151 protein-coding genes, 1 tRNA gene, 1 pseudogene and 1 riboswitch are annotated in these 169115 nt (G+C 66.8%); of the genes and pseudogenes, 98 read left to right on the top strand and 55 right to left on the bottom strand.

Annotated elements, in window-relative coordinates; genetic code table 11:
• Positions 1-438: 438 nt before the first annotated feature.
• The 12 genes from ACO2Q5_RS14645 to gltX form a co-directional block, all read right to left on the bottom strand.
• The gene (locus tag ACO2Q5_RS14645; RefSeq protein ID WP_423292310.1) at positions 439-687 is read right to left on the bottom strand and encodes a hypothetical protein; all 249 of its coding nucleotides are present in this window, start codon (positions 685-687) and stop codon (positions 439-441) included.
• Between the two features lie 146 nt (positions 688-833).
• Positions 834-909: transfer RNA gene (locus ACO2Q5_RS14640), tRNA-Ala, on the bottom strand.
• Between the two features lie 78 nt (positions 910-987).
• On the bottom strand, positions 988-1440 hold the full coding sequence (trxC, locus tag ACO2Q5_RS14635; RefSeq protein ID WP_423292308.1) for a thioredoxin TrxC: 453 nt from the start codon (positions 1438-1440) through the stop codon (positions 988-990).
• Positions 1441-1501: 61 nt separating this feature from the next.
• Entirely contained in the window at positions 1502-1819 is a 318-nt protein-coding gene (locus ACO2Q5_RS14630; RefSeq protein WP_423292306.1) for a DUF3775 domain-containing protein, read from the bottom strand.
• A gap of 53 nt (positions 1820-1872) precedes the next feature.
• Positions 1873-2196 carry an AzlD domain-containing protein gene (locus ACO2Q5_RS14625; RefSeq protein WP_423292304.1) on the bottom strand — a complete coding sequence of 108 codons (324 nt, stop codon included), beginning with the start codon at positions 2194-2196 and terminating at the stop codon, positions 1873-1875.
• Positions 2193-2888 (bottom strand): AzlC family ABC transporter permease, encoded by a 696-nt coding sequence (locus tag ACO2Q5_RS14620; RefSeq protein WP_423292302.1) that lies wholly within the window; start codon positions 2886-2888, stop codon positions 2193-2195. The genes ACO2Q5_RS14625 and ACO2Q5_RS14620 overlap by 4 nt, the downstream gene beginning before the upstream one ends.
• Positions 2889-2962: 74 nt before the next feature.
• A complete protein-coding gene (gcvP, locus tag ACO2Q5_RS14615; protein WP_423292300.1) occupies positions 2963-5800 on the bottom strand; it encodes an aminomethyl-transferring glycine dehydrogenase in 2838 nt (945 codons plus the stop codon).
• A gap of 15 nt (positions 5801-5815) precedes the next feature.
• Positions 5816-6277 (bottom strand): SRPBCC domain-containing protein, encoded by a 462-nt coding sequence (locus tag ACO2Q5_RS14610; protein WP_423292298.1) that lies wholly within the window; start codon positions 6275-6277, stop codon positions 5816-5818.
• A gap of 25 nt (positions 6278-6302) precedes the next feature.
• The gene (gene gcvH, locus ACO2Q5_RS14605) at positions 6303-6662 is read right to left on the bottom strand and encodes a glycine cleavage system protein GcvH (protein ID WP_423292296.1); all 360 of its coding nucleotides are present in this window, start codon (positions 6660-6662) and stop codon (positions 6303-6305) included.
• Between the two features lie 17 nt (positions 6663-6679).
• The gene (gene gcvT, locus ACO2Q5_RS14600) at positions 6680-7819 is read right to left on the bottom strand and encodes a glycine cleavage system aminomethyltransferase GcvT (RefSeq protein ID WP_423292294.1); all 1140 of its coding nucleotides are present in this window, start codon (positions 7817-7819) and stop codon (positions 6680-6682) included.
• Positions 7820-7955: 136 nt separating this feature from the next.
• Positions 7956-8054, bottom strand: a riboswitch (glycine riboswitch).
• 74 nt (positions 8055-8128) lie between these two features.
• Positions 8129-9460, bottom strand: a complete 1332-nt coding sequence (locus ACO2Q5_RS14595; RefSeq protein WP_423292292.1) for an MATE family efflux transporter — start codon at positions 9458-9460, stop codon at positions 8129-8131.
• A gap of 106 nt (positions 9461-9566) precedes the next feature.
• A complete protein-coding gene (gene gltX, locus ACO2Q5_RS14590) occupies positions 9567-10898 on the bottom strand; it encodes a glutamate--tRNA ligase (protein ID WP_423292290.1) in 1332 nt (443 codons plus the stop codon).
• A 296-nt stretch (positions 10899-11194) separates the two neighbouring features.
• Between gltX and ACO2Q5_RS14585 the strand changes: the two genes are divergently transcribed.
• From ACO2Q5_RS14585 to ACO2Q5_RS14575, 3 genes are all read left to right on the top strand, one after another.
• Positions 11195-11605 (top strand): metallopeptidase family protein, encoded by a 411-nt coding sequence (locus ACO2Q5_RS14585; RefSeq protein ID WP_423292288.1) that lies wholly within the window; start codon positions 11195-11197, stop codon positions 11603-11605.
• Between the two features lie 86 nt (positions 11606-11691).
• Positions 11692-12678 (top strand): MBL fold metallo-hydrolase, encoded by a 987-nt coding sequence (locus ACO2Q5_RS14580; RefSeq protein ID WP_423292286.1) that lies wholly within the window; start codon positions 11692-11694, stop codon positions 12676-12678.
• Between the two features lie 80 nt (positions 12679-12758).
• Entirely contained in the window at positions 12759-13709 is a 951-nt protein-coding gene (locus tag ACO2Q5_RS14575) for a 1-phosphofructokinase family hexose kinase (RefSeq protein WP_423292284.1), read from the top strand.
• Here ACO2Q5_RS14575 and ACO2Q5_RS14570 read toward each other — a convergent pair whose 3' ends face one another.
• The 9 genes from ACO2Q5_RS14570 to ACO2Q5_RS14530 all read right to left on the bottom strand — a co-directional run bounded on the left by ACO2Q5_RS14570 (position 13710) and on the right by ACO2Q5_RS14530 (position 24197).
• Complete coding sequence (locus ACO2Q5_RS14570) at positions 13710-14639, bottom strand: 2-hydroxyacid dehydrogenase (protein ID WP_423292282.1); 930 nt, start codon at positions 14637-14639, stop codon at positions 13710-13712.
• A 295-nt stretch (positions 14640-14934) separates the two neighbouring features.
• Positions 14935-16074: a rod shape-determining protein RodA gene (gene rodA, locus ACO2Q5_RS14565; protein WP_423292280.1), complete on the bottom strand. Its 1140-nt coding sequence runs from the start codon at positions 16072-16074 to the stop codon at positions 14935-14937.
• Between the two features lie 10 nt (positions 16075-16084).
• Positions 16085-17992 carry a penicillin-binding protein 2 gene (mrdA, locus tag ACO2Q5_RS14560; RefSeq protein ID WP_423292314.1) on the bottom strand — a complete coding sequence of 636 codons (1908 nt, stop codon included), beginning with the start codon at positions 17990-17992 and terminating at the stop codon, positions 16085-16087.
• Positions 17993-18027: 35 nt separating this feature from the next.
• Entirely contained in the window at positions 18028-18567 is a 540-nt protein-coding gene (locus ACO2Q5_RS14555; protein WP_423292278.1) for a rod shape-determining protein MreD, read from the bottom strand.
• On the bottom strand, positions 18560-19564 hold the full coding sequence (mreC, locus tag ACO2Q5_RS14550) for a rod shape-determining protein MreC (protein WP_423292276.1): 1005 nt from the start codon (positions 19562-19564) through the stop codon (positions 18560-18562). The genes ACO2Q5_RS14555 and mreC overlap by 8 nt, the downstream gene beginning before the upstream one ends.
• 47 nt (positions 19565-19611) lie before the next feature.
• Entirely contained in the window at positions 19612-20649 is a 1038-nt protein-coding gene (locus tag ACO2Q5_RS14545) for a rod shape-determining protein (protein WP_423292274.1), read from the bottom strand.
• A 250-nt stretch (positions 20650-20899) separates the two neighbouring features.
• Positions 20900-22093, bottom strand: a complete 1194-nt coding sequence (locus ACO2Q5_RS14540) for an MFS transporter (protein WP_423292272.1) — start codon at positions 22091-22093, stop codon at positions 20900-20902.
• 119 nt (positions 22094-22212) lie between these two features.
• Positions 22213-22536, bottom strand: a complete 324-nt coding sequence (locus ACO2Q5_RS14535; RefSeq protein WP_423292270.1) for a YnfA family protein — start codon at positions 22534-22536, stop codon at positions 22213-22215.
• A complete protein-coding gene (locus ACO2Q5_RS14530; protein WP_423292268.1) occupies positions 22533-24197 on the bottom strand; it encodes an NAD+ synthase in 1665 nt (554 codons plus the stop codon). Before ACO2Q5_RS14530 ends, ACO2Q5_RS14535 begins: the two co-directional genes overlap by 4 nt.
• Positions 24198-24342: 145 nt before the next feature.
• On the opposite strand from ACO2Q5_RS14530, the gene ACO2Q5_RS14525 reads away from it, so the two are divergent.
• The 3 genes from ACO2Q5_RS14525 (at position 24343) to ACO2Q5_RS14515 (ending at position 29475) form a co-directional block, all read left to right on the top strand.
• Positions 24343-25797 carry a 2-isopropylmalate synthase gene (locus tag ACO2Q5_RS14525; RefSeq protein WP_423292266.1) on the top strand — a complete coding sequence of 485 codons (1455 nt, stop codon included), beginning with the start codon at positions 24343-24345 and terminating at the stop codon, positions 25795-25797.
• A gap of 297 nt (positions 25798-26094) precedes the next feature.
• A complete protein-coding gene (gene prpE / locus ACO2Q5_RS14520; RefSeq protein ID WP_423292264.1) occupies positions 26095-27987 on the top strand; it encodes a propionate-CoA ligase PrpE in 1893 nt (630 codons plus the stop codon).
• 60 nt (positions 27988-28047) lie between these two features.
• The gene (locus ACO2Q5_RS14515; RefSeq protein ID WP_423292262.1) at positions 28048-29475 is read left to right on the top strand and encodes a sigma-54-dependent transcriptional regulator; all 1428 of its coding nucleotides are present in this window, start codon (positions 28048-28050) and stop codon (positions 29473-29475) included.
• A gap of 60 nt (positions 29476-29535) precedes the next feature.
• Here the strand turns inward: ACO2Q5_RS14515 and ACO2Q5_RS14510 are convergent, their stop codons facing one another.
• Positions 29536-30306, bottom strand: a complete 771-nt coding sequence (locus ACO2Q5_RS14510; protein WP_423292260.1) for an NAD kinase — start codon at positions 30304-30306, stop codon at positions 29536-29538.
• 191 nt (positions 30307-30497) lie between these two features.
• Between ACO2Q5_RS14510 and glyA the strand changes: the two genes are divergently transcribed.
• From glyA to ACO2Q5_RS14490, 4 genes are all read left to right on the top strand, one after another.
• The gene (gene glyA / locus ACO2Q5_RS14505) at positions 30498-31781 is read left to right on the top strand and encodes a serine hydroxymethyltransferase (RefSeq protein WP_423292258.1); all 1284 of its coding nucleotides are present in this window, start codon (positions 30498-30500) and stop codon (positions 31779-31781) included.
• A gap of 75 nt (positions 31782-31856) precedes the next feature.
• A complete protein-coding gene (locus ACO2Q5_RS14500; RefSeq protein WP_423292256.1) occupies positions 31857-32390 on the top strand; it encodes an RNA 2'-phosphotransferase in 534 nt (177 codons plus the stop codon).
• Between the two features lie 26 nt (positions 32391-32416).
• Complete coding sequence (locus ACO2Q5_RS14495) at positions 32417-33697, top strand: MFS transporter (protein ID WP_423292254.1); 1281 nt, start codon at positions 32417-32419, stop codon at positions 33695-33697.
• Positions 33698-33707: 10 nt separating this feature from the next.
• Complete coding sequence (locus tag ACO2Q5_RS14490; protein WP_423292252.1) at positions 33708-34568, top strand: DUF817 domain-containing protein; 861 nt, start codon at positions 33708-33710, stop codon at positions 34566-34568.
• On the opposite strand, the gene ACO2Q5_RS14485 is transcribed toward ACO2Q5_RS14490, so the two are convergent.
• Positions 34559-34930, bottom strand: a complete 372-nt coding sequence (locus ACO2Q5_RS14485) for a hypothetical protein (protein WP_423292250.1) — start codon at positions 34928-34930, stop codon at positions 34559-34561. The two genes, ACO2Q5_RS14490 and ACO2Q5_RS14485, sit on opposite strands and share 10 nt — an antisense overlap.
• Positions 34931-35026: 96 nt before the next feature.
• Here ACO2Q5_RS14485 and ACO2Q5_RS14480 point away from each other — a divergent pair, with 96 nt between their 5' ends.
• Positions 35027-35800 carry an alpha/beta fold hydrolase gene (locus tag ACO2Q5_RS14480; RefSeq protein ID WP_423292248.1) on the top strand — a complete coding sequence of 258 codons (774 nt, stop codon included), beginning with the start codon at positions 35027-35029 and terminating at the stop codon, positions 35798-35800.
• 22 nt (positions 35801-35822) lie between these two features.
• Here the strand turns inward: ACO2Q5_RS14480 and ACO2Q5_RS14475 are convergent, their stop codons facing one another.
• Together ACO2Q5_RS14475 and ACO2Q5_RS14470 are read right to left on the bottom strand one after the other, a co-directional pair.
• Positions 35823-36002 (bottom strand): CTP synthetase, encoded by a 180-nt coding sequence (locus ACO2Q5_RS14475; RefSeq protein WP_423292246.1) that lies wholly within the window; start codon positions 36000-36002, stop codon positions 35823-35825.
• A gap of 86 nt (positions 36003-36088) precedes the next feature.
• A complete protein-coding gene (locus tag ACO2Q5_RS14470; protein WP_423292244.1) occupies positions 36089-36919 on the bottom strand; it encodes a CHAD domain-containing protein in 831 nt (276 codons plus the stop codon).
• Between the two features lie 193 nt (positions 36920-37112).
• Between ACO2Q5_RS14470 and ACO2Q5_RS14465 the strand changes: the two genes are divergently transcribed.
• Genes ACO2Q5_RS14465 through ACO2Q5_RS14450 form a run of 4 tightly spaced genes read left to right on the top strand, consistent with a single transcriptional unit; the run spans position 37113 to position 41969 of the window.
• Positions 37113-38114: a Gfo/Idh/MocA family protein gene (locus tag ACO2Q5_RS14465; protein ID WP_423292242.1), complete on the top strand. Its 1002-nt coding sequence runs from the start codon at positions 37113-37115 to the stop codon at positions 38112-38114.
• 3 nt (positions 38115-38117) lie between these two features.
• Positions 38118-39689 (top strand): acyl CoA:acetate/3-ketoacid CoA transferase, encoded by a 1572-nt coding sequence (locus tag ACO2Q5_RS14460; RefSeq protein ID WP_423292240.1) that lies wholly within the window; start codon positions 38118-38120, stop codon positions 39687-39689.
• Positions 39686-40450: an enoyl-CoA hydratase/isomerase family protein gene (locus ACO2Q5_RS14455; RefSeq protein WP_423292238.1), complete on the top strand. Its 765-nt coding sequence runs from the start codon at positions 39686-39688 to the stop codon at positions 40448-40450. Before ACO2Q5_RS14460 ends, ACO2Q5_RS14455 begins: the two co-directional genes overlap by 4 nt.
• Before the next feature lies 1 nt (position 40451).
• Positions 40452-41969, top strand: coding sequence for an aldehyde dehydrogenase family protein (locus ACO2Q5_RS14450; RefSeq protein ID WP_423292236.1), 1518 nt, complete (start codon positions 40452-40454; stop codon positions 41967-41969).
• Positions 41970-42106: 137 nt separating this feature from the next.
• Here ACO2Q5_RS14450 and ACO2Q5_RS14445 read toward each other — a convergent pair whose 3' ends face one another.
• The gene (locus tag ACO2Q5_RS14445) at positions 42107-43072 is read right to left on the bottom strand and encodes a LacI family DNA-binding transcriptional regulator (RefSeq protein WP_423292312.1); all 966 of its coding nucleotides are present in this window, start codon (positions 43070-43072) and stop codon (positions 42107-42109) included.
• Between the two features lie 300 nt (positions 43073-43372).
• Here ACO2Q5_RS14445 and ACO2Q5_RS14440 point away from each other — a divergent pair, with 300 nt between their 5' ends.
• The 11 genes from ACO2Q5_RS14440 (at position 43373) to ACO2Q5_RS14390 (ending at position 55474) form a co-directional block, all read left to right on the top strand.
• The gene (locus tag ACO2Q5_RS14440) at positions 43373-44626 is read left to right on the top strand and encodes an ABC transporter substrate-binding protein (protein WP_423292234.1); all 1254 of its coding nucleotides are present in this window, start codon (positions 43373-43375) and stop codon (positions 44624-44626) included.
• 114 nt (positions 44627-44740) lie between these two features.
• Positions 44741-45634, top strand: a complete 894-nt coding sequence (locus ACO2Q5_RS14435; RefSeq protein WP_423292232.1) for a carbohydrate ABC transporter permease — start codon at positions 44741-44743, stop codon at positions 45632-45634.
• Positions 45634-46512, top strand: coding sequence for a carbohydrate ABC transporter permease (locus tag ACO2Q5_RS14430; protein WP_423292230.1), 879 nt, complete (start codon positions 45634-45636; stop codon positions 46510-46512). The genes ACO2Q5_RS14435 and ACO2Q5_RS14430 overlap by 1 nt, the downstream gene beginning before the upstream one ends.
• Positions 46513-46516: 4 nt before the next feature.
• Positions 46517-47629, top strand: coding sequence for an ABC transporter ATP-binding protein (locus tag ACO2Q5_RS14425; protein WP_423292228.1), 1113 nt, complete (start codon positions 46517-46519; stop codon positions 47627-47629).
• Complete coding sequence (locus ACO2Q5_RS14420) at positions 47626-49119, top strand: FAD-dependent oxidoreductase (RefSeq protein ID WP_423292226.1); 1494 nt, start codon at positions 47626-47628, stop codon at positions 49117-49119. Before ACO2Q5_RS14425 ends, ACO2Q5_RS14420 begins: the two co-directional genes overlap by 4 nt.
• Entirely contained in the window at positions 49116-49862 is a 747-nt protein-coding gene (locus ACO2Q5_RS14415; protein WP_423292224.1) for a 3-ketoacyl-ACP reductase, read from the top strand. Before ACO2Q5_RS14420 ends, ACO2Q5_RS14415 begins: the two co-directional genes overlap by 4 nt.
• Before the next feature lie 107 nt (positions 49863-49969).
• Positions 49970-51565, top strand: coding sequence for a GMC family oxidoreductase (locus ACO2Q5_RS14410; RefSeq protein ID WP_423292222.1), 1596 nt, complete (start codon positions 49970-49972; stop codon positions 51563-51565).
• Positions 51562-51882 (top strand): Dabb family protein, encoded by a 321-nt coding sequence (locus ACO2Q5_RS14405; RefSeq protein WP_423292220.1) that lies wholly within the window; start codon positions 51562-51564, stop codon positions 51880-51882. Before ACO2Q5_RS14410 ends, ACO2Q5_RS14405 begins: the two co-directional genes overlap by 4 nt.
• Positions 51883-52032: 150 nt before the next feature.
• Positions 52033-53202, top strand: coding sequence for a dihydrodipicolinate synthase family protein (locus tag ACO2Q5_RS14400; protein WP_423292218.1), 1170 nt, complete (start codon positions 52033-52035; stop codon positions 53200-53202).
• A gap of 3 nt (positions 53203-53205) precedes the next feature.
• Positions 53206-54204, top strand: a complete 999-nt coding sequence (locus ACO2Q5_RS14395; RefSeq protein WP_423292216.1) for a LacI family DNA-binding transcriptional regulator — start codon at positions 53206-53208, stop codon at positions 54202-54204.
• Between the two features lie 16 nt (positions 54205-54220).
• Positions 54221-55474 carry a glycerate kinase type-2 family protein gene (locus ACO2Q5_RS14390; protein WP_423292214.1) on the top strand — a complete coding sequence of 418 codons (1254 nt, stop codon included), beginning with the start codon at positions 54221-54223 and terminating at the stop codon, positions 55472-55474.
• A 20-nt stretch (positions 55475-55494) separates the two neighbouring features.
• Here the strand turns inward: ACO2Q5_RS14390 and rpiA are convergent, their stop codons facing one another.
• The gene (gene rpiA / locus ACO2Q5_RS14385; RefSeq protein ID WP_423292212.1) at positions 55495-56280 is read right to left on the bottom strand and encodes a ribose-5-phosphate isomerase RpiA; all 786 of its coding nucleotides are present in this window, start codon (positions 56278-56280) and stop codon (positions 55495-55497) included.
• Positions 56281-56461: 181 nt separating this feature from the next.
• Here rpiA and ACO2Q5_RS14380 point away from each other — a divergent pair, with 181 nt between their 5' ends.
• The 4 genes from ACO2Q5_RS14380 to ACO2Q5_RS14365 all read left to right on the top strand — a co-directional run bounded on the left by ACO2Q5_RS14380 (position 56462) and on the right by ACO2Q5_RS14365 (position 61494).
• Positions 56462-57115 carry a glutathione S-transferase family protein gene (locus ACO2Q5_RS14380; protein ID WP_423292210.1) on the top strand — a complete coding sequence of 218 codons (654 nt, stop codon included), beginning with the start codon at positions 56462-56464 and terminating at the stop codon, positions 57113-57115.
• A 114-nt stretch (positions 57116-57229) separates the two neighbouring features.
• Complete coding sequence (locus tag ACO2Q5_RS14375; protein WP_423292208.1) at positions 57230-58609, top strand: L-serine ammonia-lyase; 1380 nt, start codon at positions 57230-57232, stop codon at positions 58607-58609.
• Positions 58610-58957: 348 nt separating this feature from the next.
• Entirely contained in the window at positions 58958-60532 is a 1575-nt protein-coding gene (locus ACO2Q5_RS14370; RefSeq protein ID WP_423292206.1) for a 2-isopropylmalate synthase, read from the top strand.
• A gap of 83 nt (positions 60533-60615) precedes the next feature.
• Entirely contained in the window at positions 60616-61494 is an 879-nt protein-coding gene (locus ACO2Q5_RS14365; protein WP_423292204.1) for a DMT family transporter, read from the top strand.
• 9 nt (positions 61495-61503) lie between these two features.
• Here the strand turns inward: ACO2Q5_RS14365 and ACO2Q5_RS14360 are convergent, their stop codons facing one another.
• A complete protein-coding gene (locus ACO2Q5_RS14360; RefSeq protein WP_423292202.1) occupies positions 61504-62382 on the bottom strand; it encodes a MurR/RpiR family transcriptional regulator in 879 nt (292 codons plus the stop codon).
• Between the two features lie 193 nt (positions 62383-62575).
• Here ACO2Q5_RS14360 and ACO2Q5_RS14355 point away from each other — a divergent pair, with 193 nt between their 5' ends.
• The 7 genes from ACO2Q5_RS14355 to ACO2Q5_RS14325 all read left to right on the top strand — a co-directional run bounded on the left by ACO2Q5_RS14355 (position 62576) and on the right by ACO2Q5_RS14325 (position 71066).
• On the top strand, positions 62576-63082 hold the full coding sequence (locus ACO2Q5_RS14355) for a TRAP transporter small permease subunit (RefSeq protein ID WP_423292200.1): 507 nt from the start codon (positions 62576-62578) through the stop codon (positions 63080-63082).
• Positions 63082-64422 (top strand): TRAP transporter large permease, encoded by a 1341-nt coding sequence (locus ACO2Q5_RS14350; RefSeq protein WP_423292198.1) that lies wholly within the window; start codon positions 63082-63084, stop codon positions 64420-64422. Before ACO2Q5_RS14355 ends, ACO2Q5_RS14350 begins: the two co-directional genes overlap by 1 nt.
• A 62-nt stretch (positions 64423-64484) precedes the next feature.
• Positions 64485-65525, top strand: a complete 1041-nt coding sequence (locus ACO2Q5_RS14345) for a TRAP transporter substrate-binding protein (RefSeq protein WP_423292196.1) — start codon at positions 64485-64487, stop codon at positions 65523-65525.
• 197 nt (positions 65526-65722) lie between these two features.
• Positions 65723-67090: a glutamine synthetase family protein gene (locus ACO2Q5_RS14340; RefSeq protein ID WP_423292194.1), complete on the top strand. Its 1368-nt coding sequence runs from the start codon at positions 65723-65725 to the stop codon at positions 67088-67090.
• 80 nt (positions 67091-67170) lie between these two features.
• Positions 67171-68550, top strand: coding sequence for an aldehyde dehydrogenase family protein (locus tag ACO2Q5_RS14335; RefSeq protein WP_423292192.1), 1380 nt, complete (start codon positions 67171-67173; stop codon positions 68548-68550).
• A gap of 1 nt (position 68551) precedes the next feature.
• Positions 68552-69712, top strand: a complete 1161-nt coding sequence (locus ACO2Q5_RS14330) for an iron-containing alcohol dehydrogenase (RefSeq protein WP_423292190.1) — start codon at positions 68552-68554, stop codon at positions 69710-69712.
• 124 nt (positions 69713-69836) lie between these two features.
• Positions 69837-71066 carry an NAD(P)/FAD-dependent oxidoreductase gene (locus ACO2Q5_RS14325; protein WP_423292188.1) on the top strand — a complete coding sequence of 410 codons (1230 nt, stop codon included), beginning with the start codon at positions 69837-69839 and terminating at the stop codon, positions 71064-71066.
• Between the two features lie 188 nt (positions 71067-71254).
• Here the strand turns inward: ACO2Q5_RS14325 and ACO2Q5_RS14320 are convergent, their stop codons facing one another.
• Complete coding sequence (locus ACO2Q5_RS14320; RefSeq protein WP_423292186.1) at positions 71255-72013, bottom strand: TerC family protein; 759 nt, start codon at positions 72011-72013, stop codon at positions 71255-71257.
• Positions 72014-72159: 146 nt separating this feature from the next.
• On the opposite strand from ACO2Q5_RS14320, the gene ACO2Q5_RS14315 reads away from it, so the two are divergent.
• The 3 genes from ACO2Q5_RS14315 to ACO2Q5_RS14305 are packed head-to-tail and all read left to right on the top strand — an operon-like array spanning position 72160 to position 74907.
• Entirely contained in the window at positions 72160-73500 is a 1341-nt protein-coding gene (locus ACO2Q5_RS14315; RefSeq protein ID WP_423292184.1) for a phospholipase D-like domain-containing protein, read from the top strand.
• The gene (locus tag ACO2Q5_RS14310; protein WP_423292182.1) at positions 73497-74219 is read left to right on the top strand and encodes an endonuclease/exonuclease/phosphatase family protein; all 723 of its coding nucleotides are present in this window, start codon (positions 73497-73499) and stop codon (positions 74217-74219) included. Before ACO2Q5_RS14315 ends, ACO2Q5_RS14310 begins: the two co-directional genes overlap by 4 nt.
• 52 nt (positions 74220-74271) lie before the next feature.
• Complete coding sequence (locus ACO2Q5_RS14305) at positions 74272-74907, top strand: DUF2971 domain-containing protein (RefSeq protein WP_423292180.1); 636 nt, start codon at positions 74272-74274, stop codon at positions 74905-74907.
• A 16-nt stretch (positions 74908-74923) separates the two neighbouring features.
• Here the strand turns inward: ACO2Q5_RS14305 and ACO2Q5_RS14300 are convergent, their stop codons facing one another.
• Positions 74924-75910, bottom strand: a complete 987-nt coding sequence (locus ACO2Q5_RS14300; RefSeq protein ID WP_423292178.1) for a 2-hydroxyacid dehydrogenase — start codon at positions 75908-75910, stop codon at positions 74924-74926.
• A gap of 143 nt (positions 75911-76053) precedes the next feature.
• Between ACO2Q5_RS14300 and ACO2Q5_RS14295 the strand changes: the two genes are divergently transcribed.
• The 5 genes from ACO2Q5_RS14295 (at position 76054) to ACO2Q5_RS14275 (ending at position 81265) form a co-directional block, all read left to right on the top strand.
• Positions 76054-76734: an SH3 domain-containing protein gene (locus ACO2Q5_RS14295; protein WP_423292176.1), complete on the top strand. Its 681-nt coding sequence runs from the start codon at positions 76054-76056 to the stop codon at positions 76732-76734.
• Between the two features lie 134 nt (positions 76735-76868).
• A complete protein-coding gene (locus ACO2Q5_RS14290) occupies positions 76869-77774 on the top strand; it encodes a cation diffusion facilitator family transporter (RefSeq protein ID WP_423292174.1) in 906 nt (301 codons plus the stop codon).
• Positions 77775-77838: 64 nt separating this feature from the next.
• On the top strand, positions 77839-78510 hold the full coding sequence (locus ACO2Q5_RS14285) for a TetR/AcrR family transcriptional regulator (RefSeq protein ID WP_423292172.1): 672 nt from the start codon (positions 77839-77841) through the stop codon (positions 78508-78510).
• Positions 78507-79694: a pyridoxal phosphate-dependent aminotransferase gene (locus tag ACO2Q5_RS14280; protein WP_423292170.1), complete on the top strand. Its 1188-nt coding sequence runs from the start codon at positions 78507-78509 to the stop codon at positions 79692-79694. The genes ACO2Q5_RS14285 and ACO2Q5_RS14280 overlap by 4 nt, the downstream gene beginning before the upstream one ends.
• Positions 79691-81265, top strand: coding sequence for a 5-guanidino-2-oxopentanoate decarboxylase (locus tag ACO2Q5_RS14275; RefSeq protein WP_423292168.1), 1575 nt, complete (start codon positions 79691-79693; stop codon positions 81263-81265). The genes ACO2Q5_RS14280 and ACO2Q5_RS14275 overlap by 4 nt, the downstream gene beginning before the upstream one ends.
• 62 nt (positions 81266-81327) lie before the next feature.
• Here ACO2Q5_RS14275 and ACO2Q5_RS14270 read toward each other — a convergent pair whose 3' ends face one another.
• The 4 genes from ACO2Q5_RS14270 to miaB all read right to left on the bottom strand — a co-directional run bounded on the left by ACO2Q5_RS14270 (position 81328) and on the right by miaB (position 85051).
• Positions 81328-82335 carry a PhoH family protein gene (locus tag ACO2Q5_RS14270; protein ID WP_423292166.1) on the bottom strand — a complete coding sequence of 336 codons (1008 nt, stop codon included), beginning with the start codon at positions 82333-82335 and terminating at the stop codon, positions 81328-81330.
• Between the two features lie 251 nt (positions 82336-82586).
• Positions 82587-82979, bottom strand: a complete 393-nt coding sequence (locus tag ACO2Q5_RS14265) for a hypothetical protein (RefSeq protein ID WP_423292164.1) — start codon at positions 82977-82979, stop codon at positions 82587-82589.
• An 11-nt stretch (positions 82980-82990) separates the two neighbouring features.
• On the bottom strand, positions 82991-83551 hold the full coding sequence (locus ACO2Q5_RS14260) for an OmpA family protein (protein WP_423292162.1): 561 nt from the start codon (positions 83549-83551) through the stop codon (positions 82991-82993).
• A gap of 183 nt (positions 83552-83734) precedes the next feature.
• Positions 83735-85051 (bottom strand): tRNA (N6-isopentenyl adenosine(37)-C2)-methylthiotransferase MiaB, encoded by a 1317-nt coding sequence (gene miaB, locus ACO2Q5_RS14255; RefSeq protein WP_423292160.1) that lies wholly within the window; start codon positions 85049-85051, stop codon positions 83735-83737.
• Between the two features lie 109 nt (positions 85052-85160).
• On the opposite strand from miaB, the gene ACO2Q5_RS14250 reads away from it, so the two are divergent.
• Complete coding sequence (locus ACO2Q5_RS14250; protein WP_423292158.1) at positions 85161-86030, top strand: glycosyltransferase family 2 protein; 870 nt, start codon at positions 85161-85163, stop codon at positions 86028-86030.
• Between the two features lie 34 nt (positions 86031-86064).
• Here the strand turns inward: ACO2Q5_RS14250 and ACO2Q5_RS14245 are convergent, their stop codons facing one another.
• The 8 genes from ACO2Q5_RS14245 to ACO2Q5_RS14210 all read right to left on the bottom strand — a co-directional run bounded on the left by ACO2Q5_RS14245 (position 86065) and on the right by ACO2Q5_RS14210 (position 93768).
• Positions 86065-87378, bottom strand: coding sequence for a TRAP transporter large permease (locus tag ACO2Q5_RS14245; RefSeq protein ID WP_423292156.1), 1314 nt, complete (start codon positions 87376-87378; stop codon positions 86065-86067).
• Positions 87375-87878, bottom strand: coding sequence for a TRAP transporter small permease (locus ACO2Q5_RS14240; protein WP_423292154.1), 504 nt, complete (start codon positions 87876-87878; stop codon positions 87375-87377). Before ACO2Q5_RS14240 ends, ACO2Q5_RS14245 begins: the two co-directional genes overlap by 4 nt.
• A 59-nt stretch (positions 87879-87937) precedes the next feature.
• Entirely contained in the window at positions 87938-88915 is a 978-nt protein-coding gene (locus tag ACO2Q5_RS14235; RefSeq protein ID WP_423292152.1) for a C4-dicarboxylate TRAP transporter substrate-binding protein, read from the bottom strand.
• Positions 88916-89177: 262 nt separating this feature from the next.
• A complete protein-coding gene (locus tag ACO2Q5_RS14230; protein ID WP_423292150.1) occupies positions 89178-90134 on the bottom strand; it encodes an ABC transporter permease in 957 nt (318 codons plus the stop codon).
• Positions 90131-91063, bottom strand: a complete 933-nt coding sequence (locus ACO2Q5_RS14225) for an ABC transporter permease (RefSeq protein WP_423292148.1) — start codon at positions 91061-91063, stop codon at positions 90131-90133. Before ACO2Q5_RS14225 ends, ACO2Q5_RS14230 begins: the two co-directional genes overlap by 4 nt.
• Entirely contained in the window at positions 91063-91782 is a 720-nt protein-coding gene (locus tag ACO2Q5_RS14220) for an ATP-binding cassette domain-containing protein (RefSeq protein WP_423292146.1), read from the bottom strand. Before ACO2Q5_RS14220 ends, ACO2Q5_RS14225 begins: the two co-directional genes overlap by 1 nt.
• Positions 91775-92518: an ATP-binding cassette domain-containing protein gene (locus tag ACO2Q5_RS14215; RefSeq protein ID WP_423292144.1), complete on the bottom strand. Its 744-nt coding sequence runs from the start codon at positions 92516-92518 to the stop codon at positions 91775-91777. Before ACO2Q5_RS14215 ends, ACO2Q5_RS14220 begins: the two co-directional genes overlap by 8 nt.
• 65 nt (positions 92519-92583) lie before the next feature.
• Complete coding sequence (locus ACO2Q5_RS14210; protein ID WP_423292142.1) at positions 92584-93768, bottom strand: substrate-binding domain-containing protein; 1185 nt, start codon at positions 93766-93768, stop codon at positions 92584-92586.
• A 168-nt stretch (positions 93769-93936) separates the two neighbouring features.
• Here ACO2Q5_RS14210 and ACO2Q5_RS14205 point away from each other — a divergent pair, with 168 nt between their 5' ends.
• Complete coding sequence (locus ACO2Q5_RS14205; RefSeq protein WP_423292140.1) at positions 93937-95028, top strand: lactonase family protein; 1092 nt, start codon at positions 93937-93939, stop codon at positions 95026-95028.
• Between the two features lie 8 nt (positions 95029-95036).
• Here the strand turns inward: ACO2Q5_RS14205 and ACO2Q5_RS14200 are convergent, their stop codons facing one another.
• Positions 95037-95822, bottom strand: coding sequence for an IclR family transcriptional regulator (locus ACO2Q5_RS14200; protein ID WP_423292138.1), 786 nt, complete (start codon positions 95820-95822; stop codon positions 95037-95039).
• 130 nt (positions 95823-95952) lie between these two features.
• On the opposite strand from ACO2Q5_RS14200, the gene map reads away from it, so the two are divergent.
• Positions 95953-96702 carry a type I methionyl aminopeptidase gene (gene map / locus ACO2Q5_RS14195; protein WP_423292136.1) on the top strand — a complete coding sequence of 250 codons (750 nt, stop codon included), beginning with the start codon at positions 95953-95955 and terminating at the stop codon, positions 96700-96702.
• Positions 96703-96708: 6 nt separating this feature from the next.
• Here map and chrA read toward each other — a convergent pair whose 3' ends face one another.
• Entirely contained in the window at positions 96709-98076 is a 1368-nt protein-coding gene (gene chrA / locus ACO2Q5_RS14190) for a chromate efflux transporter (protein ID WP_423292134.1), read from the bottom strand.
• 299 nt (positions 98077-98375) lie between these two features.
• Between chrA and ACO2Q5_RS14185 the strand changes: the two genes are divergently transcribed.
• The 3 genes from ACO2Q5_RS14185 (at position 98376) to ACO2Q5_RS14175 (ending at position 107219) form a co-directional block, all read left to right on the top strand.
• Entirely contained in the window at positions 98376-98807 is a 432-nt protein-coding gene (locus ACO2Q5_RS14185) for a MerR family transcriptional regulator (RefSeq protein ID WP_423292132.1), read from the top strand.
• A 238-nt stretch (positions 98808-99045) separates the two neighbouring features.
• Complete coding sequence (locus ACO2Q5_RS14180; protein ID WP_423292130.1) at positions 99046-103905, top strand: VWA domain-containing protein; 4860 nt, start codon at positions 99046-99048, stop codon at positions 103903-103905.
• A 17-nt stretch (positions 103906-103922) separates the two neighbouring features.
• Positions 103923-107219, top strand: a complete 3297-nt coding sequence (locus tag ACO2Q5_RS14175; protein ID WP_423292128.1) for a hypothetical protein — start codon at positions 103923-103925, stop codon at positions 107217-107219.
• A 166-nt stretch (positions 107220-107385) separates the two neighbouring features.
• On the opposite strand, the gene ACO2Q5_RS14170 is transcribed toward ACO2Q5_RS14175, so the two are convergent.
• The gene (locus tag ACO2Q5_RS14170; protein ID WP_423292126.1) at positions 107386-108345 is read right to left on the bottom strand and encodes a LysR family transcriptional regulator; all 960 of its coding nucleotides are present in this window, start codon (positions 108343-108345) and stop codon (positions 107386-107388) included.
• A gap of 194 nt (positions 108346-108539) precedes the next feature.
• On the opposite strand from ACO2Q5_RS14170, the gene ACO2Q5_RS14165 reads away from it, so the two are divergent.
• The 11 genes from ACO2Q5_RS14165 to ACO2Q5_RS14115 all read left to right on the top strand — a co-directional run bounded on the left by ACO2Q5_RS14165 (position 108540) and on the right by ACO2Q5_RS14115 (position 119168).
• Positions 108540-108872, top strand: a complete 333-nt coding sequence (locus ACO2Q5_RS14165; RefSeq protein ID WP_423292124.1) for a Dabb family protein — start codon at positions 108540-108542, stop codon at positions 108870-108872.
• Entirely contained in the window at positions 108865-109179 is a 315-nt protein-coding gene (locus ACO2Q5_RS14160; protein WP_423292122.1) for a hypothetical protein, read from the top strand. Before ACO2Q5_RS14165 ends, ACO2Q5_RS14160 begins: the two co-directional genes overlap by 8 nt.
• Before the next feature lie 10 nt (positions 109180-109189).
• Positions 109190-110038, top strand: a complete 849-nt coding sequence (locus tag ACO2Q5_RS14155; RefSeq protein ID WP_423292120.1) for an intradiol ring-cleavage dioxygenase — start codon at positions 109190-109192, stop codon at positions 110036-110038.
• Between the two features lie 115 nt (positions 110039-110153).
• Positions 110154-111662, top strand: coding sequence for an aldehyde dehydrogenase family protein (locus ACO2Q5_RS14150; RefSeq protein WP_423292118.1), 1509 nt, complete (start codon positions 110154-110156; stop codon positions 111660-111662).
• Positions 111663-111863: 201 nt separating this feature from the next.
• Positions 111864-113429, top strand: coding sequence for a GMC family oxidoreductase (locus ACO2Q5_RS14145; RefSeq protein ID WP_423292116.1), 1566 nt, complete (start codon positions 111864-111866; stop codon positions 113427-113429).
• Between the two features lie 43 nt (positions 113430-113472).
• A complete protein-coding gene (locus ACO2Q5_RS14140; RefSeq protein WP_423292114.1) occupies positions 113473-114756 on the top strand; it encodes an ABC transporter substrate-binding protein in 1284 nt (427 codons plus the stop codon).
• 2 nt (positions 114757-114758) lie between these two features.
• On the top strand, positions 114759-115514 hold the full coding sequence (locus ACO2Q5_RS14135) for an ABC transporter ATP-binding protein (protein ID WP_423292112.1): 756 nt from the start codon (positions 114759-114761) through the stop codon (positions 115512-115514).
• Positions 115514-116215: an ABC transporter ATP-binding protein gene (locus ACO2Q5_RS14130; RefSeq protein WP_423292110.1), complete on the top strand. Its 702-nt coding sequence runs from the start codon at positions 115514-115516 to the stop codon at positions 116213-116215. Before ACO2Q5_RS14135 ends, ACO2Q5_RS14130 begins: the two co-directional genes overlap by 1 nt.
• On the top strand, positions 116212-117084 hold the full coding sequence (locus tag ACO2Q5_RS14125) for a branched-chain amino acid ABC transporter permease (protein WP_423292108.1): 873 nt from the start codon (positions 116212-116214) through the stop codon (positions 117082-117084). Before ACO2Q5_RS14130 ends, ACO2Q5_RS14125 begins: the two co-directional genes overlap by 4 nt.
• A 3-nt stretch (positions 117085-117087) precedes the next feature.
• The gene (locus tag ACO2Q5_RS14120) at positions 117088-118062 is read left to right on the top strand and encodes a branched-chain amino acid ABC transporter permease (RefSeq protein WP_423292106.1); all 975 of its coding nucleotides are present in this window, start codon (positions 117088-117090) and stop codon (positions 118060-118062) included.
• Positions 118059-119168, top strand: coding sequence for a class II histone deacetylase (locus ACO2Q5_RS14115; RefSeq protein WP_423292104.1), 1110 nt, complete (start codon positions 118059-118061; stop codon positions 119166-119168). Before ACO2Q5_RS14120 ends, ACO2Q5_RS14115 begins: the two co-directional genes overlap by 4 nt.
• 39 nt (positions 119169-119207) lie before the next feature.
• Here the strand turns inward: ACO2Q5_RS14115 and ACO2Q5_RS14110 are convergent, their stop codons facing one another.
• Positions 119208-119774, bottom strand: coding sequence for a nuclear transport factor 2 family protein (locus ACO2Q5_RS14110; protein ID WP_423292102.1), 567 nt, complete (start codon positions 119772-119774; stop codon positions 119208-119210).
• A gap of 485 nt (positions 119775-120259) precedes the next feature.
• Here ACO2Q5_RS14110 and ACO2Q5_RS14105 point away from each other — a divergent pair, with 485 nt between their 5' ends.
• The 8 genes from ACO2Q5_RS14105 to ACO2Q5_RS14070 are packed head-to-tail and all read left to right on the top strand — an operon-like array spanning position 120260 to position 126992.
• A complete protein-coding gene (locus ACO2Q5_RS14105; RefSeq protein WP_423292100.1) occupies positions 120260-121429 on the top strand; it encodes an amidase in 1170 nt (389 codons plus the stop codon).
• Position 121430: 1 nt separating this feature from the next.
• Positions 121431-122570, top strand: coding sequence for an acyl-CoA dehydrogenase family protein (locus tag ACO2Q5_RS14100; protein WP_423292098.1), 1140 nt, complete (start codon positions 121431-121433; stop codon positions 122568-122570).
• Positions 122571-122590: 20 nt separating this feature from the next.
• Positions 122591-122953, top strand: coding sequence for a hypothetical protein (locus tag ACO2Q5_RS14095; protein ID WP_423292096.1), 363 nt, complete (start codon positions 122591-122593; stop codon positions 122951-122953).
• An 11-nt stretch (positions 122954-122964) separates the two neighbouring features.
• The gene (locus tag ACO2Q5_RS14090; protein ID WP_423292094.1) at positions 122965-124239 is read left to right on the top strand and encodes an aromatic ring-hydroxylating oxygenase subunit alpha; all 1275 of its coding nucleotides are present in this window, start codon (positions 122965-122967) and stop codon (positions 124237-124239) included.
• A complete protein-coding gene (locus tag ACO2Q5_RS14085; RefSeq protein ID WP_423292092.1) occupies positions 124236-124730 on the top strand; it encodes an aromatic-ring-hydroxylating dioxygenase subunit beta in 495 nt (164 codons plus the stop codon). Before ACO2Q5_RS14090 ends, ACO2Q5_RS14085 begins: the two co-directional genes overlap by 4 nt.
• Positions 124730-125491 (top strand): SDR family NAD(P)-dependent oxidoreductase, encoded by a 762-nt coding sequence (locus ACO2Q5_RS14080; RefSeq protein ID WP_423292090.1) that lies wholly within the window; start codon positions 124730-124732, stop codon positions 125489-125491. The genes ACO2Q5_RS14085 and ACO2Q5_RS14080 overlap by 1 nt, the downstream gene beginning before the upstream one ends.
• A complete protein-coding gene (locus tag ACO2Q5_RS14075; RefSeq protein WP_423292088.1) occupies positions 125488-126453 on the top strand; it encodes a PDR/VanB family oxidoreductase in 966 nt (321 codons plus the stop codon). Before ACO2Q5_RS14080 ends, ACO2Q5_RS14075 begins: the two co-directional genes overlap by 4 nt.
• A gap of 26 nt (positions 126454-126479) precedes the next feature.
• Entirely contained in the window at positions 126480-126992 is a 513-nt protein-coding gene (locus ACO2Q5_RS14070) for a flavin reductase (protein ID WP_423292086.1), read from the top strand.
• A 127-nt stretch (positions 126993-127119) separates the two neighbouring features.
• Here the strand turns inward: ACO2Q5_RS14070 and ACO2Q5_RS14065 are convergent, their stop codons facing one another.
• Entirely contained in the window at positions 127120-128568 is a 1449-nt protein-coding gene (locus tag ACO2Q5_RS14065; RefSeq protein WP_423292084.1) for an APC family permease, read from the bottom strand.
• A 121-nt stretch (positions 128569-128689) separates the two neighbouring features.
• Between ACO2Q5_RS14065 and ACO2Q5_RS14060 the strand changes: the two genes are divergently transcribed.
• From ACO2Q5_RS14060 to ACO2Q5_RS14040, 5 genes are all read left to right on the top strand, one after another.
• On the top strand, positions 128690-129718 hold the full coding sequence (locus ACO2Q5_RS14060) for an AraC family transcriptional regulator (protein WP_423292082.1): 1029 nt from the start codon (positions 128690-128692) through the stop codon (positions 129716-129718).
• Positions 129719-129970: 252 nt separating this feature from the next.
• Positions 129971-131110 (top strand): tyramine oxidase subunit B, encoded by a 1140-nt coding sequence (locus ACO2Q5_RS14055; protein WP_423292080.1) that lies wholly within the window; start codon positions 129971-129973, stop codon positions 131108-131110.
• A 23-nt stretch (positions 131111-131133) separates the two neighbouring features.
• Positions 131134-131550, top strand: coding sequence for a Rid family hydrolase (locus tag ACO2Q5_RS14050; protein WP_423292079.1), 417 nt, complete (start codon positions 131134-131136; stop codon positions 131548-131550).
• A 15-nt stretch (positions 131551-131565) separates the two neighbouring features.
• Entirely contained in the window at positions 131566-132864 is a 1299-nt protein-coding gene (locus ACO2Q5_RS14045; protein WP_423292078.1) for an NAD(P)/FAD-dependent oxidoreductase, read from the top strand.
• A gap of 119 nt (positions 132865-132983) precedes the next feature.
• On the top strand, positions 132984-133430 hold the full coding sequence (locus tag ACO2Q5_RS14040) for a MarR family winged helix-turn-helix transcriptional regulator (protein ID WP_423292076.1): 447 nt from the start codon (positions 132984-132986) through the stop codon (positions 133428-133430).
• 421 nt (positions 133431-133851) lie between these two features.
• Here ACO2Q5_RS14040 and ACO2Q5_RS14035 read toward each other — a convergent pair whose 3' ends face one another.
• From ACO2Q5_RS14035 to ACO2Q5_RS14025, 3 genes are read right to left on the bottom strand one after another with little or no spacing between them, the layout of a single operon-like run.
• Positions 133852-135366 carry a malonate--CoA ligase gene (locus ACO2Q5_RS14035; RefSeq protein ID WP_423292074.1) on the bottom strand — a complete coding sequence of 505 codons (1515 nt, stop codon included), beginning with the start codon at positions 135364-135366 and terminating at the stop codon, positions 133852-133854.
• 24 nt (positions 135367-135390) lie between these two features.
• Positions 135391-136761, bottom strand: coding sequence for a malonyl-CoA decarboxylase (locus tag ACO2Q5_RS14030; RefSeq protein ID WP_423292072.1), 1371 nt, complete (start codon positions 136759-136761; stop codon positions 135391-135393).
• Positions 136762-136795: 34 nt separating this feature from the next.
• The gene (locus ACO2Q5_RS14025) at positions 136796-138178 is read right to left on the bottom strand and encodes an SLC13 family permease (protein ID WP_423292070.1); all 1383 of its coding nucleotides are present in this window, start codon (positions 138176-138178) and stop codon (positions 136796-136798) included.
• Positions 138179-138369: 191 nt separating this feature from the next.
• Between ACO2Q5_RS14025 and ACO2Q5_RS14020 the strand changes: the two genes are divergently transcribed.
• Complete coding sequence (locus ACO2Q5_RS14020) at positions 138370-139041, top strand: GntR family transcriptional regulator (protein ID WP_423292068.1); 672 nt, start codon at positions 138370-138372, stop codon at positions 139039-139041.
• 408 nt (positions 139042-139449) lie between these two features.
• Here ACO2Q5_RS14020 and ACO2Q5_RS14015 read toward each other — a convergent pair whose 3' ends face one another.
• On the bottom strand, positions 139450-140364 hold the full coding sequence (locus ACO2Q5_RS14015) for a LysR family transcriptional regulator (RefSeq protein WP_423292066.1): 915 nt from the start codon (positions 140362-140364) through the stop codon (positions 139450-139452).
• 118 nt (positions 140365-140482) lie between these two features.
• Here ACO2Q5_RS14015 and ACO2Q5_RS14010 point away from each other — a divergent pair, with 118 nt between their 5' ends.
• From ACO2Q5_RS14010 to ACO2Q5_RS13980, 7 genes are all read left to right on the top strand, one after another.
• Positions 140483-141556 carry a 4-oxalomesaconate tautomerase gene (locus ACO2Q5_RS14010; protein WP_423292064.1) on the top strand — a complete coding sequence of 358 codons (1074 nt, stop codon included), beginning with the start codon at positions 140483-140485 and terminating at the stop codon, positions 141554-141556.
• A 68-nt stretch (positions 141557-141624) separates the two neighbouring features.
• Positions 141625-142596 carry a Bug family tripartite tricarboxylate transporter substrate binding protein gene (locus ACO2Q5_RS14005; protein WP_423292062.1) on the top strand — a complete coding sequence of 324 codons (972 nt, stop codon included), beginning with the start codon at positions 141625-141627 and terminating at the stop codon, positions 142594-142596.
• Positions 142597-142601: 5 nt separating this feature from the next.
• Positions 142602-143117, top strand: a complete 516-nt coding sequence (locus ACO2Q5_RS14000) for a tripartite tricarboxylate transporter TctB family protein (protein ID WP_423292060.1) — start codon at positions 142602-142604, stop codon at positions 143115-143117.
• Position 143118: 1 nt separating this feature from the next.
• Positions 143119-144624 carry a tripartite tricarboxylate transporter permease gene (locus tag ACO2Q5_RS13995; RefSeq protein ID WP_423292058.1) on the top strand — a complete coding sequence of 502 codons (1506 nt, stop codon included), beginning with the start codon at positions 143119-143121 and terminating at the stop codon, positions 144622-144624.
• 938 nt (positions 144625-145562) lie between these two features.
• Positions 145563-146414 carry an enolase C-terminal domain-like protein gene (locus ACO2Q5_RS13990; RefSeq protein ID WP_423292056.1) on the top strand — a complete coding sequence of 284 codons (852 nt, stop codon included), beginning with the start codon at positions 145563-145565 and terminating at the stop codon, positions 146412-146414.
• A gap of 9 nt (positions 146415-146423) precedes the next feature.
• Entirely contained in the window at positions 146424-147944 is a 1521-nt protein-coding gene (locus tag ACO2Q5_RS13985) for a carboxylesterase/lipase family protein (RefSeq protein WP_423292054.1), read from the top strand.
• Positions 147945-148100: 156 nt separating this feature from the next.
• Positions 148101-149066: a LysR substrate-binding domain-containing protein gene (locus ACO2Q5_RS13980; protein ID WP_423292052.1), complete on the top strand. Its 966-nt coding sequence runs from the start codon at positions 148101-148103 to the stop codon at positions 149064-149066.
• Between the two features lie 17 nt (positions 149067-149083).
• Here the strand turns inward: ACO2Q5_RS13980 and ACO2Q5_RS13975 are convergent, their stop codons facing one another.
• Positions 149084-150232 carry an aminotransferase class V-fold PLP-dependent enzyme gene (locus ACO2Q5_RS13975; RefSeq protein WP_423292050.1) on the bottom strand — a complete coding sequence of 383 codons (1149 nt, stop codon included), beginning with the start codon at positions 150230-150232 and terminating at the stop codon, positions 149084-149086.
• Positions 150229-151242, bottom strand: coding sequence for an ornithine cyclodeaminase family protein (locus ACO2Q5_RS13970; RefSeq protein ID WP_423292048.1), 1014 nt, complete (start codon positions 151240-151242; stop codon positions 150229-150231). The genes ACO2Q5_RS13975 and ACO2Q5_RS13970 overlap by 4 nt, the downstream gene beginning before the upstream one ends.
• Positions 151243-151553: 311 nt before the next feature.
• Between ACO2Q5_RS13970 and ACO2Q5_RS13965 the strand changes: the two genes are divergently transcribed.
• Genes ACO2Q5_RS13965 through ACO2Q5_RS13925 form a run of 9 tightly spaced genes read left to right on the top strand, consistent with a single transcriptional unit; the run spans position 151554 to position 159667 of the window.
• Positions 151554-152690 carry an NAD(P)/FAD-dependent oxidoreductase gene (locus ACO2Q5_RS13965; RefSeq protein ID WP_423292046.1) on the top strand — a complete coding sequence of 379 codons (1137 nt, stop codon included), beginning with the start codon at positions 151554-151556 and terminating at the stop codon, positions 152688-152690.
• A gap of 33 nt (positions 152691-152723) precedes the next feature.
• Positions 152724-153074: a RidA family protein gene (locus ACO2Q5_RS13960; protein ID WP_423292044.1), complete on the top strand. Its 351-nt coding sequence runs from the start codon at positions 152724-152726 to the stop codon at positions 153072-153074.
• A gap of 9 nt (positions 153075-153083) precedes the next feature.
• Positions 153084-153401, top strand: coding sequence for a (2Fe-2S)-binding protein (locus ACO2Q5_RS13955; RefSeq protein ID WP_423292042.1), 318 nt, complete (start codon positions 153084-153086; stop codon positions 153399-153401).
• Positions 153398-154813 carry an NAD(P)/FAD-dependent oxidoreductase gene (locus ACO2Q5_RS13950; protein ID WP_423292040.1) on the top strand — a complete coding sequence of 472 codons (1416 nt, stop codon included), beginning with the start codon at positions 153398-153400 and terminating at the stop codon, positions 154811-154813. The genes ACO2Q5_RS13955 and ACO2Q5_RS13950 overlap by 4 nt, the downstream gene beginning before the upstream one ends.
• Positions 154797-155933 (top strand): NAD(P)/FAD-dependent oxidoreductase, encoded by a 1137-nt coding sequence (locus ACO2Q5_RS13945; protein ID WP_423292038.1) that lies wholly within the window; start codon positions 154797-154799, stop codon positions 155931-155933. The genes ACO2Q5_RS13950 and ACO2Q5_RS13945 overlap by 17 nt, the downstream gene beginning before the upstream one ends.
• Positions 155930-156910, top strand: coding sequence for an ABC transporter permease (locus tag ACO2Q5_RS13940; RefSeq protein ID WP_423292036.1), 981 nt, complete (start codon positions 155930-155932; stop codon positions 156908-156910). Before ACO2Q5_RS13945 ends, ACO2Q5_RS13940 begins: the two co-directional genes overlap by 4 nt.
• Positions 156907-157752 carry an ABC transporter permease gene (locus tag ACO2Q5_RS13935; protein ID WP_423292034.1) on the top strand — a complete coding sequence of 282 codons (846 nt, stop codon included), beginning with the start codon at positions 156907-156909 and terminating at the stop codon, positions 157750-157752. The genes ACO2Q5_RS13940 and ACO2Q5_RS13935 overlap by 4 nt, the downstream gene beginning before the upstream one ends.
• Complete coding sequence (locus ACO2Q5_RS13930; protein WP_423292032.1) at positions 157749-158717, top strand: ABC transporter ATP-binding protein; 969 nt, start codon at positions 157749-157751, stop codon at positions 158715-158717. Before ACO2Q5_RS13935 ends, ACO2Q5_RS13930 begins: the two co-directional genes overlap by 4 nt.
• Complete coding sequence (locus ACO2Q5_RS13925; protein ID WP_423292030.1) at positions 158714-159667, top strand: ABC transporter ATP-binding protein; 954 nt, start codon at positions 158714-158716, stop codon at positions 159665-159667. The genes ACO2Q5_RS13930 and ACO2Q5_RS13925 overlap by 4 nt, the downstream gene beginning before the upstream one ends.
• Before the next feature lie 3 nt (positions 159668-159670).
• On the opposite strand, the gene ACO2Q5_RS13920 is transcribed toward ACO2Q5_RS13925, so the two are convergent.
• Positions 159671-160978 (bottom strand): amidase, encoded by a 1308-nt coding sequence (locus tag ACO2Q5_RS13920; protein WP_423292028.1) that lies wholly within the window; start codon positions 160976-160978, stop codon positions 159671-159673.
• Positions 160979-161146: 168 nt separating this feature from the next.
• Between ACO2Q5_RS13920 and ACO2Q5_RS13915 the strand changes: the two genes are divergently transcribed.
• The 6 genes from ACO2Q5_RS13915 (at position 161147) to ACO2Q5_RS13890 (ending at position 168630) form a co-directional block, all read left to right on the top strand.
• On the top strand, positions 161147-162757 hold the full coding sequence (locus ACO2Q5_RS13915; protein ID WP_423292026.1) for an ABC transporter substrate-binding protein: 1611 nt from the start codon (positions 161147-161149) through the stop codon (positions 162755-162757).
• Positions 162758-163186: 429 nt separating this feature from the next.
• Positions 163187-164746, top strand: coding sequence for an ABC transporter substrate-binding protein (locus ACO2Q5_RS13910; protein WP_423292024.1), 1560 nt, complete (start codon positions 163187-163189; stop codon positions 164744-164746).
• A gap of 72 nt (positions 164747-164818) precedes the next feature.
• Entirely contained in the window at positions 164819-165757 is a 939-nt protein-coding gene (locus ACO2Q5_RS13905) for an ABC transporter permease (protein ID WP_423292022.1), read from the top strand.
• Position 165758: 1 nt separating this feature from the next.
• Positions 165759-166634 carry an ABC transporter permease gene (locus ACO2Q5_RS13900; protein WP_423292020.1) on the top strand — a complete coding sequence of 292 codons (876 nt, stop codon included), beginning with the start codon at positions 165759-165761 and terminating at the stop codon, positions 166632-166634.
• Entirely contained in the window at positions 166631-167638 is a 1008-nt protein-coding gene (locus tag ACO2Q5_RS13895; protein WP_423292018.1) for an ABC transporter ATP-binding protein, read from the top strand. The genes ACO2Q5_RS13900 and ACO2Q5_RS13895 overlap by 4 nt, the downstream gene beginning before the upstream one ends.
• An 8-nt stretch (positions 167639-167646) precedes the next feature.
• On the top strand, positions 167647-168630 hold the full coding sequence (locus tag ACO2Q5_RS13890; RefSeq protein WP_423292016.1) for an ABC transporter ATP-binding protein: 984 nt from the start codon (positions 167647-167649) through the stop codon (positions 168628-168630).
• A 168-nt stretch (positions 168631-168798) separates the two neighbouring features.
• Here the strand turns inward: ACO2Q5_RS13890 and ACO2Q5_RS13885 are convergent.
• Positions 168799-168971: pseudogene (locus ACO2Q5_RS13885) on the bottom strand (IS5/IS1182 family transposase); the annotation flags it as partial.
• Between the last annotated feature and the right edge of the window lie 144 nt (positions 168972-169115).

Genomic DNA, 169115 nt, shown 5'->3' with positions numbered 1-169115 from the left:
GAGCGCCTCGTTATAGGCGGGCCAGTTCCGGGTCTTGTAGGCAGGAGGCGTAGGTCTGCTCATGCCGCCCAGCTACCATGCTGGATTCTCAAGATGAATCCCTCAGGCGATTTGTGCAACAGAGCCGACTCCGCCCCCCGGATCAGATACTCACCCTAATAAACATGATAGAACCACTAGAAGAAGCAGGATCACATTCGGCGGCGAAACCGCCGGGGAGATTCTCGCCAGAAGAAAACTGGTTCAGCTATCCTGCTGCAAGGCGCGAAGCGCACTGGCCTGCCAGCGGCGCAGCCGCCCTGCCGGGGCGCAGCCCTTCCTGCCCGGCGCGGGCGCGATAGGAGGCCCGCCAGAGGGCCACAAGGCCCTTCGCCGCTACCCATGCCTAGGCCCGCGCCGGGAAGGCCCTTCTAGGGGCCTCTATGGCGCGGCAGGGCGCTACAGCCCGAGTTCACCCCGCTTCGCGAGGAGCGCATCCTTGGCGGCAATTGGCGCGTTGCTCGCCAAGAACTCCTCAACCGTGAGTTCCTTGGTGCCTTCAGAAGTCACCTTGCCTTTGTAAGGGTCCATGTGGCTCCATTCGTGACGGACGTGCATGTCGCCGGTGGCATCATCCACCACGAGGTGCCATTCGTCATCATTCTCCGACAAGGCACCAGACATGCGACTATACAGCTTGTATTCCATGCTTCCCCCCGGATGGTGTCCGAATCTGTCGCTTCCCGTCATTCCCTGTCGTTCAAAAAACAGTCCGAACGATGGGAAGAAATGATGGGAAGGTTTTCGCCATCTTCGTGTAAGTTATTGATTTTTATAGTAAATTTCACGGTCAATGGTGGAGCAGAGGGGGATCGAACCCCTGACCTCGTCATTGCGAACGACGCGCTCTCCCAACTGAGCTACTGCCCCAACGACCGTGGGCGTTATCTCACCCAAGGTCGTGGCGATGTCAAGGGTGCGGCGGCGGGAATCATGGGGGCGGAACGCTCAGCCGCGCAGGGTCTGGGTCACGAAATCCACGATGCCCTGCGCGGGGCGGGCCCCGGCCGCACGGGCCAGTTCGCGCCCGTTGCGATAGAGGATCAGCGCCGGAATGCCCCGGATACCGGCCCGCTGCGAGAGGGCCGGGTGATCCTCGGTGTTCAGCTTCATCAGCCGCACCTGCGGAGCCAGCACCTTGGCCGCCTTGGCGAATTCCGGTGCCATCATCCGGCAGGGGCCGCACCACGGCGCCCAGTAATCCACCAGAAGCGGCAGGCCGTCGGCGCGGATCGCCTTGTCATGGCTGGCGGCATCCAGCTCGGCCACGCGGCCATCGGCCAGGGGCTCGCCGCAACTGCCGCAACGCGGCCCGGCAGACAGCCGGTCCAGCGGGATGCGGTTCATCTGGCCGCAGGTCGCGCAGAGCAGCTTGACGGCATCGGGGGCGGCGGTGGCCATGGGCGGACTCCATATTCATCTTGCGGAATATATCGGGGTGCAAACCCCGCCGCGCAAGGGATCAGAGCAGATCCTCTTCCTCGCCCGCGACGTCAATGCCCAAGGCCTCCAGCCCGGATTCCAGATTTTCGGGCAGATGCGGCATGCCGGACAGGTAACTGGCCGTCGGCGTGGTCGCCTCGGCAAAGGCCGTTGCCACCGCCTCGGCATAATCCTCCGGCTCGAACGCGCCACGGCCGACCCAGGCAATGGCGGTCAGATGCGCCTTTTCATCGTCATTCAGCGCGTCGATGAAAGCATGCAGTTCGGCCGCGCCGACCGGCCCCTCCCGCGAGAGGAAGATTACCTGAACCACCTTGCTGGGGCTGATCTCGATCATGGGCGCCACCTCCGGAACCCATGGTCGCCCGGCAGGCGCGCGGGCGCAAGGGGCTATGCGCTCAGGGCGTAGGCAAGGCCATAGGCCGCCGATCCGGCAAGCGTGGCCAGCACGACCGACCGCCGCGGCAGAAAGGCCGCCACGGTCGCCGCAACGCCCGCGGCCAGCGGCAGGCCGTCGCGCGGCACCGGATAAAGCTGCGGCAGGACAGAGGCCACGCAAAGGGTGGCAATGGCCGCCGGTCCGGTCGAGGCCAGAAAGCGCGACAGAAGCCCGCCGGGCTGCGGATCGCGGCGCAGAAGAACGGTCGGCAACACCCGGAACATCCAGTTTGCCGCCCCCGCCAGAACAGCCATTGCCAGCAGCGCCAGGCTCATTTCCGCACCACCCCGGCCAGCGCACCGCAGATCATCCCGGCCAGAATACCCGCCGTCCCGGACCAGACCAGCGTGCCCGCGACGGTGGCCGCGGCAGCAATGACGATGGCCGACACCGCACGGCGCGACAGGATCGACAGGAGCAGCGCCAGAAACAGCGCCGTCAGCATGAAGCCCAGCCCCGCGTTCAGGGCAGGCCAGCTTTCCAGCGCCCCCGCCCCGGCCATGGCCCCCACCGCGGTGCCCAGCACCCATGCCGCATAGGCCGCCAGCCCCAGCCCGAACATATAGGCCTCGGAAAAACGCTGTCCGCGTGCCAAGGCGCCAAGCGCCTGACCGAAAACCTCATCCGTCAGCCCCCATGCCCAGACCCAGGCATGGCGTCGGCTGGCGCCTGCACCCGCCGCCTTCATCAGCGCCGGACCATAAAGCACATGGCGCAGGTTCATGGCGATCAGGGTGAAGGCCGCGACCAGCACCGGCGCCCCGCCGGTGAACAGCGCAATCGCCAGAAACTGCGAGGCCCCGGCATAGACCACCAGCGACAGCATCACCGCCTCGGCCCCGGTCAGCCCGGCCCGGGTGGCCGCAACGCCGAAGGAAAAGGCGATCGGCACATAGCCCGCCACGATGGGCAGGGCCGCCAAAAGGCCGGTTCGAAAGGTCGGGCGGGCTTCGGTCATGACGGGCATGGCTGGCCTGCCGCTGGAAAACTGTCAAGAGGCGGGCCCTCTGGACGAGGCCCCGCCGATGGCCCGAGACGGGCCTATTCCGCTGCCGTCAGATAGTCCGAGACCGGCGGACAGGTGCAGACCAGATTGCGGTCGCCATAGACATTGTCCACCCGGCCCACCGGCGGCCAGTATTTGTCCACCCGGAACGAGGCAGGCGGGAAGCACCCCTGTTCGCGACTGTATTTGCGGGTCCAGTCCGCCACAAGATCGGCCACGGTATGCGGGGCAAACCGCAGCGGGCTGTCTTCGGCCGCGATCTCTCCGGCCTCCACGGAGCGGATTTCGTCGCGGATGGCCAGAAGCGCGGTGATGAACCGGTCGATCTCGGCCTTGGTCTCGCTCTCGGTCGGTTCCACCATCAGGGTTCCGGCCACCGGCCAGCTCATCGTCGGCGCATGGAATCCGTTGTCGATCAGCCGCTTGGCGATGTCATCCACCGTCACGCCCACATCGGCAAAGGGGCGGGTGTCAAGGATGCATTCATGCGCGACCCGGCCCCGGTTGCCCATATACAGGACCTCATAGGCCCCCCGCAGGCGCGAGGCGATGTAGTTCGCGTTCAGGATCGCCACGCGCGTGGCCTGCGTCAGCCCCTCGCCCCCCATCATCAGGCAATAAGCCCAGGAGATCAGCAGGATCGAGGCCGAACCGTATTGCGCCGCCGAAACCGCGCCGTCGCCCCCCGTCTCGGGGTGGCCCGGCAGATGCGGCGCCAGATGCGCCTTGACCCCGATTGGCCCCATGCCCGGGCCGCCACCGCCATGCGGGATGGCAAAGGTCTTGTGCAGGTTCAGGTGGCTGACATCGCCGCCCACCTCACCCGGTTTCACCAGACCGACCATGGCATTCATATTGGCGCCGTCGATATAGACCTGCCCGCCATGCTCATGCGTAATGCGACAGACCTCGCGCACGGTTTCCTCGAACACGCCATGCGTGCTGGGATAGGTGATCATGCAGGCGGCCAGACGGTCGCCCGCCGCGGCGGCCTTTTCGCGGAAATCCTCGACATCCACGTCGCCATTGGCGCTGGATTTGACGACGACCACCTCCATCCCCGCCATCTGCGCGCTGGCCGGATTGGTGCCATGCGCCGAAATTGGGATCAGACAGATGCGGCGCTGATCGTCGCCTCGGGCCTTGTGATAGGCGAGGATCGTCATCAGCCCGGCATATTCCCCCTGCGCGCCGCTGTTGGGCTGCATGGAGAACGCGTCATAGCCGGTGATCGTGCAGAGCTTGGCGGTCAGATCGTCGATGGCCTCCTTGTAGCCAAGCGCCTGATCGGCCGGCACGAACGGGTGCAGGCTGCCGAATTCCGGCCAGGTGATCGGCATCATCTCGGCCGCGGCGTTCAGCTTCATCGTGCAGGAGCCGAGCGGGATCATCGCCCGGTCCAGCGCAAGGTCGCGGTCCGACAACCGGCGCATATAGCGCATCATTTCAGATTCGGCCCGGTTCATGTGGAACACCGGATGGGTCAGATAATCGCTGGTGCGCAACATCGCCTCGGGGAAGCCAAGGCCCGGGTCCAGCGGCGCGACATACAGGATGCCAAAGGCCTTCAGCACCCGCTCCAAGACGCCCTCGTCCGAGGTTTCGTCCAGCGTGATGCCGACGCGGTTCAGCCCGATCTTGCGGAAGTTCAGCCCCTCAGCCCGGGCGGCGGCGAGGATACCCGCCTGCCCCACGCCGACCTCGACCGTGATCGTGTCGAAATAGGCCTCAGGCGCGACCTTGGCCCCCGCGGCGATCAGCGCATGGGCCAGACGGCGGGTCAGGAAATGCACCCGCTCGGCAATGGCGCGCAGACCCTTAGGCCCGTGGAAGACGGCATACATGCTGGCCATCACCGCCAGAAGCGCCTGCGCGGTGCAGACGTTCGACGTGGCCTTTTCGCGGCGGATGTGCTGCTCGCGCGTTTGCAGCGACAGGCGATAGGCGGGGGTGCCATGGCTGTCGACCGAGACGCCGACGATCCGGCCCGGCATGTTGCGCTTGAACGCGTCGCGGCAGGCCATGAAGGCGGCATGCGGCCCGCCATAGCCCATGGGCACGCCAAAGCGCTGCGCCGAGCCCACGGCGATATCGGCACCCATGGCGCCCGGCTCTTTCAGCAGCGTCAGCGCCAGCAGGTCCGTCGCCACCACGGCAATCGCCTTGGCCGCATGCAAAGCCTCGATCTGGGCGGTGAAGTCACGGACATGGCCATAGCTGCCGGGATACTGGAAGATCGCGCCGAAGACCTTCTCCGGTTCCAGCTTGTCGACCATATCCTCGATGATCTCGATGCCGAGAGGTTCGGCCCTTGTGCGGATCACGGCGATGGTCTGCGGGTGGCAGAAGCGGTCGACGAAGAACGCCCGCGCCTTGGACTTGGCGCTGCGTTCGGCCATGGTCATCGCCTCGGCCGCCGCCGTCGCCTCGTCCAGCAGGCTGGCGTTGGCGATATCAAGGCCGGTCAGATCGCAGACCATGGTCTGATAGTTCAGCAGCGCCTCCAGCCGGCCCTGGGCGATTTCGGGCTGATAGGGGGTATAGGCGGTATACCACGCCGGATTTTCCAGAATGTTGCGCTGGATCGCGGGCGGCGTCACCGTGCCGTAATAGCCCTGCCCGATCAGGCTGGTCATCACGCGGTTCTTCTTGGCCACCGCCTCCATCCGGGCCAGCAGCTCATGCTCGGCCAAGGGCGCCCAGTCCAGCGGGGTGGTCTGGCGGATCGAGGCGGGCACCGTCTCGTCGATCAGGGCGTCAAGGCTGGGCACGCCCACCGATTTCAGCATCTCGGCCATCTCGGCCGGAGAGGGGCCGATGTGGCGGCGGTTGGCGAAATCATAGGGGTTGTAGTCGGTCGGGGTGAAGGTCATCTCATCCGTCCTTGGTCATTCCACAAGCGCCGCCAGCTGGGCCAGAGACGAGGCCAAGGCATCGGCGTGATCTTCGGCAGAAATGCCGGGGGGAACATGGGTTGCGGTGATGCGGACACGGGTGCCCGCAGCTTCGGGATCAAAGTGCCAGTCCATCCGCATGACGCCCTGCATCTGCGGATCGTCACTGTCGAAGCGGCTGACAAAGGCCAGATGGCGCGGCGGGTCCAGCGCGACGAACTCGGCCGCCACCACATCCTCGCCCCCGCCGGATTTCCCGGCAATCTCAGGGTCTTCGTAGCGAAGGACAAGGCGGAACGCACCGCCGGGACGCGGGTCGAAGTGATCGACCCGGCCCGACATGCCCCGCGGCGGCAGCCAATGGATCAGCAGGGCCGGATCGGTCCAGCAGGAAAACAGCCGTGCGGCCGGGGCGGCGATCAGCCGTTCGGCACGGTCGGTGCGTCCGGTTGCCATATCACACGTCCCGCCCCTGCCGGTGTCAGCCGATGAAGTCCTTGTATTCGTCCTCGTCCATGAAGCCATCCAGCACGGACAGATCATCGACCTTCATCTTGAAGAACCACGCGGCGCCCAGCGGATCTTCGTTCACCAGCGCCGGGCTGTCGGTCAGCTTGTCATTGACGGCCACGATCTCGCCATCGACCGGGGCCAGAATGTCGGACGCGGCCTTGACGCTTTCGATCACGCAGATCTCGTCCCCCGCAGCCACCTGGGTCTCCGGCTCGGGCAGTTCGACAAAGACCACATCGCCCAGAGCTTCGGCCGCATGTTCGGTGATACCGACCACGACCAGATCGCCGTCAACGCGCAGCCATTCATGTTCCTTGGTGAATTTCATCGCCTTGGGTTCCCTGTTCAGCGTTTGTAATTCGTGGGGTGGAACGGCATGGCCGCCACCGTCACGGGAAGTTTCTTGCCCCGCACCTCGCCCTCCAGCGCGGTACCGGGCATGGCAAAGGCCGCGGGCACATAGCCCATGGCTACCGGCGCCTCGACCGACGGGCCGAAGCCGCCCGAAGTGACGGCGCCCAAGGGCGTGCCATCCGGTGCGAACAGCGCCGTGCCCTCGCGCATCGGCGCCCGGCCCTCGGGGCGCAGACCGACGCGCAGCCGCTCCGGCCCTTCGGTCAGCTCTTTCAGGATGCGGCCCGCGCCGGGGAAGCCGCCTTCCCGCCCGCCGCCCGCGCGGCGGACCTTCTGGATCGCCCAGATCAGCCCCGCCTCGACCGGGCTGGTCGTCTCGTCGATGTCATGGCCGTAGAGGCACAGCCCCGCCTCCAGCCGCAGGCTGTCGCGCGCACCAAGGCCGATGGGCAGCACCTCGGGCATCTCCAGCAACGCGCGGGCCAAGGCCAGCGCCCCGCCCGGATGAACCGAGATTTCAAACCCGTCCTCGCCGGTATAGCCGGAGCGGGAGACCCAGATTTCCCCGAATTCGGTCAGGAAGATCGCGGAATCCATGAATTTCATATCCGCCACGCCCGGCTCCAGCCGGGCCAGCGCCGCCTCGGCCATGGGCCCCTGCAGCGCCAGAAGCGCGCGGTCACCCTGCACCTCGACCTTTGCGACATCAGAGAGATGCGCGGCCAGATGGGCAAAGTCATGTTCCTTGCGCGCGGCATTCACCACCACATAGAAATGGCTGCCGCGGTTGGCAAACATCAGATCGTCCAGAATGCCGCCGGTGTCATTGGTAAACAGGCCATAGCGCTGACGGCCCTTGGCCAGACCCAGCACATCGACAGGCATCAGCCCCTCCAGCGCCAGGGCCAGCGCCTCCATCCCTTGCGTGGGGCGCAGGATCACCTGCCCCATGTGGCTGACATCGAACAGCCCGGCGGCGGCGCGGGTGTGCAGATGTTCCTTCATCACCCCCGCCGGATATTGCACCGGCATGTCGTAGCCTGCGAAAGGCACCATCTTGCCGCCCAGCCCGACGTGAAGGTCGTGCAGCGGCAGGCGCAGAAGATCGGTCAACCCGCGTCTCCCCGTCATATGGCCGGACACAGCCCGGCACCGATCACGGCAGTTCCCCTGCCGCCCGGTGCCCCCTCTGTCCCTGCCGCAACCTGCGGCGCCTGAGATCGTTATCCCTTCGGCGGGCGCGGCTGCGCCACTCTCCAGAGTCTTCCTGCGTGGAACGGTCCCTTGCGCCTGAGAGTTTACCGGGGCGGTTGCTCCTTCGGCACCGAGGCGGTTTTCACCCCCCGGATTCTCCCGATCCACTCCCATCGGTTAGCCCGGCCCGGGGCCGGATGGCAAGCGCAAAAAGCAGAACCGACGGATCGGGCAGGGAAACCGACATCAGGCGGCAGCGGCTGCCCGTTTGCGGATCACCCGCCATGCCAGCCAGACCGCCAGAAGGCCAAAGACGATGCCGCCCACCGACTGGCCGATCAGCACCCCCTGTGCCCCCCACCATTGCGCGCCGACATAGGCAAAGGGCACGGTGCCGATGGTGTGCCGCGCCCAGTTCACCGCTGTGGACTGCATCGCCGCGCCAAGGTTGTTGCAGGCCGCGTTGGAGACGAAGATCAGCCCGTTAAAGAAGAAGAACAGGCTCAGCGGGCCGCAGAACAGATAAAGCAGGTCGCGCGTCAGCCCCTCGGCATGGAACAGATCGGCCAGAGGCGCGCGCAACAGGAACAGCACGGCAGAGACCGCCACGATCACCAGCCCGGTGAACAGAACCGCCTCACGGAAGGTGCGGGCAACCCGGTCCATCCGCCCTGCGCCAAGGTTCTGGCCGAAGATCGGCCCCACCGCCCCCGCCAGCGCGAAGAGCATGGCAAAGGCCACCGGCGTCAGCCGTCCGGCAATCGCCATCCCCGCCACCGCCGCCTCGCCATAGCCGGCGACCATCCGCGTGATCAGCGCCTGCCCCACCGGCGTCGCCATCTGGGTCAGGATCGCCGGGCCGGAGATGGTGAACAGCGGCCGCACCTCCGCCGTCAGTCCCGCCGCCGTGACCGGGGCAAAGCCGCCGATCCGCCGCCAGACCGGCACCAGCGCCACCGCCGTCATCACGATGCGCGACCCCATCCCCGCCAGCGCGGCGCCTTCCAGCCCCCAACCAGCCCAAAGGATCAGGATCGGGTCCAGAATGGCCAGCGCCACCGCCGCCCAGACCGTCACCATCATCGCCGACCGCGCCGCCCCGTAAGAGCGCAGGATCGCGGCCCCGCAGATCCCCGCCATCAGGAGCGGCTGGCTCAGCGTATAAAGCTGCAGGAACAGGATCGTTTCGTCCGCGGTCCGCCCCGTCGCGCCAAGCGCGGGCACGATCCACGGCAAGGCCGCGAAGACCAGCGCCGAAAATGCCGTGCCCAGCACCAGACCAAGGATCAGCCCCCGGGTCGCCCGCTCCCGCGCCAGCCCGGGGTCGCCCTCACCCACCGCGCGCGAGACCCGCGCCGAAATCCCGATCGACAGCCCGATGCCAAAGGCGGTGGTGAAGAACATCACCGCACCCGCATAGCCCACGGCGGCGGTCAGCACCGGATCCATCAGCCATGAGATATAGATCATGTTGATCAGATCGACGATGAAGATCGCCATCAGCCCGACCGAGCCGGTCAGCGACATCACCGCCACATGGCGGAACAGATTGCCCTCGACAAACCGCGCCTGCGCCATGGCGCCCTCCCGCTTCCCGCAACGGGGGCGCAGCCGCCCCTATTTTCTGTCTGAGAATATCCTCCGGGGGTCCGGGGGGCGAAGCGCCCCCGGGGCAGCGGCAGGATCAGACGCCCGCCACCTTGCGCAGATGCGGCATGAGTTCGGCCATATCCGGCCCATGCGCCTGCCCGGTCAGCGCCTTGCGCAGCGGCATGAAGAGATCGCGGCCCTTGCGCCCGGTCGCCGCCTTGACCGCGCCCGTCCACTCGCCCCAGGTCGCCGCAGTCCAGGGCTGCGGCGGCAAAAGCGCCATGGCCTGCGCCACGAAATCGCGGTCGGCCTCGTCCACCACCGGCTCGGCCCCCTCGCTGAAGAGCCGCCACCACCCCGCCAGATCGTCCAGCACCGTGATATTGGCCTTCGCCACCGCCCAGAAGCCCTCGGCCTCGTCCGCCGGCACGCCAAGCGCGGCGATCCGCTCGCGCACAGAAGCGAAGGGCAGGCCCTGTACATGGGCGCGCGTCAGCGGGAACAGGTTCTCCGCATCGAATTCGGTCGGCGCAGTGCCGAAGCTGCCGATGTCGAAGCCCTCGGCCAGTTCGTCCAGCGACCCGGCCAGTTCCACCGGCTTCGACGAGCCGAGCCGCGCCATCAGCGACAGAAGCGCCATCGGCTCCACACCCGCCGCGCGCAGATCGCGCAAGGACAGCGCGCCCAGCCGTTTCGACAGTTTCTCGCCCCCGGGGCCTGACAGCAGCGAATGATGCGCGAATTCGGGCGGGGTGCCGCCAAGCGCCTCCATGATCTGGATCTGCGTCGCGGTGTTCGTCACATGGTCGGCACCGCGGACGATATGGGTCACCCCCATCTCCACATCATCGACCGAGGAGGCGAAGGTGTACAGCACCTGGCCGTCGGCCCGGATCAGCACCGGGTCCGAGACCGAGGCCGCGTCGATGGAGATCGGGCCGATGATCCCGTCATTCCACTCGATCCGGGTCTGGTTCAGGAGGAACCGCCAGTAGCCCGGTTGCCCCGCCCCGCGCAAAGCCTCTTTCTGCTCCGCCGACAGCGCCAGCGCGGCGCGGTCGTAGACCGGCGGGCGGCCCATGCCGATCTGCTTCTTGCGCTTCAGGTCCAGCTCGGTCGGGGTCTCGAAACATTCGTAGAACCGCCCCTCGGCCCGCAGCCGGTCGGCCGCCTCGCGGTAGCGGTCATAGCGGTGCGACTGCCGCTCCACCCGGTCCCAGTGCAGGCCCAGCCACTCCAGATCCTGCATCAGCGCGTCGATATATTCCTGCTTCGACCGCTCCTGATCGGTGTCGTCCAGCCGCAGGATGAAGGTGCCGCCCGACTTGCGGGCGATCAGATAGTTCATCAGCGCGGTGCGCAGGTTGCCCACATGGATATAGCCGGTGGGCGAAGGGGCAAAACGGGTGACGACGGGTCGCGACATGACGGTCTCCTTGACCGGCTTCCCTTGGCACAGCCCCCCGCGATTGTCCAGTTTCCCCGCCCGCGCGCCCCGCACAGCCGTGTTGATCCAATGGCATGGCCGCGGGGCGCGGCCATAATCCTTTTGCCTCGCCTGCGGCGCTTGTGCGCCTTGGCTCAGGCAGGCGCTCCGCGCGGGGATATTTGGACAAAGTGGAAAGCCCATTCCAGTTTGCCCAAATATCCCGGGGGAGTCTCCGCAGGAGACGGGGGCAGCGCCCCCTTCCCCGGCCGCGGCGGGGCGCCTATGTTTGCCGCATGACACATCCCTTGCCCGAGACCATCGCCCCCTCCCTTGAGCTGATCGAACAGCTGGCTCATGACGCCGTGGCCAACCTGCCCGATCCCTGGCGCGAACCGGCCACCCATGTGGTTTTGCGGATCGAGGATTTCCCGCCCGAAGAGATGCTGGAGGCGATGGATCTGAACGACCCCTTCGAGCTGACCGGGCTTTACGAAGGCATCCCCCTGACCGAGAAATCCGTCCATGATCAGCCGATGCACCCGGATCTGATCTGGTTGTTCCGCCGCCCCATTCTGGATGAATGGGCCGAGCGCGGCGATGTCTCCATCGGCGAGCTGATCACCCATGTGGTGGTGCATGAGCTGGCCCATCATTTCGGCTGGAGTGATGAGGACATCGCCCGGATCGACCGCTGGTGGGAGTGATCCGGTCACGTCCCTGTGAGGGGAAGTGAACCGTTCCCGTCCCTGAACCGTCTTATCCTTCAGTGACCAGATCTCAGGAGGATGCCATGACGACTTTCAAGCCGCCGCATTTCCCGGTGGGGGGCCTCTCGCGCCGGCAGGCGCTGACCGCCGCCGCCCTGCTTCCCGCCGCTGCCACGATGGCCCCCATGCTCAGCCCGACCCGCGCCACCGCCCAGACCACCCCTGCCCAGGCCGCCCCTGCCGGCCCCGGCGTGCCGCCGTTTTACCGTGTCGCACTTGGCGGGTTCGAGGTCACCGCTTTGCTGGCCGGGTCACGCCTTCTGGAAAATCCGAAGGAGACCTTCGGCACCAATGCCAGCGACGAGGATTTCGCCGCCGCCGCGGCCGAGAATTTCCTGCCCGCGGACAAGAGCCGCAATTTCTTTACCCCGGTTCTGGTGAACACCGGCACGGATCTGGTGCTCTTCGATGCCGGCCTTGCTCCTGAGGGCATCGTCACCGCGCTGGCCGCCGCCGGGGTCTCGCCCGAACAGATCAGTGCCGTGGTGCTGACCCATATGCACGGTGACCATATCGGCGGGCTGGCCGCCGAAGACGGGACGCCCACCTTTGCCAATGCCCGCTATATCACCGGACGGGCGGAATATGATCATTGGGCCGGGCAGACGAACGAAGGTTTCGACGCCAAGGTCCGCCCGCTGGCCGAAAAGATGACTTTTCTGGAAGACGGCGGAGAGGCGATGACCGGCATCACCGCCCTGCTGGCCCCCGGCCATACGCCCGGTCACATGATCTATCATCTGGAAAGCGGTGGCCAGCGGCTGGCACTGACGGCGGATACGGCGAACCACTATGTCTTCTCGCTGCAATATCCCGACTGGGAGGTGCGCTTCGATGCCGACAAGGCGGGGGCGGCGGCCAGCCGGCGCAAGGTCTTTGGCATGATCGCCACCGACCGTATCCCCTTCATCGGCTATCACATGCCCTTCCCGGCCTTTGGCTATGCCGAGCCGAAGGGCGACGGCTTCCGCTTCGTGCCGCACAGCTATCAGCTGATGCTGCAGGGCTGAGACACCAACCCGGCCGCAAGGGCGTTTCCTGCGCGGCCGGGCCGGGCTATCCTGCGCCATCCCTTGCAGGAGACCGCCCGATGACCCCGCCCGCGCCGATCCTGACCCTGACGCTGAACCCTGCGCTGGACATGGCGACCGAGGTGGCCGAGATCATTCCCGGCCACAAGCTGCGTTGTGGCGAGCCCCTGCTGGACCCTGGTGGCGGCGGACTGAACGTCAGCCGGGCCATCCGCGCGCTTGGCGGCGAAAGCCTTGCCTTGGTGGCGCTTGGCGGGCTGTCGGGCGACCGGCTGGCCGGGCTCATCCGGCAGGCGGGCGTGACCTTCCTGTCGATACTTGGCCCGGGAGAGACGCGGACCTCGCTTTCGGTGCGGGAAACCGCGACCGGGCGGCAATACCGCTTCATGCTGCCCGGCCCGATCTGGGGCAAGGCCGAGCGGGAAAGGGTCTTCACCCTCCTGCGCGCCACAGCCCGGCCCGGCGGGTTTTCGGTGATCTCCGGCAGCCAGCCGCCGGGCATGCCGGTGGGCTTTGCCAGTGAACTGGCCGAGGCGATGCCGGACAGCCGCACTATCCTTGACACCTCGGGCAAGCCCTTGGTCGAGGCGGTGAAACGCCCGGTTCCGGGGCTGGAAATCCTGCGGATGGACGGCGAAGAGGCCGAAAGCCTGACCGGCGACCCACTGACCAGCCGCGAAGAGACGGCCGATTTCGCCCAGAGCCTTGTCCGGCAGGGCGTGGCGCGCAAGGTGGTGGTGGCGCGCGGCGCCGATGGCAATGTGCTGGCCACCGCGGACCGCCGCATCTTTGCCCGCGCGCCGCAGGTGGCGGTGAAATCCGCCGTCGGTGCGGGTGACAGCTTCGTCGCGGGGCTGGTCCTCGCCCTTGCCCGCGGCCAGTCCGATGACGAGGCACTGGCGCTGGCCGGGGCGGCCGCCGCAGCCGCCGTGATGACCGAGGCGACACAACTCTGCCGCCCCGAAGACGTGATGCGCCTTCTGCCACAATCGGTGGTCACCGCCGTCTGATCAATAGCCGCGGCTGCGGTCCACCAGATGCAGGAAGGGCATCCCCGCCTCGCCCCGGCGGATGTTCTCGGCAATCACCTGAACGGCCGATGAGGTCCGCGTCGCCGCCGCCACATGCGGGGTGACGGTCACCCGCGGATGCGCCCAGAACGGATGTCCGGCGGGCAAGGGCTCCACCCGGAACACATCCAGCGTGGCATGGGCCAGATCGCCGCGGTCCAGCGCGGCAAGAAGCGCGTCATCGTCGATCAACGCCCCCCGCCCGGGGTTCACGATCACCGCCCCCCGTGGCAGATGCGCCAGCGAGACGGCATTCAGGATGTTCTCCGTCTCTGGCGTCCGCGGCAGCAGCGTGACCACGATCTGGGCCGAGGACAACGCCTGCACCAGACCCTCCGGCCCATGGACGGTGGAAAGGCCCGGTATCTCCTTCGCGGTCCGGCTCCACCCCGTCACCGGAAAGTTCAGCGCCTGCAACGCGCGCGCGACCGCCAGCCCCAGCTCTCCGACCCCCAGAACGGTGACCGGCCGCGCCCGCGCCAAGGGCGGCCCGCCCGGCTGCCACAGATGGGCCGGGTTCTGGATATGGCGGTCCATCCCCAGATGGTGGCGCAGTACATGACCCGTCACCCATTCGACCATGCCCTCGGTCAGTCCGGGATCGACCATCCGGCACAGCGGCTGCGTCAGGCTCCGGTTGCCCACGATCCGCTCCACCCCCGCCCAAAGCGACAGGACCGCCTTCGTGCCGGAGTAGGGCGCGAAATCCTGCAAAGGAGCCGAGGGCGCGTAGACGATGTAATCGACCGCGGCAGGATCGGGGGCCTCGGTCACGATCTGCGCCTCCACCCCCGCCGCCGCCAGCGCCGGCGCGAGATGGGGTTCGTAATCGGGCCAAAGGTCGGGGGCGGCAAACAGGATCAGCGTCATGGCCGCAGACTGCGCCGCAGGCTGCGCCCTTGTCCAGCCATCAAACGGAGCGGCCGCAGGCGGCCGCAATCCTTGGTCCTCGCCTCTGGCGCGTTCCGCGCCAACCGGCTCAGACATGCGCTCCGCGCGGGGATATTTGAACAAAGTGGAAAACCCATTCCAGTTTGCCCAAATATCCCGGGGGAGTCGCGGCACGCGACGGGGGCAGCGCCCCCGCCCGAGGGCCCGCGTGGACCACGCGGGGCCGAGACAAAAGACCCGCGGCGCAGCCGCTCCGCAAGGTCAGCGGCAGGGGTCAGCGGGGACGGTGGACATGGGCGCTCTGGACCAGACCGAAACCCACGAGGATCACCAGCATGGCCGAACCACCATAGCTCAACAGCGGCAGCGGCACGCCCACCACAGGTGCCATCCCCATCACCATCGACAGGTTCACCGCGATGTAGAAGAAGAAGTTCGCCGCCACCCCGATGATGAGGAGCGACGAGAACCTGTCGCGGTTCTGCAGCGCGGCGACCATGCAGAAGCCGATGATCAGCGCATAAAGCGCCAGCAGTGAGAAAGCACCGATGAAGCCGAATTCCTCGGCCAGCGTGGTGAAGATGAAATCGGTGTGCTTTTCGGGCAGAAAGTTCAGCCGCGACTGGGTGCCCTGCATGAAGCCCTTGCCGCTCCACCCGCCGGAGCCGAGGGCGATCTTGGCCTGGATGATGTTGTAGCCCGCCCCCAAGGGATCGGCCGAGGGGTCAAGGAAGGTGTCGATCCGGCGATACTGGTAGTCGTGCAGGAACTGCCATGGGGTGCCCCGGGTCAGGAACACCCCCGCCACCGCCCCGACGGACAGGCTGATCACGCCTGCGAAATACCACAGGCTGACACCCGCGGCGAACATCACCGCCCCGCCCGCCAGAAGGAGCATCAGCGAGGTGCCGAGGTTCGGCTGCATCAGCACCAGCACCGTCGGCGCCACCGTCAGCAGGACCGGGATCAGCACCCAGAGCGGGCGCGAGACCTTGCGGATGTCCAGCCAGTCATAATAGGCGGCCAGCATCATCACGAGGCTGAACTTCATCATTTCCGACGGCTGCAGGCGCAGGGGGCCGATGTCGATCCAGCGCTGCGCGCCCATGCCCACCTGCCCCATGATCTCGACCAGGATCAGCAGGATGAAGGCCACGATATAGGCCGCGCCCGCCATGCTGCGCCAGACCCAGACCGGGACCATGGCCACAGTGAACATCAGGACCAGCCCCACGCCCAGAACCTGCGCCTGCCGCCGGGCCCAGATGTCGAAATCGCCCCCCGCGATGGAATAGAGCATCAGGATCCCGACCGAGGCCACGGCGATCACCAGCACCACAAGGGGCCAGTTGATATACAGCACCTTGCGGAAGCCGGTCGGCACCTGTTTCAGGCGGTTCTCGAAAAAGGCCATGGCGGGTCCCTCAGGCCTCTTCCGGCTTCGGCGCGGCCCCGGTCGCGGGATCGCGCAAGGGCAGCTCCTTCAGCATGGTCTCGATCCGGCCACGCTGCGCCTTGGGATAGGACTCGAGCGGCGGCACCCCGCCATGCAGCGCGGCAAGGATCACGTCGCGGGCAATCGGCGCGGCTGCGGTGGAGCCGCCGCTGCCATGTTCCACCACGACCGAAACCGCATAGCGCGGATTGTCATAGGGGGCATAGCCCACGAAGAGGGCATGGTCGCGCCGGTTCCACGGCAGCTGATCATTGGAGATCACGCCCCGCGCGCGTTCTGCCGCCGTGATGTTGCGCACCTGGCTGGTGCCGGTCTTGCCCGCGAAGACCATCGTCGGCTCGACGATCTTGCTGCTTTTGGCGGTGCCGCGTTCGGCGTTGATCACATCATGCATACCCTGCCGCATGGCGCGCAGATGGCTGTCCTTCAGGCCCAGTTCCGGCGCCTCGGCCACAGGCACCTCTTGCCCGTCGATCATCCGCACCAGCCGCGGCGCCACCGCGCGGCCGCTGGCGATCCGGGCGGACATCACGGCCAGCTGCAAGGGCGAGCTCAGCACATAGCCCTGCCCGATCGAGGCGTTGATCGTATCGCCGATCCGCCAGTCCTGCTTGTGGCGTTCCTGTTTCCAGGCCTTGGTCGGCATGTTGCCTTCGGTGATGGCCGACATCGGCAGATCGTGCCGGATGCCAAGACCCAGCTTGCGGCCCATTTCGGCGATCTTGTCGATGCCCACCTTCTGCGCCACGTCGTAATAGAAGACGTCGCAGCTCCATGTCAGGGAATTGGTCAGGCTGACCGTGCCGTGTCCGCCCCGGCTCCAGCAGTGGAAGCGGCGGCCGCCGAATTCCAAATAGCCCGGGCAACGCACCTTGTAGCCTTCGTCGATGACGCCGGCATCCAGTGCGGCCAGCGCGGTGACCATCTTGAAGGTGGATCCCGGCGGATAGGCGCCCGAGACCGTCTTGTTCGCCAGCGGCCGGTGGTCGTTCTCGGTCAGGGCGGCATAATCGGTGTGGCTGATCCCGCGCACGAACAGGTTTGGATCGAAGGACGGGGCCGAGGCGCAGCAGAGAATGTCGCCGTTCGTCACATCCATGACCACCACGGCGGCGCTTTCGCTGCCCAGCCGGGCCTGCGCGAAGTTCTGCAGATCGGCGTCGATGGTCAGGCGGATGTCCGATCCGGGATCGCCCTCGTTCCGCTCCAGCTCGCGCATCACGCGCCCGACCGAATTGACCTCGATCCGCTTGGTCCCGGCGTTGCCGCGCAGATCGGCTTCCATGAATTTTTCCACGCCGATCTTGCCGATCTGGAATTTCGGCAGCCGCAGCACCGGATCGGGGTTTTCCAGCCCCTCAAGGTCTTTCTCGGACACCGGGCCGACATAGCCCACCACGTGCGCGAAATCGGTGTCGCGCGGATAGATCCGCGACAGGCCCACCTCAGGCGTGACGCCGGGCAATGCGGGGGCGTTGATGGCAACCTTGGAGAAATCCTGCCACGCCAGCCGGTCCTTCACCACCACGGGGACAAAGGCCGAATTCTTGCGGATTTCGGCCAGCGTGCCTTCCATATCTTCGGCCGACATCGGGATCAGCCCGGCCAGACGGTGCATGACCATCTCGACATCGCCCGCATCCTCACGCGTGATGACGACGCGGTAATTCTGTTCGTTCCCGGCGATCAGCTTGCCATTGCGGTCCTGAATCTGGCCGCGCTCCGGCGGGATCAGCCGCACGTTGATGCGGTTTTCCTCGGCCAGCAGGCGGAATTCCTCGGCCTGGTCGATCTGGAGATAGCGCATGCGCACGCCAAGCGCCGCCACCATGGCCGCCATGCCGCCCGAGAGCAGGAGCCCGCGCCGCGTGATCATCCGGGCGCTGTCTTCGGTTTCCTTGGGTGTCCGTCTCACAGGCGCCTCCCGTAATCGTCCACTTCGCCGGTGGCCGGCTTGCGCAGGTCAAAGGCCAGCCGCGACAGGCCCACGATCACCGGATAGGCCAGGATAGACCAGATCACCTGCACCACCGCAAAGCCAAAGGGCGGCTGCGGCAACAGGGCCAGCATGAAGGCCAGCCGGTAGGCCAGCAGCATCGCCAGCATCAGGCCCGAGGCCAGAAGCCATTCCACCACGAAGTTCAGCTCCCGCGTCAGCGCCGTGCGCGAGCGCAGGAATTCCGTCGCCATCACCACAAGCGCGGTCCAAAGGCCGGGCGGCCGCATCAGGATCAGATCCTCGGTCAGGGTGACAGCCACGATCAGCCAGACCGGCAGGAAATCCGGCCGCCGCATCATCCAGGCCAGCATGAAGCACAAAAGGATATCCGGCCCGGGAAAGGCCCCGGCCGTATTGCCCAAGGGCAGAAGCTTCAGAAACAGCATCAGCACGGCCAGCCCCACAAAGGCCAGCCGGTAGCCCCAGGGGTCCGCGCGCCAGAATTCAGCCATCGGCCGCCGTCCCGGCGGTGGCCCCGTCGCCGCCCTCGGCCGCGCCGGACCCGCCATCCTCGACATTCCCGGCCCCCGGAACCGGCGGGGCGGCGGCTTCACTCTCGGGGTCCACTTCGGGAACCGGGACGGATGGCAGCGGCGCCGCGATCACGCCGCCCGCATCCATGATCGGCTCCAGCTCATGGCTGCGCAGCACGCGCAGGAATTCCAGCCGCTGGTAATCGGCGGCCAGCACGACCCGCAGCCGCCGGTCCGACCCCATGACCACCTGCCCCACCAGCAATCCTGCCGGGAACACGCCGCCATCGCCCGAAGTGACCACGCGGTCGCCCGGCCGCACCTCATCGGTGTTCTCAATGAACTCCAAAAGCGGCAGCGGAGAATTGTCGCCGGACAACAGCGCCTTCTGGCCCGAGGGCTGAATGGTGATCGGAATCCGGCTGGAGGTGTCGGTGACAAGGATCACCCGGCTGGTGCGTTCACCCACGCCCGAGATGCGGCCCACAAGGCCGATCCCGTCCATCGTGGCCCAGCCGTCGCGGATACCGTCGCGCGCGCCGACATTCAGCAGGACGGACTGGCGGAACGGGCTGCCGCTGTCGGCCATGACCACGCCGGTCACATGCGTCAGCTTCGGGTCCAGCCGCACCTGATTCAGGTCCAGCAGCCGGGCATTCTTCTGCTCCAGCTGCAAGGCCGCCTCTTTCCAGGCTTTCATGGTCTGAAGCTCGCGCTTCAACTCCTGATTTTGTTCATAAATCCGGGTGTAGGACTGGAAATCCTCGACCATGCCCATGATGCGGGTGACCGGGGCCAGCGCCCAGTCCATGTTCGGCACCACCGCATCGACCAGCGCCGCGCGGAAACGTTCCACCCGCGGACTGTCGATCCGCCACAGGATGAAAAGGCCCAGCAGAACCAGCACCAGAAGCCCGACCAGCAGGCGCCGGATCGGGGTGGCATAATCTTCGGGTCCGGTGCGGGTCTTGGCCACGGGATGCTCGGGTCAGGGTCGGGCCGGGGCCACGGGGGTCCCGGGGATCAGCTGTCGTAGTCGATGACGTGACGCAGTTGCTTCTCGTATTCCAGCGCCTTGCCGGTGCCGAGGGCAACACAATTCAGTGACTCGTTCGCGACCGAGATCGACAGGCCGGTCTGTTCGCGCAACGACAGGTCCAGATCGCCCAAGAGCGCCCCGCCCCCGGTCAGCATGACGCCCCGGTCCACGATATCGGCGGCAAGGTCGGGCGGCGTCGCCTCCAGCGCCTGCATCACCGCATCGCAGATCTGCTGCACGGGTTCGGCCAAGGCCTCGGCCACCTGCGCCTGATTGATCTCGGTCTCTTTCGGCACACCATTCAGCAGGTCGCGCCCGCGGATCTGCATCGACGAGCCGCGGCCGTCATCCGGCATCCGTGCCGTGCCGATGCTGGTCTTGATCCGCTCCGCGGTGGATTCCCCGATCAGCAGGTTCTGGTGGCGGCGCAGATAGGCGATGATCGCCTCATCCATGCGGTCGCCGCCCACGCGGACCGACCGCGCATAGACGATATCGCCCAAGGACAGCACCGCCACCTCGGTCGTGCCGCCGCCGATATCCACCACCATGCTGCCGGTGGGTTCGGTGATCGGCATGCCCGCCCCGATGGCCGCAGCGATGGGTTCGGCGATCAGCCCGGCCCGGCGGGCGCCCGCCTGCAGCACGGAGTTGCGGATCGCGCGCTTTTCCACCGGCGTCGCGCCATGCGGCACGCAGACGATGATCTTGGGCTTGGCAAAAGTGGTGCGCTTGTGAACTTTGCGGATGAAATGCTTGATCATTTCTTCCGCCGCCTCGAAATCGGCGATCACGCCGTCGCGCATCGGGCGGATCGCCTCGATCGAACCCGGCGTCCGGCCCAGCATCAGCTTGGCATCTTCGCCCACGGCCAGCACCTGCTTCTTGCCGTCCTTGTTGTGATAGGCCACCACGGACGGCTCGTTCAGGACGATCCCCTTGCCGCGGATATAGACCAGCGTGTTCGCCGTGCCGAGGTCGATGGCCATATCGGACGAAAAGAGGCCGGGGATAAGCGACATGCGGGCTCAGTCCTTCGTAGGGTTGCCGGAACCGGGCAAAACCCGGGTTCCCCGCGACTCAGAGGCGGCTCTGGCGGGGCGCCTCCATATAATTGGCTGTGCCGAAAACCGGAAGGGCAAGGCGCGGGGGGATGCGCAAATCCGCGTGTTCGGTAAAAATCCGGCACTCGGATGGGCAAAATCGCGGCAAAGGTCACATGCGTTTACCTTTTGCAACAATATCCCCGTTCCGGCCTGCCGGAATCGGTCCTTAGCCCGGCAGGCCGGGGCGAAGGCTGTGCCCGCTGCTGCGGTCATGCAGCGCCACAACGGCCAGCGCCAGCAGGCCAAGGACCGACAGGCCGATCCCCACAAGGCCCGGCGACTGCCAGCCCCAGCCCGCCGTCAGCGCCATGCCCGCGACCCAGGGGCCAAGCGCATTGGCCGCGTTGAAGGCCGCATGGTTCATCGCCGCGGCCATGCTTTGCGCCCGGCCCGCCACGTCCATCAGCCGGGTCTGCAGCGGGATGAAGACCGAAGGCAGGCCCAGAATGAACGAGGAGAGAACCATCAGCGGCCAGCTGCCCACCACCAGCGCGGCGAAGCCCTGTGCCACCATGGCCAGCAGGATCAGCGCCAGCGTGGCCCGCTTGGCCCCCAGCCGGATGGTCATGCGCGCAGCGGCGATGCTGCCCAAAGTGCTGCCGATGCCGAAGGCCGACAACATGGCCGGCACGGCCCAGCCCGGCGGCTGCGACGTGGCCAGCATCGCGGCGGACAGATAGGCATAGACCGCGAACATCCCGCCGGATCCGACGACGCCCACCATCAGCGTCAGCACCACCCGCGGATTGGCCAGCGCGGCCAGCTCCTGCATCGGGCGGGCATCGGCGGGCACACCCTGCCGCGGGGCAAAGCGCCAGATCAGGAAGCCCGCGATCAGCGCCAGCAGGCCCGGCAGCGCAAAGCCCGCCCGCCAGCCAAACGCCTGCCCAAGCGCGCTGGCCACCGGGACACCGACGATATTCGCCACGGTCAGCCCCAGCAGGACCTGCGTCACGCCCTTGGCCCGCATCTCGCGCGGCAGGGCATCGGCGGCCATCAGCATGGCCACGCCCAGATAGCCGCCATGCGGAAGACCGGCCAGAAACCGGGTGGCGACCAGCGTGCCAAAGCCGGGCAGCACGGCGGCCAGCAGATTCAGCAGGCCATAGGCCGCGATCAGCCCCGCCAGATAACGCCGCCGCGGCAGCCGCGCGCCGAGGATCGAGGTGATGGGCGCCCCTACCACCACGCCAAGCGCATAGGCGCTGATGACATGGCCCGCTTCCGGCTCGGTCACGCCCAGATCGGCGGCATACCACGGCAGCAGGCCCATGGCGGCAAATTCCGACGTGCCGATGGCAAAGGCGCCCAAGGCCAGCGAAAGGATGACGAGGGTCAGGTTCTTGGTCTCGGGGGACATACGGAAATCCGGCATCGGGGGTTCGCGTTAGCGATATCAGCATCGTGGTCGCCGCGCCATTGCTGCACTGCGGAAATCCGCCATGCGCGCCCGTCAACCCTGCCCTGCGGCGCAGAGGATCAGGCGGCCCGGGCGCCCCAGAGGATAACACCGGCCCCGGCCAGCGCCAGCGCAGCACCCGCCAGATCGGTCAGCCGCGGCGCCTGCCCCTCAGCCAGCCACAGCCACAGGAGCGAGGCCACGATATAGACGCCGCCATAGGCCGCATAGCTGCGCCCCGCCGCATCGGCGGGTGTCAACGCCAGCAACCAGCCGAAGGCGATCAATGAGACCGTGCCCGGCACCAGCCAGAGCGCGGATGCCCCCTGCTTCCACCAGGCCCAAAAGGCAAAACAGCCCGCAATCTCGGCCAGCGCGGCGGCGGCATAAAGCGCCGCCATCATGCGCCGGATCCGTCGCGCCAGCGCATAGCGATGGGATAGCGGCGGTCCAGCCAGAAGGCCTTTTGCGTCAGCCGTACACCCGGCGCGGACTGGAACCGCTTGTATTCGCTGATGTAGAGCAGATGCTCGATCTTCTTCACCGTCGCGCGGTCAAAGCCGCGGTCCACCAGATCGGCCACGGATTCGTCCCGCTCGACCAGTCCTTCAAGAATGGCGTCCAGCATCTCATAGGGCGGCAGGCTGTCCTCGTCCTTCTGGTCGGGGCGCAGTTCGGCGCTCGGCGGCTTGGTGATGATCCGTTCCGGGATGACCATCCCGGCCGGGCCTTTCATCCAGTCGCGGTGATGTTCGTTGCGCCAGCGGGCGGTCAGGAACACCCGGGTCTTGTACATATCCTTGATCGGATTGTAGCCGCCGTTCATGTCGCCGTAGATCGTGCAATAGCCCACGGCCACCTCGGACTTGTTGCCGGTGGTCAGGAGCATGGCGCCGAACTTGTTGGAAATCGCCATCAGCATCACGCCGCGCAGGCGGGACTGGATGTTCTCTTCGGTGATCCCCGGTTCGGTCCCGGCAAACAGCGGCGCCAGCGCCTCGCCCACGGCCGCCTGCGCGCCACCGATGGGCACCGTGTCCAGACGGCAACCCAGAAGCCGCGCCGCCTCACCCGCGTCTTCCAGCGAATGGTCGCTGGTGTAGGCCGAAGGCAGCATCACGCAATGCACATTCTCGGGGCCGATGGCATCCGCGGCAATCGCCGCCACGATTGCGCTGTCGATGCCGCCGGACAGGCCGAGGACAACCTTTTTGAACCCGGTCTTCGCCATGTAATCGGCCAGTCCAATGACACAGGCGCGATAATCCGCCTCTCCGATGGGGGGGATGTCGGCGATCGTGCCGGTATCCGCGCGCCAGCCGTCGTCGCCGCGGCGGAAGGTGACCATCTCCACCGCCTCGTCGAACTGCGGCATCTGCACCGCCAGCCGCCCGCCGGGGTTCAGCACCATGCTCGACCCGTCAAAGACCTGATCGTCCTGCCCGCCCACCATGTTCAGATAGCAGAGCGGCAGCCCCGTCTCGACCACGCGCGAGATCATGAGGTTCAGCCGCAGGTTCGGCTTGCCCCGGTGATAGGGGCTGCCGTTCGGGATCAGCAGGATTTCCGCCCCCGTCTCGGCCAGGGTCTCGGCCACATCGGGGTGCCAGGCATCCTCGCAGATCGGTGTGCCGATGCGGACCCCGTTCACCACATAAGGGCCGGTCACATCGGCCGAGGCGAACAGCCGCTTTTCATCGAAAACCGCATCATTCGGCAGATGATGCTTCAGCACGCGGGCATGGACGCGCCCGCCCTCTAGCACATACCATGCGTTATAAAGTTTGGTCCCGAACAAGGCCGGGCCGCCGATGCCAAGGGCCGGGCCATCGGCAATCTCGGCGGCCAGCGCCTCGACCGCGCGGATCGCATCCTGATGGAAGGCTGGCTTCAGGATCAGGTCCTGCGTCTGATAGCCGGTCACGAACATCTCGGTCAAAGCGACCATATCGGCGCAGGCATCGCGACCCTGCTGCCAGAAGGCGCGGGCCTTTGCGATATTCCCGGCGATGTCGCCGACCACGGGGTTGGCCTGCACCAGCATCAGCCGGAATACGTCGGTCATCGCGGGTCTCCTCTGCGCGTGGTCCCGGTTCTAACGGCATATGCCGCCGCGTGAAAGGGCGCCCGGCCGCTCCGGCTGGCGTGACTGGACGCAGACCGGCCCCGCCGCTAGGCTCAGCCGCGAATTCAACCCGGAGACAGACGCGATGCGCATTCTTTCGGCAACCCTTCTTGCTGCCACGCTTGCCGCCCCCGCCCTGCTGACCGGGCCCTTCACACGGCCTGCCCTCGCCCAGTCGGAAAGCGAGGTCATCACCAAGCAATATGACGACGGTTCGGTCTACGAAGGCACGTTCCGGAACGGACGTCAGCACGGCAAAGGCACTTACCGGCTTCCCAACGGCTATGAATACAGCGGCGACTGGGTGGACGGTGAGATCAAGGGCCAGGGCACGGCGCGCTATCCCAACGGTTCCGTCTATGAAGGCGCCTTCGACAAGGGTCAGCCTCAGGGCCGCGGCAAGATCACCTTCGCCGATGGCGGCACCTATGATGGTGACTGGACCGAAGGGAAGATGACGGGGACCGGCACCGCCACCTATCCCAACGGCGCCACCTATACCGGCAGTTTCGTCAACGGCCAGCGTCAGGGCAAGGGCACGCTCCAGAACCCCGGCGGCTATCGCTACGAAGGCGACTGGCTGGCTGGCGCCAAGGAAGGTCAGGGCAAGATGACCTATGCCGATGGCACCACCTATGACGGCGGCATGGCCCGGGATGAGCGCGAGGGTCAGGGCACGCTGATCATGCCGAATGGCCTGACCTATGCCGGCCAATGGTCCGCAGGCCAGATCAACGGCACGGGCAAGCTGACCCAGCCCAATGGCGATGTCTACGAAGGCGCCTTCGTCAATGGCCAGCGCGAGGGCAAGGGCAAGACCACCCATGCCTCGGGCGATGTCTATGACGGCGACTTCAAGGCGGACCGCCGCCATGGTCAGGGCACCTTCACCGCGAAGGACGGCTTCAAATACGAAGGGTCGTGGGTCGAAGGACGGATGGAGGGGACAGGATCGGTCACCTATCCCGACGGTTCGGTCTATGTCGGCGCGATGAAGGGCGACCAGCCCGAAGGCCAGGGCGCCATCACCTACCCCGACGGCAGCACCTATCAGGGCGCATGGGCGCGCGGGGTGATTCAGGGCAAAGGCCGCGCCACCTATGCCAGCGGGCAGGTCTATGAGGGCGATTTCGCCTCGGCCCAGCCCGAGGGCACCGGGCTGATGACCTACCCGGACGGCTACCGCTACGACGGCGACTGGAAGGCTGGCGTGCGCGAGGGTCAGGGCACCGCGACCTATCCGGACGGCACCGTCTACAAAGGTGGCTTCAAGGCGGGCAAGCGCGAGGGTCAGGGCGAGATGACCATGACCGACGGCTTCCGCTATGTCGGCGCATGGGCCGGGGGCGAAATCGACGGTCAGGGCATTGCCACCTACCCTTCGGGCGATGTCTATGAGGGCCTGTTCAAAGCTGGCAAGCGCGAGGGTCAGGGCAAGATGACCTATGCCAACGGACAGGTGGCCGAGGGGGTATGGAAGGATGGCATCCTGACCGCCCCGGCGCCGGCCGCCCCGGTGCCCGAAGCCGAGGCGCCCTGACCTCTCAACCAGAGGCGGGTTCGCGGCGCGCGGGCTGAAACGCCCACGCCACCTGCCCGCGCTTTGACCGTGACACGGAATCTGCGGCGGCAGAATCGGCTGATTCGGGCAAAGTTTGCAAACTGAGCCCGATTTCGCCGGACATTTTCCTGCCAGAACCGCTTTGCAAATATTTGCAGTTCAAAGCCGCGAACTTCTGCAAAATATTCCCGCATGGCTCCGGATGTTGCCGGTAACAAAGTTGCCGCCCTGCCCCCGGGTGACGTAACAAATGCCACGCTTTGGAGGAGGGCTGTGATGGGTTACGCCGAGGTCTATGGTCAATGGAAAGCCGACCCCGAGGGGTTCTGGATGCAGGCCGCCCAGGGGATCGACTGGGTCCGCCCGCCCTCTCGCGCGCTGGATGACAGCCGGGCGCCGCTTTACGAATGGTTCTCCGATGCGCAGGTGAACACCTGCTGGAACGCCGTCGACCGCCATGTCGAGGCCGGGCGCGGCAACAGCCTTGCCATCATCCATGACAGCCCGGTCACCCATCTGAAAAAAGGCATCACCTATGCCGAGCTTCAGAAACGGGTGGCCAGCCTTGCCGGTGCCCTGCGCGCCAAGGGCGTGGAAAAGGGCGACCGCGTCATCATCTACATGCCGATGATCCCCGAGGCGCTGGAGGCGATGCTGGCCTGTGCCCGTCTCGGTGCCATCCACTCGGTCGTCTTCGGCGGCTTTGCCGCGAACGAACTGGCGGTGCGGATCGACGACTGCACGCCCAAGGCGATCATCGCCGCCTCCTGCGGGATCGAGCCGAACCGGACCGTGCACTATAAACCGCTGCTGGACGCCGCCGTGGACATGGCGACCCACAAGCCCGATTTCTGCGTGATCTTCCAGCGCGAACAAGAGGTTGCCAAGCTGGTCGAGGGCCGCGACGTGGCGTGGCACACCTTCCAGTATGGCGTGGAACCGGCTGAATGCGTGCCGGTCGAGGGCAACCATCCGGCCTATATCCTGTACACCTCAGGCACGACAGGCGCACCCAAAGGCGTGGTCCGCCCGACCGCGGGCCATCTGGTGGCGCTGAACTGGACCATGAAGGCCATCTACGACATGAACCCGGGCGAGGTGTTCTGGGCCGCCAGTGACGTGGGCTGGGTCGTGGGGCACAGCTATATCTGCTATGCGCCGCTGATCGCGGGCTGCACCACCGTGGTCTTCGAGGGGAAACCCGTGGGCACCCCGGATGCGGGTACCTTCTGGCGGGTGATCAGCGAGAACAAGGTGAAGTCGTTCTTCACCGCCCCAACGGCCCTGCGCGCCATCAAGCGTGACGACCCCGAGGGGCTTTTGGTCAAAGACTACACGATGCGCACCCTGAAATGCCTTTATCTGGCAGGCGAACGGGCGGACCCCGATACCATCCTCTGGGCGCAGCGCCATCTGAACGTGCCGGTAATAGACCATTGGTGGCAGACCGAAACCGGCTGGGCCATCGCCGCCAACCCGATGGGGATCGAACCGCTCCCCGTGAAGATCGGCAGCCCCTCGGTGCCGATGCCGGGCTATGACGTGCAGGTTCTGGACGAAGGCGGCCATCCGGTGGCGCCCGGCACGCTTGGCGCCATTGCAGTGAAACTGCCGCTGCCGCCCGGCACCCTGCCCGGGCTGTGGAACGCCGAAGCCCGCTTCCGCAAATCCTATCTGGACCACTTCCCCGGCTATTATGAAACCGGCGATGCGGGCTATGTGGACGAAGACGGCTACCTCTACATCATGGCCCGCACCGATGACGTGATCAACGTCGCAGGCCACCGCCTGTCCACCGGCGCGATGGAAGAGGTTCTGGCCAGCCACCACGACGTGGCCGAATGCGCGGTGATCGGCGTGGCCGATGACCTGAAGGGTCAGTCGCCGCTGGGGTTCCTGTGCCTGAACAAGGGGTGCAACCGCGCGCATGCCGATGTGGTGAAGGAATGCGTGGCGCTGATACGCGAACAGATCGGCCCTGTGGCGGATTTCAAGCGCGCTGTCGTGGTGGACCGCCTGCCCAAGACCCGCTCCGGCAAGATCCTGCGCGGGACAATGGTCAAGATCGCGGACGGGCAGGACTGGAAGATGCCCGCGACGATCGACGATCCGGCCATTCTGGACGAGATCACCGCCGCCCTGCGCGGCCTTGGTCTGGCAAAGGGCTGATAGGCCCTGCCGCGGGCCGGGCTTGCCCCGGCCTGCCCGCCATGGCAGCCTGAGGGCAAGATGCCCGAACCCGCCGCCCCTCCGCCCCGCAAGGGAGCCCGCCCCCCCGCTCTTCGGCGCGGCGCTCCGGTGGTGCTGGTCGTTGACCCCGCCCCTTCCGAACGGACGCGGCATCTGGCGCTTCTGGCCTCGGCCGGGTTCGATCCGCGCCCGGCCGCCACCGCGGACGAGGCTTTGCGCCTGTTCCGCAGCGTTCGACCGCAGGCCGTGCTGATCGAACCAGCGCTGCCTGACCGGGACGGTCTGGCGCTGATCGCCGAATTCCGCAGCCTGCGCCCGGCCACGGGCGTGATCGTGCTTGCCGCCGCGATGGCCGCAGAGGGCGCCGTGGCCGCGCTGCGGGCCGGGGCCAGCGATGTCCTGCAAAAACCCGCGGACGAGGCGCGTCTGGTGGGCGCGCTGCGCGATGCGGCTGGCCAGCGGCCTGCGCCGGGTTCAGCCTCTGGCCGGACCACGGGCGCCGGGCTGGACCCCGCCACGTTCATCGGGTCGTCGCCGGCGATGGCGCGAGTGCATGCCACCATCGCCGCGGTGGCACGGTCGATGGCCACCGTCTTCATCACCGGGGAAAGCGGCACCGGCAAGGAACTGGCCGCGCTGGCCATCCATGCGCAATCCACCCGGCCCCAAGGCCCGTTCATCGCGCTGAATTGCGGCGCCATCCCGCCGGACCTGCTGGAATCCGAGGTCTTTGGCCATGTGAAGGGCAGTTTCACCGGCGCCATCACCGACAAGCCGGGCGCCGCGGTGGCCGCAGATGGCGGCACGCTGTTTCTGGACGAGATCTGCGAAATGGCGCCTGCCCTGCAGACCAAGCTGTTGCGGTTCCTCCAGACCTCGACCGTCACGCCGGTGGGCGCCACCCGGCCGCGGCAGGTGGATGTGCGCATCGTCTGCGCCACCAACCGCGACCCGATGGAGGCGGTCCGCCGCGGCCATTTCCGCGAGGATCTGTATTACCGCCTCTATGTCGTGCCGCTGCATATGCCGCCCCTGCGCGACAGGGGCAGCGATGTGGTGCAGATCGCCGCCGCCGCGCTGACCCGTTTTGCCGCTGAGGAGGGCAAGGTGTTCGACGGGCTGGCGCCCGAGACCGAGACCTTTCTTCTGGCGCAGGACTGGCCGGGCAATGTGCGGCAGCTTTTGAACGTCATCCGCAATGTGGCGGTGCTGCATCCGGGCGGGCTGGTGCGGCCCGAGATGCTGCCCCCCGGCTTTCCGCCGCAACCGCAGGCCGCCCCGCTGCCCGTCCCTGCGGGAGAAGACCCTTTCCGCGGCCTGACCCTGGCCGAGGTGGAGCGGCAGGCGGTGGCCGCCGCTTTGGCGCGCAATGCCGGTTCCGTGCCGCGCGCGGCACGCGATCTGGATGTGTCGCCCTCGACCCTTTACCGTAAGTTGCAGGCCTGGGGGCAGCGGACAGGCGAGTGACTCCGCCGCAAAGCCCCCACCCCGCCCCTCCCCACAAAGGGGGGGAGGGAGGCGCGGGTTTCAGACGAACTGCTCTCGGATAAGCCGTTCCTCCAGCCCGTGACCCGGGTCGAACAGCAGCCGGTGGCGCACATCTGGCTGGGACTGCACCACGACGGAGATCACATCGCGCACCGACGACCGGCTGTCGGCATCGGCCATCACCGGGCGCTTTTCCGGCTCCAGCACGTCGAACCGCACCTCGGCCGGCTTCGGCAGCAGCGCACCGCGCCAGCGCCGCGGCCGGAAGGCCGACATCGCCGTCAGCGCCAGCACATCCGCCCCGATGGGCAGGATCGGCCCATGCGCTGAATAGTTATAGGCGGTCGACCCCGCAGGCGTGGCCACCAACGCACCGTCGCAGACCAGTTCGGCCAGCCGCTCGCGCCCGTCCACGGTGATGCGCAGCTTGGCCGCCTGCGGCCCCTGCCGCAGAAGCGAAACCTCGTTCACCGCCAGCGCCTCGGTCACCTTTCCGCGCGCATTCTCGGCCCGCATCGAGAGGGGGTTCAGGATCGCCTCTTCCGCAGCAGACAGCCGCTCGGGCAGGGCTTCGGCGGAATAGCCGTTCATCAGAAAGCCGATGGTGCCGCAGTTCATCCCGTAGACCGGCAGATCGCGCGCGGCCTTTTCATTGGCATGCAGCGTTTCCAGCATGAAACCGTCGCCCCCAAGCGCCACGATGACCTCGGCCCGGCGGGCGTCGGTCTGTCCGTAACGCGCGGTCAGGCGGGCCAGCGCCTCCTGCGCCGCCGGGGCCTTCGAGGCCGTGAACCTGATCCGCTGCGTCATGGGGCACTCCTTGCCGGGCACCTTCACCCCGGGCGCCGGGAAACTCAACCCCGGCAAGGGAATTTCACCGCCCGGCCGCGCGGCAGGACAGGATTTCGCGCGCGCGGGGCTTTCGTGTCGTTTTCCGGCCTTTCCCCTGCGGGTTCCCTGATCTAAACAACCGGCAACCTTTGGCCCATGGGGAGATGCGCATGACCCGCGACACCGGCTTCTTCACCGAAAACCTTTCCTCGCGCGACCCCGAGCTGTTCGGCGCCGTCACCGCAGAGCTTGGCCGTCAGCGCGACGAGATCGAGCTGATCGCCTCGGAAAACATCGTTTCGCTGGCCGTCCTGCAGGCGCAGGGGTCGGTCCTGACCAACAAATATGCCGAGGGCTATCCGGGCAAGCGCTACTATGGCGGCTGCCAGTTCGTGGACGTGGCCGAGACGCTGGCCATCGAACGCGCCAAGGAACTGTTCGGCTGCAAATTCGCCAATGTGCAGCCCAACTCGGGCAGCCAGATGAACCAGGCGGTGTTTCTGGCCCTGCTGAAGCCGGGCGACACCTTCATGGGGCTGGATCTGAACTCGGGCGGCCACCTGACCCACGGCTCGCCGGTGAACATGTCGGGCAAGTGGTTCAACGTCGTCTCTTATGGCGTGCGCCAGCAGGACCAGCTTCTGGATATGGACGAAGTCCGTCGCAAGGCGCTGGAATCGAAGCCGAAGCTGATCCTTGCCGGCGGCACCGCCTATTCCCGCGAATGGGACTGGGCCGCCTTCCGCGCCATCGCGGATGAGGTGGGCGCCTATCTGCATGTGGACATGGCGCATATCGCCGGTCTGGTGGCGGGCGGCGTCCATGCCTCGCCCTTGCCGCATGCGCATGTGGTGACGACGACGACCCACAAATCGCTGCGTGGCCCGCGCGGCGGCATGATCCTGACGAATGACGAAGAGATCGCCAAGAAGGTGAATTCGGCCGTGTTCCCGGGGCTTCAGGGCGGCCCGCTGATGCATGTGATCGCGGCCAAGGCCGTGGCCTTTGCCGAAGCTTTGCGCCCCGAGTTCAAGGCCTATGCCGCGCAGGTCAAGGCCAATGCCGCCGCCATGGCGGATGAGCTGATGAAGGGCGGGATCGACATCGTCTCGGGCGGGACCGACAACCACCTGTGTCTGGCCGACCTGCGGCCGAAGAAGGTGACCGGCAAAGCGGCCGAGGCCGCTCTGGGCCGCGCCCACATCACCTGCAACAAGAACGGCGTGCCTTTCGATCCGGAAAAACCCTTCGTCACCTCCGGCATCCGTCTGGGCGCCCCGGCAGGCACCACCCGCGGTTTTGGCGAGGCCGAGTTCCGCCAGATCGCCCGCTGGATCGTCGAGGTCGTCGACGGGCTGGCCAAGAATGGTGACGACAACGGCGAGGTCGAGGCCAAGGTGAAGGCCGAAGTCGCGGCGCTGTGCGCGAAGTTCCCGCTTTACCCGACGCTTTAACTGCGGCGTCTGATGGTCAGAAGGCCCCGCACAGCGGGGCCTTTTGCTTTTGCCCCGGGCATGCCACCCTGCGGCATGATAAGAAATGACAAAGACAAAAGCCGTTTCCTGAGCCTGATTCTGCGCCACCAGCCTGACAAGATCGGTATTGCGCTGGACCCGCAAGGCTGGGCGGATGTGGCCGACCTTCTGGCCCGCCTGCCCTTTGCGCTGTCCCGTGACAGACTGCTGCAGATCGTCGCCGAGAACGACAAGCAGCGATTTGCGCTGTCCGCGGATGGTCAGCGCATCCGGGCAAGTCAGGGCCATTCCATCTCGGTCGATCTGGACCTTCCGCCTTGTACGCCGCCCGAGGTGCTGTGGCATGGCACCGCCACCGCGACCGTGCCCGTCGTTCTGGCCGAAGGGCTGCGCCCCATGACGCGCCAGCACGTCCACCTGTCGGCGGACGTGGAAACTGCCCGCAAGGTGGGCGCGCGGCACGGGGCTCCGGTTGTCCTGACCGTCGCGGCGGGCGCGCTTGCGCGGGCCGGGCAAGTGTTCTACCGCTCAGACAACGGCGTCTGGCTGACGGATTTCGTACCGCCTGAGGCGCTTTCGGCGGGGTGACCCTGCCGCCTTTGCCGGAGTTCCGATTGCGCCTTTCCCTGTTCCGCACGGCCTTGCCCCGCTTTATCGCGGCCAGCGGGCTGACCAATCTGGGCGACGGGATCGCCTCGCTGGCCTGGGCCTGGGTCGCCTCGCTGCTGACGCGGGATCCGCTGCTGATTGCCGCGGTGGCAGTGGCTCTGCGGCTGCCCTGGGCCCTGTTCGCCATTCCGGCGGGGCTGGTGGCGGACCGGGTGGACCGGCGGCGGCTGATCCTTGCGATGGACCTGATCCGCGCGCTGGCCTTCCTGCTGGCCGCCGTGGCGCTGTTCGCGGCGCTGCCGCTGGCCGATCCGCCGGCCACCGGCCTGTCGGCGCCCTTTGCCTTTGCCGCCTTGCTGGCCGCCGCCACGGTGGTGGGCGTGGCCGAGGTCTTCCGCGACAATGCCGCGCAGACCGTCCTGCCCTCGCTGGTGCCGCATGACCGGCTGGAGCAGGCGAATGGCCAGCTGTGGAGCGTCGAGCTGATCGGCAATGCACTGATCGGCCCGGCGCTTGGGGCGGTTCTGGTCGCGGCCTTCGTACCGCTGCCCTTTGGCCTGAACGCGCTGGCCTATGGGCTGGCCGCGCTGCTGATGGCGGGGATCGCGGGTGATTTCCGCCCGCCGCAGGCCGAACGCCGCGGCTGGAGGGCCGAGTTGGCCGAGGGCTGGGCCTTTCTGCGCGACGCGCCCCTGTTGCGGCTTCTGGCATGGATCACCGGGTTCTGGAACCTGTTCCACAATATGATGATCGTGGCGCTGATCCTGCATGTGCAGGAAAACCTTGGGCTTTCGGCTGAGGTTTACGGGCTGATCCTGGCCGCGGGCGCCGTGGGCGGCATTCTCGGCGGGCTCTCGGGCGGATGGGTGGTGCGCCGCCTTGGCCCCGGGCGCACGGCGCAATGGATGATGCTGCTGTCTGGCATCACCTTTCTGGGCGTCGGGCTGGCGCCGAACGCCTGGGTGCTGGCCGCCACGTTCTTCCTGTTCGAGGTGACCGGTCTGATCTGGAACACCGTCTCCGTCGCGACCCGGCAGAGGGCGATCCCGAACCGGCTGCTGGGGCGCGTGAACAGCCTCTACCGGCTGCTGGCCTGGGGGATGATCCCCTTGGGTCTGGCGCTGTCGGGCGGGCTGGTCCGGCTGGCCGAAGGGCCTCTGCCACGCAGTCAGGCGCTGGTGCTGCCGTTCTGGACCGCCGCCTTCGGCTTTCTCTTGGTGGCCGCCCTGACATGGCGGGCGCTGCACCGCCGGTTCGCCGCGCTGGCCGAAACCGGGCGGCCATGAGGGGGCGGCCATGACCGACCGCCCCACCCCGCCGCGCGAAACCCGCCGCCTTGAACGCCGGATGGGCGATTGGGCCCGCCGCCACCTGCCCTTTGGCCTGCGCGAATTCACCATGTTCGTGCTGAAACAGGGCTGGGCCTGCCTGTTCGGCGGGCTGTTGCTGGCGGCGATCTTGATCTCAAAGGCGGTCTGGCAGGCGGATTGGGTCCTGACCCGGTATGACGCGCTGTTCCTCTTCGCGCTGGCCGCGCAGGCGCTGTTCCTGTGGCTGCGGCTGGAGACATGGGAGGAGGCGCGGGTGATCCTGCTGTTCCACCTGACCGGCACGGCGATGGAATGGTTCAAGGTCGGCGCCGGAAGCTGGGCCTATCCGGAGCCGGGGCTGTTCAAACTCTTTGGTGTGCCGCTGTTCTCGGGCTTCATGTATGCCAGCGTGGGCAGCTACATGGCCCGCGTGATCCGCATCTTCGACATGCGGTTCACGCCCTATCCGCCGTTCTGGCTGACGCTGCTCCTGGCGGGCGCGATCTATGTGAACTTCTTTGCGCACCACTTCCTGCCCGATATCCGGCTGGTCCTGTTCGCGGCGACGCTGCTGCTGTTCGGCCGGACGCGGATTTACTTCCGCATCTCCGACCGGGACTGGTGGATGCCGCTGCCGCTGGCGGCCTTTCTGTCCAGCCTTGCGCTCTGGGTGGCCGAGAATATCGGGACCCTGACCGGCACATGGCTTTATGCCGGGCAAAGGCCCGACATGGCCGTCAGCTTTGCCAAGATCGGGTCATGGTATCTGCTGCTTTATGTGGCCTTCGTCACCGTCTCGGTCGTGCTGCGCAACCGGATCACCCGGCCGGACACAGGTCAGAGATAGCCGCGCCAGACCAGAAAGGCGATCAGACCGCCGCCCACCACCAAGAGTGAAAACGCGATCGAGGCCCCGACCGAAGCCAGTGCCCCACGTCGCCGGTCCGCCCGGCCGATGGGCGCCAGATGACGGACGCAGATGTCATAGGCCTCGGCCACCCGGCCCTCATCCACCCGGACCTGCAGCTTGGGGTTCAGCGCCATCTCCGACGCCTCGGCCAGAAGCGAGGCCGCATTGCGCACCTTGCGCGGCAGCCGGCCGCCGCCCCGCTTCAGCTTTTCCGGCAGATCGCGGCCTTTGACCCGAAGCCGGGTCTCCATCAGATCCGCCACGCGGTCTGCCATCTGGCGGATGGTTGCGACGCTCATTGTGCTGCCCCGTTCTGTCTGGGGCGAGTATCGGCTTTGCGCGCGGCGGCTTCAACTGCTCTGGCCACTCTGATGGCGGTTCGTTATGAAAATGCCATGCTTGCGATGACCCGATACCCCGCCGCCACGCCAACCGATGCGCCGCCGCTGCTGATCGTGCACGGGCTTTACGGCTCTGGCAGGAACTGGGGCGTGATCGCGCGCCGGCTGGCCGACACACGCGAGGTGGTGACGGTGGATCAGCGCAACCACGGCGAAAGCCCGCGGTTTCCGACGCAAGGCTATCCGGAGATGGCGGCGGACATCGCCGCAGTGATCGGAGAACTGGGCGGGCGGGCCGATCTTCTGGGCCATTCGATGGGCGGCAAGGCGGCGATGCAGCTGGCGCTGACCCATGGGGCGCTGGTCCGGCGGCTGGTGGTGGCCGATATCGCCCCGGTCGCCTACGCCCATGACCAAAGCCAATATGCCCAGGCCATGCGCGCGCTGGACCTGACCGACGTCACCACAAGGGGAGAGGCCGACCGGCGGCTCAGCGCCCTGGTGGAGGATGCGGGGCTGCGCGCCTTCTTCCTGCAATCTTTGGATCTGAAGGCCGAGGGCGGCCCGCGCTGGCGGCTGAACCTGGATGTGATCGAAGCCGAGATGGCAAAAATCGTCGGCTGGCCGGGCACGACCGGGCAATTCGACGGCCCGGCCCTGTTCCTGACCGGCGCCGAAAGCCGTTACGTCCGCCCCGAACACCGCGAAGCGATCCGCGCGCTGTTCCCCCATGCGCGGTTCGCCAAACTGCCGGGCGCGGGCCATTGGCTGCATGCCGACAAACCGCGCGAATTCGAGGAAACCGTCCGGGTGTTCCTGAACGCCTGAACGCCCAATCCTGTCCGCGGCGTCAGCTTTCCATCTGTCGCGCCACGACCCAGGCCACCGGCAGCGCGACCAGCGCCCCCGCCACCGCGGCCAGAACGATGGGCTTGGCCGCGACCAGCCCCATGGTCAGCGCGGCGACCACCGCAGATCCGGCCAACACCGAGGCGGCCAGCGTGTAGATGATCAGAAAAAGGCGGGTCATGGCTTGGGTCCTTGCAAAAGGGGCTTCGGGTCCGCGCCTTCCCCTTCTGTCACCCTTTGCCGCGCGCCACTTTGATCCGCGTCAAATTACGCAGGCATGGACCAGAACGGCCCCGCCGCACGCAGATCGGCCCAATGGGCCATGGCCTTTTCCCGCGCTTTGGCCTCGCGCCGGGGGTCGGGCTGGTGTCCCCGCGCCCGGGCATTGGCCAGATCGTTGATCAGGCCCAGTTCATCCTGCAGATCCTGCAGCGTCGCGCGGAACGGCGGCCAGGGGGCATCGGGCCAGATCGGCGCGAAGAATTCAGCCTGATAGCGCAGGGTCTTCATATCCTTGCGGAAACTGTGCAGCTCTTCCTCGGCCAGTTCTGCCGGATCCGCGCCATGGGACAGCGCGGTGGCCCAGGCCTGATCCAGCGCCCCGCCCGCCAGCCGCCCGACCGGGGCCGCCCGCGCCGCCAGACCGCGCGGCTTTTCCCGCAAGAGCCCGCCTTCGGGGCCGATGGCCCGCGACATCAGCGGCGCGAAGGTCACCGCCTTGCGCCCGCGCAGTTCGGCCCGCACCTCGTCGCGCAGCTTCTCCGTCTCGCGCAAGAGCTTGCGCGGCGGGGCGTCCTGCGCGGCAAGGAACACATCGGCATCCCGCAGCCGCCCCAGCAGGCGGAAGATCCACTTCGCCTCGGCCCGCAATGCGGCAGCGGCCTTCCTGCGCAGAATAGGCGCAAAGGCATCAATCGCCGTGGTCAGCCGCCGCAACGCCACCCGCGCCTTGTGCGGCCCGCTTTCATGGTCCGAGATCAGGACGGCCGCCAGCTGACGGTCAATCTCGGCGCAGCAATCGGCCACAATCGACGCAAAGGCCGCCTCGGCACTTGTCGCAGCAGAAAGGCCCGGGTTTTCGGTCGTCTCTTCAGTCACGTCATGCCCCTGTGGACCTTCGCGCGGGTGATACGTCAGAGATGTAACGGATATGCGTCAGCAAGGCCGCCGCCGCCGCGTTTCCCAAAGCTGGAATCGGATTGACAAGATGATTGGAACGGTCCAAACAATATTGGAACGGTCCAAATCACTCTCAAAGGGATGAGGGCCGCCAAGGGGGAGGGAGACCCGGATGCGCTGGACACTGGTGGGGGCAAGCACGATTGCCGCCGAATATATGATCGCCGCCTTCCGCGCCCAGCCGGGCGACGAAGTGCATCGGCTGGTGTCCTCCAGCGCAGAGCGTGGCGCCGCCTATGCCGCGAAACACGGCATCCCCCATTCCGGCACGAGCCTGAGCGAGGCGTTGGCCGATCCGGAAACCGATGCGGTCTACATCTCCACCACCAATGAAAAGCATCTGGCCGAGGCGATGGCCGCCATTGCCGCGGGCAAGCATGTGCTGTGCGAAAAGCCGCTTGCGATGACCCCGGATGAGGCTGTGCAGATGGTCCGCGCCGCGGAGGCCGCGGGTGTGACCTTCGCCACCAACCATCACCTGCGCTGTTCGGGCAGCCACCGCGCGATCCGCGATCTGATCCGTGCGGGTCGCATCGGCCGGGTGCTGTCGGTCCGCCTGTTCCACGCCGTCCACCTGCCGCCGCATCTGCAGGGCTGGCGGATCGACAATCCGGCAGCGGGTGGCGGCGTGATCCCCGACATCACCGTGCATGATGCGGACGTGACCCGCTTCCTTTTGGACGAAGACCCGGTGTCCGTCGTTGCCCAGATGAATGCCAGCGGCATGGGCCAGGGCGTCGAAGACAGCGTGATGTCGGTCTGGACCATGCCCTCGGGCGCGATGGTGTTCAGCCACGAAAGCTTTACCCATCCTTTCGCAGGCTCCGGGCTGGAGGTGCATGGCACCGAAGGTTCGATTTTTGCGCGGGGTGTGATGACACAGCGCCCGGTGGGCGAGGTGGAACTGATCACCGCCCGCGGATCGGAAACCGTGCCCTATTCCGTGGCCGACCTCTACGCCACCGGCGTGGCCGAATTTGTCGCCGCCGTACAGGGCAAGGGGCAGCCCGCCGCCACCGGCGCGGACGGGGTGAAATCCCTGACCATCGCCCTTGCCGTGCGCGAGGCCGCCCGCACCGGCCAGCGCCAGACCATTTCCTATCCGAAGATCTGAGACATGACCAAACTGACCTCTCCCGCTGACGCCGTGGCCCGCATCCCCGACGGGGCGGTCGTGACCGTCTCCTCCTCCTCGGCGCTTGGCTGCCCTGATCTGGTGCTGAAAGCCTTGGGAGAGCGGTTCCGGGCCGAAGGCCATCCGCGCGGAATCACGACTTTGCACCCGATTGCGGCGGGCGACCTTTACGGCGTGAAGGGGATCGACTGGATCGCACAGGACGGGCTTCTGTCGCGGGTGCTGGCGGGGTCCTACCCGTCCGGCTCCTCCAACCTGCCGATGCCCGAGATCTGGAAGATGATCGTCGAGGACCGGGTGGCCGCCTATAACGTGCCCTCGGGCATCCTTTACGACATGCACCGCGAAACAGCCGCCCGCCGCCCCGGCGTGTTGACCAAGGTCGGCCTGCAGACCTTTGTGGACCCCATGCGCGAGGGCTGCGCGATGAATGCGGCCGGGGCGGCGGCGCCCATCGTGGCCCGTGTGGAGTTCGGCGGCGAGACCTGGCTACATTTCCCGAACATCGTGCCGAATGTCTGCATCCTGCGCGCCACCACCGCGGATGAGGACGGCAACCTGACTTATGAACACGAAGGCGCCTATCTCGGGGGGCTGGAGCAGGCGATCTGCACCCGCAACCACGGCGGGCTGATCATCGCGCAGGTGAAGCGGGTGACGGCCCGCGGTTCCCTGCGCCCGCATGACGTGCGGGTGCCCGGCCATCTGGTCGATCTGATCGTGCAGGACCCGGACCAGCGCCAGACCACAGAAACCCCCTATGATCCCGCGATTTCGGGTGAGATCATGCGGCCCTGGGACAGCTTTTCCCTGGCTGAATACGGGGTGGAAAAGATCATCGCCCGCCGCGCGGCGATGGAGCTCAAGGGCGGGATGACCGCGAACCTCGGCTTCGGCATCTCGGCGCAGGTCCCGCGCATTCTGCTGGAGGAAGGCCATCCGCAGGCGGTGACATGGGCCATCGAACAGGGCGCCGTGGGGGGCATGCCGCTGACCGGCTTTGCCTTCGGCTGCGCGTCCAACGCCTATGCCTTCGTCCCCTCGCCCCAGCAGTTCATCTACTTTCAGGGCGCGGGCTTCGACATGTCCTTCCTGTCGTTTCTTGAGATCGACACGGAGGGCAACGTCAACGTGTCCAAACTGGGCAAGAAGCCCTATCTGACCGCGGGCTGCGGCGGGTTCGTGGACATCACCTCGCATGCGAAAAAGATCGTCTTCTCCGGATGGTTCGAGGCGGCGGCCCAGATCGACTTGTCCGAAACAGGGATTTCAGTGACCCAGCCGGGCAAGTTCACCAAGTTTGTTGACAAAGTCGAACATGTGACCTTCTCCGGCGCGCGCGCCCGCGAACAGGGGCAGGAGGTGCTCTATATCACCGAACGCTGCGTTGTCCGGCTGACCGGTGCGGGGCTTGTGGCCACCGAAATCATGCCCGGCATCGACCCCGCCCGCGACATCGTGGCCGCCAGCCATGGCCGGGTGAGCGTGGCCGAAAACGCCTCCGTCATGCCGCTGAGCCTGTTGCAGAAGGGCCCGATGGGGTGGACACCATGAGCGCGGTTCACCTGACCATAGACGGCGGCATGGCCGAGCTGCGACTGGACAATCCGGCCAAGCTGAACGCCTTTACCGTGCCGATGCTGGACCAGCTGGCCGCGCATCTGGAGACGATCGAACGATCCGATGCCCGCGTGGTCCTGCTGATCGCCGAGGAGGCCAAATGCTTCTGCTCCGGCGCCGATATCCTCGCCTGGGGCGCGCTGAGCCCCGCCGAATTCGCCCGGTATTGGGTGCGCGGCGGCCACCGGATCTTTGACCGGCTGGCCCGGCTGGCGCAGCCCACCATCGCGGTTCTGCACGCCCATGCCTTCGGCGGCGGGCTGGAACTGGCCGCCGCCTGCGACATCCGGGTGATGGCGCCGCGCGCGACCATCGCGCTGCCTGAGCCGGGCGTCGGCATCGTGCCGGGCTGGTCCGGCACACAAAGGCTGCACCGCCTGCTGCCGGAACCCGTGGTGAAGGAAATGGCCCTCTTCGGGCGCCGGATCGGGGCCGACCACGCGCTGGCCCTGGGCTTCGCCGCCGAAATCTCCGACACCCCGCGCGAGGCCGCCCGGGCCATCGCCGCAAAGGTGCTGGACCTGTCGCCCCGCGCGGTCGAGATCGCCAAATCCATGATCCATGCCGCCGCGGGCGAAGACCATGCCGCCATGGTCGAGGCGCTCGGCTCTGCCGCCATTTCCGCCTCGGACGACCGCAACGAAGGCGTCACCGCCTTTGCCGACAAGCGCAAGCCCCTGTTTTCCGGGAAATAAGATGCAAGACCTGACCCTGATCCCCGCCACCGGCACCGCCCTTCCCGCCACGCCTTTCCGCGGCCGCCATCTGATCGGCGGGGAATGGGTGGACAGCACGGACACCTTCGACCGCGCCTCGCCCGCGCATGGGGTGCTGGTCAGCCGCTCGGCCAAAGGGACCGCCGAAGACACCGAAGCCGCCATCGCCGCCGCCCGCGCCGCCTTTGACTCGGGCGTCTGGAGCCGGGCCAGCGGCAAGGACCGTGCCACCGTCCTGCTGAAGGTCGCCGATCTGATCGAGGCCAATGTCGAGCGTATGACCCTGCTGGAATGCCTTGAAACCGGCAAGCCCATCGCGCAGGCCCGGGGTGAGATCGCGGGCGCGGCAGACCTCTGGCGCTATGCCGCGGCGCAGGCCCGCACCCTGCACGGCGACAGCCATAACTCCCTTGGCCCCGACATGCTGGCCATGGTACTGAAGGAACCGATCGGCGTGGTGTCGATCATCACGCCGTGGAACTTCCCGTTCTGGATTCTGGGCCAGAAACTCCCCTTCGCGCTGGCCGCGGGCTGCACCTGCGTGGTGAAACCCTCGGAAGTGACCCCTTCCACCACTGTCATTCTGGGCGAGCTGCTGATCGAAGCCGGGCTTCCGGCAGGCGTGGTGAACATCGTCCTCGGCTATGGCCAGCCCGTGGGCGCGCTGATGGCCAGCCATCCGGAGGTGGATATGGTCACCTTCACCGGATCGACCGCGGTCGGCAAATCCATCCAGGCCGCCGCCTCGGCCACGCTGAAGAAGGTGTCGCTGGAACTGGGCGGCAAGAATCCTCAGGTGATCTTCCCCGACGCTGATCTGGATTCGGCCGCAGATGCCGTCACCTTCGGCGTGTATTTCAACGCGGGCGAATGCTGCAATTCAGGCAGCCGCATCATCGTGCATGAGGACGTGGCCGAGGCCTTCACCGCCAAGGTGGTGGCCCTGTCGCGCAAGGTGGCCTTCGGCGATCCGCTGGATGAGGCGACGCAGGTCGGCGCCATCGTCACCCCCGCCCATCAGGCCAAGATCCACGGCTATGTGCAGGAAGCCGTCGCCGCCGGGGCCACCGTCGCGCTTGGCGGCGCCCCCCTGCCCGTCCCCGGCCTTTCCGGCGATTTCTACGCCCCCACCGTGGTGACCGGTGTTACCCCCGACATGGCGATTGCCCGGGATGAGGTCTTCGGCCCCATCCTTTCCGTCCTGACCTTCCGCACGCTGGATCAGGCGATCGCACTGGCAAACAACGCCAGCTATGGCCTCTCCGCAGGCGTGTGGAGCGAGAATGTCCACACCTGCCTTGCCTTCGCCCGCGCGGCGCAGGCGGGCACCGTCTGGACCAACACCTGGATGGACGGCTTCCCCGAGGTCACCTTCGGCGGCGTGAAGCAATCCGGTCTGGGCCGCGAAAACGGCCGCTACGGTCTGGACGAGTTCCTTGAGGTGAAATCGGTGGTCATGCGCATTGGCCGCAGCCGCGCGAACTGGGTCCGGGGATGACCGCAACCGCCCGTCTTCCTCTCTGGTCGGACTGCCCGGGGGCATCCCCGGAGGGGCTTCGCGCCCCTCCGGACCACCCCGCGGGATATTTCCAGACAGAAAATGAAGGCGGATTGCGCAGGGCTGTCCGGGCCGGGTCAGAACTCCACCACCGGACGGTGCAGGGTCTGCAGATTGCGGGAATCCTCACCGGCCATCGACCGCAGCAGGGTTTCGCCCATGACGCGGCCCGCCAGCCGCAGGTCCTCGACCATGGTGTCGATGCGCGGGCGGAACATGTCGAAGATGCCACTGGCGCGCTTGGCCACCACGTCGATGTCGCGCCCTATGGCAAGGCCGCTGTCGCTGATCGCGGCCATGGCGACCATGGCGGCCACTTCACCCACGCAGATGATTCCATCCGGCCGGTCACCCTGCATCAGGCGTTGCTGCAGCCAGGCGCTGGTTTCCTGCGGGGGGGTGTCCAGCGTCACATCGGCGGGAATCTCGCAGGTGATGCCCGCAGCCCGCGCGGCGGCCACCGCGCCCCAGCGCAGATGCTGTGCAAAGGAATAACGGGCGGGCGGCAGCACGATCAGCACCCGCGACCGGCCCTTCTGCAACAGCCGCTCGACCGCGATCCGCGCGAAGGTCTCGTTGTCATAATCCACGAAGGGATGCGGCACGGTGAATTCGGTGCGGCCATGGCAGACGAAGGGGAAGCCCTGTTCCATCAGATAGCGGACACGGGGGTCGAACGGCTCGGTCCGGTTGAAGATGATGCCGTCGCCCAGCCGGGTTTCCACGATCTGACGCACTGCTGCCATCCGGTCATGGGCCAGCACATCGGGGAAGATCGTCACGGAATAGCCGGTCCCGGCCAAAGCCGTGCTGAGCCCGCCGATCAGCTCATGGGTGAAGCCCAGGAATTCGTGGTCGAGGTTCAGCAGAAGCTGAACCACCTTGGTGCGTCCGGTGCGCAGCCGCTGTGCGGCCCGGTCGGGCACATAGCCCAGCTTGGCCGCCGCCTCGGCCACGAGGGCGCGGGTGCTGGCGGCGATTCGCGGATCATTGGCCAGCGCACGGGAAACCGTGGTCACGGCAAGGCCGGTGGCGGCCGCCACGGTGCGCAACGTTGCCCTTGGCCGGCCCGCCGCCTGCGCGGGGACCCGGGGCTCGGGTCGTGTCGAACTCTCGCTCAGGATCGGCCCTCCGCTGATACCGGGGCCGAAGTTATGACAGGCATGTGCAACGATACAATCGTTTTTTTACCTTCGCCTGCAGCGCAGGCCACCTGTGCAGATACAGCAATATCGCCGCGATGCAGCAAAACTGTCAAGGCAAGATTCCTGTTGACGAGGACCCTTGTTGTAACGTTTCACTAATACGTTCCCGAACGGGACGTTTCATCTGGGAGGATGACCATGAAGATGATGACCAAAGGCTTCGCTTCGGCGATGGCGCTGACCATTGGGCTTTCGGCCGCGGCCAAGGCCGAGGATGTGGAAGTGCTGCACTGGTGGACGTCGGGCGGCGAGGCGGCGGCGCTGAACGTTCTGAAAGAAGATCTGGCCTCCAAGGGCATCGGCTGGGTGGACATGCCGGTGGCCGGTGGCGGCGGTGAGGCTGCCATGACCGCGCTCCGCGCCCGCGTCACCGCAGGCGACCCGCCGACCGCCGTGCAGATGCTGGGCTTCGACATTCAGGACTGGGCCGCGGAAGGCGCGCTTGGCAACCTTGACGAGGTCGCCGCGGCCGAAGGCTGGGACAATGTGATCCCGGGCGCGCTGCAGCGCTTCTCGAAATATGACGGCCACTGGATCGCTGCGCCGGTCAACGTCCACTCGACCAACTGGGTCTGGATCAACAAAGCCGCGCTGGATGCCACCGGCCTGGGCGAACCCACCAATTTCGACGAGCTGGTCGCCGTTCTGGACAAGATGAAGGAAGCCGGGATCACCCCGATCGCCCATGGCGGCCAGCCCTGGCAGGATGCGACCGTCTTCGACGCGCTGGTGCTGGCGGAAGGCACCGATTTCTACAAATCGGCCTTCATCGACCTCGACCCCGCGGCGCTTGGCGGCGAGAAGATGGCCGATGCCTTCACCAAGCTGATCAAGCTGCGCAGCTACTTCGACCCGAACTTCTCGGGCCGCGACTGGAACCTCGCTTCGGCCATGGTCATCAACGGCGAAGCCGGGATGCAGTTCATGGGCGACTGGGCCAAGGGCGAATTCCTGAAGGCGGGCAAGGTGCCGGGCACCGATTTCGTCTGCATCCGCTTCCCGGGCACGCAGGGCGCCGTCACCTTCAACTCTGACCAGTTCGCCATGTTCAACGTGCAGGGCGATGCGAAGAAGGCCGCGCAGGCCGCCATGGCCTCGGCCATCGAAAGCCCGACCTTCCAGTCGGCCTTCAACGTGGTGAAGGGTTCGGTTCCCGCACGCACCGATGTGCCGGACACCGACTTTGACGATTGCGGCAAGAAGGGCATCAAGGATCTGGCCGAGGCCAATACCGCGGGCACCCTCTTCGGGTCGATGGCCCATGGCCATGCCGCGCCCGCCGCGGTGAAGAACGCCACCTATGACGTGATCACCGCTGCCGTGAACGGCGAATATGCCGATGGTGCCGCCGCCGCCAAGGCGCTGGCCGACGCGGTCGCTGCCGCGCAATAAACGTCCCATGAAGGGGCGGCACCCCCGCCCCTTCACCTGTCCCCTGCGCCCGCTGTGGCGCGACCGAATTTCTCGCACAACATACCGCGCCGCGCGCGCGACGGAGGGAACGGGATGTCTTCACCCGCTTCTGCGGATTTCCGCACCAGATTGCAGGACTGGCTGCCCAAGGTGGTGCTGGCCCCGTCCTTTGCCGTGACGATCCTGTTCGTCTACGGCTTCATCCTGTTCACCATCGCCCTGTCCTTCACCGGATCGAAGATGCTGCCCAGATGGGATTTCGTGGGCTTCGAGAACTATACGAAGCTCTGGGCGCTGCAGCACTGGCTGATCGCCATCAAGAATATCGCGATCTTCGCCACGCTTTACATCGTGATCTGCACCGTCATCGGCCTGATGCTGGCGATCTTTCTGGATCAGAAGATCCGGGGCGAAGGGATGCTGCGGCCGATCTACCTTTACCCGATGGCGCTGTCGTTCATCGTGACGGGAACCGCGTGGAAATGGTTCCTTGACCCGGGCATCGGGCTTGAAAACGTCATGCACCAATGGGGTTGGACCTCGTTCTCATTCACCTGGATCAAGGACAACAACATGGCGATCTATACGATCGTCATCGCAGCGGTCTGGCAGACCTCGGGTTTTGTGATGGCCATGTTTCTGGCCGGCCTGCGCGGCATTGATAACGAGATGCTGAAGGCCGCCCAGATCGACGGCGCCTCGAACTGGCAGCTCTATCGCCGGATCGTCATTCCGCTGTTGCGCCCGGCCTTTCTGTCGGCCTTCGTCATCCTCTTCCACCTTGCGATCAAGAGCTATGACCTTGTGGTCGCGCTGACCGGGGGCGGGCCGGGCCGGTCCACGGAAATGCCCGCCACCTTCATGTATTCCTACACCTTCACAAGGAACCAGGTGGGCATCGGCGCAAGCTCTGCCGTGATCATGCTGATGACCGTGGCGGCAATCATGGTCCCCTACCTTTATGCCGAGCTGAAGGAGAAGAAGTGATGTCCGCCGTGACGCAAGACACCGCCGTCCGCACGGGCAGCATCACCCGGGTCTTCATCTATGTCGTCCTGATCGTCTTTGCCCTGTTCTACCTGTTGCCGCTCTATGTGATGGCGGTGAATTCGGTGAAACCCCTGGCCGAGATCACCGGCGGCAACATGATGGCCCTGCCGCAGGAATGGACCTTCGCCCCCTGGGCCAGCGCCTGGTCCACCGCACAGATCGGGGTGGAGCCGACGGGTCTGAAGCCCTATTTCCTGAACTCGATCCTGATGGTGGTGCCCGCCGTCACGATTTCCACCATCGTCGGCGCGCTGAACGGTTATGTGCTGACCAAATGGCGGTTCCGCGGCGACACCTGGGTCTTTGGCCTGATGCTGTTTTCCTGCTTCATCCCGTTCCAGATCGTGCTGATCCCGATGGCGATGGTTCTGGGCAAGCTGGGGCTGGCCGGGTCGATCCCGGGGCTGATCCTTGTCCATGTGGTCTACGGGATCGGTTTCACCACGCTTTACTTCCGCAACTACTATGCTGCCTTCCCGACCGAGCTGGTCCGGGCGGCGCAGATGGACGGCGCGGGCTTCTTCCGCATCTTCTGGCGCATCCTGCTGCCGGTGTCCGGCCCCATCGCGGTCGTCTCGGTCATCTGGCAGTTCACCAACATCTGGAACGACTTCCTGTTCGGCGCGTCTTTCGGCGGGGTCAACCAGCCGATGACGGTGGCGCTGAACAACCTTGTGCAATCCTCGACCGGCGTTAAGGAATACAACGTGCACTTTGCCGGTGCGATCCTTGCCGCCATCCCCACCCTGATCGTCTACATCGTCGCGGGCCGCTACTTCGTGCGCGGTCTGATGGCGGGCTCTGTGAAAGGCTGAAGCCATGGGCTTTCTCGACATCCGCAACGTCACCAAATCCTATGGCGCCGTCCAGGTGCTGCACCGCGTCGATATCGCCGTCGAGGAGGGGGAGTTTCTCGTCCTCGTCGGCCCCTCGGGCTGCGGGAAATCCACGCTTCTGAACATGATCGCCGGGCTGGAGGGGATCTCGGGCGGGGAAATCGCCATCAAGAACCGGGTGGTGAACGGCGTCCACCCGTCCAAGCGCAACATCGCCATGGTGTTCCAGAGCTATGCGCTTTACCCCAACATGACCGTGGGCCAGAACATCACCTTCGGGCTGGAAATGCACGGCGTGCCGAAGCCGGAACGCGACAAGGCGCTGGCCTCGGTCTCGAAACTTCTCCAGATCGACCATCTTCTGGACCGCAAACCCGGCCAGCTGTCCGGCGGGCAGCGGCAGCGCGTGGCCATGGGCCGGGCTTTGGTCCGTGATCCCGACGTGTTCCTGTTCGACGAGCCTTTGTCCAACCTTGACGCGAAACTGCGCGTCGACATGCGGACCGAGATCAAGAAGCTGCACCACAAGCTGAAGACGACCATCGTCTATGTGACCCACGACCAGATCGAGGCGATGACCCTGTCGACCCGCATCGCTGTGATGAACAAGGGCTTTGTCCAGCAGCTGGGCACGCCGAAGGAAATCTACGACACGCCCGCCAATGTCTTTGTGGCCACCTTCATGGGCAGCCCGGCGATGAACATTCTGCCCGCAAAGGTGGTGGTGCAGGACGGCCGCTCCTTTGCGGAAATCACCGATGCCGATGGCGCGCCCGTGCGGCTGGCCTTCGGTCAGCAGAACCTGACCGCATGGGCCGGGAAAGACATCCTTCTGGGCATCCGCCCCGAGGCGATCACCGATCCCGAAGGAGCGGACCGCAACTCGGCCAATATCCAGCCGCTGACCAATCTGGTCACGGTGACGGAACCCGCAGGCGCCGACACTTTCGTGACCATGACGCTGTCGGGCAAGGATGTGATCGCGCGGATGCGGGCCGATGCCGCCGTGCATGCGGGGCAGCGCTTCGGCTTTGCCGTGAACATGGAGAAAGCCGTGGCCTTCGACCCCAAGACCGAAGAGCGCATTCTGGCATGACCGGACCGGATGTCATCATCATCGGGTCGGGCATCGGCGGGGCCACCTTGGCCGCCGCCCTTGCCCCTTCGGGCCGCCGCATCCTGATCCTTGAACGGGGTGAGCGGCTGGAGGACAGCCCCGAGGCGCGCGATCCCGCGGCAATCTTTGGCCGCGGGCATTACCGCCCCGATGAGATGTGGCTGGACGCCGGGGGAGAGGAATTCAACCCCGGCAATTACTACCACCCCGGCGGCAATTCCAAATTCTACGGCGCCGTCCTGATGCGCTACCGGGCCGAGGATTTCGCGCCGCTGCGGCATATCGAGGGCACAACGCCGGGCTGGCCCATCGGCTACGACGATTTGGAACGTTACTATTCCGCGGCCGAGGCGCTGTATAACGTCCGCGGCGCGCTGGACCATGACCCGACCGAGCCGTTTCATTCCGCCCCCTACCCTTTCCCCCCCGTCCCGGATGAGCCGGAGATCGCTTTCCTGCGCCAGCGTCTGGCCGCGCAGGGGCTGCACCCCGGCCCACTGCCGCTTGGCGTCGATCTGGATCTGTGGCTGAAGGGCGGCGCCACCACCTGGGACGCCTTCCCCAACACCCGCGGCGGCAAGATGGATGCCGAGACCTGCGCGCTGGCCCGGGCGCTGGAACATCCGAACGTCACCCTGATGACCGGCGCGCGGGTGATCCGCCTGCTGGCCGAAGGACGGCGGCTGACCGGCGTGGCGCTGACCCGCAACGGGCGGCAGGAAATTCTGTCGGCGCCGCTGGTCGCGCTGTGCGCGGGGGCCGTGGTGTCGTCCGCGCTGCTCCTGGCCTCCACCGCGGAGGGGCATCCGAACGGGCTGGCCAACCGCTCGGATCAGGTGGGGCGCAATTTCATGAACCACAACCTTTCGGCGGTGATCGGCATTTCGCCCTTCCGCCGGAATGACACGGTTTATGAAAAGACCATCCAGCTGAACGACTGGTATCTGACCGGCGGCCCGGGAGGGGAGCCCTTGGGCAATGTCCAGATGCTGGGCCGGATCACCGGGCAGATTCTGGCGGGCGAAAGCGGGTTGCCGCTGCCGGTGGCGCGCTGGATCGCCGATCATTCGGTGCATCTTCTGGCCATGTCCGAAGACCTGCCCAAGGCCAGCAGCCGTGTCACCCTGCGCGGTGATAAAATTGTCCTGCAATGGGAACGTTCCAACTGGACCGCCCATCAGCTTTTGATCAAGAAGCTGAAGGCGGCTTTGCGGCGGGCGGGCTGGCCGGTGGCGCTGTCTAAGGCATTTGAAAAGCACACCCCCAGCCATCAATGCGGCACCGCCCGGATGGGGCTGGACCCGGCCGCCAGTGTGGTGACGCCGGACCTTCGCGCCCATGACCTTGATAACCTTTATATCTGCGATGCCTCGGTCCTGCCGACCTCGGCCGCGGTGAACCCCTCACTGACCATTGCCGCTCTGGCCCTGCGGGCCGGGCAGCACATCACCGAAAGGCATCTGACATGACGCCCCATGCGCTGATCACCGGGGGGCAGCAGGGCATCGGCCTTGGCATCGCGCTGGCGCTGGCGGGCGCGGGCTTTCGCCTGACGCTGGCCGCCGAACAGCCGGAAGACGCGGCGACGGTGCAGGATGCGTTGACCCGGCTACCCGTGGGCACCCGCTATCTGCGCCATGACCTGACCCGGATCGAAGAGGCCGCCGCCCTGCTGGACGCGGCGGGAGAGATCACGACGCTGGTGTCGAACGCCGGGGTGCCCGCCATGGTGCGCGGCGATCTGCTGGAGATGGCAGCCGAGAGCTTTGACCGCTGCATGGCGGTCAACCTGCGCGGCACCTTCTTTCTGGCGCAGGAGGCGGCGCGGCGCATGCTGCGGCGGCGGACGCCCACCTACCGCAGCCTGATCTTCGTCACCTCGGTTTCCGCCACCATGGCCAGCCCCGAACGCACGGAATACTGCATCTCAAAGGCGGGGGCGGCGATGATGGTGCAGAACTTCGCCCTGCGTCTGGCACCCGAAGGGATCGGAGTGTATGAGCTGCGCCCCGGCATCATCGCCACGCCGATGACCGCAGGGGTGCGCGACAAATACACCGCCCGCATCGAAGGCGGCCTTGTCCCCGCCGCCCGCTGGGGCGAGCCTTCGGACATCGGCCAGACCGTGATCCCCTTGGCCACCGGCCAGATGCCATTCGCCACCGGCGCCACCATCCCCGTGGACGGCGGCCTCTCCATCCCGCGGCTGTAGCCCATGCACTGCCGCCCGCACGCCCCCCACCCCCGGCCCCTCCCCACAAGGGGGAGGGGAGGCGCCGCCAATCCGCGCGGCGCCACCGCTGACAGAACGAGGACGAGATGACCGAAGGTTACGATTTCATCATTGTGGGCGGCGGATCGGCCGGGGCAGTGCTGGCCGCGCGGCTGTCCGAAGACCCGGATGCGAAGGTGCTGCTCTTGGAGGCCGGGGGCCGCGACCGCCACCCGTTCTATCACCTGCCCGCGGGATTCGCGAAAATGACCAAGGGCATCGGCTCCTGGGGGTGGGAGACGGTGCCGCAGCGCCATATGGGCAACCGGGTGCTGCGTTATACGCAGGCGCGAGTGATCGGCGGCGGATCCTCGATCAACGCGCAGATCTACACCCGCGGCAATGCGCTGGATTATGACGAATGGCGGCAGATGGGCTGCCCCGGGTGGTCTTACGAAGACGTGCTCCCGTATTTCCGCAAGGCCGAGGACAACGACACCTTCGACAACCGCTGGCACGGCAAAGGCGGCCCTCTGGGCGTCTCGCAGCCCTCGGCCCCGCTGCCGATCTGCGAGGCATGGTTCCGCGCGGGCGCCCAGATGGGCATTCCCCGCAACATGGACATGACGGGCGAGGTTCAGGACGGCGTGGGCTATTACCAGCTGACGCAAAAACATGTCCGCCGCTCCTCGACCGCGGTGGCCTATCTGCGCCCGGCGGAGAAGCGGGCGAACCTGACGGTGCGGACCGGGGCGCAGGTGCTGCGGATCGTGGTCGAAAAGGGCCGCGCCGTCGGGGTGCAGCTGCCCGAAGGCGTGATCCGCGCCAGCCGCGAGGTGGTGCTGGCCTCCGGCGCCATCGGCTCACCCCGTCTGCTGCAACTTTCGGGGATCGGCCCGGCGGACCATCTGCGCGGACTGGGCATCCCCGTCGTCTGCGATCAGCCGGGCGTGGGGGCCAATCTGCAAGACCATGTGGACCTGTTCGTCATCGCCGAATGCACCGGCCCGCATACCTATGACCGCTACGCCAAACCCCTGTGGTCGGCGGTGGCGGGGCTGCAATACCTGCTCACGCGCAAGGGGCCGGTGGCCAGTTCCCTCTTTGAAACCGGCGGTTTCTGGTATGCCGACCCGGCGGCGCGCAGCCCGGACATCCAGTTCCACCTTGGCCTCGGCTCCGGGATCGAGGCGGGGGTGGATGCGATGCCGAACGGTGGCGTCACGCTGAACTCGGCCTATCTGCGCCCGCGGTCGCGCGGCACGGTGCGGCTGGCCAGTGCCGATCCGAAGGCCGCGCCGCTGATCGACCCGAACTATTGGGAAGACCCCTATGACCGGGAAATGTCGATCCGGGGTCTGAAGCTCGCGCAGGAGATGATGGCGCAGGAGGCGCTGAAACCCTTCGTGCTGGCCGAACGGCTGCCCGGGCCCAAGGTGCGAACGGATCAGGAGTATTTCGACTATGCCGTCCGCACGGCCAAGACCGACCATCACCCCGCGGGCACCTGCCGGATGGGCAGCGACCCCGAGGCGGTGCTGGACCCGCAGCTGCGGTTCAACGGGATCGAGGGGCTGCGGGTGGCCGATGCCTCGGTCATGCCGACGCTCGTGTCGTCGAACACCAATGCGCCCACGATCATGATCGCGGAAAAGGCCGCCGATCTGATCAAAGCCGCCCATGCCATGAAAGGTGCCGCATGATCCGCCACATCGTCCTGATCCGCTTCCGCCCTGAAATCCCCGAAGAGCGGATCGCGGCGCTGTTCGCCGAACTGCCCGGGATTGCCGCAAAAGTACCCGGCATCGGCGCCATCCATTCCGGGCGCAGCGAGAGCCCCGAACAGATTGAACGCGGCTACATGCACGGCTTCACGGTGGATTTCGCCGATTGGGACGCGCTGGAGGCCTATCAGACCCACCCCGACCACCGCCGCTTGGGTGCCGCGCTGGTGGCGGCGGCTGTGGGCGGGCTGGACGGCATCCTTGTGTTTGATCTGCCCTGCGGCGGTGCCGCATGACCCGGCCGTACGCCCTTGCCCGCCCCCGGAGGGGTTTCACACCCCTCCGGACCTCCCCGTGGAGTATTTCTGTCAAGAGGAAGGGCTCAGGACAGCGGAGCCGCACCCTGCCCTTCCTGCACCGCCCTGCCCTGTGACCGGAGCCCGCCCATGCTGACCCTGCCCACGCCCGACGCCCGCCTTGAATCCTACCGCCTGACCGGCACGCCGCTGATCCCGCGGGCGCCGCAGGTGGCGCTGACCCGCACTGCCTTTGCCGCCGCGCATGTAGTGTCCGATCCGCTGCGCGAACGGAACCCCTGGGACACCCGCCCCGCCGTGGACTGGGAGGCAACGCTGGCCTTCCGACAGGGGTTGTGGGATCAGGGCGTCGGCCTGGCCGAGGCGATGGACACCGCGCAGCGCGGCATGGGGGTGGACTGGCCCACCGCGAAGGACCTGGCCGAACGCACCATGGCCGCCGCCCGTGCCCATCCGCTGAAGCCCCGGGTCGCCAGCGGCGCGGGCACCGACCAGCACCCGCTGTCGGCGCTGACCACCCGCGACGCCATCCTTGCCGCCTATGAGGAACAGGTCGAGGCGCTGGAGGCCGCGGGATCACAGGTGATCCTGATGGCGACCAAGGCGCTGCCCGCCATCGGCGCCACGCCCGAGGATTACCGCTTCGTCTATCGCCGCCTGATCGACGGTGCCGCGCAGCCGGTGATCCTGCACTGGCTGGGTGAGATGTTTGATCCGGCGCTGGCGGGTTACTGGGGCTGTCCTTCCGTCGAAGAGGCGTCGGATTTCGTGCTGTCCTTGATCGCGGAAAACCCGGCCAAGGTGGACGGGATCAAGATTTCCCTTCTGGATCAGGCGCATGAAGAGGCGTTCCGCGCCCGTCTGCCCGCAGGCGTACGGCTTTATACCGGCGATGATTTCAACTATGCGCCGCTGATCGAAGGCGACGGGACGCATTACTCTCACGCCCTCCTCGGCATCTTCGCGGCCATTGCCCCCGCCGCCAGCCAGGCGCTGGAGGCCCTGGCGCAGGGCGACAGCGCCACCTACCACCGGCTTCTGGCGCCGACCGTACCGCTGAGCCGCGAGATTTTCCGTGCGCCGACGCGGTTCTACAAGGCCGGGATCGCCTTCCTTGCGTGGCTCAACGGATCGCAACGGCATTTCATCATGCCTGCCGGGTTCCAGTCATCGCGCGACATCAGCCATTACGCGCAGGTGTTCCGGCTGGCCGATCAGGCCGGGCTGCTGAGCCAGCCCGATCTGGCAGTGGCGCGGATGAAACTTCTGTGCCAGATGCACGGGATTGAACAGGGATAGACGATGGACCGCAGGCCGACGATCATCGATGTGGCGCGCCGGGCCGGCGTGTCGAAATCGACCGTCAGCCTTGTGTTGCAGCAAAGCCCCCTCGTGCGCGAAGAAACGCGCGAGGAGGTGCGGCGGGCCATGGCCGATCTGGGCTATGTCTATAACCGGTCCGCCGCCAATCTGCGCAGCGCCAATGCCGGGCTGATCGGGCTGGTAATCAACGATCTGAGGAACCCGTTCTTCACCGAATTCGCCACCTCGGTGCAGATGGCGCTGTCGGCGCGCGGCTATGCCACGGTGCTGGCCAATACCGACGAAGACCCCCGGCTGCAGCGGCAGGTGATCGGCGCCATGCTGGAACACGGGGTGTCGGCGCTGATGGTCTCGCCCGCTTACGGCGATGAGGAAGAGACCTTCGCCACCATCGCCCGCGCCGCCATTCCCACGGTGCAGGTGCTGCGCCGGGCGGTGACGGACACCGCGACCTTTCCCTTTGCCGCGCCGGATTATGCCGCGGGCAGCCATCTGGCCACCCGTCATCTGATCGAGGCAGGCGCGCGCCGCATCGCCTTTGCCGGCGGGCTGGAGGGGCGGGCCGTCACGCATATCCGCATGTCCGGCTATCTGCGCGCGCTGGAAGAGGCGGGGCTGCCGCCGATGGTGCTGCCCGGGCGTCCCGGACGCGCCTTCGGGCGCGAGGCGGCGGGACGGCTGGCCGCGGCGGGGGCGGATGCGGCTTTGTGCTTCAACGATCTGACTGCGCTTGGCCTGTTGTCAGGCTGCGCGCAGATCGGGCGCAGGGTCGGCCCCGATTTCCGCATTGTGGGCTTCGACGATATCGAGGAATGTGCCGAGGCCTATCCTGCCCTGTCTTCCGTGCGCTGCGACATTGCGGCCTTCGGGCGGCGGATGGCAGGCACGCTGCTTCGCTGGCTGGAGGAGGAGGAGCCCCCCCCGGCTGAAACCCTGACGCCGGTGGATCTGATCCTCCGCGCGTCGTCCTGCCCATGACAAGACCCGCCCAGAGATGACCGATCCGAAAACCCTGCTGCTTTCCCTCTTCGACCGTGCGGTCGAGGTGGCCGATCCGATGCGTTCCCTTGCGGCCCATCTGCCGCCCAAACCCGCCGGGCGGGTGGTCGTCATCGGCGCAGGCAAGGCCAGCGCCCGCATGGCCGAAGCGGTCGAGGCCGAATGGGGCCCGTGTGAGGGGCTGGTCATCACCCGCTACGGCTATGGCCGCCCCTGTCAGGGGATCGAGATTGTCGAGGCCGCCCATCCGGTGCCGGACCAGGCCGGGCTGGAGGCGACCGCGCGGATGCTGGCGCTGCTGGAGGGTCTGGGTGAAGGCGATTTCGTGCTGGCGCTGATCTCGGGCGGGGCCTCCGCCCTGCTGATCGCCCCCGCCGAAGGCGTGACGCTGGAAGAGAAGAGGGCGGTGAATGCCGCGCTTCTGGCCTCCGGCGCGCCGATCGACCGGATGAATACGGTGCGCAAGCACCTGAGCCGGGTGAAGGGTGGGCAGCTGGCCGCCGCCGCCCATCCCGCACGGATGCTGTCGCTGATGATCTCGGACGTGCCGGGCGACGATCCGGCCTTCATCGGCTCAGGCCCCACGGTGGGCGATGCCTCCACCGCGGCGGAGGCGCGGGGCGCGCTGGAGCGGTGGCAGGTCGCGGTGCCCGCCAGCATCTCCGCCGCGCTGAACCGCCCGACCGGGGTGATCCCGCCCGGCGATCCGCGCCTGTCGCAGGTGGAAAACGTGCTTTACGCCGCCCCCGCCCAATCGCTGGCGGCCGCGGCGGAACTGGCGCAGGCGGCAGGGTGTGAAGTGCGCCTTCTGGGCGACGCACTGGAGGGCGAGGCGCGCGAGGTGGCTGCCGCGCAGGCCGCGATGGCGCTGGACGTGAAGGCCGCCAAGGCGCCGGGCAGCCCGCCCGTGCTGCTTCTGTCGGGGGGGGAGTTGACGGTGACCCGCCGCGGCGACGGGATCGGCGGGCCGAATGCGGAATTCTGTCTGGCCCTTGCGCTGGCCCTGAACGGGGCGCCGGGCATCCATGCTCTGGCCTGCGACACCGACGGCGTGGATGGCGCGGCCGAGGTGGCGGGCGCGGTCTTCGGCCCCGATATCCTGACCCTTGCGCAAAAGGCCGGAGTCGACCCCGCCGCAGCACTGGCCCGCAACGATGCGCACAGCTTCTTTGCCGCGGTGAAGGCGCAGGTCGTGCCCGGCCCGACGCTGACCAATGTCAACGACTTCCGGGCGGTGCTGATCCTGTAAGGCGCTGGGAGCGGACGGGTTCAGTCCAGATCGGCGAAGATATTGTCGGTCGGCGCGAATTCGATCCGCTCATCCTCCACCCGGCCGGTGTTGATGTCGCGCACCGAGACCCGGCCGTCGGAATGGCCGATCACCACGATATCGCAGATGTCGATGAACAGCCCGTTCTCCACCACACCCGGAATCTGGTTCAGCACCAGCGCCAGCTGCCGCGCATTGCCGATCCGGTTGAGATGAAGGTCAAGAATATAATTCGCCTCATCCGTCACCAAAGGCTTGTCGCCGTTCATGCGCAGCGTCACGTCGCGGCCCAGAACATCCATGCTGACCAGCGTTTCCTCGACCAGCGCCTTGGTGGTCTGCCAGCCGAAGGGAATCACTTCCACCGGCAGCGGGAAGGCGCCCAGCTGCGCCACTTCCTTGGCGGCATCGGCAATCACGATCATCTGGTCGCTGGCGGTCGCGACGATCTTTTCCTGCAAAAGCGCCGCGCCGCCGCCCTTGATCAGGTTCAGGTTCGGGTCGAATTCATCGGCGCCGTCAATGGTCAGGTCCAGCCATTTCACCTCATCCAGCGAGTGGACAGGAATCCCCAGGCTCGCGGCCAGTTCGGCCGTGCGGCGGCTGGTCGGCACGCCCAGAACCCGCAGCCCCTCTTCCTTCATCCGTTCGGCCAGACAGCGCACCATCCAGGCCGCGGTCGATCCGGTGCCGAGGCCCAGCTTCATGCCATCCTCGACGTAATCCACCGCGCGGCGGGCGGCGACGAACTTAGCCTTGTCGATGGGGTTCAGATCGGCGGGCATGGCGGGCACTCCTTGCACAGGTCTCCTGATCCGCTTAGCGCAAAGCGCCGCCAAGGGCGAGAGGGAACCCAGCCCCGTGGCAGGCCAGCCTGCCCGCAGGAAAATTTCCGGACGCGCACCCGGAAAAGGGGCGAGACACTCCCCGCGAATTGCGTCATGCTGGCCCGCGAAGGAGTGTGTGATGCTGACCCTTCACAGCGCGCGTGACAGTTCCGGTACCGTGGTTCGTCTCGTCGCTGCTGTTGCAGGCGTGGCGTTGACAACGCGCCAGCATACGCTGGCGGGGCCAAGGTCTGCCCGACTGTTGACATTGAACCCGACCGGCAGCCTGCCGGTGCTGGAGACCCCGGACGGCCCTGTGTCGGAAACCGGGGCGATTCTGCTATGGCTTGCGGAAAAGCACGGGCTGTGCCCCGGACCGGCCGAACCGGGACGGACGGCTTTTCTCAAATGGCTGTTCTACCTGTCGAATACGGTGCATGCCGACCTGCGCCAGCTGATCTATCCCGAACGCTATGGCCCGCCAGACACCGAAGCAGGCCAGGTGACGCTGGCCGCCGGGCGGTTCCTGATCAGCCTTACCCATCTGGATGAGGCGGCACGGCGCAATCCGGCGCTGTTCCCGCCCGGGGGGGTGCTGACCAGCTACATGCTGATCCTGGCCCGCTGGGCCACCATCTGCACCGAAGGCAATGTCCGCTGGTTCACCCTGTCTGCCTTTCCCGCGATCGAGGCGCTTGGCCGCGCGACCGAGGCCCTGCCGGAAATGCAGCGGATCGCCCGGGAAGAGGGCTTGGGCAAGTTTGCCTTCACCGATCCGAGCGGGGATTGCTGAGCGGAAGCGCATGGCAGGCATACAAGGCCGCAGCGCCCCTGCCGGATGTCGCTTTCCGCCCTGTCCGCCGCCGCAATCCGCCGCATCCTGCGGCCAGCCAAACAGGAAGCGCGTATGTTCCTTTCCGTCTTCGACATGTTCAAGGTGGGGATCGGCCCCTCCTCCAGCCATACGATGGGGCCGATGGTGGCCGCGGCCCGGTTTCTGGACCTGCTGCGCGCCTCGCCCTTTCATTTTCACGGGGTGAAGGGGTCGCTGCACGGATCGCTGGCCTTTACCGGGGTCGGTCATGCGACCGACCGCGCCACGATCCTCGGCCTCGCCGGGTTCGAACCGGAGAGCTATGACAATGACAAGGCCGAGGCCGCGCTGGCCACGATCCGGGAAACGCATCGTGTAACCCCGCCCGGGCTGCCCCCGCTGGCCTTCGATCCGGCGAAGGATCTGGCCTTCGATTACGGCCCCGCTTTGCCCGGCCATGCCAATGGCATGGTGCTGAAAGCCACCGACGCGCAGGGCGACGTGATCCTGGAGGAAACCTATTACTCCATCGGCGGCGGCTTCGTGCTGACCGCGGGCGAACTGGCCGAGGTGTCGGGCGGCAAGGCCAAGGCGCGGGCCGACGTGCCCTATCCGTTTGAAACCGCGGCCGAGATGCTGGAAATGGCCGCGGCCTCCGGCCTGTCGGTCGCCGCGATGAAGCGGCAGAACGAGCTGCGCTTCCGCACCGCCCCCGAACTGGACCGCGGCATGGCCCGGATCTGGGAGGTGATGAATGCCTGCATCGACCGCGGCATGGCGGGCACCGGCATCCTGCCCGGCGGACTGAAGGTGCGGCGGCGGGCCAAGGGCATCCATGATGCGCTGATGGCCGAACGCGGGCTGAACCTTGTCGCGCCCCATACGATCAACGACTGGATGAGCCTTTATGCCATGGCGGTGAACGAGGAAAATGCCGCCGGCGGGCAGGTCGTCACCGCGCCCACCAATGGCGCGGCGGGCGTGGTGCCCGCCGTCATCCGCTACTGGCTGGACCATGTGCCGGGCGCCACGCCGTCGCGCGTGGGGGAATTTCTGCTGACCGCCTCGGCCATCGGCGGGCTGTGCAAGCACAATGCCAGCATCTCGGGCGCGGAATGCGGCTGTCAGGCCGAGGTAGGTTCCGCCGCGGCCATGGCGGCGGCGGGGCTGTGTGCGGTGATGGGGGGCACGGTGGAACAGGTGGAGAATGCCGCGGAAATCGCGCTGGAACACCACCTTGGCATGACTTGCGACCCGGTGAAGGGGCTGGTTCAGGTGCCCTGCATCGAACGGAACGGGCTGGGCGCGATCAAGGCGGTCTCGGCCGCGTCCCTGTCCCTGCGCGGGGACGGCAAGCATCTGGTCAGCCTGGACGCCTGTATCGAAACGATGCGCCAGACCGGCCATGACATGCACGAGAAATACAAGGAAACCAGTCTGGGCGGGCTGGCGGTCAACGTTCCGAACTGCTGAACTGGGCTTATTGCAAGGCGCGGCCGCCGAAGGGGGCGGCCGCAGTGCTTTTGCCTCGGCTCTCGCCTTGCGGCGAACCGCCTCGGGCGGTGCCCCGCGGCAGCGGCCCGCAAAAACCGCGAGGCCGGATCAGAAAGCCCTTGGCAGCCCCGCCGCCCATCGTGTAACCCATGGGGCATGAGCAAGGGACCGCAGATCAGTGCTGCCATCCATGCCGGGCACCCCGCCCGGGTGTCTCCCCTTGGCCTCCTGCTTCTTAGCCGCCTCTGAGCGTGCCCTAGGGCGCGACCGCTCAGAGGTGACCAGCGCCCGAGCCCTCAAAGCAAAGCTGAGACAGGAATTTACGCTATGGCACAGACTGCCGACCAACCCCGCGTTCTGATTTTCGACACCACTCTGCGCGACGGCGAGCAATCGCCCGGCGCCACCATGACCCATGAGGAAAAGCTGGAGATCGCCGGCCTCCTGGACGAGATGGGCGTGGACATCATCGAGGCGGGCTTCCCCATCGCCAGCGAAGGCGATTTCGCCGCCGTGTCCGAGATCGCCAGACGCTCGAAGAACTCCACCATCTGCGGGCTGGCGCGGGCGAATTTCAAGGACATCGACCGCTGCTGGGAGGCGGTGAAACACGCGAAATCCCCGCGCATCCACACCTTCATCGGCACCTCGCCGCTGCACCGCGCCATTCCGAACCTGACCATGGACGAAATGGCCGAGCGGATCCATGAGACGGTGACCCATGCGCGCAACCTCTGCGACAATGTGCAGTGGTCGCCGATGGATGCCACCCGGACCGAGCATGATTACCTGTGCCGGGTCGTGGAAATCGCCATCAAGGCCGGTGCGACCACGATCAACATTCCCGATACCGTGGGCTACACCTACCCCTTTGAATCCGCCAAGCTGATCGCCATGCTGCTGGAGCGGGTGCCGGGCGCCGACAAGATCACCTTCGCCACCCATTGCCACAACGATCTGGGCATGGCGACGGCCAACTCTCTGGCGGCTGTCGAGGCCGGCGCGCGGCAGATCGAATGCACGATCAACGGGTTGGGCGAACGCGCCGGCAATACCGCGCTGGAAGAGGTGGTGATGGCGCTGCGGGTCAGGAACGACATTCTGCCCTACCGCACCCAGATTGACACGACCAAGATCATGCATCTGTCGCGCCGGGTTTCCACCGTCTCGGGCTTCGTCGTCCAGCCGAACAAGGCCATCGTCGGCAAGAACGCCTTTCTGCACGAATCCGGCATCCATCAGGATGGCGTGCTGAAGAATGTCGAAACCTTCGAAATCATGAAGCCCGCCGATATCGGGCTGAATGAGAAGAACATCGCCATGGGCAAGCATTCGGGCCGCGCCGCCCTGCGGTCCAAGCTGAAGGAGCTGGGCTATGAGCTGGCCGACAACCAGCTGAACGACGTCTTCGTGCGGTTCAAGGCTTTGGCCGACCGCAAGAAAGAGGTCTATGACGAGGACCTGCTGGCCTTGGTCGCGGATGAGCAGACCAATGATGCGCATGAACATCTGCAGCTGAAGAAGCTGCGGGTGGTCTGCGGCACCGAAGGCCCGCAGGAAGCCGACATGATCCTCACCATCGACGGGGTGGACCATCATATCGACGCCACCGGCGACGGGCCGGTGGATGCGGCCTTCAACTGCGTGAAGATGCTGTTCCCGCACAAGGCGCGGCTGCAGGTCTATCAGGTGGCCGCCGTGACCGAAGGCACCGATGCGCAGGCGACCGTCTCGGTCCGGCTGGAGGAAGACGGGCGGCTGGTCACCGGCAGCTCGGCCGATACCGACACGATCGTCGCTTCGACCAAGGCCTATATCAACGCGCTGAACCGGCTGATCGTGCGGCGGCAGAAGACCGCGCCGAACGATGACGTGAAGACCATCACCTATCACGGCGAATAGCCTCTCTGGCGGCGACACCGGCCCGGGCCGGGCCGTCGCTTTCGGAACAGCAGGATCATGGCCGCGGCAATAGCGTCGCGGCCATGTCATATCGCCTGTCCGTCCTGCTCTGTGTCTCCGCCGCGGTCCTCTGGTCGCTGAACGGTCTTGTCATCCGCCAGATCGAGGAGGCGGGGACATGGGCGGTGCTGTTCTGGCGCTCGCTTGGCACCTTGCCGGTGCTGGGGCTTTGGATCGTCATGGCCTCGGGCGGGCATCCCTTGCGGCAGATCCGGGCCACCGGACGCTGGGGCATCCTGGGCGGGCTGGCGCTGGTGGCGGCCTTCGGCGGGGCGATCTTTGCGTTCCAGACCACCACAATCGCCAATGCCGTGTTCCTGTTCTCGGCCTCGCCATTGATCGCCGCGGTTCTGGCCCGGCTTTTGCTGAACGAGCCGGTGCGCCCCGCCACCCGCGCGGCCATCGCGCTGGCCGCCTGCGGGGTGTTCCTGATGGTGCGGGACGGACTGTCCGGCGGGGCGATGGCGGGAAATATCGCGGCTTTGTGCTCGGCCGCGGGCTTTGCCACCTTTACCGTAGCGCTGCGGGCGGGCCGAGTGGCCCAGACGATGCCGGTCTCGTTCTTGGGCAGCCTGTTCGCACTGATCGCGGCGGCGCTGATGCTGGGCATCAGCGGCGAGGATGCCGTGCCCCCGGCCGCGGATATTGCCATCTCCATGGCAATGGGAACCGTCCTGCTGGCGGGCGGGATGATCCTTTACACCATCGGCAGCCGGACCCTTTCGGCCGCCGAAGCGACCCTGCTGTCGCAGGGCGAGGTCATTCTGGCCCCGATCTGGGTCTGGGCGGTGATGGGCGAAACCGCCAGCCCGGCCACCCTGACCGGCGGAGCGGTGATCGTCTCGGCCATCGCGCTGAATGCTGTGGCGGGCGCGCGGCGGGCGCGGCCCGCGCTGCGCTAGGGCCCGCCGCTAGGGCTTGGCCGTCATCCGCGGCGCACGAAAGACGCGGGTTCGGGCGAACAGATCCTCCAGCCGGTTCAGCCGGTCCTGCACCTCCTCGGCCAGAAGGCCCTGCACCTGTGCCAGCAGCGCCTCGACCACCACCAGAAGGGCGGCGGTGGAATCCCAGGCCGCGGGCATCTCCACATGGCAGGGCAGGCTGTGGCGGGCATGGGCCGCCGCCGGAGACAGCCATCGGTCGGTGATCACGATGACCTCGGCCCCCTGCCCCGCGGCAATCTCGGCGAAATGCACCGCGTTGGATTCGTAGCGGCGGATGTCGAAGATCACCACCACATCCCCCGCCCGCAGGTCCAGAAGCGCCTGCTGCCAGTCTGTCAGATGGTCCGCCAGAAACCCCACCTCAGGCCGGATCACCCGCAAGAGCGTGGCCATGTAATCCGCATGGGCATGGGTCAGCCGCCCGCCCATCACCGCCACCCGCCGCGCCGGATCGGCCAGTAATGCCGCGGCACCGTTGAAATCGCGCGCGGGAATCTGGCCGAGCGTCGCCTCGATATTCCCCACCACCTGCGCCGCAAAGGCCTGCAAAGGATGGGCCTGCGGCTCGCGCGCACCTTCGGGCAGGGTCAGGGGGGCGACCAGCAGCCGCTCCACCTCGGCCCGCAGCGCGGTCTGGTAGTCCGACCAGCCGCGGAAACCCAGCTTCTGCACCAGCCGCACGATGGTGGGCGAGGACACCTCGGCCGCGCGCGCCAGCGTGGTGATCGACCCCAGTGCCGACATCGGAAAATGAGACAGGATATGCGTGGCCGCCTGCCGCTCCGCCCGGGTCAGATCGCCAAGCGCGGCGCGCATGCGGTGTTCGATCGGGGCGGGCTGATCCATGCTGCGGCTCCTCTCCCCAAACAGAAACATTTGTAACAGCGATTCGTCCTCCGGAAAATTCTTGACAGAACCGGGGCGGACGGAGAACCCTTGGAAAAAACAGGGAGACGACTCGAACCATGGCCTTCCCGGTCCACGCGCCCTGTGGCGCGCGGTTTTCGCGCATCGGACTTCGCCCCCAGAGGACCGTCTGATGCCCCGCGCCGCCGTTCTCTTCGTCCGCATCGTCGAGGCGCTGAATTACCGCATCGGCCGGATGGCCATGTATCTGCTGTTCGTCCTTGCGGGCGTGCTGCTGTGGTCGATCATCGCCAAGGCCTTCTTCCGCCCGCCGCTTTGGGCGCAGGAAATGGCGCAATTCACCATGGTCGCCTATTTCGTGCTGGGCGGCGCCTATTCGCTGCAACTGGGCGCCAATGTGCGGATGGATCTGCTCTATGGCCGCTGGTCGCCCCTGCGGCAGGCCGCGGTGGACAGCGTGACCGTCTTCGCCATGATCTTCTTTCTCGGTGCGGTCCTCTACGGCGGGATCGACAGCCTGATCTACGCGCTGGAAACGGGTGAGCGGTCGCGCAGCGCGTGGCGGCCCTATATGGCGCCGATCAAGATCGTCATCTGTCTGGGCGTGGGTCTGATGATCCTGCAATCCATCGCCTTTCTGATCCGCGACATTGCCCGCCTGCGGGGCGAGGACATCTGATGCCTTACGAATATATCGCCCTTGTCATGTTCGGCGGCATGGTGCTGCTTCTGCTGACAGGCCAACGGGTCTTTGCCGTCATCGGCTGCGTCGCCGCGGTGGCGGGGCTGGCGCTGTGGGGCACCGGCGGCAGTGCCATTCCCTTCACCAGCGCGATCAAGCTGATGAACTGGTATCCGATGCTGACGCTGCCCATGTTCGTGTGGATGGGTTACGTCATGTCGGAAACCCGCATGGCCGATGACCTTTACCGGCTGTTCCACGTCATGTTCGGTCCGGTGCCGGGCGGGCTGGCCATCGGGACGATCTTCCTGATGGTGCTGATCTCAGCCATGAACGGGCTGTCTGTGGCGGGTCTGGCCATTGGTGCCACGATTGCCCTGCCCGAGATGCTGAAGCGCGGCTATGACAAGGTGATGATCACCGGGGTCATTCAGGGGGGGTCCAGCCTTGGGATTCTGATCCCGCCCTCGGTTGTCCTTGTGCTTTATGCGATGATCGCGCGGCAGCCGGTGGGGCAATTGTGGCTGGCGGGCGTGTTCCCGGGCCTGCTGATGGCGGGTATCTTCGTCCTTTACATCGTCATCCGCACCGCGCGGAACCCGGCGCTCGGCCCGGCCCTGCCCAAGGAAGAGCGCGCACTGGCCCCGGGCGAGGCGCAGCGCCTGATCGTGGCGGGGCTGCTGCCCCTTGGCATCTTTGCGGCCATGATGGGGCCGTTCATCTATGGCTATACCAGCCTCGTCGAGGCCTCGGCCGTGGGCGCGGGGATTGCCACGCTGGTGGCGGTGGTCCGCGGCCGGATGACCCGCAAGGTGTTCGACAGCTGCATGGTGCAGACCCTTGGCGTCAGCTGCATGTTCATGTGGATCATCCTTGCCGCGCTGGCCTTTGGCGCGGTGTTCGACGGCCTGGGCGCCGTCCGCGCCATCGAAGACCTGTTCCTGCAGGACCTTGGCCTGTCGCCCTGGACCATCCTGATCCTGATGCAAGTGTCCTTCCTGATCATGGGCATGTTTCTGGACGATACCGCCATGCTGGTGATCGTGGCGCCGCTTTATGTGCCGTTGGTGGCCAAGCTGGACCTTGGCATGCCGCCGCAGGATGCGCTGATCTGGTATGGCGTTCTTTATACGATCACCTGCCAGATCGCCTATATCACGCCGCCCTTCGGCTATAACCTGTTCCTGATGCGGGCCATGGCGCCGGACCATGTGTCCTTGGCCGACATCTACCGCTCCATCGTGCCGATCGTGGGGCTGATGCTGATCACGCTGGTGATCGTCATGGCCTTCCCGGACATCGCGCTGTGGCTGCCGCATCTGGTCTACGGACCCTGAGTTCCAACAATCCCGGAGGGGCAGATGAACTGCCCCCGCCCCATATCCAAACGGAGGTAACAATGACGACGACCAGACGGAAATTCCTCAGCACCGGCGCCCTGGCCGGGGCCGCCGCTCTTGCCGCCCCCGCCGTCCGGGCGCAGGCTGCGCCGATCAAATGGCGGCTGCAGACCTATGCCGGTGCCGCCCTTGGCGAGCATGTGGTGAAACCCGCCATCGACAGCTTCAACAAGATCGCTGCCGGCCAGATGGAGATCGAACTCTATTTCGCCGACCAGCTGGTCCCCACGTCCGAGCTGTTCCGCGCCATGCAGGCGGGCACCATCGACGCCGTGCAGTCGGATGACGATTCCATGGCCTCGCCCACCGAAGTGACCGTCTTCGGCGGCTATTTCCCCTTCGGCCTGCGCTATTCGCTGGATGTGCCGGTGCTGTTCAACCAGTACGGGCTGAAGCAGATCTGGGAAGAGGAATATGCCAAGGTCGGCATCCAGCATATCTCGGCCGGGTCGTGGGACCCCTGCCACTTTGCCACCAAGGACCCGATCAATTCGCTGGCCGACCTGAACGGCAAGCGCGTCTTCACCTTCCCGACCGCAGGCCGCTTCCTGGCGCAATTCGGCGTCGTGCCGATGCAGCTGCCGTGGGAGGACATCAACGTGGCGCTGCAAACCGGGGAACTGGACGGCGTGGCATGGTCGGGGATTACCGAAGATTATACCTCGGGCTGGGCCGATGGCGCGCCCTACTTCCTGTCGAACAATATCTCGGGCGCGTGGATCGGTCATTTCTTCGCCAATGCCGACCGCTGGGCCGAAGTGCCGGATCACCTGAAAGAGCTGATGCGCGTGGTCTTCGACCAGTCGCATTATTACCGCCAGTGGTGGTATTGGGGCGGCGAGGCCGACCTGCGGGTCAACGGCCCGAAGATGAAGCTGACCTCGATCCCGGATGCCGAATGGGCCACGGTGGAAACCGCCGCCCATGCCTTCTGGGACGAAATCGGCGCCGAATCCGAACTGAAGGCCAAAGTGGTCGAGATCTTCAAGAAGTATAACGACACCATGACCAAGGCCGGGCGGCCCTATCGCTACAGCTAAGGCCACACGGACCGGGCGCCGCAGGGCGCCCGGTTCCCGACGACAAGCCCGCGGCATCGCCCGCGGGCGCAAGGAGGAGGGGGACGACCCATGATCCGGCCCGATTGCTGGCCCCGAAAGCCCGAGTTCGGCGGCGCCCGCGGTCTTTGACCCGCGTGCCGATCCCCTATTCCATTCCGAACCGATGCGAGGCCGATATGCCCGGTAACCTGACCCTAGCCACCCTGAAAGCCGCCTTCGACGCGGGCGAGATCGACACCGTTCTGGTCGCCGCCCCCGACATGCAGGGCCGCCTGATGGGCAAACGCTTTCACGCCGCCCATTTCCTGAACGGCGGGCATGAAGAGACCCATTGCTGCAACTATTTGCTGGCGGTGGACATGGAGATGAACACCGTCTCCGGCTACAAGACTTCCAGCTGGGAAAAGGGCTATGGCGATTACGTCATGAAGCCCGACATGGCCACGCTGCGCCGGATTCCGTGGCTGCCCGCAACCGCGCTGGTGCTGGCGGACCTTCTGGACCACGACACCCATGAAGAGGTGGCCGTCTCGCCCCGCGCGATCCTGAAGCGGCAGATCGCCCGGGCCAAGGCCATGGGCCTGAACCCGATGATGGCCACCGAACTGGAATTCTTCCTGTTCGAGAATTCCTATGAAAACCTGCGCGACCACGGCACCGCCGACCTGCGCCCCGTGTCGGGCTACAACGAGGATTACCACCTCTTCCAGACCTCCAAGGAAGAAGATGTGATGCGCGCCTGCCGCAACGGGCTTTATGGCGCGGGCATCCCGATCGAGAATTCCAAGGGCGAGGCCGAGGCCGGTCAGGAAGAGATCAACTACAAATACTCCGACGCGCTGGACACCGCGGACAACCACACCATCGTGAAACAGGGTGTGAAGGAAATCGCCTGGGCCAAGGGCAAGTCCGTGACCTTCATGGCGAAATACGACCACCGCCGCGCGGGGTCCTCCAGCCATATCCACCAAAGCCTGTGGACCGAGGCCGGGAAGCCCGCCTTCTTTGACGCCGATGCCGAACACGGCATGTCCGAAATGATGCGGCACTATCTGGCCGGGCAGCTGGCCCATGCCGAGGAAATCACGGTTTTCCTTGCGCCCTATGTGAACAGCTACAAACGGTTCTGCGTGGGGATGTTCGCCCCGACCAAGGCCGTCTGGTCCGCCGACAACCGCACCGCAGGCTTCCGCATCTGCGGCGTGCAGTCCAAGGCGATCCGCGTCGAATGCCGCATTCCCGGCGCCGATGTGAACCCCTATCTGGCCTGCGCCGCCCTCCTCGCCGCCGGTCTGGACGGGATCGAGAACAAGCTGGAGCTGGAGCCCGAGATGAAGGGCGACATGTATGCCAAGGGCGGCATCCGCGAAATCCCCCATACCCTGCGCGAGGCGGCGGCGCTGCTGAAGGGTTCCACCTTCCTGCGCGCGGCCCTTGGTGAGGATGTGGTGGACCATTATTACCGCAACGCCGAATGGGAAATTCAGGAGACCGACCGCGTGGTGACCGATTTCGAACGCCAGCGGCTTCTGGAACGGGCCTGACCGGCCCGAGGTGCTTTCCGGGCGGGAGCCTCTTCCCGCCCCTTTTCGACCGGCGGCCTTTGCCGCCCACAGGTGACAAGATGAAACCCATCCAACTGATCTCCCCGGCAGATGGTTCGGTCTATGCCGAACGTGTGCCGCTGTCGGCCGAAGCCGCGAAGGCGGCCGTCGCCCGCGCCAAGGCCGCCCAAGGCCCCTGGGCCGCCCGCCCGCTGGAGGAGCGAATCGCGCTGGTCAAGGCCGGGATCGCCCAGCTGACCGCGATGAAAGACACCATCGTGCAGGAACTGGCGGGCCAGATGGGCCGCCCGGTCCGCTATGGCGCGGGCGAGTTGGGCGGCGTGAACGCCCGCACCGACTATATGGCCTCCATCGCGGCTGAAACGCTGGCGCCCAAGGTCGTTGAAGACAGCGACAAGTTCCGCCGCCTGATCGCCCGCGATCCCGTGGGCGTAGTCTTCGTCATCGCGCCGTGGAACTACCCCTATCTGACCGCGATCAACACGATCATCCCCGCGCTGATTGCCGGGAACACGGTGATCCTGAAACACGCCAGCCAGACCCTGCTGGCGGGCGAACGTCTGGCCGAGGCCTTCCATGCCGCGGGCGTTCCCGACGACGTGTTCCAGAACGTGGTGCTGGACCATGCCACGACCGAACAGCTGATCGCCGCGCGCAGTTTCGGTTTCGTGAACTTCACCGGCTCGGTCGGGGGCGGGCAGGCCATCGAACGCGCCGCCGCGGGCACCTTCACGCCGCTTGGGCTGGAGCTGGGCGGCAAGGACCCGGGCTATGTCCGGGCCGATGCCAATCTGGATGCCGCCGTCGATACGCTGATGGACGGGGCCATGTTCAACTCCGGCCAATGCTGCTGCGGGATCGAACGGATCTACGTCCACGAAAGCCTCTATGATGCCTTTGTCGAAAAGGCGGTGGCCTGGGTGAACGGCCTGAAGCTCGGCAGCCCGTTTGACGAGACGACGACGCTTGGCCCGATGGCCAATGTCCGCTTTGCCCGCGTGGTGCGCGACCAGATCGCCGCGGCTTTGGCCGCAGGGGCAAAGCCGCTGATTGACACTGCGAAATTCGCCGATGACGGCGGTGCCTATCTTGCGCCGCAGATCCTTGTGAACGTCGATCATTCCATGGCGGTCATGACCGAAGAATCGTTCGGCCCGGTGGTCGGCATCATGAAGGTCGCCTCCGATGCCGAAGCCATCGCCCTGATGAACGACAGCCCCTATGGCCTGACCGCCTCGATCTGGACCGAGGATTACGAGACTGCCGCCGAAATCGGCGCGCAAATCGAAACCGGCACCGTCTTCATGAACCGCGCCGATTACCTTGACCCCGCGCTCTGCTGGACCGGCTGCAAGGACACCGGCCGCGGCGGCAGCCTGTCCTATCTGGGCTACCATGCGGTAACCCGTCCGAAATCCTATCATTTCAAGAAGGTGTGAGATGTCTCACGGCGTTCCCAACCGCAACTGGTCCTACCCGACCGCGATCAAATTCGGCGTCGGCCGTATTGCCGAACTGGCCGAGCATGCCGCCGGGGCCGGGCTGAAAAAGCCCCTCCTTGTCACCGACAAGGCGCTGGCCAGCCTGCCCATCACCGCACAAGCGCTTGACGTGCTGGAGGCCGCAGGCCTTGGCCGGGCGGTCTTCTCCGAAGTGGACCCTAACCCGAACGAGAAGAACATGGCCGACGGCATCGCCGTCTACAAGGCGGGCGGCCATGACGGCGTGCTCTGCTTCGGCGGCGGCTCGGCCCTCGATCTTGGCAAGATGATCGCGCTGATGGCCGGACAGGCCCCCGGCCTGTCGGTCTGGGATCTGGAGGATATCGACGACTGGTATACCCGTGCCGATGCGTCGAAAATCGCCCCGGTCATCGCCGTTCCCACCACCGCGGGCACCGGCTCCGAGGTCGGGCGCGCGGGCGTGCTGACCAATTCGGACACCCACAAGAAGAAGATCATCTTCCACCCGAAACTGATGCCCGTGGTCACGATCTGCGACCCCGCGCTGACCGTGGGCATGCCCAAATTCATCACCGCGGGCACCGGGATGGATGCCCTCGCGCATTGCCTTGAGGCCTATTGCAGCCCGTTCTACCACCCGATGAGCCAAGGCATCGCGCTGGAAGGCATGCGGCTGGTGTTCGAAAACCTGCGCGAAGTCTATGCCAACCCGACCAACCTGATGGCCCGCGGCCATATGATGTCCGCCGCCGCCATGGGCGCGGTCGCCTTCCAGAAGGGTCTGGGCGCGATCCACAGCCTGTCCCACCCGGTGGGCGCGGTCTATGGCACCCACCACGGCACCACCAATGCCGTGGTCATGCCCATGGTGCTGGAATTCAACCGCCCCGCCATCGAGGACCGTATCAAGGCCGCGGCGGCCTATCTGGGCTTTGACGGCGGCTTTGCGGGGTTCCACGATCAGATCATGGAGTTGCGCAGCGCGCTGGCGATCCCCGAGACGCTGACGGCCATGGGGGTCCTCTACAAGGATCTGGACATGCTGACCGACATGGCGCTGGAAGACCCGTCCTGCGGCGGCAACCCGGTCGAGATGACGCGCGAAAACACCCGCGCTTTGTTCGACGCCTGCATGTGACGCCGGCCTGCGAAGACCACCGGGAGGCAGGGGGCACCAACCCTCTGCCCCCTTTCATCTTGGCACAAATATCCCACGGGGGTCCGGGGGTGTGAAACCCCCGGCGGCCGGACAAGGGCGCGACATGACCACGACCGAAATCGCCATCATCGGGGCCGGTGTCATCGGTCTCGCCCTTGCCGAGCGGCTGACAGCCGAAGGGCGCGAGGTCGTGCTGATCGACCCGGCCGATCCCGGCATGGGCGCCAGCTACGGCAATGCCGGCACCATTGCCGATTACGCGGTGGCGCCGGTCGGCACGCCGGATGTCTTGCGCAACCTGCCCTCGCTCTTCTTCAGCCGATCCTCGCCGCTGGCGATCCGCCACCGGGCGCTGCCGACGCTGGCGCCCTGGCTGCTGCGGTTCGCGCAGCAATCGCTGCCTGGCCCGGCGGCCCGCAATGCCGAGGCGATTGCCGCGCTTCTGGCAGGCGCAGGCCCGCTCTGGCAGGACCTTGCCGCCCGTATCGGCGCGACCGAAATCCTGCAGCCCCGCGGCTGCCTCTATCTCTACCGGTCCGAGGCCGAGCGTCAGGCTGCCGAGGCCGAAATGGCCGGACGCCGGGCGCTTGGCGTCTCGGTCGAGGTGATCGGCGCGGCAGAGCTTGCTGCGCTGGAGCCGGGCCTGCCGCCGATGGCAGGCGCGGCCTTCTTCCGCAATGCGATCTTCCTGAACGATCCGGGCCGGATGATGCAGATCCTTGCGGCCCATGTGCTGAGCCGCGCCAGCCATCTGCGCGCCCGCGCAACAGGGCTGACCCGCGGTCCCGGCGGGGTCCGGGTGGAGGGGCCGGATCTGCGGTTGACCGCGCGGCATGTGGTGATCGCGGCGGGGGCGCATTCCCGCGTGCTGGCGGCACAGGCGGGGGACCGGGTGCCCCTCGATACAGAACGCGGCTACCATGTCGAATGGGACATGGCGCAGTTGCCACTGACCCGCCCGTCCTGCCTGACGCAGCGGGGGTTCTACTTTTGCCCGATGGCGGGGCGGCTGCGGGTGGCCGGCACGGTGGAACTGGGCGGCCTGACGCTGCCCCCCTCGCCCCATCGCATCGCCCGGCTGGTCGAAGGGGCGCGCACAGTCTTCCCCGATCTGGGGGTGCCGGACCGCGAATGGATGGGCTTTCGCCCGTCGATGCCGGACAGCCTGCCGGTGATCGGCCCCTCACGCGGGGGGAAAGATGTGATGCTGGCCTTCGGCCACGGCCATCTGGGGGTGACGCTGGCGCCGGTGACCGCGGGGATCGTGGCCGACCAGATCGCCGGTCGCCCGGCCCCGCGCGCGCTGCCCGCGGTCAGCCCCGCCCGGTTCTGACCACCGCAGACGCGAGGCCCCCATGCCCCCCGGACAACGGGACGGCGATGCCGGCCGCGCCGGACCCCGCCCTGCCCGCCAAGCAAAGGACGTCCTGGACAGCCCTCCGTCCTGCTGCCGCAGCCGCAACGGAAAACGCCCGCCCCTTTCCGGGGGCGGGCGTTTCCTGTTTCAAACCCTGCCGAAGATCAGGGAGCGGGCGCCGGGGCCGCGGGCGCAGGCGCGGTCGTCGTGCCTTCGATCGGGGCGGTGCCATCGGCGGGCGCGGTTTCCACAGCCTCGGCCGCAGGCGGCGTCTCGCGGCCATAGATGATCTCATGGCTGCCGTCATAGACCATCTTCAGCGCGACATAGAGGATCAGCGCAAGGCCGATATAGGCAATCCAGCGGTGTTTGCTCAGCAGCTTGGCCACAAAGGTTGCGGCAAAGCCCATCAGCGCCACCGACAGCACAAGGCCGATGATCAGCACGGTCGGATGGCCATGGGCGGCGCCGGCCACGGCCAGCACGTTGTCCAGCGACATCGACACATCGGCAATGACGATCTGGGTCGCGGCCTGGGCAAAGGTCTTCTGCTTGCCGGTCGACGGGGCAACGACACCGTCCTTGTTCAGATCCTCGCCGGTGACGGCTTCGGTGGCAGCATGTTCCGCCTCATGCCCGCCTTCACGCAGCTCGCGCCACATCTTCCAGCAGACCCAGAGAAGCAGGATGCCACCGGCCAGCAGCAGGCCCACGATGGCCAGAAGCTGGGTGGTGATCAGGGCAAAGCCGATCCGCATGACCGTGGCGGCGATGATACCCACCAGAATGGCCTTGCCGCGCAGCTCTTTCGGCAGACCGGCGGCGGCCAGACCGATGACGACCGCATTGTCGCCGGCCAGCACAAGGTCGATGCCGATGACTTGCAACAGGGCGATAAAGCCCTGGTAGGTGAAGATTTCCATTGGGTGTCCCGCATCCCGGTTTGTTTGCGCGCTACCTATGAACTGCGCCGCAACGTTTCAAGCACCGCACCTCACCTTTTTGTGAGACACTCTTGAAATTCCGCGCCCGGCCCCGTCCCATGGCGGGCAGGCGCTGCGGCGGGATCATGGTTCTTCTGGTTGAACATATACTTGTGGTGCTGGGTGTGATGGCGGTTGCGCTGGCCATGGTGCTGGCGCTGCAGCAGCGCCGCGCACCGCAATCCTCGGCCGCCTGGGTGCTGTTCATCATCCTCTTGCCCTATGTTGCGGTGCCGGTGTTCCTGATGCTGGGCTTCCGCAAGGCGCGCGGACGGGTGCTGCCCCTGCGCTTTCTGCCGATGCCCGGGGCCGCGCCGGTTACCCATCCGCTTGCCCGGGCGCTGACCGCGCAGCAGGAAGCCCCCGCCGCCAGTGGCGGCAATGCGCTGGTGCTGCACGAAACCCCGGGGGCTGCGCGTGATGCGCTGGACGAGGTGATCGCCGGGGCGGCCCGCAGCATCGACGCCCTGTTCTATATCGTCGCCCCGGACGACAGCGGCCGCCGCTTCATCACCCTGCTGACCGAGAAGGCGCAGGCAGGGGTCCGGGTCCGGCTCAGCCTTGACGCGCTTGGCAGCCTGCACCGGCCACGGGCCGAACTGGCCGCGCTGGCCGCCGCGGGGGGCGAGGTGCGGGTCTTCGCGCCCCTGCTGCGCTGGCGCCCCGATACCAAGATCAATCTGCGCAACCACCGCAAGCTGCTGATCGCGGACGGGCAGACCGTCTGGGCGGGCGGGCGCAACATCGCGGACGATTACCTGACCTCGGCCCCCGGGGTGTGGGAGGATCTGAGCTTTACCGCCCGCGGGCCCGTGGTCCAGAGCTTTGCCGACATCTTTGCCGCCGACTGGGGAGAGGCCCCCGCACCCCTGCCCCCGTCCGGGCCGAAGGGCGACGCCGCGCTGCAATTGATGCCCGCCGGGCCGGACGATCCGCTGGATCTGCTGCATGACGCTCTGGTCACCGCCATTCACCGTGCGGATCGCCGGGTCTGGGTTGCGACACCCTACTTCCTGCCGACCGAACCCCTGGCCCTGGCGCTGGCCAGCGCGGCCCGCCGCGGGGTAGAGGTGCATATCCACCTGCCCGCGAAATCCAACCAATGGACCGCCGACCTGGCCCGCGGCCCTTTCCTGCGCGAGATGGCCGCGGGGGGCTGCCGCATCCTGCGCCATGCGCCGGGCATGCTGCATGCGAAGGCCGGGCTGGTGGACGATGCGGGCTGGATCGGCTCGGCCAATTTCGACGTGCGGTCGATGCTGCTGAACTATGAATTCGGCCTGATGGCCTATGATGCGGGAACCGTGGCGGCGCTGGAACGCTGGTTCCATGCGCTGCTGCCGCTGGCAGTCGAGGGCGCGCCGCGGACGGGACGGCCCCGCCGCCTGATCGAAAGCATCTTCCGCCTGGGGGCGCCCATCCTGTGACCGACCATTCCGCGACAGAAACCACGCTGCGCATCGCCACCTACAACATCCGCAAGGCCATGGGCACCGACCGCCGCCGCGATCCCGACCGCGTGCTGCGGGTGATCGCCGCCCTTGAGGCCGATGTCGTGCTTTTGCAGGAGGCGGACCTGCGCCTGCCACCGCGTCCACCCGCGCTGGACCGGGCCGCGGTGACGCAGATCACCGGGCTGGTGCCGGTGGCCTTCGGCCACGGGCGGACCAGTCTGGGCTGGCACGGCAATGCGGTTCTGGTCCGCCCCGGGATCGAGGTGCTGGGCTCCGGTCATCATGACCTGCCGGGGCTGGAGCCGCGCGGCCATGTCGAGGTGCAGCTCTCGCGCAATGGCTTGCCCTTCCGGGTGATGGGGGTGCATCTGGGCCTGTTGCGCTCCTCGCGCCGTCGGCAGTTGACCGCGCTGAACGGGCTTCTGGCCGGGGCGCAGGCGCTGCCCACGCTGGTCGCCGGAGATTTCAACGAACGCTCGCTGACCGTGGGGCTCGGCCGGCTGGCCCGGCAGTTCCGCATCCTGTCGGGCGGGCCGACCTATCACAGCCGCTGGCCGGTCTTCCCGCTGGACCGTATCGCGGTGACGGCGGAATTCCAGGACCTGACCATCCGCGCCTTCCGCAGCACCGAAGCCTCGCTGGCCTCGGACCACCTGCCCCTGGTGGCCGATCTGCGGTTGCTTAGGGGATAAATGGAAGGCGTGTCCTGCAAACTTCAAGTGCCATGAAGGAAACCAAAGCATAATGGCCAGTTTCAGACGGGTCTATTATTTCACCGGTCCGACGTTCGCGCTTGAAAACATTAAGAAGAAGCGTCTCAAGCTGTCCCGCTTCTCAGAGTGCAATGATGTTTTTGAGCTTGCCTCTTTCAACCAAGCAGACCCCGCCTATCGGGATAGGTTCGCAGACTGGTTTGCAGAGATCGACGGGCAAATGGGGATGTTGTGCTTCTGTAAGAGTTGGAGCAGTCCATCCATGTGGGGTCGATACGCAGGAAATGGTGCAGGCGTTTGCTACGGTTTTGACGTCGATCAGACCAATCTGACAGACGTTAACTACGTTGCCGAGCGCCTCTTCCCCAGCCTTACGCTTGCAAACTTCTTTGACCACGTCGGCGAAGAACAGATGGTTGATCTCTTCGCAACCAAATCGGTAGTCTGGTCAGACGAAGAAGAGGTTCGCCTCCTCTGGCCGCTCGCTGACGCGCATCAGGAAGGCAGGCTGTACTTTGCAAGCTTCAGTGAAGCGTTCTGTTTAAGGGAAGTTCTGCTTGGCCCGCGCTCAAGACTGACCGTGCAGCAAGTCAAGGATGCAGCACCCGAAGTTGAGGTTCACAACACGCAGCGTTCTCCGTCTGGTTTTGATATCCAAAGATGCTGAGCGCGCCCTTGGCCCCCTACAGCATACCCGGCACCACCTGATCCGGGGGGCGGTGGCCGTCGGCGAAGGTCTTGATGTTGATGATGACCTTTTCGCCCATCTCGATCCGCCCCTCCAGCGTGGCGCTGCCCATGTGGGGCAGGAGGACCACGTTCGGCACTTCGCGCAGACGGGGGTTCACATCGGTGCCATGCTCGTAGACATCCAGACCCGCGCCCGCAATCTCTCCGGCACGGAGCGCGCGGGTCAGGGCATTTTCGTCGATCACCTCGCCGCGGGAGGTGTTCACGATCACCGCCGCGGGCTTCATAAGCTTTAGCCGGCGCGCATTGATCAGATGGAAGGTCGAAGGTGTATGCGGGCAATTGACCGAGAGGATGTCCATCCGGGCAATCATCTGGTCGAGGCTTTCCCAATAGGTCGCCTCCAGCTCCTGCTCCAGCTCGGGGCGGACGCGGCGGCGGTTGTGGTAATGCACCTGAAGCCCGAAGGCCCGCGCGCGCCGCGCCAGCGCCTGACCGATGCGGCCCATGCCAAGGATGCCCAGCCTCTTGCCCGAGAGGCGGGTGCCCAGAAACGCGGTCGGCGACCAGCCCTCCCATTTTCCGGCCTGCATGACGGCCAGTCCTTCGGGGATGCGGCGGGTGACGGCCATGATCAGCGCCATGACCATATCGGCGGTGTCCTCGGTCACCACGCCGGGGGTGTTGGACACAAGGATGCCGCGCTGACGGGCGGTGGCCACGTCGATATGGTCCACGCCCGCGCCGAAATTGGCGATCAGCTTCAGCTTGTCGCCCGCCTGTGCCAGAAGGCCCGCGTCGATCTGGTCGGTGATGGTGGGCACCAGCACATCGGCGGTGCGCATCACCTCGGCCAGCTCCTCACGTGTCATCCTGTCGTCGGTCTCGCGCAGACGGACGTCGAAGAGTTCGGACATCCTTGTCTCCACCGCCTCGGGAAGGCGTCGCGTGACGACAACACTCAGACGCGGCGATGGCATGGTCACTCTCCCGGCACTTCCCATGAACGCAGTTTCCCGGCATGGTGGGGCGAAGCGGGGCGGATCACAAGCCCCGAAAGGTATGGCAGTTTGGCGCAAGCGGCGGGCCCGCCCATGGCGGCCGGGCGGAAGGCGGACAGGCAATGCGGAATGTTCTGACAGCGGGGCTGGTGGCCCTGATCCTTGGCGCCGCCGCGGCAGGCGCGCAGGAGAGTTCGCCGCCGCCGCCCAATCCGAAGATCGCGGCCACGCTGCCCGTCGTGGCCCCCGTGCCCGATCCGGCCGCCAGCCCGGCCGTGGCCCCTCCGGCCCCGCCCCCTGTGACAGAGGCCGCCGTTGCGGCCGAGGAAAGCGCCGCCAAGCGGGCCGCAAAGACCGAGCCGGCCTGCAAGCCGGGCTTTGGCTGCGTGACGAACCTGCCTTTGCCGCGATTTGTCAGCCTGAAGGGCGACGAGGGCAATGCCCGCCGCGGCCCCGGCCTGACCCACAGGATCGACTGGGTTTTCACCCGCCCCGGCATGCCGCTGATGATCACCGCGGAATATGAGAACTGGCGCCGGGTCGAGGATCAGGACGGCGCCGGGGGCTGGGTGCATTATGCGCTTTTGTCCGGGGTCCGCTCGGTCGTGGTGGCGCAGGACATGGCGGAACTGCGCGCCACGCCTGACCGGGACGCCCGGGTGGTGGCACAGGCCGAGATCGGCGTGGTGGCCCGCATCCTGCAATGCACTGCCGACTGGTGCCGCATTTCGTCTGGCGGAGAAAAGGGCTGGGTCGAGAAGACAGCGATCTGGGGCGTGCTGCCCGGCGAAGTGATCGAGTGAGACCGCCCCCCGGCCTGTCATATCCCTGCCGCGGTCTGGCGCGATAACAGGCTGCCACGCCGCGCGACGAAAGCTGTTGCGATGCACGGGCCCGGGGGCTAACCAGCCTCCCCTGCCGGATAGGAGCACCCGCCATGACGAATCCCAGCCCCGATGCCACCCGTCTTGGCCTGTCGGCCGGGCTTGCCTCGGTCGCGGTGGCGGCCACGCTGGTGGCGCTGAAGCTTTGGGCGATGTGGACGACCGGCGCCCTGTCGATTGCTGCCTCGCTGGCGGACAGCGCGATGGATCTGATGATGTCGCTGGGCGCCGCGGCGGCGATCATCTATGCGGCCAAGCCCGCGGATGAAGACCACGCCTTCGGCCATACCTCGGCCGAGGATCTGGCCGCACTGGCGCAGTCGCTGCTGATCCTTGTCTCGGCCGCGCTGATCACCTGGTCGGCCGCCGGGCGGCTGCTGTCCGACACCCCGCCCACGCTGCAGGACGAAGGGGCGGGGATCATCGTGATGGTGATTTCGATGGTGCTGACGGTGGCGCTGGTCTGGTGGCAGGGCCGCGTGGCCCGGCTGACCGGAAACCGTGTCGTCGCGGCCGACCGGCTGCATTATCTGGGTGACCTGATCCCGGGGATGGGTGCGGTCGTCGCGCTGGTCCTGTCGCGGCAATGGGGACTGTCCGGCATTGATGCGGTGATCGCGCTGATTGCCGCGGCCTGGATGCTGCGCGGCGCGCTGCATATCGGGCGGGGCGCCTGGGATGCGCTGATGGACCGCCGGGCCGATCCGGATGTGATCGAGGGAATCGCCGCGATCGCCCGCGACTGGCCGGGCGTCCATGGATTTCACGATCTGAAGACCCGCATGGCCGGCAGCCGCATCTTCGTGAACCTTCATATCGAGCTGGACGGCAAGCAAAGCCTGCGCGCCGCCCATGACATCGGGGCCGCTCTGCGGCGGGCCATTCTGGCGGCCTATCCGCAGGCCGATGTCATCATCCACAAGGATGTGGCGCCGGAAGGCGACGATCCGGGGTCGTAACCGGGCTTGCACAAGCCGCGGGTTCGGGGAATTATTCATCTGAATAATCACCGGACCCGAAGGCATGCAGCACGACCGCCGCCCCTATCTGCGCGACAGCGAGGAAAATCGTCGCGATTCCCTGATTTCGGCCACGCAGGCCCTTGTGGCCGAAGGCGGGCCGCAGGCCGCCACCGTGCGGGCGATTGCCGGCCGGGCGGGGGTGACGCCCGGGCTGATCCGCCACTATTTCGGCAGCAAGGACGAGCTGTTCCGTGCCGCCTATGCCGCGCTGATGGACGGGATGACCGGCAAGGGCACCGATGCGCTTGAAGGTGTCGGCGCCGAACCGGGCGAGAAGCTGGCCGCTTTCATCGCCGCAGGCCTGCGCCCGCCGGTGGTGGATGCCCGCGCGGTCGGCCTCTGGGCCGGCTTCCTGCATCATGTCCAGTCCGACCCCGGGCTTCTGGCCCAGCACGAAACGGGCTACCTGTCCTACCGCAACCAGCTGGAGCAGCTGATCGGCGGGCTGCACCGCCCGGTCAGCCCCGCCCGACTGCGGCAGGATGCCATTGCCTGCAATGCGGTGATCGACGGCCTCTGGCTGGAAGGGTCGATCCTGCCCGGCGGTTTCGGCCCCGGCGAGCTGGTGCGGATCGGCCTGCGCGCGGTCGGGGCCATTCTGGGAATAGACCTGCTGCAATACGGAACCTTCGTGCCCGAGATCGCGATGGCGCCAGAGGGAGAACTGTCATGAAATATGCATCTGTCACCGAACGGCTGGCCCATCTCGGCTCGGCCAAATGGGAATTGCACATGCGGGCGCGCGCGCTGAAGGCGGCCGGACGCGACATCATCGAACTGACCATCGGAGAGCCGGACGTGCCGACGCCCGCGCCCCTGATCGAGGCGGTGACCCATGCCATGGAAGCCGGACGCACCGGCTATTCCAACGGCCGCGGAGAGGCGGGCACGCTGGCCGCGCTGGCCCGGCGCTATGCCGCGCGGCGCGGACGGCCTATCGGCACCGATCAGGTGATCTGCCTACCCGGCACCCAGACCGCGCTTTACGCCGTGTTCCGCACGCTGGTCGAGGCCGGGGATGAGGTCATCGTCGGCGATCCGATGTATGCCACCTATGAGGGGCTGATCGCACAGACCGGCGCCCGCGCCGTGCCGGTCGCGCTGCGACCCGAGGCCGGGTTCCGGCTGCAGGCACAGGATGTGGCCGCGGCGATCACCCCGCGCAGCCGGGTGCTGTTCCTGAACACGCCGCACAACCCTTCGGGCGCGGTGCTGTCGCGCTGCGATCTGGCGGCGCTTGGCGCGCTGGCCCGGGCGCATGATCTGTGGATCGTCTCGGACGAGGTGTATGAGGAGATGGTCTTCCCGGGCGTGACCTTCACCTCGCCCATGGATCTGCCGGAACTGGCGGAGCGCACGGTCATCACCTCGTCGATTTCCAAATCCCATGCCGCCCCCGGCTTTCGCGCGGGCTGGGTGATCGGGCCTTCGGACTTCACCGCACGGTTGTTGCCGCTTTCAGAAACCATGCTTTTCGGCAGCCAGCCCTTCATCGCCGATATGGTCGCGCTTGCGGTTTCCGAACCTTCGCCGGTTGCCGCGGGGATGGTGCAGCGATTTGCCGCCCGCGCCGCCATGATCGCTGACCGGCTGGAGGGCGTGGCCGGGCTGCGTGTCCACCGCCCCGAGGCGGGGATGTTCACCATGGTCGACGTGCGGGCCACCGGCCTCTCGGGCGAAGGTTTCGCCATGGGGCTGCTGGAGGAACATTCCGTCGCCGTCATGCCGGGCGAAAGCTTCGGCGCGGGCCTTTCGGGCTGGCTGCGACTGTCGCTGACCCAGCCCGATGACCGCATCGCCGAGGCCTGCGCCCGGATCGCCGCCCATGCCACTCGCCTGCAAGGACATGCCGCATGACCACCGTGGGCGAACGTCTGGTCGAAGGTCTGGCGGTCCGCGGGGTTGACGTGATCTTCGGCATTCCCGGCGTGCATACGATTGGCCTCTATCGCGGCCTCGCCTCCGGCCGGTTGCGCCATGTCACGCCGCGCCATGAACAGGGTGCAGGCTTCATGGCCGACGGCTATGCCCGTGTCACCGGGCGGCCCGGCGTGGCCTTTGTCATCACCGGACCCGGGCTGACAAACACGCTGACCGCCATGGCGCAAGCCCGGGCGGATTCGGTGCCGATGCTGGTCATCTCGGGCGTGAACCGCCGCACCAGCCTTGGCCGCGGGCTTGGGCTGCTGCATGAATTGCCGGATCAGGCGGCCATGGTGCGGGCGCTGTGCCAGACCGAAACGCTGACCGATCCGGCAGAGCTCGGCCCGGCGCTGGACCGTGCCTTTGCCGCCATGCTGGGCGCCCGCCCCGGGCCTGCGCATATCGAGATCCCGACCGATGTGATGGATCTGCCCTGCCCCAGCCTGCCCGACCCTGCGCCCGTGGCTGCCCCACCGACGACCGCGCTGCAGGCGCTGGAAGAGGTCGCGCGCCTGCTGTCCACCGCCACGCGGCCGCTGATCCTTGCGGGGGGCGGCACCCGCTTTGCCGGGGCCGAGCTGCGGGCGCTGGCCGAAGCACTGGACGCGCCGGTCGTACTGACCGCCAATGCCCGTGGCCTGCTGCATGGCCATGCGCTTTCGGTCCCCGCCTCCCCCAGTCTGGAGGCGGTGCGCGAGCTGATCCGCGGGGCCGATGCGGTGCTGGCGCTTGGCACCGAACTGGGACCGACCGACTATGACATGTATGTCAACGGCCAGCTGCCGGACCTGTCCGGCATGATCCGGGTCGACATCTGTGCCGATCAGCTGGACCGGCACCCGGCGCGGCTGACGATCCGGGCCGATGCAGGGGCCTTCGCCGCCGCATTGCACCTTGCGGTGTCCCCGCGCAAGACCGATGGCGCGGCGCGGGCCGACACCGCGCGCCAAACCGCCCGGGCCGAATTGGCGCGGCTGCATCCGGCGATGCCAGATCAGCTTTTGATGGTCGAGGCGGTCCGCTCTGCCCTGCCTGATGCGGTGATCGTGGGGGACAGCACCCAACCGGTCTATGCCGGAAACCTGTTCTACGACCATGACCGGCCGCGCGGCTGGTTCAACGCTGCAACCGGCTATGGTGCGCTCGGCTATGGTCCCGGGGCCGCCGTGGGCGCCGCGGTCGCGCTGCCCGGCGTGCCGGTGGTCTGTCTGATCGGCGACGGCGGGCTGCAGTTCAGCCCGGGCGAGCTGCGCACCGCACGGGACGAAGGCCTGCCGGTGACGTTTCTGGTCTGGAACAACGCCGGCTTCCGCGAGATTGCCGAGGCAATGGAGCAGGCGCAGACCCCGGTCATCGGCTGCACGCCCTCGCCGCTGGACATGCGGGCCTTTGCAGCGGCCTGCGGCCTGCCCTTCACCCAAGTGGCTCAGAACCCCGAGGCGCTGCGCGGGGCGCTGATCGCCCCCTGTGACGGTCCGCGCCTGATCGAAGTGCAGGCGCGCTGAGGCGGAAAAGGAAACGGGCGCCCATCGGGGCGCCCGGATCAAAGGACATCCGGCAGGGCCGATCAGGACCCGGCTTCGTCCGTTTCATAGGCCTCGATGATGCGGGCCACCAGCGGGTGCCGGACCACATCCTTGGCGGTGAAGTAGTTGAAGGTCACACCCTTGACCCCCTTCAGGATCCGCTCCGCCTCGGCCAGACCAGAGGGCACGCCGCGCGGCAGGTCGATCTGCGTGCGGTCGCCGGTGATGACCATGCGGCTGCCCTCGCCCAGACGGGTCAGGAACATCTTCATCTGCATGCCGGTGGCATTCTGCGCCTCATCCAGCACGACAAAGGCGTTCGACAACGTCCGTCCGCGCATGAAGGCCAAGGGCGCGATCTCGATCCGCTTTTCCGCGATCAGCTTTTCCACCTGCTTCGACGGCAGGAAGTCGTTCAGCGCGTCATACAGCGGCTGCATGTAGGGATCGACCTTCTCCTTCATGTCGCCGGGCAGGAAGCCAAGCCTCTCACCCGCCTCCACCGCGGGACGGGAAAGGATGATCTTCTCCACCGCGCCCGAGATGAACATGGTCACGCCCACGGCCACCGCCAGATAGGTCTTGCCGGTGCCCGCAGGCCCGATGCCGAATCCCAGCTCGTTCTGGAACAGGTTGGCGACATAGGCCTTCTGCGCCTCGGTCCGCGGCTCGATCGGTTTTTTGCGGGTGCGCAGTTCCATTCCGGGAGAGAACAGTTCGATCTGCTCGCCCACCGGGGCAGCGCCGACCGGGCGGCCCATGCGCAACGCACCGTCCACATCGCCCGCCACCACGTTGCGGCCGGTTTCCAGACGGGCATAAAGGCTGCGCAGAACGGCGGAGGCCTGTTCGCGCGCGCCTTTCTCACCCACAACAGCCAGCCGGTTCCCCCGTCGCAGGACGTGCACCCCAAGCTGATGTTCGATCTGAGCAAGATTGCGGTCGAATTCGCCGCATAGCTCGATCAACAGCCGGTTGTCGGGAAATTCGAGGAGCGTCTCAACCATGTCCTCAGGCTTGGTCGGGGGGGTCAGCGCGCTGATGCCCAATCAGGGTCTCCTTCTGCTTCTTGCCAAGGGCCTTGGGGAAATCGTGCGACCGTCCCCGCGATCTGGCAAGACCTTTATTTGCCGCCACTACATCTTGCGCCCAAAGATCAATCCTGTGTGACACGAACGCCCGAGTTCAATGCAGATGGGGGGCGCGGGGCCATGGCACAAGGGCCGCAGCCCCTTGATCCGCCACAAAAAGCAAGGGCCGCAGCTTTCGCCGCGGCCCGCCTGTCCCGCAGGGCAGATGCTTATTTCTTGACCACCACCGTCTTGCGGCCCGGTCCCGGCACGCGGTCCTTGATGCCTTCGGTCCCCGTTTGATAGGTGCCATTCGGCCCCGCGATCACGGTTCCCGGCGGATAGATATTGTTGCAGACCGGCAGGCCCGAGGCCGGGTCGTAGCGCGGGCTGGAATAGCCTTCCAGACCGTCATCCATGATCCAGTTCTGGCAACCGTCCGGGTCATAGGCGATGGCGGCCTCGCCATTGACCAGAACGCCGGAATCGCGCCCCTTGTCCACGCCCGTGGCGATGACCGAATCCGGCCCGCGATAGGCGCGGGTTCCTTCGAACCCCTCGCCGCCCACACATCCGGCCAACAGAGCCGATCCCAGCAGCGCACCCGTGATTTTCAGCGTCATGGCCATCTCTCTCACCACCGGTAGCAAACGATTTCGACGCGGCGGTTCTTCGCCATGCCGGCCGCGGTGCTGTTCGAGGCGATGGGCTGGCGTTCGCCATAGCCGATCTGCCGTTCGACCGAAGCGCCGACCGACCGGGCCACATCACCCACGGCCTTTGCGCGGCGGCTGGACAGGTCCATGTTGTACTCATCCGACGCGCGGCTGTCGGTATGGCCATAGATGGCGTAACCGAAGGCGCCCGCCTGGCTGAAGAAGCCCTGCAACCTGCGACGACCGTCGGCCGTCAGCTTGGCGCTGTCGGTGGCGAACAGGGTATCGGTGTTCTCGACCAGACAGGTGTTCTTCTTCAGGCAGACCGGCTTGCCGGTCTTGGGATCGCGGCGCGGCACCATATAGCCTTCAAGGCCGCCATCGGCCCACCAGTGCATACAGCCGTCGTTATCGACCCAGACGCCCCATTCGATCTGACCGACAACTTCCTGCGCCATGGCAGCAGAGCCTGCGGTCATTCCGGCGGCAAGGGCGGCAGCCCCTATCATCATTCGCACGGCGCGTGAAAACTTGTTCACAGCCACCCCCCAACACGTTCTTGTGACAGCAAGGTCAGGATTGACGACGAACTCCCGTCAAGTAAAGAGGATTCGTTGCAGTTTGAGGCATTTATGTGGCGGTGGCGCCGCGGCTTGCTACCATATCCTGTGGATAAGTCCGGATTGTCCCGATGCCGGAAACAACCCGCCACAATGCTGCCGTCAGGCTGAAATCCGCTCTGCCGCCAAGGAGTTCGGCGCCGAAGCTGAGACGCGCACCCGGACCAGATCGCCCACCTTTCCGGCCGGATCCTCCACATGCACCGCCATCAGGTGATCGGACTTGCCCACCATCTGTCCGGGCTTGCGGCCCGCCTTTTCATACAGCACCTGCACCTCGCGCCCGACCATCGCGGCCTGCGCGGCGCGCTGCTGGTCCAGGATCAGCGCCTGAAGCGCCTGCAGGCGGGCATCGGCCACCTCGGCCGCGACCGGGGTCTTTTCCGCCGCAGGCGTGCCGGGGCGGGCGGAATATTTGAAGCTGAAGGCCGCGCCATATCCCACGGCCCGCACCAGATCCATCGTGTCCTGAAAATCGCGGTCCGTCTCGCCCGGGAAGCCCACGATGAAATCCGAGGTCAGAAGGATGTCCGGCCGCGCCGCCCGGATCCGCTCCACCAGCCGCAGATACTGCTCGGCCGTGTGCTTGCGGTTCATCGCCTTCAGGATGCGGTCGCTGCCCGACTGAACCGGCAGGTGCAGATAGGGCATCAGCTCGGGCACCTCGGCGTGGGCGGCGATCAGGTCGTCGGCCATGTCATTGGGGTGGCTGGTGGTATAGCGGATGCGGTCCAGCCCGTCGATCGCGGCCAGTTCCCGCACCAGACGACCAAGGCCCCAGTCCCCGCCCTCACCTGCACCATGGTAAGCATTGACGTTCTGGCCCAGCAGCGTGATCTCGCGCACGCCGCGTTCGACCAGATCGCGCGCCTCGCGCAGCAGGCGGTCGGCCGGGCGGCTGACCTCGGCCCCGCGGGTATAGGGCACCACGCAGAAGGCGCAGAACTTGTCGCAGCCTTCCTGCACGGTCAGAAACGCGGTCGGCCCGCGATAGGCCTTACGCGCCGGCAGATGTTCGAACTTGTCCTCGGGCGGGAAGTCGGTGTCCACGACCTGGCCCTTCGCCTCGGCCATCTCGGGCAGGCGGTGATAGGCCTGCGGGCCGACGACCAGATCGACCAGCGGCATCCGCTTCAGGATCTCGGCCCCTTCGGCCTGTGCCACGCAGCCCGCGACGCCCACCTTCAGATCGGGGCGGGCCTGTTTCAGCGGCTTCAGACGGCCAAGGTCGGAATAGAGCTTTTCGGACGCCTTTTCCCGGATGTGGCAGGTGTTCAGCAGAACCATGTCCGCCTCTTCCAGCACCTCTGTGGTGACATAGCCCTTGGCGCCCATGGCCTCGGCCATACGCTCGCTGTCGTAGACATTCATCTGACAGCCATAGGTCTTGATGAAAAGCTTCTTCGCGGCGTCGGTCATGGCGGCCTCCTGACCGGCGGCTTTTACACAACTTGGGCCGAAGGGGCAACGCCGCCCCCTTGCCTTGGCGCAAGGCTTCGGGGAATCTGCGGAAAACGCGGGGCGGATCATGCGGCACGGCAGCCTGGACACATTCATCGACCGTTCTGCCGATGTGCTGGCACAGGGTCCGCTGGCCGTGGTCATGGCCGAAGACGGGGTGGAACTGGCCACCACCCTGCGCCACCATCTGGCCAGTGGATTTCGCCATGTCATCCTGCTGGCCCCGGCCGACCTGCCGCTTGCGCCGGAGGTGGAGGCGCTGGTCCAGCGGGTGGATCACGACGTCTATGCCGATGCCGCTTTGCCCGCCGCGGTGAACCGGATCAACGATGCCGCGCCGGAACAGTGGATCTATTACTGCTACAACGCCGAATTCCTGTTCTTCCCGTTCTGCGAGACGCGCTCGATCCGGGATCTTCTGTCCTTCCATACCGAGGAACGGCGCGATGCGATGCTGTCCTATGTGATCGACCTTTATGCCGGCGATCTGGACCGCCACCGCAATGCGGTGTCGCTGGAGGACGCGCATCTGGACCGCTCGGGCTATTATTCGCTGGCCCGCAAGGATGCCGAGCGGAACTGGGCCGCGAAGGAACGCCAGCTGGACTTTTTCGGCGGGCTGCGCTGGCGGTTCGAGGAGCATATCCCCTGGACCCGGCGCAAGATCGACCGGGTGTCGCTGTTTCGCGCAAAGAAGGGGCTACGGCTGCGGCCGGATTTCACCTTCACCGATGAGGAGTACAACACCTATGCCTGCCCGTGGCACAACAACCTGACCGCGGCGGTCTGCTCCTTCCGCACGGCCAAGGCGCTGCGTTCGAACCCCGGCAGCCGCTTCGACATCCACAATTTCCGCTGGCACAATTCGGTGCCCTTCGAATGGCACAGCCAGCAGCTGATGGATCTGGGCCTGATGGAACCGGGCCAGTGGTTCTGAACGCAGCGTCCTGCACCACCGGCCCGGCGCCGCCTTACATCACACCCACGCCGCCATAGATCAGGTTCGGGAGGAACAGCGAGATCTGCGGGAAGGCCGACAGCACAACCAGCACGACCAGCATGGCCAGCAGGAACGGCATCACCTCGCGCGCATAGTCCATCATCGGCACCTTCAGGATTTGCGAGGAGATATACATCATCCCGCCCACCGGCGGCGTGATCCCCGCAATCGTCAGGTTGGTGATGAAGACGATGCCGAAATGCACCGGGTCGATGCCCACATTGTTCACGATGGGCATCAGCATCGGGGTCAGGATGATCAGCGCGGCCGAACCTTCGATGGCCGTGCCCAGAATGATCAGCACGATGTTGATCAAAAGAAGCATCAGCAACGGGTCATCGGTCACCCCGGCGATCCAGCCCGACATGCTTTGCGGCACCGCCTCCCAGCTGAGGTAGAAGCCGAAGGCCGCGGCGGCGCAGATCATGACCATCACCGTGGCAGAATCCCGCGCGGCCTCGGCCAGCACATTGGGCAGGTCGGACCAGCGCATCTCACGATAGACGAACAGCGAGATGAAAAGGACATACAGCACCACGATGGCGCCGGATTCCGTGGTGGTGAACAGGCCATAGCGGGTGCCGCCGATGATCACGACCGGGATCGACAGCGCCCAGAGCCCGTCGAAAAAGGCCGATCCGACCTCGGCCCTGGTGGCACGGCTGTCGCGCTGCGGCAGATAGCCCCGGCGGCCCGCGACGATCCGCGTCGTGACCATCAGCCCCACGGCCAGCACCAGCCCGGGCAAGAGCCCCGCCGCGAAAAGCCGCCCGATCGATGTTTCGGACAGGTAGCCGTAGATGATCAGCCCGATCGACGGCGGGATCAGCGCCGTGATGATCGAAGCCGACGAGGTGATCACCGCCGCAAAGGCCCGGGAATAGCCCTTGTGAACCATCTGGTTGCCCAGTGTCTTGGACAGCATGGCGGCATCGGCATTGCTGGAGGCTGTCAGTCCGCCCAGCAGAACGCCCAGAATGGTGCACATCTGCGCCAGCGCGCCCACCATATGTCCCACCAGCACATCGGCCAGGTTGATCAGCCGCCGGGTGATCCCCGAGGCATTCATGATGCAGCCCGCCAGCACGAACAAAGGCAGCGCCAGAAGCGAGACGGACTGGCTGCCCTCGGCCATTTCCTGCGCGAAGTTGGACAGCGGGATCATGTCCATATTCAGCAGGAAAAACGCCAGCGCGCCCACGGCCATGGACCATGTGATCGGCGTCTTCAGCAAAAACAGCAGGGTGACGACCAGCGCAGGGCCGGCAAGATGGATGAAGGTCATATGATCGGATCCGCGTGACGGTCCAGCACCTCCGGCCGCCACGGACGGTCCGAGATCAGATGCTGCACGAAAAGCCCGGCCGAGGCGACGGCAAGCGGGCCATAATACCAGGCGCGCGACAGGTTCAGCGCGACGGTGCGGGTGTCCAGCGCCACGATGGCCTGTTTGACGAACATCACCGCCAGCGTCAGGAACAGCGCGGCCAGCAGAAGATAGTTGAACCACGCCACGGCGCGGCGCGCGCCCATCGGCAGGGCATCGACTAGCACGTCGATGGCGGCATGGGTGCCCAGCCGGACGCCCGCGATGGCACCAAAGAAGACCAGCCAGGCAAAGCACAGGCCCGCCACCTCATAGGTCCATGCGGCGGGGGTGGGCAGGACATAGCGGCTGACCACACCCCATGTGATCGACAGCACGATCACCAAAAGCGCGGCCGCGGCCAGCACCTCGTCCCAGCGGCGCCAGCGCAGAAGCGGGCCTTGGGTTTCATCCTCCATCGGATGCTCCTTCCTTGCAGGACCCGCGCGACCCCCATGGGACCGCGCGGGCGTTGCGCTTATTCGGCGACGACGGCGCGGACCTTGTCCACGATGCCCGGGGTCAGGCCCGGCACCGCGTCGAAGGCGTTCTTCGCAGCCTCCTGAAAGGCGGGCACGTCGACATCCTCGATGATCTCCACGCCCTGCGCCTTCAGTTCCTCGGCATAGCGGTCATCGGTTTCCAGCGTCAGCGCGGTCAGTTCCTTGGCGATGGCCGCGCCCTCTTCCAGCAGGATCGCCTGCGTTTCGGCGTCCAGCCCGTCGAACCAGACCTTGCTGGTCACCCAGGCAGTGAACATCATCTGGTGCCCGGTCTTCGAGATGACCTTGCGCGTCTCCTGCAGCTTGGACCCGGCGATGGAGCCGAAGGGCGCCTCGGCCGCGTCCACCACATTGGATTGCAGCGCGTTATAGACATCGCCCCACGGCAGTTCCGTCGGCCGCGCACCGAAGGCGGTGAAGGTGGACACCATGACCGGAGAACTGGGCACCCGGATCGTCACACCCGCCATATCGGCCGGGCTGCGGTAAGGTTTCGTCCCGATCACATGGCGCAGGCCGAACAGGCCCGAGGGCATGATCACCTTGAAGCCCTTGGCCTCCAGCCCGGCTTCCATCTCCTTGAACACCTCCGAGGCGAAAAGCTTGTCCGCCGCAGCCACGTCTTTGAACACGTAAGGCCCGGCGATCACACCCATGTCGGGGGCGAACAGCGACAGCTGGCCATAGTCGGTCGCGGCGAACAGCGTCGCGCCGCTGGAGATCATCTCATTGACCTTCTTCTGCGGACCCAGCTGGTCGCCGGTCAGCACGTCCAGCGCCAGCGCGCCATTGGTGCGGGCATTCACCCGTTCGGCGAATTTGGTCATCGCCACCACGATGGGTTCGGCCGGATTCACCTGCGAGGTGGTAAAACGCAGCTTTTCGGCATGGCCCAGCGAGGGCAGCGCCACGGCAATCGCCGCCGCCGCGGCCAGCAGTTTCACAAGTTTCATTCGGGTCCTCCTCCCGGTGATTTCGCCGTTCCGGCGGGCGGGTCCATCCCCCTTGCCCGCGCGGAGCTCTCCGCGGCCCGCTCTTTGCGGAGAATCATTCTCTCAGATGAAAGCGGATGGCGAAGAGTGTTCGCGCATCCCCGTCCTCCGCTCAAGAAGATTTTATATGTGATATGATTTTTTATTAGAGATTGGATGTTGCCCATAGCCATGCCAAAGCCGCCCGCAGGCTGCGCGGGCGGTTCTGACCTTTCCGGCCCTGTCAGACAGTGGTGCGGAAGTGCCGTTCCCGCCCGTAAAGCGAGACGAGCAGCAGGATGATCGCGCCAAAGGCCGCTTGCACCGATGCGGGCGAAAAATTCAGCCCGATCAGCAGGGTATTGATCTCGGTCAGGACGAGAACCCCGGCAATCGTGCCGATATAGCTGCCCCGCCCGCCCACCAGCGCCGCCCCGCCGACCACCACTGCGGCGATGGTCTGGAACAGATAGGGCTGGCCCACATCGCCGTAAGCCGACCCGGTGAAGCCCAGCAGCAGCACCCCCGCCAGCGCGGCAAACACAGCCGAGGCGGCGAAGGTCAGCGTCCAGATCCGCAGGGGCCGGATCAGCGCATAGGGCGCCGCACCGAGATTGGAGCCGAGCGCGTAAAGCTGCCGCCCATAGGGCGTGCGCGCCAGCACCAGCACGATGCCGAGCGTCAGCACCGCCAGCGCCGGGATCAGCGCGGGCACCGGCAAGGGGCCGAAACTGCCACCGATGGAGACGAAGGCCGACACCGCCTTCGGGGCCGAGCCGGAGGGGAAGCCCTTGGTCCAGATCAGGACCAGTCCCTGCACGATCATGCCGATGCCCAAAGTCACGATCAGCGGATGCAGGTTCAGCCCGCGCGACAGCGCGCCGTTCACCGCGCCGATCATCGCCGCCAGCCCGAAGACCACCAGACAGACCAGCCCGAAAGGCCAGCCCTGCCCGTACAGCTGTGCCGCCACCACATTGGCGAAGCCGATGACAAAGGGAATGGACAGGTCGATCCCGCCCAGGATCACCACCAGCGTCTGCCCGACCGAGGCCACCGCCAGCAGCGCCGCGATCACCAGCATGGCGCGGATGGCAAAGGGCGCCGAATAGCCGGGGATCAGCGCGTTGCCGATGGCGTGCAGGGCGGCGGCCACGGCGAAGGCGCCCAGAATGCGCGCGGTCATCGGGGTGATCTTCATGCGTGGCTCCGCGCGGTTTGCCGGTCCTGCAGCGCGATCAGCACCACGGCGGCCACAAGGACCGTGCCATAGGCCACCTGCAGGACATAGGTCGAGACGTTGAAAGCGGTCAGCAGGCTTTGCAGCAGGAAGATATCCGCCGCCCCGATGGCCGCGCCCAGAAGCCCGCCCCTGCCGCCCGCAAGGCTGACCCCGCCCAAAGCCACGGCGGCAATGGCGATCAGCGTGTAATTCGCCCCCACCTTCGGATCGGCCGAGCCGATCAGCGCGGTCAGCATCATGCCCGCCGCCCCGGCCAGAAGCCCGGTCAGCACATAGGCCAGAAACCGCACCAGCGACACCGGCACCCCCGCGGTATAGGCCGCCCGGTCATCGCTGCCGGTGGCCATCAGCTGATCGTGAAACGGTGTCCGGGTCAGACCCCACCACAGAAGCGCGATCAGGCCAAGGGGCAGGAAACTCCACCCGCCCGCCATCGCCTTCAGCCAGTCGGGCGCCGGCCCCAGCGGGGCGGGCAGGATGGTCAGCGTCAGCCCGCCAAGGATCAGATAGGTGCCCAGCGTCGCCACGATGGGCTGCACCCGCACGACCGTGGCCATGAATCCGTTGAAGGCCCCGATCGCTCCGCCGATCAGCAGCGCCGCGGGCCAGAGGAGGAAGGGCGAGGACATCCCGTGGTCCAGATACAGCACCTTGATCACCACCGCACCGACCAGCGCCATGACCGGCCCCACCGAAATGTCGATCCCGCCGCGCCCGGCCAGAATGACCGGGGTGGAGGCCAAGGCCGCCCCGATCAGCGGTGCAGACATGCCCAGAAGCGTGCCCCAGGCCGCGGGCGCAAAACGCGCCGGGTTCATCACCAGATTGGCGACCAACAGCACCGCCAGAATGATCAGGCCAAAGCCATAGCGTCCCAGCCGCGCCATCAGGCGGCCCGCCCGAACATGGCGGCGATCACCGTTTCGGTCCGCATCGCATCCCCTGTCATTTCCGCCGCAAGGGCGTGGTCGCGGAAGACCAGCACCCGGTGGCACAGCACCAGTATCTCCTCGATTTCCGAGGACAGGATGACCAGCGCCATCCCCTCAGCCGCCAGATCGCGGAACAGGTCGTAAAGCACATGCCGCGTGGCCACATCGACACCGCGGGTGGGGTCGTTCAGCAAAAGAACCTTGGGATCGCGGGCCAAAGCGCGGGCCAGAAGCACCTTCTGCTGATTGCCGCCTGACAGCGCGGTGATCGGTGCCTCGGGTGACGGCGCCACGATCTTCAGCCGCTCTTTCCAGTGGTCATAGCGGGCGCGACGCGCGCGGGCGCTGATGAAGGGGCCGCGGCGGTCCTGCCCGGCGGTGGCGATGGCGAAGTTGTCGAGGATGGACAGGCCCGGAAAGATGCCGGTCGTCCGCCGGTCGCGCGGGACATAGACCACGGCATTCCGCTCGGCCTCTGTGAAAGACGCGATCCGGGCGCCGTCCAGTTCCACCCGGCCCGCGGTCCGCTCCAGCCCGGCCAGCACGCGCAGGAACACGTCCTGCCCGTGGCCGTCCAGCCCGGCGAGGCCAAGAATCTCTCCCCCGCGCACAGAGGTGGAGAGGGACGCCGCCCCGGGGCGCAGCGACAGGTCGCGGATGCTGAGGTCAGGCATGATGCGCCTCCATCTCTTGGGCGGTCTGCGGCGCCATCAGCCGCAGCAGGCCCGCGGGGGTAGACACCTCGCGGGTCTGCGTCACCACCACCCGGCCCGAGCGGAGGACCGAGATATCGTCTGACAAAGCCATCACCTCATCCATCCGGTGGGTGATGAACAGGATCAGGCCCCCCGCCCCGGCGCGTTGCCGCATGAAGGCAAAGACCGACTCGCGGTCGGCAAAATCCAGCGCGGCGGTGATCTCGTCCAGGATCAGCACCCGCGGACCCCTGGCCACGGCGCGGGCCAGCACCACCAGCTGCTGCGCCGCCAGGGGCAGCGATCCGGCAGGCGCGTCAAGGTCGATGGGCGTGCGGGCGAACTGCGCCAGCACGGCCGCCGCCCGGTCCCGCCTTTGCCCGCGCGGAATGCGGCGGGTAAACAGGCCGTCCAGCCCCAGCAGGATATTGTCCGTCACGCTGCGGTCGGGCGCGATCAGCACCTCCTGAAAGGCGGTGGCAAAGCCCGCGGCCTGAAACGCCGCCGGGTTGCGCGCGGTGACGGGGCGGCCCTCGAACGTGATCTCACCCGCATCGGGCAGCACGATGCCGGACAGAAGCTTGACCAAGGTCGATTTGCCCGAGCCGTTTTCGCCCAGAATGGTGTGGACGGTCCCCGCCCGGAAGGAAATGGTCGCCCGGTCCAGCGCCACGGTCTCGCCATAGCGTTTGGACAGGCCCGAGATCGTCAGCATCGGCGGCTCCGGAAGGGGCGTCTGGCAGGAAGGAAGATGCCGCCCCCGAAGGGGCGGCGAAAGCGTCATTGCGCGCAGGCGCCCGGCACGGCGGCATAATCCCAGCCCGGCGTGGGCGCGGGATTGCTGAAATAGGCGTCCAGATCGGCCTCAGCCACCGGATCGGTGGGCGGCACCGGGAAGACGGACACCGCATCCGGCGTCATGCAGTCCTGATACCAGCCGGCCAGATCGGCCTCATGCACCGGGGGCAGCGGGATCATCAGCGTGTTCAGGACGGGCTTCTGCCCCTCCATGATCCGCGCGGCGACCCGGAACAGCGTCTGCGCGGTCCAGCCCGGCAGCACCGCATGGCCTTCGAAGCGGTAGCCTTCGGGGTTGGCCTTCCAGTAGCCCAAGGCATCGCCGGTGATCGAACCGGTGATCAGCGGCACCGGACGCCCGGCTTCGGCAAAAGCCTCGGCAATCACGCGGGATTCGGAACCGGCAGACCAGACCGCATCAATCGGCGCGGGGTTGGTCGCCAGCGTCTGCAGCACGACGGTCTTCGTCACATTCGCGGTCCAGTCGCCGTTCACCACGCGCGACACTTTCAGCGCGGGGTAATTGGCCATGGCCGCATCGGCGCCCGCCCGTTCCTGCGCGACGATCGGGTGCCCGGCGATGCCCTCGACGATCAGCACATTGCCGCCTTCGGGCAGCGCCTTGCCGATGGCGTCCATCATCTCATAGCCCCAGCGGGAATAGTTGCTGTCCACATTCACCGCCGAAGGTGCGGTGACCGAACCCGCCGCGGTGACAAAGGGAATGCCCGCCGCCGAAGCCGCCGCAATCGCCTCATCGAGGCCGGTGGCCGAACCGGGGATCGAGGTGATGATCCCGCAACCCTTGTCGATGAAGGCGCGGATCTGGCTGATCTGCTGGCCCACATCGCCGTTGGAATCGGACACTTCGAAATCGCTGACCACGCCCGCCGCGATCAGACCGTCGACCAGCCGCTTCAGTTCCGCCGTGACGGACACGCGCCACGGGTTCCCCTGATAGCTTTCGGAATGGCACCATTTGTAGGGCTTGGCCTTGGGCGTGAAATCGGCCAGCGGGCCGGGCGTCACCACCTGCGGTGCGCCTTCGTATTGCGACCGCAGCACCTCGGGCAGCTTGGCAATCGTCTCTTCCACCGTCTGCGCGGCCACGGGCAGCGCCGCCAGCAGCGCCGTTGCGGTCAGAATACCGCGGATCGGAGCCTTCATCGTCTTCCTCCTCCCAGATCAGACTTGTATCACATATGAATAGTCATTTTACTTACGAAAAGTCAACGCAAGCCTGCGGATTGCGGCAGCGGTCCGGTGCGGGCTAGACTCTGGCGGAAACGCCCCGGTGACAGGCCCTGCCTGCGCCCCGGGCAAAGGGGGGAAATCATGGCTGAACTTCTGCTGGCACTGGGCACGCTGAACCGCGAGGCGCCCTATTTTCAGGGCGCGCGCGGCGACGGCCTTTCGGTCTGGGGCTTTGACGAAGAGGCGCTGACCTTCCGCCGTCTGGCGCAGTATCCGCAGGTCGAAAACCCCACCTTTCTGTCCATCACCCCCGATGGCCGCCGGATCTATGCCAATTCCGAGGTGGCGGACTGGAAGGAAGGGCTGGTGACCGCCTTTGCCTTCGATCCACCTACCGGGCGGCTGGATTATCTGAACACCCAGCCAACCCTTGGCAGCATCGCCGCGCACAATATGATTTCGCGCGATGGACGGCGGTTGTTCGTGGCAAACTACACCGTAGGCAGCGGCGGGCCGGATCAGTCCTTCGTGGTCTATGACCTGCGGGCGGATGGCGCGCTGTCCCCGGCGGTGGCCAGCGTGGCGCATCAGGGCAGCGGCCCGAACCCCGACCGGCAGGAACGCTCCCACGCCCACAGCGCGACCGAGGTGATCGGCGGCGGGCGGGTGATCGTGGCCGATCTGGGGACCGACCGGCTGGTGACCTATGCCATCGGCCCGGACGGGGCGCCGTCGCGCCTTGCCGAAAGCCCGACCGCCCCCGGCGCCGGGCCGCGGCATGTGGCACTGCATCCGGGCGGGCGGCTGGTCTTCGTCATCAACGAACTGGATTCGACCGTCACCGCCTTTGCCTTGGACCCGGTCGGCGGCGGGCTGACAGCGCTGGACCATCAACCCGCCCTGCCCCCGGGGGCCGCAGACAGCCATTGCTCTGACCTCCAGATTTCGCCGGACGGGCGGTTCCTTTATGCGGGCAACCGCGGCCATGACAGCATCGCCGTCTTTGCGGTGGAAGAGGACGGGCGGCTGACCCCGCAGGGCCACACCCCCTGTGGCGGGCGGACGCCGCGCAACCTGGCGCTGACGCCCTCGGGCCGGCATCTTCTGGTGGCGAACCAGAATTCCGACCGGGTGACGGTGCTGGCCCGCGATGCCGCAACCGGCGCGCTGACCGATACCGGTGCGGCGCTGGAGATCGGGACGCCGATGTGCGTGAAGTTCGCGGCGGGCTGAACCCGGCGTCAGCCCAGACCCAGCCGGTCTGCGATGGTGGCGCCCGCACGGCGGACGGCTTCGGCAATCGCCGCCACATCCGGCGCCACCGGGCCGCGCAGCAGCGCCACGATCAGCGCCGCCCGAATCTGGCCCTGCGGCGTGCCGATCAGCACCCCCACATCGACACCGCCAACGAACCGCTCGCCCTCGGCCGTTTCATAGCCGCGGGCCCGGACCGCCTCGACCCGCGACAGAAAGGACAGCCGCTCTTCTTCCGGGCGCGCATCGAAGCCGGTGTAATCGCTCAGGAACCCGCGCCGTTCGTCCTCCTCCATGGCGGACAGCAGGATACGCCCCGAAACCGTGGCCAAGGGCGAATGGCGCGACCCCACCTCGACCGACAGCCGCACCGGCTTCGGGCTTTCATGCTGGGCCAGCACCACCACCTCGCCATCGCGGAGCGTGGTCAGGTGGCAGGTCTCGCGCAGGTCTTCCGACAGGTTGCGCATGACGGGCAGCGCCACCCGCAGCAATTCCTCATAGGGGGAATGGGTGCGGCTGAGTTCGAAAAGCCGCAGGGTCAGCCGGTATTGCCCGCCCTGCGTGCGGCGGATGTAACGTCGCGCCTCCAGCGCGGAGAGCACCCGGAAAATCTCGCTGGCGCTGCGGCCAAGGGCACGGCAGATCTCGGCCTGCGACATGGAATTGGCCTGTTCACTCAACAGTTCCAGCACATCCAGCGCCTTGGTCAGCGCGGGCACCGAATAGCTTTTGGGCGCGGCGGCTCCGGTTGCCTTTGCCTCTTTCACCATGGCTGCCTCCGCATACGCTCTGCCCTGTCCTCTCTAAAGCGCCCGTCCCCCCACGTCGAGGCTGCTGCGCCTTGCGCAGAAAGGGCCTGTTGCGCGATAGTCCGGGCCTCCCCGCCCGGAAGGACCGCACATGACCGTGACCAACGAAGACGAACTGGACGGCCTGCGCGTGATCGGGCGGATCGTGGCCAATACGATGCTGGCGATGGCCCGCGCCATGGAACCGGGCATGACCACGCAGGAGCTGGACGAGATCGGCCGCGCCGCGCTGGACCGCGCGGGCGCCACCCCCGCGCCCGAGGCGACTTATGGCTTTCCCGGCGCCACCTGCATCAGCGTGAACGAGGAGATCGCCCATGGCATCCCCGGCCCCCGGGTCATCGCGGCGGGCGATCTGGTGAACATCGACGTTTCCGCCTCGAAAGACGGGTTCTTTGCCGACAACGGCGGGTCGTTCCGGGTGCAGCCGGTCGCGCCTGCGCTGGACCGGCTGTGCCGCGACGGGCAACGCGCCATGCAGATCGGCGTGGCCGAGGTGCGGCCGGGGCGGCCCCTTGCCGGCATCGGGCAGGCCATCGGCCGCTTCGCGCAGGCCCGCGGCTATACGCTGATCCGCAATCTGGCCAGCCACGGCGTGGGGCGCGCCCTGCATGAGGACCCGACCGAAGTGCCGACATGGCCCGTCCGCGGTGACCGCCGCGTGCTGCGCGACGGGCAGGTCATCACGGTCGAACCGTTCCTGTCCCGGGGAGGGCTCTGGGCCAGGGAAGGCGTGGACGGCTGGACCCTTTACAGCACCCCGCGGGCCGCAACGGTGCAGTTCGAACATACGGTCGTCGCCACCCGCAACGGACCGCTGGTCGTCACCGTTCCGGGCTGACCGGCGCTACACCAGCCCGGCCAGATGCAGCGCAAGGCCAAGCGCGGCCGATCCCGCCAGAACGGTGGCCATGCCAAGCTTCAGCCGGAACACCGCCAGCAGCGCCAGCGCAGAGAGCGCAGCGGCCGTCCAGTCGATGGAGGACAGGACCGGCAGCTCCAGCGACAGCGGCCCCGCCTCGATCCGCGTCACTGCGCGCCAGACGACATGGATGGCAAACCACAGCGACAGGTTCAGGATCACGCCCACCACCGCCGCCGTCACTGCCGACAGCGCGGCCGACAGCGCCCGGTTCGTCCGCAGCCGCTCCATGAACGGGGCGCCAAGGAAGATCCAGGCGAAGCAGGGCGCAAAGGTCACCCATGTGGCCAGAAGCCCGCCAAGGCTGCCCGCCAGCAGGGGCGCGGCCCAGCCCGCCTCACGGAAGGCACCCATGAATCCCACGAATTGCAAGACCATGATCAGCGGGCCGGGCGTGGTTTCCGCCATGCTCAGCCCGTCCAGCATCTCGCCCGGGGCAAGCCAGCCATAGGTGCCCACGGCCTCCTGCGCGACCCATGCCAGAACCGCATAGGCGCCACCGAAGGTCAGCACCGCCAGTTTTGAGAAATAGGCCGCGATGTCGGTGAAGACGCTGCCCGGCGCCAGCGCCAGCAGCAGGCCCACCGGCAGAAGCCACAGGATCAGCGCCACCACACCCGCGCGGAACGCCCCTGCCCGGGCCGCACCGCTGAGGTCGCCATGGCCTTCGCCCAGCAGGGTTTCGGCATCGGCCACGCCCCCCTTGCCCGAAGGGTCGTGGCCACCGCCACCGTGAAACGCCGTCAACCCGGCCTTGGCACCGGCCCAGCCGATGATGGCCGCCAGGGCCACGATCAGCGGGAACGGCAGGCCGAAGGCAAAGATCGCCACGAAAGACGCGGCCGCCAGGGCCAGCATCGCGCCATTCTTTAACGCGCGCCTGCCCACCCGCACCACCGCCTGCAACACGATGGCCAGCACAGCCGCCTTCAATCCGAAGAACAACGCCGAGACGAAGCCGACTTCACCCCAGACGGCGTAGATCCAGCTTAGCGCCATGATCGCCACAAGGCCCGGCAGGATGAACAGCAGGCCCGCGACCAAGGCGCCGCGCACCCCGTGCATCAGCCAGCCGATATAGGTGGCCAGCTGCTGCGCCTCTGGCCCGGGCAGCAGCATGCAGAAATTCAGCGCATGCAGGAAACGCCCCTCGCCCAGCCAGCGCCGCTCCTCCACCAGTTCGCGGTGCATGACCGCGATCTGCCCGGCAGGGCCGCCGAAGGACAAGGCCGCGATCCGCGCCCAGACCTTCGCCGCCTCGGCCAGAGTGGGGACAGCGGAAGGCGCGGTCATTGCCGAATCTCCGGGCCTGCGGGGCCTGCGGGGCCTGCGGGGCCTGCGGGGGCAAGATGGCGCGAGAGGTGGATCGGGGGCAAGGCCTTGCTCCTGTGCTGGGCGAACCCGGTTCATCTGGGCGGACCCCGGGCGGGCCGCCAGCCCGCCGCTTGTCCGGTCAAGCTCCGCCTCCTGTCAAGCCGCAGACCGCATCCGTTACGAAACGGTCACCGCGCCGTCATGTCGCGCCCGGGTCCCTTGTCCGGGCCGGTGCGGACACCTAATATCTCCAGAAGCTATAGATAAAGGAGGCCCCGATGCTGACCATCGGAAAACTGGGCGAGGCGGCGGGCGTCAAGGTGCCGACGATCCGCTACTACGAACAGATCGGCCTCCTGCCCGAGGCCGAGCGCAGCAGCGGCAACCAGCGACTCTATGGCAAGGCGATGCTGGAGCGGCTGTCCTTCATCCGCCACGCCCGCGACCTTGGCTTTCCGCTGGAGGCGATCCGCGCGCTTCTGGGCCTTCAGGATCAGCCGGGCCAGTCCTGTGCCGCCGCCGATGCGGTGGCGCGGCGCCAGCTGCAGGATGTGCGCCAGCGCATCGCCCGGCTGCAATCGCTGGCGACCGAGCTGGAGCGGATGGTCGCGCAATGCAGCCACGGCACGATTTCCGACTGCCGCGTGATCGAGGTTCTGGGCAACCACGCGCTGTGCGGCCACGATCATCCCGCCGATCCCGCGCATTGATCCCGGCCCCGGCGGGTAGGGATCACCCCTCCCGCCGTGCAATCCCGGACCGCAGAGGCACCGCAAATCGCAGGGCGCGTCACCTGCGGAGAGGCTTGCCGCATTTGCGAAAGCGGCTATAGTCAGCCTGCCCGGACCGCAGATTTCTTCGCAATTTTACCGGGCCAGCCGATAGTTCAGCCCGCAGCCTGACCCGCCCCGCTGCCGGATCTTTCGTAAGGAGATTGCGCTGGCCGCTTTGCGCAGGTTTCTGGGAATTTCGGCCCTGCTCCTCTGGCTGGTTCCGGCCGGACTGGCCGCTGCACAGGATTGCACCTCTGAGGCGGAACCGAATGACACGCCGGAGACGGCCGGTGTCCTGACCGCCGGTTGCCTGACCGGCCGGTTCGATGCGGGCGATCAGGAACTTCTTGTGCTGGAGGTGACGGAGCCCGCGCTCTGGACCTTCGGCCGGCTGCCGCAGGGTGCGGCGCTGGATCTCTACCGTCTGGCGGGTGAACCGCCCGCTCCCGGTGCCCGGCTGGTGCGGCTGGCAGGTCCTGCGCCGGACCCTGTGCTGCTGGTGCCGGGCAAATGGCTTCTGGGGCTGTCCTTCGCCGGGGCGCCCGGCACGGGCTGGACGCTGGCCGCGGCCCCCTCGCCGCTGCCGCCCGCCACGGCGGATCTCTCCCCCGGCGTGCCACTGGCCGCCGCGCAGGCCGAACCGCTTGCCACTGTCTCGCTAACCCTTTCTGCGGCCGAGGCGCGTCGGCGCTGGCAACTCTCGCTGCACGGCGTGCCCGGAGAGATGGTGCAACTGACCCTGACCGGACCGGAAGGGGCACTCCTGCTGGACGGCGCCCGCAGCCTGTCCGGCCCGCTGATCCTGGACGGGATCGGGCTGGAGGCCGGCACCTATCAGCTGTCGTTGCGGGCGCTGACCCAGCCGGCACTGCCTTTTCTTCTGATGCTGAAAGCGCAGGGACCCCGCCTGCCCCTGCGCGAGGATGAGCCGAACGACCGTCCCGAAAGCGCCCGGCCGCTGCTTGCGGGCAAGCCGGTGACAGGGCGGCTGACCGAGGCCGACATTGATCTTTACCGGGTGACGGTGACGGATGCCGCCCGGCTGTTGTCCGCAACGCTGGAAACCGATCCCGGCCCGCTGCCGCCCAACCTGACATTGTGCCTGCGCGATGCGGCGGGGGTGGACCAGCAATGCCGGTTCGGCGCAACCCCGGCGCTGGCGGATCTGGCACTGCCCCCGGGCGACTGGCTGCTGGCGGTCTCCGGCACGATTCCCGGCGGCGGCGATTACCGGCTGGCGCTGCGCCCCGGCCCGCCCCGCACGGCCCGCGGCGGGCATGAGCCGAACGATACCGCCGCGCAGGCGCAGCCGCTGACCGCGGATCAACCGATGACCGGCCGTTTCGCCGGACAGGAGGAGGACCGCTTTGCCCTAACCGTCGACGGCCCGCCGCAGCTGTGGCGCGTCGCGGTGACGGGCGCCACCCTTTTGCGGGTGGATGATCCGGGCGGCCTGCCGCTGGTCACCACCTTCGGCCAGCCGCCCGAGCCGATCGTGGCCGAAGATCTCTACCTGCCGCCGGGTCGCTACGGGATCACCGTCAGCGGCACCGACAGCGATTATACCCTGACCGCGACGGCCACCGGCGCGCTGGCCGAAGGCGCCGAGGTGGAGCCGAACGACGCACCAGAGACCGCCACCCTGCTGGTGCCCGGACAGGCACGGCGCGGGCGGCTGGCGGGGGCGTCGGATGTGGACAAGCTGCGCTTCACGCTGGACCGCGACGGGCCGATGATGCTGACCGTCACCCTGCCCGAGGGCGATGCGGGCTTCGTTCAGGTCGAAGGCCCGGGCTTTCCTCAGGGTGAGATGCTGCCCCCCGGCAGCGCCACGCTGGCGCGGAACTATCCGGCGGGCGACTACACCGTCACGCTCAGTTCGCTTTACGCGCCCGGCCCGGTGGCCTGGACGGCCCGGCTGGACTGGGCCGATCCGATGGGTGCCCCCGGCCCGGCGGCCGCGGCGCGCTGGTCGGGTGCCCTGCACGTAGCCGAGGCCGCGGCTTTCTGGCCCTGGGCGCAGCGGATCGCGACGGGGGTGACGCTGACGGCAGAGGCCGCGGGCACCTTCCGGCTGGACGGGGTGGTGGCCCTGCCAGGCGCCACGCTGACCCCGGACCCGTCCGAGGTGATGCTGGCCGCGGGCGAAACGACGACCGTGCACCTGACGCTGGATCTGCCCGCCGATCTGCCCGCGCTTTCTGCCGTACCGGTGGTGCTGCGCGCCCGCGACGCCACGGGGGCGGAGGTGCGGCTGCCGCTGACACTCTCGCTCATCCCCGGTGCCGTGGCGCAGGGCAGCCACCTTGCCCTGCCGCCCCCGGTGCTGGCGGGCGGGTTCAACCTGGCCTCGCCCGGCTTTGGCGGCAACTTCCCGGCTGAGATCGGGCAGGACCGCACGCGCCCCCTGCCCGACAATCCCGCCCGGCTGACCGATGGCACCGCCGACCCGCAGCTTTACGCCGCCGCCGCGCCGCACAGCCTGCGGCTGGACTTCGGCGCGCAGGGGCCGGTGCCGGTGGCGGGCTTCACGCTGACGCCTTATGCGCTGATGTCGCTGCCCTATCAGGCGCGGTTGCAGGGGTTCGAACTGGCGCTCTCCGCCGATGGCACGACCTTTGACACGGTGCTGACCGGGCGCCTTGGCCTTATGCCGCAGGAGACCCTGTTCCCGCTGCCTGCCCCTGTTCCGGCGGTGACGGCCGAGTTGCGGTTTCTGGACGGCACCGGCACCCCGGGCGAGCCGCTGGCCCTGTCGGAATGGGCGGTTCTTGCCGCGCCCGGCTGGCCCGAGGGCACGGCGATCAATCTGGCGGACCCCGATCGCGGCGGCCATGTCGCGCGGTCTCTGCCGCTGCTGGCGGGGGATGAGGCCGGGCAGAACGACGTGCTCCTGCCGGGCGAAAGCGCCGCGCCCCTGACTGCCACGGGCACCGCGCCCGAACTGGTGATCGGCTTTGCCGGAAGCCGCCGCGCCGCCCTGACCGGGGTGGAATGGGACGATCCCGCGCTGCCCCTGCCCGAGGCCCTGCCTTGGCCCGCAGTGGCGGTCTTTGCGGGCGACAGCCCGGTCGGGCCATGGCTGCCCTTGGGCCAGCTTTCCACCGGGCCGCAGCGGCGTCTGGTGTTCGACGCGCCGGTGATCGCGCGCTATCTGCGGCTTCAGGCCATAGAACAGGCGGAAACCCCGCTGCTGCTGCCCGCCCAGATCCGCGTGGCCGAGGTGCCGGTGGCGGCCTCCGCCCTCTCCGCCGCGGGCTGGTGGGGGCAATATGGCACGGTCAGCCCGCTGGACCCCGCGCCCAAGCCGCTGCCCCCGCCCACGGACACCGCCAAAACCGGGGTGCTGGACTGGGGCGCCAGCGTGGGCGGCACGGTGCGGAAGGATCAGGACAGTGATCGCTGGACCTTCACCGTGCCGGAGGGAGAGAGCCGGGCCGCGCTGCGGCTGACCGGGCAGCCCACGGTTCTGGCCCGGCTGACGCTGACCAATGCGGCGGGCGCGCCGGTGCCGCTCCGCCGCCTGCCCGCCCCCCCCGGTGAGACCCTTTATGAGGCCGCCGTCACCCCCGGCGCGACCTATACCGTCACCGTGGAAGAACCGCCGCGCAATATCATGATCGCGGTGGATGTGTCCGGCTCGCTGGGGCCTTTCTGGGGCGCGTTGCGCGCGGGGCTGTCGGCCATGGCCGAAGGCATGATGCCGGGGCGCGATTTTGCCCGGATCATCCCGTTCGACGGCCAGCCCTTGGGCGAATGGACCGATGACCCGATCCTGCTGCGCCGCACGCTGGCTGGGATGTCGATGCTCTCCACCGGCAGCGGCACCGAACAGACGGTGTTGCAGGCGCTGGTCGATCTGAAGACGCGGGACGGGGCGAAGGCGATCCTCTTGCTGACCGATGGCGCGACCTCGTCCATCCCGATGCGCCCGGCAATGTGGGCCGCGCTGGAGACGGCGGGGGTGCAGGTCTTTACCGCCCATCTGGGCGGCTGGGACAATCCGGCAGCGGAAACGCGGCTTCTGATGGATCTGGCCCGGGTGGGCGGCGGGGCCTATGCCCATCTCCAGACGCAGGCCGGGATCGACCGGGCGCTGGCCCGCGTTTCGGCCTGGACGCGGGCGCCTGCGCGCTATGGGCTGTCGGTCGCGCCTTCGACCGCGCCGCCGCCCGCGCCGGGGATGTTGCGCGTCAGCCATCCCGCCCCGCCCGCGGGCGGCCTGCCGCCCGATCCGGTGCTGGCCGCGCTGTCGCCGCCGCCCGCGACGGAAGGAACGACCCTGCCGCCGCCCGCGCTGGAACTGATCCTCGACGCCTCGGGCAGCATGCTGCAACGGCTGGACGGCGCGCGCCGGGTGGATCTGGCCCGCGCCGCGCTGCGCCGGATCGTGACACGGCAACTGCCGCCCGGTCAGCCGGTGGCGCTGCGGGTCTTCGGCGACACGGTGGCCGACAGTTGTGAGACGAACCTCCGGGTGCCGCTGATGCCCTTGGTGCCGGAGATGCTGGTGCAGGCGCTGGACGCAGCGGAGCCGGTGAACCTGGCCCGCACGCCGCTTGCCGCCAGTCTGGCCGCCGCCGCGCAGGATCTGGCCGCGGCGCCGGGGCGGCGGGTGATCGTGGTGCTGACCGATGGTGAAGAGACCTGCGGCGGCGACCCCGAGGCCGAAATCGCCGCGCTGCGCGCCATGGGGACCGAGGTGACGGTAAACATCGTGGGTTTTGCCGTGGACGATGCCGCGCTGGAGGCGGTCTTTGCCCGTTGGGCGAAAACCGGCGGCGGGCAGTATTTCCCGGCGCAGGATGCCGCGGAACTGGCGGGCGCGCTTGGCACCGCCATGGGGCGCGGCTTTGTGGTCCGCGCAGGCGAAGGCGGCGCGATCGTCGCCTCGGGCTTGGCGGGCGGCGCGGCGGTGCCGGTGCCGCCGGGGATCTGGCGGGTGGAACTGGACGGCGGGACAATCTGGCCCGCGGTGGAAATCGGCGAGGGCGCGGCGGTGACACTGGATGTCCCGCCCGCCGCCCCGGGATGAGGGAAAGGAAGGCGGCGATGCGGAACGGTCTGGCACGGATAGGGCACGGGCTGGTGGCGGGGATCACGGCGCTGTCGCTGGGCCTTCAGGGCGCGGTGGCACAGCAGGTGATCGACGCAGCCGCGGCGGCAGCGGTGGCCGATACGATGGCGCGCGCGCTGCAGGCCACCGAAGACGGGCTTCTGACCATGGACCGCAGCCGGTGGGACCCGCAATGGCTGGCCGACGAACTGGCCGCGGACCCCGAGGCTTTGCGGCTGTTCCTCCGGCAGAATGTGCTGTGGGTGCCCTATGCCGGGGCGCTGCGCGGGGCCGAGGGCGTGTTGCAGGACCGGGTCGCCGGATCGCTGGACGGGGCGCTGGCCATGGCCGCGCTGTTGCAGGCCGCGGGCTATCCGGTGCGGCTGGCCCGTGCGCCCCTGCCGCCCGAGGCAGTGGCTGCGCTACTGGCGCCCGCCCCGCCGGAACCCGCCCCCCTCCCGGCCGAGATCGTGGCCGAGCCGCTGGTGGCCGCGGCCGAGACCTATGGGCTGGACCCGGCCGCCGTCGCCGCGGGCCTTGCCCCCGGGCTGGCCGCCACCGACACGTTCGAGGCCACGCTGCAGGTGGCGGCACAGGGCGCGCGGCTTCTGGGCGAGACAGGCCTGCCCGAAAGCCCCGCGCCGGAGCCGGATCTTGCCGCCGCGCTGGCCGATCACTGGTGGGCGCAGTTCGATGACGGCACCGGCTGGCAGGATGCCGACTGGCTGACCGCAGACGGTCGCGCGCCCGCAACCGCGGCCGAGGTTATGGCCCCTGCCGATCTGCCGCCCGACCTCTATCACCGCATCCGGCTGGTGCTGTCGGTGGAGCAGGTGGATCAGGGCGCGGCGCTGGTCACCACGCTGACCGAGGCGGAATTTGTTCCCGCCCTTGGGCAGGGCCGCGACATCACCCTGACCCATATGCCGATGAACTGGCCCGCCGACTGGGCCGCCGCCGGGCCGGAGGAGGTGCAGAAACGTTTGCGCGCGGCCTTTGCCAGCCAGACCGAATGGTGGCCGATCCTGACCGCCGACGGCACGCCGCTTGGCCCGGTCTCGGTCCGGGCGGACGGGTCGATCAACCCCGATCCCGCGCCGTCGATGAACCCGTTCCTGCCGCTTGGCGTGGGGGCGGCGGGGGATCTGGTGGCCGCTGCCGATGCGCTGCGCATCGGCGATGAAGGGGCCGAGAGTTTGCCCGGCGGTGCCGCGCCCGAACCCACCGGCCAGTTCACCGCCGAATGGCTGGATTTCACCGTTACCGCCCCCGGTCAGCCCGACCGGAGCGAGCGGCGGGCGATCTTCGACCTGATCGGCCCCGCCGCCCGTGCCGCAGGGGCCGAGGGCGGGTTTGTGATCACCGACGAGGCCCGCGCCCTGCGGTCCCTTGGCGCGATGAGCGAGACGACGATCCGCATCTTCCCGGCGCAACCCGCACCGGACTGGCTGCTGTATCAGAGTGCGGCCGCCGTCCTTGCCTCAAAGCCCGCGCTGGATGCGGTGGCGGCGGACCCGTTCGGCAAGGTGCCCTCGGACCTCACCACCGTCCTCAGCGGCCTTGCCCCCGGCCCCGGCCCGATCGAGGCCTTTGCCGCCAGCCGCACGGCGCTGAACCCGTTCGGCAGCGCGGTCTATCAGGACCGGCCGCTGATCGTGGCGCTGCATTCCGGCTATGCCCGCGACAAGGCCAGCGGGGATTTTCTGGTCGAACAGGCGCTGGACATCGTCGATGCGGGCATGGGCGTGATGCCGGGCACCGTGGCGCAGCCCTTTGTCGTGCGGCTGATGCAGGGGGTGGCCGATGCCCGCGCCGAAAGCGACGCGCTTGGCGGCGCGGCGGCCGGGAATGCGGGCACCGCTTTCGACCCGTCAGATCCGGCCTGGCGGATGATCCGCAGCCCGGCGGACCTGCCGCCCGATGCCCCCGCCGACATGGCCGCCCAGATCACCGCCGCGCTGGCGGAAGGGCAGATCGCCTTTGCCCCGCTGGCCGATCCCGCGGGCGCTGCGGCGCAGACCGGCAGTTGGTGGCGGATCGACCCCGCCACCGGCGAGACGCTGGCCATGGGGCCGGAGGGCTGGGGACAGGCCATGGTGGAATGGGCCTTTCTTCTGATCCTGAAGACCCTTTGGGCGCAGATCGCCTGCATGGCCCGGGTGGCTGCGATCCGTGCAGCCTCGGAGGCGTTCGACAAGGGCCGCGTCACCCTGCCCAAGACCCGGGCCGAGCTGAAGGCAGGCACCACCGATGTGGCCAAGGCCTGCGTGCGCGAGGCGCTGCTGAACCAGCTGACCGGGATGACGGCGATGATCTTCGTCGGCCTGCCGGGCTACGGGATGGCCGGGCTGAACAACTGGGCCGTGGGCAGCGACGGGTGGAGTGCAGCGCCTTCGACACTTGGGCGGCTACCGGGGCGCGGCCCCGGCAGCGTGGACCCGCTGGCCGCCACGCAGGCGGGCGTGAATCCCCTTGCGCCCACCCAGCTGGACCCGCGCGGCGGCGGAGGGGCCAGTGGTGGGGGGGCCAGTGGTGGGGGGTCCGGTGGCGGGACAAGCCCGAAGGCAGGCACCGTCCCTCCCGCAGCCGCCCCCGGCGGGACCAGCCCCAAGGCGGGCACCCTTCCACCTGCCGCGCCCCCCGGCGGGGCCAGCCCGAAGGCCGGAACCCTCCCGCCCGGCGCGCCCCTGCCTGGCGCACCCAGCCCGAAGGCCGGGACCATTCCGCCCGGAACACCCCCCGGCGCCCCTCCGGCGACGGCGGCCAAGCCCGCCGCCCCGCCGCCCAGCCCCGCTTTGCAGAAGGCCGCGGAGAATGAACGGCTTGCCGCGGAGGAGGCCCGCCGCGCCAAGCTGGCGCATGAGGCGAACCCCACGCCGGAAACCGCCGCCGAACGCGCCCGCGCCTTCGATGCGCTGCTGAACGCAGGCCGCGACAAGGTGGCGGTCTGGGACGGGCGCGAGCAGATGCCGCATGTGGTGCTGAACCCCGCAACGGGTGGTTATGAGGTCACGACCGGGCCGACAGACGGGCCAAAGGGCAGTGCATCCTCACCGGCCCCCGCGCCCGCCCCCGTCGATCCGATGGCCGCAACGCAGGTGCCGCCGGGCGGCCCCGGCGCGCTGGAGCAGACCTTGCCCCTGCCCGGCGGGCCTGCCGCGCTGGAAAAGACCCTGCCGCTGCCGCCCGCGGAGGGCGCTGTCTCGCCCATGGCGACCACGCAGGCGGGCGGCGGATTTGCCGCCACGCTGGCGGGTCTGGGTGCGCTGCAGACCGCCATCGCGGACCCTTGAGGGCAAGGCGGGCACAATCCGGGGCGAATAATCAGGGCAAGGGAGGCTGTGCTGCGGTTCTGGTCAAACGCGCCGCGACGCATCCTAGGGGGGCGGCGGCATCCTGAACGATGCTGCGCCCTTCGCGCCCGCATATGTCTGACCGCATATGCAGGCGCGTGAACTCTTACGCATTATCGCATTTTCCGCAAAATGGCCCCGGGCCGCTGGCAAGGCCGGACCAGCGCTGTTCAAGCGCGCAGTCGCGGAAATGGGCGACCAGCGCGTTCAGGAACAGCCGTGTCCGCTGTGGCAGGAAGCTGCGCGAAGGATAGGCGATGTTCATCACCAGGCCGTCCGGCGCCCAATCCGGCAGAACAGGCACCAGCCGCCCCGCCTCCAGATCCTGCTGCAGGATATAGGCCGGCTGCATCAGCACCCCCATTCCGTCCAGAGCAGCCCGCAACAGAAGCTGGCCGTCATTGGCCACCAGATCGCCCGACACTTTCAAGCGGCAGGTCTCGTCGTGACGGCGCAAGACCAGCGTGTCCCAATCCTCGGCCAATGAATACAGCAGCAGCCGGTGCGACAGCAGGTCTTCGGGCCGGTCCGGCATCCCGTGCCGCGCCAGATAGTCGGGCGCTGCGGCCAGAAGCCGGGGCACTTCGGCCAGTTTGCGGATGGTCACCGAACTGTCGGCCTCGGTCCTGCGGGTGCGGACGGCCAGATCCAGCCCGTGTTCGACAATATCCTCATAGCGGTTCGAGGCCTGCATCTCGATCCGCACCCGCGGATAGCGTTCGGTGAAACCGCGCACCACCGGCATCAGATGCAGCAGTGCGAAGGACAGCGAGGCGCCGACCCTCAGTGTTCCGAACGGTTCGGCCACGCCGCGGCTGGCGCTTTCCTCGGCCTCGCGCAGGGCGCCCAGAATATCGCGGGCGCTGCGGGCAAAACTCTCTCCCTCCGAGGTCAGCGCCATCTGGCGTGTGGTCCGCTGAACCAGCCGCACGCCCAGGCGCTGCTCCAGCGCGGACAATGCGCGGCTGACACTGGAGACGGAAAGGCCAAGCGTATCGGAGGCACGGGTCAGGCTGGCCTCTTCGGCGATGGAGACGAACACCTGCATTTCCGTGATGCGGTCCATGGGCGCCCCTTGTGAATTTCACGGTAATATTACTGTAACAGAATGCTGGCATACGGGCCAGTTTTTGTTGCGCACTGCCGCCATCCTTGCGGGGCGTGCAAGAATATTTCGCGATTTACGTGATTTATCATTTAATTGTGGGATGCCAGTCTGCCCCGACCAACCGCCCGCAGCCTTCCACGTCAGAGAGTTTCATGACCCCACGTCCTGACCAGCCGATTCGTCATATCGTGATGTGGAGCGTGGCCGGCACCACCGAGGCCGAGAAAACCAGTGCCATCGACCGCGTCCGGACCGAGTTCGAAGCCCTGCGGGGCCGGATTCCCGGCATGACGCTTCTGGAGATCGGCGTCGATGTCAGCCGGATCTCCTATGCCTGCGACATGGTGCTGGTCACGGAATTCGAAACCGAAGCCGCGCTGGCGGCCTATGCCACCCATCCCGATCATCTGGCCGCCCGGGACCGGCTGGAAGGGGTGCGGATTGCGCGGCACCAGGTCGATTATCCCGTCACCCGTCATGGCTGACCGTCACTTCGCCCATACCGGCCGTCCGGGCCGGGTGACCTTTGGCACGGGGCCTACGGTCCTTCTGCCCGAAGGGATTATCCCCCTTGGGGCACGGCGCGTCCTGCTGCTGTCGACCGCGCAGCAGGAAACGGCGGTGCGGCAACTGGCGAAACGCTTGGGGCCGGTGTCCGCGGGGATCGGCCAGGCGGTCGATCTGCCGCTGTCCACCCCCTACCGGAACCCGCCCGCCCTGAACCGGGAGGGCCTTACCACGCTGATCATATGTCCCCGTGCCGGTTTGCCGCCCATGACCAGTGCCGCCTGAGGAGAGCCGCATGGACTATTTTTCCGAAGAGACTTCCACTGACACCGTGAATGGCCGGATCGGCGCCACGGCCGACCCGCGCCTGCGCCTTGTGATGACCGGGCTCGTCGAACATCTGCATGCCTTCATCAAGGATGTCGAACTGACCGAGGCGGAATGGCGCGTGGCCATCGACTTCCTGACCCGAACCGGCCAGATCTGCTCGGGCAACCGGCAGGAGTTCATCCTCTTGTCCGATGCGCTTGGCGTGTCGATGCTGGTGGATGCCATCAATCACCGCACCTCGGTGGGGGCGACCGAAACCACAGTCTTCGGCCCGTTCCATGTCGAGGGCGCGCCGGAGCGCGAGATGGGCGCGGTGATCAGTCTGGATGGCAAGGGCGAGCTCTGCCTCTACCAAGGCCGGGTGCTGGATCTGGACGGCCAGCCGGTCGAGGATGCCTTGGTGGATGTCTGGTCCGACAATGCCGATGGCTTCTATGATGTCCAGCAGCCCGGGATTCAGCCGCAATGGAACAACCGCGGTATCTTCCGCACCGGGGCGGACGGCCATTATGCCTTTCGCGGCATCCGGCCGGTCAGCTATCCGATCCCGGATGACGGGCCGGTGGGGCAGATGCTGGCAGCAATCGGCCGCCATCCCTGGCGCCCCGCCCATATGCATTTTCGGCTGACCGCCCCGGGGTGCAAGCCGCTGATCACCCATATCTTCGTGGGCGGCGACAGCTATCTGACATCGGATGCGGTCTTTGGCGTGAAGCAAAGCCTGATCGCCGACTTCCTCCCCGCCGACGCCCCTCCGGAACGCTGGCAGACCCGCTTCGACTTCATTCTGGAGCGCCTGTCCCCCTCAGACTGATGCCCGGAGTTTCGGCACTCCGGCAACCACACCAACAAATGCAGGCGGCCGATACATAATTTATGTGAAATAGCACGTGAAATATGTATCATCATCCTGCAAACGGGAGCAAGACATGAGAATCGCGCCACCTGACAGTGCTGTGTCCGAAATCCTGCCCGCGGTGGCAGAGTTCCTGAACGCCCCGCGCATGCAGATCGGCCCCGCGGGCTGCGCCGCCGCCTCGGGGCAGAGCTTCGCCGTCTACAACCCGGCGACCGGTGCGGAACTGGCACGGGTTCCTGCGGGCGGGGCCGAAGATGTGGACCGCGCCGTCCGCGCCGCGCAGGCCGCGTTCGAGGGGCCGTGGTCGCAGATGCTGCCCGCGCAACGGCAGGGGCTGATGCTGCGGCTGGCCGATCTGATCGAACAGAACGGCGAGGAACTGGCCCAGCTGGAGACGCTGGAACAGGGCAAGTCGATCATGCTGTCGCGGCTGATCGAGGTGCAGGCCTCGGCCGAATATTTCCGCTATATGGCGGGCTGGGCGACGAAGATCGAAGGCGCCACGCTGGATGTCTCGATCCCGATCCCGCCCGGCATGCGCTATCAGGCCTATACCCGCAAGGAACCCGTGGGCGTGGTCGCGGCCATCACACCGTGGAACTTTCCGCTGAACATGGCGGCGTGGAAGATCGCGCCCGCGCTGGCCACCGGCTGCACCGTGGTGCTGAAACCCGCCGAAGAGACGCCCCTCACCTCGATCCGGCTGGCGCAACTGGCGCTGGAGGCGGGGATCCCCGAAGGCGTGGTCAACGTCGTCACCGGGCTGGGGCATGAGGCGGGCGCGGCATTGGTCGCCCATCCGGGTGTGGCCAAGATTGCCTTCACCGGCTCGACCGAGACCGGAAAGCTGATCGGCATTCAGGCGATGAAGGACATGAAGCGCGCCACCCTTGAACTGGGGGGCAAGGCACCGATGGTCATGTTCGACGACATGGACCTTGACCTGCTGGGCGCGGCGGCGGGGATCGGCACCTTCTTCAACTCGGGCCAGACCTGCTGTTCCGGCGGGCGGATCTATGTGCAGAAAGGCATCTACGACAAAGCGCTGGAGGTCATCGCCGGCGTCACCCGCAGCCTTGCCGTCGGCCCGGGGATGGACCCGGCAAACCAGATCAACCCCGTCGTATCCGCCCGGCATCAGGCGCATGTGCGGGCCTGCATCGCCCGCGGCATCGAAGACGGCGCCACGCCGCTGATCGGGGCCTCCACCCCGGCGCAGGGCTTCTACGTCGCGCCGGAGCTGTTCACCGGGGTGCGGCAGGACATGGCGCTGATGCAGGAGGAAATCTTCGGCCCGGTCGTCACCGTCACCCCGTTCGACGACCCCGACGAGGGCATCGCCCTGGCCAATGACAGCCGCTATGGTCTTGGCGCGTCGATCTGGACCACCGACCTGAACAAGATGATGCGCTATGTCCCGAAACTGCGCGCGGGCGTGGTCTGGGTGAACAGCCACAACATCCCCGACCAGAACCTGCCCTTCGGCGGGGTCAAGCAATCCGGCATCGGCCGCGAACACGGTCGCGGCGCGCTGGACAACTACCTTGAGACGAAATCGGTCTGCGTCGCTTACCGCTAACCCTCCGGGCGGCCCGAAACCGGGCCACCCGTCCCATGGGGCACAAAGACCCCGCCCAACAGTGAGACTGACATGATCCTCCTCCCCGCCCGCCTCCGCTCCGGCTGAGGGATCGCGCATCCGAACCAAAGGTCCCTGACCGCCCGCGCCCTGCGCGGTCCGCGGGCGGGAAAATGCGTCCTCCTCTCCGACAGGCTTTCCATGACCCATCCTGCCCCCTTCCCCCCGGTCGATATCACCGGAAAGACCTTTGACTATGTGATCTGCGGCGGCGGCTCTGCCGGCTGCGTTCTGGCCGCGCGCCTGAGTGAGGACGAGGGCACCTCCGTCCTCCTGATCGAAGGCGGCCATGGCAACACGCCCGGCATGGTCTCCACCCCGCTGCGCACCATCGAAATCTGGCGTTCGGATTACGACTGGGGCCAGTCCACCGTGCCGCAGAAACATTGCCACAACCGGCAGATCTACTGGCCCCGCGGCAAGGTGATCGGTGGATCGTCGGCGATGAACGGCATGATCTACGTGCGCGGCCATGCGATGGATTATGACGCCTGGGCGCTGGCCGGGTGCCGCGGCTGGGACTGGGCCAATGTCCTGCCCTATTTCCGCCGGTCCGAGGATTTCGACCGTGGCGAAGATGCCTTTCACGGCGCGGGCGGCCCCCTGCATGTGACCACCGATTATACCGCGCATCCGGTGATGGATGCGCTGATCGACGCGGCGGTTCAGGCGGGCATCCCCTACAACCCCGATTACAACGGCGCCACTCTGGACGGGATCAGCCGGATCCAGTTCAACACCCGGGACGGGCGCCGCGCCTCGACCGCGGCGGCCTTTCTGGAACCCGCCCGCAACCGGGACAACCTGACCGTGCTGCCCGGCACCCGGGTCGAAAAGCTGATCATCGAAGCGGGCCGCGTGGTCGCCGTCCGCTGCCGCCGTGGCGCCGAGAGCTTCGACGTGGCCGTGGGGCGTGAGGCGGTGCTTTCGGCCGGCACGCTGGAAAGCCCGCGCATCCTGATGCTGTCAGGCATCGGCCCGGCCGCGCATCTGGACGAATTCGACATCGCCCCGGTGGTGGACCTGCCGGGCGTTGGCCAGAACCTGCATGACCACACCTTGCTGCCGATGGTCTTTGAATCCCGCCCGGACTACCCCTTCCCCACCGATCCTGCGCTGCCGCCGATGCAGGTCCATGCCTTCCTGAAATCGCATCCGTCTGTGGTGGTGCCGGATATTCAGCCGCTGTTCTTCTCGGTCCCCGCCTATCCGCCGGGGTTTGAGGGGCCGATGAATGCCTTCACCCTGCACGCCGCCGGGCTGCGCCCCACCTCGCGCGGGGAAATCCGGCTGACCGGGGCCGGGATTGACGATCCGCTGCATCTGGATCCGAACCTGCTGGCGACGGATTACGATGTGCGCACGCTGATCACCTCGATGAAGCAACTGCGCGAAATCGTGGCCCAGCCCGCCCTGCGCGACTGGGTAAAGGGCGAGGTCTGCCCCGGCCTCACGCGCGACGATGATGCCGCGCTGGCCGATTATGCCCGCGCCGCTGTGGGCAGCTATCACCATCAGGTGGGCACCTGCGCCATTGGCGTGACCGCGCTGTCGGTCGTGGACCCCGAGCTCCGGGTCTACGGCGTGGCCGGGCTGCGGGTGGCCGATGCCTCGGTCATGCCCGCGGTCCCCTCCGGCAACACCAACGCCCCGACCATCATGATCGGCGAGAAGGCCGCCGATCTGATCCGCGCCGCCCGCGCCTGACCCTGCATCTGACCCAACCCAGCCCGAACAGGATATGTCCCGGATGACCCAGACCCTGACCCGCCGCCGCCTGCTGCAAGGTTCCGCCGCAGTTCTTGCCGCCGCGCCGCTGCTGACCGCCCGCCGCGCCCGCGCGCAGGATGGCACGCTGCGCATCGGCTATGTCTCGCCCCGCTCCGGCGCGCTGAGCGGGATTTCCGAAAGCGACGGCTATGTGATCGACGCCATCCGCGCAGCCCTTGGCGGCGGGCTGGACACTGCAACCGGCCGCTATGCGGTGGAGATCATCGAGAAGGACACCCAGTCCGACCCCAACCGCGCGGGCGACATGGCCTCGGACCTGATCTTTCAGGACGAGGTGGATATCGTCCTTGTCGGCTCCACCCCCGACACCACGAATCCGGTGGCCGATCTGTGCGAGCTGAACGGCGTGCCCTGCATCTCGGCGGCGACGCCGTGGCAATCGTGGTTCTTCGGGCGCGGCGGGGTGCCGGGCGAAAAGACCTTCCACTATACCAACCACTTCTTCTGGGGCGCCGAAGATCTGATGGAGGTCTATTTCGGCCTGTGGGACGGGCTGGACACCAACAAGGTGGTCGGCGCGCTCTGGCCCAACGACCCCGATGGCATTGCCTTTTCCGATCCGAACCTGGGCTTCCCGCCCGCACTGCAGGCGGCAGGCTTCACGCTGGTCGACCCGGGCCGCTACACCAATCTGAAGGATGACTTCTCGGCGGAGATCAACGCCTTCAAGGCCGCGGGGGTGGAGATCGTCACCGGGGTGATGCTGCCCCCGGATCTGGCCACATTCATGGCGCAGTCGAAACAGCTGGGCTTTGCGCCGAAATTCGTGACCGTGGCCAAGGCCGCGCTGACGCCCAAGGGCATCGCGGGCTTCCCCGATGGTCTGGGCGAAAACCTCTCGGGCGAGGTCTATTGGGGTCCGCAATATCCCTTCACCTCGTCCCTGACCGGCGAGACGACCGCGGCGCTGGCCGAGGGCTACACCAAGGCCACCGGCAACCAGTGGCTGCAGGGCACCGGCTATGTTCATGCCCTGTTCGAAGTGGCGGTGGACGTGCTGAAGCGCAGCACCGCCATCGAGCCGGAGGCGATTGTCGAGGCGATGAATGCCACCGATCTGGCCACCTGCGTGGGCCGGGTGAAATGGGGCGACTTTGCCGCCGCGCCGAATGTGGCCAAGACCCCGCTGGCGGGCGGTCAGTGGCAGGCCGATGGCGCGGGCGGGTTCCGGCTGGTCTGCACCTACAACGCCACCGCGCCCGAGGTGACCACCGACGGCACCTTGCAGCCGAAGGTCTGGTAAGGATGGCGGCCACGCAACCCACCCCCGTGCTGCAGGCGCGGGGACTGACCCGGGCCTATGGCGCGGTGAAGGTGGTGCAGGACGTATCCTTCACCCTGTCTGCGGGCGAGGCGCTTGGCGTCCTTGGCCCGAACGGCGCGGGCAAGACCACGCTGCTGAAGATGCTGTCGGGCGATGTGCGGCCCACGGCGGGCGGTGTCACGCTGCATGGCGCCGATGTGACGGGCCTGCCGCAGGCTGCGCGCTGCCGGGCCGGGCTGGTGCGCACCAGCCAGATCCCGCAACCGTTCGAGGGGTTGACCGTCTGGGAAAACGTGCTGACCGCCGCTCTGCACGGCGGCGGGCTGCATGGCCCCGCGGCCGAAGATGCCACGCATCGCGCGCTGTTGCGCACCGGGCTTCTGGACCGTCACGCCCTGCCCGCGGCGCAGCTGTCGCTGATGGGCCGCAAACGGCTGGAACTGTCGCGGGCACTGGCCTGCGGGCCGCAGGTCCTGCTCCTGGACGAGATCGCAGGCGGGTTGTCGGATTTCGAAGTGCATGACCTTGTGGCCCTGATCCGCGAGATCAATGCCGCGGGCGTGGCCATCATCTGGATCGAACATATCGTCCACGCCCTTCTGTCGGTGGTGACGCGGCTGATCGCGCTGGATTTCGGCCAGCTGATCGCCGAGGGGCCGCCGCCTGCGGTTCTGGCCTCGGACGCGTTCAAACGCGCCTATTTCGGCGAGGATGCGCCGCTGGAAGGGGTGGTCTGATGCTGCTGCACCTTGAAGGGGTGGCCGCCCGCTACGGCCAGTTTCAGGCCCTGCGCGATGTGTCGCTGTCGGTGGAGCGGGGCGAGACGCTGGCCGTGGTCGGCTCCAACGGGGCGGGCAAGACCACGCTGATGCGGGTGATCTCGGGCGCGCTGGCGGCCAGCGAGGGCATGGTGCGGCTGGATGGCGCCGACACCGCAGGCATGGGCGCGCACCGGATGAATGCGGCGGGCGTGGCCATGGTGCCCGAAGGCCGCCGGCTCTTCCGCAGCCTGACGGTCGAGGACAACCTGCGGATCGGCGCCTATGCCGGCCGCAAGGGGCCGTGGAACCTGCCGCGCATCTACCAGCTGTTCCCCGAACTGGTGAAACGCCGCCACAACCGCGGGATGGACCTGTCGGGGGGCGAACAGCAGATGGTCGCCATAGGCCGGGCGCTGATGTCGAACCCGCAGCTTCTGGCGATGGATGAAATCTCGCTGGGTCTGGCACCCATCGTGGTGAACCAGATCTACCGCGCCCTGCCCGCCATCGCGGCCGAGGGGATGGGCATTCTGATCGTCGAACAGGATGTGAACCGCGGCCTGTCGGTCGCCGCACGGTTCTGCTGCCTGATGGAGGGCCGCGTCAGCCTGTCCGGCCCCGCCGCGGGCGTGGACCGCAAAGCCCTGACGGATGCCTATTTCGGAGTTTCGGCATGATGATGCTGTCCACCCTTGCGAACGGCGTCCTGCTGGGCGGGTTCTACGCCCTTCTGGGCCTTGGCCTGTCGCTTACCTTTGGCATCATGCGCACGGTCAATCTGGCCAATGGCGATCTGGTGGTGCTGGGGTCGTTTCTGGCCATGGCGCTGGCGCAGATGCTGGGCATCTCGCCGCTGCTGTCGCTTCTGCTGCTGGTGCCGGTGATGTTCGCGCTTGGCTACGGGCTGCAGGGCTTGGTGCTGAACCGCACGCTGAAGGACGGGATGATGCCCGCCGTCATCATCACCTTCGGCCTGTCCTTCGTGATTCAGAACGGGCTTCTGATGACTTTCTCGGCCGACCGTTTCGTGCTGCGGCAGGGCTGGCTGGAAACCGCGGGGGTGGAGATCCTGCCGGGCCTGACGGTGGGCGTCCTGCCGCTGGTGACGCTGGGCGTGGTGCTGGCCCTGCTGGCGGGGTTGCAGCTTTTGTTCCGGCAGACGCTGATCGGCCGCGCCTTCCGCGCCACATCGGACGATCCGCAGATCGCCGCGCTGATGGGGATCAACCCACGCCATGTCTATGCGCTGGCCATGGGGCTGGCCTGCGCCATCATCGCGGTGACGGGCGTGCTTCTGGGGCTGCGGTCCAATTTTTCCGCCTTCGACGGGCCGGTCCGGCTGATCTTCGCCTTCGAGGTCATCATCATCGGCGGCATGGGGTCGCTGAGCGGGGTGCTGGCGGGCGGGCTGATCCTTGGGCTGGCCCAGACCATCGGCGGCACGCTGAACCCGGCCTTCTTTCAGCTGTCCGGCCATCTGGCCACGCTGGCGGTGCTGGTCGTCCGGCCTTCGGGCCTGTTTCCCGAAACCATCGACCGGAGCTGAACCATGCCGCGTCTTGTCCTTCTGGCCGCCGTGGGGGCGGTCCTGCTGTCCCTGCCGCTCTGGGGCACTGCCTATCAGCAGCGCGCGGTGGTGGAGTTCCTGTATTTCCTGTCCCTCGCCATGGCGTGGAACCTGCTGGCGGGCTATGCGGGCCTCATGTCCATAGGGCAGCAGGCCTTTGTCGGTATCGGCGCCTATGCGCTGGTGGTGCTGGCCGAGGATCTGGGGGTGAACCCGTTCCTGACCGTGCCCTTGGCCGCGGGGGTGGCGGTGATCGCGGCCCTGCCGGCCAGCTGGCTGCTGTTCCGGCTGCGGGGCGCCTATTTCGCCGTGGCCACATGGGTGATGGCCGAGGTGCTGCGCCTGATCGCCAATGCCAGCATCGACTGGCTGGGTGGGGGCCGTGGCCGCGCGGTGCGCAGCCTGACCGGTTTTGACCGCGGGCTGCGCGAGGATCTGACCTTCTATGTTGCCGTGGCCCTAGCCGCAGTGGCCGTGGCGGGCACGGTCTGGCTTTTGCGGTCCGGCACGGGTCTCGGCCTGATGGCCATTCGTGACAGCGAGCCGGGCGCGCAGGCCGTGGGCGTCGACACCGCCCGGACCAAGCGCAACGTCTATCTCTTCGCCGCCGCCATCGCGGGCGCGGCCGGGGCGCTGATCTATCTGACGCAGGTCAACGTGCGGCCTGACGCAGCCTTTTCCATCAACTGGGCGGCCTATGTGATCTTCATCGTCGTGATCGGCGGAATCGGCACCATCGAAGGGCCGATCATCGGCACGCTGATCTTTCTGGCCCTGCGTGAGGCGCTTTCGGGCCTTGAAGGCTGGTCGATGCTGATCTTCGGCGCCATCGCCATCGCCGTGATGCTGTTCGCGCCCCGCGGACTCTGGGGGCTGGTGGCCGACCGCTGGAACATCGCCCTGCTGCCCATCCGCCGCCGGATGCCCGCCCGCCTCCAGACAGAGGGAACCAAATGACCCAACGCCCGTCGTTCCATTTCCACGAACGCTGCCTGTGGTTTTCCACCGGCCAGTCGGCACTGGTCATTCCGGTGGGCGGCTGGATGCAGCCCCCCGCCGCGGGAGGCCATGCGGATTCGCCCGAACCCAAGCGGCGGCTCTGGTCGCTGATGCAGGTTTCGGGTCTGGCGGCGGCCTATGACATGCAGGCCTCACCCCCTGCTCCGCGCGCGGCGCTGCTGCGCATCCATTCCGAGGATTATCTCAGCCGGTTTCAGGCCCTGTCCGCAGCAGGCGGCGGTGCACTGCATCCGACTGCGCCCTTCGGTCCCGATGCGTGGGAGATCGCCTGCCTGTCTGCCGGACAGGTGCTGGGCGCCGTGACAGAGGTGGCCGAGGGCCGCCGCACCCGCGCCTATGCCGTGTCCCGCCCGTCCGGCCACCATTGCCTGCCCGAGATGCCGATGGGCTTTTGCCTTCTGGCCAATGTGGCCGTTGCCGTGCGCGCGGCACAGGCTGCCGGTCTGCACCGCATTGCCGTGCTGGACTGGGACGTGCACCACGGCAACGGGACCGAGGCCTGTTTCTACGACGACCCCTCGGTCCTGACCGTCTCGATCCATCAGGAGGGCTGTTTCCCGCCCGGACAAGCGGGCGCTGTGGCCGATACCGGACGCGGGGCGGGGGTGGGCTATAACCTCAACATCCCGCTTTGGCCCGGCGCCGGGCATGAGAGCTATATGGCCGCGATGGACCATATCGTCCTGCCCGCGCTGTGGGATTTCGCGCCCGATCTGCTGATCGTGGTCAACGGGCTGGATGCCAATGCGGTGGACCCGCTGGCCCGGATGCTTCTGCACAGCGACAGTTTCCGCGCGATGACCCGCAAGGTGGCCACGCTGGCGGAGGAGGTCAGCGGCGGGCGGCTGGTGATCGTTCAGGAGGGCGGCTATGCCGAGGCCTATGTCCCCTTCTGCGCCCATGCGGTGCTTGAGGAACTGGCCGGACAGCGGACGGCTGTGGAAGACCCGTTTCTGGATCTGGTCCGCCAGCAGCAGCCCGGCCCCGGCTTTCAGGCGGCCCAGCTGGACGAGCTGCGCCGCCATCCCCGCTGGCGCGTGTAACGGCGGATGCGGCGGATAATCCCCCGCATCCCGGCGCCCTCAGGGACGCATCAGCACCGATTTCGACGGGTAGTCCGAGGCCCATGTGGCGGGCAGCGGCGCCACGAAGACATTCTCGGTCCGGGTGCGGGTGATCTTCCACAGACCATCGGGTTCCTTGCGGAACGTGTTGTTCAGCCGCGAGGACCGCAGCAGCGCCTTCCCATCCGAGAACAGCCAGGGCTGCATATGCACCCATTGCCCGTCTGCCGTGGCGCCATCCGCATGGACATGGATCTGCTCCGAGGTCAGGTAATGGCAGTTCAGGATCAGCGCCGGATCGGTCTTGCCGCCCCAGAACCCCTCGAAATGGCGGCGGATCGCAGGGGCGCCCACGGCACGGCCGAACTGATTGTCGTAATATTCGCCCACGCCCTCCCAGACTGCGTCTTCGGTATAAAGCGCCATGATCAGGTCGATCCGTTCGGCATCGTCCTTGCAGCCGAATTCCGGCATCGGCGTATCGCACAAGAACATGTAGCGCGCCTGGATGCGGCGGATATCGGCCTCTGCCTCCAGCCGGTCGATGCGGCGCATCAAGGCCGCGAGCTCTGCGTCTTTCGTCATCTGTTCCCTGTCCTGCGTGATGAGATGGCCGGGCTCCAATGTGCTGCCGGGCGCTATCCGCCCCGGCCGCAGGCCCTTGCACCGTCAAGGCTAGCGGCGGGTCTGCACAGGTCAAGCAGTAATTTTCACGTAATTTGGCATCAGATCCACGAACCCTTTCCCTGCACGGGTTTCGGCGCTGAAAGGACGAGGCGGGAAAGAAGTTTTGCGCAAGCTGCAAAAAAGACGGCCGCTATCCGTGTTAGTCTGCTCCATCGGGACCACGGCCCAGCCGTCGCACCTTGGCCCTTTCCGCTGCCACCCCGCCTTGCAGAACCAGTCTGCCGGGGCGGTTTTGCCGTTCGCGCAGACAGAACTCAACCATCTGATTTCATAACAATATTCAGAGCACTGCCGCAGAATCAGATTGACGGCCTGCCATTTTACAGTAACTTTCACGTAATAGGGAAACGGGCCGCCGCGCCCCCCAAAGCACAGAAGCCAGCATGAGCCACTCTGCCACCCCCTTGCCGGGGATCGACCTCGCCTTGTCGATCGCCGCGCCCCACAGCCCGCCGGATGCCCTGTGCATTGTGGTGAAGGACTGTCTCGACATTGCGGGCACTGTCACCGGCTGCGGCTCCGCCGCCTTCGCCGGGGCCGCGCCTGCCGCCACCCATGCCGCCGCCGTGCAGCGTCTGCTGGACGCGGGCTTTCACATCACCGGCAAGACGCGGATGCATGAGCTGGCCTATGGGATGACCGGCCTGAACGCCGTATCCGGGACCCCGGTCAACCCGCGCTGGCCGGACCGGATTCCGGGCGGCTCCTCCTCCGGCTCTGCCGTGGCGGTGGCGGGGGGGGAGGCGGATGCCGCCATCGGCACCGACACCGGCGGCTCGGTCCGGCAGCCGGCCATCTGCTGCGGGGTGATCGGGCTGAAGCCCAGCTTCGGACGGATCGACCGCACTGGCGCCCATCCGGCCCGCAGCTCGCTGGACTGTATCGGCCCCTTCGCCCGCGACATCCCCACGGTCGAGCGGGTGATGCAGGCGCTAGACCCGGCTTTCGTGCCGATCACGCTGGACCGCGCGCCCCGGCTGGCCCGCCTGCGCACCAGCCCGGACAGTGACGTGGGGGATAGCCTGATCCTGCCGATGATGGAGCAAGGCTATGACCTGCCCTATGTCGACCTGCCACTGCTGGAGGATGCCTTCCGCGCCGGAATGGTGCTGATCGGGTATGAAACCGCCGCGGCCTTTGGCCACCTGCTGGACACGGGCGCGCCCCTGGGCGCGGATATCCGCGCCCGGCTGACCGCGGCGCGCGGCCTGTCCCCGGAAGAGGTGGCATGGGCCGAAGGCCTGCGCCGCGCCTTCACGGCTGAGGTCGATGCCGCGCTGGACGGATTTGATGCTTTCGTCACGCCTGCCCTGCCCTCGGTGCCGCCTTTGCTGTCCGAGGCCACCGACCCCGCAAAGGTGCTGCCGCTGACCCGCTATCTGCGGCCGTTCAACCTGTCCGGCCATCCGGCCATCGTCCTGCCCACCCGAACCCGCGACGGGCTGCCCGCCGGGTTGCAGATCGTCGCCCGCCATGGCGCCGATGCGCAGCTTTGCGCGATCGCCCGCTGGCTTTGCGACACCATTCCCAGTTTCCAGACAAAGGACCGATGAGATGAACTCTCACACGCCGCCCCCGGCGCCCGCCGCGCTGGAGGCGCTGAAGGCCGATATCCGCGCGCGCCGGGCCGAGTTTCACGCCCTGCGCCATATCCCCGCGGACATCGTCCGCCAGTTCCAGCAGGTCGGCGTCTACCGCGCCTTCGTGCCCGCCCGCCTTGGCGGCGATGCGCTGTCCCCCGCCGCCTTCTGCCGCCTGATCGAAGAGATTTCCACGGCCGATGCCTCGGCCGGCTGGGTGGCCAGCTTCGGCGTCTCGGCCACCTATCTGGCCGCGCTGCCGCCCGAAACCTATGCGAAGATCTACGGCACCGACCCCGATACGGTCTTTGCAGGCGCCATGTTCCCGCCGCAGCCCGCCCGCCGCGTGCCCGGCGGGCTGGAGGTGCGCGGCCGCTGGCCCTGGGGATCAGGGGTGATGGGCGCCTCCATCGTCGGGGCCGGGATCAAGATCGAAGGGGAAACCACCGCCCTGCCCCGGACCGCCATCATGCCGCGCGACCGCGTCACCGTGGACGAAACCTGGGACACCGTCGGCCTGCGCGCCACCGGCAGCCATGACATCCTCGCCGAAGGCGTGGTGGTGCCCGAGGACTGGACCTTCATCCGCGGCGGCAAACCGCAGCAGGAGGATGCGATCTTCCGCTATCCCGCCATGGCGCTGGCCGCACAGGTGCTGGCCGTGGTGGGGCTGGGCACCGCCCGCGCCGCGCTGGACTGGCTGCGGCAGGATGCGCTGGCCCGTGCCTCGATCACCGGGGCACCCAGCCCCGCCGCCCGCGCCTATGTGCAGATCGACCTTGCCCGCGCCGAGGGGCTGCTGAGCGGCGCACGGGCGGCCTTTTACGACGCGATTGAAGAAGGCTGGCACCAGATGCAGACCGCGGGCGCCGTCGATCCCGCGACGCATATCCGCCTGCGCCACACCGCCTCCAAGGCCGCACAGGATGCGGCCGAGGCGGCCCGGCTGGCCTTCGTGCTGGGCGGGTCCGATGCCATCGCCTCGGGCCATCTGCTCGGGCGCTGCATGATCGACGCCGCCTGTGTGGCGCAGCACGCCTTCATCGGCGCGGGCAGCTGGCAGGCGGCAGGCGCCGCGATGTTCGGCCAGCAAACCCCGCCCGGCTATCCGTGACCCCGACCCGAGAGGCAAAAATGTCCGAACCCACCCCGATCCGCACGCTTCTGTGCTTCTCGATGCAGCCTGCATTCTTTGACCTGCCCTTCGGCCAGATCGGCCCCGTCTGGAAGGCGACACAGGCACTGATGTCCGGCATTGCCCGGCTGCCCGGCGTCAGCATCACCGGCACGCTGGACGACGACCAGACCATGGTCGGCATGTCGAACGGCACCCCCGCCACCTGGTATATCCTTGCCGATTTCCCGGACCGTCAGGCGGTGATCGCCGCCTGCAACCTGCTGCGCAGCATCGTGGTCGATGAGCAAGACCACCGGCTGTGGAAGTTCATGCGGGTCGAGGCCCGGATGGGCCGCGCCCTGACCATTCCCGAACTGTGAAGGAAGCTGAAATGTCGCTCGACATGCCGAAATTCAGCGATCTCGACGCCCTTTATTCCCCGGACGCCAAGGTCGCCACCTCGATGTACGAAGACCCCGAACTGTTCGCGCTGGAGATGGAAAAAATCTTCCGCCGGACATGGGTCTGGGTCGCCCATGACAGCGAATTTCCCGACAAGGGCAGCTTCCGGCTGTCCAATGTCGGGCTGGAGCCGGTCATCGTGGTGCGAGACCGCAAGGGCGCGATCCATGTGATGGTGAACCGCTGCCGCCACCGCGCCGCCACCGTCTGCGAGATCAGACAGGGCAAGACCAGTTCGTTCCAGTGCCCCTATCACGGCTGGGGCTACGGGCTGGACGGCAGCCTGCGCGCCCTGCCCTACCCCGAGCAATATGGCGACGACTTCAACAAGGACCAGCACGGGCTGCAACGCCTGCGCACCGAAAGCTATCAGGGCATGGTTTTTGCCACCTTCAACGAAGACGCTCCGCCGCTGGTCGATTTCCTTGGCCCGCAGGTCTGCCGCTACATCGACCTGTTCATGAAACAGGGCGGTGGCTTTCCGGTAAAGGTTCTGGGGGAACATCAGTTCACCGTGCCGATGAACTGGAAGGTGCAGCTGGAAAACACCACCGACGCCTATCACTTCCCCGTGGTCCACAAGAGCTTTCTCCAGACGCTGGACGGCGCGACCGAAGAGATGTTCGAATTCCTCGCCACCGGCAAAGGCTATGTCGAGGATCTGGGCAACGGCCATTCCGTCATGGTCATGATCCCCGAACTGATCGACCTGGACGACAACCTCGACGCGCCGGTCCCTGACCGTTTCGTAACCCTTGCGCAGGAATTGCGCGATGAGGGTTACCCCGAGGATCAGGTCAAGAAGATCGTCCGTGCCGTGGGCGGGGCCGGGTTCAACCTGAACCTGTTCCCGAACGTGTCCTTCTCGCTGGCCTTCTTCCGGGTGCTGACCCCGGTTGCGGTGGACCGCACCGACATCCGCCATATCGCCATCGGCATGGATGGTGGCCCGGCGGCGGCCAACCGCGCCCGCCTGCGTTTGCATGAGCACTTTCAGGGCCCCATGGGCTTTGGCAGCCCCGACGATGCCGAAGTGTGGGAGCGGGTGCAGCGCGGCACCCGCGGCGGCGACAGCCTGCCCATCCTCGTCAACCGCGGCCTTGTCGATGAACAGCCCGGCGAGACCGGCCCCCGCGGCCATATCAGTGCCGAAACCGGCATGCGCGCTGCCTACAAGATGTGGAAAAGGATGATGTCGGAATGACCGTGCTTGCCAATATCGACAACAAATCCCTGCTCTGGGATGTCACCGGCTTTCTCTGGCACGAGGCCGATCTTCTGGACCGCAAGGATTACGACCTCTGGCTGGACCTGTGGCTGCCCGAAGGGTTCTATACCCTGCCCATCGGCGACACCGAGGATTTCGCCAACGCGCTGAACCTGTGTCATGACGATGCCAAGATGCGCCGCGACCGGATCACCCGGTTCAAGGGCGGGTTCTCGATCTCTTCCGCGCCGCCCGCGCAGACGGTCCGCACCGTCTCGCGCGTGGTGGTGGAACGGGCCGAAGGCGATGTGATCACCGTGCGCAGCGCCGAACAGGTGGTCGAGGACAAGTTCGGCCGCCAGCGGATCTGGGCCGCCAACATGACCCACACGCTGGTGGCCACGGACGGCGGCTTTCGCATCCGGCACAAGGTGGCGCGGCTGCTGAACTCTGACGGGATGCTGAATTCGTTCAGCTATCTGTTCTGATGCGGCCGCTTCCCGAAAAGATCCAGACCGCCGTTGTCACCGGGGGCGCGCGGGGTCTGGGCGCGGAAATCTGCCGCGCGCTGCACCGCGACGGATTCCGCGTGATCATCGCCGATGTGGACCCGGGGGATGAGGGGCAGGCGCTGGCGTCTGAGCTGGACCTTGCCGGAGAAACCGCGCTGACGGCGACGCTGGATGTCTCGGTCCCTGCGGATTTCCAGACGGTGCTGGACAAATGCACCGAACGCTGGGGCGGGGCCGAGGTTCTGGTGAACAACGCCGCCCGCACCGCCGTGAAGCCGGTGCTGGAGATCGACCCCGCCGATTTCAACGCGGTGCTTGCGGTGAATGCCGGCGGCACCTTTGCAGGCAGCCAGATCTTCGGCCGCCATTTCAAGGCGCGGGGCTATGGCCGGATCGTCAACCTCGCCTCGCTGGCGGGGCAGAATGGCGGCACTGCGACGGGGGCGCATTATGCGGCCTCGAAAGGGGCGATCCTGACGCTGACCAAGGTCTTCGCCCGCGATCTGGCGCCCTTCGGCGTCACCTGCAACGCCATCGCCCCCGGGCCGATGGATACGCCGATGGTCCGTTCGGTCATCACGCCGGAAAAGATGGCCGCGGCACTGGCGGGCATTCCGGTCGGGCAACTGGGCGATCCGGTCTTTGTCGCAGAACTGGTGGCGCTGCTGGCCGGACCGAAGGCCGCTTTCGTCAACGGCGCCTGTTGGGATGTGAACGGCGGGATCTACATGCGATGAGCCAGACCATGCATCTGACCGTGACCGCCCGCACCGAAGAGCCGGGCAACATCCTCCGCCTGCGTCTGGCGCGGGCGGATGGTGCGCCGCTGCCCCCGGTGGCCCCCGGCGCCCATCTGGACCTGCATCTGACGGGCGAGGGGTTGGATCTCTGGCGGCAGTATTCGCTGTGTTCGGACTGCGACCAGACCGGGTATTATGAGATCGGCGTGCTGCGCGACCCCAAAAGCCGCGGCGGGTCCGAGGCGGTTCATCGCCTTGCCCAACCGGGCACCGTGCTGGAGGTGGAAGGCCCGCGCAACCACTTTCCGCTGGACGAGGCCGCCGGACACACCCTCCTTCTGGGCGGCGGCATCGGCATCACGCCCATGCTGGCCATGGCACAGCGCCTGCATGCGCTTGGCCGCGACTTCGTGCTGCATTACTGCACCCGCTCTGCCGGGGTGACGGCCTTCCGCGACCTGATCGCCAATGCACCCTGGGCGGGGCGGGTGGTCTTTCACTTTGACGATGGGCCCCCCGGCCAGAAGCTGGACCTTGCCCGCGACCTGCCGCCCCCCGCGCCGGGCACCCATCTTTATGTCTGCGGGCCGCAGGGGTTCATGGACTGGGTAATCGGCACGGCCGAGGCGGCGGGCCATGCCCCTTCGCAGGTTCACCGCGAATATTTCTCGGCCGATGTGGACACCTCCGGCGCCGGGTTCGAGGTGGTGGCCGCCCGGTCCGGCCTGACCGTCACCGTCGGCCCCAAGGACACCATCGCCAAGGCGCTGGCCCGCGCGGGCGTGAAGGTCGAGGTGAAATGCGAGGAAGGCGTCTGCGGCACCTGCGTGACCGATGTGCTGGAAGGCACGCCAGACCACCGCGACAAGTTCCTGACCGAAGACGAACGCGCCGAAGGCACGATGATCTGCGCCTGCTGTTCGCGGGCCTGCTCGAAAACCCTCGTCCTCGACATCTGACCCCCCATCTGCCCCCCGGAGGAGCCATGACGACGCCCCCCATCCATCCCGGCCCCCTGCCCGAAGCGCAGGCCTTCCGCAACGGGATGAGCCGCCTTGGCGCCTCGGTCAATCTCGTCACAACCGATGGCCCCGCGGGCCGGCACGGGCTGACCGTCTCGGCGGTCTGTTCGGTGACAGATACCCCGCCGATGCTGCTGGTCTGTATCAACCGCAACGCCTATGCGCATGACAGTTTCATCACCAATGGCGTGTTGTGCGTGAATGTCCTCGGCCATACGCATCAGGACCTGTCGCGCAGCTTTGCCCGCTGGACCGGCGAAGACCGCTTTGCCGCCGCGCAATGGTCGCGGCTGGTCACCGGCGCGCCGGTGCTGGCGGGGGCGGCGGTGGCCTTCGATTGCCGCATCGCCGAGGCGCAGCACCGGGGCACCCATTCCGTCCTGTTCTGCGAGGTGGTGGAGACCCGTCTGGCCGAAGCCCCTGCCGGGCTGATCTGGTTCGACCGCGCCTTTCATCCCCTTGGGGCGGTGGTCTGAAAGGGCCGCGCCTGCTTTTCCTCCCCGCCGGCGCGGCCCGCCCTTTTCCGTCATGACAAAGCCGCCCCGGTTCCCTGGGGCGGTTTTTCACTGGGCGGATCCCGGCCCCGTGGGGCCGGGCATCAGGTCATTCAAAGACGCTGCCCAGATTGTCGTAAAGCGCCGGATTGCGCCGCCGGATCCAGCCCGCCAGCAGCGGCCCGCACAGACCGACCCCGATGATCAGCACCGGGAAAAGCTGCACAAGGACATGGTCCGATCCGGTCAGCAGGTCCGTGTTCAGCGACACCAGCAGGAACGCCCCGCCAAGGCCCAGCAGCGCCAGTGCCGGTGCCACCAGCGTGACCAGAACCGAATGGTCGTGTTCATGCTTGCGGCGGAAATAGGCGAGGATCGCCACGGATACCATGATCTGGACCGCAAGAATGCCCAGCACCGCCAGACCCGACATCCATGAGAAGACCACGGCATAAGGGTCTGCCCCACCCGCGATGAACAGGCCCAGCAGAACCGCCGCCGACACCGATTGCACGAGCCCCGCCCGCGCGGGCGAGCCATGGACCGGATGCACCCGGCCCAGCCCGTGCGGCAGAAGCCGCTCGCGCCCCAAGGCAAAGAAGTAGCGGTTCAACGTGTTGTGGAAGGACAGGACACAGGCGAAGAGCGACAGCAGCAAAAGCGCGTTCATCACGACGACAGACCAGCCGCCCAGCACCGTCTCGGCCGCGGTGAAATACAGCGTCTCCAGCCCGCCCTCGGCCGCAGCCTGAATCTGCGACGGCCCGTAGAATTGCACAATGGCCCAGGTGGAAAAGGCATAGAATCCGGTGATCAGCAGCACCGCAAGAAAGGTTGCGCGCGGAATGGTGCGGTCGGGATCGCGGGCTTCCTCGCCGAAGATCGCGGTCGATTCAAAGCCGATGAACGACCCCACGACGAAGACCAGCGCCACCGCCAGCCCCGGCGTGAAGACGACCGAAGGCGAGAAAGCGGTCAGCGAAATCCCCTCCGGCCCGCCGCCCTGCAGCAGAATGCCGATGTCGAGCAGAAGCAGGATCAGCACCTCCAGCACCATGGCGACGCCAAGGATCTTGCCCGAGAACGAGATGTTGCGCTGCCCCGCCAGATGCACCAGCACCAGTGCGGCCAAAGACCAGACGAACCACGGCAGGTCGACGCCCATCCCGGCCATGGTTCCGGCGAAGAACACGCCGAACAGCGCATAGACCGCACATTGCACCGCAGTATAGGTCATGAGCGCGATCAGCGCCCCGCCGATCCCCGCCGGACGGCCGATGCCCTGCGCGATATAGGTGTAGAAGGCCCCCGCCCCGCCGACATGGCGCCCCATCGCCGTGAAGCCAATCGAGAAGACCAGATAAAGCAGCCCCGCCAGAACAAAGGCCCCGGGCACGCCCGGTCCGTTCCCGAAGGCAAAGGCAACCGGGGTGGCGCCCACCACGGCGGTCAGCGGCGCCGCGGCGGCCACCACGAAGAAGACGATATGAAGCAGTCCGATGGAATTGCGGGCAAGCCGCTCTCCCTCGGCCGCCCGTGCGGTCGCATCAAGTGACATATGGGTCGCTCCCTGTTGTATGTTTTATGGCGCGACTATGAACGTGACTTTTCCTCTACCCATTGCAGACCATGCCACATTTCCGATATTATGCGCCAGCGGTTCAATTGAGGGGGCGGGGATGCGGAAAAACGGCGCCGGCACGCCCGAACCTCTGATCCGGGCGGCAACCCTGACCCCGCTTCTGGACTTTATTGCTGATACACTGGGCAATCCTGCCGAAGTTCTGGGCGACCTGGGAATTGAGCTTCCGCCGGTTTCAGACCCCTATGCCCAGATTCCCCTGGCGCATTATGTGGACCTGCTGGAGCGGGTGGCCCGCGGCACCGGCACCCCGAATCTGGGGCTGCGGATGTCGATGCGGCTGCGGCCTGCCGACCTTGGCCCCGTGGGCGTGCTGTTTTCGCTGTCCCCCTCCATTCAGGCCGGGCTGACGGGGCTGGCCAACCATGGCAGCACCCTGCAGCACGGCACCCATTCCAGCCTGTTCGAACAGGACGGAGAGCTGATCTGGACCTACCGCCTGGCCGATGGCTCGATCTGGCCGCGGCGGCAGGATGCGGAATTCTCGCTGGGCACCGTGTGCCAGCTGATCCGGCAAAGCTTCTCTGCCGGCTGGGCACCGCTGGAGGTGCATTTCGAACATGGTCCGCCCGCCGATCTTTTGCCGCTGCAAAAGGTATTCCGCGCGCCGCTCCTGTTTCATCAGCCCGCGAACCGGCTGATCCTGGAGCGTCAGGAGGCGGAGCGCCGCCACCGGACCGAAGACGGCGGGCTGGCCCGGATTCTGGAGCATCATATCGCCGATCTGCACGCCCAGCACCGCCCGCCCGCCAGTCTGACCGAACAGGCGCAGCGGCTGATCGCGGTCAGTCTGGGACAGCGGCCGGTCACGCTTGCCACGCTGGCCGCCGATCTGCGGATGTCCGAACGCAGCCTGCAGCGCGGGCTGGCCGCCGAAGGGACAAGCCTGCGCCAACTGGTGCAGGCACACCGGGCCGAACTGGCACGGCATCTTCTGGAACATACCGGAATGCGGCTGTCACAGGTGGCGGCAACCCTTGGCTATGCCGACAGCACGGTATTCTGGCGCGCGTGGCGCAGCTGGACGGGCGAAGAACCAAGCGCGAGTCGTCGCAGCCGGAGCTGAGGCCTCTGCTCCGAAATGCGCATAATGCCCATTTCTCGGGCAACACACCCCGATTTCCGCAAACAAGAATTGCAGATGTAAAACCGCCCCTCCGCCAGCCGGGCAGCGGCGGGCACCGCAATGCCGGTTTCCGGCCATCTGGCGCGAATTATCGAAACATTGGCATGAAAAGCGATGGCCTGCGCGCCCTGTCGCGGCTGAAACGGAGGCCTGTTCCGGCCCAGCCCTTCAGCGCGAAAGAGAGCCCGCCCGATGTCTGCCCTGCCCCGCATCGACTTCATCTATCTGTCCGAGCCCGACATGATCCGCGCCGGTGTCACCGACATGCCCGCCTGCGTGGACTGCATGGAAGAGATGTTCGGCCTGCTTTACAGCGGCGATTACCGGATGGCGGGCGCCAACAATGACAGCCATGGCGCCGCGATCTCGTTCCCCGAACATTCGCCCTTCCCGACCATGCCGAAACCCACGGCCGACCGCCGCTTCATGGCGATGCCCGCCTATCTGGGCGGGCGGTTCCAGACTGCGGGGATGAAATGGTATGGATCGAACATCGAGAACCGTGGAAAGGGCCTGCCCCGGTCGGTGCTGGTTTTCTGCCTGAACGATGCAGATACCGGCGCGCCCTTGGCCTTCATGTCGGCCAACCTTCTGTCGGCCTACCGGACCGGCGCCATTCCCGGCGTGGGCGCGCGGCATCTGGCGCGCAAGGACAGCCGCGTGGTCGGCATCCTCGGGCCGGGCGTGATGGCCAAGACCACACTGGCCGCCTTCATCGCCGCCTGCCCGCGGATCGACACGGTCAAGGTCAAGGGCCGCGGACAGGCCAGCCTTGACAGCTTTCTGGGCTGGCTGAAGGAGACCTATCCGCAGGTCACCACGGTGCAGGTGGTGGAGACGGTCGAAGAGGTCGTCCGCGGTTCTGACCTTGTGACCTACTGCAATTCGGGCGCGGTCGGCGATCCGTCCGCCTATCCGATGGTGCGGCGCGACTGGGTCAGCCCGGGCACCTTTCTGGCCATGCCCGCGCTCTGCAACATTGACGAAGGAATGCAGGCGCCCGACATCCGCAAGGTGGTGGACAACACCGGCCTTTACGAGGCGTGGTTCGAAGAGCTGCCGAAGCCGGCCCATGTCCATGTGCCGATCATCGGCGTGAAATTCATGGACATGATCCATGAGGGCAAGATGCCCAAAGAGGCGCTGGAAGACATCGGCAAGATCGTGGCCGGGGCCGCGCCGGGCCGCACCTCTAACGACGAAATCATCATCATGTCGGTCGGCGGCATGCCGGTCGAGGACGTGGCCTGGGGCACCGTCGTCTACCGCAATGCGCTGGACCGCGGGATCGGCGTGAAGCTGAACCTGTGGGACACCCCCGTCCTGCGCTGACACCCGTTCAAGAAAGACAGATCATGACCAAGATCCTGAAGATCCGCACCGGCTCCAAATACGAAGAGCATGGCAGCTACTCCCGCGTCGTGGCCGTGGGCGATACGATCTATGTGTCGAACACCGCGGGACGGAACCCGGACACCCAGCAAATTCCCGAAGACATCACCGAACAGACGCTGCAGGTCTTTGCCAATATCGAACGCGCGCTGGCCGCTGCGGGTGCCACTTTGGCCGATGTGGTCTTCTCGCGCGTGTTCATCCAGAACCCGGCGGATACCATGGCGGTGATGACGGTGGTGGGGCAGAAGTTCCGCGGCATCAACCCGGCCACCACGATCACCTGCCCGCCCCTCGGATCCGACATCTACAAGGTCGAGCTGGAGATGACCGCGCATCGCGGCGCATCGCAGGCCGAAACCGAAACCATCACCCTCTGACAGCGGAGAACCGACGTGGCGCCCGTGATCTCTCCCGTCCAGACCTCTGCCGACCCGCCTGCCGCCACAACCGTGGTGGTGATCGGCGCCGGGATCGTGGGCCTGTCCGCCGCCCTGACGCTGGCCGAGCGCGGCATTCCCGTGGTGGTTCTGGACAAGGGGCGGATCGCGGCGGAACAAAGCTCGCGCAATCTGGGCTGGATCCGCAAGACCAGCCGCGCGCCCGCCGATGTGCCGCTGGCGCAGGCCGCAGACCGGCTGTGGGCCGAAATGCCCGCCCGCACGGGCGAGGATGGCGGCTACCGGCAGGCGGGGATCATGTTCGTGGCCCGGACCGAGGCGCAGATGGCCTTTTACGAAGGCTGGGCGGCAAAGGTGGCCCCTCTGGACCTCGGCGCGCGCCTCTTGTCTCCGGCCGAGATTGACAGGCTGGTCCCCGGCGGTCAGGGCCGGTGGCAGGGCGGCATCCTCATGCCTTCGGACGGGAGGGCGGAGCCGACACTGGCCAGTTCCGCCATTGCCCGTGCGGCCCTCGCCCGCGGAGCTGTGATCGTGGAACATTGCGCCGTGCGCGGCCTGGTCATGGCGAATGGCAAGGTCGCGGGGGTCGCAACCGAACGGGGCGAGATCGCCTGCGATCAGGTGCTGCTGGCAGGCGGGCTGGGGAGCCGCCGGTTTCTGGGCAATCTGGGCGTGTTCCTGCCCACCCTGCCGCTGGTCTGTTCCGTCCTGCGCACCGCCCCGATGGAGGGGCCGACCGAGATTGCCGTGGGCGCGCCCGATTTCTCGTTCCGCAAGCGGCTGGATGGCGGGTTCACCATCACGCAGCGCGGAAGGCTGGATGCCCCCCTGACGCCGGACCACCTGCGCATCGGCCTGCGATACCTTGGCCAATTGCGGGCCAACCGGGGCGCCATGAGCATCGGCTTCGGCCGGGCGTTCTGGCGTGATCTGGCCATCCCGCGGCGCTGGACCAATGCGGATTTCACCCCGTTCGAGCGGGAGCGGATCACCGATCCCCTGCCGAACCATGCCCTGAATGCGGAAGCCCTGCGCAATCTGCGTGCCGCCTGGCCGGTGTTTCAGAGCGCGAAGGTGGCGCAAAGCTGGGCGGGCACCATTGATGTAACACCGGATTCCGATCCGGTGATCTCGGCCGTCGCACAGATTCCGGGGCTGACCCTCGCGACCGGCTTTTCAGGCCATGGCTTCGGCACCGGACCGGCGGCGGGACATCTGGCCGCCGATCTGATCAGCGGCCACACTCCGATCGTCGATCCCGCGCCCTACCGGTTGGACAGGTTCCGGGGCTGAGCGGATTGCTCCCGAAAAGAACGTGAATGATTACGTTCCCGTCTCTTTACCCTGTCGCCCCGGAGGTTTAGCCTGACGCTCAAAACTTCCGGGCCCAGCGCCCCGCAGGAGACCCATCTGTGAGCGCCGACGACATCCGCCACGCCAAGGAACACTGGCCCTTCTACTGGATCAGCCGGGTCAACGCCCGTTACGTGCAGGCGCTGGAACGGCGGCTGAAACCTCTTGGCATCGACGTGCCGAACTGGCGGGTGCTGATCTCGCTTTATGAAGAAGACTATCTTTCGATCTCGGAAATTGCCGAACTGTCCACCATGCGGCTGAACACCACGACCAAGGTGGTGCAGAGGATGATCCTGGACGGGCTGGTCACGACGCGGATCCGCCCGACCGACGGCCGGGTGACCGAGGCCTGCCTGACAGAAAAGGGTGACCGGCTGCGCGCCCTTGCCCTGGCCGAGGCGAAGGCCATCCATGACCTCAGCTTCGCGGATATCGACCCGGAGGAACGGGTCGCCTTGAACCGCACCCTTGCGCGGGTTTTCGGCCAGCTCAGCAAGCTGTAACGCATCGCCCCTTCAAGGAGATACTGTTCGGGCCGGTTTCATCCAACGCCGATGCGCGGACCCGATACCTGAGGTGGGCAGCTCCAGCTGCTCGCTGCACGTGTCGTGATCTCCAAGGCGCATGATCTGCAAGCCTTCGGCCATCGGCTGGCAGCTCTGGCCGAAAGGGGCCGTATCCCCGGCCGATGGCCGAGGTCGGGATTGCGGCCCTGTACGGGGAGGGCACCGCTCCGGAAGAGGGCGCTGTCCCGCGGCAATCGATACCGCCGGGCACGGCCCTTGACGAAATTGACCGCGCAGATTGGCCCCGCCCTGATCGGGGCAATCTGCACTGTCGCCCCTTTCCTCTGCCGGAAATCGGCTTGCAATCGCGCGTCAGGATCGCGCCGGCCGGACCGACGCGGACAGGCTGCCCCCTGCGCTATGTCGCGGGCTGCTGAAGAAAGCGGTCGCGCAGCAGATTCTTCTGCACCTTGCCCATGGTGTTGCGCGGCAGTTCCTCGACAAAGATCACGCTTTTGGGCTGCTTGAAGCGCGCCAGACGCGTCTCCAGCGCCTGAATGATCGCGGCCTCGGTCAGAACCGCGCTGCCTGTCGGCACCACCACCGCCGTCACCGCCTCGCCGAAATCCTTGTGCGGCAGGCCGATCACGGCAGACTCCAGAACACCCGGTATCTCGTCGATCTCGGCCTCCACCTCTTTCGGATAGACGTTGTAGCCACCGGTGATGATCAGGTCCTTGCCGCGCCCGACGATATGGACATAGCCCCGCTCGTCGATCCGCCCCAGATCGCCGGTGATGAAGAAACCATTGGCCCGCAACTCGGCCGCGGTCTTTTCCGGCATCCGCCAATATCCCTTGAAGACATTCGGACCGCGGACTTCGATCATGCCGATCTCACCCCGCGGCAGTTCCGCGCCGGTTTCGGGATCGGTCACGATCACCTCTGTTCCCGGCAGGGGCAGGCCCACAGTGCCCGCCACCCGCTCTCCCGCATAGGGGTTCGAGGTGTTCATATTGGTTTCCGTCATGCCATAGCGTTCCAGAATCGCATGGCCGGTACGCGCACGCCATTCACGATGGGTTTCCGCCAGCAGCGGAGCGGAGCCCGACACGAAAAGCCGCATGTTCGCGGTGGTTTCCGCATTCAGCATGTCGTCCTGCAACAGGCGGGTATAGAAGGTGGGCACCCCCATCAGAACGGTGGCGCGGGTCATCAGTTCAAAAATCCGGTCGATGTCGAATTTCGGCAGAAAGACCATCGAGGCGCCGGAAAACAGCGTGATGTTTGTCGCCACGAAGAGACCGTGGGTGTGAAAGATCGGCAGGGCGTGGATCAGCACATCGCGCGCGGTGTAACGCCATGCCTCGCGCAGGGCGAGCGCATTGGACACCAGATTGCCATGGGTCAGCATCGCCCCTTTCGAACGCCCGGTGGTGCCCGAGGTGTAAAGAAGCGCCGCCAGATCGTCCGCCGCGCGCGGCACGGTGGCGAAATCGGCGGGCGCGGCAGCGGCGGCCTCGGTCAGGGTGCCGGAACCTTGCGCATCCAGCGTCATCATCCGCGCCCCTGCCCGCTTCGCGGCCGCCGCCAGCTCCGGGGCACGGGCAGGATCGCAGACGAACAGCGCAGGTTCGGCATCGCCGATGAAATAGTCGATCTCGGCCGCTGTATATCCGGTGTTCAGCGGCAGGAAGACCCCGCCCGCCCGCACCGTGGCGAGATAAAGGATGATCGCCTCGACCGATTTTTCCACCTGCACCGCCACTCGGTCCCCCGGGGCAAGGCCAAGGGTCGCCAGCGCATTGGCCATCTGACCGGTGCGGCGGACCAGATCGGCATAGGTGATGCGATCTCCGGACAGGGTTTCGATGGCAGTGGCGCCCGGATCAGTGATCGAACGGGTCAGGATGTCGAACAGGTTCGCGGTCATGGAAAGCTCCTGCAAAGCGGAAGATCAGGATTTCGGACCGGGCAGCGCGGCTTTCACGCTGTCCGAGGCCACGACATGGCTGCGCTCGGCAAAGCCCTCGTGGTTCACCTCGATCTGGCCGAGGTCATAGAGATAGTTCACCATCAGCCCGTGCGACTGTTTCAGCCCGTTGGCCGAGACATCGCCCATGAAGTTCAGCCGCTCCAGCCGGGCGCCATTGCCCAGATGAAACCGCGCCACCGGATCAGGCACCCGCCGCGCCTTGTCGCGGGCGCGCAGGAAATAGGTGGCGGCGGCGGCCAGCAGCGGCGCGCGCAACGCCTCGGTCGTGGCGGCGTCCTCATGCCAGCCAGGCCGGTCCAACGCCGCAAAGGCAAGGCGCTGATCGGGGGTGATCAGATCGGACGCCTCATCCTTGCGCTGCACGGCCAGCCACGCCGCAAAACCCGGCACCGGCGACAAGGTGACGAAGGTCTTGATATTGGGGCATTCGGCCTTCAGTTCCTCGACCACTTGCTTGATCAGGAAGTTGCCGAACGAGACGCCCGCCAACCCCTTCTGGGTGTTGGAGATGGAATAGAACACCGCCGTATCCGCCTCTTCGGCACGGATCGGTTTGCGTGACAGATCCAGCAGGCCGGCCACATTGTCGGGGATGGCGCGAGTCAGCGCGACCTCGACAAAGATCAGAGGCTCATCAACCAGTTGCGGGTGGAAAAAGCCATAGCAGCGCCGGTCGGTCGGCTGCAGCCGGTTGCGCAGATCGTCCCAGTTCCGGATCGCATGGACCGCCTCATAGCGGATGATCTTTTCCAGAATGCTGGCCGGGGTGTTCCAGTCGATATGGCGCAGCCCCAGAAAGCCGCGGTTGAACCACGAGCCGAACAGATGGGCGAAGTCGCTGTCAACGCGGCGCAGACCGGGCTGGTCGCGCAGATGGCGCAGCAGGTCTTCGCGCATCCTGACCAGCGCCGCCGTACCGCCCGGCGCCAGATTCAGCCGCCGCAACAATTCCTGCCTGCGCGGCTCGGCCGCGGCATGCAGGGCCTCCATCGCCTCGGCCGAGTCCGGAGCCTTCTGCAAGGTGGCGAGGGCGGCTTTCACCGCCTTCGCATCAGGGCCGAAATCATCGGCAAGCGCCTGCAGCAAGGCCAGCCGCGCCGCCGGATCGGCATCCTCATAGGCCGCCAGCAGCGCCCGGGCGATCACGACGCCCGAAGCCTCGCCGCGACGCGACAGCAGCCGTTCGCCCAGTTCCGACAGATCCGGAGCGGGCAGCGCCCCGGGTTCGGAACCGTCGCGCCAGCCCAGCAGGCGGCGGCCGCGTTCGGTCAGGCTTTCGAACAGATCGCCCATGAAACCGGGGCGGCGCGGGGGGTGTTCGGTCTTGGACATGACGGACCTCAGGTCGGGCGGGAGGGTGCCGGGATCAACCCGGCACCAGAACGAAGATGATCCACAGCACGACGGGCGCGACCAGCGTCACCAGCGCACCATAGTTCAAGAGCTTGCGGAAGAAGGCCTGCTTGTCGACACCATGGGCATTGGCCAGCACCAGCGCGCCGTTGGTCGAGAAGGGGCTGACATCCACGATGGTCGAGGCAACGGCCATGCCGGCAATGAAGCCGATGGCACTGACACCGTTTTCGCCCTGAAGAAAGGGCACCGCCAGCGGGATCAGCGACCCAAGCACCGCCGTCGACGAGGCAAAGGCCGAGACCACCGCGCCGATGAAGAACAGCATCAGCGCCGCCAGCAGAGGCGAGGCCATGCCCGCCACACTGTCGCCGACAAAGTCGATGGTGCCCATACCCTCCAGCACGGCGACATAGGTGGACACGCCAGTGATCAGCATGATCTCCGGCCAGGCCACCTGCGCCATGGCCCGCTTCTGCATCGTGGGTGCACAGAGCGCCAGACCGAGACCGATGGTCAGCGAGACAAAGCCGATATCCAGTTTGAACGCCAGAACCAGCACCGCCAGCAGCGCCAGCGCGGCAAGCGTCAAAAGCTGGTAGAGGTTGCCATCCGTATGGTTGCCCTCCTCGACCTCGGCCACCAGCCCGTTCGGGCTGCCGCTGGCCTCTGCGCCAATACGGCGGCTCAGCGCCTCGGCCTCACTGTCGCCAAAGATCTGCGGGCCGGTGGCGGGGCGCGCGATCTCGATATGCGGCACCTTGACCGGCTCGCTCCGCTCCATGCGCATCTGCATCAGCTTGCGCCCGCCCAGCACCATGAACAGGATCAGCGCCACGGCCGCGTTCACCGCAAAGCTGGCGGCAAAGGTTGTCATCGGGCTCAGCGGCAGGCCCGCCTTGGCCACGACACCATTGGTGATCCCGCCATAGATGCTGATCGGGGAAAAGCCGCCCGCCTGCGCCCCGTGGACCACCATGAGACCCATCAACAGCGGGGAAATATGGTAGCGGAAGGCAAAGCCGAGCGCGATCGGCGCGACGATGGCCACGGCCCCGGGGCTGACCGCGCCGACCGAGGTCAGCAGTGCCGAGATGATGAACATGATCCATGGGATCGCACCGATGCGCCCCTTCACGCCGCGCACGGCCATGCGTACCAGCCAGTCGATGGTGCCGTTGTTCTGCGCCAGCGCGAACAGCCAGGTGATGCCCACCAGCGTCAGGAACAGCCCCCCGGGGAAGCCTGCGATGATGTCCTTGGTGGTCTGCGCCGCCAGCAGCGTGCCGACAAGAAAGGCGCCGACGAAGGCCAGCACCCCCATGTTGATCGGCCAGATGGTTGCGACAACGAACATCGCAACGAGCGCGTAGATTGAAATCAGATGTGGTGTCATGCGTGGCTCCTCTCCCTGCATTCCGCCGATTGGCCGTTATCTCCGGCCCTCGCATCGCACCGCCCTCCCCAGGCGGGACGAATCCCTCAATGCTGTTATACGCATATTCAGTCATGATGTATATAACATACTGCCGCATGGATATTCCATCTCAGAGCCGCTAGGCTACTTGCCGATGGAAGGAGGGGCCGATGCGCACGATTCCCAATGCCCTGCGGATCAGGAACGCCCTTGAAAACGCAATCTTCGAAGGGATTTACGCCCCGGGCCAGCAGATCGACCCCGAGGCGCTGGAACGCGAGTTCGATTGTTCGCGCACGCCGATCCGCGAAGCGCTGTTCCAGCTGGAATCCTCGGGCCTTGTGCGGGTGATGCCCAAGCGCGGCACTTTCGTCTCCTCCTGGACCGCGGCGGAACTGGCCGAAAGGTTTGAGGCCATGGCCGAAACCGAAGCCAGCTGCGGCCGTCTGGCTGCGCGGCGCATCACCGAGGCCGAGATGCAGGCATTTGAAAAGATCCACAGCGAATGCAATGCCTTGGCCGCGGCAGGCGACACTGACGGCTATTACCGCCACAATTCGCTGTTTCATCACTGCATCTACCGCGCCACCCACAATGCCTTTCTGGAGCAGGAAGCAGCGCGCCTGCATGCGATGCTGCAACCCTACCGCCGGATGCAGCTTCGGGTGCGCGGTCGCCTGTCGCGCTCTTTCACGGAACATGATGCGGTCGTCGCGGCCATCCGCGCCGGAGACGGTGAGGCCGCGGCCGCGGCCCTGCGCGATCATGTCATCGTCCAAGGGGACCGGTTCCACGATCTGTTGTCCGCGCTGCGGCAGGGCGGAACGGCCATGGGGAACTGAAGCACGGGGCACACCCAGCGCCCGCCTTCCGGTTGTCTTCGCGGCAAAAGCACCTGTTCGCCACTTGGCTGCCCTGAAGTCACAGGTCAGCGCGATCTGATCAGGAGACCGTTCTGGCCTGCGAAGCCTTGGCCACAAAGCGGATCTGATTGCAGGCCGATGAACGCTTCCGGAACCAGCGCGGCCGCACCTTTCGAGCAGCCTTGCCAGCGCGGTGAACCGGGTCCGGCCGTTGCCATTGCCAGGGGCGCTATCGTGAAGCTTGGAAATGCGCCGCGGGCGGGTTTAAGGTCAGTGGCCGCTCACCCGGGCTTTCGCAAGCCGCACCCCCGAGCCACAGAAAGTTACCATCGTCGACCGCCCCCAGCTGGGACGTCTGATCAACAAACCGGGGCGGTTGTCCGCGGCCTATGGCATCTGGGCGCTTCGCCATTCATTGACCAGCAAATCCCTGAACCGTGCGGCGGCCGGCGACAGCCGCGCCCCGCGCCGTTCGACCAGCCCGATGCTGCGGGTGACCACAGGTTCTTCCAGCACGATGGTCGCGATCAGCGGATGCTCCCGTTGCGGGGTCGCCAGTTGCGGCAGGACGGACATGCCCAGACCGGCTTCGACCAGACCCAGCGAGGTGGACAGGTGGTTGACCTCATAGAACCAGTTCAGCGCCGGACGGGTATCGGCGGCGGCCAGGGCCTGATCCAGCACGGCGCGGTTGCCCGATGTCTTGGAAACGCCGATCAGCGGGTGCCCTTCCAGCGCAGCCCATGGCAGCGAGGTCCGGTCGGCAAAGGGGTGGTCGCGGCGGCAGGCCAGCACGAACGGGTCCTCCATCAGCGGGGTGAAGATCAGGTCATCCCGGGTCGCCCCGGTGATGTTGATGCCGAATTCCACCTCGCCATTGGCGACGGCATCCAGACCCTCATTGGCGGACAAGTCCATGATCCGAAAACGGATTTCCGGGTATCTGGCGTGAAAGGCCTGCACCACGCGCGGCAGGAAGTAAAAGGCCGCTGTCGGCACCGAAGCCAGCCGGACCTGCGTGCGGTGCCGGCCACCCAGATCGGAAATCGACAGGATCGATTCCTCGAATTCATCCACCAGACGGCGCATCAGCGGCATCATCTCGCGCCCGACCTGTGTCGGCCCCACCCGCCGGGTGGTGCGTTCGATCAGCTGCGCGCCGACCGCTTCCTCCAGCGCCTTGATCCGCCGCGACAGCGCCGGAGGTGACAGGTTCAGGAGCTTCGCCGCCTCGTGGAACGAGGACAGTTCCAGAACAGCCAGAAAAGCTTTCAGGTCCAGAAATTCAAAATTATTCCTCATAACGGAATAATGGCTACATTCTTTGCAATTCACAACAGAGTCTTTTCCCGGCATTCCGGTGGCAGAGGGCAGGCCCAAGCGGCGGCCCGTTCGGCGGCCGCGCCGCCTGAGGGAAGACATGATGGATGATCTGCAGCGCATACCGTGCGTCCTGATGAGGGGCGGCACGTCCAAGGGGCCGTTTTTTCTGCGCAGCGACCTGCCCGCGGATACGGCGCAGCGGGATGCCCTGCTGCTGGAGATCATGGGCTCGGGCCATCCGTTGCAGATCGACGGCATCGGCGGTGGCAACCCGCTCAGCTCGAAGGTGGCCATCATCGGTCCGGCAACGCGTGAGGGGGCTGATGTCGACTATCTTTTCGCCCAGGTGAAGGTTGAAGAACGCCTTGTCGACACGGCGCCGAACTGCGGCAACATGCTGTCGGCAGTGGGCGCCTTCGCAATTGAACAGGGGTTGGTGACGGCGGCGGCACCGGAAACCCGCATCCGCATCCACAATGTGAACACCGGTAAGATCATCGAATCGCGCCTGCAGACCCCCGGGGGAGAGCTGCGCTATCAGGGCGATACGGTCATTGACGGCGTGCCGGGCACCGCTGCCCCGGTCTATCTGGCCTTTCTGGAAGCGATCGGGGCCAAAACGGGCCGCCTGTTGCCGTCGGGAGCCCCGCAGGAGGTCATCCAGGGCGTCCCCGTGTCCCTGATAGACGGGGCGACGCCGATCATGATTGCCCGGGCCGAGACCTTTGGCCTGACCGGGTCCGAAGCGGCATGGGAGCTGGATCGCAACCTTGACTTCATGACCCGGCTGGAAGCGCTGCGCATCGAGGCCGGGCTGCGCATGGGGCTGGGCGATGTGCGCGAATCCGTGCTGCCGAAGCCCGTATTGATCGGCACGCCGCAGGCGGGTGGAGATCTGGCGGTGCGTTATTTCACGCCAGCCAGCTGCCATACGTCACTGGCCACGACCGGTGCGGTTTCGGTCGCCATAGCAGCCACCCTGCCGGACAGCATCGTCGGCATTTCGCTGCCCGGCCTGACATTGCCCGCAGATCTGCGCCTTGAGCATCCCTCCGGCCAGATGGCCGTGCGGATTGATCGCAACGCCGCCACGGGCGAGCCCGTGGTCTTCGTGACCCGCACCTGCCGCAGATTGTTCGAAGGGGCGGTTCTGGTGCGCAGAAGAAATTGAAGAAGCCCGCGCAGGACACTGGACCGGCGCGCGCAAGCCTGAATGGTATCACCGAGGGAGGAACAACCATGCTGAAACTGAATCGCCGTGCCATGATGGCATTGGGCGCCGCTGCGCTGACGCTGCCGGGGCTGCCCGCTGTCGCGCAGGACTACCCGTCCAAACCCGTCACACTGGTCGTGTCCTATGCTGCCGGCGGCGGCACGGATGCCATCGCCCGAGTCTTTGCCGCACGGCTGGAAAAGGCGCTGAACGGTCGGGTCATCGTCGAGAACCGGCCCGGCGCCGCGGCCAATATCGGCACCGAAGTTGTCGCCGCTGCGGACCCCGATGGCTATACGCTTCTGGTCGGCAATCAGGGCCCGATGGTGGTGAACCCGCATATCTTCAACCTGAAATATGACCCGGCCGAAGCGCTGGACCCGATCGCCATGATCGCGGATGCGTCGCTGGTTGTTGTGGTCGGCCCCCGTCTGCCGGTCAAAACCATGGGTGAATTTCTGGAAAAGGCCAAAGCGGGCGAGCTGGTCTATGGCTCTGCCGGCAATGCCTCGGCCAGCCATGTGGCGACCCTGCTTCTGGGCCAGACCGCGGATATCAAGCTGAAGCATGTGCCCTACAAGGGGGCAGGTCCTGCGGTGAACGATCTGGTGGGCGGTCACATCGACTTCATGGTCACCACGATCCCGTCGGTGATCGGACTGGTCAGCGATGGCACGCTGACCGCACTTGCCGTAACCGGGGCCGAACGCTTCCCCGAACTGCCCGAGGTTCCGACGGTCGCAGAATCCGGCCTTCCCGCCTATACCGCTTCGGCATGGTATGGCCTCCTCGGGCCGAAGGGACTGCCGCAGGATGTGCGCGACAAGCTGGCAGCCGCCACCGCGGAAACCCTGGCCGATCCGGAGTTTGTCGCCAAGCTGAAGAATGACGGCGGCGTGCCCTCGACCCTGACCGGGCAAGCCTTTGCCGATTTCATGGCCGCCGAGCGCCTTCGCTGGGGCGATGTGGTCAAAGCCGCCGACATCAAGGTGGAGTGATCCAGATGACCCACGAGGCAACATCCAGCCCGCCGCCAAAACCCATCATCGGCCGAGAACGGATGGCCGGGATGTGCCTTGTGGCCTTCGGGTTCTTCGCCCTCTATGCCAGCGCCGAGCTGCCCTTCTTCACTGCGGGAGGGGTTGGCTCGGGCCTGTTGCCGCGGTCGCTGTCGGTCCTGATCATCCTGCTCGGCGGCCTGCAGCTTCTGCTGACGTGGAAGCAGCCGCCGGAATCCACCGGGCGCTGGCCCATCCTTGACATGGTGCCCGTGCTGATCGGCATCTTCCTGTTTGCCATCACCATACGGGGCTTCGATTTCGGGGCGTTCAAGGTGCCGGTGCTGGGGCTTGCCGTCGCGACGCCCCTGTCGATTTTCTGTTCCGGTCTGGCCGCCAAGGATGCGCGCCTGATCGAGCTTTTGATCTTCGCCCTGGTCCTGTCTGCAATCTGCGTCGGACTGTTCCGTTACGCGCTGGGGCTGTCCCTGCCCGTCGCGCCATGGCTGATCGGATACTGATATGCTGGATATCCTTCAGAATCTGGGGCTTGGCTTCGCCGTTGCCCTGACGCTCAACAATATCTTCTTCTGTTTCGTCGGCTGCCTGATCGGCACGCTGGTGGGCGTGCTGCCCGGCGTCGGCCCGGTGGCGACCATCTCGATCCTGCTGCCGGTCACGCTGGCGCTGGACCCGACCGGCGCGCTGATCATGCTGGCGGGCATCTACTACGGGGCTCAATACGGCGGCTCCACCACCGCCATTCTGGTCAATATCCCGGGCGAGGCGACGGCCGTCGTCACCGCGATCGACGGGCATGAGATGGCCCGGAAGGGACAGGCGGGGCTGGCTCTCGGGCTAGCGGCCATCGGGTCCTTCATCGCGGGCACCTTCGCCACCATCGTGATCGCGGCGCTTGGCGTGCCGATGACGAAACTGGGGCTGCTCTTCGGTCCGGCGGAGTATTTCTCGCTGATGATCATGGGGCTGGTCTTCGCCGTGGTCCTTGCCCATGGCTCGCTGACCAAGGCCGTGGCGATGATCATCGCCGGGGTCCTGCTGTCCTGCGTCGGCGCCGACATGGAAACCGGGCGCGAGCGGATGACCTTCGGCCTGCACATGCTGACCGACGGGATCGAATTCGTCGTGCTGGCCATGGGCATCTTCGGCTTTGGCGAGATCTTCAAGAACATCGCCGATCCGGAAAAGCGCGATGTGGTGCGCGGCTCCATCGGGCGGCTCTGGCCCTCGCTGCGGGAGTTGCGCGAAAACATGGGGGCCATCCTGCGCGGCACCGGCGTGGGGTCGATCCTCGGGGTGCTGCCCGGCAACGGCGCAATCCTCGGCCCCTTTGCCAGCTATGCGATGGAAAAGCGGATCTCGAAGCGGCCGCAGGATTTCGGCACCGGGGTGCCGCAGGCGGTGGCCGGGCCGGAATCCGCAAACAATGCCGGCGCGCAGACCAGCTTCATTCCGCTGCTGACGCTGGGCCTGCCGCCCAATGCCGTGATGGCGCTGATGGTCGGTGCCATGATGATCCAGGGCATCGTCCCCGGCCCGCAGGTGATCGAGCGCAACCCGGAACTGTTCTGGGGCCTGATCGCCAGCATGTGGATCGGCAACCTGATGCTGGTCATCATCAACCTGCCGCTGATCGGCCTGTGGGTAAAGCTGCTGCAGGTACCCTATCGCCTGCTGTTCCCGGCCATCGTCGCCTTCTGCTGCATCGGCCTGTTCTCGATCTCGAACGATCCGGCGCAGGTGATGATGGCGGGGCTGATGGGACTGTTGGGCTTTGCGCTCTGGAAGCTGCAGTTCGAGGCCGCCCCGCTGGCGCTTGGCTTCGTGCTGGGCCGCCTTCTGGAAGAAAAGCTGCGGCAGGCGCTGATCATCTCGGACGGCAGCATGATGACCTTCGTCAGTTCGCCGCTGTCCGCCGCATTGCTGGGGATCGGTGCCTTTGCCCTGCTGATCGCAGTCCTGCCGACGATCCGCAAATCCCGGGATGACGTGTTCAAGGATGCCTGAGACATCCGAAACCACCAAAGAGGCCCCGCAACAGCGGGGCCTTTGCATTTTCAGCCGATGGCACGCACTGGCCGGCGCGTTCGCATTTTGATCTGCCCTGTTTCGGGGACGCGAAGACATGATCGTGACCAAGGCGCTGGTCCGCGGACAGGGCGCGACGGAAGTTCAGCCGCGCGGTCAAGGCCAAGGCCGTCCAGCCTGTGACGGATCGGGGCGCGGCGGTGGCGCAACTCGCGCCTGCCAGCCCCCCGGGATTGCAACGAGGCCGCGGCCGCCCGTTTCAATCCCACCTGATACGCCGCCAAGAAGGCCAGGCTGATGCAGCGCCCTTCCGCGTGGCGGCACCGCAACTTTGAACCCGGGAAAAAGCGCCCAAGGCTGCAGAGGGTTTGGGGCATTCAGAACCGATGACCCGCTTCCGTCGCGACGTTTGGACCGCACCTTTAGTAAAACCCGGCACAAGAGCCCCCGGCCAGATTATGAACTTCGCCGCCTCGCGCGGTGCCGATCATATTAATCTTCGGCCGAGGCAACGGCGCTGCAAAAGCTGGGTTCGGCGGGCCCCGTTTGACGCGCATCCATCGACGGCAAGGACACAGCATGCAGCACGACCCTATCGGAGGGCCAATGGATCCGGGGCATGAGGATCGTGCAACCCGCAGGATGGCCCCGATCCAGCGCGCCGACGTCTTTGTCATACAGGCGGATTTTGTGACCCCCTATCGGGTGACCGAAGGGCTGCTGGTCAGCACCCGGGCGATCATGCTGCGGCTGACCGATTCAGAGGGGGTCGAGGGCTGGGGCGAGGCAAACCCATCCAAGACTTTCACCGGCGAATCCATCGAGGATGCGGTGGAGGCCTTGCGCGGGCAGATCTGCCCGCAGTTCTTGCCACGCCAGATCCCGATCCGGGGCTGGTTGATGCGCAGCTGGATGCGGTGCTCGACCGGCAGTTCTGCGCCAAGGGCGCGGTCAGCATGGCGCTGTGGGACATTCTGGGCAAACGGCTGGGCGCCCCGGTCTCAACCCTTCTGGGCGGGGCGTTGCGCCGGCAGATCGCGGTGCTCTGGCCGCTGAGCAGCGGCACCGCCGATGAGGATATGCAGGTGATCGACACCCGCGCCGCGCAGGGGTTTTCGCATTTCATGCTGAAGATGGGCTCTGCCCCCGTGGCAGAGGATATCGCCCGGGTCACCGCACTGGAAAAACGCTACGGGCGCAGCATCCGCCTGATTGCCGATGCCAATCAGGGTTGGGGACACGAGGATGCCCTGACCTTCCTGCGCGGGGTGGCGGGATCAAGCCTTGAATTCATCGAACAGCCGCTGGTTCGCGATGACATCGCGGGCATGGCGGCGCTGGCCGCCGAAAGCGCTGTGCCGATCTCGGCCGATGAGGCGGTGATCGGCCTGACACAGGCTGCGCAACTGGCGCAGGCAGGCGCGGCGCGCGTCTTCAGCCTGAAATCCAGCAAGAACGGCGGGCCGCTGCGGGCACAGAAGATCGCCGCCCTGGCCGAGGGCTTCGGGATCCAATGCTACATGAACTCGATGCATGAATTTGGCATCACGCAGATGGCGTCATTCCAGCATGCCGCGACGATCCGCAACCTCTTCGATTTCGGCCATGCCTTCATGTCCACCCTGCGCCTGGCCGAGGATCCGACGGATTTCTCCACGCTGATCGACAAGGCCGTGATCACCCTGCCCGACCGGCCCGGCATGGGTCTGGAGGTCGATGCCGATCACGTCGCGGCCATGGCGCAGGGCTCATTCGGCATGATCCGTTAGGCGGGCCGGGTGCGCGGGGTCGAAACCACGGGCGGGCGGGTGGCCGGGCAGCGGGTCGGCGGGGTCTGGCGCTTTCTGTGCCTGCGTTATGGTGAGGATACCGGTGGGTTTCGCCGGTTCCACGCCCCGCAGGCGGCGCGGCCCCGGGCCGGGCTGTATCAGGCCGTCAGCCCCGGACCCTCAGCCCCGCAGGCGAAGGTGCCCCAGAACACGGACCCGTTCTTCGCCTGGTATTCGGCGATCGGCGCGGTGTCGGAGGATTGCCTGTTCCTGAACCTCTACACGCCCGCCCTGACCGGCAAGCGGCCCGTGCTGGTCTGGCTGCATGGCGGCGGCTGGACCAGTTACAGCGGCACGGCCCCCGGCTTCGACGGCAGCAGGCTGGCGGCGCATGAGGATGTGGTTGTCGTCACGCTGAACCATCGCCTTGGCGTCTTCGGTCATCTTGCTTTTCCTGACCAGCCGCAATTCGCGGATTCGGGCAATGCCGGGCTTCTGGACATCGTGCTGGCCCTGGAATGGCTGCGGGACAATATCGCTGCCTTCGGCGGAGACCCCGGTTGCGTCACCCTGATCGGCCAGTCCGGCGGCGGGGCCAAGGTGGCGGCGCTGATGGCCATGCCTGCCGCGCGGGGCCTGTTCCACCGCGCCGCCCTGCACAGCATCGGAAGCGCCTTGACAGTGGCGGAACCGGATGAGGCGGCATTGGTCGCCCGGGGCCTGGGCGCGGCACTGGGGATGGACCGGCTGGACCCCGTCACGCTTCAATCCCTTCCCATGGAGCGCCTGATCGCCGCCTCGGCCAAGGCGCCACCGGCACGGGCGATGCTTGACGGACGGCACCTGAGCACCCATCCCTTCGATGGCCAGGCCCCTGCGCAGGCTGCCGGTATCCCGCTGCTGATCGGCTGCACGAATACCGAATGCAGCTATTATCTGCGCGACGATCCGGCGAATTTCACCATGGACATCGCGACGGCCCGGCGCAGGCTGGAGCGGTTTCTGGACCTGCCGCCGCGGCGGGTGGCTATGATCCTTGATGCCTGTCGCGCCGCAACGCCGGGTCTCTCCCCTTCGGATCTCCTGATCTTGGCCGCGTCGGAACAGATGTTCAAACGGCCGGCCCATGCGGTTGCCGCGCTGCAATCGGCTTCGGCACGCGCGCCGGTCTTTGTCTGGCAATTCGATTGGGAAAGCCCGGTCGAGGGCGGGCGGATGCGCGGACCGCATACCGTTGAACTGCCGTTCCTGTTCGGGAGCACCGCAGCCGCAGCCGCCTGCGTCGGCAAAGGGTCGCCCCGCATGGAGCGGTTGATGATGGCCAGCTGGGCCGCCTTCGCCCGGACCGGCCGTCCGCAAACGATACTGACTCCGGACTGGCACCCCTATGATGCGGCTGATCGCTGGACGATGCATCTGAACGATGCCCCGCATCTGGACCGCGACCCGGCCGATGGACCGCGGGCGCTGCTCTCAGACCTGCCTTTCTACCGATATGGCCAATCCATGGCCACACTGGCCCGGGACTGACCCGCGACCGGGGCTGCCCACTTTCTGTGCATTATAATCTGGGGGAATGAACTTATGCCGATTTCACGTTGCAACACCCCGGCACGGCCCCGTATTCTTGCATCCATCCCGCAAGTTTCCCCGGCCCAGTCCGGGCCGTTCTCGGACGCGACAGACATGGACGACAAGACACTCAAATCGGGCGCGGTCGAGTTCACGCCGCGAGAGATCGAGTTTTTCGCCTCTGTCATGCTGCATGGCACGACGACCAAGGCCGCCGATGCCCTGGACGTGACCCAGCCGGCGGTCAGCAAGACGCTGCAGCTGCTGGCCGAAAAGGCGGGGTTCCAGCTGTTCCGCAAAAGCCGCCAGCGTCTGGTGCCGACGCCAGAGGCGCATATGCTGTTCGCCGAGGTGCAGCGGGTGTTCGAATCCGCCCGCGCCATCAGCCGCGCGGCGCAGGAAATCCGCGAATTGCGCAGCGGGCGGCTGAACATCAGCGCCCTGCCCGCCTTCGGCCTGACGCTGCTTCCCCAGCTGGTGGCAGAGTTCGCCCGTCAGCATCCGACCGTGTCGATCGCAATGGATATCCGCAGTTCCAGCACCGTGATCCAGCGCGCCAGCCGCAACCAGCTGGACATCGGCATTGCGGCGACAGTGGCAGAAGAGGTGCCCTCGGTCGCGCGGCGGGCGCTGATCAACACCGAGCCGGTCTGCGTGATGCCGGCCGGCCACCCGCTTGCGCGGCGCGACATCGTCACGCCCGAAGATCTGCACGGGATGGATTTCGTCTCGATGGGCTCGGGCGATCCGATGCGGCGCCAGCTGGATGCGCTGTGCGAGGCACGGGGCGTGCGCCGGCAACAAAAGGTCGAGGTGGCCCTGTCCAGCGCCTGCCTCAGTCTTGTCGCGGCGGGCGCTGGCGTGGCGCTGGTGGACCGGCTTTCGGCCTGGATGGCCCGCGACAAGGGCGTGGTCATCCGCCGCTTCCAGCCGGTGCTGGACCTGAAGCTCAGCGTCTACCGGCCTTGGGGCATCATCGCCTCGACCGCCTCGGACGCGTTCCACGATTTCCTGATCCACAGCGCCCGCGCCTATATGCGCGAGGTGGATGAGGGGATCGAAGGGCTGATGGCGGCCTGAACGCCGCCGCCAAGCAACTAGCGCAGGGCAAGATTGTCAAACAGACGGTCGATATCGGCCTCGTCATTGTAGACATGGGGCGAGACGCGCATCTTCGTGCCGCGCAGGGTGACATGCACGCCCGCAACCTTCAGCCGCGGCCCGGCATCGGGGGCCAGACGCTCCCCCATCTCAAGGATCGCGATATGCGGGATGGGGTTCGCGGGCCGGACGGCAAGCCCGCGCCCCTCGGCCCTGTCCCAGATCAGGCGGTTCAGCCAATCCAGCCGCTGGGCCACCGCCGGGAGCCCCCAGCCCAGCAGAAGTTTCAGCGCGGCAATCGTGGCGGGCAGCGTGGCGAAGTCGGACCTCTGGCCCATATCGAAGCGCCGGGCCCCCGCCATGAAGCCGGGCTTGTTGACAAGGTAAAAATCCGGCTTTTCACCGCCGATGCGGTTCCACGAATGATGCTCCAGCGTGACGCCCGCCTCGTGCCAGCGCTTGTCGGCGTAAAGGAAGGCCTGCCGGTAGGGTCCCAGCAGGAATTTATAGGTCGCGAAGGCCAGAAAATCAGGCCGCACCCGCGTTACATCGAAGGGCAGCGCCCCCACCCATTGGGTGCCATCGACCACGAGGCAGGCCCCAGCGGCCCGCGCGGCTTCGGCGACCGCTTCAAGGTCCAGCAAGATGCCCTCGAACCAGTGGACCAAAGACCCTGCTACGACAGCAACCGGGAAGGGCGAGGATTGGATCGCCGCGATCAGCGCCGCCGTCCAGTCGCCATCGACCGGCTTCGGCGCCACCACGACATGGGCACCGGCCTTCTCGGCCAGTTCGTACCAGACGTAGCGGTGTGAGGTATGTTCGTTCTCCATCATCACGATGGCAGAACCCGCAGGCACCGGCACATTCGCGGCGGCGATGGACATGCCATAGCTGGTCGCCGCGGTCAGGGCGATGTCTTCTGCATCAGCCCCGATCATCGCGGCGGCCAGCCTCCGCACCTCTTCGACCTCGTCATAAAAGGCGCCGATGGTCATCTCCCAGGGACGCGCCTTGATCCAGGCGGCCTGCGCCCCGGCCTCGGCGGCGGCCAGAGGGATCGGCGACAGATAGGCGGCATCCAGATAGGCCACCTCGGGCGGCAGGGCGAACAGGGCGCGCTGGCAGGGAAGGCTGGGGGTCATAGCGGAAACTCCACGCTTTGGCCAAGGCCCTGCTGGCGGGCGGTGGCATAAAGGAAATTGGCCAGTTCGATGTCCTGCGCCGGTACCCCCAGCGAGCGGTAGAGGGTGATCTCTTCGCTGCTTTGGCGGCCCGGCGCGCTGCCTTCCAGTGCCGCCCCGATCTCGCCACGCAGATGGGTCTGGGTGATGGCGCCGGTGGCGATGGCCTCAACCAGCTCACCTGCGGCGGTCAGCGCCATGGGCATGTAATCCACCCAGATCGAGGCGCGCTGGACGCAGGCCAGGTCCAGCTCGCGGCAGGAGGGCACGCTCGCCCCCACGGCGTTGACATGAATGCCCGCGGGCAGCCAGTCCCCCGACAGGACCGGCGTGGCCGAGGAGGTGACCGTGCACAGGATATCGGCCCCCGCGACGGCTTCTGCCGCCGTGGCAAAGGCCTGTGCATCATAGCCCGCCGCACGTTGTTTTTCGGCGAAGGCCCGGGCCGTGGCCAGGTCACGCCCCCAGATCCGCAGCTTCCGGATCGGGCGGATGCGCGAGATGGTGGCGATGTGGCGCCGGGCCTGCTCGCCATAGCCCAACAGCGTCATGGTGCTGCTGTCGGGCCGCGACAGGGCGCGCGTCGCCACGGCCGAGGCGGCGGCCGTCCGCCAGCCCGTCAACTCTCCCCCGTCGATCAGCCCGACAGGGCGGCCGTGGGTCTTTTCGAACAGAACGACCACGCCGCGATGCGATCCATGGCCATGGGCGAAATTGTCGGGGAAGACCGACAGGACCTTGGCGCCGAACAGCGGCTGGTCGGCCAGATCGGCATACATCATCGACAGGCAACTGCCCGCCGCCCCCGGCAGGGGCAACGTGCGCCGGACATCCTGCCGCGCGACCCCGTTCGAGGTTTTTCGCAGCGCCGCCTCGGCGCAGGCGAAGGCGGCGTCAAGGCTCATCAACCGCTCGATCACCTTCCGATCCAGAAGCAGGAAGGGTGAGAGCTCGGCTTGCGTCTGCGGCATCGTCGGTCCTGTCGCTATCGGGCTTGGTCCTTGAAAAGGCTAGCATCGCCGCCCCATGCCGCGGGGGGCAAAATTGATAACCTGACAGCGGCAGCAGCGCGGACGGGGGCATGTCCTGTCCCGTAGGCCAGCCGAGTTCATAACTTTTGGCCACAACTCCCGCCCGCCCGGCGCAATTGATCGGCCCGACAGCGGCTGAGATATTTCTCCACAGCGGACCGCCCTTTTCCGGGCCCCGCATCTGGGGGTCCGCGGCGCCGTGCCGGGGCGGATTTGAATGACCGGCGAACGGTGAAAGCGGAGGAACGGGAATGCAGGTGGTGGTCGTCGGCTCGGGGATCGTGGGCAGCTCTGTCGCTTATGAATGTGCCAAGGCAGGGGCCAAGGTCACAGTGCTGGAAGCGGGCCGGGTTGCCGGGGCAACCTCGTCCATCAGCTTTGCCTGGACCAATGCCACGACCAAGTTCCCGCGCGCCTATTATGACCTGAACGTCGCCGGCATGCGCGCCCATCTGGAATTGCGCCGCGACTTTGGCACCACCCCCTGGCTGAAGCAGACCGGCAGCGTCGAATGGCGCAACCGGGCCGAGGATCAGGCCGCCTATCTGGAGAATTTCCGCCAGATGAAGGAATGGGGCTACGGCGTCGAATGGCTCAGCCGCAAGGCCCTGGCCGAGATGGAGCCCGATGTGAACCTGGCAGGGATCGCGGATTTTCCGATCTCGTATTTCCCGGAAGAGGGCTGGGTCGATCCCGCGCTTTACTGTGCCTGGCTGCTGCGGGCGGCCAAGGCGCGGTTCGGCGCCGAGGTGCATGAATTCGCCCGCGTCACCGCGATCGAGACCCGGGGCGGCAAGGTCCGGCAGGTGCGAACGGCCGAGGGCGGCAGCTTTCCTGCCGATGCGGTCATCAACTGCACCGGGGGCTGGGCCGATGCGACGCTGGGCGATGCATGCGGGATCCCGCTGGCCTCGACCATCGGCATCCTCGGCTTCACCCCGCCCGTCGCCATGACGCTGCGCAGCCAGCTGCATGCCGATGACATGGACCTCCGCCCCGATGGCGCGGGCCGGATCATGATCCACAAGATCTCGGTCGATCAGACGTTGCAGGAGCCCGAACCGCTGGCGCCCGACAGCGCCCAGGGTCTGGCCCTGCTGGCCGCCGCACGCGAGGTTCTGCCAGCGCTGGAGGCGGTGGATCTGGAGGCGATCCGCACCACCGTCCGCCCCTTCCCGGCAGATGGCTACACCTGTGCCGGCGCCATGCCCGGGATCGAGGGGCATTACATGGCGGTCACCCACAGCGGCGTTACGATCTCGCCCTATCTGGGCCGGGCCGTTGCGGATGAGGTGGTCCGGGGCGAAGACCATGCCGATCTCGACTCGTTCCGCCCGCAGCGGTTTTTCCAGAACACGCCTTCGGCCGCCGAGCGGACCGACGCCTGACCCCTTCTCCTCTGATCAGTGAAAGTTCCTGCCATGGCCGCCATCACCCGCCACCAGTCGAACCAGAAACTCAGCCGCGTCGTCGTTCACGGCGAGACGGTCTATCTGTCCGGCCTGACCGCCGAGGACAAGACGGTGGATACCGAGGCGCAGACCCGGCAGGTCTTGGCGCGGGCTGATGAATTGCTGGCCGGCGTCGGCACCGACCGTAGCAAACTGCTGCTGACGCAGATCTATCTGCGCGACACCGGGGATTTCGACGCGATGAACCGGGCGTGGATCGACTGGCTGGGCGAGGCTGCGCCGCCGGCGCGGATCACGGTCGGTGCGGATTTCGCCCTGGCCGAAATCCGGGTGGAGATCTTGTTCACCGCAGCACTCTAGAGGCGCGCCATGGTTGCCCCTTCTCCCATCCTGCGCCGCGCCGTTGCGGATACCCCGGCGCTGACCGTCACCGTCGATGGCGTTCCGGTCACTGTGCACGCTGGCGACACCGTCGCCACGGCGGTACTTCTGGCCGGATCGCAGCCCTATCGGCGGACGCTGATCGGCAGTGCGCCACGGTCGCCCTTCTGCATGATGGGCGTCTGCTTCGACTGCCTGGTCGAGATTGACGGCGTGGCAAACCGGCAAGGCTGCCTGATCCCCGTGCGCGATGGCATGCGGATCCGTCGCCAGACCGGGCTGTCGGGCGAGGAGTCCGTGCAATGATGGTGGATGTGGCGGTGATCGGCGCCGGCCCTGCGGGCATGGCGGTCGCGCGCGATCTGGTGGCGCGGGGCCTGTCGGTCCAGATGCTGGACGAGCGCGCCGGGCCGGGCGGCAATGTCCATGCGGCCGCCCTGCATCGCCCGGTGGCCTCGGCTTCGGTCTTCGGGGCGGAGTATCAGAAAGGTGCTGCCGCGGTGCAGGCCTTTGCCGCTGCGGACATCCCGGTCGCCTATGGCGCCAGCGTGATGCGCGTCGAAGGCCAGGTGGTGCATTACAGACTGAATGGCCGGATGCGCCAGCTGGAGGCGAAGCGCCTGGTCCTGGCCACCGGGGCGATCGAGCGGCCTGTGCCCTTTCCGGGCTGGGACCTGCCCGGCGTCATCGGCGCGGGCGCGTTTCAGCTGATCCTGAAGCAATCACGGGTGGTGCCGGGGGGCGACTATGTGATTGCGGGCAACGGCCCGTTGGTCCTGCTGCTGGCCTGTCAGCTCCTGGCCCTCGGCTCGAAGCCATCGGCCATTCTGGACACCTCAACTGCGCCCTTCCGGGCCGGGCTGGCGCATCTGCCGGCTCTGGCGCGCAATATGGGCGCGGTGGCACAGGGGCTTGGCTTCATGGCAAGGCTCCGGCGGGCGGGGGTGCGGGTCATTTCCGGCATCTCCGGGCTGGAAGCGCGCGGCGGTGCGGCGGTGGAAGACATCACCTATACCCGGCACAGCGGCCCCGGGGGCCACCTGAAGGTCGGCATGGTGCTGGTGCATGAGGGCGTGATCCCCAACACCCAGCTTGCCCTTGCGCTGGACTGCCGGTCCCGCTGGGACGCGGCTCAGCAATGTCTGGTCGCACAGGTGGACGATTGGGGCGAAAGCTCGCGTCCCGGGACGTTCATCATCGGCGATGCGGCCGGCATTCTGGGTGCCGAGGCCGCGCCGCATGCCGCCCGTCTGGCCGCGCTCCGCATTGCCGAGCAATTGGGCCGGCCGGCGGACGGCACTGAAGCGGCAGAGGCATCGGCGGCCCGTCGGGCGCTGACCCGGCTGCGCGGCCTGCGCGCCTTCCTCGACGCGGCCTATGCCCCGCGCCTTGCCGCCACGCCGCCCGCTGATGGCACCCTGATCTGCCGGTGCGAGCAGGTGACCGCAGGCGCGCTGCGCGCGGCTTTGCGCGATGGTGCACGGGGACCGGCACAGGCCAAGGTCTTCACCCGATGCGGCATGGGCCTTTGCCAGGGCCGCATCTGCGGCAATCCGGTCACGCGGCTGATCGCGGCCGAAACCGGGCAGGACCCCGGTGCGATCGGCGGCTATCACATCCGCTTTCCTCTGAAACCCCTGTCCCTCACTGAGCTTGCCGAGGAAGGCCGGGGCGAGGACACCGCCAGCAGAGGAGAGTTCCATGCCCCCGCGGTATGAGACCGAAATCGCCGTGATCGGTGGCGGCACGGTCGCCCTGTCGGTCGCCGTCGGATTGCTGCGTCTGGGGCGCAAGGTCACGGTCATAGATGAACATGATGGCGCCATCCGCGCCAGCCGGGGCAATTTCGGCCTTGTCTGGGTGCAGGGCAAGGGCGACATGCTGCCCGCCTATACGCCGTGGTCGATGGCAGCGGTGGAGATCTGGCCCGATCTCGCGGAATGGCTGCAAGACTTCACCGGGATCGACGTAGCGCTGGAACAGCCCGGCGGCCTGTATCTGTGCCGCAGCGAGGCCGATCTGGCCGCGCGGGCGAAGAAGATGGCAACGGTGGCGGGCCATGTGAAAGGCGCCTATAGCTATTCCATGCTGGACAACCGTCAGCTGCGTGAGGTCGTGCCGCAGATCGGTCCCGAGGTCGCGGGGGGATCCTACTCTCCCTATGACGGTCAGGCCGATCCCCTGCGCCTGTTCCATGCGCTGCATCGGGCCTACGCCAAGCTGGGAGGCCGGTATCTGCCCGGCGCGGGCGTGCAGCGGATCGAGGCCACGGCACGGGGTTACATTCTGGAGACCACCCACGACCGAATCTCGGCTGAACGTATCGTGCTGGCCGGCGGGCTGGGCAATGCCGCACTGGGGCGGATGCTGGGCGTGGACATCCCGGTCACGCCGGTGCGCGGCCAGATTCTGGTCACCGAACGGGTCCCGAAGGTCTTTCACACGGTCATGGAACAGGCGCGCCATATGCCGGACGGAACGATGATCATCGGCGGCAGCTGGGAAGAGGATTCGGGCCACGACACGGCCACCAGCCATGCCGTCACCCGACGCATCGCCAGCGACGCAATGGCATTCTTCCCCTTCCTGAAGGAGGTCAACATCGTCCGCAGCTGGGGCGCCCTGCGCATCATTTCCCCCGATGCAAGCCCGATCTATGACGAGGTCGCACCCAGCGCCTTTCTGGTCACCTGCCACAGCGGCATCTCGCTGGCGGCGGTGCATCTGGAGACGGTGGCGGACTGGGTGCACAAGGGGGCCATCCCCGCCGACATGGCCGATTTCGGGCTGGCGCGGTTCCGCCGGGACGTGCCGCAACAGGGGGCGATCACGCCATGATGCTTTCCCTTGCCCGCTTCGCCCTCCGCCGGCTGATCCAGTCGCTCCCCATCCTGATCGGCGTCGTGGCGATGAATTTCGTCGTGGCCAACATGGCGCCGGGCGATCTGGCCGATGTTCTGGCCGGCGAGGCCGGAGCGGCCTCACCGGAATTCATGGCCGAGATCCGCGCGAAATACGGGTTGGACCAGCCGCTGATCGTGCGCTTCGGCCTGTATATGTGGAACATGGCCCAGCTGGATCTGGGATATTCTTTCCGCTACGGCGTGCCGGTCACCGAATTGCTGCTGAATCACCTCTGGCCCACGCTTCTCCTGATGCTGACCGCGATCCTGATGGCCTTCGGCGCGGGTGTCGTGCTGGGCGTCCTTGCCGCGCGGATGGTGAACCGCTGGCCCGACTATCTGATCTCGGTCACCGCGCTGATCGCCTATGCAACGCCCGTCTTCTGGCTGGGGCTGATGATGGTCGTCGTGTTCTCTGTTAATCTGGGCTGGCTGCCATCCAGCGGGATGGAGGATATCTCGGCCGGATATACCGGCCTGCGCCGGGCGCTGGACATCCTTGTCCACATGATCATGCCTGCGACGATCCTGGGCCTCTATCTGACCGCCTTCTACGTGCGGCTGATGCGCGCCTCGATGCTGGAGGTTTCCGGGCAGGACTTCGTGACCACCGCACGGGCCAAGGGCCTGGGCGAGAATGCCATCGCCTATCGCCATGTCCTGCGCAATGCGATCCTGCCCATGGTCACCATGCTGGGGCTGCAGATCGGCGCCATGCTGGGCGGGGCGGTGCTGGTGGAGACGGTCTTCGCCTGGCCGGGGCTTGGCCGGCTGGCCTATACGGCGGTTTTCCAGCGCGACCTGAACCTTCTTCTCGGCCTTCTCTTCATCTGCTCGGTGATGGTGATCGTCATCAACATCGCCACCGAGATCGCCTATCGGCTGATCGACCCGAGGATTCCACTGAAATGAAAGACCGGAGAAACAGCTTTCTGCGCCGGTTCCTGCGGCATCGGATGGCGGTGGCGGGCATCGTGATCCTGCTGATCATCGTCGGCATGGCGGCCTCGGCCTCGATCTTCTACCCGCAAGGGCCGTGGAAACTGGCCGGGCGGCCCCTCCTCTGGCCCGGCGACAACGGGAGGTTTCCGCTGGGGACGGATTTCCTGGGCCGCGACCTTCTGGCGGCGCTGCTCTATGGTGCACAGGTGTCGCTGTTCATCGGGCTGGCCGCGACTCTGGTCGCCACGCTTCTGGGCACATTCGTCGGGGCCACGGCCGGCTATTTCGGCGGGGCTGTGGACCGCGCGATGATGGGCTTCACCGAGGTCTTCCAGACCATCCCGCCCTTCGTTCTGGCCGTGGTGGTCGTGGCGGCCTTCCAGCCCACGCTGACCACCATCATCGTGGCGATCAGCCTGGTCTCCTGGCCGCCGCTTGCGCGTCTGGTCCGCGCGCAGTTCCTGCAACTGATGCCGGCCGAGTTCATCCAGGCCGCCACGCTGATGGGCATGTCGCATGCCCGCATCATCCTGACCCAGCTTCTGCCCAATGCCGTGACGCCCATCGTCGTCTCCGGCTCGCTGATGATCGCCTCGGCCATCCTGCTGGAGGCGGGTCTGTCCTTTCTGGGTCTGGGCGACCCCAACGCCATGAGCTGGGGCTATATCATCGCCGGCGGACGCGAGGTGCTGCGGACGGACTGGTACATCACCGCGCTTCCGGGCTTTGCCGTTCTGGCTGCGGTTCTGGCCATCAATCTGGTGGGCGAAGGTCTGAATGATGCCCTGAACCCAAGGTCGCGCAACAGATGAGCAATGTTCTGGACATTCGCGGGCTGCAGATCGCACTGCGTCAGGACCCGGCAGCGCTGATCGTCAACGGTCTGGACCTGTCGATCGCCAAGGGCGAGATCGTGGCGCTGGTCGGTGAATCCGGCTCGGGCAAGACGATGACCGCCTTCTCGATCCTGAACCTTCTGCCCCCCGCCGCGCGGATCACCGGCGGGTCGATCCGGCTGGGCGAGACCGAGGTGCTGTCGCTGTCCCCTTCGGGCCTGCGCGCGCTGCGGGGCCGCAAGGCGGCGCTGGTCTTCCAAGAACCGATGACCTCGCTGAACCCGCTGATGCCGATCGGTCGCCAGATCGCCGAGATGATCCGCACCCATGGCACCCTGCCCGAGGATCAGGTGCAGGAACGGGTGATGCAGCTGCTGGAGCTGGTGCGGATGCCAGATGCGCGGCGGCGGGTGAAGGACTATCCGCACAACCTGTCGGGCGGGTTGCGGCAGCGGGTGATGATCGCCATGGCGCTGGCCTGCGAGCCGGATCTGCTGATCGCGGACGAACCGACCACCGCGCTGGACGTGACCATTCAGGCGCAGATCCTGAAGTTGCTGCTGGAACTGCGCGACCGCAACGGGATGGCGGTTCTGCTGATCACGCATGACCTTGGCGTCGTCTCCGAAGTCGCCGACCGTGTGGCGGTGATGTATGGCGGGCAGATCGTCGAACTGGCCGATGTGGACAGGTTGTTCCACACCCCGCGCCACCCCTATACAAACGGCCTTCTCGCCTGCCTGCCCGACGCGGGCGGCGCCGCAGGGGACCGGTTGCAGGAAATCTCGGGCCTGCCGCCCCGCCCCGGCGAGATCACCCGAGGCTGCCCCTTCGCCCCGCGCTGCCCTTCGGCACAGGCGCTTTGCCGCGAAGAGGCGCCGCCCTTTGCGCCGCTCGGCGGGTCGATGGTGGCCTGCCATTTTCCGGAAGGCCCAAGATGACCGAGATGCTTCTAGAGGTGAGCGGCCTGAAAAAGGCGTTCAAGACCGGCGGCGGGGTGCTGACAGCGGTGGACGGGGCCGATCTGACCCTGCGCCGGGGCGAGACGCTGGCCCTGGCCGGTGAATCCGGCTGCGGGAAATCGACGCTGGGCCGCATGATCGCCGGTCTGACCCCGCCCGATGCCGGCAGCGTAAAGCTTTCGGGGACCGAGCTGGCGGGACTGTCGCATCGCGCGCTGCGGCCATGGCGGCCCAAGGTGCAGATGATCTTTCAGGACCCGTTCTCCTCGCTGAACCCCCGCGCGACCGTGGCCCGTATCCTTGAGGAACCGCTGATCGTGCATCGTCGCGGATCGGTCGGCGAGCGTCGCCGCGAAGTCGCCCGCATGATGGAGCGGGTCGGCCTGCGGCCCGAAGCCGCCGGACGCTATCCGCATGAGTTTTCGGGCGGTCAGCGGCAGCGGATCGGCATTGCGCGCGCGCTGATGCTGCGCCCCGAACTGATCATCTGCGATGAGCCGGTCTCGGCTCTGGATGTCTCGGTCCGGGCACAGATCCTGAACCTGCTGGCAGATCTGCAAAAAGAGATGGGCCTGTCCTACCTGTTCATTTCGCATGACCTTTCGGTGGTCCAGCACCTCGCCGACAGGGTGGCGGTGATGTATCTGGGCAAGATCGTCGAACTTGGCGGGCGTGACCGGTTCTGGACCGCCCCCTCTCATCCCTATACTCAGGCGCTGATGGCGGCGCGGCCGCTGCCCGGAACGGGTCAAAGGCTGCGCGACAAGGATATTCTGGAGGGCGAAATGCCCAGCCCCATCGGCCCGCGGCAGGGCTGCGATTTCCGCGCCCGCTGCCGCTGCGCCTTCGCCCCCTGCGCCGGAACGGTGCCCGGCCTGCGCCCCGCGGGGCCGGGCCATGATGTCGCCTGCCATCTGGTTCCGGGCTGACCGTTATTCCGTCAGCCTCTGCGCGATGGCAAACAGCCGCGCATCCTGCCCAGGCAACACGCCCAGCGTGACAGAAGCCGGAAGATCGCCAGCCAGCGGCAGCGGCAGCGCCAATGCCGCCATGCCCAGCACATTTGCCCAACGCCGAAAGTGGCCGCCCGCAAGGCCCCAAGAGGTTCTTGCGCCATTTACCAGGGTCGTCTCGTCTTCCAGCCCGGGCGCCGTGCCGGGGCAGGTCGGCATCGCCAGCGCGTCGATTCCCGCCATCCGTGCCGCCATCTGCCGTTTCAGATCCGCGCGAATGACAAGGGCCTGCGCGTAATCCTCGGCACTGATGGCCAGCCCGAGATCCAGAAAGCTGTGGACCGCGTCGCCCACCAGATCCGGCCGGGCCTTGATGGCCGCCGCATGGCCCGCTGCGAATTCGTGCAGCAGGATCGACAGGCCCGCCTCACGCAGCGCCCGCGCCTCGGGGAAGGGCAGCATGACGATTTCGACCTCGGGACGGTCAAGAAAGCCTGCGATGGCATTGCTGATGGCGGCATCCACGGGCGCATCTGCCAGATCGGGGCTGACCGCGATCCGCAGCCGCCCTTTCGGCGCCGGGGCGGCGAGGGTCTGGCCGGACAGAGCCTCGGCCATCAGCCGTGTATCGGCCACGGTGCGCGCCAGAACACCCACCGTATCCAGCGTCGGGGCCATGGGCCACACCCCCTCGTTCGGGATCAGACCGGGGCTGGGCTTGAAACCACACAGGCCGGTCGCCGCGGCGGGAGAGCGGTTGGAACCGCCGGTATCGCTGCCCACCGCCGCCGCGCAGAAGCCCGCGGCGACCGCTGCCGCCGCGCCGCTGCTGGTGCCCCCGGTGCCGCGCGCAGGGTCCAGCGGGTTCACCACCTTGCCGAACCAGGGATTGGCGTGGCCACCCGCGCAAAGCTCGTGCAGGTTGGTTTTCCCGATCAGCACCGCCCCGGCCGCCTGCAACCGCAAAAGCGCCGGGGCCGTCCGTGCGGCCGGCGCCGTGCCGAACAGGCGCGATCCCAGCGTCGTGGGGCGACCCGCCACGTCCAGCACATCCTTCACCGCCACCGGCACGCCCTGCAGCAGGCCCCTGCGCCGCCCGGCCCGAAGATCCGCCTCGGCCTTGCGGGCCTCGGCCAGAACGGCGGCCTCATCGACATGGATCATCGCCCGCAGCGCAGCGTTATGCGCAGCGATCCGGGCCAGCGCCACTTCGGCCAGCGCCACCGGCGACAGCCCGGCTGCAATGCGCGCGGCCATGCCCGTGATCGTCTCGTCATCCGCGTTCATCGTCACTTTCCTGGCCTGTCGGTCGCGGCCAAGCTAGCATCCCGGATGCGCGCCCGGACCGGGCATTTCATAACCTGCGGCCATATCCTGCCCGCGCCAGGTGTTTGGACAGGCCCCGGGCGCGGACCTAGCATCGGCTGGATAATAGACCAGCAGGGAATCTGGACCATGAACTGGATACGCACCTTGATGCCATTTGACCGGCTTGCCCCGCTTGCGGTCGCAGCCGCCACCTCGATGATACTGGCCCTGCCTGCCGCAGCACAGGACACGCCCAAGCGCGGCGGCATCGTGACCGCCGTGGTCAATCCGGACCCGGCCTTTCTGGTCACCGCCCATAACCCCATCGGCGGTGCGCTGGACATTTCCAGCAAGCTGTTCGAGGGGCTGGCCTATTACGATCTGGACATGAAGCTGCAACCCGCGCTTGCCACCAGCTGGGAGGTGTCGGACGACGGGCTGACCATGACGTTCCACCTGCGCGAAGGGGTGAAATGGCATGATGGCGTGGCCTTCACCTCGAAGGACGTGGCCTTCACGCTGGAGAAGATCTGGAAGGTCATGCATCCGCGCAACCGCGTGGTGATGTCCAAGGTCGAAAGCGTCGAGACGCCTGACGACCTGACCGTGATCTTCCACCTCTCCTCTCCCGCGCCCTATCTGCTGGCGGTGATCAACGGCAATGAAAGCCAGATCGTCCCGCAGCACATCTATGACGGCGAGGATGTGGGCGCGCGGCTGGTCTCGGAACCCCCGGTCGGCACCGGCCCTTTCAAGCTGAAGGAATGGCGCAAGGGCGAAGCGATCATCCTGGAGGCCAATCCCGATTACTGGCAGGAGGGCAAACCCTATCTGGACGGGATGATCTACCGCGTCATCACCGACGAAGCCGCGCGCGCCGCCGCGTTCGAGACGGGCGAGATCCAGTATGGCGTCTTTGGCCCGGTCAGCCCCTGCACTGCAAAACGACTGGCCGGTATCGAACATCTGGGGGTCGAGACCAACGGCTACCAGTTCTTCGGCTCGCGCTACATCATGGAAGTGAACACCCGCCGCCCGGAACTGTCCGACCGTCGGGTGCGTCAGGCCATCGCCCATGCGGTGGATGTGGATTTCATCCTGGATGCCGTTTTCTGCGGTTACGGTGTCAAATCGACCGGCCCGGTGCCGACCGAACTCACCGAGTTCTACACCCCCGACGTGCCGGCCTATCCCTATGATCCCGCCGCTGCCGAGGCGCTGCTGGACGAGGCGGGATATCCGCGCGGTGAAGACGGGATCCGCTTCAAGATTTTCCACGATCCCCTGCCCTTCGGCGGCTCTTACACCCGGGCGGCCGAGGTGGTGAAACAGAACCTGCAGGATGTGGGGATCGCGGTGGAAATCCGCATGCAGGATACGCCAACATGGCTGACCCGCATCTACACCGACTATGATTTCGACCTGACCAGCAATACGCCTTCGGCCCTGCCCGACCCGACGCTGGGCATCCAGCGGGTCTATTGGTCGAAGAACATTATCAAGGGCGCCCCGTTCTCGAACGGTTCAGGCTATTCGAACCCGGAGATGGACGCGGTGCTGGAGGCGGCCGCGAACGAGCCGGATCAGGAGAAGCGGAAAGAGCTGTTCGACCGCATGCAGGTGATCGCGCAGACCGACCTGCCGGTGATCGACCTCTTCGTCCTGCAGCGCACCACGATCTTTGACAAGAAGCTGCACAACCACACGATGCAAGCCGACGGTTATACCAACTTCGCCGACGCCTGGCTGGAGGAGTGACCCAGCCTCGCTGCGCGGCCTGATCCCGCGCCCCGCTCCCGGGCGCATGGCAGGCGCAGACAAATCGCCGCGGTCCTGACCGGACCGCGGCGATTTTGCATTTCGGGCTGCGCCAACCACCGTTGCCGGGCGTTTCTCCGGTGCTTTTCACAAACCGCCCAAGCCGCAGGCAAAAACCGCCTCTGGCCCGCCGGACTATAACATTTGCGTATAAACTGCCGCTTTCCACTTTTTTGACCTGATCGGCGAAAGCGCGCAGTCTTGCTTTGTGCAAGGCGAAGACCAATCAGCCCACGCCCTGCATGAGGTTCCCGTCCAGGACGCTGCGCAGGACGCCTCGTACCCGTCACATCCGCAATAACCGGCGCCGCAGAGCGTCCCTCCGTCCGCCAGTGCGACGGTTGCAATCCCCGACAGAGGACCCGCCCAATGAACACGATCTCCCGCCGATCCCTGCTTGCCAGTGCCACCGCTCTGGCCGCCAGCTTCGGGCTGAATGCCCTTCCCCTGCGCGCCCAGAATGGCGCGATCACGCTGCGCCTGCCTTTGGTGCGGGCCAGCGGCAATCTGGATCCGCAGCGCTATGTCGGCATCTTCGCGGTGCAGGACATGGTCTTCGACCCGCTGGTCCATTACGGCCCCGGCGGCTCGGTCGAGCCCGGGCTGGCCGAGCGTTGGGAGGTGAATGCCGATGACACCTCGATCATCTTCCACCTGCGCCCCAATGTGACCTTTACCGACGGCGAGGCCTGGAATGCAGAGTCCATGGTCTGGAACCTGGAACGCTGGCTGCCCAAGGAAGATTACCGCTGGATGCAATGCGCGAACAACTTCAAGGAAATCGAGGTGATCGACCCGATGACCGTCGCGCTGCATTTCACCAAGCCCACGCCGACCGCCCTGACCGAACTCAGCTATGTCCGCCCGGTCCGGTTCCTGTCACCCAAGGCGGTGAATGCCGATGGCACATATGCCAGCCCGGTCGGCACCGGCCCCTGGATGGTGGAAAAGGACGGACCCGAAGGCACTGATCTGGTCGTCAATCCCGGCTTCTGGGGCGACAAGCCGGCGGTTGACCGGGTCTCGCTGATCGTGATCCCGGACGGGATGAGCCGCATCTCCTCGATCATGAGCGGCGAGATCGACATCATCGGCGGCAAGTTCATCGCCCCCATCAGCCCGCAGGACGCGACCACGCTGAAGACCAACGGGGTCACCGTGGTGACCGAGACCGGCACCGATACGATGATCCTGGGCTTCAATCCGCGGACCGATCTGTTCAAGGACGCCCGCCTGCGCGAGGCCTTCAACCTGCTGATCGACCGCGAGGGCATCGCCCAGGTGGTGATGAAGGGCTATGCGAAGGCGACGATGAACCTTTACCCCGAAGTGATCGCCCATTCGGGCACCCGTTTCGATGTGCCTGCGCGCGACGTGGAAAAGGCCAAGGCGCTGCTGGAAGAGGCAGGCTGGACCGGCGAGGGCACCCGAACCAAGGACGGGACACCGCTGAATGTGGAACTCGTGATCTCGGAAGATGCCGTTCCGGGTTCGCGCGCCTTGGGCGAAGTGCTGCAGGCGGGGTTCCTTGAAGCCGGGATCGGGCTGTCGCTGCGCAACGTGGACCATGCGGCCCGGCATGGCGACATCCCCTCCTTCAAATATGACCTGTCGCTCTTCGTGACCAATGGCGCGCCCTACGATCCCTACAACACCATCGGGCTGATGTTCCTGTCCAGCATCGAACCGGGGACGGATGGCAAGATCTACGAGGATGCCGCGCTGGACCCGCTGATCGCCGCAGCCCTTGCCGCAACAGAGGCGGACCGCCCGGCGGCCTTCCAGGCGGTGTTCGACTGGATCCATGACAATTGGGCCATCGCACCGCTGTTCCATGGTGACCGGATCTGGGCGCATGGTGAGCGGATCAAGACCTTCGCCATCCCCGCCACCGAATACGAATTGCCGCTGAAGTCCGTCACGCTTTAAGCCCGCAACCAAGCGTCCCGGGGCACAAAACCCGGGGCGCAAGGAAGCCGCAGATGCAAGGCCCGCCCTGACATGCTCCGCATAACCCTCAATCGCGCCGTGTCGGCCGCGATCCTGATCGTCATCGCCTCGATCTTCTCCTTCATCCTGATCGCCGCCTTCCCCGGCAATGTCGCCGCCCTGATCGCCGAATTGCGCGGGGGCTTTGTCAGCCAGGAGGTGGTGGATCAGGTGGCCCTGGAATACCGGCTGAACGACCCGCTGATCCTGCGCTATTTCCATTGGCTGGGCGAGGTGGTGCAGGGCCAGCTTGGCCATTCGCTGCGCACCGGCGAAAGCGTCGCCGCGGCGCTGGCCGAGCGGCTGAAACCCACCGCGATCCTGGTTCTTGGCGGCAGCCTTGTCACGCTGATCATGGGCGTTTCGCTGGGCTTTGCCGGGGCGCTTTGGCCCAATGGTCTGGCCGACCGGCTGATCCGTGCCTTTGCGGTCTTCAACGTCTCGCTGCCAAAATTCTTTCTGGCAGCGATGCTGATCTATGTCTTCGGCGTGCAGATGCAGCTTCTGCCCACCTTCGGTTTCCGCGGCCCGGCCTCGTGGCTGCTGCCATGCATCGCCGTCGGCGCCGTTCCCGGTGCGCTTCTCAGCCGGCTGATCCGGGTCGGGCTCGAGGAGGCGATGGCGAAACCCTATGTCATCACCGCCAAGGCCAAGGGCTTTGCCCGTCGCCGCATCCTGTTCCGCGATGCGCTGCCGAATATCGTGCCGGTCTTCCTGACTGCCTTCGGCATGAACATCGCCTTCATCACCCAATCCTCGCTGATCATCGAGCCGATCTTCTCGTGGAACGGCGTCGGGGCCTATTTCGTCGAGGCGGCCCGCTTCCGCGATCTTCCGGTGCTGCAAAGCTGCCTGCTGATGTTCTCGGTCCTGTTCATTCTGGTCAATCTGGCGGTCGATCTGATCGTGATGATGGCCGATCCCCTGCAACGCCGCGCCAAGAGAGGTTGAGATGATCTGGCTTCGCACCCCCCTTCGCCTGCTCGGCTGGCCCACGCTGCTTCTGGTTTCTTTCTTCGCCTTCATTGCGGTCTTCGGCACGCTGATCAGCCCCTATGATCCGGCCCGGCAGGATCTGATGTCCGCCATGCAATCCTTCTCGGGCCAGCACTGGCTGGGCACCGACAATCTGGGCCGTGACACGCTGAGCCGGCTGATCGCCGGGGCGCAGACCACGCTGATCGGGGTGACCACGGTTCTGGTTCTGGCCGGCACGGTGGGCATGGTTCTGGGCACGCTGGCCGGTTATTTCGGCGGCTGGCTGGACGAGATCGTCATGCGTCTGTGCGATTTCGGCTTCTCGGTCCCCAGCCTGTTCGTGGCGCTGGCCATCGTGGGGGTTTTCGGCCCCAGCTACGGCAACATGATCTTCGCGCTGTCGATCGCCTGGGTCCCGATCTACGCCCGCCTGACCCGGGGCGTCGTCGCAGCTGCCGTGGCACAACCCTATATCGAAAGCCTGCGCGTTCTGGGCGCCAGCCCGGCGCGCATCATCTTTCGCCACCTGATCCCGGTCGCCCTGGGCCAGGTGCTGGTCTATGCCAGCGCCGATGCAGGCCTTCTGGCACTGGCCATTGCCAATCTCAGCTTTCTGGGTCTGGGCGTGCAGCCGCCGCAGGCCGAATGGGGGCAGATGCTGGTCTCGGCCATGCCCTACATTCAAGAAGCGCCGCGACTGGTGATCCTGCCGGGCCTTGCGCTGACCTTCCTGGTGATCGCCTTCAACCTGCTGGGCGAACGCATCGCACTGGCCAAGAACCCTCGCCCGATGAGCCGCCGCAAGCTCTCGCTGCGCCGGGTGTTGTTCAAGAAGGAAATGACCGCATGAGCCGCCCCGAGACCAATGCCCCGTTGCTGGAGATCGCCGATTTTTCGGTGACCCTGCACACGCCCACGGTCAGTGTGCGCCCGGTGGACCGCGTCAGTTACAGCGTCGGCGCCGGTGAGGTTCTGGCCATCGTTGGCGAAAGCGGCAGCGGCAAGACGATCCTGAACATGGCGCCGCTGGACCTGCTGCCCGCCGGGGTGGACAGCGATCTGGAAGGGGCCGTGCGTTTTCAGGGGCGCGATCTTCTGCGGATGACCACAGGCCAGCTGGAATCCGTCCGCGGCGGTGAGATCGGCGTGGTGTTCCAGGACCCGCTGTCCGCCCTGAACCCGGTGCGCAAGGTTGGCCGCCAGTTGACCGAGGGGATCGAACGCCATCTTGGCCTGACCCCCGCACAAGCCCAGGCGCGGGCGGCGGAATTGCTGACGCTGGTCGGTCTGCCCGACCCGCAAAGCCGGATGCAGCAGTATCCGCACGAGCTGTCCGGCGGGATGCGCCAGCGCGTCGGCGTCGCGATGGGCATCGCCGGCGAGCCAAAGCTTCTGATCGCCGACGAACCGACGACCGCATTGGACGTGACCGTTCAGGCGCAGATCGTGGCGCTGCTCAAGGATCTGCAAAAGCGGATGTCGATGGCCATCGTCATCATCACCCATGACTTCGGCGTGGTCTCGGGATTGGCCGACAAGGTGGCCGTCATGTATGCCGGGCGGCTGTCCGAGCTGGGCGGTGTCCGCGAGGTGCTGCTGGACCCCGCCCATCCCTATACGCGGGGGCTTCTCGCCTCGGTCCCCTCGCTTTCCGCACCGCTGGACACGCCCTTCGAGGGCCTGCCCGGCCAGCCGCCGAACCTGGCCCGCCGCATCGACGGCTGCGCCTTCGCGCCCCGCTGTTCGCTGGCGCGCCCCGATTGCAGCCGCGACCGCCCGCCCCTCCTGTCGGTACCCCGCTCGGCTCTCGGCCATCTGGCCGCCTGCCCGGTCACCGTCAATCAAACCGTCTGAGGCCCCGAATGTCCGATCCGATCCTGCGTGTCACCGATCTGAAAACGCATTTCCGCGACAGCCGCACCGGCGCCGATATCCGCGCCTGCGATGGCGTCAGCCTGGACCTGAACCCCGGCGAGATCGTGGGTCTGGTGGGGGAATCCGGCTGCGGCAAATCCACCTTGGGGCGCACCATCGTGGGGCTGGAACGCGCCCGGTCCGGCCAGATCCTGTTCCGCGGTCAGGACCTTTTGGCCCTGCGCGGGGCGCAGGGCAACGCCACAAGGCGGAAGGTGCAGTACATCTTTCAGGACCCGCTTTCCTCCCTCTCGCCCCGTCAGACCGTGGGCGAGGCGATTGACGAGGCCCTTCTGATCAATGGCGAGGGCAACCGCGCCGCCCGCAAGGCCCGTGTGGCCGAGCTGCTGCAGGCCGTCAGCCTGCCCGCACAGATGGCGGAGCGCACCCCGCGCGAGATGTCGGGCGGCCAGCGCCAGCGGGTCTGCATCGCCCGGGCCCTGGCCGCGGATCCGCAAGTGCTGGTCTGTGACGAGCCGGTCAGCTCGCTTGACGTCTCGATCCGGGCGCAGATCATGAACCTGTTCCTGAAGCTGCGCGACGATCTGGGCATGGCCTGCCTGCTGATCGCCCATGATCTGGCCGTGGTGCGGCTGGCGGCGCAACGGGTCTACGTTATGTATCTGGGCAAGATCATGGAACGGGGCCCGAGCGGAGAGCTCTACGCCCAGCCCGGCCATCCCTATACCCGGGCGCTGCTCAGCGCCGTGCCTTTGACCGATCCTTTGCGCGAACAGGCCCGGCCCCGCATCCTGCTGAAAGGCGATGTGCCCAGCCCGATCAACCCGCCCTCCGGTTGCCGCTTCCGCACCCGCTGCCCCTCGGCACAGCCCCTGTGCGAAACGGTACCGCCCGCAACCGAAACCGCACCGGGACACGTCGCCCATTGCCATTTCGCAGGAACCCCGGCGCTGCAGCCGGTGGCGCAATGATCTGAGTCCGGGCTGAGGCGAAGAGCAATAAAGCGGCACGCCGGGACCGCAGCTTCGCGGGACAGCACAAAGATCATTGGCTCATCCCCTGCGATCATGACAGTGCGTTGACATAGGTCCCGGGCGGATTGGCCCTCAGATCGCAGCGTGGCAGCCGTGGGCGTCCTAGGCCCCGTCGGCCGTCACGCTCGGGCCTGCCCAAGCACCTCCGGCAAGGCCGGACTGTCGCCGTCGTTGCTGGGCGGAAACGCCACGGCGCGGATGTCCGACGTTGCGGCCTCCCTCGCCGGATGGTCCTTGCGCCCTTGGCGTCGACCCTGAACGCCGTGCTTGCGCGCCTGCCTTCGCCATCACCGCCACTGAGGTGCCCCCAGTTTCCTAGACGCCCGCCTCGCTCAGTTTCTGCTGCCTGTTTTCGCAATCAGCGGGCGACAGCATGCCGTTGTTCGTGTGTTTGCGCTTCGGGTTGTAGAACAGCTCAATGT

Origin of the sequence: Neotabrizicola sp. VNH66, assembly GCF_049445895.1 — a bacterium.
GTDB lineage: Bacteria > Pseudomonadota > Alphaproteobacteria > Rhodobacterales > Rhodobacteraceae > Pseudogemmobacter.
The sequence above is the reverse complement of the archived record's forward strand: the minus strand, read 5'-3'. Positions and strand labels throughout refer to the sequence as shown.

What these genes read in the sequence shown, in the direction of transcription:
- ACO2Q5_RS14645 (WP_423292310.1), bottom strand. Translation starts at nt 687, where the DNA reads ATGGAATACAAGCTGTATAGTCGCATGTCTGGTGCCTTGTCGGAGAAT.
- trxC (WP_423292308.1), bottom strand. Translation starts at nt 1,440, where the DNA reads ATGGCCACCGCCGCCCCCGATGCCGTCAAGCTGCTCTGCGCGACCTGC.
- ACO2Q5_RS14630 (WP_423292306.1), bottom strand. Translation starts at nt 1,819, where the DNA reads ATGATCGAGATCAGCCCCAGCAAGGTGGTTCAGGTAATCTTCCTCTCG.
- ACO2Q5_RS14625 (WP_423292304.1), bottom strand. Translation starts at nt 2,196, where the DNA reads ATGAGCCTGGCGCTGCTGGCAATGGCTGTTCTGGCGGGGGCGGCAAAC.
- ACO2Q5_RS14620 (WP_423292302.1), bottom strand. Translation starts at nt 2,888, where the DNA reads ATGCCCGTCATGACCGAAGCCCGCCCGACCTTTCGAACCGGCCTTTTG.
- gcvP (WP_423292300.1), bottom strand. Translation starts at nt 5,800, where the DNA reads ATGACCTTCACCCCGACCGACTACAACCCCTATGATTTCGCCAACCGC.
- ACO2Q5_RS14610 (WP_423292298.1), bottom strand. Translation starts at nt 6,277, where the DNA reads ATGGCAACCGGACGCACCGACCGTGCCGAACGGCTGATCGCCGCCCCG.
- gcvH (WP_423292296.1), bottom strand. Translation starts at nt 6,662, where the DNA reads ATGAAATTCACCAAGGAACATGAATGGCTGCGCGTTGACGGCGATCTG.
- gcvT (WP_423292294.1), bottom strand. Translation starts at nt 7,819, where the DNA reads ATGACGGGGAGACGCGGGTTGACCGATCTTCTGCGCCTGCCGCTGCAC.
- ACO2Q5_RS14595 (WP_423292292.1), bottom strand. Translation starts at nt 9,460, where the DNA reads ATGGCGCAGGCGCGGTTTGTCGAGGGCAATCTGTTCCGCCATGTGGCG.
- gltX (WP_423292290.1), bottom strand. Translation starts at nt 10,898, where the DNA reads ATGTCGCGACCCGTCGTCACCCGTTTTGCCCCTTCGCCCACCGGCTAT.
- ACO2Q5_RS14585 (WP_423292288.1), top strand. Translation starts at nt 11,195, where the DNA reads ATGACACATCCCTTGCCCGAGACCATCGCCCCCTCCCTTGAGCTGATC.
- ACO2Q5_RS14580 (WP_423292286.1), top strand. Translation starts at nt 11,692, where the DNA reads ATGACGACTTTCAAGCCGCCGCATTTCCCGGTGGGGGGCCTCTCGCGC.
- ACO2Q5_RS14575 (WP_423292284.1), top strand. Translation starts at nt 12,759, where the DNA reads ATGACCCCGCCCGCGCCGATCCTGACCCTGACGCTGAACCCTGCGCTG.
- ACO2Q5_RS14570 (WP_423292282.1), bottom strand. Translation starts at nt 14,639, where the DNA reads ATGACGCTGATCCTGTTTGCCGCCCCCGACCTTTGGCCCGATTACGAA.
- rodA (WP_423292280.1), bottom strand. Translation starts at nt 16,074, where the DNA reads ATGGCCTTTTTCGAGAACCGCCTGAAACAGGTGCCGACCGGCTTCCGC.
- mrdA (WP_423292314.1), bottom strand. Translation starts at nt 17,992, where the DNA reads ATGATCACGCGGCGCGGGCTCCTGCTCTCGGGCGGCATGGCGGCCATG.
- ACO2Q5_RS14555 (WP_423292278.1), bottom strand. Translation starts at nt 18,567, where the DNA reads ATGGCTGAATTCTGGCGCGCGGACCCCTGGGGCTACCGGCTGGCCTTT.
- ACO2Q5_RS14545 (WP_423292274.1), bottom strand. Translation starts at nt 20,649, where the DNA reads ATGTCGCTTATCCCCGGCCTCTTTTCGTCCGATATGGCCATCGACCTC.
- ACO2Q5_RS14540 (WP_423292272.1), bottom strand. Translation starts at nt 22,093, where the DNA reads ATGTCCCCCGAGACCAAGAACCTGACCCTCGTCATCCTTTCGCTGGCC.
- ACO2Q5_RS14535 (WP_423292270.1), bottom strand. Translation starts at nt 22,536, where the DNA reads ATGATGGCGGCGCTTTATGCCGCCGCCGCGCTGGCCGAGATTGCGGGC.
- ACO2Q5_RS14530 (WP_423292268.1), bottom strand. Translation starts at nt 24,197, where the DNA reads ATGACCGACGTATTCCGGCTGATGCTGGTGCAGGCCAACCCCGTGGTC.
- ACO2Q5_RS14525 (WP_423292266.1), top strand. Translation starts at nt 24,343, where the DNA reads ATGCGCATTCTTTCGGCAACCCTTCTTGCTGCCACGCTTGCCGCCCCC.
- prpE (WP_423292264.1), top strand. Translation starts at nt 26,095, where the DNA reads ATGGGTTACGCCGAGGTCTATGGTCAATGGAAAGCCGACCCCGAGGGG.
- ACO2Q5_RS14515 (WP_423292262.1), top strand. Translation starts at nt 28,048, where the DNA reads ATGCCCGAACCCGCCGCCCCTCCGCCCCGCAAGGGAGCCCGCCCCCCC.
- ACO2Q5_RS14510 (WP_423292260.1), bottom strand. Translation starts at nt 30,306, where the DNA reads ATGACGCAGCGGATCAGGTTCACGGCCTCGAAGGCCCCGGCGGCGCAG.
- glyA (WP_423292258.1), top strand. Translation starts at nt 30,498, where the DNA reads ATGACCCGCGACACCGGCTTCTTCACCGAAAACCTTTCCTCGCGCGAC.
- ACO2Q5_RS14500 (WP_423292256.1), top strand. Translation starts at nt 31,857, where the DNA reads ATGATAAGAAATGACAAAGACAAAAGCCGTTTCCTGAGCCTGATTCTG.
- ACO2Q5_RS14490 (WP_423292252.1), top strand. Translation starts at nt 33,708, where the DNA reads ATGACCGACCGCCCCACCCCGCCGCGCGAAACCCGCCGCCTTGAACGC.
- ACO2Q5_RS14485 (WP_423292250.1), bottom strand. Translation starts at nt 34,930, where the DNA reads ATGAGCGTCGCAACCATCCGCCAGATGGCAGACCGCGTGGCGGATCTG.
- ACO2Q5_RS14480 (WP_423292248.1), top strand. Translation starts at nt 35,027, where the DNA reads ATGCTTGCGATGACCCGATACCCCGCCGCCACGCCAACCGATGCGCCG.
- ACO2Q5_RS14475 (WP_423292246.1), bottom strand. Translation starts at nt 36,002, where the DNA reads ATGACCCGCCTTTTTCTGATCATCTACACGCTGGCCGCCTCGGTGTTG.
- ACO2Q5_RS14465 (WP_423292242.1), top strand. Translation starts at nt 37,113, where the DNA reads ATGCGCTGGACACTGGTGGGGGCAAGCACGATTGCCGCCGAATATATG.
- ACO2Q5_RS14460 (WP_423292240.1), top strand. Translation starts at nt 38,118, where the DNA reads ATGACCAAACTGACCTCTCCCGCTGACGCCGTGGCCCGCATCCCCGAC.
- ACO2Q5_RS14455 (WP_423292238.1), top strand. Translation starts at nt 39,686, where the DNA reads ATGAGCGCGGTTCACCTGACCATAGACGGCGGCATGGCCGAGCTGCGA.
- ACO2Q5_RS14450 (WP_423292236.1), top strand. Translation starts at nt 40,452, where the DNA reads ATGCAAGACCTGACCCTGATCCCCGCCACCGGCACCGCCCTTCCCGCC.
- ACO2Q5_RS14440 (WP_423292234.1), top strand. Translation starts at nt 43,373, where the DNA reads ATGAAGATGATGACCAAAGGCTTCGCTTCGGCGATGGCGCTGACCATT.
- ACO2Q5_RS14435 (WP_423292232.1), top strand. Translation starts at nt 44,741, where the DNA reads ATGTCTTCACCCGCTTCTGCGGATTTCCGCACCAGATTGCAGGACTGG.
- ACO2Q5_RS14430 (WP_423292230.1), top strand. Translation starts at nt 45,634, where the DNA reads ATGTCCGCCGTGACGCAAGACACCGCCGTCCGCACGGGCAGCATCACC.
- ACO2Q5_RS14425 (WP_423292228.1), top strand. Translation starts at nt 46,517, where the DNA reads ATGGGCTTTCTCGACATCCGCAACGTCACCAAATCCTATGGCGCCGTC.
- ACO2Q5_RS14420 (WP_423292226.1), top strand. Translation starts at nt 47,626, where the DNA reads ATGACCGGACCGGATGTCATCATCATCGGGTCGGGCATCGGCGGGGCC.
- ACO2Q5_RS14415 (WP_423292224.1), top strand. Translation starts at nt 49,116, where the DNA reads ATGACGCCCCATGCGCTGATCACCGGGGGGCAGCAGGGCATCGGCCTT.
- ACO2Q5_RS14410 (WP_423292222.1), top strand. Translation starts at nt 49,970, where the DNA reads ATGACCGAAGGTTACGATTTCATCATTGTGGGCGGCGGATCGGCCGGG.
- ACO2Q5_RS14405 (WP_423292220.1), top strand. Translation starts at nt 51,562, where the DNA reads ATGATCCGCCACATCGTCCTGATCCGCTTCCGCCCTGAAATCCCCGAA.
- ACO2Q5_RS14400 (WP_423292218.1), top strand. Translation starts at nt 52,033, where the DNA reads ATGCTGACCCTGCCCACGCCCGACGCCCGCCTTGAATCCTACCGCCTG.
- ACO2Q5_RS14395 (WP_423292216.1), top strand. Translation starts at nt 53,206, where the DNA reads ATGGACCGCAGGCCGACGATCATCGATGTGGCGCGCCGGGCCGGCGTG.
- ACO2Q5_RS14390 (WP_423292214.1), top strand. Translation starts at nt 54,221, where the DNA reads ATGACCGATCCGAAAACCCTGCTGCTTTCCCTCTTCGACCGTGCGGTC.
- rpiA (WP_423292212.1), bottom strand. Translation starts at nt 56,280, where the DNA reads ATGCCCGCCGATCTGAACCCCATCGACAAGGCTAAGTTCGTCGCCGCC.
- ACO2Q5_RS14380 (WP_423292210.1), top strand. Translation starts at nt 56,462, where the DNA reads ATGCTGACCCTTCACAGCGCGCGTGACAGTTCCGGTACCGTGGTTCGT.
- ACO2Q5_RS14375 (WP_423292208.1), top strand. Translation starts at nt 57,230, where the DNA reads ATGTTCCTTTCCGTCTTCGACATGTTCAAGGTGGGGATCGGCCCCTCC.
- ACO2Q5_RS14370 (WP_423292206.1), top strand. Translation starts at nt 58,958, where the DNA reads ATGGCACAGACTGCCGACCAACCCCGCGTTCTGATTTTCGACACCACT.
- ACO2Q5_RS14365 (WP_423292204.1), top strand. Translation starts at nt 60,616, where the DNA reads ATGTCATATCGCCTGTCCGTCCTGCTCTGTGTCTCCGCCGCGGTCCTC.
- ACO2Q5_RS14360 (WP_423292202.1), bottom strand. Translation starts at nt 62,382, where the DNA reads ATGGATCAGCCCGCCCCGATCGAACACCGCATGCGCGCCGCGCTTGGC.
- ACO2Q5_RS14355 (WP_423292200.1), top strand. Translation starts at nt 62,576, where the DNA reads ATGCCCCGCGCCGCCGTTCTCTTCGTCCGCATCGTCGAGGCGCTGAAT.
- ACO2Q5_RS14350 (WP_423292198.1), top strand. Translation starts at nt 63,082, where the DNA reads ATGCCTTACGAATATATCGCCCTTGTCATGTTCGGCGGCATGGTGCTG.
- ACO2Q5_RS14345 (WP_423292196.1), top strand. Translation starts at nt 64,485, where the DNA reads ATGACGACGACCAGACGGAAATTCCTCAGCACCGGCGCCCTGGCCGGG.
- ACO2Q5_RS14340 (WP_423292194.1), top strand. Translation starts at nt 65,723, where the DNA reads ATGCCCGGTAACCTGACCCTAGCCACCCTGAAAGCCGCCTTCGACGCG.
- ACO2Q5_RS14335 (WP_423292192.1), top strand. Translation starts at nt 67,171, where the DNA reads ATGAAACCCATCCAACTGATCTCCCCGGCAGATGGTTCGGTCTATGCC.
- ACO2Q5_RS14330 (WP_423292190.1), top strand. Translation starts at nt 68,552, where the DNA reads ATGTCTCACGGCGTTCCCAACCGCAACTGGTCCTACCCGACCGCGATC.
- ACO2Q5_RS14325 (WP_423292188.1), top strand. Translation starts at nt 69,837, where the DNA reads ATGACCACGACCGAAATCGCCATCATCGGGGCCGGTGTCATCGGTCTC.
- ACO2Q5_RS14320 (WP_423292186.1), bottom strand. Translation starts at nt 72,013, where the DNA reads ATGGAAATCTTCACCTACCAGGGCTTTATCGCCCTGTTGCAAGTCATC.
- ACO2Q5_RS14315 (WP_423292184.1), top strand. Translation starts at nt 72,160, where the DNA reads ATGGTTCTTCTGGTTGAACATATACTTGTGGTGCTGGGTGTGATGGCG.
- ACO2Q5_RS14305 (WP_423292180.1), top strand. Translation starts at nt 74,272, where the DNA reads ATGGCCAGTTTCAGACGGGTCTATTATTTCACCGGTCCGACGTTCGCG.
- ACO2Q5_RS14300 (WP_423292178.1), bottom strand. Translation starts at nt 75,910, where the DNA reads ATGCCATCGCCGCGTCTGAGTGTTGTCGTCACGCGACGCCTTCCCGAG.
- ACO2Q5_RS14295 (WP_423292176.1), top strand. Translation starts at nt 76,054, where the DNA reads ATGCGGAATGTTCTGACAGCGGGGCTGGTGGCCCTGATCCTTGGCGCC.
- ACO2Q5_RS14290 (WP_423292174.1), top strand. Translation starts at nt 76,869, where the DNA reads ATGACGAATCCCAGCCCCGATGCCACCCGTCTTGGCCTGTCGGCCGGG.
- ACO2Q5_RS14285 (WP_423292172.1), top strand. Translation starts at nt 77,839, where the DNA reads ATGCAGCACGACCGCCGCCCCTATCTGCGCGACAGCGAGGAAAATCGT.
- ACO2Q5_RS14280 (WP_423292170.1), top strand. Translation starts at nt 78,507, where the DNA reads ATGAAATATGCATCTGTCACCGAACGGCTGGCCCATCTCGGCTCGGCC.
- ACO2Q5_RS14275 (WP_423292168.1), top strand. Translation starts at nt 79,691, where the DNA reads ATGACCACCGTGGGCGAACGTCTGGTCGAAGGTCTGGCGGTCCGCGGG.
- ACO2Q5_RS14265 (WP_423292164.1), bottom strand. Translation starts at nt 82,979, where the DNA reads ATGACGCTGAAAATCACGGGTGCGCTGCTGGGATCGGCTCTGTTGGCC.
- miaB (WP_423292160.1), bottom strand. Translation starts at nt 85,051, where the DNA reads ATGACCGACGCCGCGAAGAAGCTTTTCATCAAGACCTATGGCTGTCAG.
- ACO2Q5_RS14250 (WP_423292158.1), top strand. Translation starts at nt 85,161, where the DNA reads ATGCGGCACGGCAGCCTGGACACATTCATCGACCGTTCTGCCGATGTG.
- ACO2Q5_RS14245 (WP_423292156.1), bottom strand. Translation starts at nt 87,378, where the DNA reads ATGACCTTCATCCATCTTGCCGGCCCTGCGCTGGTCGTCACCCTGCTG.
- ACO2Q5_RS14240 (WP_423292154.1), bottom strand. Translation starts at nt 87,878, where the DNA reads ATGGAGGATGAAACCCAAGGCCCGCTTCTGCGCTGGCGCCGCTGGGAC.
- ACO2Q5_RS14235 (WP_423292152.1), bottom strand. Translation starts at nt 88,915, where the DNA reads ATGAAACTTGTGAAACTGCTGGCCGCGGCGGCGGCGATTGCCGTGGCG.
- ACO2Q5_RS14230 (WP_423292150.1), bottom strand. Translation starts at nt 90,134, where the DNA reads ATGAAGATCACCCCGATGACCGCGCGCATTCTGGGCGCCTTCGCCGTG.
- ACO2Q5_RS14225 (WP_423292148.1), bottom strand. Translation starts at nt 91,063, where the DNA reads ATGGCGCGGCTGGGACGCTATGGCTTTGGCCTGATCATTCTGGCGGTG.
- ACO2Q5_RS14220 (WP_423292146.1), bottom strand. Translation starts at nt 91,782, where the DNA reads ATGCCTGACCTCAGCATCCGCGACCTGTCGCTGCGCCCCGGGGCGGCG.
- ACO2Q5_RS14215 (WP_423292144.1), bottom strand. Translation starts at nt 92,518, where the DNA reads ATGCTGACGATCTCGGGCCTGTCCAAACGCTATGGCGAGACCGTGGCG.
- ACO2Q5_RS14210 (WP_423292142.1), bottom strand. Translation starts at nt 93,768, where the DNA reads ATGAAGGCTCCGATCCGCGGTATTCTGACCGCAACGGCGCTGCTGGCG.
- ACO2Q5_RS14205 (WP_423292140.1), top strand. Translation starts at nt 93,937, where the DNA reads ATGGCTGAACTTCTGCTGGCACTGGGCACGCTGAACCGCGAGGCGCCC.
- ACO2Q5_RS14200 (WP_423292138.1), bottom strand. Translation starts at nt 95,822, where the DNA reads ATGGTGAAAGAGGCAAAGGCAACCGGAGCCGCCGCGCCCAAAAGCTAT.
- map (WP_423292136.1), top strand. Translation starts at nt 95,953, where the DNA reads ATGACCGTGACCAACGAAGACGAACTGGACGGCCTGCGCGTGATCGGG.
- chrA (WP_423292134.1), bottom strand. Translation starts at nt 98,076, where the DNA reads ATGACCGCGCCTTCCGCTGTCCCCACTCTGGCCGAGGCGGCGAAGGTC.
- ACO2Q5_RS14185 (WP_423292132.1), top strand. Translation starts at nt 98,376, where the DNA reads ATGCTGACCATCGGAAAACTGGGCGAGGCGGCGGGCGTCAAGGTGCCG.
- ACO2Q5_RS14175 (WP_423292128.1), top strand. Translation starts at nt 103,923, where the DNA reads ATGCGGAACGGTCTGGCACGGATAGGGCACGGGCTGGTGGCGGGGATC.
- ACO2Q5_RS14170 (WP_423292126.1), bottom strand. Translation starts at nt 108,345, where the DNA reads ATGGACCGCATCACGGAAATGCAGGTGTTCGTCTCCATCGCCGAAGAG.
- ACO2Q5_RS14165 (WP_423292124.1), top strand. Translation starts at nt 108,540, where the DNA reads ATGACCCCACGTCCTGACCAGCCGATTCGTCATATCGTGATGTGGAGC.
- ACO2Q5_RS14160 (WP_423292122.1), top strand. Translation starts at nt 108,865, where the DNA reads ATGGCTGACCGTCACTTCGCCCATACCGGCCGTCCGGGCCGGGTGACC.
- ACO2Q5_RS14155 (WP_423292120.1), top strand. Translation starts at nt 109,190, where the DNA reads ATGGACTATTTTTCCGAAGAGACTTCCACTGACACCGTGAATGGCCGG.
- ACO2Q5_RS14150 (WP_423292118.1), top strand. Translation starts at nt 110,154, where the DNA reads ATGAGAATCGCGCCACCTGACAGTGCTGTGTCCGAAATCCTGCCCGCG.
- ACO2Q5_RS14145 (WP_423292116.1), top strand. Translation starts at nt 111,864, where the DNA reads ATGACCCATCCTGCCCCCTTCCCCCCGGTCGATATCACCGGAAAGACC.
- ACO2Q5_RS14140 (WP_423292114.1), top strand. Translation starts at nt 113,473, where the DNA reads ATGACCCAGACCCTGACCCGCCGCCGCCTGCTGCAAGGTTCCGCCGCA.
- ACO2Q5_RS14135 (WP_423292112.1), top strand. Translation starts at nt 114,759, where the DNA reads ATGGCGGCCACGCAACCCACCCCCGTGCTGCAGGCGCGGGGACTGACC.
- ACO2Q5_RS14130 (WP_423292110.1), top strand. Translation starts at nt 115,514, where the DNA reads ATGCTGCTGCACCTTGAAGGGGTGGCCGCCCGCTACGGCCAGTTTCAG.
- ACO2Q5_RS14125 (WP_423292108.1), top strand. Translation starts at nt 116,212, where the DNA reads ATGATGATGCTGTCCACCCTTGCGAACGGCGTCCTGCTGGGCGGGTTC.
- ACO2Q5_RS14120 (WP_423292106.1), top strand. Translation starts at nt 117,088, where the DNA reads ATGCCGCGTCTTGTCCTTCTGGCCGCCGTGGGGGCGGTCCTGCTGTCC.
- ACO2Q5_RS14115 (WP_423292104.1), top strand. Translation starts at nt 118,059, where the DNA reads ATGACCCAACGCCCGTCGTTCCATTTCCACGAACGCTGCCTGTGGTTT.
- ACO2Q5_RS14110 (WP_423292102.1), bottom strand. Translation starts at nt 119,774, where the DNA reads ATGACGAAAGACGCAGAGCTCGCGGCCTTGATGCGCCGCATCGACCGG.
- ACO2Q5_RS14105 (WP_423292100.1), top strand. Translation starts at nt 120,260, where the DNA reads ATGAGCCACTCTGCCACCCCCTTGCCGGGGATCGACCTCGCCTTGTCG.
- ACO2Q5_RS14100 (WP_423292098.1), top strand. Translation starts at nt 121,431, where the DNA reads ATGAACTCTCACACGCCGCCCCCGGCGCCCGCCGCGCTGGAGGCGCTG.
- ACO2Q5_RS14095 (WP_423292096.1), top strand. Translation starts at nt 122,591, where the DNA reads ATGTCCGAACCCACCCCGATCCGCACGCTTCTGTGCTTCTCGATGCAG.
- ACO2Q5_RS14090 (WP_423292094.1), top strand. Translation starts at nt 122,965, where the DNA reads ATGTCGCTCGACATGCCGAAATTCAGCGATCTCGACGCCCTTTATTCC.
- ACO2Q5_RS14085 (WP_423292092.1), top strand. Translation starts at nt 124,236, where the DNA reads ATGACCGTGCTTGCCAATATCGACAACAAATCCCTGCTCTGGGATGTC.
- ACO2Q5_RS14080 (WP_423292090.1), top strand. Translation starts at nt 124,730, where the DNA reads ATGCGGCCGCTTCCCGAAAAGATCCAGACCGCCGTTGTCACCGGGGGC.
- ACO2Q5_RS14075 (WP_423292088.1), top strand. Translation starts at nt 125,488, where the DNA reads ATGAGCCAGACCATGCATCTGACCGTGACCGCCCGCACCGAAGAGCCG.
- ACO2Q5_RS14070 (WP_423292086.1), top strand. Translation starts at nt 126,480, where the DNA reads ATGACGACGCCCCCCATCCATCCCGGCCCCCTGCCCGAAGCGCAGGCC.
- ACO2Q5_RS14065 (WP_423292084.1), bottom strand. Translation starts at nt 128,568, where the DNA reads ATGTCACTTGATGCGACCGCACGGGCGGCCGAGGGAGAGCGGCTTGCC.
- ACO2Q5_RS14060 (WP_423292082.1), top strand. Translation starts at nt 128,690, where the DNA reads ATGCGGAAAAACGGCGCCGGCACGCCCGAACCTCTGATCCGGGCGGCA.
- ACO2Q5_RS14055 (WP_423292080.1), top strand. Translation starts at nt 129,971, where the DNA reads ATGTCTGCCCTGCCCCGCATCGACTTCATCTATCTGTCCGAGCCCGAC.
- ACO2Q5_RS14050 (WP_423292079.1), top strand. Translation starts at nt 131,134, where the DNA reads ATGACCAAGATCCTGAAGATCCGCACCGGCTCCAAATACGAAGAGCAT.
- ACO2Q5_RS14035 (WP_423292074.1), bottom strand. Translation starts at nt 135,366, where the DNA reads ATGACCGCGAACCTGTTCGACATCCTGACCCGTTCGATCACTGATCCG.
- ACO2Q5_RS14030 (WP_423292072.1), bottom strand. Translation starts at nt 136,761, where the DNA reads ATGTCCAAGACCGAACACCCCCCGCGCCGCCCCGGTTTCATGGGCGAT.
- ACO2Q5_RS14025 (WP_423292070.1), bottom strand. Translation starts at nt 138,178, where the DNA reads ATGACACCACATCTGATTTCAATCTACGCGCTCGTTGCGATGTTCGTT.
- ACO2Q5_RS14020 (WP_423292068.1), top strand. Translation starts at nt 138,370, where the DNA reads ATGCGCACGATTCCCAATGCCCTGCGGATCAGGAACGCCCTTGAAAAC.
- ACO2Q5_RS14015 (WP_423292066.1), bottom strand. Translation starts at nt 140,364, where the DNA reads ATGAGGAATAATTTTGAATTTCTGGACCTGAAAGCTTTTCTGGCTGTT.
- ACO2Q5_RS14010 (WP_423292064.1), top strand. Translation starts at nt 140,483, where the DNA reads ATGATGGATGATCTGCAGCGCATACCGTGCGTCCTGATGAGGGGCGGC.
- ACO2Q5_RS14005 (WP_423292062.1), top strand. Translation starts at nt 141,625, where the DNA reads ATGCTGAAACTGAATCGCCGTGCCATGATGGCATTGGGCGCCGCTGCG.
- ACO2Q5_RS14000 (WP_423292060.1), top strand. Translation starts at nt 142,602, where the DNA reads ATGACCCACGAGGCAACATCCAGCCCGCCGCCAAAACCCATCATCGGC.
- ACO2Q5_RS13995 (WP_423292058.1), top strand. Translation starts at nt 143,119, where the DNA reads ATGCTGGATATCCTTCAGAATCTGGGGCTTGGCTTCGCCGTTGCCCTG.
- ACO2Q5_RS13980 (WP_423292052.1), top strand. Translation starts at nt 148,101, where the DNA reads ATGGACGACAAGACACTCAAATCGGGCGCGGTCGAGTTCACGCCGCGA.
- ACO2Q5_RS13975 (WP_423292050.1), bottom strand. Translation starts at nt 150,232, where the DNA reads ATGACCCCCAGCCTTCCCTGCCAGCGCGCCCTGTTCGCCCTGCCGCCC.
- ACO2Q5_RS13970 (WP_423292048.1), bottom strand. Translation starts at nt 151,242, where the DNA reads ATGCCGCAGACGCAAGCCGAGCTCTCACCCTTCCTGCTTCTGGATCGG.
- ACO2Q5_RS13965 (WP_423292046.1), top strand. Translation starts at nt 151,554, where the DNA reads ATGCAGGTGGTGGTCGTCGGCTCGGGGATCGTGGGCAGCTCTGTCGCT.
- ACO2Q5_RS13960 (WP_423292044.1), top strand. Translation starts at nt 152,724, where the DNA reads ATGGCCGCCATCACCCGCCACCAGTCGAACCAGAAACTCAGCCGCGTC.
- ACO2Q5_RS13955 (WP_423292042.1), top strand. Translation starts at nt 153,084, where the DNA reads ATGGTTGCCCCTTCTCCCATCCTGCGCCGCGCCGTTGCGGATACCCCG.
- ACO2Q5_RS13950 (WP_423292040.1), top strand. Translation starts at nt 153,398, where the DNA reads ATGATGGTGGATGTGGCGGTGATCGGCGCCGGCCCTGCGGGCATGGCG.
- ACO2Q5_RS13945 (WP_423292038.1), top strand. Translation starts at nt 154,797, where the DNA reads ATGCCCCCGCGGTATGAGACCGAAATCGCCGTGATCGGTGGCGGCACG.
- ACO2Q5_RS13940 (WP_423292036.1), top strand. Translation starts at nt 155,930, where the DNA reads ATGATGCTTTCCCTTGCCCGCTTCGCCCTCCGCCGGCTGATCCAGTCG.
- ACO2Q5_RS13935 (WP_423292034.1), top strand. Translation starts at nt 156,907, where the DNA reads ATGAAAGACCGGAGAAACAGCTTTCTGCGCCGGTTCCTGCGGCATCGG.
- ACO2Q5_RS13930 (WP_423292032.1), top strand. Translation starts at nt 157,749, where the DNA reads ATGAGCAATGTTCTGGACATTCGCGGGCTGCAGATCGCACTGCGTCAG.
- ACO2Q5_RS13925 (WP_423292030.1), top strand. Translation starts at nt 158,714, where the DNA reads ATGACCGAGATGCTTCTAGAGGTGAGCGGCCTGAAAAAGGCGTTCAAG.
- ACO2Q5_RS13920 (WP_423292028.1), bottom strand. Translation starts at nt 160,978, where the DNA reads ATGAACGCGGATGACGAGACGATCACGGGCATGGCCGCGCGCATTGCA.
- ACO2Q5_RS13915 (WP_423292026.1), top strand. Translation starts at nt 161,147, where the DNA reads ATGAACTGGATACGCACCTTGATGCCATTTGACCGGCTTGCCCCGCTT.
- ACO2Q5_RS13910 (WP_423292024.1), top strand. Translation starts at nt 163,187, where the DNA reads ATGAACACGATCTCCCGCCGATCCCTGCTTGCCAGTGCCACCGCTCTG.
- ACO2Q5_RS13905 (WP_423292022.1), top strand. Translation starts at nt 164,819, where the DNA reads ATGCTCCGCATAACCCTCAATCGCGCCGTGTCGGCCGCGATCCTGATC.
- ACO2Q5_RS13900 (WP_423292020.1), top strand. Translation starts at nt 165,759, where the DNA reads ATGATCTGGCTTCGCACCCCCCTTCGCCTGCTCGGCTGGCCCACGCTG.
- ACO2Q5_RS13895 (WP_423292018.1), top strand. Translation starts at nt 166,631, where the DNA reads ATGAGCCGCCCCGAGACCAATGCCCCGTTGCTGGAGATCGCCGATTTT.
- ACO2Q5_RS13890 (WP_423292016.1), top strand. Translation starts at nt 167,647, where the DNA reads ATGTCCGATCCGATCCTGCGTGTCACCGATCTGAAAACGCATTTCCGC.